The sequence below is a fragment of the Labrenzia sp. R5_0 genome (genome assembly GCF_017743835.1).
In the GTDB taxonomy this organism is placed as follows: Bacteria; Pseudomonadota; Alphaproteobacteria; order Rhizobiales; family Stappiaceae; genus Roseibium; species Roseibium algicola.
Map to the genome: position 1 here is coordinate 57,672 of NZ_JAGHRK010000002.1, position 225,597 is coordinate 283,268.

The 225,597-nt window shown below is 59.2% G+C and carries 219 protein-coding genes, 1 tRNA gene, 1 pseudogene and 1 riboswitch (1 of these 222 cut by a window edge); of the genes and pseudogenes, 102 read left to right on the forward strand and 119 right to left on the reverse strand.

Annotated features, from left to right (window positions below; genetic code table 11):
• The 5 genes from J7447_RS09065 to J7447_RS09085 form a co-directional block, all read right to left on the reverse strand.
• On the reverse strand, positions 1–629 hold the 5' portion of the coding sequence (locus J7447_RS09065; RefSeq protein WP_209169432.1) for a hypothetical protein. The gene continues 70 nt to the left of window position 1, outside the view; 629 of the gene's 699 nt are visible here — the first part of the coding sequence; the start codon lies at positions 627–629; its stop codon lies beyond the left edge, outside the window.
• A gap of 215 nt (positions 630–844) precedes the next feature.
• Positions 845–1,255: a hypothetical protein gene (locus J7447_RS09070; protein ID WP_209169433.1), complete on the reverse strand. Its 411-nt coding sequence runs from the start codon at positions 1,253–1,255 to the stop codon at positions 845–847.
• Between the two features lie 4 nt (positions 1,256–1,259).
• Positions 1,260–1,775, reverse strand: coding sequence for an antirestriction protein ArdA (locus J7447_RS09075; RefSeq protein WP_209169434.1), 516 nt, complete (start codon positions 1,773–1,775; stop codon positions 1,260–1,262).
• Entirely contained in the window at positions 1,772–1,978 is a 207-nt protein-coding gene (locus J7447_RS09080) for a hypothetical protein (protein ID WP_152506311.1), read from the reverse strand. The genes J7447_RS09075 and J7447_RS09080 overlap by 4 nt, the downstream gene beginning before the upstream one ends.
• A 583-nt stretch (positions 1,979–2,561) precedes the next feature.
• Positions 2,562–3,935, reverse strand: a complete 1,374-nt coding sequence (locus J7447_RS09085) for a MobA/MobL family protein (RefSeq protein ID WP_209169435.1) — start codon at positions 3,933–3,935, stop codon at positions 2,562–2,564.
• Between the two features lie 264 nt (positions 3,936–4,199).
• Here J7447_RS09085 and J7447_RS09090 point away from each other — a divergent pair, with 264 nt between their 5' ends.
• Positions 4,200–5,834, forward strand: a complete 1,635-nt coding sequence (locus J7447_RS09090) for a type IV secretory system conjugative DNA transfer family protein (RefSeq protein WP_209169436.1) — start codon at positions 4,200–4,202, stop codon at positions 5,832–5,834.
• Positions 5,831–6,781 (forward strand): M48 family metalloprotease, encoded by a 951-nt coding sequence (locus tag J7447_RS09095; RefSeq protein ID WP_209169437.1) that lies wholly within the window; start codon positions 5,831–5,833, stop codon positions 6,779–6,781. Before J7447_RS09090 ends, J7447_RS09095 begins: the two co-directional genes overlap by 4 nt.
• A gap of 422 nt (positions 6,782–7,203) precedes the next feature.
• Here J7447_RS09095 and J7447_RS09100 read toward each other — a convergent pair whose 3' ends face one another.
• A complete protein-coding gene (locus J7447_RS09100) occupies positions 7,204–8,328 on the reverse strand; it encodes a site-specific integrase (RefSeq protein WP_209169438.1) in 1,125 nt (374 codons plus the stop codon).
• Positions 8,329–8,441: 113 nt separating this feature from the next.
• Positions 8,442–8,512: transfer RNA gene (locus J7447_RS09105), tRNA-Leu, on the reverse strand.
• Positions 8,513–8,738: 226 nt separating this feature from the next.
• On the opposite strand from J7447_RS09105, the gene map reads away from it, so the two are divergent.
• The 3 genes from map (at position 8,739) to J7447_RS09120 (ending at position 12,801) form a co-directional block, all read left to right on the forward strand.
• Positions 8,739–9,569 (forward strand): type I methionyl aminopeptidase, encoded by an 831-nt coding sequence (gene map, locus J7447_RS09110; RefSeq protein ID WP_023001049.1) that lies wholly within the window; start codon positions 8,739–8,741, stop codon positions 9,567–9,569.
• 66 nt (positions 9,570–9,635) lie between these two features.
• Positions 9,636–10,349 carry a DNA repair protein RadC gene (gene radC, locus J7447_RS09115; protein WP_209169439.1) on the forward strand — a complete coding sequence of 238 codons (714 nt, stop codon included), beginning with the start codon at positions 9,636–9,638 and terminating at the stop codon, positions 10,347–10,349.
• A gap of 172 nt (positions 10,350–10,521) precedes the next feature.
• On the forward strand, positions 10,522–12,801 hold the full coding sequence (locus J7447_RS09120) for a bifunctional diguanylate cyclase/phosphodiesterase (protein ID WP_209169440.1): 2,280 nt from the start codon (positions 10,522–10,524) through the stop codon (positions 12,799–12,801).
• 76 nt (positions 12,802–12,877) lie between these two features.
• Here the strand turns inward: J7447_RS09120 and J7447_RS09125 are convergent, their stop codons facing one another.
• Positions 12,878–13,834 (reverse strand): methylmalonyl Co-A mutase-associated GTPase MeaB, encoded by a 957-nt coding sequence (locus J7447_RS09125; RefSeq protein ID WP_209169441.1) that lies wholly within the window; start codon positions 13,832–13,834, stop codon positions 12,878–12,880.
• Between the two features lie 41 nt (positions 13,835–13,875).
• Complete coding sequence (gene ppdK / locus J7447_RS09130) at positions 13,876–16,548, reverse strand: pyruvate, phosphate dikinase (protein WP_209169442.1); 2,673 nt, start codon at positions 16,546–16,548, stop codon at positions 13,876–13,878.
• Between the two features lie 326 nt (positions 16,549–16,874).
• Here ppdK and J7447_RS09135 point away from each other — a divergent pair, with 326 nt between their 5' ends.
• Together J7447_RS09135 and J7447_RS09140 are read left to right on the forward strand one after the other, a co-directional pair.
• On the forward strand, positions 16,875–18,662 hold the full coding sequence (locus tag J7447_RS09135; protein WP_077292633.1) for a tetratricopeptide repeat protein: 1,788 nt from the start codon (positions 16,875–16,877) through the stop codon (positions 18,660–18,662).
• Between the two features lie 12 nt (positions 18,663–18,674).
• Positions 18,675–19,556: a 4-(cytidine 5'-diphospho)-2-C-methyl-D-erythritol kinase gene (locus J7447_RS09140; RefSeq protein ID WP_209169443.1), complete on the forward strand. Its 882-nt coding sequence runs from the start codon at positions 18,675–18,677 to the stop codon at positions 19,554–19,556.
• Positions 19,557–19,653: 97 nt separating this feature from the next.
• Here J7447_RS09140 and J7447_RS09145 read toward each other — a convergent pair whose 3' ends face one another.
• Positions 19,654–20,589 carry a polyprenyl synthetase family protein gene (locus tag J7447_RS09145; protein ID WP_205838387.1) on the reverse strand — a complete coding sequence of 312 codons (936 nt, stop codon included), beginning with the start codon at positions 20,587–20,589 and terminating at the stop codon, positions 19,654–19,656.
• 255 nt (positions 20,590–20,844) lie between these two features.
• On the opposite strand from J7447_RS09145, the gene J7447_RS09150 reads away from it, so the two are divergent.
• Positions 20,845–21,081, forward strand: a complete 237-nt coding sequence (locus J7447_RS09150) for a DUF2007 domain-containing protein (protein WP_075282434.1) — start codon at positions 20,845–20,847, stop codon at positions 21,079–21,081.
• Position 21,082: 1 nt separating this feature from the next.
• Positions 21,083–21,892, forward strand: a complete 810-nt coding sequence (locus J7447_RS09155; RefSeq protein WP_209169444.1) for a methyltransferase — start codon at positions 21,083–21,085, stop codon at positions 21,890–21,892.
• A gap of 18 nt (positions 21,893–21,910) precedes the next feature.
• Here the strand turns inward: J7447_RS09155 and J7447_RS09160 are convergent, their stop codons facing one another.
• Together J7447_RS09160 and J7447_RS09165 are read right to left on the reverse strand one after the other, a co-directional pair.
• The gene (locus J7447_RS09160; protein ID WP_031269297.1) at positions 21,911–22,183 is read right to left on the reverse strand and encodes a Usg family protein; all 273 of its coding nucleotides are present in this window, start codon (positions 22,181–22,183) and stop codon (positions 21,911–21,913) included.
• 147 nt (positions 22,184–22,330) lie between these two features.
• Entirely contained in the window at positions 22,331–22,678 is a 348-nt protein-coding gene (locus J7447_RS09165; RefSeq protein WP_353653764.1) for a cytochrome c, read from the reverse strand.
• Positions 22,679–22,841: 163 nt separating this feature from the next.
• On the opposite strand from J7447_RS09165, the gene J7447_RS09170 reads away from it, so the two are divergent.
• The 3 genes from J7447_RS09170 (at position 22,842) to J7447_RS09180 (ending at position 26,275) form a co-directional block, all read left to right on the forward strand.
• Positions 22,842–23,774, forward strand: coding sequence for a MoxR family ATPase (locus J7447_RS09170; RefSeq protein WP_023001036.1), 933 nt, complete (start codon positions 22,842–22,844; stop codon positions 23,772–23,774).
• Positions 23,775–23,824: 50 nt separating this feature from the next.
• Positions 23,825–25,039 (forward strand): VWA domain-containing protein, encoded by a 1,215-nt coding sequence (locus tag J7447_RS09175; protein ID WP_209169445.1) that lies wholly within the window; start codon positions 23,825–23,827, stop codon positions 25,037–25,039.
• A 396-nt stretch (positions 25,040–25,435) separates the two neighbouring features.
• Entirely contained in the window at positions 25,436–26,275 is an 840-nt protein-coding gene (locus J7447_RS09180; protein ID WP_209169446.1) for a hypothetical protein, read from the forward strand.
• Between the two features lie 51 nt (positions 26,276–26,326).
• Here the strand turns inward: J7447_RS09180 and J7447_RS09185 are convergent, their stop codons facing one another.
• Positions 26,327–26,806, reverse strand: a complete 480-nt coding sequence (locus tag J7447_RS09185; RefSeq protein ID WP_286133815.1) for a L,D-transpeptidase — start codon at positions 26,804–26,806, stop codon at positions 26,327–26,329.
• Between the two features lie 351 nt (positions 26,807–27,157).
• On the opposite strand from J7447_RS09185, the gene J7447_RS09190 reads away from it, so the two are divergent.
• Positions 27,158–27,772, forward strand: coding sequence for a YceI family protein (locus tag J7447_RS09190; protein WP_023001032.1), 615 nt, complete (start codon positions 27,158–27,160; stop codon positions 27,770–27,772).
• Between the two features lie 77 nt (positions 27,773–27,849).
• Here J7447_RS09190 and J7447_RS09195 read toward each other — a convergent pair whose 3' ends face one another.
• On the reverse strand, positions 27,850–28,953 hold the full coding sequence (locus J7447_RS09195) for a branched-chain amino acid ABC transporter substrate-binding protein (RefSeq protein ID WP_209169447.1): 1,104 nt from the start codon (positions 28,951–28,953) through the stop codon (positions 27,850–27,852).
• A gap of 323 nt (positions 28,954–29,276) precedes the next feature.
• On the opposite strand from J7447_RS09195, the gene J7447_RS09200 reads away from it, so the two are divergent.
• The 4 genes from J7447_RS09200 (at position 29,277) to J7447_RS09215 (ending at position 33,026) form a co-directional block, all read left to right on the forward strand.
• Positions 29,277–29,804, forward strand: a complete 528-nt coding sequence (locus J7447_RS09200; protein ID WP_209169448.1) for a flavin reductase — start codon at positions 29,277–29,279, stop codon at positions 29,802–29,804.
• Between the two features lie 48 nt (positions 29,805–29,852).
• Positions 29,853–30,863 carry a P1 family peptidase gene (locus J7447_RS09205; protein ID WP_189640135.1) on the forward strand — a complete coding sequence of 337 codons (1,011 nt, stop codon included), beginning with the start codon at positions 29,853–29,855 and terminating at the stop codon, positions 30,861–30,863.
• A 68-nt stretch (positions 30,864–30,931) separates the two neighbouring features.
• Positions 30,932–31,450, forward strand: a complete 519-nt coding sequence (locus tag J7447_RS09210; RefSeq protein ID WP_209169449.1) for a DUF3833 family protein — start codon at positions 30,932–30,934, stop codon at positions 31,448–31,450.
• 88 nt (positions 31,451–31,538) lie between these two features.
• Positions 31,539–33,026: a transporter substrate-binding domain-containing protein gene (locus J7447_RS09215; RefSeq protein ID WP_209169450.1), complete on the forward strand. Its 1,488-nt coding sequence runs from the start codon at positions 31,539–31,541 to the stop codon at positions 33,024–33,026.
• Positions 33,027–33,099: 73 nt separating this feature from the next.
• On the opposite strand, the gene J7447_RS09220 is transcribed toward J7447_RS09215, so the two are convergent.
• On the reverse strand, positions 33,100–33,681 hold the full coding sequence (locus tag J7447_RS09220; RefSeq protein ID WP_152506287.1) for an NAD(P)H-dependent oxidoreductase: 582 nt from the start codon (positions 33,679–33,681) through the stop codon (positions 33,100–33,102).
• 117 nt (positions 33,682–33,798) lie between these two features.
• On the opposite strand from J7447_RS09220, the gene J7447_RS09225 reads away from it, so the two are divergent.
• Positions 33,799–34,416, forward strand: coding sequence for a TetR/AcrR family transcriptional regulator (locus J7447_RS09225; protein WP_023001025.1), 618 nt, complete (start codon positions 33,799–33,801; stop codon positions 34,414–34,416).
• A 55-nt stretch (positions 34,417–34,471) separates the two neighbouring features.
• Here the strand turns inward: J7447_RS09225 and J7447_RS09230 are convergent, their stop codons facing one another.
• Positions 34,472–34,957, reverse strand: coding sequence for a YcgN family cysteine cluster protein (locus J7447_RS09230; RefSeq protein WP_209169451.1), 486 nt, complete (start codon positions 34,955–34,957; stop codon positions 34,472–34,474).
• A 220-nt stretch (positions 34,958–35,177) separates the two neighbouring features.
• On the opposite strand from J7447_RS09230, the gene J7447_RS09235 reads away from it, so the two are divergent.
• The 3 genes from J7447_RS09235 to J7447_RS09245 are packed head-to-tail and all read left to right on the forward strand — an operon-like array spanning position 35,178 to position 38,628.
• Complete coding sequence (locus tag J7447_RS09235; RefSeq protein WP_209169452.1) at positions 35,178–37,391, forward strand: PBP1A family penicillin-binding protein; 2,214 nt, start codon at positions 35,178–35,180, stop codon at positions 37,389–37,391.
• A complete protein-coding gene (locus J7447_RS09240; protein WP_023001022.1) occupies positions 37,388–38,068 on the forward strand; it encodes a DUF1214 domain-containing protein in 681 nt (226 codons plus the stop codon). The genes J7447_RS09235 and J7447_RS09240 overlap by 4 nt, the downstream gene beginning before the upstream one ends.
• Complete coding sequence (locus J7447_RS09245; protein WP_209169453.1) at positions 38,065–38,628, forward strand: hypothetical protein; 564 nt, start codon at positions 38,065–38,067, stop codon at positions 38,626–38,628. The genes J7447_RS09240 and J7447_RS09245 overlap by 4 nt, the downstream gene beginning before the upstream one ends.
• 63 nt (positions 38,629–38,691) lie before the next feature.
• Here the strand turns inward: J7447_RS09245 and J7447_RS09250 are convergent, their stop codons facing one another.
• The 3 genes from J7447_RS09250 to J7447_RS09260 form a co-directional block, all read right to left on the reverse strand.
• A complete protein-coding gene (locus tag J7447_RS09250; protein WP_209169454.1) occupies positions 38,692–40,374 on the reverse strand; it encodes a tetratricopeptide repeat-containing sulfotransferase family protein in 1,683 nt (560 codons plus the stop codon).
• Between the two features lie 549 nt (positions 40,375–40,923).
• On the reverse strand, positions 40,924–41,787 hold the full coding sequence (locus tag J7447_RS09255) for a hypothetical protein (RefSeq protein ID WP_055654906.1): 864 nt from the start codon (positions 41,785–41,787) through the stop codon (positions 40,924–40,926).
• A gap of 62 nt (positions 41,788–41,849) precedes the next feature.
• Positions 41,850–42,059 (reverse strand): hypothetical protein, encoded by a 210-nt coding sequence (locus tag J7447_RS09260; RefSeq protein WP_031269292.1) that lies wholly within the window; start codon positions 42,057–42,059, stop codon positions 41,850–41,852.
• Positions 42,060–42,251: 192 nt separating this feature from the next.
• Between J7447_RS09260 and J7447_RS09265 the strand changes: the two genes are divergently transcribed.
• Positions 42,252–43,409, forward strand: a complete 1,158-nt coding sequence (locus J7447_RS09265; RefSeq protein ID WP_209169455.1) for a DUF2336 domain-containing protein — start codon at positions 42,252–42,254, stop codon at positions 43,407–43,409.
• Positions 43,410–43,467: 58 nt separating this feature from the next.
• Here J7447_RS09265 and J7447_RS09270 read toward each other — a convergent pair whose 3' ends face one another.
• The 3 genes from J7447_RS09270 to J7447_RS09280 form a co-directional block, all read right to left on the reverse strand.
• Positions 43,468–43,839: a DUF1491 family protein gene (locus J7447_RS09270; protein ID WP_209169456.1), complete on the reverse strand. Its 372-nt coding sequence runs from the start codon at positions 43,837–43,839 to the stop codon at positions 43,468–43,470.
• 101 nt (positions 43,840–43,940) lie between these two features.
• Positions 43,941–44,666, reverse strand: coding sequence for a peptidoglycan-binding domain-containing protein (locus J7447_RS09275; RefSeq protein WP_209017902.1), 726 nt, complete (start codon positions 44,664–44,666; stop codon positions 43,941–43,943).
• 71 nt (positions 44,667–44,737) lie between these two features.
• On the reverse strand, positions 44,738–46,438 hold the full coding sequence (locus tag J7447_RS09280; RefSeq protein WP_209169457.1) for a HAMP domain-containing histidine kinase: 1,701 nt from the start codon (positions 46,436–46,438) through the stop codon (positions 44,738–44,740).
• 297 nt (positions 46,439–46,735) lie between these two features.
• On the opposite strand from J7447_RS09280, the gene J7447_RS09285 reads away from it, so the two are divergent.
• On the forward strand, positions 46,736–47,287 hold the full coding sequence (locus J7447_RS09285) for a DUF5330 domain-containing protein (RefSeq protein ID WP_209169458.1): 552 nt from the start codon (positions 46,736–46,738) through the stop codon (positions 47,285–47,287).
• 258 nt (positions 47,288–47,545) lie between these two features.
• A complete protein-coding gene (locus J7447_RS09290; RefSeq protein ID WP_023001012.1) occupies positions 47,546–47,977 on the forward strand; it encodes a SufE family protein in 432 nt (143 codons plus the stop codon).
• Between the two features lie 154 nt (positions 47,978–48,131).
• On the opposite strand, the gene J7447_RS09295 is transcribed toward J7447_RS09290, so the two are convergent.
• The 8 genes from J7447_RS09295 to J7447_RS09330 form a co-directional block, all read right to left on the reverse strand.
• Positions 48,132–48,548 (reverse strand): MucR family transcriptional regulator, encoded by a 417-nt coding sequence (locus tag J7447_RS09295; protein WP_006939826.1) that lies wholly within the window; start codon positions 48,546–48,548, stop codon positions 48,132–48,134.
• Between the two features lie 316 nt (positions 48,549–48,864).
• On the reverse strand, positions 48,865–49,209 hold the full coding sequence (gene mnhG / locus J7447_RS09300) for a monovalent cation/H(+) antiporter subunit G (RefSeq protein WP_023001011.1): 345 nt from the start codon (positions 49,207–49,209) through the stop codon (positions 48,865–48,867).
• Positions 49,206–49,562 (reverse strand): cation:proton antiporter, encoded by a 357-nt coding sequence (locus tag J7447_RS09305; RefSeq protein ID WP_023001010.1) that lies wholly within the window; start codon positions 49,560–49,562, stop codon positions 49,206–49,208. Before J7447_RS09305 ends, mnhG begins: the two co-directional genes overlap by 4 nt.
• Complete coding sequence (locus J7447_RS09310; protein ID WP_023001009.1) at positions 49,559–50,035, reverse strand: Na+/H+ antiporter subunit E; 477 nt, start codon at positions 50,033–50,035, stop codon at positions 49,559–49,561. The genes J7447_RS09305 and J7447_RS09310 overlap by 4 nt, the downstream gene beginning before the upstream one ends.
• Complete coding sequence (locus J7447_RS09315; protein ID WP_209169459.1) at positions 50,032–51,621, reverse strand: Na+/H+ antiporter subunit D; 1,590 nt, start codon at positions 51,619–51,621, stop codon at positions 50,032–50,034. The genes J7447_RS09310 and J7447_RS09315 overlap by 4 nt, the downstream gene beginning before the upstream one ends.
• A gap of 5 nt (positions 51,622–51,626) precedes the next feature.
• The gene (locus J7447_RS09320) at positions 51,627–52,004 is read right to left on the reverse strand and encodes a Na+/H+ antiporter subunit C (protein ID WP_023001007.1); all 378 of its coding nucleotides are present in this window, start codon (positions 52,002–52,004) and stop codon (positions 51,627–51,629) included.
• A complete protein-coding gene (locus tag J7447_RS09325; protein WP_023001006.1) occupies positions 52,004–52,423 on the reverse strand; it encodes a Na(+)/H(+) antiporter subunit B in 420 nt (139 codons plus the stop codon). Before J7447_RS09325 ends, J7447_RS09320 begins: the two co-directional genes overlap by 1 nt.
• Positions 52,423–54,813 carry a putative monovalent cation/H+ antiporter subunit A gene (locus J7447_RS09330; RefSeq protein ID WP_062488457.1) on the reverse strand — a complete coding sequence of 797 codons (2,391 nt, stop codon included), beginning with the start codon at positions 54,811–54,813 and terminating at the stop codon, positions 52,423–52,425. The genes J7447_RS09325 and J7447_RS09330 overlap by 1 nt, the downstream gene beginning before the upstream one ends.
• A gap of 417 nt (positions 54,814–55,230) precedes the next feature.
• On the opposite strand from J7447_RS09330, the gene J7447_RS09335 reads away from it, so the two are divergent.
• The 3 genes from J7447_RS09335 (at position 55,231) to J7447_RS09345 (ending at position 57,739) form a co-directional block, all read left to right on the forward strand.
• Complete coding sequence (locus J7447_RS09335) at positions 55,231–56,208, forward strand: diguanylate cyclase (RefSeq protein ID WP_023001004.1); 978 nt, start codon at positions 55,231–55,233, stop codon at positions 56,206–56,208.
• Between the two features lie 166 nt (positions 56,209–56,374).
• Positions 56,375–56,824, forward strand: coding sequence for a peptide-methionine (R)-S-oxide reductase MsrB (msrB, locus tag J7447_RS09340; RefSeq protein WP_209169460.1), 450 nt, complete (start codon positions 56,375–56,377; stop codon positions 56,822–56,824).
• Between the two features lie 156 nt (positions 56,825–56,980).
• A complete protein-coding gene (locus J7447_RS09345; protein WP_208984195.1) occupies positions 56,981–57,739 on the forward strand; it encodes a transporter substrate-binding domain-containing protein in 759 nt (252 codons plus the stop codon).
• A 43-nt stretch (positions 57,740–57,782) separates the two neighbouring features.
• Here the strand turns inward: J7447_RS09345 and J7447_RS09350 are convergent, their stop codons facing one another.
• A complete protein-coding gene (locus J7447_RS09350; protein ID WP_023001001.1) occupies positions 57,783–58,217 on the reverse strand; it encodes a helix-turn-helix domain-containing protein in 435 nt (144 codons plus the stop codon).
• Positions 58,218–58,357: 140 nt separating this feature from the next.
• Here J7447_RS09350 and J7447_RS09355 point away from each other — a divergent pair, with 140 nt between their 5' ends.
• Both J7447_RS09355 and J7447_RS09360 read left to right on the forward strand, forming a co-directional pair.
• Entirely contained in the window at positions 58,358–59,215 is an 858-nt protein-coding gene (locus J7447_RS09355; RefSeq protein WP_023001000.1) for an SDR family oxidoreductase, read from the forward strand.
• Positions 59,216–59,366: 151 nt separating this feature from the next.
• Positions 59,367–60,602, forward strand: a pseudogene (locus tag J7447_RS09360) (MFS transporter).
• 35 nt (positions 60,603–60,637) lie between these two features.
• Here J7447_RS09360 and J7447_RS09365 read toward each other — a convergent pair.
• The 6 genes from J7447_RS09365 to J7447_RS09390 form a co-directional block, all read right to left on the reverse strand.
• Positions 60,638–61,228: a hypothetical protein gene (locus J7447_RS09365; protein ID WP_023000998.1), complete on the reverse strand. Its 591-nt coding sequence runs from the start codon at positions 61,226–61,228 to the stop codon at positions 60,638–60,640.
• Between the two features lie 153 nt (positions 61,229–61,381).
• Positions 61,382–62,443, reverse strand: coding sequence for an iron ABC transporter permease (locus J7447_RS09370; RefSeq protein ID WP_168684056.1), 1,062 nt, complete (start codon positions 62,441–62,443; stop codon positions 61,382–61,384).
• 53 nt (positions 62,444–62,496) lie between these two features.
• Positions 62,497–63,432 carry an ABC transporter substrate-binding protein gene (locus tag J7447_RS09375; protein ID WP_209169461.1) on the reverse strand — a complete coding sequence of 312 codons (936 nt, stop codon included), beginning with the start codon at positions 63,430–63,432 and terminating at the stop codon, positions 62,497–62,499.
• 17 nt (positions 63,433–63,449) lie between these two features.
• Positions 63,450–64,223 carry an ABC transporter ATP-binding protein gene (locus J7447_RS09380; RefSeq protein ID WP_209169462.1) on the reverse strand — a complete coding sequence of 258 codons (774 nt, stop codon included), beginning with the start codon at positions 64,221–64,223 and terminating at the stop codon, positions 63,450–63,452.
• Positions 64,220–64,684: a DUF1636 family protein gene (locus J7447_RS09385; protein WP_353653767.1), complete on the reverse strand. Its 465-nt coding sequence runs from the start codon at positions 64,682–64,684 to the stop codon at positions 64,220–64,222. Before J7447_RS09385 ends, J7447_RS09380 begins: the two co-directional genes overlap by 4 nt.
• Positions 64,614–64,892, reverse strand: coding sequence for a hypothetical protein (locus tag J7447_RS09390; protein ID WP_209169464.1), 279 nt, complete (start codon positions 64,890–64,892; stop codon positions 64,614–64,616). Before J7447_RS09390 ends, J7447_RS09385 begins: the two co-directional genes overlap by 71 nt.
• Before the next feature lie 106 nt (positions 64,893–64,998).
• Positions 64,999–65,212: riboswitch (cobalamin riboswitch) on the reverse strand.
• A 143-nt stretch (positions 65,213–65,355) separates the two neighbouring features.
• Here J7447_RS09390 and J7447_RS09395 point away from each other — a divergent pair.
• Together J7447_RS09395 and J7447_RS09400 are read left to right on the forward strand one after the other, a co-directional pair.
• Positions 65,356–67,440: a S9 family peptidase gene (locus tag J7447_RS09395; RefSeq protein WP_209169465.1), complete on the forward strand. Its 2,085-nt coding sequence runs from the start codon at positions 65,356–65,358 to the stop codon at positions 67,438–67,440.
• Positions 67,441–67,644: 204 nt separating this feature from the next.
• Positions 67,645–68,043: a hypothetical protein gene (locus tag J7447_RS09400; protein ID WP_023000992.1), complete on the forward strand. Its 399-nt coding sequence runs from the start codon at positions 67,645–67,647 to the stop codon at positions 68,041–68,043.
• Between the two features lie 4 nt (positions 68,044–68,047).
• Here J7447_RS09400 and J7447_RS09405 read toward each other — a convergent pair whose 3' ends face one another.
• Complete coding sequence (locus tag J7447_RS09405) at positions 68,048–68,974, reverse strand: LysR family transcriptional regulator (RefSeq protein ID WP_209169466.1); 927 nt, start codon at positions 68,972–68,974, stop codon at positions 68,048–68,050.
• 99 nt (positions 68,975–69,073) lie between these two features.
• Here J7447_RS09405 and J7447_RS09410 point away from each other — a divergent pair, with 99 nt between their 5' ends.
• The 3 genes from J7447_RS09410 to J7447_RS09420 are packed head-to-tail and all read left to right on the forward strand — an operon-like array spanning position 69,074 to position 69,999.
• Entirely contained in the window at positions 69,074–69,382 is a 309-nt protein-coding gene (locus J7447_RS09410) for a putative quinol monooxygenase (protein WP_075282413.1), read from the forward strand.
• A gap of 6 nt (positions 69,383–69,388) precedes the next feature.
• A complete protein-coding gene (locus J7447_RS09415) occupies positions 69,389–69,607 on the forward strand; it encodes a DUF2798 domain-containing protein (RefSeq protein ID WP_055654933.1) in 219 nt (72 codons plus the stop codon).
• Positions 69,608–69,624: 17 nt separating this feature from the next.
• Positions 69,625–69,999 (forward strand): RidA family protein, encoded by a 375-nt coding sequence (locus tag J7447_RS09420; RefSeq protein WP_209169467.1) that lies wholly within the window; start codon positions 69,625–69,627, stop codon positions 69,997–69,999.
• Between the two features lie 195 nt (positions 70,000–70,194).
• Here the strand turns inward: J7447_RS09420 and J7447_RS09425 are convergent, their stop codons facing one another.
• The 4 genes from J7447_RS09425 to J7447_RS09440 all read right to left on the reverse strand — a co-directional run bounded on the left by J7447_RS09425 (position 70,195) and on the right by J7447_RS09440 (position 73,055).
• Positions 70,195–70,686, reverse strand: coding sequence for a GNAT family N-acetyltransferase (locus J7447_RS09425; RefSeq protein ID WP_209169468.1), 492 nt, complete (start codon positions 70,684–70,686; stop codon positions 70,195–70,197).
• A 28-nt stretch (positions 70,687–70,714) separates the two neighbouring features.
• On the reverse strand, positions 70,715–71,647 hold the full coding sequence (locus J7447_RS09430; RefSeq protein ID WP_168684068.1) for a cytochrome c: 933 nt from the start codon (positions 71,645–71,647) through the stop codon (positions 70,715–70,717).
• A gap of 143 nt (positions 71,648–71,790) precedes the next feature.
• Positions 71,791–72,246 (reverse strand): cytochrome c, encoded by a 456-nt coding sequence (locus J7447_RS09435; RefSeq protein ID WP_023000985.1) that lies wholly within the window; start codon positions 72,244–72,246, stop codon positions 71,791–71,793.
• Between the two features lie 206 nt (positions 72,247–72,452).
• Positions 72,453–73,055, reverse strand: coding sequence for a superoxide dismutase (locus J7447_RS09440; protein ID WP_023000984.1), 603 nt, complete (start codon positions 73,053–73,055; stop codon positions 72,453–72,455).
• Positions 73,056–73,852: 797 nt separating this feature from the next.
• Here J7447_RS09440 and J7447_RS09445 point away from each other — a divergent pair.
• A complete protein-coding gene (locus tag J7447_RS09445; protein ID WP_209169469.1) occupies positions 73,853–75,031 on the forward strand; it encodes a YbfB/YjiJ family MFS transporter in 1,179 nt (392 codons plus the stop codon).
• Between the two features lie 10 nt (positions 75,032–75,041).
• Here J7447_RS09445 and J7447_RS09450 read toward each other — a convergent pair whose 3' ends face one another.
• The gene (locus J7447_RS09450) at positions 75,042–75,899 is read right to left on the reverse strand and encodes a branched-chain amino acid aminotransferase (protein ID WP_055656627.1); all 858 of its coding nucleotides are present in this window, start codon (positions 75,897–75,899) and stop codon (positions 75,042–75,044) included.
• 312 nt (positions 75,900–76,211) lie between these two features.
• On the opposite strand from J7447_RS09450, the gene J7447_RS09455 reads away from it, so the two are divergent.
• The 5 genes from J7447_RS09455 to J7447_RS09475 all read left to right on the forward strand — a co-directional run bounded on the left by J7447_RS09455 (position 76,212) and on the right by J7447_RS09475 (position 81,649).
• The gene (locus J7447_RS09455) at positions 76,212–76,646 is read left to right on the forward strand and encodes a VOC family protein (RefSeq protein WP_055654941.1); all 435 of its coding nucleotides are present in this window, start codon (positions 76,212–76,214) and stop codon (positions 76,644–76,646) included.
• 121 nt (positions 76,647–76,767) lie between these two features.
• Positions 76,768–77,430: a haloacid dehalogenase type II gene (locus J7447_RS09460; RefSeq protein ID WP_023000980.1), complete on the forward strand. Its 663-nt coding sequence runs from the start codon at positions 76,768–76,770 to the stop codon at positions 77,428–77,430.
• Positions 77,431–77,752: 322 nt separating this feature from the next.
• Positions 77,753–78,859, forward strand: coding sequence for a TRAP transporter substrate-binding protein DctP (dctP, locus tag J7447_RS09465; RefSeq protein WP_209169470.1), 1,107 nt, complete (start codon positions 77,753–77,755; stop codon positions 78,857–78,859).
• A gap of 96 nt (positions 78,860–78,955) precedes the next feature.
• Positions 78,956–80,290, forward strand: a complete 1,335-nt coding sequence (locus J7447_RS09470) for a TRAP transporter small permease subunit (RefSeq protein WP_023000977.1) — start codon at positions 78,956–78,958, stop codon at positions 80,288–80,290.
• Positions 80,291–80,293: 3 nt separating this feature from the next.
• Entirely contained in the window at positions 80,294–81,649 is a 1,356-nt protein-coding gene (locus tag J7447_RS09475; protein ID WP_023000976.1) for a TRAP transporter large permease subunit, read from the forward strand.
• Between the two features lie 108 nt (positions 81,650–81,757).
• Here the strand turns inward: J7447_RS09475 and J7447_RS09480 are convergent, their stop codons facing one another.
• A complete protein-coding gene (locus J7447_RS09480) occupies positions 81,758–82,513 on the reverse strand; it encodes an outer membrane beta-barrel protein (protein ID WP_152506259.1) in 756 nt (251 codons plus the stop codon).
• A gap of 180 nt (positions 82,514–82,693) precedes the next feature.
• Between J7447_RS09480 and J7447_RS09485 the strand changes: the two genes are divergently transcribed.
• Both J7447_RS09485 and J7447_RS09490 read left to right on the forward strand, forming a co-directional pair.
• A complete protein-coding gene (locus tag J7447_RS09485) occupies positions 82,694–83,275 on the forward strand; it encodes a hypothetical protein (RefSeq protein WP_023000974.1) in 582 nt (193 codons plus the stop codon).
• 346 nt (positions 83,276–83,621) lie between these two features.
• A complete protein-coding gene (locus tag J7447_RS09490; RefSeq protein WP_023000973.1) occupies positions 83,622–83,843 on the forward strand; it encodes a helix-turn-helix transcriptional regulator in 222 nt (73 codons plus the stop codon).
• On the opposite strand, the gene J7447_RS09495 is transcribed toward J7447_RS09490, so the two are convergent.
• Positions 83,840–84,226: a YkvA family protein gene (locus J7447_RS09495; RefSeq protein ID WP_209169471.1), complete on the reverse strand. Its 387-nt coding sequence runs from the start codon at positions 84,224–84,226 to the stop codon at positions 83,840–83,842. The genes J7447_RS09490 and J7447_RS09495 overlap by 4 nt on opposite strands.
• Positions 84,227–84,428: 202 nt before the next feature.
• On the opposite strand from J7447_RS09495, the gene J7447_RS09500 reads away from it, so the two are divergent.
• Positions 84,429–84,698 carry a hypothetical protein gene (locus J7447_RS09500; protein ID WP_077292599.1) on the forward strand — a complete coding sequence of 90 codons (270 nt, stop codon included), beginning with the start codon at positions 84,429–84,431 and terminating at the stop codon, positions 84,696–84,698.
• Positions 84,699–84,716: 18 nt separating this feature from the next.
• Here J7447_RS09500 and scpA read toward each other — a convergent pair whose 3' ends face one another.
• Positions 84,717–86,882 (reverse strand): methylmalonyl-CoA mutase, encoded by a 2,166-nt coding sequence (gene scpA, locus J7447_RS09505; RefSeq protein ID WP_077292598.1) that lies wholly within the window; start codon positions 86,880–86,882, stop codon positions 84,717–84,719.
• Positions 86,879–88,891 (reverse strand): methylmalonyl-CoA mutase subunit beta, encoded by a 2,013-nt coding sequence (locus J7447_RS09510; RefSeq protein WP_209169472.1) that lies wholly within the window; start codon positions 88,889–88,891, stop codon positions 86,879–86,881. The genes scpA and J7447_RS09510 overlap by 4 nt, the downstream gene beginning before the upstream one ends.
• Before the next feature lie 509 nt (positions 88,892–89,400).
• On the opposite strand from J7447_RS09510, the gene J7447_RS31275 reads away from it, so the two are divergent.
• The gene (locus J7447_RS31275) at positions 89,401–90,102 is read left to right on the forward strand and encodes a helix-turn-helix domain-containing protein (RefSeq protein WP_006939443.1); all 702 of its coding nucleotides are present in this window, start codon (positions 89,401–89,403) and stop codon (positions 90,100–90,102) included.
• Between the two features lie 213 nt (positions 90,103–90,315).
• Here the strand turns inward: J7447_RS31275 and J7447_RS09520 are convergent, their stop codons facing one another.
• Positions 90,316–90,723 (reverse strand): DUF4332 domain-containing protein, encoded by a 408-nt coding sequence (locus tag J7447_RS09520; protein WP_023000968.1) that lies wholly within the window; start codon positions 90,721–90,723, stop codon positions 90,316–90,318.
• 44 nt (positions 90,724–90,767) lie between these two features.
• Positions 90,768–91,160: a DUF2780 domain-containing protein gene (locus J7447_RS09525; protein ID WP_055656631.1), complete on the reverse strand. Its 393-nt coding sequence runs from the start codon at positions 91,158–91,160 to the stop codon at positions 90,768–90,770.
• Between the two features lie 220 nt (positions 91,161–91,380).
• Between J7447_RS09525 and J7447_RS09530 the strand changes: the two genes are divergently transcribed.
• From J7447_RS09530 to J7447_RS09555, 6 genes are all read left to right on the forward strand, one after another.
• Positions 91,381–92,940: a helicase HerA-like domain-containing protein gene (locus J7447_RS09530; RefSeq protein WP_023000966.1), complete on the forward strand. Its 1,560-nt coding sequence runs from the start codon at positions 91,381–91,383 to the stop codon at positions 92,938–92,940.
• 8 nt (positions 92,941–92,948) lie between these two features.
• Positions 92,949–93,896 (forward strand): cation transporter, encoded by a 948-nt coding sequence (locus tag J7447_RS09535; protein WP_152506256.1) that lies wholly within the window; start codon positions 92,949–92,951, stop codon positions 93,894–93,896.
• 131 nt (positions 93,897–94,027) lie between these two features.
• On the forward strand, positions 94,028–95,920 hold the full coding sequence (locus J7447_RS09540) for a mechanosensitive ion channel family protein (RefSeq protein WP_209169473.1): 1,893 nt from the start codon (positions 94,028–94,030) through the stop codon (positions 95,918–95,920).
• Between the two features lie 149 nt (positions 95,921–96,069).
• The gene (locus J7447_RS09545) at positions 96,070–97,458 is read left to right on the forward strand and encodes a dipeptidase (protein WP_209169474.1); all 1,389 of its coding nucleotides are present in this window, start codon (positions 96,070–96,072) and stop codon (positions 97,456–97,458) included.
• A 103-nt stretch (positions 97,459–97,561) separates the two neighbouring features.
• Entirely contained in the window at positions 97,562–98,143 is a 582-nt protein-coding gene (locus J7447_RS09550; protein ID WP_209169475.1) for a TIGR00730 family Rossman fold protein, read from the forward strand.
• A 164-nt stretch (positions 98,144–98,307) separates the two neighbouring features.
• Positions 98,308–98,898 carry a DUF1131 family protein gene (locus J7447_RS09555; RefSeq protein WP_023000961.1) on the forward strand — a complete coding sequence of 197 codons (591 nt, stop codon included), beginning with the start codon at positions 98,308–98,310 and terminating at the stop codon, positions 98,896–98,898.
• A 220-nt stretch (positions 98,899–99,118) separates the two neighbouring features.
• Here J7447_RS09555 and J7447_RS09560 read toward each other — a convergent pair whose 3' ends face one another.
• Positions 99,119–100,156, reverse strand: a complete 1,038-nt coding sequence (locus J7447_RS09560; protein ID WP_152510438.1) for a phytanoyl-CoA dioxygenase family protein — start codon at positions 100,154–100,156, stop codon at positions 99,119–99,121.
• 176 nt (positions 100,157–100,332) lie between these two features.
• Between J7447_RS09560 and meaB the strand changes: the two genes are divergently transcribed.
• Both meaB and J7447_RS09570 read left to right on the forward strand, forming a co-directional pair.
• Positions 100,333–101,331 carry a methylmalonyl Co-A mutase-associated GTPase MeaB gene (gene meaB / locus J7447_RS09565; RefSeq protein ID WP_209169476.1) on the forward strand — a complete coding sequence of 333 codons (999 nt, stop codon included), beginning with the start codon at positions 100,333–100,335 and terminating at the stop codon, positions 101,329–101,331.
• On the forward strand, positions 101,328–101,939 hold the full coding sequence (locus J7447_RS09570; protein WP_055654962.1) for a peptidase C15: 612 nt from the start codon (positions 101,328–101,330) through the stop codon (positions 101,937–101,939). The genes meaB and J7447_RS09570 overlap by 4 nt, the downstream gene beginning before the upstream one ends.
• 231 nt (positions 101,940–102,170) lie before the next feature.
• On the opposite strand, the gene J7447_RS09575 is transcribed toward J7447_RS09570, so the two are convergent.
• Positions 102,171–102,749 carry a TetR/AcrR family transcriptional regulator gene (locus tag J7447_RS09575; RefSeq protein WP_023000957.1) on the reverse strand — a complete coding sequence of 193 codons (579 nt, stop codon included), beginning with the start codon at positions 102,747–102,749 and terminating at the stop codon, positions 102,171–102,173.
• A 203-nt stretch (positions 102,750–102,952) separates the two neighbouring features.
• Here J7447_RS09575 and J7447_RS09580 point away from each other — a divergent pair, with 203 nt between their 5' ends.
• Positions 102,953–103,426, forward strand: a complete 474-nt coding sequence (locus J7447_RS09580; protein WP_023000956.1) for a YHS domain-containing (seleno)protein — start codon at positions 102,953–102,955, stop codon at positions 103,424–103,426.
• A 198-nt stretch (positions 103,427–103,624) separates the two neighbouring features.
• Positions 103,625–104,995, forward strand: a complete 1,371-nt coding sequence (locus J7447_RS09585) for a TIGR03808 family TAT-translocated repetitive protein (protein ID WP_031269278.1) — start codon at positions 103,625–103,627, stop codon at positions 104,993–104,995.
• A gap of 222 nt (positions 104,996–105,217) precedes the next feature.
• On the opposite strand, the gene J7447_RS09590 is transcribed toward J7447_RS09585, so the two are convergent.
• Positions 105,218–106,018: an arginine deiminase-related protein gene (locus J7447_RS09590; protein ID WP_023000954.1), complete on the reverse strand. Its 801-nt coding sequence runs from the start codon at positions 106,016–106,018 to the stop codon at positions 105,218–105,220.
• A 45-nt stretch (positions 106,019–106,063) separates the two neighbouring features.
• Here J7447_RS09590 and J7447_RS09595 point away from each other — a divergent pair, with 45 nt between their 5' ends.
• The gene (locus J7447_RS09595; protein ID WP_209169477.1) at positions 106,064–106,480 is read left to right on the forward strand and encodes a GNAT family N-acetyltransferase; all 417 of its coding nucleotides are present in this window, start codon (positions 106,064–106,066) and stop codon (positions 106,478–106,480) included.
• Between the two features lie 115 nt (positions 106,481–106,595).
• On the opposite strand, the gene J7447_RS09600 is transcribed toward J7447_RS09595, so the two are convergent.
• Together J7447_RS09600 and J7447_RS09605 are read right to left on the reverse strand one after the other, a co-directional pair.
• Entirely contained in the window at positions 106,596–107,624 is a 1,029-nt protein-coding gene (locus J7447_RS09600) for an asparaginase (protein ID WP_062488426.1), read from the reverse strand.
• A 35-nt stretch (positions 107,625–107,659) separates the two neighbouring features.
• Positions 107,660–108,838, reverse strand: coding sequence for an aminotransferase (locus tag J7447_RS09605; protein WP_209169478.1), 1,179 nt, complete (start codon positions 108,836–108,838; stop codon positions 107,660–107,662).
• 179 nt (positions 108,839–109,017) lie between these two features.
• Between J7447_RS09605 and J7447_RS09610 the strand changes: the two genes are divergently transcribed.
• Positions 109,018–110,802, forward strand: coding sequence for an SPFH domain-containing protein (locus J7447_RS09610; RefSeq protein WP_209169479.1), 1,785 nt, complete (start codon positions 109,018–109,020; stop codon positions 110,800–110,802).
• 23 nt (positions 110,803–110,825) lie between these two features.
• Here J7447_RS09610 and J7447_RS09615 read toward each other — a convergent pair whose 3' ends face one another.
• From J7447_RS09615 to J7447_RS09625, 3 genes are all read right to left on the reverse strand, one after another.
• Entirely contained in the window at positions 110,826–111,518 is a 693-nt protein-coding gene (locus J7447_RS09615; protein WP_209169480.1) for a transporter substrate-binding domain-containing protein, read from the reverse strand.
• Positions 111,519–111,565: 47 nt separating this feature from the next.
• On the reverse strand, positions 111,566–112,309 hold the full coding sequence (locus tag J7447_RS09620; RefSeq protein WP_152506248.1) for a hypothetical protein: 744 nt from the start codon (positions 112,307–112,309) through the stop codon (positions 111,566–111,568).
• Between the two features lie 237 nt (positions 112,310–112,546).
• Positions 112,547–113,221, reverse strand: a complete 675-nt coding sequence (locus J7447_RS09625; protein ID WP_209169481.1) for an ABC transporter substrate-binding protein — start codon at positions 113,219–113,221, stop codon at positions 112,547–112,549.
• On the opposite strand from J7447_RS09625, the gene J7447_RS09630 reads away from it, so the two are divergent.
• The 4 genes from J7447_RS09630 to J7447_RS09645 all read left to right on the forward strand — a co-directional run bounded on the left by J7447_RS09630 (position 113,208) and on the right by J7447_RS09645 (position 119,155).
• The gene (locus J7447_RS09630) at positions 113,208–113,612 is read left to right on the forward strand and encodes a hypothetical protein (RefSeq protein WP_209169482.1); all 405 of its coding nucleotides are present in this window, start codon (positions 113,208–113,210) and stop codon (positions 113,610–113,612) included. The genes J7447_RS09625 and J7447_RS09630 overlap by 14 nt on opposite strands.
• A 74-nt stretch (positions 113,613–113,686) precedes the next feature.
• Positions 113,687–115,225: a SulP family inorganic anion transporter gene (locus J7447_RS09635; protein ID WP_077293569.1), complete on the forward strand. Its 1,539-nt coding sequence runs from the start codon at positions 113,687–113,689 to the stop codon at positions 115,223–115,225.
• 172 nt (positions 115,226–115,397) lie between these two features.
• Positions 115,398–117,212, forward strand: coding sequence for an adenylate/guanylate cyclase domain-containing protein (locus J7447_RS09640; RefSeq protein ID WP_209169483.1), 1,815 nt, complete (start codon positions 115,398–115,400; stop codon positions 117,210–117,212).
• 116 nt (positions 117,213–117,328) lie between these two features.
• Positions 117,329–119,155 carry an adenylate/guanylate cyclase domain-containing protein gene (locus J7447_RS09645; protein ID WP_209169484.1) on the forward strand — a complete coding sequence of 609 codons (1,827 nt, stop codon included), beginning with the start codon at positions 117,329–117,331 and terminating at the stop codon, positions 119,153–119,155.
• A 51-nt stretch (positions 119,156–119,206) separates the two neighbouring features.
• Here J7447_RS09645 and J7447_RS09650 read toward each other — a convergent pair whose 3' ends face one another.
• The 3 genes from J7447_RS09650 to J7447_RS09660 form a co-directional block, all read right to left on the reverse strand.
• Positions 119,207–119,776, reverse strand: a complete 570-nt coding sequence (locus J7447_RS09650) for a cytochrome b (RefSeq protein WP_286189106.1) — start codon at positions 119,774–119,776, stop codon at positions 119,207–119,209.
• A 313-nt stretch (positions 119,777–120,089) separates the two neighbouring features.
• Positions 120,090–121,205, reverse strand: a complete 1,116-nt coding sequence (locus J7447_RS09655) for a hypothetical protein (protein WP_209169485.1) — start codon at positions 121,203–121,205, stop codon at positions 120,090–120,092.
• Positions 121,206–121,380: 175 nt separating this feature from the next.
• On the reverse strand, positions 121,381–122,766 hold the full coding sequence (locus J7447_RS09660) for a homospermidine synthase (RefSeq protein WP_209170124.1): 1,386 nt from the start codon (positions 122,764–122,766) through the stop codon (positions 121,381–121,383).
• Positions 122,767–122,890: 124 nt separating this feature from the next.
• Between J7447_RS09660 and J7447_RS09665 the strand changes: the two genes are divergently transcribed.
• Complete coding sequence (locus J7447_RS09665; RefSeq protein WP_209169486.1) at positions 122,891–123,571, forward strand: hypothetical protein; 681 nt, start codon at positions 122,891–122,893, stop codon at positions 123,569–123,571.
• A gap of 97 nt (positions 123,572–123,668) precedes the next feature.
• On the opposite strand, the gene J7447_RS09670 is transcribed toward J7447_RS09665, so the two are convergent.
• Together J7447_RS09670 and J7447_RS09675 are read right to left on the reverse strand one after the other, a co-directional pair.
• The gene (locus J7447_RS09670; protein WP_055654983.1) at positions 123,669–124,220 is read right to left on the reverse strand and encodes an N-acetyltransferase; all 552 of its coding nucleotides are present in this window, start codon (positions 124,218–124,220) and stop codon (positions 123,669–123,671) included.
• A gap of 10 nt (positions 124,221–124,230) precedes the next feature.
• Positions 124,231–125,361, reverse strand: coding sequence for a type III PLP-dependent enzyme (locus tag J7447_RS09675; protein ID WP_152506242.1), 1,131 nt, complete (start codon positions 125,359–125,361; stop codon positions 124,231–124,233).
• 706 nt (positions 125,362–126,067) lie between these two features.
• Here J7447_RS09675 and J7447_RS09680 point away from each other — a divergent pair.
• Positions 126,068–126,448, forward strand: a complete 381-nt coding sequence (locus tag J7447_RS09680) for a VOC family protein (RefSeq protein WP_209169487.1) — start codon at positions 126,068–126,070, stop codon at positions 126,446–126,448.
• Between the two features lie 28 nt (positions 126,449–126,476).
• Here the strand turns inward: J7447_RS09680 and J7447_RS09685 are convergent, their stop codons facing one another.
• Complete coding sequence (locus tag J7447_RS09685; RefSeq protein ID WP_209169488.1) at positions 126,477–128,129, reverse strand: pyridoxamine 5'-phosphate oxidase family protein; 1,653 nt, start codon at positions 128,127–128,129, stop codon at positions 126,477–126,479.
• A gap of 76 nt (positions 128,130–128,205) precedes the next feature.
• The gene (locus J7447_RS09690; protein ID WP_168684110.1) at positions 128,206–128,826 is read right to left on the reverse strand and encodes a glutathione S-transferase; all 621 of its coding nucleotides are present in this window, start codon (positions 128,824–128,826) and stop codon (positions 128,206–128,208) included.
• Between the two features lie 176 nt (positions 128,827–129,002).
• Here J7447_RS09690 and J7447_RS09695 point away from each other — a divergent pair, with 176 nt between their 5' ends.
• Positions 129,003–129,899 carry a LysR family transcriptional regulator gene (locus J7447_RS09695; protein ID WP_062488416.1) on the forward strand — a complete coding sequence of 299 codons (897 nt, stop codon included), beginning with the start codon at positions 129,003–129,005 and terminating at the stop codon, positions 129,897–129,899.
• Here the strand turns inward: J7447_RS09695 and J7447_RS09700 are convergent.
• The 7 genes from J7447_RS09700 to J7447_RS09730 all read right to left on the reverse strand — a co-directional run bounded on the left by J7447_RS09700 (position 129,877) and on the right by J7447_RS09730 (position 139,002).
• Positions 129,877–131,508 carry an ATP-binding protein gene (locus J7447_RS09700; protein ID WP_209169489.1) on the reverse strand — a complete coding sequence of 544 codons (1,632 nt, stop codon included), beginning with the start codon at positions 131,506–131,508 and terminating at the stop codon, positions 129,877–129,879. The two genes, J7447_RS09695 and J7447_RS09700, sit on opposite strands and share 23 nt — an antisense overlap.
• Positions 131,505–132,227 carry a response regulator transcription factor gene (locus J7447_RS09705; protein WP_209169490.1) on the reverse strand — a complete coding sequence of 241 codons (723 nt, stop codon included), beginning with the start codon at positions 132,225–132,227 and terminating at the stop codon, positions 131,505–131,507. Before J7447_RS09705 ends, J7447_RS09700 begins: the two co-directional genes overlap by 4 nt.
• Before the next feature lie 66 nt (positions 132,228–132,293).
• On the reverse strand, positions 132,294–134,624 hold the full coding sequence (locus tag J7447_RS09710; protein ID WP_209169491.1) for a VIT and VWA domain-containing protein: 2,331 nt from the start codon (positions 134,622–134,624) through the stop codon (positions 132,294–132,296).
• Positions 134,621–136,117, reverse strand: coding sequence for an exosortase T (gene xrtT / locus J7447_RS09715; RefSeq protein WP_209169492.1), 1,497 nt, complete (start codon positions 136,115–136,117; stop codon positions 134,621–134,623). Before xrtT ends, J7447_RS09710 begins: the two co-directional genes overlap by 4 nt.
• 41 nt (positions 136,118–136,158) lie before the next feature.
• Positions 136,159–137,001 (reverse strand): ABC transporter ATP-binding protein, encoded by an 843-nt coding sequence (locus J7447_RS09720; RefSeq protein WP_209169493.1) that lies wholly within the window; start codon positions 136,999–137,001, stop codon positions 136,159–136,161.
• On the reverse strand, positions 136,994–138,013 hold the full coding sequence (locus J7447_RS09725) for an iron ABC transporter permease (protein WP_209169494.1): 1,020 nt from the start codon (positions 138,011–138,013) through the stop codon (positions 136,994–136,996). The genes J7447_RS09720 and J7447_RS09725 overlap by 8 nt, the downstream gene beginning before the upstream one ends.
• On the reverse strand, positions 138,013–139,002 hold the full coding sequence (locus tag J7447_RS09730) for an iron ABC transporter permease (protein WP_209169495.1): 990 nt from the start codon (positions 139,000–139,002) through the stop codon (positions 138,013–138,015). Before J7447_RS09730 ends, J7447_RS09725 begins: the two co-directional genes overlap by 1 nt.
• A 92-nt stretch (positions 139,003–139,094) precedes the next feature.
• Between J7447_RS09730 and J7447_RS09735 the strand changes: the two genes are divergently transcribed.
• Positions 139,095–140,003, forward strand: a complete 909-nt coding sequence (locus J7447_RS09735; RefSeq protein ID WP_209169496.1) for an iron-siderophore ABC transporter substrate-binding protein — start codon at positions 139,095–139,097, stop codon at positions 140,001–140,003.
• Positions 140,004–140,135: 132 nt separating this feature from the next.
• Positions 140,136–140,513 (forward strand): VOC family protein, encoded by a 378-nt coding sequence (locus J7447_RS09740; RefSeq protein ID WP_023000925.1) that lies wholly within the window; start codon positions 140,136–140,138, stop codon positions 140,511–140,513.
• 13 nt (positions 140,514–140,526) lie between these two features.
• Here the strand turns inward: J7447_RS09740 and J7447_RS09745 are convergent, their stop codons facing one another.
• The 4 genes from J7447_RS09745 to J7447_RS09760 all read right to left on the reverse strand — a co-directional run bounded on the left by J7447_RS09745 (position 140,527) and on the right by J7447_RS09760 (position 144,123).
• Positions 140,527–140,994, reverse strand: coding sequence for a GFA family protein (locus J7447_RS09745; RefSeq protein WP_031269258.1), 468 nt, complete (start codon positions 140,992–140,994; stop codon positions 140,527–140,529).
• Between the two features lie 72 nt (positions 140,995–141,066).
• Positions 141,067–141,510 (reverse strand): MarR family winged helix-turn-helix transcriptional regulator, encoded by a 444-nt coding sequence (locus J7447_RS09750; RefSeq protein ID WP_209169497.1) that lies wholly within the window; start codon positions 141,508–141,510, stop codon positions 141,067–141,069.
• Between the two features lie 264 nt (positions 141,511–141,774).
• Entirely contained in the window at positions 141,775–142,773 is a 999-nt protein-coding gene (locus tag J7447_RS09755) for a hypothetical protein (protein WP_209169498.1), read from the reverse strand.
• A 195-nt stretch (positions 142,774–142,968) separates the two neighbouring features.
• On the reverse strand, positions 142,969–144,123 hold the full coding sequence (locus tag J7447_RS09760; protein ID WP_209169499.1) for a hypothetical protein: 1,155 nt from the start codon (positions 144,121–144,123) through the stop codon (positions 142,969–142,971).
• 235 nt (positions 144,124–144,358) lie between these two features.
• On the opposite strand from J7447_RS09760, the gene J7447_RS09765 reads away from it, so the two are divergent.
• Together J7447_RS09765 and J7447_RS09770 are read left to right on the forward strand one after the other, a co-directional pair.
• Positions 144,359–145,087: a response regulator gene (locus J7447_RS09765; RefSeq protein WP_023000920.1), complete on the forward strand. Its 729-nt coding sequence runs from the start codon at positions 144,359–144,361 to the stop codon at positions 145,085–145,087.
• On the forward strand, positions 145,084–146,529 hold the full coding sequence (locus J7447_RS09770; protein ID WP_209169500.1) for an ATP-binding protein: 1,446 nt from the start codon (positions 145,084–145,086) through the stop codon (positions 146,527–146,529). Before J7447_RS09765 ends, J7447_RS09770 begins: the two co-directional genes overlap by 4 nt.
• Positions 146,530–146,535: 6 nt before the next feature.
• Here the strand turns inward: J7447_RS09770 and J7447_RS09775 are convergent, their stop codons facing one another.
• From J7447_RS09775 to J7447_RS09795, 5 genes are all read right to left on the reverse strand, one after another.
• Positions 146,536–147,678 carry an NAD(P)/FAD-dependent oxidoreductase gene (locus tag J7447_RS09775; protein ID WP_209169501.1) on the reverse strand — a complete coding sequence of 381 codons (1,143 nt, stop codon included), beginning with the start codon at positions 147,676–147,678 and terminating at the stop codon, positions 146,536–146,538.
• Between the two features lie 136 nt (positions 147,679–147,814).
• Positions 147,815–148,237 carry a cupin domain-containing protein gene (locus tag J7447_RS09780; protein ID WP_023000917.1) on the reverse strand — a complete coding sequence of 141 codons (423 nt, stop codon included), beginning with the start codon at positions 148,235–148,237 and terminating at the stop codon, positions 147,815–147,817.
• A 75-nt stretch (positions 148,238–148,312) separates the two neighbouring features.
• Entirely contained in the window at positions 148,313–149,233 is a 921-nt protein-coding gene (locus J7447_RS09785) for an EamA family transporter (protein WP_209169502.1), read from the reverse strand.
• A gap of 10 nt (positions 149,234–149,243) precedes the next feature.
• The gene (locus J7447_RS09790) at positions 149,244–149,588 is read right to left on the reverse strand and encodes an antibiotic biosynthesis monooxygenase (protein ID WP_209169503.1); all 345 of its coding nucleotides are present in this window, start codon (positions 149,586–149,588) and stop codon (positions 149,244–149,246) included.
• Positions 149,585–149,917, reverse strand: coding sequence for an NIPSNAP family protein (locus J7447_RS09795; RefSeq protein ID WP_055656646.1), 333 nt, complete (start codon positions 149,915–149,917; stop codon positions 149,585–149,587). The genes J7447_RS09790 and J7447_RS09795 overlap by 4 nt, the downstream gene beginning before the upstream one ends.
• A 93-nt stretch (positions 149,918–150,010) precedes the next feature.
• Between J7447_RS09795 and J7447_RS09800 the strand changes: the two genes are divergently transcribed.
• Positions 150,011–150,700 carry a winged helix-turn-helix domain-containing protein gene (locus J7447_RS09800; RefSeq protein ID WP_062488401.1) on the forward strand — a complete coding sequence of 230 codons (690 nt, stop codon included), beginning with the start codon at positions 150,011–150,013 and terminating at the stop codon, positions 150,698–150,700.
• A 152-nt stretch (positions 150,701–150,852) separates the two neighbouring features.
• Here the strand turns inward: J7447_RS09800 and J7447_RS09805 are convergent, their stop codons facing one another.
• From J7447_RS09805 to J7447_RS09860, 12 genes are all read right to left on the reverse strand, one after another.
• Positions 150,853–150,996 (reverse strand): hypothetical protein, encoded by a 144-nt coding sequence (locus J7447_RS09805; protein WP_156912470.1) that lies wholly within the window; start codon positions 150,994–150,996, stop codon positions 150,853–150,855.
• A 222-nt stretch (positions 150,997–151,218) separates the two neighbouring features.
• A complete protein-coding gene (metH, locus tag J7447_RS09810) occupies positions 151,219–154,947 on the reverse strand; it encodes a methionine synthase (RefSeq protein WP_209169504.1) in 3,729 nt (1,242 codons plus the stop codon).
• A gap of 77 nt (positions 154,948–155,024) precedes the next feature.
• Positions 155,025–155,309: a hypothetical protein gene (locus J7447_RS09815; RefSeq protein ID WP_077292563.1), complete on the reverse strand. Its 285-nt coding sequence runs from the start codon at positions 155,307–155,309 to the stop codon at positions 155,025–155,027.
• A 184-nt stretch (positions 155,310–155,493) separates the two neighbouring features.
• The gene (gene metF, locus J7447_RS09820; RefSeq protein WP_023000909.1) at positions 155,494–156,408 is read right to left on the reverse strand and encodes a methylenetetrahydrofolate reductase [NAD(P)H]; all 915 of its coding nucleotides are present in this window, start codon (positions 156,406–156,408) and stop codon (positions 155,494–155,496) included.
• Between the two features lies 1 nt (position 156,409).
• Positions 156,410–157,420, reverse strand: a complete 1,011-nt coding sequence (locus J7447_RS09825) for a metalloregulator ArsR/SmtB family transcription factor (RefSeq protein WP_031269253.1) — start codon at positions 157,418–157,420, stop codon at positions 156,410–156,412.
• A gap of 312 nt (positions 157,421–157,732) precedes the next feature.
• Positions 157,733–158,488, reverse strand: a complete 756-nt coding sequence (locus tag J7447_RS09830; protein WP_209169505.1) for an amino acid ABC transporter ATP-binding protein — start codon at positions 158,486–158,488, stop codon at positions 157,733–157,735.
• The gene (locus J7447_RS09835) at positions 158,485–159,165 is read right to left on the reverse strand and encodes an amino acid ABC transporter permease (protein WP_209169506.1); all 681 of its coding nucleotides are present in this window, start codon (positions 159,163–159,165) and stop codon (positions 158,485–158,487) included. The genes J7447_RS09830 and J7447_RS09835 overlap by 4 nt, the downstream gene beginning before the upstream one ends.
• Before the next feature lie 99 nt (positions 159,166–159,264).
• Positions 159,265–160,038, reverse strand: coding sequence for an amino acid ABC transporter substrate-binding protein (locus J7447_RS09840; RefSeq protein ID WP_152506223.1), 774 nt, complete (start codon positions 160,036–160,038; stop codon positions 159,265–159,267).
• 466 nt (positions 160,039–160,504) lie between these two features.
• Positions 160,505–161,380 (reverse strand): hypothetical protein, encoded by an 876-nt coding sequence (locus J7447_RS09845; protein WP_209169507.1) that lies wholly within the window; start codon positions 161,378–161,380, stop codon positions 160,505–160,507.
• Between the two features lie 181 nt (positions 161,381–161,561).
• Positions 161,562–162,128 carry a hypothetical protein gene (locus tag J7447_RS09850; protein ID WP_206907511.1) on the reverse strand — a complete coding sequence of 189 codons (567 nt, stop codon included), beginning with the start codon at positions 162,126–162,128 and terminating at the stop codon, positions 161,562–161,564.
• 96 nt (positions 162,129–162,224) lie between these two features.
• On the reverse strand, positions 162,225–164,642 hold the full coding sequence (locus tag J7447_RS09855; protein WP_209169508.1) for a mechanosensitive ion channel domain-containing protein: 2,418 nt from the start codon (positions 164,640–164,642) through the stop codon (positions 162,225–162,227).
• 162 nt (positions 164,643–164,804) lie between these two features.
• Positions 164,805–165,890, reverse strand: a complete 1,086-nt coding sequence (locus J7447_RS09860) for a DUF2336 domain-containing protein (protein ID WP_023000900.1) — start codon at positions 165,888–165,890, stop codon at positions 164,805–164,807.
• A gap of 450 nt (positions 165,891–166,340) precedes the next feature.
• On the opposite strand from J7447_RS09860, the gene J7447_RS09865 reads away from it, so the two are divergent.
• On the forward strand, positions 166,341–166,571 hold the full coding sequence (locus J7447_RS09865) for a hypothetical protein (protein ID WP_062488394.1): 231 nt from the start codon (positions 166,341–166,343) through the stop codon (positions 166,569–166,571).
• 113 nt (positions 166,572–166,684) lie between these two features.
• Here the strand turns inward: J7447_RS09865 and J7447_RS09870 are convergent, their stop codons facing one another.
• The gene (locus J7447_RS09870; RefSeq protein WP_228872550.1) at positions 166,685–170,206 is read right to left on the reverse strand and encodes an indolepyruvate ferredoxin oxidoreductase family protein; all 3,522 of its coding nucleotides are present in this window, start codon (positions 170,204–170,206) and stop codon (positions 166,685–166,687) included.
• A 147-nt stretch (positions 170,207–170,353) separates the two neighbouring features.
• Here J7447_RS09870 and J7447_RS09875 point away from each other — a divergent pair, with 147 nt between their 5' ends.
• Positions 170,354–170,833 (forward strand): Lrp/AsnC family transcriptional regulator, encoded by a 480-nt coding sequence (locus tag J7447_RS09875; RefSeq protein ID WP_006939550.1) that lies wholly within the window; start codon positions 170,354–170,356, stop codon positions 170,831–170,833.
• Between the two features lie 33 nt (positions 170,834–170,866).
• Here J7447_RS09875 and J7447_RS09880 read toward each other — a convergent pair whose 3' ends face one another.
• Positions 170,867–172,135, reverse strand: a complete 1,269-nt coding sequence (locus J7447_RS09880; protein ID WP_209169509.1) for an FAD-binding oxidoreductase — start codon at positions 172,133–172,135, stop codon at positions 170,867–170,869.
• Between the two features lie 101 nt (positions 172,136–172,236).
• Between J7447_RS09880 and J7447_RS09885 the strand changes: the two genes are divergently transcribed.
• The 5 genes from J7447_RS09885 (at position 172,237) to J7447_RS09905 (ending at position 177,372) form a co-directional block, all read left to right on the forward strand.
• Positions 172,237–173,202: a sodium:proton symporter gene (locus J7447_RS09885; RefSeq protein ID WP_031269250.1), complete on the forward strand. Its 966-nt coding sequence runs from the start codon at positions 172,237–172,239 to the stop codon at positions 173,200–173,202.
• Positions 173,203–173,271: 69 nt separating this feature from the next.
• Positions 173,272–174,054, forward strand: a complete 783-nt coding sequence (locus J7447_RS09890; RefSeq protein ID WP_209169510.1) for a DUF2259 domain-containing protein — start codon at positions 173,272–173,274, stop codon at positions 174,052–174,054.
• A 121-nt stretch (positions 174,055–174,175) separates the two neighbouring features.
• Positions 174,176–174,847, forward strand: coding sequence for a ribulose-phosphate 3-epimerase (gene rpe, locus J7447_RS09895; protein WP_209169511.1), 672 nt, complete (start codon positions 174,176–174,178; stop codon positions 174,845–174,847).
• A 336-nt stretch (positions 174,848–175,183) separates the two neighbouring features.
• Positions 175,184–175,483, forward strand: a complete 300-nt coding sequence (locus J7447_RS09900; RefSeq protein WP_055655048.1) for a GIY-YIG nuclease family protein — start codon at positions 175,184–175,186, stop codon at positions 175,481–175,483.
• A gap of 311 nt (positions 175,484–175,794) precedes the next feature.
• Positions 175,795–177,372: an APC family permease gene (locus J7447_RS09905; RefSeq protein WP_209170127.1), complete on the forward strand. Its 1,578-nt coding sequence runs from the start codon at positions 175,795–175,797 to the stop codon at positions 177,370–177,372.
• 18 nt (positions 177,373–177,390) lie between these two features.
• On the opposite strand, the gene J7447_RS09910 is transcribed toward J7447_RS09905, so the two are convergent.
• Positions 177,391–177,873 carry an NUDIX domain-containing protein gene (locus J7447_RS09910; protein ID WP_031269247.1) on the reverse strand — a complete coding sequence of 161 codons (483 nt, stop codon included), beginning with the start codon at positions 177,871–177,873 and terminating at the stop codon, positions 177,391–177,393.
• 158 nt (positions 177,874–178,031) lie between these two features.
• Here J7447_RS09910 and purB point away from each other — a divergent pair, with 158 nt between their 5' ends.
• The 5 genes from purB (at position 178,032) to J7447_RS09935 (ending at position 182,156) form a co-directional block, all read left to right on the forward strand.
• The gene (purB, locus tag J7447_RS09915) at positions 178,032–179,360 is read left to right on the forward strand and encodes an adenylosuccinate lyase (RefSeq protein ID WP_023000891.1); all 1,329 of its coding nucleotides are present in this window, start codon (positions 178,032–178,034) and stop codon (positions 179,358–179,360) included.
• A 237-nt stretch (positions 179,361–179,597) separates the two neighbouring features.
• Entirely contained in the window at positions 179,598–179,999 is a 402-nt protein-coding gene (locus J7447_RS09920; protein WP_062488387.1) for a DUF4260 domain-containing protein, read from the forward strand.
• A gap of 3 nt (positions 180,000–180,002) precedes the next feature.
• The gene (locus J7447_RS09925) at positions 180,003–180,752 is read left to right on the forward strand and encodes a metallophosphoesterase family protein (protein WP_209169512.1); all 750 of its coding nucleotides are present in this window, start codon (positions 180,003–180,005) and stop codon (positions 180,750–180,752) included.
• Positions 180,753–180,846: 94 nt separating this feature from the next.
• Entirely contained in the window at positions 180,847–181,362 is a 516-nt protein-coding gene (locus tag J7447_RS09930) for a BA14K family protein (RefSeq protein WP_209169513.1), read from the forward strand.
• Positions 181,363–181,601: 239 nt separating this feature from the next.
• Positions 181,602–182,156 carry an alpha/beta hydrolase gene (locus J7447_RS09935; RefSeq protein WP_209169514.1) on the forward strand — a complete coding sequence of 185 codons (555 nt, stop codon included), beginning with the start codon at positions 181,602–181,604 and terminating at the stop codon, positions 182,154–182,156.
• A 6-nt stretch (positions 182,157–182,162) separates the two neighbouring features.
• Here the strand turns inward: J7447_RS09935 and J7447_RS09940 are convergent, their stop codons facing one another.
• From J7447_RS09940 to J7447_RS09950, 3 genes are all read right to left on the reverse strand, one after another.
• Positions 182,163–182,378: a hypothetical protein gene (locus J7447_RS09940; RefSeq protein WP_055655054.1), complete on the reverse strand. Its 216-nt coding sequence runs from the start codon at positions 182,376–182,378 to the stop codon at positions 182,163–182,165.
• A 185-nt stretch (positions 182,379–182,563) separates the two neighbouring features.
• Positions 182,564–183,370: an aldolase/citrate lyase family protein gene (locus tag J7447_RS09945; protein WP_023000885.1), complete on the reverse strand. Its 807-nt coding sequence runs from the start codon at positions 183,368–183,370 to the stop codon at positions 182,564–182,566.
• A gap of 222 nt (positions 183,371–183,592) precedes the next feature.
• Positions 183,593–183,916 (reverse strand): DUF1476 domain-containing protein, encoded by a 324-nt coding sequence (locus J7447_RS09950; protein ID WP_023000884.1) that lies wholly within the window; start codon positions 183,914–183,916, stop codon positions 183,593–183,595.
• Between the two features lie 307 nt (positions 183,917–184,223).
• Here J7447_RS09950 and purC point away from each other — a divergent pair, with 307 nt between their 5' ends.
• The 6 genes from purC to J7447_RS09975 all read left to right on the forward strand — a co-directional run bounded on the left by purC (position 184,224) and on the right by J7447_RS09975 (position 187,092).
• Positions 184,224–184,988: a phosphoribosylaminoimidazolesuccinocarboxamide synthase gene (gene purC / locus J7447_RS09955; RefSeq protein WP_006932454.1), complete on the forward strand. Its 765-nt coding sequence runs from the start codon at positions 184,224–184,226 to the stop codon at positions 184,986–184,988.
• Positions 184,989–185,109: 121 nt separating this feature from the next.
• On the forward strand, positions 185,110–185,649 hold the full coding sequence (locus J7447_RS09960; RefSeq protein ID WP_209169515.1) for a hypothetical protein: 540 nt from the start codon (positions 185,110–185,112) through the stop codon (positions 185,647–185,649).
• 106 nt (positions 185,650–185,755) lie between these two features.
• Positions 185,756–185,998 carry a phosphoribosylformylglycinamidine synthase subunit PurS gene (purS, locus tag J7447_RS09965; protein ID WP_031269246.1) on the forward strand — a complete coding sequence of 81 codons (243 nt, stop codon included), beginning with the start codon at positions 185,756–185,758 and terminating at the stop codon, positions 185,996–185,998.
• A gap of 28 nt (positions 185,999–186,026) precedes the next feature.
• On the forward strand, positions 186,027–186,134 hold the full coding sequence (locus tag J7447_RS31280; RefSeq protein ID WP_023000881.1) for a phosphoribosylformylglycinamidine synthase-associated small membrane protein: 108 nt from the start codon (positions 186,027–186,029) through the stop codon (positions 186,132–186,134).
• A gap of 18 nt (positions 186,135–186,152) precedes the next feature.
• Positions 186,153–186,818, forward strand: coding sequence for a phosphoribosylformylglycinamidine synthase subunit PurQ (purQ, locus tag J7447_RS09970; RefSeq protein WP_023000880.1), 666 nt, complete (start codon positions 186,153–186,155; stop codon positions 186,816–186,818).
• Positions 186,819–186,837: 19 nt separating this feature from the next.
• The gene (locus tag J7447_RS09975) at positions 186,838–187,092 is read left to right on the forward strand and encodes a DUF2164 domain-containing protein (protein WP_209169516.1); all 255 of its coding nucleotides are present in this window, start codon (positions 186,838–186,840) and stop codon (positions 187,090–187,092) included.
• 237 nt (positions 187,093–187,329) lie between these two features.
• Here J7447_RS09975 and J7447_RS09980 read toward each other — a convergent pair whose 3' ends face one another.
• A complete protein-coding gene (locus tag J7447_RS09980) occupies positions 187,330–188,130 on the reverse strand; it encodes an AraC family transcriptional regulator (RefSeq protein WP_209169517.1) in 801 nt (266 codons plus the stop codon).
• Between the two features lie 107 nt (positions 188,131–188,237).
• On the opposite strand from J7447_RS09980, the gene J7447_RS09985 reads away from it, so the two are divergent.
• Positions 188,238–188,774, forward strand: a complete 537-nt coding sequence (locus J7447_RS09985) for a peroxiredoxin-like family protein (protein WP_023000878.1) — start codon at positions 188,238–188,240, stop codon at positions 188,772–188,774.
• A gap of 123 nt (positions 188,775–188,897) precedes the next feature.
• On the opposite strand, the gene J7447_RS09990 is transcribed toward J7447_RS09985, so the two are convergent.
• Entirely contained in the window at positions 188,898–189,137 is a 240-nt protein-coding gene (locus J7447_RS09990; RefSeq protein WP_208992478.1) for a DUF1127 domain-containing protein, read from the reverse strand.
• Positions 189,138–189,239: 102 nt separating this feature from the next.
• On the opposite strand from J7447_RS09990, the gene J7447_RS09995 reads away from it, so the two are divergent.
• From J7447_RS09995 to J7447_RS10010, 4 genes are all read left to right on the forward strand, one after another.
• Positions 189,240–190,751, forward strand: a complete 1,512-nt coding sequence (locus tag J7447_RS09995; RefSeq protein WP_023000876.1) for a PLP-dependent aminotransferase family protein — start codon at positions 189,240–189,242, stop codon at positions 190,749–190,751.
• A gap of 23 nt (positions 190,752–190,774) precedes the next feature.
• Complete coding sequence (locus J7447_RS10000) at positions 190,775–191,245, forward strand: hypothetical protein (protein ID WP_209169518.1); 471 nt, start codon at positions 190,775–190,777, stop codon at positions 191,243–191,245.
• A 106-nt stretch (positions 191,246–191,351) separates the two neighbouring features.
• Positions 191,352–191,864, forward strand: a complete 513-nt coding sequence (locus tag J7447_RS10005; RefSeq protein ID WP_168684180.1) for a hypothetical protein — start codon at positions 191,352–191,354, stop codon at positions 191,862–191,864.
• A 126-nt stretch (positions 191,865–191,990) separates the two neighbouring features.
• Positions 191,991–192,956: a calcium/sodium antiporter gene (locus J7447_RS10010; RefSeq protein WP_209169519.1), complete on the forward strand. Its 966-nt coding sequence runs from the start codon at positions 191,991–191,993 to the stop codon at positions 192,954–192,956.
• Between the two features lie 97 nt (positions 192,957–193,053).
• Here J7447_RS10010 and J7447_RS10015 read toward each other — a convergent pair whose 3' ends face one another.
• Entirely contained in the window at positions 193,054–194,031 is a 978-nt protein-coding gene (locus J7447_RS10015) for a cyclase family protein (protein ID WP_209169520.1), read from the reverse strand.
• A gap of 534 nt (positions 194,032–194,565) precedes the next feature.
• Here J7447_RS10015 and purL point away from each other — a divergent pair.
• The 4 genes from purL (at position 194,566) to J7447_RS10035 (ending at position 198,401) form a co-directional block, all read left to right on the forward strand.
• Entirely contained in the window at positions 194,566–196,764 is a 2,199-nt protein-coding gene (gene purL / locus J7447_RS10020; RefSeq protein WP_209169521.1) for a phosphoribosylformylglycinamidine synthase subunit PurL, read from the forward strand.
• 42 nt (positions 196,765–196,806) lie between these two features.
• Positions 196,807–197,040, forward strand: a complete 234-nt coding sequence (locus tag J7447_RS10025) for a BolA family transcriptional regulator (RefSeq protein WP_006932469.1) — start codon at positions 196,807–196,809, stop codon at positions 197,038–197,040.
• Positions 197,041–197,129: 89 nt separating this feature from the next.
• The gene (gene grxD, locus J7447_RS10030; protein WP_023000869.1) at positions 197,130–197,465 is read left to right on the forward strand and encodes a Grx4 family monothiol glutaredoxin; all 336 of its coding nucleotides are present in this window, start codon (positions 197,130–197,132) and stop codon (positions 197,463–197,465) included.
• Positions 197,466–198,119: 654 nt separating this feature from the next.
• Complete coding sequence (locus tag J7447_RS10035) at positions 198,120–198,401, forward strand: hypothetical protein (RefSeq protein ID WP_023000868.1); 282 nt, start codon at positions 198,120–198,122, stop codon at positions 198,399–198,401.
• Between the two features lie 157 nt (positions 198,402–198,558).
• Here the strand turns inward: J7447_RS10035 and J7447_RS10040 are convergent, their stop codons facing one another.
• Positions 198,559–200,139 carry a DUF427 domain-containing protein gene (locus tag J7447_RS10040; RefSeq protein WP_209169522.1) on the reverse strand — a complete coding sequence of 527 codons (1,581 nt, stop codon included), beginning with the start codon at positions 200,137–200,139 and terminating at the stop codon, positions 198,559–198,561.
• Between the two features lie 205 nt (positions 200,140–200,344).
• Here J7447_RS10040 and J7447_RS10045 point away from each other — a divergent pair, with 205 nt between their 5' ends.
• The 4 genes from J7447_RS10045 to J7447_RS10060 all read left to right on the forward strand — a co-directional run bounded on the left by J7447_RS10045 (position 200,345) and on the right by J7447_RS10060 (position 202,225).
• Positions 200,345–200,698 (forward strand): hypothetical protein, encoded by a 354-nt coding sequence (locus J7447_RS10045; RefSeq protein WP_209169523.1) that lies wholly within the window; start codon positions 200,345–200,347, stop codon positions 200,696–200,698.
• A 118-nt stretch (positions 200,699–200,816) separates the two neighbouring features.
• Positions 200,817–201,098: a hypothetical protein gene (locus tag J7447_RS10050; RefSeq protein ID WP_209169524.1), complete on the forward strand. Its 282-nt coding sequence runs from the start codon at positions 200,817–200,819 to the stop codon at positions 201,096–201,098.
• On the forward strand, positions 201,091–201,555 hold the full coding sequence (locus tag J7447_RS10055) for a DUF411 domain-containing protein (protein WP_055655078.1): 465 nt from the start codon (positions 201,091–201,093) through the stop codon (positions 201,553–201,555). The genes J7447_RS10050 and J7447_RS10055 overlap by 8 nt, the downstream gene beginning before the upstream one ends.
• A 7-nt stretch (positions 201,556–201,562) precedes the next feature.
• Positions 201,563–202,225 (forward strand): L,D-transpeptidase, encoded by a 663-nt coding sequence (locus J7447_RS10060; RefSeq protein WP_062488371.1) that lies wholly within the window; start codon positions 201,563–201,565, stop codon positions 202,223–202,225.
• A 93-nt stretch (positions 202,226–202,318) separates the two neighbouring features.
• Here J7447_RS10060 and J7447_RS10065 read toward each other — a convergent pair whose 3' ends face one another.
• Positions 202,319–203,743, reverse strand: coding sequence for an aldehyde dehydrogenase family protein (locus J7447_RS10065; RefSeq protein WP_209169525.1), 1,425 nt, complete (start codon positions 203,741–203,743; stop codon positions 202,319–202,321).
• Positions 203,740–204,735: an NAD(P)-dependent oxidoreductase gene (locus tag J7447_RS10070; RefSeq protein WP_209169526.1), complete on the reverse strand. Its 996-nt coding sequence runs from the start codon at positions 204,733–204,735 to the stop codon at positions 203,740–203,742. The genes J7447_RS10065 and J7447_RS10070 overlap by 4 nt, the downstream gene beginning before the upstream one ends.
• A 114-nt stretch (positions 204,736–204,849) precedes the next feature.
• On the opposite strand from J7447_RS10070, the gene J7447_RS10075 reads away from it, so the two are divergent.
• Complete coding sequence (locus J7447_RS10075) at positions 204,850–205,728, forward strand: LysR substrate-binding domain-containing protein (RefSeq protein WP_209169527.1); 879 nt, start codon at positions 204,850–204,852, stop codon at positions 205,726–205,728.
• A 461-nt stretch (positions 205,729–206,189) separates the two neighbouring features.
• Here the strand turns inward: J7447_RS10075 and ttcA are convergent, their stop codons facing one another.
• The 8 genes from ttcA to J7447_RS10115 form a co-directional block, all read right to left on the reverse strand.
• Positions 206,190–207,128, reverse strand: a complete 939-nt coding sequence (ttcA, locus tag J7447_RS10080; protein WP_062488367.1) for a tRNA 2-thiocytidine(32) synthetase TtcA — start codon at positions 207,126–207,128, stop codon at positions 206,190–206,192.
• Between the two features lie 107 nt (positions 207,129–207,235).
• Positions 207,236–208,618 (reverse strand): FGGY-family carbohydrate kinase, encoded by a 1,383-nt coding sequence (locus J7447_RS10085; protein ID WP_209169528.1) that lies wholly within the window; start codon positions 208,616–208,618, stop codon positions 207,236–207,238.
• Between the two features lie 6 nt (positions 208,619–208,624).
• Positions 208,625–208,939 carry an L-rhamnose mutarotase gene (gene rhaM / locus J7447_RS10090; protein ID WP_055655087.1) on the reverse strand — a complete coding sequence of 105 codons (315 nt, stop codon included), beginning with the start codon at positions 208,937–208,939 and terminating at the stop codon, positions 208,625–208,627.
• A gap of 3 nt (positions 208,940–208,942) precedes the next feature.
• A complete protein-coding gene (locus J7447_RS10095) occupies positions 208,943–209,959 on the reverse strand; it encodes an ABC transporter permease (RefSeq protein ID WP_209169529.1) in 1,017 nt (338 codons plus the stop codon).
• On the reverse strand, positions 209,956–210,939 hold the full coding sequence (locus tag J7447_RS10100) for an ABC transporter permease (protein WP_209169530.1): 984 nt from the start codon (positions 210,937–210,939) through the stop codon (positions 209,956–209,958). The genes J7447_RS10095 and J7447_RS10100 overlap by 4 nt, the downstream gene beginning before the upstream one ends.
• Entirely contained in the window at positions 210,936–212,489 is a 1,554-nt protein-coding gene (locus tag J7447_RS10105; RefSeq protein ID WP_209169531.1) for a sugar ABC transporter ATP-binding protein, read from the reverse strand. Before J7447_RS10105 ends, J7447_RS10100 begins: the two co-directional genes overlap by 4 nt.
• 101 nt (positions 212,490–212,590) lie before the next feature.
• Positions 212,591–213,583: a rhamnose ABC transporter substrate-binding protein gene (gene rhaS / locus J7447_RS10110; protein ID WP_077292528.1), complete on the reverse strand. Its 993-nt coding sequence runs from the start codon at positions 213,581–213,583 to the stop codon at positions 212,591–212,593.
• Between the two features lie 55 nt (positions 213,584–213,638).
• Positions 213,639–214,445 carry a DeoR/GlpR family DNA-binding transcription regulator gene (locus J7447_RS10115; RefSeq protein WP_031269240.1) on the reverse strand — a complete coding sequence of 269 codons (807 nt, stop codon included), beginning with the start codon at positions 214,443–214,445 and terminating at the stop codon, positions 213,639–213,641.
• A 184-nt stretch (positions 214,446–214,629) separates the two neighbouring features.
• Here J7447_RS10115 and J7447_RS10120 point away from each other — a divergent pair, with 184 nt between their 5' ends.
• A complete protein-coding gene (locus J7447_RS10120) occupies positions 214,630–216,732 on the forward strand; it encodes a bifunctional rhamnulose-1-phosphate aldolase/short-chain dehydrogenase (protein ID WP_209169532.1) in 2,103 nt (700 codons plus the stop codon).
• A 202-nt stretch (positions 216,733–216,934) separates the two neighbouring features.
• Positions 216,935–218,218 (forward strand): L-rhamnose catabolism isomerase, encoded by a 1,284-nt coding sequence (gene rhaI, locus J7447_RS10125; protein WP_209169533.1) that lies wholly within the window; start codon positions 216,935–216,937, stop codon positions 218,216–218,218.
• A 51-nt stretch (positions 218,219–218,269) separates the two neighbouring features.
• Here rhaI and J7447_RS10130 read toward each other — a convergent pair whose 3' ends face one another.
• From J7447_RS10130 to J7447_RS10160, 7 genes are all read right to left on the reverse strand, one after another.
• Positions 218,270–219,196, reverse strand: coding sequence for a LysR family transcriptional regulator (locus J7447_RS10130; RefSeq protein ID WP_208993506.1), 927 nt, complete (start codon positions 219,194–219,196; stop codon positions 218,270–218,272).
• Positions 219,197–219,336: 140 nt separating this feature from the next.
• Entirely contained in the window at positions 219,337–220,248 is a 912-nt protein-coding gene (locus J7447_RS10135; protein WP_023000848.1) for a dihydrodipicolinate synthase family protein, read from the reverse strand.
• 81 nt (positions 220,249–220,329) lie between these two features.
• A complete protein-coding gene (locus J7447_RS10140; RefSeq protein ID WP_023000847.1) occupies positions 220,330–221,502 on the reverse strand; it encodes an L-rhamnonate dehydratase in 1,173 nt (390 codons plus the stop codon).
• Between the two features lie 13 nt (positions 221,503–221,515).
• Positions 221,516–222,538, reverse strand: coding sequence for a 4-hydroxythreonine-4-phosphate dehydrogenase PdxA (locus tag J7447_RS10145; RefSeq protein ID WP_168692690.1), 1,023 nt, complete (start codon positions 222,536–222,538; stop codon positions 221,516–221,518).
• Positions 222,535–223,815 (reverse strand): TRAP transporter large permease, encoded by a 1,281-nt coding sequence (locus tag J7447_RS10150; RefSeq protein ID WP_023000845.1) that lies wholly within the window; start codon positions 223,813–223,815, stop codon positions 222,535–222,537. Before J7447_RS10150 ends, J7447_RS10145 begins: the two co-directional genes overlap by 4 nt.
• On the reverse strand, positions 223,812–224,375 hold the full coding sequence (locus J7447_RS10155; RefSeq protein ID WP_023000844.1) for a TRAP transporter small permease subunit: 564 nt from the start codon (positions 224,373–224,375) through the stop codon (positions 223,812–223,814). Before J7447_RS10155 ends, J7447_RS10150 begins: the two co-directional genes overlap by 4 nt.
• A gap of 65 nt (positions 224,376–224,440) precedes the next feature.
• Entirely contained in the window at positions 224,441–225,424 is a 984-nt protein-coding gene (locus J7447_RS10160) for a TRAP transporter substrate-binding protein (protein ID WP_209169534.1), read from the reverse strand.
• Positions 225,425–225,597 lie beyond the last annotated feature (173 nt).

The following is a 225,597-nucleotide window of genomic DNA, read 5'->3' on the forward strand; positions in this document are numbered from 1 at the left end:
TTTAACGGCTGACCGCCGTTGGCTTTCCTAGAAACAGCTTCACCTGCCAGGAAAAAGATATGCCCCGCATAATCGAAAAACACATGTGCGGTTGACCTTTTCCATTTTTCGATAAATTGGCTACTGCGTGAAGCGAAATGAACTATCTTGAAGGAATAACCATCAATTGTCGCAGAGCGGGGTCCAAGACCTAGAGATAAGCGGAAGTTAGTTCCAGTGAAGCTCGTCTCGTCATGAAGGTGTACGAGCCAGAACATTCGGTGTTTCTGGCTATAGAAAGCCTCTCTCTCCATGCGCTCCTGCTCGCTAATGCTGGAATGTTGCAGCTCCAGCACAGTCGCGTTCGGTGTGTTAGCCCCACAAAGAACGTCTGCTCGGTGCCATTCGCCTGCAGTCTCGTCATAGAGCCCAATTTCGCGGCATTCTTCGGGAAATTTTTCTTTCCACCCCAGATGCCATGGGCCTTCGGGCTCGCTCCATCTGTCACAATCTCCGGCCTTGTGCCGCCAATGCTTCACGTTTTTAGCTGGAATGACGGAAGTTAGAACACCGCCACATTCACGGCATGTCGTCCTTTCACCTTTGGCAATCGGTGGACGTTTTACCCCGTCAATCCAAGCGTACAACATGTTGCCTCACGATTTGATCTTTCCTTTTGGTTCGAATGACCACGAAGGGCAGACATGGGCTCTCAAAGAATTCATACGACTTTCCCTGTTTCCATCCGGTCTGGTGAACTCAATGCCGCAGGCTGCGTGTGTCATGCACGTAATGATGCACGCTTTACGCGAAAGCGGCAACGCTCACGTGTCCACTTCCACGGCTTTCAAGACCGCAGGAAAGCTCAAAACAAAGCCAATTGGCGACTTCGCGTTTCATCGAGCGCCACCACGTGCGCATAACCGTTGTAAACGTGTGCGAACGCCAGGCCGAGTGACACATCCAGGTCATCGCAGATGAACGGATTTTCAGGAACGCCGCCTGCTTGCCTGCGAAGACGCAGTCGATGTGCCAAATGCCGATAGCGTGCTAGATCTGTGCGCAGCGTTGAAAGAACGTCTTGCTCAATCCGGTCAAGCCTACGGGAGCGTTTCGGCTCAACAAGGCGATCCGCCTTACCGATTTCGTCGGCGCGATAGCCGCGATACTCCGATGAAATCGCAAGCGCCTTGATCGCGCGCGGCATCAGGATTGGACCGCCGAGAAAGTAGTACCAAGGGTGCGTCGGCCAGTAGCCGTGAAAGGTGACAGCCATGACGTCACCCTCCGATCACGATCAGATCGTGCTCAAGCTCGGTGATGTCGCCACCAAGCACCATTTCACGACCAAGCCGTTCGTAATCGATGTAGGACGCGAGATTGCCGGGGACCTCATAACAGTCGGAGACGATCTCTTCGGCATAGTCCGCCGCCGTCCCGCGATAGAGACGATAGTCGTCCCAGCGCCTGGACAATTCACTGATGTCGAAGCCCATCTCCGCCAGATGGCAGGCGATGAGATAGCGGTCTTCGTCGTCATCAAGCTCGTCCAGCAGGTCGAACCAGTCGGAAAGACTTGCCTGGGAAATGCTGAGAGCGTTGAACAGACGGGCATGGTCGCCGTCGATGTACTGGAGTTCGAACTCCTCGACCGGCAGGCCGCAGTCGTCCTTTAGGTCATTGGCCTTTTCGCGATAATCATCCAGATCCTCGAAATAGAAGCCGACGGCACCGAGGTTGTAAGGCTGGGCGAAGTACGATGCCTTCGCCCCGGAGGTGGTCAGGACCGCGCTCATGCTGCGTGCTCCTGCTCGGCCTTGATCTTCCGGACCACGGTGCGGCCCTGGACCAGCGGCGTGTAGTTGATGATGAGATTGAACCCGTCGCCGTCTGCGTGGCTCCAGCCGATCCCAATCTTGGTCCAGCGGGCCTTCTCTTTCTCGCCGACAACGTGGAAAACTTCGTGGGTCGGAGCTTTGGGTGCATTGGATTTTGCCATTGGTGTATTCCCTTGTTCGTTTGTCCGGCCACCCCGTGCGGCCGGTCGCCGACGCTTCGGGTCGAGCCTCAAGGGACGCAGTCAAGAGGTCTTCTCGGGAGACCGCCTGCGGCGGAAGACCTCTTGACTGCGGCACGGCTCGGCCCAGTCTGGCGACTGATCCGGCCAGCGGGGGGACGGGTTCAAAGGAAAGAGAGATCACCGGGAAAACCGGCACACACCGGCCCTGAAGACAATTCAGGGACTGCGATGGAAGCTGCGCACGATGACCTTGGAATGGCACAAGACCTCCGACGACAGGTGCACCTTTTGAAGTCCGCTGCTCGGAACTGCAGGAACCCCGTGGTAGAGTCCGGTATGGACAAACAGGAGAAGAAAACGCTTTGCGGCCCTGCCCTCGCTCCGGAGGTTATGCATCCGCTTGGCAGCAACAAGGCGGCCAGGTTCTCGGAAGTCGAGGGATTAAGACTGAATGCAGAAGCCAAAGCCATGGCCTCGGCGCTGCGTGCGCAGGGCCTATCCGAAGCGGGTTACAGGGCAGAGATCACAAAGCGATTTCAAGCCAATCGCTCAAGAACCTGACTTAGCGGTCATGCTCCTGCTCGGCTTCTTCGCGTAGATACTCGTCGAGCATCCTCTCATAGGCGATGTCGCGTTCCCGCTGTGAGATCAGCTCGCCGTTGGGTCCGGGAACGGGTCTATCAGGATCATAATCCTGTCGGTCAGGACGAAGCGCTTCGATTTTTTCGCGGACTTCGGTCGGCAAGACGCGCATCTTTTCTCGCTGATCCTGCTCGCGGATTTCCTGCATGCGCTGGTCAAGAATGAGATCCCCGGCGATGCGTTGCACCTCGGGTGAGATCTTCCCAGCTGCCTGAAGCGCTTCGATCTCTCGATCTGAGTATTCCTGCATGACGGCACGCTCCACGACGCTCTGCTCGTAAGCAGCAATCCGGGTGCTGTTCACCCCTTCGCCGATTTCTCCATAGGCATTGTCCAATGCCTGCTCGTACCAGGGTTTTTCGGAACGCTCGGGCGTGGCGGGTTTCCTGTTGGCCTCAGGACCGCTACGCGGAGTTTCATAAGCAGGTTCAGACAGAGACGCGGCTTCCAGCCGGTCGAGTTTCCGGTCCTGCCAGTAGCGGTGATGTTCATCCCGCTCCTCGGGCGTCATATCGGGAGACACCGCCGGTTCCGGCGGCCAAGTCTCCCGACGCGAAAGCAAAGGGTATTGCTGACGCTCAAAACTGTCGGGACTCTTCATTTCCTTTTCCCCTCTTACGCGCCGCGCGTGTTCACGCTTGTTCCGGCGCTCCATCGGATCAGGGCCGCGATGCCGGGTCGGTACCGCCCCTATGCCTCGGGCCTTGTAGCTGCGGTGATCGACCCTGTGGGCCGATCCGATCTTTTCCAGAATAGTGTTGGTCAGGTCCGCCCAGTTCTTGCCCACCTGTTTGACGAACGCCCGCTGTTCCAGCGCGACGATCTTCCCGCCAAACCCGTCTTCCTCAAGAACTCGGGTTGTCAGCAGGATATGGACATGGGGATTGTGGTCGGTGCCGTCTTCGTGGATGGCTATGTCCGCCACACAGCCAAGGTCTACGAAAGGTTTGACGAAGGCCTCCAACAGGGCAGGACGCAGCCGCTCGGGGACATCTCGCGTGATGGCCGCTTCAATGGATTTGGCCAAACGCGCATCGCGCCGTTTGGCAGTCATGTCCACCCTGTTCCAGAGATCGTTTCGTTGCGCCGCCCACGGCGGCGCTCCTTCCGGCAGGAGGATCTTCGTGTACACCACGTCTTCGCGGTTCTTGAAATCGACGTGCCGCTGTTCCCGCTCGGACCACAAACGCTCCCCCGCGTTGTAGGCTGCTGTGGCCACCGCGATCCGTTCGTTCCCGTCCGTGTTGCGCCGGGCAAGATTGTCAATGTGGCAATGGATGTTGCCATCCTGCATGCACACCACCCTCTGCTATCCCAAATCCGTTCCGGCTTGCACGGCGCGGGGGTTGCAAGGGGGTTTCCCCCTTGCCGCACTTCGGCGTTTGGAGCGCGGCCTTAAGCCCTCGCCGCGCTCTGAACGCCGCAATGTTGACCAACCTGTAGATACAGGTCGGGCAACATGTAAGTGCGCTGTACAACTAGCTACACGTATTTGTTGAATCTTTTCAAGGTTGTCGAATAATCGCCATGCAATCCATGAGCTAACTGGGGGATGTTCATGGCGAAGAACCCGTTTGACCTTGGGGACATGCTTGGCAACGAAATGCGAGGCGTGACCACCGGGGCGAAATTCGGAATGAAAATCGGTCGCGGGCTGGCCAGCTGGAACCTCAAACGCCAGCTGGAACAAGAGGGCTACGATCCCGTTACAATTGAAGCGGCGACGCAGGCCGTTGCCGCTGGACGTGATCCCAAACCCATTCTGGAGCAAGCCCGTCAAGCCTACGCTCTTAGAGACAAACAGGAGGAGATGCGGCGCAACCCGCCTCCCATCCACGGGTCTGCTCGCTGGGCTACTCAGGACGACGTGGAGCAAGCCGGGCTGTTCAGACAATCGAGCCGCCGCACTCTCAATCTTGGCAACTTCGAGGGCCACCGCGTCAACTGGGACGGCGAAAGCCACCTGCTGACCGTGGCCCCTACCCGTACCGGCAAAAGCGCCATGCAGGTTATTCCGAACCTGCGGACTTACGGCGGCTCTGCTGTGGTGCTCGATCCCAAAGGAGAGATTTACGAGCACACCGCTGCCTGGCGATCCCAGATGGGTCCTGTCTACGTGTTGAACCCATTCGCGGTCGAAGGCGTCCCGGAGACCGACGCCTTCAATCCGCTCGACAGTGTGACAGACAATCAATCCGCGCTTGAAATTGCCGAGATCCTCTATCCTCGCACCCACGACGACAAGCAGCAGTTCTTCGAAAACGAAGCGGTGGGTTTTCTCGCGGCGGCGGTTGAGTTCTCGGCGCGATTTGCACCGGACAGCCATCGCAATATGGGCACTCTGCGTGATGCGGTGTCCACATTGGACGGGCAGTTTCATGGCCTGCTTAAGGCGATGAGCAACGACATCATGCCACCGTCGATCCGCAATGCCGCCCGGAACTTTCAGACAAAGTCACGCGATACGGGGCAACCTCGTGTCCTGGACAGCCTGAACACCCATCTACGGATCTGGGATACGCCCGGGCTTCGCAAGGCGACCAGCCGTTCCGGATTTGATTTTGGCAGGCTCAAAGACCAGACGGCCACGGTCTATCTTGTCCTGCCGTTTTCGAAGATCACTCTCTTTTCCACGTTCGTGCGGATGGTGTTCGCCGCTGCGCTTGACGCGATGGTTCTCACATCGAAGAAACCGGACATACCGGTCCTGTTCGTCCTTGATGAGTTTTTGTCACTTGCGCCGGATGAACGCTTTGTTTCGGCTCTCAGGACCCATGCCAGCGCCGGTGTACGGCTGTGGTTCTTTCTGCAAGACCTTCCGACGCTGGAACAGAAATACCCGACGACGTGGAAATCCTTCTTGCAGGTCGAGGCCAAGACGTTTTTCGGGACTGATGATCCCTACACTGCGGATCTGATTTCCAGCTATTTGAGCGACCGGACGATCGCCTACGACGTTCCGAATGTTTCGGGCACGACGACAGGAGGCGCGTCTCCTTCCACCGGCTATTCCATTTCCGAAAATCTTCACCTGACCGCCCGGAGGCTCCTAACGCCGGATGAAGTCATCGGCCTGCTGCGAGGCACGGCAACGGGGCGAAAGGCCATCCATTTCCTGCGGGACTTAAGGCACCCACTTCAGACCGATCTTACTCCCTGGTTTCTGAACACTTCGCCGAAGGAGCAATCATGACCGATACCGCCTACCGCATTCCTCGCCACTCAGTCGGCTTAACGATATTCCTTCTTATGGCAGGCGCTACACTCGGTGCTGTCTGGGGACTTTTTCTATCGTCGTTCGTCGCCACGGCTTCACTCGCTGCGGGGGGACCTCTGGCCCTGCTGATAGCCGGTCCACTCCTGTTCGCGATCTATGGGGTCGGCACGACTTACATCGTGTTTGGCGCTCCCCTATGGGCGCTATTCGGGGGAATGTGGTTCGCTGCGTCATCTTCCAGAGACACCGGATCTGCTGCGACACAAATGGGCGTTACGTTCTTCTCTAAGAGTCATCCCATCAACCAAGCTACACAACGGATGGCGCAACAGCTTGATCTGCCGCCTGTCCGATACGTCGGCTGGTTTGGCTCAGACGACATAAACGCGTTTGCGATGGGGACAAGCAATCGCTATGCGCTTGTGGCCGTCAGCAAAGGCGCAATCGAAAACCTCTCTCAGGAGCAATTGGATGCCGTTATTGCCCACGAACTGGGTCACATAGCCAGCAACGATATGGAGAGGATGACCTATGCGCTTGGTGTTCGTGAATCTCTTACGTTTTTTCTGATTTTCCGCGGGCTCAAGAAATTCGCACGTTGGGTTTTCACGCCGTTGTCAGAGCTGGAGCTTCTGAGGTTTTCGCGAGCACGAGAATTCACAGCTGACGCCATCTCGGCTCATTTGACATCGTCAGAGGCTATGATCTCGGTGCTTGAAACACTGAAGGGCGCAAAACTCGAACCGCAGCCCCACAACCAAGCCTTTGTGATGATGGCGGCGCTCGGCGACAACACCTTGTTTTCAACACACCCGTCCCTGGACGACCGCATCAATACACTGCGCGCACTTCCGGTTTCGACTTCCGTTCAACAACCGGATCAGGAAACTTCCGTCCCCAGTCCGCAGCCAATTTCGAGTTGAGATTAAACAAACGCTCTGCTAGCAGGAAGCATCACGCGGACGTGGTGGAATCGGTAGACACAAGGGACTTAAGTCAAAATTGAGTGCACCGGCGGAAACGCCGGATGTAGAACTGCTCAAATTCGGGGAACCCTGTCAGATGGCAATCCCGAGCCAAGCCTCACAAGAGGAAGGTGTAGAGACTAGACGGGCAGCACCTACGGCATCTGCTACGGTGAAGGTATAGTCCAGACCACAAACGCCGGAAGGCGGCGGTGAAAGCCGTAGCTGGTAAGAAAATCCCTCGGCCCTAGGCTGTGCGGGTTCGAGTCCCGCCGTCCGCACCAACAATCTGTTTTCGATCAATTGGCTTCAGTTTGCGATGTCCTGTGGGCATTCCGCTTTGCGTGTTCGATGATCTGCTTCTTCGATTTTGCTTTCCGCTACACGTTGACAGCCGCCGCGCTGATGCTCGTGGCAATGTGTGAGGCGTAGTATTTCTCAATCATCTCGACGCTGGTGCGGCAGTTTTTGGCGATCTGGTAGATGTCCGCCCCCTCCATCAGACGCAGGCAGATATAGGTGTGGCGAAGGCTGTAAGCCGTCCGCCGGTTCCCTTCCCGGTCGAACTTGAGATTTTCCTCGTCCAAAATATCGTTGAACATGATCACGTGGTTGCCGGGAAACACGGGATCATCCGGCTTCGGCAGATTGCGTTTGAGCAACCGCTCGAACGGAAAAACGGCGTTGGGCGTGCTTTTGCAATACCCGACGCCACGCTTACCCCGCACCTGAATGAGGAGGATTGTTTCGTCGGTTTCCTCGTCGTGGACGATTTCGACATCCCGGACCTGAAGCCGTTTGGCTTCATCCGGTCTGAGGCCAGTATTGGCCAGAAAGAGAACATAGTCGCGCAGCTGTTCAGCATGCCACTGATACCGCCCACCCTGATGCCGTTCGGCACGTTTCCGGGTGGCGGTGTATAGCTGTTTATACTCTTCCGGCGAGAACCAAGCCCGGTGAGATATTTTCTCGGCGGACCGATAGGGCATCGACAGATCCGGCAGATGGGTGAGCCAGCCGTGCCGTATGGCCGTCTTGAGCACCTGTCGAAGAGTTACGATCTCCTGATGCATCGTGTTCTTGGCGGGCGGTTTGCCCTCAGGTGACGTATTGTGCCGCATGACGCGGTATTCCTGCACCTTGCCCGCAGTCACTTCCGACAACCCCAGTTCGCCAAAGAACGGCAGCAGGTAAAGCCGCAAACGGCGTTCGTTCCCCGCCACATAAACCCGGTTCCGGGCACCGCCGGTCACAACGTCATATTCTTCAAGGTAGCGCTTTGCCGCTTCCTTGAAGGTCCGCTCGTCCTTCAGCGTGCCGCCTTTTTCCTTGGCCTTCAGCCGAAAGAACCAATCCTCGGCAATCTCCTTCGCCAGGGAGAGACTTTCCTCTCCTGTGCTGATGCGCCGGTTCTTGCCCATGAGGTAGGTGGAGCACTGCCACTTCCGGCTGTTTTCCCGCCGGTAGATGCTGACTTTGCCGCCCAAAATGGTGTGCTTTTCCATCTTTGACTCTCACCCTCACTTTCCGGCTTTTATTCTACCAGACTGTGTAACAGATGTGTAAGTCAGAAGCGGATGAAAATGATTACGAAAAAGAGACTAAGTGATTGAATTTATGGTGCCCATGATCGGAGTCGAACCGATACTGGAAGGATTTTAAGTCCCTTGTGTCTACCAATTCCACCACGCCCGCTTTTCCCTTCCCCTAGCTCTCCTGCCCGAAAAGCGCAAGAAGGCACTGCCGCTTTTCAGCGCACAGGCGGGAAGTTTCCACGTCAGCCTGATTTTGCGGGAACAGAAGCTGGAAAATAGGCGCTTTGGGCGGTATGAGAACAGGTAACGGATAATTGGTGCCGAACAGGGCCTTGTGGGCTTAGAATGGCACCGGATAATTGTGAGACACGGTAAACCCCATGGTCAGCTATATAGACGCTTCGGAAGCCCCTTTGAAAAACACGGGTCAGGTACGTTTGTACGGCCCTGAAGATTTTGAAGGCATGATGCGCGCCGGACAGCTGACCGCAGCCTGTCTGGACGAGCTGGCCGACATCGTCAAACCGGGCACGACCACCCAGGAAATCGACGACTTCGTCTACCAGTACGGCATGGATCACAACGCCATTCCGGCGACGCTGAACTATCGCGGTTACACCAAGTCCTCCTGTACGTCGATCAACCATGTCGTCTGTCACGGCATTCCCAACGACAAGGCCCTGCGCGAGGGCGACATCGTCAACATCGACGTGACCTTCATTCTGGACGGATGGCACGGTGATTCCAGCCGCATGTATCCGGTCGGCCAGTTGAAGCGCGCTGCCGAGCGCCTGATCGATGTGACCTATGAATCGCTGATGCGCGGTATCGAGGCTGCCAAACCGGGCAACACCACCGGGGACATCGGTGCTGCCATCCAGACCTTCGTCGAGGCTGAACGCTGTTCGGTCGTGCGCGATTTCTGCGGGCACGGTCTTGGTCTTCTGTTCCACGACACCCCCAACATCCTGCATTACGGGCGTCCTGGCGAAGGTGTTGAACTGAAGCCGGGCATGATCTTCACCATCGAACCGATGGTCAATCTGGGCCGCCCTCACGTGAAGGTTCTCAGCGACGGCTGGACAGCCGTCACGCGAGACAGATCCCTGTCCGCCCAGTTCGAACATTCCATTGGCATCACGCCTGAAGGCTGCCAGATCTTCACCACGTCCCCCAAAGGCATCCACAAGCCGGGCCTGCAGACGGACTGATTGTCCGGCCTGAGGTCCGTTTACCGGCGATGCACCGTCATCTGACAGCGGCTGACGCAGGAGCTCATGAAAGAGACGACGACCGCCAGTGAAGCACCGGCCACAACCGGCAGCGACCACAAGGGACACCGCCAGCGGCTGCGGGAACGATTTCGTAAAACCGGCGAGCAAGGTCTCGCCGATTATGAACTCCTGGAATTCCTGTTATTTTCCGCCCTGCCCCGCCAGGATACAAAGCCGATCGCCAAAGCACTGCTTCAGCGCTTCGGTTCCTTTCCGGCAGCCCTTGCCGCCCCCCGGGAACGGCTCAAGGAAATCCCGGGGTTGTCCGACATCAGCATAGATGCGCTTCAGGCGGTGCATGCATCGGTCATCCGCTTTCACAAGGCCGGGCTGGAAAAACGGCAAGTGCTCGACAGCTGGCAGAAGGTCATGGACTACCTGCAGGTTTCCATGGGGCTGGCCCCGGTAGAGCAGTTCAGGATCCTGTTTCTCGACAAGAAAAATGCGCTTATCGCAGATGAGGTTCAGCAGACGGGCACGGTCGATCACACCCCGGTCTATCCGCGCGAAGTGATCCGGCGTGCCCTGGAGCTTTCGGCAACGGCCCTGATCCTTGTCCACAACCACCCGTCGGGCGATCCGACCCCATCACGCGCCGACATACAGATGACCAAGAAAATCGTCGATATTGCCGGCCCACTCGGGATCGAGGTGCATGACCATATCATCGTTGGTCTGCGTACAAACGTCAGCTTCCGCAGCTTACAGCTGATTTGAGCTGTTCGAGCAACCGACAGGCCAAGTCTTGGGGCCCGTACAGCTAAGCTCTTTAAGACTGTTTGCAAAACCGGATCGGGAGTTTCGAGACTTTACCCTTAATTTACTTAGAATTTGCGGCATTCCTTAACCCAGATCGACAATACTCGGGCCAAAGAAATCGGGCTCGTATATGTACAATTCGTCTAAAAACTCCGGCGGACAGATAGCAAACGCGATCATTATTCCGATGGTCGTGATCGTCATGATATCCGTTGTCGGTATTTTCGGCCTGTTGCACTGGTCTGCCCGCCTGTCGGACGAAACCGCTGTCGAATCCCAGAACAAGCTCATTTCCGGCGCTTTGCAGCTGACCCAGAATTACATGGTCAAGCAGCAGAACGGCGTCGTGATCTGGGACGAAGCCTATCACCGGGTCAATCAGATCAACCCGGACGAAGGCTGGATCTACAACAACCTGATGCACTGGCTGTTCCAGAACCACGGTTTTTCCAAGTCGATCCTGATCAACCGCGATTACGGCGTGCAATATGTCTACGCGCAGAACCACACCAACAAGTGGATGACGCAGGAGTTGCTTCAGGAACTGAAGCCCGCCGTTGCCAAGGTGCGCGCCCGCTACATCATTTCCTTCCGCCGCACACCATCCGGGCTCTACAGTTTCATTCCGCAAAGCAGCGACGCGCGCCGGTCGATTGCCGAAACCGGCCTCGTCTCCCTGGCGGGCGAACCGTATCTCTTCAGTGCCGCCGCCATCATGCCGCAGATCCAGTCGATCTCCCGGGTCCGTTTCCCGCCGTCAGTGCTGGTAAGTCTGGTACCCTTGCGGGGTGAAAAGCTGACGGAAATCTCGGAAATGTCACGCCTTGACGGGTTTGTTCTCGCCAACAACCAGACCCAGCGCGATGGCGTCGGCAGGTTTCAGCTGAAGTCCCCGCTTGGACAGGATGTCGGCCTGATCGCCTGGCAGACAACCGAGCCCGGCAGCCAGATGATACGCCGGATCAATCCGTTCCTGGCCTTGGCGGCGTTCATGATTGCCGCCGTGGTCATCGCCGTGACCATCTTCACGCGCCAGATGACCAAACGTCTTGCACGCAGCGAAGCCAAGGCAGTCCACTCCTCGCGTCATGACGCCCTGTCCGGCCTGCCGAACCGCGCGCGGTTCCATGCACTTTTGACGGACACGCTGGACGAAAGCGTTGCCAAGGGAACGAATACGGCCGTCGTCTACATCGACCTCGACCATTTCAAGGACATCAACGATACGCTTGGCCATTCCGCCGGTGACAAGGTGATCACTGCGGTCGCCCAAAGACTGCAGCGCGTCATTCCCGAAACCGGGATCGTTGCGCGCATCAGCGGCGACGAATTCGCGATGGTCATCAAGAACTGCGAAGACGATGTCTGGCTGGAATACATCCTCGACCAGGTGCAGGACGAAATCGGCCGTCCGATCATGATCGGGCGCCGTGAACTTCACGCGAGCCTCTCGATGGGCGCTGCCATTGCCCCGCGCGACGGCACCGATCCGGACGAGTTGCTGCGCAAGGCCGATATCGCGCTTTATGATGCCAAGGCAAACGGCCGGAACCGCCGTTCCTTCTTCGAACCGAACATGGAACATCACGTCCAGTCCAAGGACAGGCTGTCCCGCGAACTTCGGCTGGCACTCAAGAACGACGAATTGACACTTGCCTACCAACCGCAGTCCGACACATCGGCCAAGCGGATCGTCAGCGTCGAAGCGCTGGCCCGCTGGACTAAGGAAGACGGCACCGTCATTTCCCCGGCGCAGTTCATTCCGGTGGCCGAGGAAACCGGCCTGATCAACGAACTGGGCATCTGGGTGCTCAACAAGGCCTGCGCCAAGGCGCACGAATGGCCCGGCATAACTGTTTCGGTCAACGTTTCGCCAAACCAGTTCAAGCATCCGCGGTTCGTCGAAAAGGTGATGGCGATCCTTGCCGCCAACAACCTGCCGCCACAGCGCCTGGAAATTGAAGTCACCGAAAGTGTTTTCGCGGGCCGCAACGATTCGGTGCTGAAGGCCCTGCGCAGGCTGAAGAACCTGGGCGTGAAGGTTGCGCTCGATGATTTCGGTTCAGGTTATTCCAGCCTCAGCTACCTGCGCCGCTTCCCTTTCGACACGCTCAAGATCGACCGGGATTTCGTTTCCGACATGAACGGCAACGCCGAAGCCGAGGCCATCCTGGTATCGATCATCCAGCTCGGCAAAGCGCTCGGCATGACCATTGTTGCCGAAGGCATCGAGACGCTGGAACAGATCCGTTTTTTGCAGGCACACGACTGCAACCGAATGCAGGGCTACTACATTTCCCGGCCGCTGACGGACACCGCCCTGACGGCGTTCCTGGACGAATTTCACCGCGTCGGCACTCCCGGTTTCGGCACAGACCTGAGCTACCAGGTACGCGCGGCGGAAGCTTGACGACACTTCGTACGGGCAAATGCCTGCCCGTAAGCCCTTCGATTTGTTCAGGAACGACCTGGAAACGCTACCGGGCTCAAAGACCCAGCGCCGGACGGAGCCGGGCGGCAAACGAGTGAAAGCTCGCAAAGGGCGCTGTCTCGGCCAATGTCAGCCAGTTCTGCCCTGCCCCGTCAGCCAGCTTCAGGCCAGCGTGACCGAATTCCGCACGCACCATATCCTTGAACCAGGCAACATGCTGCGCTTTGCGCTGGCGTTGCAAGGCTTCACCGGACGCGATGTGCGCATGGTGGCGCGTCCAGTGGTCAACCAGATCATCAACACCGCTGAGGGTTTGCGCGGAGACTTCGCACACAGGCACCTTCCACCCTGTAGTGCTATCGGTATCGCTCAACGACAAGGCGCCCGCGACATCCGAGGCAGCCCGACGGGCAAGCACACCCATATCTGCCTTGGTGACAGCCACGATATCCGGCAACTCCATGATGCCGGCCTTCATGAACTGCAGACTGTCACCCGATCCGGGCTGGATACACAGAACAACCGTGTCGACAGCCTGCTTCAGGTCACCTTCCGATTGTCCGATACCAACGGTTTCAACGATCACGCAGTCACACACGCACCGGAGAACGGCGATTGCCGCAACCGCATGATCGGAGAGGCCCCCAAGGCGATCTCGCGCCGCCATGGAGCGGACGAAGACGCCATCGTCGGATGGATCGGTTTTCAGGCGGGTTCGGTCACCCAGAAGGGCACCACCGGTCACCGCGGAAGACGGATCAATCGCAAGTACAGCCACAGTCTGCCCCGCCGTCCGGCACGCCTTGATGAGCGCGTCGGTCAGACTTGATTTGCCGACGCCGGGCGGACCGGTGAGGCCCAACACTTTCGCGGTGGCTTCACCAGCGGCCGAATCCAGAAAAGCCGCGGTTTCGGCGTCCTCCGCATGGCTTTCCAGCCGGCTGAGAACCCGCGCGAGCTGCCTCTTGCCACCCGCGCGCAAGGTGTCCAGCTGGGGGTAAGCATCGCTCACACCGCGCTCCCCTTGGCCTCGACCGGAGTTTTCCGCCCCATTCAGCTTCCGGACTTGAACTTCAAGGCCGCCTGAGCTGCCGCCAGGCGGGCAATCGGCACACGGAACGGTGAGCAGGAGACATAGTCCAGACCGACGCCTTCGCAGAAGGAGATCGAGGCCGGATCACCGCCATGCTCCCCGCAAATGCCAAGCTTGATGTCGGGACGGGTCGACCGGCCGCGTTCAACGCCGATCTTGATAAGCTCACCCACGCCTTCCTGATCGAGAGAGACGAACGGATCCTGCTCCAGCAGGCCGCGCGTCTGATACGTCCCCAGGAAGGAAGCCGCATCATCGCGCGAGATACCGAAGGTGGTCTGCGTAAGATCGTTGGTACCGAAGGAGAAGAACTCGGCAGACTGTGCGATTTCCGCCGCTTTCAGGGCGGCGCGCGGCAGTTCCACCATGGTGCCGATCTGGTATGTCAGTTCCGCTCCGGTTTCGCTCATCACGGCTTTTGCCATGGCCTCGATGCTCTGGCGTACGAGGTCGAGTTCTCCCTTGAGGCCGACCAGCGGAACCATGATTTCCGGAACCACCGGTGCGCCGGTTACCTTGGCAGCCTCGACAGCCGCCTCGAAGATGGCCCGGGCCTGCATTTCGGCGATTTCCGGATAGGAAACCAGCAGACGGCAGCCGCGATGGCCGAGCATCGGGTTGAATTCTTCCAGTGCCAGCGCCCTGTCGCGAAGCAACTCCGGATCGGCACCCATGGCTTTTGCGACGTCCGCCAGTTCCTCTTCCGATTTCGGCAGGAATTCGTGCAGTGGCGGATCCAGCAGACGGATCGTTACCGGCAGGCCGTGCATGATTTCGAAGAGATCGGTAAAGTCCTGCCGCTGCATCGGTAAGAGTTTTGCAAGTGCTGTCCGGCGTCCGGCTTCGGTCTCGGCCAGAATCATCTCGCGCACGGCAATGATACGCTCGCCTTCGAAGAACATGTGCTCGGTGCGGCAAAGGCCAATACCTTCAGCGCCGAACTCCCGTGCAACCTTGGCGTCTTGCGGCGTTTCCGCGTTGGTGCGCACGCGCATGCGGCGCACCTTGTCGGCCCAGCCCATTAGTGTACCGAAATCGCCGGAGAGCGTCGGCTGCAGCATCTCGACCTCACCAACCAGAACCTGTCCGGTGGCTCCATCGATGGTGATGATGTCACCTTCCTTCAACTGCCGTCCGGCAGCATTGATCACACCGTTGCGATAGTCGATCCGCAGCATCCCAGCTCCGGCGACACAAGGCTTGCCCATGCCACGCGCCACCACGGCCGCGTGGCTTGTCATGCCGCCCCGGCTGGTCAGAATACCCTCGGCCGCATGCATGCCATGGATGTCTTCCGGGCTGGTTTCCACGCGAACAAGAATGACCTTGCGCCCTTCCGCCTTGGCTTTTTCCGCCTCGTCGGAGGAAAAGACGATGGCACCGGATGCAGCGCCGGGAGAGGCCGGCAGGCCGGTCGTGATCACATCGCGCTTTGCTTTCGGATCAATTGTCGGGTGCAGGAGCTGGTCGAGCGCAGCAGGCTCCACGCGGCCAATGGCCTCTTCCTCACCCAATAGCCCTTCGGCAACCATGTCGACCGCGATCTTCAGCGCCGCCTTGGCGGTGCGCTTGCCCGACCGGGTCTGCAGCATCCAAAGCTTGCCCTTTTCAATCGTGAACTCCAGGTCCTGCATGTCCCTGTAATGGGCTTCCAGCTTGGCACAATAGGTCTGGAATTCGGCAAATGCCTCCGGCATCAGCGCTTCCAGCGACGGGCTGGAAGACCCGGCCCCGATGCGGGCCTTCTCGGTGATATCCTGCGGTGTCCGGATGCCGGCAACCACGTCCTCGCCCTGTGCATTGACCAGGAACTCGCCATAAAGGGCGTTTTCACCAGTGGAAGGGTTCCGGGTAAAGGCGACGCCGGTCGCAGAGCTCTCGCCCATGTTGCCGAACACCATGGCCTGAACGTTGACGGCAGTTCCCCAGGAGGACGGCAGATCGTGCAGGCGGCGATATGTGACGGCACGTGGCACCATCCAGGAACTGAAGACCGCGCCAATCGCGCCCCAGAGCTGCTCCTGCGGATCCTGCGGGAACGGCTTTTCCAGTTCTTCTTCCACCAGCGCCTTGAACTTCTCGATGATGCCCAGCCAGGCATCCGCATCGATTTCGGTATCGAGCGTCAGTTCGTTGCGTTCCTTGTACTCTTCCAGAATTTCTTCAAATTCATGGTGGTCGAGGCCCAGCACCACGTCGGAATACATCTGGATGAAGCGGCGGTAGCTGTCGTAGGCGAAACGCCTGTCTCCCGCCTCTTGTGCGATCGCTTCGACTGTCTGGTCGTTAAGGCCGAGGTTCAGGACGGTATCCATCATGCCGGGCATGGAAACACGGGCGCCGGAGCGGACGGAAACCAGCAGCGGCCGTTCCGGGTCACCAAACTTGCGGTTGGTCGCCTCGCCGACCTTGTCCAGCGCTTCGGCAACCTGTGCCGTCAAAGCGTCCGGATAGGATTTGTCATGCTCGTAGTACCAGGTGCAGACTTCCGTGGTGATGGTGAAGCCCGGTGGCACGGGCAGACCCAGGCTGCTCATTTCGGCCAGGTTTGCGCCCTTCCCACCGAGAAGATTACGCATATTCGCTGCACCTTCTGCAGCACCATTGCCGAAACTGTAGACCCACTTGGTCATCTGATACTCTCCTCGCCTAGTTCGGTCTGCGGCGTCTCGCGCGCAGCCAACTCGCATTATCATTCCGGCAGCAATCGGGCCGCACCGGCACCAGATCTTTTTGCACCGCACATTCCTGCTACGGCAACTGCTTGTCTTCAAGCCCTTTTTCAGCGAAACCGGTTATGATTGGTCGTAAGTCTTAGCATTTCCGACGTTGAGCAAAATCAAAAGGATTTAAACCCGCAGAAAGTTATCCCGGGCGCCTTGCCGGTCAGCCTTAAAGACGCCATTGTCAAAGGTAATAAGCAGTAAACCCACCAGATTCAGGGACAGAAGTGCGAACAATGATGACAAATCCGACCGGTGCCGTTTCGACCAGGGATCGCAGTCCTCTCCGCCGGAAACTGCTTGCGCTGGTCAGCGTGCTCGCCCTTCTTCCCGCTACCGCACTTGCCGAAACGAGCACCGAACCGGAAACTCTTGGCACACCGTCCGATCTGCCGTTCACGCTGTCCGGCAGCTACCTTTCCGGCCGCCTCGCCGGTTTCCAGAAGGACTACGCCCAGGCAGCGGCGTTTTACGAAGAAACCCTGGCCGCCGACCCGAGCAATACGATGTTGCTCGAACGCACTTTCCTCCTGAAGTTGGCCAATGGCGATGTCGAACAGGCCGTTGTCTACTCCAAGGAGCTGGAAAGCGCCGGTCTGCAGAACTTCCTCGCGCAGCTGACGCTCGGTGCGCAGGAGATGCTGGACGGCCGCTATGAAAAAGCCAACGAAGAACTTGAGCGGGGCCGCAACGGTCCGCTCGCGCAGCTTTCCATCGGCATTTCCCGCGCCTGGACGCTTTATGGCAGCGGCAAGATCGACGAAGCCGTCGCGATGATTGACGGACTTGAGGGACCGGACTGGTTCGAAGTGTTCAAGTCCACCCACAAGGCACATCTTCTGTTTGCCGCCGGGCGTAACCAGGAAGCACTGGAAGCCGCCGAGAGCGCCTATGCCATCGACCAGGGTGCCTTGCGCGTCGTGGACGCCTACACCCGCCTTCTGGCCGCCAACGGGCGCCAGAAGGAAGCACTTGATGCGCTCGATCAATACGATGCGCAATTCCGCGGTCACCCCAAGCTTGACCAGACCCGCGAGGCTATCAGCAGCGGTGAGATCATTCCGCCGCTTGTTACTGATCCGGCAGCCGGCATGGCGGAAATCCTCTATGGACTTGGTGCCGTAATCGGCCGCGATGGCGGTGAAGAGCTTTCCACCTCCTATCTGCAGCTTGCGCTCTACCTCGATCCGAAGGCCGAATTTGCAGCCATTGCTCTCGGCAGTGTCTTTGAGCGGATGGAGCAGCCGGAACGGGCCATCGAAGCCCTGATGATGGTGCCCGATGACAGCGTGCTGAAGCGCGAAGCCGAAATCCAGGTTGGCATGAACTACAATGCCTTGGAGATGGTGGATGAAGCCCGCAGCCATCTGGAAGAGCTGATCAAACAGGATCCCTCAGATCTTGAAGCCGTGATCGCACTTGGCAACATCCTGCGTGCACACGAAATCTACGAGGACGCCGAGGCAACCTACACCAAGGGCATCGACACCATTTCCGAACTGCAAAGTCAGCATTGGCTGATGCTTTATTTCCGCGGTATCGCCCGGGAAAGACTGGGGAAATGGGAACTTGCCGAAGCCGACTTCCGCAAGGCGCTTGAACTCAACGAGGATCAGCCACTCGTGCTCAACTATCTCGGCTATTCCCTGGTCGACCAGGGTCTGAAGCTGGATGAAGCCCTGGGCATGATCAAGAAAGCCGTCGAACTGCGGCCAACAGACGGATACATCGTCGACAGCCTTGGCTGGGTTTATTTCCGTCTTGGTCGCTACGAGGAAGCGGTAAAGGAACTGGAGCGGGCTATCGAGCTTCGCCCGGCGGATCCGGTCATCAACGATCACCTGGGCGATGCCTACTGGATGGTTGGTCGTCGCAACGAGGCAAGGTTCCAGTGGAACCACGCCCGCGACCTGGGACCGGACGCAGAGGAATTGCCGAAAATTCTGGAAAAGATTGCCGAAGGCCTGAAGGAGGTTCCGGGAACGGATGCCGCCAAAGCCGAGACCGGCAAAAACGGCGGCTAACCGGACACACCCATGGCCCTCGCCTCAAAGTCTTCCCCCCGGGTGGAGCTGGCCCGGGCCAAGGTGAATCTGGCACTGCATATTACAGGTCGGCAGCCGGACGGCTATCATCTGCTGGATTCGCTCGTGGTCTTCCCCCAGATCGGCGACAGACTGGCGATAGAAGCTGCCGGTGAGCTCGACCTGCAAGTCGAAGGCCCGTTTGCGCGAGACCTGACGGGCCCGGTCGAAGAGAACCTTATCCTGAAGGCCGTGCGCAGCTTCGCCGAAAAGGCCGGTATTGATGTTCCGCAGGTTCGCCTGACACTGACCAAACGCCTGCCTGTGGCTTCCGGCATCGGCGGCGGCTCCAGCGATGCCGCTACCACCTTGCGCCTTCTGGAGGACTTCACTGGCACCTATCTTGCCGAGGAAGATCTGCACGCACTGGCGCTGACGCTTGGGGCGGATGTACCGGTTTGCCTGTTTCCAGAACCCCAGATCATGCGCGGCATCGGCGGCGACCTGAGTGCCGGTCCGGACCTTCCGCCTTGCGGTATCGTGCTTGTAAACCCGAGGGTTGGCGTATCCACTCCGGAAGTCTTCAAGTCCATGGAACAGCGGGACAACGCTCCCATGGATCTCATGCCGGAAAAGTTTGAAACGCTGGCCTCGCTGGTCGCCTATCTGGCAAGCTGCCGAAACGATCTGCAGGACCCGGCGAAAGGTCTGTGTCCTGAAATCGGTCAGGTTCTTTCCGAGCTGGAAGCCGATACCCGCGTCGACCTTGCAAGAATGTCCGGCTCCGGTGCGACCTGCTTCGGCCTGTGTGAGTTGAATGCCGCCATGGACGTCGAACGTGCATTGCGCAGCAGCCATCCCGACTGGTGGATCGCCTCCGGGCCGCTCTCCTGACAAAACGCAGAGTTGGCTTTTAAAAAACAAAGAAAAAGCCGCCATTTCTTAAATGTCGGCTTTTCAATTTCGTCAGAAAAACAAATACTTGTAAGCGTTAGCTCACACGCGAGATGCAGAAGGCAACAGCATCACCCAGCGCATCGCTATGCGCACCGGACGGCAAAGTGTCCAGGGCAGCAAGAGCCTTATTGCCGTAGTCCTTCGCCCGCTCGACCGTTTCAGACAAGGCGTCGTATTTCTTCAAAAGCTCGATGGCCTGTTCCAGATCACCATCCTGGATTTCTTCGCCTTCCAGGCAACGTCGCCAGAAGTCGCGGTCTGCATCAGTGCCACGGGCAACTGCCAACACCACCGGCAGTGTGATCTTGCCTTCGCGGAAATCATCGCCGACATCCTTGCCGAGATCTGCGGAAGAGCCACCATAGTCGAGCGCGTCGTCAACTAGCTGGAACGCATAGCCGAGTTCCATGCCGTAGGTCCGCGCGGCCCGCTTCATTTCCACTGACTGCCCGGCAATCACGGGGCCGACTTCGGCGGCAGCGGCAAACAGAGCGGCGGTCTTGGCCTCGATCACCCGCAGATAGTCTGCTTCGGTCGTGGCGATGTTCTTTGCAGCGCCAAGCTGCAGCACTTCGCCTTCGGCAATGACTGCGGATGCCGTGGAGAGGATGCGCAGCGCTTCCAGCGAACCGACATCGACCATCATCTTGAAGGCCTGTCCGAGCAGATAGTCGCCGACAAGAACACTTGCCTGGTTTCCCCAGAGCTTGCGCGCTGCAAGCTTGCCCCGACGCATGTCGCTTTCGTCCACGACATCGTCATGCAACAGCGTGGCGGTATGCATGAACTCCACGCTGGCCGCCAGCGTGACATGACCATCGCCCTGGTAGCCGAACATCTCGGCACAGGCCAGCGTCAGCATCGGCCGGAGCCGCTTGCCGCCTGAGGAAATCAGGTGCTTGGCGATTTCCGGGATCAATTCAACATTCGATCCTGCCTTCGACAGGATCAGATCGTTGACCTCGCCCATGCCGCCGGACACCAGATCAACGAGCGACTGAATGCTCGGACGGCGCGGCTGATCGTCTGTATAAGTTGCAACAACGGCCACTAATGGCACTCCCTGAATATTTGTGCGGACAATATGTTGCGAACGCCTTCGGGGCAAGCCGCCAATCCATTGACAAACTGTTGAAATGCCGCAATCAGCTGGTTTTGCTGTAAACGGGTCGGATGAGGTTTTCTGTTCGACCGCAGGACATGGACCGCTAACGCCGGGAATCTAATGGAAGAACTAGTCAGAACAAACGATCCCGTCCTGATTTCCTTTCTGGAATCGATTCTTGAAGATGCCGGCATCAAACATTTTGTCGCAGACGGCAATATGAGCATTCTGGAAGGTTCGCTGGCCATGATCCCGCGCCGCATACTTGTCGATTCAGACCAGATCCAGATGGCGCGCAAGCTGGTGCGAGACGCCGGTCTGGAACATGAACTGCGTCCGGAAAGCGGCCAGGCCTGACATGACTTCGCCGACGGACAGCACCGAATGCACATCTCAGGAAACGACCCATGACGCTTTTCTGGGCGGCAAGGTCTATGTGCATCAACCCAAGCGTGGCCGGCACAGGGCAGGCCTCGACGCGGTCTATCTGGCGGCGGCCCTGCCGGATGGTACCCGGGGACATGTCATCGACCTTGGCGCGGGTGTCGGCACCGCTGGGTTTTGCGCCGCGGCGCGCTTGCCGGACATTCGGGTAACGCTGGTTGATATAGACGAGACCGTGCTCGCCCTCGCCCGTCGCGGCCTTGAAGACCCCGCCAATGGCGCATTTTCCAGCCGTGTCTCCCTTCTGGAGGCTGATATTACGGCCAAGGGAAGTGCGCGCCACGCAGCCGGTCTTACCCCCGCAATGGCGGACCATGCCATCATGAACCCGCCCTACTATGAGGCGGACCGCTTCCGGGCATCGCCCAACAGTGCTCGTGCCGGCGCGCATATGCTCGATGACCGGGGACTGGAGCCATGGGCGAAAACCGCAACGGATATTGTCAAGGAAGGCGGCAGCCTGACCGTCATCTTTCGGGCAGACGGTCTGCAGGAACTGTTGAGCGTTCTCAAGGGCCGGTTCGGCGCAATTGAAGTCATTCCGCTTCGTCCAAGGCAGGAAGCGGCAGCGACACGTGTTCTGCTGCGCGCCATTCGCGCCAGCAAGGCCCCCTTGCGGCTGATGCCGGGGTTCGTATTGCATGAGGGGGACGGATCCGAATTCACCCCTCAGTCAAAAGCCGTCATGCGTAATGGCGAAGGACTTGGCCTCAGCGCGCGCTGAGTTCCTGTCCCGCCTATCTCAGTGCACCACGATTTCTCCGTCCGCGTAGCGGAAATCAACGGGCGAGATCAGAGTCTGATGCGCGACGCGAACGGAATGGATGCGACCTTCTATCTCCCGTTCCCAGAACACGAGAAACCTGGTCAGTTCGGGAAATTTCGGCGCCAGGTCTTCCGTTTGCCACAGGAAACTCTGCAGCAACTTCGGATGATCAGGCAGACGGTAGAGGATTTCCGCCGTCATCAGTCCATAGCCGAGAAGGCGTTTTTCAAAGTCAGAGCTGGTTTTCATGCCAATCCTTTCTTCTGTGCAAAGAAAGATTGTCACGGAAATCTGGTTAACCAAACCCGACTTTTGGATATTTACTGTTTAAAAACAGCAATTTAGCAGCACTCGACAGGCACTGCTAACAACAGGAGCCACGGGCTGCAAAAAGCATCATTTCACTTGGATGGTGGTCAGATACCCCAGAAAGGCGTCGATGTCATCCGGCTCCAGCGCGAATTCCGGCATGTTGTCATGTGCCGTCACGATGCCTTCCGCCAATGGTTCTTCCAGGCTTTCCAGCGGATACCGACTGGAAAGATCACGAAAGGCAGGCGCACCGGCCTGTGCACTCTGGTCGTCACGGCCGACTGCATGGCAGGTAGCACAATGGATTTCCGCCAGCTCCCGGCCGGTCGCAACGCTCACCGGATCCGTCGGATAAGCTCCGTCAGAAGCCAGGGCAGACGATGCTGCAAACAGGATGACGGCGACACCAAAAAACGGTTTGCTGCGCAACACTCTACTTCCCTCCCTTGAATCAGTTTCGCTTTTATAGAAGGTTCGGAAACAGAAACCCATTAGGGGGAACACGGTGGCCACGAAAAATGTGCCTTCAACACCAATGTTCTCGACGCCAGTATCTCTATATAACCGGGATCACCACCCGTTCACCGGAGGAAACATGAACCAGCTGCCGGCTTCCATTGACGACACTCTCGCCCTGATGGATCAGGCGGGCTACGTGGCCGACCGGTCGCTTGCCACCGTTCTGCATCTGGCCCTGAAGATGAAACGCCCCCTGTTTCTGGAAGGCGAAGCCGGTGTCGGCAAGACGGAAATTGCCAAGGTCCTGTCGTCGACACTTGGAAGAGACCTGATCCGCCTGCAATGCTATGAAGGTCTCGACGTCGCCTCCGCGGTCTATGAGTGGAACTACCCCGCTCAGATGGTCGAAATCCGTGTCGCGGAAGCAGCCGGCGACACTGACCACTCCGAGCTTTCCAAATCGATTTTCGACGAACGCTTCCTGATCAAGCGCCCCGTGCTGCAGGCGCTCGAACCTTCGCTGGCAGGCGCGCCGGTGTTCCTGATCGACGAACTCGACCGGGCGGACGAAGCGTTCGAAGCCTTTCTTCTGGAAGTTCTGGCCGATAACCAGGTGACAATTCCCGAGCTCGGCACCGTGAAGGCAGCCGAGCCGCCCATCGTCATCATCACGACCAACCGCACGCGTGAAATTCACGATGCCCTGAAGCGCCGCTGTCTCTACCACTGGGTCGACTACCCCGATGCCGAGCGCGAGCTGGAGATTGTCCGCCGCAAGGTTCCCGGTGCCGCCCAGCGCCTTGCAAGCGAAGTGGTTGCCTTCGTGCAGAAGCTGCGCGCCGACGAGGATCTTTTCAAGCAACCCGGTGTCGCCGAAACGCTGGACTGGGCGACAGCTCTTTCCGAACTCAACGAAATGGCGCTCGATCCGGACATGGCATCCGACACGCTTGGCGTTCTGTTGAAATACCAGGACGACATCGAACGGGTCCGCGGCTCCAAAGTGCGCCAGATGATCGACGACATCCGCAAGGACGCTCCGCACCAGCAATCCATGCCGGCGGTTTGAACAGGTGACAAGACCACAACGGGCCCATCGCACTCATTCGGGAGGCTGCAATGACACCCTCTCCTGAGTTGCGATCGCGGATCACGGACAACATCGTCTATTTCGCGCGAACGCTGCGCAAGGCGGGCGTTCCCGTCGGCCCCGCCTCCGTGGTGGATGCGGTTGCGGCCGTGGAAGTCTCCGGCATCGAAAGCCGTGAGGACCTCTACTGGACACTGCATGCGGTCTTCGTGCGCAAACGTGAACAGAAGGTGCTGTTCGACGAGGCTTTCCGGATCTACTGGCAAAGCCGTGGATTGATCGAGAAGATGCTGGCGATCCTGTCGCCGGTCGCCCCGCCCAGAGGTGAGCCTGAAAAACCGAAGGCCGGCCAGACACGGGTCTCGCAGGCGTTTCAGGCAGCGCAAGAGCGGATCGCAGAGGAAACCGTTCCCCAGATCGAAATCGATGCAAAGTTCACCGTCTCCGGCAAGGAATTGCTGCAGACCAAGGACTTCGCGCAGATGACGTCGGAGGAAATTACCGAAGCCAAGCTGGCGCTCAGGGCCATGACAATGCCTTTGGACAAGATCAGGCTTCGTCGCCTCAAGCCGGCGTCCAGAGGAAAAGTCGATCCACGCCGAACCTTGCGCGCCTCCATGCGGGCCGGTGGTGACATAATTGACCTGAAGTTCCGCAAACCGGCGGAAAAACGGCCACCGCTTATCGCCCTTTGCGATATCTCCGGAAGCATGAGCCAGTACTCCAGGCTTCTGCTGCATTTCCTGCACGGTTTGACCGTGGAACGGCGGGATGTACACACATTCCTGTTTGGCACCCGTTTGACGAACGTCACGAGACAATTGCGCATGAAGGATCCGGACGAGGCCCTGGAAGCTTGCTCGTCAGGTGTCGAGGACTGGTCGGGTGGCACCCGCATCGCCTCTGCACTGCATGATTTCAACCGGCATTGGTCTCGCCGCGTCCTGTCGGGACAGCCGACCGTACTGCTGATCACCGACGGTTTGGAGCGCGATACGGACGAGGATCTTGAGCGGGAAATGGACCGGCTGCACCGCTCTTGCCGTCGACTAATCTGGCTTAATCCCCTGCTGCGCTTCGAAGGCTTCGAAGCAAAGGCAAAGGGTATCCGCGCCATGCTGCCGAATGTGGACGAATTCCGAGCGGTTCATTCACTCGACGCGGTTGCCGATCTTGTCTCTGCGTTGTCGGGTTCAGGCGGTCGCGACAGCAGTGCCAATCCGAAGCGTTGGTTGAAACCGTAACGTTGGTAGCCTATTGCGCAGACGTGTCCAATTGACACTCAAAAGTCTGGAAGACGGCGCCTGACTGGCCTGGTTTCATGCAGGCTGGAAGCAGGTGATTTTCTGCTTCAAAATGACGGCATGAACAAAGAGACCCTGCCAGCTTCGTGTTGGGGCACTAGAAGTTGACAGGGTCATTTGAGAGGTCGTTTGCAGGCCTCGGACCCACCATATATTCAATTTCATGAAACTAAATGCGACATGCTGCCTCTGCGGCAGGGTGTGCGCTGCCGCATGAACTTGACCTCGAAAACGCGATTAAACTGCGCTACACTTTTGTGGTGTGAAACAGACGTTACTTCTTGAATTTGCTGCCGCGTTATGACCAGGAACAATAATCAGGATCTCGACAAAACAGTGTACCATCAAGTGATTGGCTGTTCGCTTCTGCTCGTCATCCTGTTTGGTCTCGGACACAACGTCTATCTTTCTTCCGGCGATCCCTTTTCCGGCCCAAAGCCGTCTACTCATCCAATCACGGCACTTGGTTTTCTCATTCTGGCCGGAGCTATCTTCTTTCGCCTGCAATGGGCGCGCTCGGTCTGGCTCAGGGGTACCTTGTGCTGCCTGATGATCCTGCTCTCGGGCCTTCGTATTGCCGAGGCCCTGTTTCCGGATCAGATCACTCTATTTGCCGACAGCTGGCTGTCCCATTCACTGGAATCGATCAATATGTACGGCCGGTTCTCGATTGAAACGGCTCTCTTCCTGTTTTGCTGCTTCAGTTTCGAGCTATCCCAGGAACGGCATACTGTCGTCAGGCTGCTCCTGGTGTCTGTCTGCCTGGCCGTATTGTCCTTCGGCTTTGCGGAAACAGTCTATGCGTTCTTTCTGTGGGGGAACGAACTGTCGATGATCACGCAATTCGGCATGTGGCTGGTGTCGGTAGACCTCCTGGTCCAGATGCGCAATCAGGCTCCTTTCCAGAGCGTGATGCAACCGGGCAGGTCAAATTTCTACCGTCAGTTCACGGCGCTTGCTCTTTATCTGCTACCCATGATCATCGGCACGGTCGTGCTTCATAAAATGCAGATTTCCCCCTCCGAGCAGGCCCCGTTCGAGCTGTTCTTCGCGGGAACAAGCTGCCTGTTGCTGGGCGTCGTCCTGATGCTGGGAACCTATCTGGACCGGAAGAACCCCCCGGAAAATGCCTGGTCGGCACCGTCATCCGGACGCAATGGCAAGCGAGACAGGTAAGACTGATCTCCTTGCCAGTTACCGGCTAGCCAGTGAATGCACCTGGCTCGCTCACGGCAATGCCACCACAGGCGTGCGAACCGTTACCCTTTGAAACAGGTCCTCGATGTCGTGATTGGCCATCCGGATGCAGCCATACGAAACCGCGCGCCCGATGGAGCCCGGCCGGTTGGTGCCGTGAATGGCGTAGTTTCCGTTGGACAGCGTCATGGCGGCAACGCCCATCGGGTTGTTGGGCGCGCCACCGCGAATGACCGTCGGCAAATGCGGAAAGTCTCGACGGACTTCGTCCGACGGAGCCCAGTCGGGCTTCACGTATTTAGCCGTTATGAATGCCTGTCCGGTCCAGGATTTTTGCCGTTTGCCGACTGCAACCTTGTAGCGGATCGCCCTGTTGGCGCCGAGCACAAGATAAAGCCGCTTTTCGGAATTCTTTATCACGATAGTTCCGGCGCGAAAGCGGGCATCCGAGAAGCCCACCACTTCGGCGGCATCGGCAGACTTTGGCGGAACACTGATTGCAACAAGCATCATCAAAGGAATGAAAACGCGGAACAAGGAGACCAGACGCATTACAAACTCCATGCAGTTGCGCCGAGATTACCTTGCCCCTTCCCTTGAAAGAACCGGGACAGGCCTATTTTCTTACCAAAAGGTTAATCAGCACTCCAACGTGAAGAGACAATACGGCCAGCCAACTGGTATCTGAGGGTGAGCGAATACCGGTCGAACAATCGCATCTTTGCCTGTGACAGGCGTCACCGCGTCTGACGGAGCCTCATGAGATAGTGCGTCCATGGCTCGAAGAGAGAGCCTGAGTTTAAAACTTGCGGAACATGGCCGCACCAGTTGCATCGTTGATCTTGTTCAAGGACCTGTCGAATGACCCAAACATCTGCCACGACACGCGGCTTCAAACGCCCCTTTCGAAAAACCGTCGCAACCTTCGCCTGTCTTGTCGCACTCGCCGCGGCACCTTTGCCTTCATTCGCCGGATCTTTGACTGGCACCTACCTGCTGTCACCGGCTCAACTGGCCACCGGCTTTTCCGTTCGGGTCCTCGGACGCGGCCCTGTCACGGGTGAATTCAAGACCGTATCCGGCAAGATGACACTGGACCAAAACCGCCCGGAGAAGAGCCAGGTGGTCGTGAAGGTCGACCTGAGAAGTGTTCACACGAACAACGACAAGGTTACAGGTTTTCTGAAGAGTTCGGCCATGTTTGATGTCGCCAACCACCCGGTGGCCACATTCCAGAGCACCCGGGTTCATATTACCGGCCAGAACACGGCGGAAGTCGAGGGTGTCTTGAACCTTCGCGGAAAACAGAAACGCACCAAGCTTTCGGTGAAGATTACCGACAGCAAGGCCAACGGTCAGGTCGGGTTCGAAGTGTCAGGCGGGTTTTTCCGCAGCCTCTACGGCATGGATGCCGGTTTGCCGATCTACGCCGACAAGGTCAATCTCGAGATCAGAGGCACCGGAAAACGTAGCTGACCTACACCATTTGCCTTGTATTCCTGAGAAGCACGCGTGCCTGCAAGGGCCGCGTGCTCTTGCATTATGGGGCAGATCTAGCGGGCTTCTGGCACACCATTGCGCCACTCATAGACAATGTAGTCCGGCAGATTGCTGTCACCGTTGCCGTCGAAGGTTACATCTCCGAGCACCGTGTCGAAGGTTCCTTCCTGAAGAGCAGTCGCCACGCCTTGCAACGCCGTACCACCAGCGACCTCGACAGCCTGTGCCCAGGCCTGAATTGCGGCATAGGTCGTCAATGTGAAACGATCCGCGGAAGCTCCCGCCGCTTCCAGATCAGCAACCAGTTCCTGCGCTTCGGGGCGATCCCGGGGGATCTCCGGATAGGTCAGCAAGGTTCCATTCCCCGCCTCACCTGTTACGGACCAATAGTCTTCCGTCATCAGTGCATCACCGGCCACCAGCACTGCGCCCAACCGCTGACGGTCCATCTCCAGCTTTATCAGCCCCGCTTCCGGGTGATAACCGCCCAGGTAAACAACATCGACAGCCTGAAGCTTCAATTGCGACACGAGGCTGCGGAAATCGTCACCGCCTGCGTCAAACCCCAGCGCCATGCTCTCGCTGGTTCCCAGCTCGTTCACGACCGCCTTGACCGCGTCGGCAAGACCTTTGCCGTAGGCTGTCTTGTCATGCAGAATTGCAATTCGTTTGTCGCCGAATTCATTCACCAGCAACTTGCCGGCCACGTCCGCCTGCCGGTCATCCCTCGGGGCGAGACGGAAGATGCCTTCGCCTTGCCGCTCGTCGGTGAATTTCGGTAGGGTCGTTGCCGGTGACATTTGAACGATCCCCTCTCCGGCATAGACTTCAGCGGCGGCAATAGAGCTGCTGAAACAAAGATGCCCGGCAACAAAGACAACGTCTCTGCCGATCAACTGGTTGGCCACGGCCACAGCCTGGTCCGCATCACAACCATCGTCGACGGTTTCCAGCACCAGAGTCTCGCCGTTGACCCCGCCGGCCGCATTGAGATCGGCAACCGCCTTTTCCGCGCCGATACGCATTTCTTCACCGAAAGCAGCAAACTGCCCTTTCATCGGCCCGGCAACAGCGATCCGGATGTCGGCGACAGCAGGTGTCGCAACGACGCTGTAAGCCAGGAGGCCAGCACTGGCCAGAAACTGCTGAAAGGTCATTCGTCTCCCCAAGATCCGGTGATCGCCCCCTACCCCTAGCGCGGCCCGGTCCGCAGCTCAATCCGCACTTGTGGCTTAGGTGGCAAATGCGGAACACCTGCCCCATATGAATTCATGAGCTTTCCGGCCCACGACTTCGGTTGGAGGGGTTTACGAGATCTTCCGACGCTCGTTCATAAGGTGTTGACCTTGAAATATCAGAAAAACCGGTCAGCCTCGTGTCGGGCACAGCATGGTCTAGGCATCCTTTCCGTGGCCGCCTAAACTCCCGTCCGCGTCCGACAGACGAATGATTCCCGCTGAGCCGCCCAGGAGCCGACTTGATGTCCCCAACCTCTTCAGAACCCGAAGACCAGGACAGGCTTCCCCTGGAGACCGCCATTTTTAGGGAAGCCATGAGCCGGATTGCTGCAGCCGTCCACGTGGTGACCACTGACGGCCCCGGCGGCCGCATGGGTGCAACCGTTTCGGCTGCCTGTTCGGTCAGCGACGAACCCGCCAGCATTCTGATCTGCCTGAACAGGAAAACACGCATTCATGGCGCAGTTCTCGAAAACCGCTGCTTCTGCCTCAACACGCTCAGCGACGATCACGAGGAAATTTCCGACACCTTTGCCGGGCGAGACAAGCTGGACATGCCGCAAAGGTTCGAGAAAGGCGACTGGACAAGTCTGGCCACTGGCTGCCCCGCCCTCAACAGCGCGCGTCTCAGCGTCGATTGTGAAGTCTATTCAGTCACCGAAATGGGTACGCATTCGATCATCGTCGGCACCGTGACCGACCTTCGGATGACCGATCCCGGCAAATCCCTTCTCTATGTCCGCCGCGGCTACAAAAGCCTCGACACCTGACACGCAGCCGATCACACTCCTTATCGTCCACCTTCAATCGAGGACCGTCTGCCCATGGCCGGTTTACGCAACCTGATCACCGATGTCCCGGGCCTCAAGGTCGGCAATGCTTCCGATCTTGAACTGAAATCCGGTGCGACCGTGCTCGTACCGGACGAACCCGCGGTCACCTCGGTGGCCATTCACGGCGGTGCACCTGGCACCCGTGAAATCGCGCTCTTGGAGCCGGAGCAGACCGTCGAGAAGATCGACGCCATCGTGCTGGCCGGTGGGTCCGCCTTCGGTCTGGATGCCGGTGCAGGTGTCCAGGGACGCCTTGCCGAACTGGGTTACGGATTCCAGGTCGGCCCGGTCCGCGTTCCGATCGTTCCCACCGCCATCCTGTTCGACCTCCTGAACGGCGGCGACAAGAGCTGGGGACAGGCGGCGCCTTACCGGGATCTCGGCCGGTCTGCACTTGATGCAATCGGCCATGATTTTTCCCTAGGCTCCATCGGTGCCGGCACCGGAGCCACCACCGCAAATCTGAAAGGCGGCCTCGGGTCTGCCTCCCATGTACTGGAAAACGGCATTACGGTCGGCGCCATTGTCGCGGTGAACGCGCTTGGGCGGGCAACCGTGGGGGACAGCGCGCACTTCTGGGCGGCCCCCTTTGAAATCGGCGATGAGTTCGGTGGCCTGGGAATGGCGCATCCGCTGCCGCCGGACAGCATCACGGTCCGCACCAAACTTGACGGCCTCAAGGCCGGTGCCAACACCACGATCGCAGCTGTTGCGACCGATGCCATCCTGACCAAGGGCGAAGCGAAACGCCTCGCGGTCATGGCGCATGACGGGCTGGCGCGGGCTCTCTGGCCCGCCCACACACCGCTTGATGGCGATCTCGTCTTCGCCCTCTCCACGGGCCAACGCCGAATGGAAAACGGACTGGAAGACATGGTTCAGCTCGGTGCGGCAGCCGCTTCGTGCCTGGCACGTGCCATCGCCCGCGGCGTCTATAATGCGTCCCCGGCAACCGACGATCCGGTCCCAACGTGGCGAGAGCGGTTCGGAAGCTAGTCACCAGATCCGACGCGTGCTGACCTGCGTAAACTGGGCAGATTTTCCTGAAGGAGGTTCTGCCCATCATGACCCGCGTTCACCGTTTTCTGCTTCTCGCCATGTTCGCCATGGGTGTCGCTGCTTCTGTTCCGGCCGATGCCAAATCCCTGGTGCTGGAAGAATTCTTCCGCGGAAAAACGGTGGGCAAGGGCGTTTTTGAAAGCAAGATCGCCGGTGTCTACCGACCATTCACCGTCACGCTGACAGGAACCTGGAACAGCAAGACCTTTACGCTCCGGCTTCGCGAGGACTTCGTCTACGAAGACGGTGAACGTGATTCCAAGACCTGGTTCTTCCAGAAGGTTGCCGAAGACCGATACATCGGCCAGAGAGCCGACGTGCTGGGTCCGGCAAACGTTCGTACAGATGAAAATGGAGACCTTCGTTTCTCCTACGTCGCGAGCCTGGAGACTGAGAACGGGCCATTGCTGCTTCGTTTTGACGACACGCTGACACAGGTCGACAGAAACACGGTCAGGAACACCGCCAAGGTCATGAAGGCCGGGATTACGGTCGGTACGGTTTCGCTGACATTTAAAAGGTAAAGCTTCCAGAGCTCAGGTACGACTTGGCGCTTGATCGGGAGTGATTTCAAGCCTTTACTCTGCGGATGAAATTGTCCGTGGGGGCTTCATGATACCGATCCGGCACTTCCTGCCACATCTCCTGAACCTGATGTTTTCAATGGCTCTTGTGGTAGCGGGCCTTGCAAGCCAGTCAACCTTGGCAAGCGCGATGGGCACGGGCCTTGCCGAAACGCTTGAGAACAAACTGCTTGAACCGTTCGACGGCGACTTCGACGCCTTGCTCAAGCGTGGCTACATTCGGGTCCTGATCCCGTTTTCAAAGACAGGATACTTCATCGACAAGGGTGTTCAGCGCGGCAGCTCGGTTGATCTCATGACCGAGTTCGACAAATACCTGGACAAGATCCACGAGAAGAAGGCGAAGGATGCAAAGCTGGTACTTGTTCCGACCCCGAGAGATCACTTGTTTTCAGATCTTGCCGCGGGCAAAGGCGACATCGCGATCGGCAATCTGACCATTACCCGCGAACGGGAAGATCTGGTCGCCTTTTCGTCCCCTTTGCTGAAGGATGTGCACGAAGTACCGGTCACCGCCGCAGGGGTTGCCGACCTTCCCTCACCTGAAGCCTTGTCAGGTCAGACCGTTCACGTCCGCGCTTCATCTTCCTATTATCAGAGCCTCAAGGCACTTAACGATACGCTCGGCAAAAAAGGCGCCAAGCCGGTCGACATTGTGACCGCTGACGAGCACATGGAAGACGAGGATCTTCTGGAAATGGTGTCAGCCGGCGCCATTTCCATGGTGATCGTGGACCAGCACAAGGCCGAACTCTGGCTGGAAGTTCTGGACGGCCTGAAGATGCATCCCTCGGCAGCCGTGCGCACGGATGGAGAGATTGCCATAGCCGTTCGCAACAATGCGCCGGAGCTCCTGAAGGAAGTCGATGCCTTCGCCGCCACCGTGACAAAAGGCACCCTGCTCGGCAACATCATCCTCAAGCGATATCTGAAAGAGGCCGACTACCTCCGGGACATGCGCAGCGCGGACTACAAGAACGACCTCGCCAGTCTGCAAACCATTTTTCAAAAGTACGGCGACGAGTATGAGATCGACTGGCTTTTGATCGCCGCGCAAAGCTTTCAGGAATCACGTTTCGACCAGAAAGCGCACAGCCGCGCGGGCGCCGTTGGACTGATGCAGATCAAGCCGGCTACGGCCAAGGGCGACCCGATCAACATCAGCGGCATTGATGCAGATCCGGACAAGAACGTTCAGGCAGGCGTCAAATATCTTCGGTACCTTGCCAACCAGTATTTTGCCGGTCTTCAGACACGGGATGCCAACCAGACCTTCTTTGCGCTTGCGGCCTACAACGCCGGCCCCAGCCGGTTTGCCAAGCTGCGCGAGAAAGCCAAGCAACAGGGCTTTGACCCGGACAAGTGGTTTGACAACGTCGAATGGATCGTGGCTTCCGAAATCGGCCGGGAACCTGTCGATTACGTCGGCAACATCTACCAGTATTACGTCGTGTTCTTCAACGAACAGCAGCGTCGGCAAACGGAAGCCGCCGAGAAGGCGGCAGCTGGAAACTAGGATCACTCGCGGGCAACATGAGGACGTTCAACGAAGGCCGTTTGAACGTCCACCATGACCGATGCAAAACGCTTCAGGCAACCTTGCGACCAAGAGCAGCGGCCCGCGCCAGCATCTTCCGCTTTGCCTCGCCGCTCGAGCCGCGGATCGGCGAGAACATATGGTAGCCTTTGGGCTTGAGACCGCAGAAATCGAGGATCTGCTTCTCGGTCTGCTTTTTGGCACCGGCACCGTAAATCCAGGTGAAGTACCAACCCGGTGTGTCGGAAGTCACCAGAACCTGCGCGGTGCGGCCCTTGAGCAGTTTCTCAGGTAAAGGTTTTCCTTTCACGTATTGAAAGGACATGCCCGGCAGCAGGATCCGGTCGAACAACCCCTTCAACCTGCCCGGCAGACCGCCCCACCACAATGGGTGCGTGAGCACGAAATGTTCACACCACAGGATATCCTGCCACAGTGCTTCGAGGTCAGGCTCCAGAGGCTTCGCATCCTTGAAGGATGACACTCCGAAATCCGCGTCGAAGTCCAGGTCGGCCAGATGCCTGACCCGCACTTCGTTTCCACCCTTTTGCGCATGATTTGCATATTCCGCCGCGAGGGCGCCGCAAAACGTGTCCTTGGCCGGGTGTCCTTCCAATACCAGTACTCTTGTCATGTCCAACCTTGTGAGCTTGCAGGCGTCAAACGCCAAAATTGACCGTGGTCATTTTTTGACATTCCGCATCGCATCCGTCAAGATATTTTTTGACCACGGTCATTTTAACGGAAAATCATGACACGCAAACCACAACAGCGGAGCATTGCCACAAGGGCACGGGTACTGGCTGCCGCACGCGATCTCAGTCAAAAACACGGATTGGACCTGGTTACCGCGGAAGCGGTTGCTCAGGAGGCAGGTGTCGCAAAGGGGACCGTGTTCTCGCATTTCGGCGATATGGACGGCCTATTGTCCTACGTGCTGCTGGACCGGCTGAATGCCCTGCGTGCGGCGACGTCCGACGAAGCAGCAGAACCCGACCAATTGTCCGACCCTGTCGGACTGCTGACCCGGCGCATGATGGCGTTGATCGACGTCATCACCGACAGCCCGACAATCCTGCGGCTGTTCCTGGACAATATCGGTGTGACCAAACCCAATTGCGCTGCTGAATTTGTCGAAACTCTGGACGCCCTCGATGCGGAACTGGAGCATTTCCTGACGTTCTGGCAACAGGGGGCCAGCCTGAAGCCGGACCTGAGGCAGGATCGGTCACCCAAGGAAATGGTCGATGGCCTGATTGCCTTCATGATCCATGGAGCCATCCTGGTCAAAAGCCATCAACTGACTGACCGGGCGGAACTGGAACACCGGCTCCGCCGCCATGTCGAGGCTTTCCTGATCAGACAATGAGAGTGATCAAAGCGGGCTCGAATAGTGTGATTGCATCCTGATCGGCAGGGTTAGCTCAACCCTTCCGGTCTTCCGGCATTTCCCCCGGCCAGAACACGACGTGGTTCTCATAGTCTTCCAGAGCCATGCCGTCTTCGGGGATTGTCCGCCCGCGAACGGAAATGCCCGCCTGATGGACTGTTTCAGGATCTCCCGACACCAAAGGATGCCACCAGTAGAGATCCTTGCCTTCCCGCACCAGCCGATAGGCACAGGTTGGCGGCAGCCAGGTCAGTGTCCTCACCTCACCCGGTGTGAGCTGAATGCAGTCCGGCACGATGGTTGCCCTGTTGTCGTAATCCTTGCAGCGGCAGCTGGTGCCATCAAGCAACGTGCAGGCAACATCCGTCCAGACGATTTCGCCGGTGTCCCAGTCCTCAAGCTTGTTGAGACAGCAGCGTGCGCAGCCGTCGCAAAGCGATTCCCACTGGGACTGCGTCATGTCTTCCAGTGTGCGGGTTTTCCAGAACGGAAGCTCGCGTGAGGTATCGTCCACAGTCATGAAGTCTTGTGCGCCTTTCTTGGGCCGGAACAATCGGCGCCTATCATGCTACAGGCTGTCGGGCAACCCGGGCGAAAAAACGGGCTGTTTTTCCTCAATGAAATTGCAAGAACTTTAGGTAAACTGTTCCAATGAAAGGGGCACGTTGGCAACCAGTTTGCACGACCTCGAAAAACGGCTAGCTTGGGCCGATCCTTTTTGATCCGGAGACCTTGTTCGCGTGACGGACAAACCGCAATCAGATGATGTCGAAACCGGCAATCCGCCGGCGCAGAAGCCGCCGAAAAAGCGCAATCGTATTCGCCGCTTTTTCCTGGCGATCGATGCCCTTATCGACACGGCCCTGTGGAAGAGCGGAACAGCTATCCGCCGGATATTCGAAGGCTATGACGCCTTCTTGCGGCGGTTCCGGGCCAAGGGAATCTGGCGCGTTCTAGCCGAGCTTTCGTCTGACGGCCTGACTTACGGTCTTGCCGGTTTCATCGTGGTGCTGGCCTTCGCCCAGCCTGCCTTCGAGGCAACGCGCTATGCCGACTGGAAGACCACGGACGATTTCGCGGTGACCTTCCTGGATCGCTTCGGCAAGGAAATCGGCCGGCGCGGCATCGTTCTCAACGACAGCGTACCGCTTGAGGAAATTCCAGACTCCCTGATAAAGGCGACGCTCGCCACCGAAGATCGCCGTTTCTTCAGCCACTTCGGGATTGATTTTTTCGGCACCTTCCGGGCCATGGTCGAGAACGCACGCGCAGGCGGTGTCGTCCAGGGCGGTTCGACGCTGACCCAGCAGCTGGCCAAAAACCTCTTCCTGACCAACGAGCGCAGTCTCAGCCGCAAGATCAAGGAAGCCTATCTGGCGCTGTGGCTGGAAGCGAACCTTTCCAAGCAGGAAATCCTGAAGCTCTATCTCGACCGCGCCTACATGGGCGGCGGCGTCTTCGGGGTGACGGCTGCTTCCGAATTCTATTTCAACAAGAATGTGCGTGAGCTGACGCTTGCTGAAAGTGCCATGCTGGCAGGTCTCTACAAGGCGCCGACCAAATACGCCCCACACATCAACCTGCCTGCAGCCCGCGCGCGTGCCAACGAAGTCCTGTCCAACATGGTACAGGCCAGTTTCCTGACCGAAGGCCAGGTGATCGGCGCACGCCGTAATCCGGCCCTGGCTGTCGACAGGTCTCAGGAACAGTTGCCGGAATACTTCCTCGACTGGGCGCTTGAAGAGGTCAAGAAGCTTGCACGCCGGTATCCGGCACTTGCCCGCGACCGCATTGTGACCGTCCGCACCACACTGGACCCGGCGCTGCAGCGCCAGGCGGATCTGGCCGTGGAAACCGTGCTTCGGGAAAACGGAAATTTGCGCGACGCTCGTGAAGCGGCGATGGTTTCGATGATCCCGGACGGAGCCGTCGTTGCCATGGTCGGTGGCAGTTCCTATGGCGAAAGCCAGTTCAATCGCGCCGTCAACGCGCTGCGCCAGCCAGGATCCTCGTTCAAGCCTTTCGTCTACATGACGGCTTTCATGAACGGTTATACCTCGGATAGCGTGGTCTCCGACCGGCCGGTCTGGATCGGTAACTGGTCGCCCAAAAACTATTCCAGAAGCTACCGGGGCGCCGTCACGCTGAAAACCGCGCTCACCAAGTCCATCAACACCATTCCGGTGATCCTTTCCCTGGATTTCGGCCGGCAAAAAATCATCGATACGGCGTATCGCATGGGCCTGACCCACGAACTGGAAAACTCCGTGTCGCTGCCTATCGGCTCATCTGAAGTCTCCGTCATCGACATGGCATCGGCCTATTCCGTTTTCGCCAATGGCGGAACCAAGGCAGCGGCCTATGCGGTTCTGGAGATCAAGAACAGCGCCGGCAAGGTTCTCTACCGGCGTGAACGCGACGAGCCGCCTGCAGTTCGTGTCCTGCCGGAGGAGAAAGTTCAGGAAATGAACGAGATCCTGGTCAATGTGGTTGAGGCCGGCACGGCCCGCCGGGCGCAGATTGACGGCGTGGTGGCAGCCGGAAAGACCGGAACCACCAACGCTTACCGTGATGCCTGGTTTGTCGGCTACACCGGCAACTTTGCCACGGCCGTCTGGTTCGGCAACGACGATTTTACCTCCACGCGACGTGTCACCGGCGGCAGCCTTCCTGCCATGGCCTGGCAGAAATACAACGCCTTTGCCCACAATGGCATCGAGCTTGCACGGATGCCCGGTGTCGATCCGGAAAGCTTGCCCCGTCTGGCCCGAACCGCACCGGCAAGGCTGGCTACAGACACCAGCGACACTGCGCAGCCACGGGTCCTGAAACGGCGCACCCAGGATCTCCTCTTGCAGATCGGTCAGGATCTGCGCCTGCTGCTTGAACAAAAGAGCGCCGATGTCGCCCCCGCTCAAGGGCCTGCCAACACCGATGTCGCGGCGGTGCAATGAGCGATACAGGATTCCGGCCCGCACATGGCGAAGCAGACTGGTATGACGAAAGGCTTCCCCGTGCCATCCGCTCGCATCGGGGAAATCCTTTTCGCACGCTCGCCACGGTGACGCTTGTCGTCGTTCTGGCCTCCTTGCTCGGCATAAGCTCCGCCTATCTGATCATCGAGCGGGAACAACCGCTCAACGCGGTCACCATCGGCCCGTGGCACGCCTATCCGAAAGCTGGCACCTCCGAAGCCGATCCCTATTCCGTGGCGATCTACACAAGAGGCGCCGTCATTCCCCTGGCGTCGGGCGAAGGGCTTGCTCTGGTCGCGCGCGAAGACAGCAATGGCCACCAGCTTGATCCGACATGTGAGTACCGTATCGCAGGCCAGACCCCGTCTGCCCGGCTCTGGACCATGACCGCGGTCGATGGCCACGGCCACCTGGTCAAGACGATGTCTGGCCGGGTGAACCTTGCAAGTGACGCCTTGTTGCGAAACGCGGACGGCACTTTCGAGATCGTCGCCGCCACCCGCCCCCACTCCGGCAACTGGTTGCCCCTGGCGAGCGATGCAAGGGCCGCGGACGGTCTGCGCTTCGTGCTCAGGGTCTATGACGCTCCGGTCACGACCGGTGCAGCCCTAGACGGCGTCAGCATGCCCACCATCGACAGGTTGGGCTGCCCATGACCCTTTCCTCACGTTTTTCCCTGTCGGTTGGCCTGCTGGCCACGCTGTGTCTTGCTGCCATCATTCACATCCTGGTGGTGCTGAGCATCCCCCAGAACGTTCTGCACAGTGCCTATGACAACATCGGCAACCACGGGCCGGACCGGCAATTCAATCTGCTGCCGGATGTCCACCCCGGCGAGGAGGCCCTGCCCGATCTTGATCCGGCCATGAAGCACGCTGCCTGCCGGTTTCAGCTCGCCGACGGGCCGGTTCTCTTCGATGCCAGCATTCCGGTACCCTTCTGGTCCATAGGACTGTTCAACGCGGCTGGAGAGGCCGTCTACAGTCTCAACAACCGCACCGCGGGTGCCGAGCGCCTGTCAATGCTGGTGCTGACCACGGAACAGCTGTCGATCCTGCGGGAGAACCCGCCGGAAAACCTGGAAGATCTCATCGTCATTGAAACGGAAGAGCCGCTAAGCGGTTTTGCGTTGCTGCGGGCCTATGTACCCCACCCGACCCGGGCGGACAGCATCGACCGCGCTCTCAGGGCCGCAAAGTGCGGCTCCATTCGCTAAGATACCTGCAATCATGAAAAACGGTCAGGCCGAAACACTGTCACGCCCCGACGCCGCAACTGGTCACGATATCGGAGAAACCGCGTTCCGCAGGTGAGAAATATCGTTGTCGGGCATACCGGTTGCAAGCGTCTGTTGCTGACCGTAGCTGGATCCGTTGCCGACCGGTGCTGCCTCATTGAGCGGTGACAGCGGACCGAGCGCCTCGAACAGGTCTCCTAGAAGATCCTTGTGACGCTTCCACCGACCGATCGATGATCTGAACATCGGCTTCCGCACCTGGAGATTGGAGAACGTCGTCACGGGACTGTCGCCGTTATAGAACTCCAGGCATTGTTCTTCCCAGTCCATGCCTGTGCACGCCAGCAGCGCCTTGCTTTCCTTTTCCTGGTTATGAACCAGGTCTTCGTAGGAAAGCGTGTGGATGCGAACCGGCAGAACCTTTTCCCAATGTTTCATCAGACCGTCGTAGGCAACGAAATAATTGCCCAGTGACTTCTGTGTCATGGCGTAGTTATGCGCGGGCGAAAGCGAATGCGACAGGAGCGAGACGCATGTGTCCGCAGGACAGCGAACGCAATGGATGAAAGCCGCTTTCGGAAACAGAAGGCTCATAAGCCAGAGCACTTCGAAATTATGCGGCATCTTGTCGGTGACACGGTCTGCCCGCCGATCAATTGCGCTCAGTTCCGCAAGGTACTGCCGTGCAAACTGCTTGAACTCACGCGGCCCGAGGCTCTTCAACCGGTTTTCCAGGGCAGCACTTGGCGCCCCCCGCAAACCCAGGTCCTGCTGCAGCAAGCGGAAATACGGAATTTCCGCACCGCTGGCGATGCGCGAGTGCCGGCTCACGATCTGCTCGGCCAGGGTCGTGCCTGAACGCGGCATGCCGAAAATGAAAACCGGTCGCTCCGAGGGATCCTCAAATTCCGTCCGTTCGGCGAAAAATGCCTCGTTGAACACGTCCTTCATGAACGCGATGCGCTCTTCATGGGCTTGCTGATCGAACGACTGGTAGCGCAACCGGCGGGCGGAGCGGTAATGCTGCGCAGCGCGCGCGGTGTCTCCCAGGTCGTAGTGGATCTTGCCGGCCGCCCAATGCAGGTGAGCGTGCTCCGGAGCAGGCAGTGCGCTTGCCTGTTTCAACAGGTCATCGATCTTTGCAAGTTCCGCCGGTTCTTCCCTGTAGGTGCGTGCCATCGTCAGGCAGTGAAGGGCCGAGGGCAGTTCCTTGCCCAATGCGATGGCTTTTTCGAACCAGGCGACAGCCTCGTCGATCTGGCCGACAGTGATATCGAGCTGGCCCATGCCGACAAGGGCATAACCATTTTCCGGATCGATCGCCAATGCACGCTGAAAGCTCTGTCGTGCCAGCACCGGCTGACGCTTGAGCGTGTAGAGGTCACCGAGATGGGCGTGGAAATCAGCGGCTTTGGGCGCAAGGGCCACAGCTTTTTTCAGCGATTTCAGCGCGCCGGCCAGATCGCCAGCGTTCATGAGGGCCAGACCGAGCAACTGATGCACCTGCGGATGCTTGCCGGCCTTGCGCTCAGCCTTCCTCAGCATCTCGATAGCAAGCCCCACGTCACCGTTCTGGTAAGCAGCAATGCCCAGCGAAAAATTTGCCTGCGGATTTTTGGGGTCGAGCTTCAGTATCTCCTCAAACATGCTGAGCGCGATTCCAATGCGTCCGGCATGTTGATGGGAGAGCGCTTCTTTGACGAGAAGCGTGATGTTCGGACTCATTCGACCACCTTCAGGTTCCCGGGAGTGACTACCCTGTAAACTAAACGGTTTAGTTCGACGCCTGAAGAACGGCAAGCCACAAAACCCCTTCAAAGACATCCTTTTGCCGGAAAAACGACCAAAATTAGGCTAAGAGCTTGTGATCACGTCTCTTTTTTCAGTGTTCACATTTTTTTGCATTGCAATAAACAAAACTTATGCGCGCATGCCCTTAAGGCAAGTCAATTTGACAAAAAGTGAAGCAGATCAAGTAAAACGAGATTTTGGCTGTTGTGTTTTCGTAAAAAAATAACGCTGAGCGGTATCGTTTAAAAATTTTGAATACGCTTAGCTTACGAAATAAATTCTCATAGGTTTCTTGTAAAAGAACCCGTCCAGAAGTCTTCTCAAAGATGTTTTTTCAGACCTTGAACGATCGCGCCTCCAGCCTGTGGAAAAGCAGTTCCGCCTCTACAGCCGAAAATGTATCCGCGCATCAGTAGATCTGACGTGGGCAGAATATAGCACTCAATAAAATGTCAGAATTCAGGCCTGAAATTCTGAAGCGGGCTATTTCACGACCGGCGCGCGTTCAGTTCCCCACCCGGTATAGATCCGGGACCTGCGAACAGGCTTGTCGTCCCCATAACGCTTGTCCGGATCGCAACCGGCTTCGGCAATGCGAACCTGGCCTTCCAGTTCCCGAATGGCGTTATTGACCTTCCAGACGCGATCGCGGGTCGGCGTTTCGATCTCCAGTCCGTCAAGCGCCTTCTTGTAGGCTATGATCCGATACCGCAGTGCCTGACCGACCCATTTGATCATCACCCGGTTTTCCCAGACGCGCGCCTTCGCACCTTCATAGGTTTCCTCGGACTTCACCGGCTTGTTCTGCAGAACTCGCAGCCGCTCGTCATCCGCGGCCTTCACACGCAAGGCCACTTCGCAGAAAGGCATCACCAGCTCCGCATCGCCGGATGCGTCAGCGGCAATCTTGTCGTAGCGGGCATCGGAAGACTGGAACTTGTCTGAGCGCAGATAGATCAGATAGAGATCAGGCGGCACACGCCCCTCAACTTCCGGAAGAACGCGTGTTCGCGACAGCTCAACCATGGTCCCGCCGATCCAGTCCTTGGTCCATGGCGGACGGATCAGCGTCCAGCCGCGGTTGCGCATCAGCTTTTCGTCGTTCGTGTAGTTGAACTTGGAAACCGGATCACCGCGCAGGCGCGCTGCTTCGTCGCCCGCCGCCGGCATCACCCTGTCATGAATGACGGATGGCCTGGCACGATCAAAATCCCCTGTCGGGCGCGTACAGGCAGCAAGGCTGACGGCAATCAGCACGGCAGCGACGGCAATGGCGCCCTGCCCTGATCTGCGACCGCTCTCCGCGAGGGATGCGGTGGCGGATTGTTCCGCTTTGCCTTTGCCCATCGGGCGCTTCTCCAGGCCGCTAAAAAGAAACTTCTCCTGCGCGGCTGGAGAGGCTTGGACCGTCAGTCCTTGTCGGAGCCAGCAGGTCCGGCCGCTTTTCCGATGGTCGCGATTCGTGCGGCAAGATCAAGGTCATGGCGCTCGTACCGGACACCTGGGAAGAGGATAACTTCTCCAAAGGTCTCTCGGCTTGCCATACGGCGCTGATTGGAACGATAGCCCACACGTGCTGCGGGGCGTTGAGCTGATGTAAAGTCCAACAAGGTGCCCATCGTCTCCTCCTTCGGTTCCGATCTCCCCTGACGGCGTATTACCGGCGGGGAACGGTCAAACGGGCGACGCATTACTTCCTGCTCTTCATTAAGAAGCTGTCAGGGTTAACAGCATGCTAACGCTTTTCCTGCAATTTGAACGAAGCAAGTTCCTCCGGTGGTCCGGTCTTTCGTATTTTGTAGACGGGTGTCATGCGCCAAACCCAACATTTCAGTCAGCCTTTGCCGAATTCCGCTTCACCGGACAAATCCGCGTCCACAAAGGGCGATGATCGTGGTGTCCTTCTGGCCGCAAGTGAGCTGTTTGCCGGACGCACTCGGCATGATGTTGAAGAAAAACGCATTTTTCTGGAGTTGGCATCAAACTTCCTGCCTAAAACCTCACTGCCGGACAGGCGCCGGATCGCAAATCTGCTGGCTGCGCATCCGGAAATTCCCGACGACCTCCTGACGCAGCTCGCATCCGACGAAGACGAACTGACGGCCTATCCGGCCCTTCGTTACAGTCCGAGGCTTTCTGTGGATCTCCTTTTGAAGGTTGCGGAGGCCGGTCCGGATTCCCTCCGCAAAGCGGTCGCCAACCGGCCATCCTTGCGCGAATCGGTGATCACGACATTGTGCGAACACGCCGGAGCCCCTGTAATCCGTATCCTTCTCGACCGGGAAGACGTCACCCTGACACAAGCTCATCAGGCAAAACTCAGTTGTCGTAGTGACATCGTTGCCACTCTTGGTTTAGAATTGGCAGGCCAGGACGCATTAAACCCGGATGGACTTATGGGACAATTCCTGCATTTACCAGCTCCGCTCAAATCGAAAGCGATCGCCGCGGCGGAGATGACCAGCCTGGTCAAACAGGCACAAACCCCTGGTTCCGCAACCGACAGACGCACGGACACCGCGCGCCTCAAATTGCGGGACGCACTGGTGAGCGAAGCCCTTTTCCAGCAGCGGTCCCGTTTTGCGGATCTCCTGGGCCAGGGGCTCGGACTGCCGCAGACCACTTGCGATCTGCTGATGCATGACGATCAGGCCGAAGGTCTGACCGTTGCATTGAAAGCGCTTGGTATGTCGGCGTCCGAAGTCACGACCGTGATGATCCGCATGCTGGGTGAAAACCTGTCACTGGAAAGACTGCGCGGCCTGCTGCGCCTCCATCGCACGCTCAGCCAGGGCGCTGCCGAGGTGCTGGTCGGACAGTGGATCCTGCATGACCAGGTCACTCAGCCCGTATCTGCACAGCTTGACTCGCAATATCAGGATGCTTCGCGCCGCGATGCGGCGACAACGGACGGACAGAAGTTTGGTTTCGCTCAAGCCGAAACCACTCGCAAGTCGAACCGTTCCTGAGAACACCCGCTCAAGCACTGTGTTGCGGGAGGGCTGAACGCCCATATTTAAATCTGCATTAAAAGCGGAAGAGGTTTGTGTCGGGCTTCGGCTCATCCTGCACCAATGGCAGGTCAATCCTGCCATCGCGTGCTTCGATGTCCACCAGCCAATAGTCCGGATCCATTCGCGCTTCGCTTGCCAGCCGCGCGTCTATCGTTTCCCTGTCCGCCCGTTCGAAGACACTTTCGAACAAGCGCCCCTGCGGCAGACTGCTGAACATGGCTTGCGGCGCCGGGCCATAGAAGTCGAAGCTACCGTCAAGACGGTCCACACAGATAAAGACCGCACCGGCTTCGGAAGCCCCTTTCCTGGAAACAGCTGCAAAGCCGCCCTCGCCGAATACGCGTCGGACCAGTGCACTGACGAAAAACTCAGATGTAACCCGCATGCTGACCGCCTCTGCCGAACCCGCCGGCACTCCCAAAGATGGAGAGGGAAGGCCCTGCTCTACGACAGTTGCGCTCACGCGGCAACTTGCCGTCCGGCAATCTAGCCGGACAGCGATCGGCCACTGACCATTTCCAGGCGCTCGATGACCTTGGTGCCGGGTTCGCCCGTCAACGGCAGGCCCCTGTCAAATTCGAACCGCCGGATGGCAGCGGTGGTATTGGCTCCCATCACGCCGTCCGCCTTCAGCGGACCGTAGCCGAGTTCGGACAACGCCTGTTGGATCTTCATCAACTTCGGATCGGACTCTACACCGGCATCGGCACTTTCGTCGGCACCGGCATCAAGAACTTCAGCGCCGTCTTGTCTAGTCGTACCCGAGAACCCGGGCTTCGGACGAGGCACGGGACCATTCACGGACGTTACGGGGCTTTCTCCCTGCATCAGCACCAGAGCAAGCAGCGCTTCCGTTGCCTCTCCGGTCTCGATCTGTCCGGCGTGACGTTCAAAACCACGGATGGCCCGCTCGGTCGCCGGGCCGTTCAGTCCGTCCAGAGGCCCTTCGTACAGGCCGATCTTGCGTAGGGAAATCTGCAGGTCGAGCACAAGGGTGGAGATCTCCTGCACCTGAAGCCCGGGACTTCTGCCATCCGGTTCCGGCAGCTGCATGGTATCCGGTCGATCTCGTGTCGTGAACAGCGGCGCCGGATGCCGGCCAGGCTGCAGGCCGACCGCATTGGCCACGATCAGGCATGCCGTCAGCCCCATCACCACAGTACCACCCGCTGCGACAGGATTGTCGAGCGCCATATGACCGGCCTTCGCCATCAGGGATTCCGACGACTTTGCTTGCTGCGCCTTGGTCTGCTTTGTCGTTTTCTTTGCTCTTGCCATTGCGCCTATGCCGATCTTGCCAATTGCTCGACACGGAGCACCTCGCCGGTCCGACCGGCGCTCTGCTGCGCTTGCGTCCGAAGCGGCAGGGTCACAGTCACGCTTTCCCCCTGTCCCAGAATGGTCTGAACAGTCAGGCTGCCGCCCATGCGCTCCAGAAGCGCCCTTGAAACGCCCAGCACGGTTGCCGCGGCCTCGGCGCTCCAGCAAAGGCTGGACTGGCGGTTCTTCACCGAAAACACATAGTCGGTGTAGCCTGTACCGAGATCGACACCAACGCTCACCACGGCGCCAGCCTCGGAAGTTTCCACCATATCCACCAGCAGGAAACACAGCGCCTGCCGCAGCAATTTTCTGTCGGCAGCAACCAGCGGACTGTCCTGGCCGGGTTCCATTTCCAGAGAAACACCGCGACGCACGGCCACCCTTGCGACCATGTCCATGCATTGAACGAGACAGGCTTCGACATCAACACCGGTAATCTCCGGTTCGCCGGGAGATCTGTCTTCCGGAACCAGATCCAGAGCCGCAGTGAGCGAGGCCAGGCCCCGTTCGCCGGTTTGCCGCAGGGACTGTACCGCCAACTTGAGCACAGGATCGGAGGTATCACGCCCCAGGCGCTCGAGACGTTCGAATTGCGCCAGAATGTCCGACAGCGCCTGCGAAGCCTCAACGCCCGCCGTTTCAAGCATGTCCCGCGAAATTCGGTCCGCGCGTGCGCTTCCGTCTGTGGCGGATCCCGCGGTCTTGCCTGCCGACGGCTCGATGGGTTCAAGAGGACGAAGCGTCAGCAGAAGTGCCGCACCGTTTGCAGATGACGGGCTGTTCTGCCGGCTGGCACGCAGTTGTACTTCCAGACGCCGGTAGTCGGCCTGCCCTGCTTCTCCCGGACGATTTGCGCCAACCCTCAAACGTGCCTCGAAGGTTCTTGTGGCGCCACTCAAACGGGCTTCGGAAAGACAGGTCAGATAAAGCGGCCGGTCTGCAACGTGAAGGCGCGGAAACAGCCAGTCCTCACCGCCTTCCACCGGCAGATGCCCGAGCACATCCTTCACCGGGCCGCCAATGACCTTGAGGCCACCGTCAGGCCCGAGTTCACAATAGATGTCGGAGACACTCTGACTGATCTGGAGGCGTCTTTCCTCCGTTGCCCTCACAACTTTTTGCGCAAGAGACCGGTCAAGCGCGATGCGGAGCGACAGCAAACCGACATAAAGCAGAGCCGCCAGGGTCGCAAACGGCGTTGCCAGCCCTGGAAATCCGGAAGCCGGAATGACAGGCAGAGGAACAAACATCAGGGCAAGGACCAGGGCACCGCAAAGCCCCGTCACGGCGAGTGCCGTCCGCCGGCTTGCTGCGAGCGCAGCCTCCATCGGCGGCACCAGCAACCAAGCCAGCGCAAAGGACAGCGCACCGCCGGTAACCGCGCAGACGCCGGCAACAAACACTGCGAACAGGGAAGCAGAAAGACCGGCAGCCTTGGACAGCGCCCCCGACTGGGACAGATAAAGCGCCAGAGGCCATTGGCTCAGCATCCAGGCGAGCGCGAGAAGAGTGGCTGCCTGAGGCGGTCCGGCCAGCGCCAGATGCAGTGGCAGTACCACCAGAGCCGCAGCGCCGCTGACGAAACAGCTGAGCAGAAACGAACGATGCAACGGTGCAAGAAAAGGATCGGAAGCAGCTTCGGGATGAATCATTCCATCCACGCGAGCCACCCAATGCCCCCAGACATTTTGCATGTTTTTCAGAAGGTTACGCAATCTACTCTACCACACAACAATCGCGGAAACATCCGCTCGCACCTTTTGTACGGCCATTGTCGGTTGCAGCACTTAAGGAACGATAAAGGATGAATCCAAATTGCGTTTTTTTCCGAAAAACCCATTGGCCTCAATATCTTGACCGGAATTAGCTAAAATTTGAATCAATATTTCAGAAAATACGATTTAAATACCTGATTTATTTTATGAAAATTGGCTTTTCCCGCTCAACCGGGGATTCTCATGTCGCTGGTAATGTGCGCTCATAACAAGCGTGCCAACGGCACAAAGGCACGCAAGACAGAACAGACTATGGGTAGCGACATGTTCTTTCTCTTGAGGACGGCCTTTTGGCTCACCTTGGTGCTCGTCCTGATTCCCCTCGGGTCAGATCAGGAAGACACTTCGACGGAAAACATCGATCCGGTGTCGGCCTTCCTGGCGGCACAGGCTACGATGTCGGACATCGGCGGCTTTTGCGGACGCAATCCGCAGGCCTGCGAAACGGGAGGCGATGCACTGACGGCAATCGGCAGCCGCGCACGCGACGGCGCTCGGATTGTCTATGAGTTTCTCGACACGCAGATTGCCGAGAAATCGGGAAGCGAACAGCTGGTGACCGGCTCGACGCCCGTACCGAGTGCTGGCACGACGTCCGGCCAGCCTTCTGGCCAGGAACCCCAGGTTTTCGCCGGCACACCATCTTGGCAGCCGGTCTTTGATAACGTCTCTTCCAAAGAGGCAGTGCTTGGGCCGGTGCCACGGCCCAAACCACGCTCAGGCCAAAAGACCTGAGCACACTGGTCGTTCAAGATCCTACGACCTCCTGGATCTGAAAACGGCCGATTGCGCCCCCGCTGGAGCGCTGCTGCACGGCAGCAACGCAAAGACGGCTTCACTTCAGCGGATTGTTCCGCTGCGCCGCAGATGGAAAGCTGCCCATTTCATCTGCGGCGTATCTTTATTCTCCCCCCTCTCTCGCACCTGCCGGCATTTGCACTTTGCCGCTCACGAGTTATATGAAGGCGGACAAGACCTTCAAAGACCGGTGCCATGACCACAACCTTGAGCGAAATCCTTGAGACGTTTGATTTTCTCGACGACTGGGAAGATCGCTACAAATACCTCATCGACCTTGGCAAGGAGATGCCTGATCTTGCCGACGCCGAAAAGACCGATGCCAACAAGGTGCGCGGTTGTGTGTCGCAGGTCTGGCTGATCACCTCCATCGACAAGACAGGCGACGGCACACCTGTGCTCAGCTTCCGGGGTGACAGCGATGCGCTTATCGTGCAAGGGCTCGTGGCCATCGTCACCTCGTTGTTCAGTGGCAAGACCGCGCAGGACATTCTTGACACCGACGTCGAAGGTATTTTTGCCAAACTGGGTCTGCAGGAGCACCTGACACCGCAGCGCTCCAACGGTCTCAAATCTATGGTCGGGCGCATCCGCAGCGACGCGCAAGGAGCTCTGGCAGCAGCCTGAGAGCCCTTCAATTTGATCACTCTGCTCTTTCGGCAAGTGCTTCAGTTGCGCTCACACCGAGCGCCATCCGCAATCAGCTGAAGATCTCCATCACAAAACAAAAAAAGAGCTGCCCATGGGCAGCTCTTTTGTACTTCGACCTGGGCCGAAGGATTTACTTGGAGCGCTTGCGCTGCTGGCCGAGGCCCATCTTCTTGGCCAGTTCCGAACGGGCAGCCGCATAGTTCGGTGCAACCATCGGGTAATCGGCACCCAGGTCCCACTTCTCGCGGTACTCTTCCGGGGTCATGTTGTAGTGCGTGCGCAGGTGGCGCTTCAGCGACTTGAACTTCTTGCCGTCTTCCAGGCAGATGATGTAGTCGGGCATGACCGACTTCTTCACCGGCACGGCAGGCTTCAGCGGCTCCGGCTCCGGCTCGGTGGAAGTGCTGGCAGTTCTCTGCAGCGCGCCGTAAACTTCGTTGATCAGGCCTGGCAGATCTGTTGACGCAACGGTGTTGTTGCTCACATAGGCTGAGACGATGTCTGCCGTAAGATCAATCAGATTCGCATCCACCGGACTGTCAGTCATATTTCACCCGTTCTCTACTGATTTCAAAATTAGCTTTGTGGTTTACCTGCAAAAAATGTCTGCCGAAAGCGGAACTAGAAATTCAGTTACTTGCGGGCCCAGAAATCAAAAACGATTCTACTTTGCAGGCAATCGTCACAGCCTTATATCGCCGCTTTCGTTGAACGACAACCCCGTAATTCAAATAAAAATCGATCAGAAGCAATAAAAATCAAATTGTACAAATATTGGCTATACCTATCGCACCTATTTCGACAATGAACCGATAGTATTGTCAGGAAATCTGTCTTTCAGGACCATTGCCGCACACCATGCCTCAGCTTTTCGGCCGGACAGTTTTTGCAAGGGCATCTTCCTTGGTATCGGCACAGGGACGGTAGCCGGCTGCGTATGCAGCTTTTGCCAACAAATGAGCCGAAATTGGGGCGGTGAGCAGGAAGAATACGACTCCGGCGATTGCCCGTGTGACAACGGCCAGATCGCCAGCGTGAACTGCCAGCGCAAGCAACATCACGCCCGACCCCAGAGTACCCGCCTTGGAGGCCGCATGCATTCGCATGTAAACATCTTTCAGACGGATGATGCCGATCGATGCGACCAGTGCGAAGGAAGCACCGACGACCAGCATGATACCGGTGATGATTTCAACGGCAGCATTCATTGTCCCGCCTCCCTGCGCTTAATGCTCTCTTCGACTTCGTCCATGATCGTCTTGTCGCCGGCAAGGCCGCGGTTCAGGACGAAGCGGGCGAAAGCGACGGTTGCCAGGAAGCCGACGAGGCCGAGCGTAATCGCAATGTCGATGTAAAGATAAAAGCCGGTGGAAACGCCGATGGCCGCGATAAAGCCGATCCCCACCGCGACCAGCATGTCCAGGGCGACAACACGATCCGGAAGGCTCGGTCCCTTGACCGTCCGCACGACGATGATGATGAAGGAAATCGTCAGCAGAGCCAGCGCGATCTTGACGCTGATTTCCAGGAAACCGGAAGAAAAGGTCTCAAACGGTGTCATCTGAACACCTCCAGGATCTTGCGTTCAAAACCGTTCTTGATGTCGTCGATCGTGGCTTGCGGGTCAGGCACGTCGATACAGTGCACATAAAGCGTCTTCCGGTCGTCGGAGACATCAACGGACAATGTGCCCGGCGTCAGGGTGATCAGATTGGCCAGCATCGTGATTTCGAAGTCCCTGTCCACTGTCAGCGGAAACGCGATGATGCCCGGCTGCAATTTGATCTTCGGCTTGAGCACGATGATCGCAACCCGCCAGGCCGACAGCACCAGTTCATAGACAAAGAGCACAGCCAGACCGAAGCCCTTGGAGACCCGCTGGAAATAGGCGGCAGTACCGACCTGTTCCCGGATCAGGTAAAGTGCGCCGAAACTGAGCACGAAGCCGAAGGCCAGATTGACTTCAGAGAAGCTGCCTGTGACAGCTCCCCAAGCCAGCATCAGAAGAATGTTGATGAGAAAGAGACTGGTCATCCCTGGCCCCCAAAGACTGAACGCAGGTAGCCGAGCGGTTCAACAATGCCGCTTGCCCCTCGCGTTGAAAGCTCCAGCATCCATTCCGGCTGCAGGCCGAAATAGACAACAAGCGCAGTCAGAATGCCGAGTGGCAACCAGACTGCGGCTCCGGAAAGTTGCACGCCGCCCTCGCCCGTCACGGCAACGGCCTGCCCGTCAGTAGTGCCTTCAGGTCCACCGCGCCAGAAGGCGAAGATCCAGACCCGGCCCATCGCCATGGTCGTCAGGAACCCGCTGACAAGAATGGCAGCACCCAGCCAGGTCCGACCGTCTGCGAAGGCCGCATCCACAAGAATGACCTTGGGCCAGAAACCGGAGAATGGTGGCAGACCCGAAACGGCAAAACCAAGTACCAGGAACACGGCTGCGAACACCGCACTCTTTTGATAGAGCCCACCCAGCTGCCTCAGGTCGTAGGAACCGCCCATCATGTTCATGATGCCCGCTGCCATATAAAGCGCCGTCATGACGATGATTGAATGGACCGCGTAGAAAATGGCACCCGAGACTGCCAGCGTCGAACCAACGGCAACACCGGCGAGCATCGACCCGATACCGGCAATGACAACATAGCCGAGCAGCCGCCGTACTTCACTCTGCGCCAGAGCTCCGATCGCCCCTGTCAGCAGGGTTGCGATGGCAACCAGCGCGATCACATCGGCCATATAGCCGCGGGAGGCCGGCAGGATCAGGACAAAGATGCGGATCAGCGCATAAACGCCGACCTTGGTCAGAAGGCCTGCAAATACCGCCGACACCACCACGTTGGGCGTGTGGTAGGACGCAGGCAGCCAGAAATTGACCGGGAATGCGGCCGCTTTCATGGCAAAGGCGAGGAAATAGAGCGCGGCAACCGTTGCCAGTGTGCCGGAAGCCGGATTTTCTAGGGCGGCAACCTTCATGGCGAGGTCCGCCATGTTGAGCGTGCCGAAAATTCCGTAAAGCAGACCTGTCGCGATCAGGAAAAGGTTCGTGCCGATCAGGTTCAGGACACCGTATTTGACCGCGCCGTCAAGCTGGATCCTGTCGTTGCCGAGAACCAGAAGCCCGTAGGACGAAATCAGCAGAACTTCGAACCAGACATAGAGGTTGAACACATCCCCGGTCAGGAACGCGCCGCAAACACCTGTCATCAGCAGTAGCAGGAACGGATAAAACCCATATCTGCGTCCTGTGCTGTCAACGGTGGCTGCGCCGAAAACACCCGCACAGAAGGCCACGATTGAGCCGATCAGTGACAGCGTGACACCAAGCGTATCCACTGTGAAGGCAATGCCGAACGGCGGCAGCCAGCTGCCCATCACCATGGTGATGACACCTTGATCGAGCACCCGGATCAACAGGGCAAGGTTAGCCAGCACCAGCAGTGCCAGGAAACCGATGCCGACTTTCGGCTGCAGATCGGTGTTCTTGCGCAGCATCAGGCACAGCGCACCGCCCAGGATTGTGATCAGCGAAGGCGCGACCACCAGCCAGTCACCCGCCGCAACGGGCGTAGTGACCATGGCCTGGGAAAGATCGACGGAAACGGAAGAACCGGCCATGTAGCTTAGTACCCTTGCGGCGGAGTTTGGTCGTGTTCGGGTTCGGCGATGCGCATTTCGTTGACTTCATCAGTGCCAAGTTCCTGGTAGGCCCGGAAGGCCAGCACCAGCAGAAACGCAAAGAACGAGAAGGAAATGACGATAGCCGTCAGCACCAGTGCCTGCGGCAGCGGATTGGCCGTCGCGGTTTCCGGAGCATAGAGATGTTCCGGAATGAGCGGCGGAACCTCGCGCGTCAGGCGCCCGTTGGTAAAGATGAGCATGTTCACGGCATTGCCCAGAATGGCGATACCCAGAAGAATGCGCACAAGCTGCTTGGACAGCATCAGGTAGACGGCCACGGTGAAGAACAGGCCAATCAGGATGACAACGCCGGTTTCCATCAGTCGGCCTCCCTTTCTTCAAGCGCCAGTGCAATGGAGCCGATGGCACCCACCACCACCAGGTAAACGCCAATGTCGAAGAACAACGGCGTCGACAAGGCGATCTCCACGCCGAAAACATGCACCTCCAGCCACTGGCTGGTCATGAAGGCCTGCGCCTTGAATATCGACGGGATGCCTGCCACAGCCGCCAGGAACAGTCCGAAACCGGATACCCCCATCGGGTGGAATACGATGGCGCGGCGAACGGAAGCAACACCGCAGGCGATACCAAAAATCGCCAACGCCGATGCGGCAATCAGGCCGCCGATAAATCCACCACCCGGCTCGTTATGGCCGCGCAGCAGCACGAAGATCGAAAACAGGACCATCAGCGCGGACAGATAGGGCGCAATGGTGCGGAAGATGATCGTACGCATCAGTGAGCCTCCCCAGTCTGGGCCGGTGTGGGCGGTGCGACCGTCTTCGGTTTCTCGATCGGTTTTTCAGGCTTCGTCCGCACCCGGATGAGCGCCAGAACACAAAGCCCGGCCAGAACCACCACGGCGATTTCACCCAGCGTATCAAAGCCGCGGAAGTCGACGATGATCACGTTGACGATATTCCGGCCATGGGCAATGGAGCGGCTGAACTGGGCGAAGAAGTCGGACAAGCGGCTGTCGAAGGGCTGCTGCGTGATCGCAAGCAGCGTCAGCGTCAGGCCGAGACCGACACCGATCGCGACGATCCCGGTGACAATCGCGGCAAGACCATGCCGGTGGTCACTGGGCGACAGGTTCAGTCTGGTCATGACGAGAGCAAGGATGACGACCGACAGCGTCTCCACCATGAACTGGGTGAAGGACAGATCGGGCGCGCCGAACATCATGAAGATCAAGGCGACCGCAAAGCCCTGGATGCCGAGTGACACGATGGCTGTCAGGCGGGTGTTGGCGACAAGTACGGCGATCAACCCGAAGAAGGCGATCAGCAGGATGCCCCATTCATAGAAGCGATAGTCGGGCATCTTCGGCATTGCCGGCAGGCTGTCCGTCAGGAAGCCCGGCAACAACACCGCAGCGCCCGTGAAGATGAAGGTCAGCATCATGTAGGTTTGCATCTTGCCGGACTGCAGCAGGCGGGTGATCCGCCAGGACAATCCAACAATACCGGCCACGAACTGGTCGAACCCCTTGTCCGGCCCCCAACCGATCGTTGTCAGGACAGAGCCGATCAGCCCGCGCAGGCGGTCGATCTGAGTGAACAGAGCAATCCCGAGACCGATGGTGACCAGCGACAGCAGCAGCGGCGCGTTGATCGACGTCGGCAACAGATGAAGTTCGATTTGCGTCGTCTTGCCGAGAAGTGAAGACAGGGTCGGCCCGATGAACAGTTCACCAGTCGTATGCGCAATCAGGGCCAGCCCGAGGCCGGTCACAGACAGGAACACCGGACCGGCGAACAGCAGAACAGGTCCCTCGTGCGCATGTTTCGGCGTTTCCACTTTCGGACCAAGGAAGGGCTTGATGGCAACCGCGGCGGCAATCACCAGCATCAAGGCATTGCCGATGACAGCAGTGATGGTGATGGGCAGACCGAGTTCCAGCCAGCCCCAGGTGCCGTAATAAAGTACTTCCTTGGCAATGAAGCCGATGAAAGGCGGCAGGCCGGCCATGGACAGCGCCGCAAGACAGGCAGCTGCAAACGTGATCGGCATGGCCGAACGCAAGCCGCCCAGCTTAGTGATGTCACGCGTACCGGCTTCGTGATCGATCGTGCCGGCAACCATGAAGAGCGCGCCCTTGAACAGGGAGTGCGCGAGAAGATAGAGGACAGCGCCTTCGAGCGCCTTTTCCTGGCTGGTCCCGGTCAACATGACAAGAAGCCCGAGCGATGCCACGGTCGTGTAGGCAAGCATCAGCTTCAGATCGGTCTGGCGCACCGCCAGGATCGTGCCCACCAGCAGTGTTATGCCACCGAACAGCGGCAGGACCGTTGTCCAGAGTTCTGTCCCCCCCAGCAGCGGATGCATGCGCATCAACAGATAGACGCCGGCCTTCACCATGGTTGCCGAATGCAGATAGGCGGAAACAGGTGTCGGCGCTTCCATGGCGTTGGGAAGCCAGAAATGGAACGGAAACTGCGCCGACTTGGTGAAGGCGCCGCCCAGAACCAGGAAGAAGATCGGTACGTAGAGCGTGGTATCCTTGATGATGTCCGGCGAGGCCAGCAGCACCGACATCTCGATTTCGCCCGTGGCGGAGATGATCAGGATGAAACCGGCCAGCAGGGCCAGGCCGCCGCCGCCCGTGACCACGAGCGCCTGCAGCGCGGCCCGGCGGGACGCGGCGCGCAGGTGATCGAAGCCGATCAGCAGGAAGGACGTTATCGACGTCAGTTCCCAGAAGATAAACAGGGAAATCAGGTTGTTGCCGAGCACGAGGCCGAGCATCGACCCCATGAACATCAACAGGAACGAGAAGAACCGGCCCTGTTGCGGGTGGCCTTTGAGATAGCCGCCGGCATACAGAATGATGAAGGTTCCGATGCCTGAAATCAGCAAGGCGAACAACGTCGACAATCCGTCGACATAGACGGAAAAGTTCACGCCATAGCTGGGCGCCCAGGCCTTTGCCGCAACGAAGCTTTCCCCTTTTGACACGGGTTCGACGAACCCTGTGAAATGCAGGAAGATCAAGGCCGGCACGATAGCAAGCAGCCAGGCCGCATTGTGCTTGAACCAGCGGGTCAGAAATGGCGCAACCACAGCCGCAGCAAAGGGCGCGAGGACGGCATAGAGAGTGGTGTCGTCGATCAAGGCTGGCGTCATGCTGATCTTTCGTCACGGTTTTTAAAGAAACGACGGAAACGGGCCTGCTCGAATCAGCCCCGATCCGCCGGATAATAACGGTCCCGATGGGTTATGACATGTCTTAGGCAGTTGAATTTACGTGTTCAAGCGTATGTCTGTCGATTTTCGGTAAATTCACCCGCGTCACATGAGCGCTTTTGTCAGGGGCAGGACTGACAAGTGGGGATCTCACAGATTTATTCTGTACTGAAAACGTATCACGGCCGAAACTTGAGGTATCCGCGCCCGCAATACACCCGACAACATTCACACTCGGGTCAAACCACCTCCGCCTGCACCCAAGAAAGGCAGCTTGCCACTTGATTTCAAAGCGTGAATACCGTTCAGTTTCAATTCGGGAATGCGTTGCCACGGAATTCGAGCGAGGCACAGAAGATGGTGTTGGGTAGCAATAGGGATAGGCCTTCGGGAACGGATCTGCTCCGTCCGTCCAACATCGACTTTGAAACGCTCGTCAAACTTGGCAATGAAGCCATTGTTCTGATCGGTCTGGACGGCACGCCCGCTTTCATCTCTCCCGCAACCGAGCGCATGTTCGGATGGAGTGCGGACAAACTGGTCGATCACCTGAGCGACCTGGTCTATCTGGCCAGCCCGAACACCGATGCAGATCTTCTGCACCGGATCCTTTCCGGCAGCGGCGATGCCGACGCCCCCCTTCCCCATGCCGATCTTCAGCTCCGTTCCGCCTTCGGCCCGATGGTCTGGGCGGAGGTGACCACGCATCTTCTGGAAGATGCCGCCGGCAAGCCTTACGCATTCGCGGTCTATTTCCGCAGCATTTCCAAACGCAAGGAGCTGGAAAGCCTGCTGGATGCGGCAACCCAGACGGATCCGCTCACCGGACTTCTCAACCGCCGTGCCTTCGAGGATGGCCTGAAACGGGAATGGGCAATCGCCTTGCGTGAAAAGACCCACACCAGTCTGATCAAGGTGTCTCTCGACCGTTTCGAAGCTCTGGTGGAGCGGTTCGGACCGAGCGCTGCCGAGGATTGCCTGACCAGGGTAGCCGATACCCTGAAGGAAACCGCGCGGCGTCCGGCAGATATCGCCGCACGAACGGCAACGGCGGAATTTTCTCTCCTCCTGCCAAGAACTCACGAAATGGGCGCCGAGACTATCAGCGCGTATCTGCACGTAGCCATTCAGGACCTTGGCATTCCCAACCCGGAAAATACCGCCGGCAATGGCGTCATGACGGCCTCCGTCGGTGCGGCTTGCGCGGTCGTGGAACAGACGGGGGTCTCGGAAAGCTCGGAATTTCTCCTCGCCGCTGCCGAAAACTGCGTTTTTCAGGCGAGACAGGAAGGCGGTAACCGGGTGAAGACGTCCTTAAGCCACCTGGCTCGCTAGCCCCGGACCTTTTACGGCGACAATCAAGAGCACCTTCCAATCCATGAACGGATGAAACACGGCCTGGCTCCGCAGGTGACGATTGACGAAACCGTTATCTGCTCCGGCTTGCAGCAACCTGTGCACGCCCCTATTTCTGGGAAAAACATCAAATAAGGAATGCCGAATGAGCGACGAAACCACCCGCCACGAAAAAGCATCTCCCCCCATCAGGAAGACCACCGCCGAATGGATGGAGCAGCTTACACCCGAGCAGTTCTATGTGACCCGCCAATCCGGCACCGAGCGCCCTTTCACCGGTCCCTACTGGGACAACAAGCTCATCGGCCGTTACGATTGCGTGTGCTGTGAAACGCCGCTGTTCATGTCGGATACAAAATTCGATTCCGGCTGCGGCTGGCCCAGCTTTTTCGAGGCAGTCGACCCGGATGCAATCCGGGAACTCGAAGACCAGTCCCATGGCATGATCCGAACCGAAATCCGTTGCAGCAGTTGCGACGCGCATTTGGGTCACGTCTTCCCGGACGGGCCACCGCCGACAGGCTTGCGTTATTGCCTCAATGGCCATGCAATGAATTTCGTTCACGGCGGCCGGCCACCCACCAAGTCAGAATAGACCGTTCATCTGCCCGCCTCGGCTACAGCTTCGGGGCGGGCAGATCTAATGCATGCATTAAAAAGCCCGTTTCAAGAACAGTTTCCAGTTTTAGATTTCAGTTACACACCCCTGATAATAATAGCATCACAAACTTCAAGAACATCGGGGTGGGACTTGTCTGTACTACGGAGTTTTGCTTGCACCTGCGTGCGCGCACTGGTTTTCGGCCTCGGCTTGGGACTTGCCGGCCAACCGGTCCTGTCTTCACCAGCCGCCGCAGAAGAGCTGGTCGCATTCACCGGATATCTGCCCCCTCTCTCCATCAATGAGCAGGAGAAGGGCATTGCAGTCGAGCTCATGGAGCTCGTTGCAGAAGAGGCCGGCCTGGATATCAAGATCCGCTTCGCCCCCTGGAGGCGCGCGCAGCTACTGGCTGAAAACACGCCCGGTTCACTTCTCTTCACTGCTGCCTATTCCAGGAACCGCAGTGAGAAATTCCAGTACATCGCACCCCTGCTTTATACGGAAAGCGCATTCGTAACGCTCGACCAGCCATTGGATACCTTTGAAAAGGCTATTGAGAGCGGCAAGGTCATCGGGGTGCATCTCGGCAGCCAGCGCAGCCAGATCCTCCAGCGGTTCGGTGTTCGCAACGTTGAGGAAATACCATCAGCCGAACAGATGAGCGTCATGCTCAAGACCGGCAGGATCGATGCCTGGTACACCATGTCTGTTCGGGCGAGCTACATGTTCCGCCAGCAGGGATACGACCCGGGAAGTCTCGTCATCGGCGCCCCGGTTACCCACGGCATCCAGTGGCTGGCGGCCAACAAGGATCTCGATCCGCAGATCAGAGGCCGGCTGTCAGCTGCCGTCTCCAGGGTGTGGCGCGATCCGAGATACTGGCAGATCGTCGACCGCTATACCCACTGACGGTTCATCTCCCGATCAAGGACCGGAAAAACGCCTCAAATCCTTATTCCGCTGCCACGGCCTCCTCATGGCCGGATTTGGCGGACAGGATCCTGGCGATATTGACCTCGATCCAGTCAGCGAATTCTCGCACTTTCTCTGCGGCCTCCCGGCCGATCGGGGACAGGCTGTAATCGACATGCGGTGGCACCACCGGGTGGGAATACCGGTTGACGAACCCGTCGGCCTCCAATGTCTGCAGCGTTTGCGCCAGCATCTTTTCACTGACGCCGCCCACGGTGCGGCGAAGTTCTGAAAACCGCTGATCTTTTTCCAGAAGCGCAATCAGCACCAACACGCCCCAACGGCTCGTCAGATGCCGCAGGATTTCGCGTGATGGACAGTTCTGGTTGAGCAGTTCCCCCTGCTGCATCAATTCGGACAAGGGCGCGCCGCTGTTCAGCACGCACTTGGGGGTTATTTCTGCCGTATCGCTCATCCTGTTTTCCAGTTTTTTGTCCGAGATCCGATAAATCTCAAAACTAACCTTTTTGTACGTACTAACAAAAAGTAAGTGATCCGTCTACATGGGCAGCATCCGATGCATTTTCGAACGATCAACCTTCAAGGAGAAACACAATGATCGCAGTCACGGGTGCCAATGGTCAGCTGGGCCGTCTTGTCCTCAAACATCTTGCCGGCCTCACCGCCGAGCCAGTTCGCGCGCTTGTCCGCTCACCGGAAAAAGCGGGCGATCTTGCCACGGACCAGGTTTCGGTGGTGAAGGCTGATTACGATGATAGCGCCACCCTGCCGGCTGCGTTGGAAGGTGTTGAGCGACTTCTGCTGATCTCCGGATCGGAGGTCGGCAAGCGCGCACCGCAGCACAAGGCCGTCATCGATGCAGCCAAGGCAGCCGGCGTCCGTTTCATCGTCTACACCAGCCTTCTCAACGTTCCGCAGTCCAGCCTCCAGCTGGGTGTGGAACATGCCGAAACGGAACGGATGCTGCGCGAAAGCGGCATTGCCCATGCTGTGCTGCGCAACGGCTGGTACATCGAGAATTTCGGCGGCACTGTAGCGGCTGCCCTTGCCCATGGTGCCGTTGCGGGCGCAAGCGGTGACGGCAAGTTTTCCGCCGCTGGACGCGAAGATTACGCGGAAGCCGCAGCCCGCACCGTTGCCGGCAGCGACCTGAGCACGCGAGCACTGGAACTTGGCGGATCACCTGCGTTCAGTCTTGCCGACCTGGCAGCAGAGCTCTCCAGCCAGTCCGGCCGTGAGATACCTTTCAACAACCTGCCAGAAGCAACCTATGCCGGCATCCTGGTCCAGGCAGGTCTGCCGGAAGGCTTTGCAAATGTCCTCGCGGACTCCGACAGAGGCGCGTCTCAAGGCGAGCTCTTCACGACTTCCACGGCCCTGGAGGACCTGATCGGTCATCCGACCCGCTCGTTGAGTGATTTCATCTCCGAAAGCCTGAAAGCGAACGCCTGACGTCCGCTAAACATCTGCTCCGGCACGAAGGCGGCCTCTCCGCCTTCGTGCAATCATTTGAATTTGTGGTCGGTTGGTTCAAGGATATTTGTTGGTTCCCCATCGGCGAACCTGTTAGGCAGATGGTTCTGCACTTTCCCGGTACCCGATCATGTCCCTTGCCAACGCATCCGATCCATACGTCCAGGACGGGCCTTACGCCTGGTTCCGGTTGGCGATTTCGATTTTGCTGAGCACCCTTGGTGGTGCCGGCATGTGGGCGGTTGTCATCGTTCTGCCCGCCGTCCAGACGGATTTCGGGATCGATCGTGCCGGAGCGTCCCTGCCCTACACCGCGACGATGTTCGGGTTTGCCGCGGGCAACTACCTGCTTGGCCGCGTCGTCGACCGCTACGGCATTGTCATACCCGTCATAGGCTCTGCTCTTTCACTCGGTGCCGGCTTCGTTCTGGCCGCCTTTGCGCCGGATGTCTGGAGCTTCTCTCTGGCGCAAGGCCTGCTGATCGGTCTGGGCACCGCGGCCACATTCGGCCCGCTGATCGCCGACATCTCACACTGGTTCCTGAAACGGCGCGGTTTTGCGGTCGCCTGCGCCGCCTGCGGAAACTATCTTGCCGGTGTGCTCTGGCCATCGCTGATCCAGTGGAGCCTTGCGACGTCCGACTGGCGCCAGACCTATATCCTCATCGGCGTCATCTGCCTTGTCGCCATGGTGCCGCTGGCCCTTTTGCTGCGCCGGCCTCCACCGGACACGTCCTTAAGCACTGGTGCGGCCACGGCCCGTTTCGGTCGCCAGGACACCGGCCTGCCGCCTGCCGTCCTGCAGGCTCTTCTCGTTGTCGCTGGTCTCGCATGCTGCGTCGCCATGTCGATGCCACAGGTTCACATCGTCGCCTATTGCGTCGATCTGGGTTATGGCGTTGCCCCCGGAGCGGACATGATCGCACTGATGACCGGTGCCGGTGTCATCAGCCGGCTGGCATCCGGATATATTGCCGACAAGATCGGCGGTGTCATGACCCTGCTGATCGGTTCCGTGCTGCAATGCGCCGCGCTGTTCCTGTTCATTCCCTTCAACGGCCTGGCTTCGCTCTAGCTCGTGTCCCTCATCTTCGGCTTGTCGCAGGGCGGCATCGTGCCGAGCTATGCCGTGATCGTGCGAGAATACCTGCCGGCCCGCGAAGCTGGACAGCGTGTCGGACTGGTGATCATGGCGACAATTCTCGGCATGGCCCTCGGGGGCTGGCTGTCCGGCTGGATCTATGACCTCACAGGCTCCTACCAGGCCGCGTTCCTGAACGGTATCGCCTGGAACTTCCTCAACATGGCGGTGATGATCTTCATCTTCATGCGCGGCAAGATGAGGCCGACGGGCGCAGCCGCTTGAGGCTGTGGTTGAGATGAACGGCCAGAGGACGCCAGTTACTTCAGGACGCTGAAGTTGCTGGTGATCAACCAGATCTGCGACAGTAGGACAACGCTGACAAGACCGATGTGATAAGCGGACTTGCGGATCCTCGTCGCGGCCAGCACCAGCACGATCATCACGATCTGACGCACCAGATACGCGGTTCCAAGATCGTTGAAATAATCGATCCCCTTCAGCCGTGAGTCCACGATGTCGAGTACGAACATCAGGGCAAGCAAGCCGTAGATCCAGGTCTGCCTAGCGTGAAAATAATCCTTGTAGCTGGCGTATTCGCCCATCTTGTCCGGATAAAGCACGGCGGTAATAAAAAAGTAGAGTGCGGCAAAGGCGATGACGAACAGATAGCTTTCGAACGTCCAGACCTGAATGCGGCCAAGTGCGAATTCGAACCACCAGAAGTGAACGACGGACAAAAGCATGAACAACGACCACCCAAGGTGCACGCTGTAGATCTCTTCGCGTTGGGGATGCTGAACATACCGCGCGAGGCCATTGAGAAGCCGCGCAACACCCAGCCCGATCACCATGCCGATGATGATCCGGATGTGTGTGAATTCCGCAAGATTGGTAGGAAGTTTGTCCATGTGGGTCCGTTCTTGTCTCGATAGAGCAACACTATACAAATGCTGCCTGATGGAAACCGTCGAGATCTGCCACAACGAACCTTGAGCCGCGCTCTGACCAGCGACCGTTCAACCTGGCCCAGTTGAACGGTCGGACGCGGACCATGCGAGGTTCTAGTGTGCCTGACCCGTGCGGGAGCGCAGAAGGAGCACGAAGAAAATGCCGCCAATCAGCCCGGTGACAATGCCGATAGGCATATCCTCGGGGGACAGGAGCGTTCGTGCGATGATATCCGCCCAGATCAGAAAGATTGCGCCAAGCATCATCGATGCCGGCAGAACCCGGCTATAATTGCCCCCTACCAGGAAGCGGGCAATATGCGGCACCATCAGCCCGACAAAGCCGATGATGCCTGAAAAGGCTACCATCACACCGGTGATCAGAGCTCCCAGCACAAATACCGTGAGACGGAACCGGGCCACCGGAATGCCGAGCGTCGACGCTGTTTCATCGCCGATGGTCATCGCATTGAGATCGGCAGACCGCAGCAGAAAATACGGCGCCACCAGCAGCAGAATGCCTAGCGGAAACGGCAGTTGAGCCCATTGGGCAAGACCGAGACCGCCCAGCATCCAGAAGACAACCGTATGCGTTGCCCTCGGATCGCCCAGAAAAATCAGGATATTGGCGATCGCCATGATGATGAAGGACACGGCCACACCGGCCAGCACCAGCCGGTCGGCACTGGTTGCAGATGCAAACCGCGTCACCCCGAGCACCAGAAAAGTTGCCGCCAACGCACCGGCGAATGCCATCAGCGGAACGGTCATCAGCCCCAGGAAAAGACCAGTATGCAACAGCGCAAGAATGGCGCCAGCCGCTGCACCGGACGAAATGCCGAGCAGATGCGGATCGGCCAGGGGATTGCGCGTGACGGATTGCAGGGCGGCGCCGACAACGGCCAGACCAGCGCCGACAAACCCGGCCAGCAGGGCCCGCGGAAACCGGATCTCCCAGACGATAGCCTCCCGGCCCTTGGACCAGTCCACGTCGAAATAGCCGGGCACCACGCCGTTGACGAGGACCTTGAAAACAGTGCTGCCCGGGATCGGCACCGCACCTGCACCGATGGCGGCTACAATGGAAATAGCCAGCACCAGCGCGCCGGCCAGAAGCAATACCCCATTCCCCCGCAACCGGCGCAGGCCAGCGCTTTTGGCCGTGAGCAGGCTCATGCCGGTCCATCGTTTCTGCCTGCAACGGCAGTTCGAAGCATCTTCTGCAAGGCTCACTCTCCCCAGAACGCTTCGGTGAGTTTACCGATGGCCTTGAGGTTCCGCGGCCCCGGGGTTGCCTCGACATAGTCCAGCACGACAAAACGGTCGTTCTTGACGGCTGCAATATTGGCCAGAGCGGGATTGTGTTTCATGAAGTCGCGTTTCTGGTCAGCCGTCACTTCGCCGTAGTTGACGATCACGACCATGTCCGGGTCTTTTTCCACCACGGTTTCCCAGTCGACGGTCGCCCAGCTCTTTTCAAAATCGTCCATCACGTTGACGCCGCCGGCTGCCTCGATAAGCGCTGTCGGCATGGCATATCGTCCGGCGGTGAAAGGCTTGTCCTCGCCGCTGTCGTAGACAAAGACCCGCAGCGGCTCTTCACCAGCAGGCACCGTTGCCGCGATCCGGTCCAGCTCCAGCTTGTAGGCCGCAACAAGATCGTGGGCTGTGTCTTGGACACCAAAGATCTTTCCGAGGTTGAGGAGGTCGTTATAGAGATCCTGCAGGGACGCCTTCGGCTTGTCGCCGATATGAATGCAGGATTCGGTCAGCTCGTAGACCTTGATGCCGAACGGCTCCAGCGTTTCAGGCGTCACTTCACCGCCCACCTTCATGCCGTAGTTCCAGCCGGCGAAGAAGAAATCGGCATCGGCCCCGATCAGCACTTCCTTGCTCGGATATTTCGACGCGAGTTCGGGAAGTTCGGCAACGCCCTCACGCATTTCCGCGTCCAGCGTCTTCCAGCCTGAAATGCCGGTATATCCAACCATGCGGTCGCGCAGGCCAAGTACCAGCATCATCTCGGTCAGGTTGACGTCGTTCGAAACGGCTGCTTTGGGCGGCGTGTCGAAGGTCACCGTGCGGTTGCAGCTTTCCACGGTCGTTTGCGCAATTGCCGGTACAGACAGAAAGGTGAGCGCGAGGCCCAGGGCAATTTTTTTCATTTTAAGTCTCCAGAAATTCAAAGATGGAAGGTCAGGTAGCGCTCGCGGCTGGCAGACAGCTGCTCCAGTCGGACCTGTACCGAATAGGCTTGCTCAATGTTGCCGGGGGTCAGCACCGTCTCCGGCATTCCCTGGGCAACCAGTCGGCCCTCATGCAACAGCAAGACCTTGTCGCAGACACGGCTTGCCAGGTTGAGGTCGTGCAGGCTGGTGACAATGGTAATGTCCAGATCGGCAATCAGCTCAACGATCTCGAGCTGATGACGGATATCCAGATGGTTCGTCGGCTCATCCAGCACCAGAAGCCTTGGTTCTTGCGCCAGCGCCCGGGCCACCATCACCCGTTGCCTTTCCCCCCCGGACAATGTGCCGAAGGCTCTTTTTGCATAGGACAGCAGATCCATTTTCCCGAGACAGTCATCGACGATCTCGGCGTCCCGCTTGCCTGCGCCGGCAATACCGGTTGCATGGGGACGCCGACCGAGTGTGACGATCTCGCGCACGGACAAGGCAAAGTCGGTCGGCTGCTCCTGAAGCACGGCGGCGATCGTTTTGGCGGCCTCCCTGGCACTGATGTGCCAGAGATCCGTGCCATCCAGAAGGATTTCGCCCGTTTTCGGTTTCAGGAAGCGATAGAGCAGCCGCAACAGGGTGGATTTGCCGGCACCATTGGCGCCGGCAATTCCAAGAACCTCACCGGCAGGCAGACCGAAGCTGAGCGGATGCAGAATGGTTTTGCCCTGCCCCGTCTTCCAGCTGACCTCCCGGACAAACAGATCGACCCCTGTCATGAGAACGCCGTCCCGTCTGCTTCTGAAACGATCATCGCTGCCGGAAGCCGGCCTTGCGATGCGCTCCAGCGCTTGCCGTGGCTTTCCTCGGTCACCTCGCATCCATTTTCAATCTGGCGATACCGATTGGCGTAGTCGACCAGGTCGTCGATGTCCGTATCGTCCTCAATGTCCCCAAAGAGGTAGATCGCCTTGTCGGTGGCCTTGAATGCCAGCGTGCACGGTCTCGAACAGCTCTCCATGTCGGCTGTTCCACTGATTTCGAATTCGTCTCCAACGACAGGCACTGCCTGTGCCATTGCACTTTTCAGCTTGCAGATCAGCCTATATCCGGGATGGCAAGTCTGCCCATTGTGACGACAGGTCGTGCAGACAAATATCTTATGCGGATCATTGCTCATGACGCGCCTCCACGGCTTCTGCCAGCGAACCGACAGGAGGCTGCGGAAAAGCAAAGGCATTGCTTTCCTCGTTGCACTGGGCACGGCCGGATCGGGTACGTTTGGCACAATCATCATGTAATGTTATTACATTACCCATGTTCTTGCTGACAACAGATTTTTGCAGCCCATCGGGAACCATCGCGCGTGCTGCGCGCGTCGCCAGCGGATCAGCCTCGGTCAGGAGGTTGGCAAGTCTTGAGAATTCAGCAGAAAATTTCCGGTTCATATCGCCCTCCGCGATTTCGCGGGGCAGTTAGGAACCGAATGTGCAACTTTGCCGGCAGGTGCCGATTGGCCATGTCACTCACTCCTCCGGGGCACCCCGCCCGGGTTAAGGTTTAAGGTGAAATGGCAGGTCTCCTGACTTGCGGGTCATTGCTTGCCTGATCCTTCCCGGGGTTTCCCCAGTGGCGCTTTCAGGTTTGCTCGCCGCTCACAGTTGCGGGGGCAGTCACGGATTTGCAGCCTTTCGGGCTTGTCGCACCGTGTTCCCTTTTAATCCCGGTCCGGAGTTCGGAGTCGGGAACCATCTCTTCCTAAGTGCGCGAACGCCTGAAAAATGTCAAAGACTTTTGCGGGTCGCTGCTCTTGTCTGAAAGCACGACAGGATTGCCTGGAAGCGGAAACACCCAGCCGCCTCGGCAGGATTGACCCTTGCCTTCAAGGCTCAAAAATCTTACCTCCGATCCATGAAACAGGATGCCCTTCCCCCGCGCGCCGCAGCGCGCCCCCTCACCCTTGAGACCCACGGCATTACCCGCCAGGACGACTTCGCCTGGCTGAGGGCGGACAACTGGCAGGAGGTCATGAAGGACCCGTCCGTGCTGGATGCCGACATCCGCAGCTATCTGGAAGCGGAAAATGCCTATCACGAAGCGCAGATGGCACCGACGAAGGCTCTGCAGGAGAAGCTTTTTGCGGAGATGCGCGGCCGCATCAAGGAAGACGACAGCTCGGTTCCTGCGCCCGACGGGCCCTTCGCTTACGGCCTCAAGTATGAAACCGGCGGCCAGCAACCGGTTTTCTTTCGCACCCCGCGTGACGGTGGCGCGGAAACGGTTCTTCTCCATGGCGACAAGGAAGCCGAAGGAACGGCATATTTCCGGATCGGCGGCGTCAGCCAGTCGACGGATCACAAGCTCATCGCCTGGGCCTATGACGACAAGGGCTCGGAATATTATTCACTGAAGCTGCGCGACGCCCAGTCTGCCAAGGATTTCGACTACGCCATCGAGGACACGGGCGGCGGCGGCGTCTTCTCGGAAGACAGCCGCTATGTGTTCTACGTTCGCCTCGACGCCAACCACCGGCCCTCGAAACTCTTCCGTCACGAAGTCGGTTCCGACCCGGCGAGCGACGTTCTCGTCTACGAGGAAAAGGATGCCGGCTTCTTCATGGGCGTCGGCAAGACCCAGTCCGGCGACACCATCGTCATCGACATTCATGATCACGAGACGTCCGAAGTCTGGATGATCCCGGCCACCGACCCGACCGCCGAACCGGTGCTTGTCGCAGAGCGCCAGACCGGTATCGAGTATTCCATCGACGATCACGGCGACACACTCTACATCCTGACCAACGCAGGCGGCGCCGAGGACTTCAAGATCGTCACTGCGCCGAAAGGCAATCCCGGCCGCGAAAACTGGTCCGATCTTGTGCCCCACAAGGCAGGATGCCTGATCCTGTCGCATTGCGTCTACAAGTCCTTCATGACGCGGCTGGAGCGCGAAGACGGCTTGCCGCGCATCGTGATCCGCCGGCTTGCAGACAACATCGAGCACTCCATCGCCTTCGACGAGGAAGCCTATTCGCTCGGCCTTGGCGGCGGCTACGAGTTCGACACGAGCACGATCCGCTTCACCTATTCCTCGATGACCACGCCATCGCAGACCTTCGACTACAATGTCGAGACCCGCGAGCGTGTTCTGCGCAAGGAACAGGAAGTGCCTTCCGGCCATGATGCGGACGACTATGTCACTCGCCGGTTGATGGCTCCCGCAGCCGACGGCGAAACCGTGCCGGTGTCTGTGCTCTACCGCAAGGACACCAGGCTCGACGGCTCCGCACCTCTGCTGCTTTACGGCTATGGTTCCTACGGCATCACCATTCCGGCGAGCTTCAACACCAACTGCCTGTCGCTGGTCGACCGGGGGTTCGTCTACGCCATCGCCCATATTCGCGGCGGCAAGGACAAGGGCTTCCATTGGTACAAGGATGGGCGGCGCGAGAACAAGAAGAATACCTTCACCGACTTCATAGCCGCGGCAGACCATCTTGTTGCGGAAAACTTCACCTCGCACGACCGCATCGTCGCTCAGGGCGGCTCGGCCGGCGGCATGCTGATGGGGGCGATTGCCAATCTGGCACCGGAAAAATTCGGCAGCATCATTGCCGAAGTTCCGTTTGTCGACGTTCTGTCGACCATGCTGGACGACACGCTGCCGCTCACGCCGCCGGAATGGCCGGAATGGGGCAACCCCATCACGGACAAGGCAGCCTACGATTACATCGCGTCCTACTCGCCCTATGACAACGTCGAGGCAAAGGCCTATCCGGCCATCCTCGCGGTAGGCGGATTGACCGATCCGCGCGTGACCTACTGGGAGCCGGCCAAATGGGTTGCCAAGCTGCGGGCAACCGGCACAGGTGACAAGCTGCTGATGCTGAAAACCAACATGGAAGCCGGTCACGGCGGCGCTTCCGGCCGTTTCGACCGGCTGAAGGAAGTCGCCGAAACCCAGGCCTTTGCCCTATTGGTGACCGACAAGGCCTGACACCTCGTCAGACCCGAGGATTTTCCGGGCGTGCGGAGCAGTTCGCACGCCCAGGAACCTAAATTCCTTTCATACGCCCTTGCGGGTACCACCCGAGCGAACGTGACTTGATTTTGACCAAGTCTTCGGCTCATGTGAGAGTTGTTGCAAATCAATCAATTGAACGGTCCTGGACCGTACCGATGCTGTTCACTGGAGCCCGTGATGACCTGCTACCGCACACTTCCGCACCGCCTTGCTGATGGGCTGAAAAAGGGGTTGCGCCTGGTTCCGGTCATGGCCGCCACGCTGAGCCTTGCCGCATGCCAGTCCTACGACACGACCGGCGGCAATGTGGTGGAAACGCTGCTGTTCTCCCCCACATTCACCAAGAACCGGCAGGACATCCCCAGCACCTACAACACAGCTTATGACTGCCGCACCTTTACCGGCAGCGGCTGGAAAGGCATTGCCGGTGGCAAGGTCTTCAATTTCAGCCAGAAATACATCATTTCCCAGGCCGGCTGCTTCAAGACTCAAGGCGAATGCAACGCATGGCTTGCGGTCATGTCCAGCTACATCGATCAGCCGCGCTACATCCGCTGCAATCCCTACACTGCGTAGGACATCAAGCGGATCTTGCAGGATCACGCTGGACGACAGTCCCCTGAAACACGGGAAGCGCTGCCATGAACGGTTCCATGTAGTCAAGCAGGCAGCGCGCCCGGGCATTGAGCAGCCGTCCGGTGGGCCATACCGCAAAGATATCCCGTTGCTGCCCTTGCCAGTCTGCGAGCACAGGTTTGAGGCGGCCTGAAATCAGGTCATCGGAAATCTCACTCGCAGGCAACAGAGCGAGCCCGTGACCGTCGCCGGCCAGCTGCCGGGCAAGACTGATGTCATCGACAACGACACGCGCATCGACAGGCACGGTCTCGCGGCAGCCCGTTTCCCGATTTGTCAGTTGCCATTGCGGAAGCGTGGACACCCGCACCACCTTGTGCCGGCCGATCTGGTCCGGACTTTCCGGGGCACCCGCCTGTTCAAGATAAGCAGGCGCCGCAACGAGAACCGTTGCCACCACCCCGAGACGCTTCTGGTAAAGCCGCTCATCGGTCTGGGGTCCGGCTCGGAGGGCAATATCGACCCTGTGTTCCAGCAGATCCTTGTTCTCGTTGCTAAGCGTCAGCGTCAGCTGGATCTCCGGAAAGGTCTTGAGAAATTCCGACCACATGGGCTGCAGGATGCCGATGGAAATATTGGTGGGCGCCGCCACCTTCAACGCTCCCCGAAGACCGTGCAGATCGGTGCTTAACCCGTCCAATGTCGTCTCAGCGTTTTGAACCAGGTCGGCAAAGGCCTCGAAATACGCTTCACCCGCCACCGTCAGATCGAACTTCCGCGCGGAGCGGAAGACCAGCTGCGTGCCTATGGTTTCCTCCAGCTTCGCCAGGCGCCGGGTCACCGTTGCCGCAGGCAATCCGAGGTGCGCAGCAGCCTTTGCCAGGCTTCGATTACGCGCGATATGAACAAACAAGGCAATGTCGTCGAGCATGATTTCATTTTCAAAATTTAAACTCTCATTATTCGATATAGATTGAGGTTAGAGAAATCAATAAGTCTGTCTTCGTCCTTAAACGCAACGGAGACACTCATGGGCAATTACTTCATCAGCGCTGGTATCGAACTGCAACAGGGTGCGGAGCGGACCAGGGCAGAGACGGAACTGCGCCGACTTGTGGCTGAAACCCAACACGAACCCGGCTGCAATTTCTTTGAAATCCGGCAGAACCTGCAGGATCCCGACAAGTTCACCCTCTGGGAGAGCTGGACAGACAAGGACGCCCTGGCCGCCCATTTCGAAATGCCGCACACCAAGGCCTATCTCGCGCAGAACCTGACACAGGTCAGCTACATTGAAGAACTGGGCGAAATCGGCACCAGCGAAGCGATCGAAAGGTAGGCGACCATGAAGAACCGATTGATCGCGACGTTCCTGATGTCGCTGGGTCTGTCGCTCTTGATGTCGTGCTGGGTCACATTCCTGAACCTCGGCTGGAGCGACAGGTTTTTCTGGCAATGGATGAATGCCTTTCGCCTGGCATGGCCCGCCGCTGCCGTCATCGCCTTCTTTCTTGGCCCGCCTGTGCAAAGGGCAACGCTGTTCCTTTCAGCCCGCCTGCCGTAATCAGAAAAGGAAAAATAATGCCTCTTTCCCGACAGAATTTCGAGGAACTGGGCCTGCCGGCCGGCCCCTATACCCACGCCGTTCGGCATGGACAGACGGTCTATACATCCGGTTTCACAGCTTTCGGCACACCTGCTCAGGCCGATTCGGCCGGCCCGCAAATCAGGGCAGTGTTCGCTCAACTGAACACTATCGCCGCCTACTACGGAAGATCACTGAAAGATCTGGTGAAAGTAACCGTGTTCGTCACCGACATGACCGACTTGCCTGAAATCCGGTCAGCCCTTGCAGAACTCTATGAAAATGAGGTTCCTGCTAGCTCGCTGGTCTGTGTTGCCGCACTGTTTCACCCACAGCTGAGGGTCGAAGTTGAAGCGATCATTGCAACCTGATCGATGAACGACTTGCAACCGGATTGAGAAATACGTATTATCCCTTAGTTGAATAGCAATGGACCGGCTCTACAACTTTCTGGAGATACGCGTTCCAATTTCTCGAATAACTGTGCACGGGCAAAACGACCCAATAATAAAAAGCGAAACTTGACCACCTGCTCGCAGGTGGTTTTGTTTGAAAGCGTCAGTTGTTTACCCGTTCAGTTGCTTTCTGAAGAAAACCGTCTCCAGGATCGGCGTATCGTAATAGGCGCCAACTTGCTCAAACCCCGCGGCTTCATAGAGCTTGATGGCACCCGTCATGCTTGGCAGCGTGTCCAGCATCATCTCCCGGTAGCCGGCGGCAACCGCCGCTGCGATTACAGCCTCCACCAGCGCACCACCCACACCCTTGCCGCGTCCGTCCGGCAGGACGTAAAGCCGCTTCATTTCACACGCACCGTCTTTCCCGAACGCCCGCAGGCCAACACAACCGAGAACCGAGCCTTCCCCATCCTTCGCCAGGAAAAGCGCCCCGGACGGCGGCGCGTATTTCCCCGGCAGACCTGCAAGCTCTTCTTCAAAGCCCTGGTAGGAAAGGTCGATGCCGAGCCAGTCGACATAGGCCCGAAACAGGTGCCGGATCGGGGCCAGGTCGTTTTCGGTTGAAACGGGTACGATCGAAATTTGCTGCGATTGAATCATGGAATGACAAAAGGTCCGTGTGGTGTCGTCAGTTGGCTGTCGGCGCAACGGGCGGGATGGCTTTCAGGTAGGCGGCGATCGCTTCACGATCACTGGCAGGAAGCTTGGCCATGTTTTCCTGAACATGCACCATTTCACCACCGACGGAATCGTATTCAGGCGTGAAGCCGCTTTCCAGATAATAGGCAATATCGCTTGCGCTCCAACTGCCGAAACCACCGTCTACCGGCGTAATGTCCGGAATACGGCCTTCTCCTGTGGGAGCCGGTGCACCACCGAGCCATTTCGCCAGATCCAGTCCCCCTGCAAGATTTCGAGCCGTGTGGCATTCACCGCAGTGGCCAGGCCCTTCCACCAGATACCGCCCGCGGTCCCAAAGCGCAGCGTCGACCTCGTTCCCGCTTGAAGGGGCGGCTATGACGGGTGACGGATCGAGGAACAGCCGTTTCCACAGCCCCAACCCCCGACGGATATTGAACGGGAAACCGAGCTCATGAGGTGGCGTCTTGCCGTTGACGGATGGCAGCGTTTTCATGAAGGCAAATAGATTGCCGATGTCTTCGCCAGACATGCGGGCATAGGAAGTGTAAGGGAACGCCGGGTAATAGTTTTGCCCGTCCGGTGATGTGCCATGCGTCATGGCGTTGGCGAAATCAGCAAGCGACCAGGCTCCGATACCGTCTGCCGTGCTGGACGAAATGTTGGGGGCAACAAACACCCCGAACGGCGTCTCCAGGCGAAGGCCTCCGCCAAGCTTCAGCTTCTCGTCTCCCGCAGCACCCTTGGCCGCATGGCAGGACGTGCAACCGCCGGCCCAGAATACAAGTTCCCCTTGCGACGCATCCCCTTCCGCAATGGCGGCAAGCTGGGCTTCGCTCAGCTTCGTCGGCGCGGACAGGAACCAACCCGCACCTGCCGCAACAACGGCAAGAACGACGAGGACGATGACAGCCTTTTTCATGAGGTCTCCCTGGGTCTTCCTGGCACCGAAACGCCAAAACAGCGGCTCTTCAACCCGGACAGGGTGAAAAGCCGCTGATCTGTCTCACAGTCTGGAGCCTGCCTGTTGCAGTCTGTGTGCGGTAGACCCCGGAATGCCGCCGGTCAGTTTTTCTTACGGTAAGTTTCGTGGCACGATTTGCAAGAGCCGAACACGGGGCCCATCGCAGCCTTGAAAGCCTCGACATCCGCAGGACCGTCCTTGCCGGATGCTTCGAAGGCTTTTGAAGTCGCGTCCGCAAACTTGGCCAGCTCAGCGGAAAATCCATCCGGATTTTCCCAAATGGCGGCAGCGGCACCGGTTTCACCCTGATCGGAACCTGCAGGGAAATAGTCTCCGAATGTCAGGGCTGCTGCATTCATCGTTGCGATGGCAGCCTTACCGGCAGCAGGAGAATAGGCGATCTCCCCTTTCATCAGGCCTCCACCGAGCCCGGCGGCCGCGCCGACCGACGACATGATGGCCTGCCGGGTCGCAATCGGATCGTCAGACGCCTGAGCAATGGAACCGGCAAGGCCAATCCCGGCCGCAAGACCCAATACAACAGCCGATTTGATCATTCGCATCGTTCTCTCCCTCTCGTGGAAATTGCCTTCGGCAATGATTCACCAGTGCGAGTACAGCCCATGTACCGCTCGGTCTGAAAATCACGGTCGCGTGAAGTGCGCCATGTTCGGTGAACACAGCGTCAACGCTGACGAAACAGCCAAACAAAAAACCCCGACCTTTTCAGGCCGGGGTTTCGCAAAACGGGATGTATCCCGAATTACTTCGTTGCAGCTTCGTACATTTCCAGCACGTAGTCCCAGTTGACCATGCTGTCGATGAAAGCTTCGAGGTACTTCGGACGCGCATTGCGATAGTCGATGTAATAGGAGTGTTCCCACACATCGCAGCCGAGAATCGGCGCTGCGCCGTGTACCAGCGGGTTTTCACCGTTCGGGGTCTTCATGATTTCCAGCTTGCCGTCCTTGACTGCGAGCCAGGCCCAACCGGAGCCGAACTGGCCAACACCTGCGGCGATGAAGTCGGCGCGGAACTTGTCGAAACCACCAAGATCACTGTCGATAGCGGAAGCCAGCGCACCCGGAAGCGAGCTGCCGCCACCGTCTTTCTTCATCCACTTCCAGAAGTGAATGTGGTTGTAGTGCTGACCGGCGTTGTTGAACAGCGGAGCGTTCTTGCCGAAGCTTTCCTTCACGATTTCTTCCAGGGATTTGCCTTCCAGGCCGCTGCCGGCGAGCAGCTCGTTGCCTTTGGTGACATAGGCCTGGTGGTGCTTGTCATGGTGAAACTCGAGAGTTTCAGCAGACATGTAAGGGGCCAGCGCGTCATATGCATACGGCAGGTCAGGCAATTCGAAAGACATGACAAACTCCTTAAAAGGTCGGTGACCGGCGGCGACATTCCTGCCTCAAGAATGAATGCAGGAACGGCCGCGTCGAGCGGCAAAATAGGATTGCTGGGCCGTCACGGCAAGCGCCGATCCCCAAAATAAAGAAATTTTTTCTTTTTATTTTAGGACGTACGATCTGCCGTTGACACTTCCCACGAAGGGAACGCGTCCACACGGCTGCAGTTGCGCCATTCACGGGAATGTGATCAGTAATTTTTTAAAGAAAATCGCAGTTATTTTTAACAAAAACACTTTAAAAAGATGGGGTTATATAATATTATACAAACGATTTCGATCATTGTCGAGTTTAACTCTAGCAATTATTAAATAACAAATAGAAAATACCACCTATTTTCTCAAGAGGTATTCTCCTTGCCACCACTATCACCTCTCAGGCCAGCCTCTGAAACAGCAGTGCTCTTGGCGAATGCTACAACAACTGGATTTCATGGTGTAACGACAAGGCCTGCGGCTACCCGAACAGTTGCTACGCTGGAACATAGATCATTGCGACGGTATCGATAAGGCCAGCATGACCCGGCTTCCCGGTTCCAAGGTCCAGTCGATGCGAACCAATGCCCTGCGGAAGGCAATACGCACCAATACTCGTCTTGTCGCCGCTGTTGTGCGCACCGGAAACTGATCGCCTTCACCCTGCCCTACACCAACCCTACTTCAACGCGTTCCTTGAAATGACAAAGCAGAGCGATCGTGCAAGATAGCAACGACTGCTTGTCAGTTTTCACCTATCGCGTCACGACCGGAACCCCATGCCACCCATCTCGCGCTCTCCTGCCGCATTGGCTTTCGGCGGTCTGCTCGCCCTTGCTGCCGCGATGGGCATCGGCCGGTTCGTCTACACCCCGATCCTGCCCTTCATGACCGACGGCCTGCAGTTGCCGCCTGATGATGCCGGCCTGATCGCGTCCGCAAATTTTCTCGGATATCTGGCCGGAGCTCTTGCCGGCGCCTCAAGGTCCCTGCCCGGTAATCCGCGGCTGTGGTTTCTCGGCGGACTTCTTGCCAGCGCCCTGACCAGTGCCGCCATGGCGCTGACCACTTCCCTGTCTGTGTTTCTGTTGATCCGCTTCGCCAGCGGGGTCGCAAGCGCCTTTGCGCTGGTTTTTTCAACCAGCCTGATCCTGGAGCGGCTGACGGCAGCCGGTCGCGGCGGCTTGAGCGCCCTCCACTTTGCCGGGGTCGGCTGCGGCATTGCCTTTTCCGCTTTTCTGGTCGCCCTTCTGGCGCATCTGGGGGCAGACTGGCGTGGGCTCTGGCTGGCCAGTGGCGCTGCCACGCTTTGTTTTCTTCTGGTGGCTGCATTTCTGGTGCCGTCCGAGCCGTCTCCCCAGCCAGTCACCACACCTGCGCAAAGCTCCCCCGACGAAGCCCAGGCATCTCCGTTTGGCTCTGCCAGCCGCATCCGCCTGATCCTGGCCTACGGCCTGTTCGGTTTCGGCTATGTCATCACCGCGACTTTCGTCAATACGATCGCACGCGCCAATCCGGCGCTTCAATCAACCGAAGCCTTCGTCTGGTTGACAGTTGGGCTGTGCGCTGCGCCTTCGATTTACGTCTGGAACAGGATTGCCGCACGCATGGGCACTCGAAAGGGCTTCGCTCTTGCCTGTGTGCTGGAAGCGGCAGGGGTTGCCTTGACGGCGGTGAGCACAGCGCCTGCGCTCTTCCTTTTCGGCGCAGCGCTCCTCGGGGCAACCTTCATGGGTATCACCGCCCTTGGCCTGATGGAGGCACGGCGCGAAGTCAGCCGGGACGGACCGGCTGCAATCCGTCAGATGCTTGCGGTACTGACGGCAAGCTTTGGCGTCGGGCAGATGGCCGGGCCCTGGGTTGCCGGCCAGATGCACCATCTGACCGGATCCTTTACTGCTTCATCCCTGGCAGCCGCCGCGGCGCTTGTGGTAGCCGCGGCACTGGTCGTCAGATGACACTCCCCACTCAGGCGTGGGAGAATTCCCAGTAGAGTTCTCTTGCGCGAGCCGCGATCGGACCAGGCTGCAGGTCGCGTTCCTCGATCCGCTTGACCGGCGTTACCTTGCTGTAGTTCCCGGTCGAGAAGATCTCGTCGGCTTCCAGGAATTCGCCATAGTCCATGGTGCGCTCGAAAACGTCATAGCCAACGGACCGCAGCAGCTGAATGACGCGCTGACGGGTAATGCCGTTCAGGAAGGTGCCGTTGGGAACCGGCGTGTGTACCTTGCCTTCCTTGGCCATGAAGATGTTGGCCGATGTCAGTTCAGCGACATTGCCCAGCATGTCGCGAACGACCGCGTTGTCGAAGCCGCGCCCCTTGGCCTCCAGCATCGCTCTCGCATTGTTGGGATAAAGGCAACCGGCCTTGGCGTTGACAGGCATGCATTCAACAGTCGGACGGCGGAACGGAGACAGCGTGATGCTCATCGCCGCATCCTTGGGTGCCATCGGCGCATCGAACAGGCACAGGCAGAACCGCGTGCTGTCCGGATCGCCCACGATCACCCCGGGTCCGTCACTTTCGACCCAGTACATAGGCTTGACGTAGATCTGCTGGTCACCACCGAATTTGGCGCAGCCTTCCTTGGTGAGCTCGACCATTTCACCAACCTTCATGGTCGGCTTCATGCCCAGCGCCACGGCACTGTCGTTGACGCGTTTGCAATGTAGATCGATGTCCGGCATCACACCTTCAAAGAAGCGGGCGCCGTCAAAAACGCTGGAACCGAGCCAGGAAGCATGTGTGCGCGGGCCCATGATCGGCGGATTGCCCTCGTGCCAAGTCCCGTCGATCCAGGTCCAGGTGTCACTCCATCCGCTCATGTCTCTTCCCTTTTCTGCGCTGCGGTTGTGCAGTCTGTCCGCCGAAACAACACCGCTCATCACGGCAGGTCAATAGCTTACCGCGAAATTGAGGAAAGTTGCTGTCATTCTTCGCAAGATACGATGATATCAGGATAAAAATCACCAAAACACCCACTTGAGCGACATCAATTTTTCAAGTCGGATCGCGCAATGACAAGATGCGGATCCCATCACCGGCCCTGGCTTGGAAACCCCGACCCCGCCCTCTGGCCATTGACTCTCGCCACACAAAGTTCACTATATGTTCTTGTGCAATTTTGGGAGTTCAGGATGGAACAGCGCATTTCCGTGACGACGCTTGTGGTCGAAGACGTTGCCGAGGCACGCCGCTTCTTCGAAGACGGCCTGGGATGGCAGGTTCATTCCTCACCAGGTCCCGAAGTGGTCTTTTTCCAGGTTCCCGGCAGTGTATTTGCCCTCTATGGCCGCGCCTCCCTGGAAGAGGAAATCGGACGCTCTGTCACCGACAGCCCCACCGGTGCGGTGACGCTCGCCTGGAACGGCAGGTCGGAAGCCGAGGTGGACACAAGCTTCCTGAAAGCGCTCGCCGCGGGCGCCCGTTCGGTCAAGGAACCCCAGAAAGCCTTTTGGGGCGGGTATTCCTCTTACGTGGAAGTCCCCGGCGGTCACCTGCTCGAGATTGCCTATAACCCGTTTTGGCCGGTGGAAGAGGATGGCGCAATCACCCTGCCCCCAGTCCAATAGCAGGGCACAATTGCTGTATAAGTCCTGCCTGCGACCTTTGTCGCAGATAGCTGCGCTTGACGCAGGAGGCCGCAGGCTGTTCTCTTCCGCGGTTTCGTGAAAGGGCTTGGAGGTCTTGAAGATGGCGCATGCAGCTTACGTTTTCGATGCGTATGGAACCTTGTTCGATGTGCATGCCGCCGTCCGCAAACATGCGGAGAAGCTCGGACCGGATGCCCAGAGGCTGTCGTCTCTCTGGCGGGAAAAGCAGCTTGAATATTCCTGGGTGCGCGCCCTCATGGGCAAGTATCTGGACTTCTGGGAACTGACCCAGCAAGGACTGGATACCGCATTCGCCCTGGTGCCTTCCGCTGACAAGTCGTTGCGCGAAGATCTTCTCAGCGCCTACTGGGAACTTGATTGTTACCCGGAAGTGCCGCAGGTGCTGACCAACCTCAAGGCAACCGGCGCTAAAATCGCGATCCTGTCCAACGGATCTCCGGCCATGCTCGAAGCTGCCGCCAAGGCCGCCGGATTGACGGAACTTTTCGACGAGATCTTTTCCGTCGACGCCCTTCGAACCTTCAAGACCGATCCGCAGGTCTATGAAATGGTCACGACCCATTTCCGGATCTATCCGGAAGAGGTTTCCTTCCAGTCTTCAAACCGTTGGGATATTGCCGGTGCTACCGCATTCGGGTTCCGTACCGTGTGGATGAACCGGATGGGCATGCCTGACGAATATCCGGACCTTTCTCCCAAGGCGGTTCTGGCGGATCTGACAGGGCTCGCCACACTCGGCTGACCTGACACCACTTCCCTTCAGGAAGAGGAGACAGCGTCAGCTTTGTGTTTCTCTATTTTCAAAACAGTTCCGGCCATTTTTTCCAAAAAGGAAAAGATGTTTTGAGCGTCCGGCAAGGTTGCAGGATTCTGTAAGTGTAATATCCTTCCCTTGGTTGGGAGGAAAAGAAGAGCGACAGACTTCCTCGAGGTCATCCCGAACCAGTTACAAAACAACTACTTAAGAACACAAACAGCTGGTTTGTCTCCGCGAAGAAGAAGGGGCGTTGAAACACTCCCCGCGCGAGCGCTCATTTGCTCCCAGACCTATTTGGGAGGATACCATGAAACAACTTACGACACGCAGGCAGGCCCTGCGGACGCTCGCAGGTGCCGGCACGGTCGGAGCAGCGACACTCGCTGCGCCGCATATCGCTTCGGCACAAGGGCAGACGACGACCTGGAAAATCCAGACGTCCTGGCCAGGCGGTGCCGGTTTGCAGATCTTCAAGGACTGGTGCGCAACCATTGCCGAAAAGACAGGCGGGGAGCTCGCCTTCCAGCCATTCGGCGCCAACGACGTCGTGGGCGATTTCCAGCTGTTCGACGCCGTCAAGAATGGCGTTCTGGACGCGGTCAACCCGTTCACGATCTATGCGCAGGGCATCATCCCCGCGGCCACCTTCCTGACGAGTTATCCGCTCGGTATGCGCAACCCGCACGAATGGGACGTGTTCTACTATTCCCTTGGCGGTCTCGAAACCGCCCGTGAACTCTACGCCGCACAGAACATGATGTTTGTCGGACCGGTGCATCACGGCCCCAACATCATCCATTCCAAGGTGCCGATCCGCTCCATCGATGACTTCCGCGGCCGCAAGATGCGCCTGCCGGGCGGCATGGTCGCCGAAGTCTTCACAGAGATCGGCGCGGAAACGACGGTGCTTCCGGGATCGGAGATTTTCCCGGCACTTGAAAAAGGCACCATCGACGTCGCCGATTATGTCGGTCCGGCGGTCAACTATGCCCTCGGCTTCAGCCAGGTCACCAAATACATCTCCATGGGCCCTCCGGGCTTCATGTCGCTGTACCAGCCGGTCGACCTTATGGACATCACCGTCGGCATGGATGCCTGGAATGCGCTCAGCCCGCAGATGCAGCAGTTCGTCGAAATGGAAACACACGTCTATTCCGACATGCACCATGCAGCCATCCAGAAGGCAGACCAGGAAGCCTGGGCGAAGTTCGAGGCCGACGGCACCGAAATCACCCGGCTCAGCCAGGACGATGTCGAACTGATGACCGAAGTCGCCGTTCCGATCTGGTTCAACTATGCGAACCGGGACAAGGACAGCGCGCGCCTCTTCAAGATTCAGCTCGACTACATGATGTCCGGTTCACTCGGCTACGTCACGCCGGAGCAGGTCGAAGGCCTCGAACTCGACCTCTGATCCCAGACGACGTCTCGGGAAACGGACCCGCGCGGCCAGCCGCGCGGGTCCTGTTCAACTCAACAGGGGCTTGTTTCCCCTGGGGAAGGGAGAGGCATGCCTCATCTGGACTTTACCCTGCCGCACTGGGCCTATTGGCTGGGGCTGATCATCTTTCCGCTGATCGCCGCTGCCCTTGCCAAGCGGCCTAAGCCGACTGAACGGCGCTACTCGCTGGTGCTCGGCTATTTCATTCTTGTCACCGGCGGCATCCTGGGTCTGCATCGGCTTTACCTGAAAAGCCTGATCGGGCTGGTCTATATCCCGGTGTTCGTGCTGATCCTCTACGCCAACGCGCAAAGCCAGGATGCGCGCGCGGTTGTCTCGGACATGGCCAACGCAGTGCGCCAGGCCGAGCGGACGCTCGAGCGCGAAGGCGAAAGGGTGAAGACCGCAGAGGCCGATCTGCCTGCCTTGCGCCAAAAGCTCGCCGAGGCGGAAGCGCAGGCTGAAGAAGGCAGCTTTGCCAAGCGCCGCGCGGAACGGGATGTCCAGCGCGCCGAACAACGTGTCGAACAGGGCAAGACCCGGGTTGCCGAGGCCGAAGCAACTCTGGAGACCGCCCGCCCGGCTGCCGTAACAGCTCGCGAAACCCTCGATTTCTGGGGCAATGTTGCCAAGTACGCCTTCTGGCTCCTGCTTGCAGGTGTGGCGGTCGACGCACTTCTCCTGCCCCGGCTGGTTTCCAAAGCAAACGAGAACCTGCCACCGGACCCGGAACTCAGCGAGGCGGAAAAGAAGCTCAAGGAGCTTGAAGAAGCCGAGCGCAAGGACGATGCGGATCACGTCTCTTCCGGCTGGACCGGCTGGATTGACCGGCTCTCGCTCTACTGTGGCGAGTTTGTCAGCTACTGGGCGGTGATCGCCGTTCTTGTCTACTACTTCGAGGTCATGAGCCGCTACGTCTTCGGCAGCCCGACCAACTGGGCTCACGAGGCGATGTACCTCATGTTCGGCATGCAGTACCTGATCGCTGGGTCCTACGCCATGCTGACGGAATCCCACGTACGGGTCGATGTCTTCTATGCGCCGCTGTCGCCGCGCCGCAAGGCAATTGTCGATCTGCTGACATCCGTCTTCTTTTTCATCTTCGCCGGCACCCTGCTGGTGACTTCGTGGATCTTCGCGTTCGATGCCATCGCGGTTCCCTCCGGCAACTCGCTGGTTTCTGACTGGGCGCGCGGTGAAATCGGCTTCAGCGATGTCGTTGCAAGCTGGAACCTGGCCCAATGGACCGATCCGAACATCCGCTGGGGCGAAATCAGCTTCAACGAATGGGAAGTGCCGCTCTGGCCAATGAAGTGGGTCATGGTGCTCGGCGGATTGCTGCTGGTGCTCCAGGGAATTTCCAAATTCGCGCAGGACATCCGCGCAGTGATGGGCAGGGCTTGATCGATGGGACTTGAAATCGGAATCGAGTGGCTGACACTCATCATGTTCGGCTCGCTGCTGGTCCTCTTGATGGCAGGGCTGCCGCTGGCCTTCGTTACGGGAGGGCTCGCCTGTGTGTTCCTGTTCGTCCTGGGTGACGAGCGGGCGCTCAACATCGTGCCGTCGCGCATCTTTCCGCTGATGACCAACTACCAGCTATCGGCAATCCCGCTGTTCATATTCATGGCATCGATGCTGGAACGGGCCGGCATCATCAACGACATGTTCGATGTCATCTACAAGGTGCTTGGCGGCGTGAAGGGCGGCCTGGCGGCTGCCACCATCATCGCCTCCACCGTACTGGCGGCCATGGTGGGTGTCATCGGGGCGGCTGTTGTCACGATGGGCATCATCGCCCTTCCCGCCATGCTGAAGCGAAACTACGACCCGAAGATCGCCATGGGCTCGATCATGGCCGGCGGAACGCTCGGCATCCTGATCCCGCCGTCGATCCTGGCAATCATCTACGCCGTCGTGGCCGAACAGTCCGTTGGTGAGCTCTTCATCGGCGCGGTCATTCCCGGCCTGCTGCTGTCCGGGCTCTACATCCTTTATGTGATCGTCAGCTGCATGATCGACCCCAGAAAAGGCCCGCCGATCCCGGAGGAAGAACGTATTCCGTTCAAGGAAAAGGTCCGGCTGCTGTCGAACATGTCTGCGCCGATCGCGCTGATCGTGATCGTGCTGGGCGTTATCTTCACCGGCGTCGCAACTCCGGTGGAAGCAGCCGGCATCGGCACCTTCGGCGCCATAGTCGTGGCTGCCATCCACCGCAATCTCGATTGGCAGACACTGCGCGAAGCCTCGCTGACCACCTTGAAGGCTTCGGCCATGGTGATCTGGATCATGTTCGGCGCGACCATCTTCGTTGGTCTTTATGTACTGGAAGGCGGTCAGCAGTTCGTGCAAGGCGCGCTGGAAGCCACCGGCCTCGGCCCATGGGGCATTCTGATCATCATGCAGATCGTGCTTGTCGTCCTGGGCATGTTCCTGGACTGGGTCGGCATCCTGCTCCTGTGCGTGCCGATCTTCGTGCCGATCATCAAGGCGCTCGGAGCGGCCTCCTTCGGGCTCGACAGCCCGGACGATCTGGTACTGTGGTTCGGTGTTCTCTATCTGGTGAACATGCAGATGAGCTTCCTGTCACCACCGTTCGGCTACGCACTCTTCTACCTGCGAGGCGTCGCTCCGGCGGACATTCCAATGACAGACATCTTCAAGTCTGCCCTGCCCTTCCTGGCGCTGCAGGTGCTTGGACTGGCATTGTGCATGCTGTTCCCCGGACTGATCACCTGGTTGCCGAACCTGGTCTACGGCTAGCAGAGCCCACAAAGACAAAGGGAAACGGCTGCGCTCAGTGGGAAAAGCGCAGCCGTTCCATGCTGCCGGACAAATGTGCCCGACAGGGTTGGCTTGTCAGGAGACAGATCAGAACGAACGGGAGAGCCCGATCATGAGCCGATGGTTACCGGCCGTCCGATCTACCTTCGCACCGCCATATCCTGCCTTCTCGTCAAGGATCCCGGTCATCGAGTAGTCGGCCCTGAGATGCCACGCATCCGTTACCGCAACCTCGACACCCCCGCCGATCACCGGACCGATCGAAACGGAGTTTCTCTCCGTCCCGTTCGCCTTGAGGCTGTGTTCTGTCGCGGCAATACCGAGGCTGAGATAAGGCATGACGTTGTTGATCGGCACGCCGACTCGGGCCTTGGCATTGATCGTCCACTTGGATCCTGTCTCGATGGTGCCCAGCGTCGGATGGTTGCCTTTTTCACGGCCGCCGAGATAGGCCGCACCGCCTTCGACACCCAGGACGAAGCGGGAGACTTCCCAGTTGTAGCCGCCGAAAAGACCGAACGATGCGTCGACCCGCGAAAAATCCTTCGATCGACCGCCTGATTTGACGTCTGTCACGGTCTGCGAAACACCTGCTTCAAAGCCGAGATAAGGCCCAGCCCAGAGCGACTGTGGCGCTTGCGAATAGACAGGAGCGTCAAAAGTCTCCAGATCGGCAGCACTCGCCCCAACGACAAGCACACCAAGAACGGCGCACAGAACCAGCGGCTCCAACAGCCAGTGGCTCCGCAGAACACGCCTGATCACACCGGGGCGTTGCCTGGAGCGACCGCGCCCGATGGCCGGCGGCGCACGAAAAACATAATTGGCAAAGGAACTTACCATCAGTGATCTCACTTCATGTATGACAATCTCATCGCCTCACAAATCTAAAAAATTAATGTAAAACGATAATTTGAAAATTGATTGCAATAATTTTTTTGTCAATAGCAATGTTTTTGAATTTGTGTTTTCCCGACAGATGAACTAGGTACGATGCCGCAATGACACGATGCGGAGTAACCGATGAGCGAACTTGAATGGGCGGAACGGGAGAAGCGGCTGACGCGGATCCGGCGTGTATCCGCGTTCATGAAATGGGCCGTCACCATCATCCTGTTGATCCTGCTGGGTCTGGGCGTGGTCGTCACGATCGGTATCGCCCTGCCGAACGAGTTGATGATCGGTGCGCAAGAAACATTTGATGTCGCCGATACCGAACGCATGCTGGGTGACATTCCGCAGGTGCAGCGCATCGGAATATCCATACTGGCAGCCATTGCCTTCAGTCTGCTGCTGGCGGTGGGCTGGAACATCCGCCAGGTCTTCAAGCGGTTTCAGAAGATGGAGTTCTTCTCGCCGAAGACGCTTGCAAACGTGTTTTCCTTCGGCATCTGGCTTATCGTGTTCGCGGTCTTCGACCTGATCAGCGATCCGATCGGCTCGGTCCTCCTGACCTATGACTTTCCCCCGGGCCAGCGCACCGTCGACATCAGTCTGGATGGTGGCGAGATCTTCTTTCTCGTCCTTGGTGCCTTGATGCTGCTGTTCGGCTGGATCCTTCGCGAGGCTGCGCTTATTGCAGACGAGAACCAGCAGTTCATTTGAGGTGGACCATGGAGCGTTGCGAATGCTGAACATCAATGGCGTTGCCTGTCTCCGGCAACTCGGCCTCATGCACGGTGGCACCGAGGTGGGCAGATGTCTTCAGCCTCCGCACCTTCTCTCAGCCTTTGCAAGCAACAAGGTTCCCGGTCATCCACGGCCAGTCGCGTTTGCGCGCCGGAAGCTTTCACAAGAACAAAGGATTGTTGACGCCGTGGCTGATGGCAGTGAAATATCAGGCATGATTCTCGGGACACTCATGCCTTGCTCATCTCTCTCTTGCGTAAGGCCGTCCAGCTCGCAGAAGAAAATCGAAAAATAAGCAAGCGACAGCGCCGGGGGTCCCTTCATGCCCATCATCATTGAACTGGACGTAATGCTCGCCCGCAGGAAGATGCGGTCCAAGGAGCTTGCCGAACGCATTGGCATCACCGAGCAGAATGTTTCGCTGCTCAAGTCCGGAAAAGTGAAGGGTGTCCGTTTCGAGACCCTGGAAAAGATCTGCGACGTGCTCGACTGCCAACCCGGCGACATTCTGATTTACGAGCCCGAAAAAACTCCGGAAGATTAGACAGAAACACGCCGCCAGAACCACAAAAGTGCAGCCAACGCCGCACCGATCCAGATCAGTAGAACCAGGATTGCCGCCATTTTGCTGGCAGGCAGCTTTTCCGATCTCCTGTCAGCTTCCACCCGGCAGTCCTCCATCACCTGCGGTGGAATGAGCTTCACCACCAGGTAGATGCCGAGCGGCACGAGAAGCAGATCGTCGAGATATCCGATCACCGGAATGAAATCCGGAATCAGGTCAATGGGTGACAGAGCATAGGCTGCGGTTGCGATGGCCAGGGCCTTCACATACCAGGGTACCCTCGGGTCCCTTCCAGCCAGATAAAGGGCGTGGAGATCTCGCTTGATGCGCTTTGCCCAGGTCTTGATGGTGTCCTTCAGCATGTCAGCCCGCGTGAATTGGAAACAGTCCCTGCGACACGGCAGACCCTGGGCGGTGTCGGCCGGAAGGTCATCGAGCCCGAAACACCTTCCAGTCCTGCGCAAGCTACGCTGCCTAGAACATCCTCCGTAATTTCAACAGGTCCGACGGAGCGAGCGGTCTTTAGCCATGACGCGATCAAATTCCCCCCTTGAAGGCAGGCCGGTGCCTGCAACAAGAGCGCGGCTGCGATCAGGCAAGCTGCTCAATCTCGACAGCACGCACCTGAGCGAATGCACGCTTTACGACCTTGAGAACGGCGACATCGGCATCGTCGTTCAGGACCCGGACCTGCCGGTGCCGGACCGGGTCCTGATCGATGACGACAAGGAACTGACCCGGGTCTTTACGGAAATCCGTTGGCGCATGGGTCCTTACCTCTTCGGCATGTACCTGGAACCACCGGTCCCGGTGAGCAAGTTCCAGGATACCTGACGACTGCCGACACGGGCCCTATTCAGCTGCTTCAGCGGAGCCATATCCCAATTGCTCGTTGAGTTTGCCGATCAAACCGATGGCCGCTTCCGCAATCACGGTTCCCGGTGGGAAGATCGCCGCTGCCCCGGACTTGTAGAGTTCGTCATAATCCTGCGGAGGCACGACACCGCCAACGACGATCATGATGTCTTCCCGGCCTTCTTCCGCCAGCGCGCGCCTCAGAGCCGGCACCAGTGTCAGATGGCCTGCCGCCAGCGATGACACGCCGACCACGTGAACATCGTTTTCGACCGCCTGGCGAGCAGCTTCTTCCGGGGTCTGGAACAAGGGCCCGATATCAACGTCGAAACCCAGGTCGGCAAATGCCGAGGCAATCACCTTCTGACCGCGGTCGTGTCCGTCCTGCCCCATCTTGGCGACCAGGATACGCGGTCGGCGGCCATCGTTGTCTTCAAAGGCTTCCACCAGCTTCTGGACTTTCTCGATGGTTCCGGACATGGCTCCGGCCTCCCGTTTGTAGACACCGGCAATCGACTTGATCTCGGCCTTGTGCCGGTCAAACACTTTCTCCATTGCCAGGGAGATTTCACCCACGGTCGCCTTGGCCCGTGCGGCCTTGACCGAAAGGTCCAGCAGATTGCCGTCACCGGACGCGGCACATTGGGTCAACGCTTCCAGGGCGGCCTGGGTCTCGGCCTCGTTGCGCTCTTCACGCAGGCGCTTGAGCTTGTCGATCTGGGCGGCGCGCACCTGGGCGTTGTCGACCTTCAGAACGTCGATCGCCTGTTCGCTTTCCGGCTTGAACTTGTTGACGCCGACCACGGTTTGCGCACCGCTGTCGATGCGCGCCTGTGTCTTGGCGGCTGCTTCCTCGATCCGCAGCTTCGGAATGCCCTTCTCGATGGCCTTCGCCATGCCGCCAAGCTCTTCCACTTCGCGGATGTGCGCCATGGCCTTCTCGGCAAGGTCTGCCGTCAGCTTCTCGACGTAATAGGAACCGCCCCAGGGATCGATCACCTGCGTCGTGCCGCTTTCCTGCTGCAGAAACAGCTGCGTGTTGCGGGCGATACGTGCGGAGAAATCGGTCGGCAGAGCCAGCGCCTCGTCCAGCGCATTCGTGTGCAGCGACTGCGTATGCCCCTGCGTTGCCGCCATGGCTTCCACACAGGTTCTAATGACGTTGTTGAAGACGTCCTGTGCCGTCAGTGACCAGCCGGAGGTCTGCGAATGGGTGCGCAGCGACAGGGATTTCGGGTTCTTCGGCTGGAAGTTTTCTTCCATCAGGGTCGCCCAGATCAGGCGCGCGGCACGCAGCTTGGCAACTTCCATGAAGAAGTTCATGCCGATCGCCCAGAAGAAGGACAGCCGCGGTGCGAACTGGTCGATGTCCATGCCGGCGGCGACACCGGCGCGGGCATATTCGATGCCGTCGGCAATCGTATAGGCCAGCTCCAGATCCGCCGTCGCCCCCGCTTCCTGCATGTGGTAGCCGGAAATGGAGATTGAATTGAAGCGCGGCATGTTCTGGGACGTGTATTTGAAGATGTCCGAGATGATCCGCATGGAGTGCTTGGGCGGATAGATATAGGTGTTGCGGACCATGAACTCCTTCAGAATATCGTTCTGAATGGTGCCCGAGAGGTCCTTTTGCGCAACGCCCTGCTCTTCCGCTGCTACGATGTAAAGCGCCAGCACCGGCAGCACCGCGCCGTTCATGGTCATGGAGACGCTCATCTTGTCCAGCGGTATGCCGGAAAAGAGCGTACGCATGTCATAGATGGAATCGATCGCCACCCCTGCCATGCCGACATCACCCGAAACACGCGGATGATCGCTGTCGTACCCGCGGTGCGTGGCAAGGTCGAAGGCCACCGAAAGGCCCTTCTGACCGGCGGCAAGGTTACGCCGGTAAAAGGCGTTTGAATCTTCGGCCGTTGAGAACCCGGCATACTGGCGCACTGTCCAGGGCTGCTGGACATACATCGTCGGGTAAGGACCGCGCAGAAACGGCGGCAGGCCCGGCCAGGTATCCAGATGTTTCAGTCCCTCAAGATCCTGCGCCCCATAGACAGGCGGCACAACGATGTCTTCCGGCGTTTGCCAGCTCTCCTGCGAGCCGGCGTCCGCAGCCTTCACGATTTTCCGGAACGGCTTGTCAGCGAAATTCGGGATCCTGCTCATGATTGGACCTCCAGATCTTTCGGCTCGACCCCTTGTTGGGTCTCCAGCCGGTCAAATGCATCCTTCAACAGTGCAAGCAGATCGCATCCGGCAAAGACGAAAGCGTCCACACCGGCTTTGCGATAGGCATCTTCCCGGTCTCCAGGGCGCCCTGCAAGGTAGAGGTAATCCACCCCTGCCGTTTTCAGGGCTTGAGCTGCCTCTTCCGCCTGCGCCTCGTAAACATCGTCCGTGGAGACGAGACAGGCAAGCATCGCCCCGCTTTGCCGGAAGGCCTCAACGAGATCTTCAAGAGAACCATAGACAGCCGGTCCGACGGGTTTCAACCCGCCCGCCGCAAAGGCGTTTGCCGTCCAGGTGGCTCTCGCCGAGAACTGGGCCAGACTGCCGAGAGACGCCAGGAATACCGCTGGCGTTGTCGACGCGGCCTGCTCGAAGGCTTCTGACCTGCTACGAAGCTGCTCGAAGGGCTCCGCTATCCGGGCCGTTTCCAGCTTCGGAAGGGAATAGTCGCGCGGCAGAAGGTCAAGCCGCATGCCCAGCTCGCTCAGGGGCACTCCCTGAAGGGCAAGCTTGCGCAGGGTCGCAAAGCGCTCGCCGTCTCCCGGTTCCGGCAGGTCCTCACGCGGTGCGCTCACGCCTGCGAGATCTTCCTTGCTCGACTTCAGCACCGCAACAGGCTTTTCAGCAAGGTCCGGGAACTCGCTTACGCCGGTGATCGGACGCTTTCTTGTGGCGATGTTCTTGGCAAGACCGGCCCTGGCAGCCCCGATACGATCATGCACGAGGCCCGTGCGCACCGCCTCGAACAGGCCACCGGCCGCCTCGATTTCCTGGAAGAGGCTCCAGGCAGCCTCGCAAACTGTATCCGTCCGGTCTTCAATGGCGCCAGAGCCGGCGGCCGGATCGGTCACCTTCGCAAGGTTGCTTTCTTCCAGAAGGATAGACTGCGTATTGCGCGCCAGCCTGCGGGCAAAGCCGTCGGGCAAACCGACAGCCAGCGTATGCGGCAGGACACAGACACTGTCTGCACCACCGACACCGGCTGCAAAGGTTGCCACCGTGTTGCGCAGAAGATTGACCCAGGGATCCCGGCGAGTCAGCATTCTGTAGGAAGTCGACATATGCAACGGCAGGGCCGCTTGCGGCAGTCCTGCACCGTCCAGTACCGACGCCCAGAGCGAGCGGATCGCGCGGGCCTTGGCAATGGTTCCTATCTGGTCGGCTTCCGCGATCAGGCTGAACGAAATTCTGTCAGCCCATTGTTCGGGCGCCAGTCTCGTGCCTTCCAGCAAGCGCATGTGAGCTGTGGCGGAAGCCAGAACAAGCGCAAGCTCCTGCGCAGGCGTTGCCCCCGCTTCGTGCCATATGCGGCCATCGGCCTTCATTACCCGTGCCGGGCTGCCAAAATCATGCGCTGCGACCACCAGATCGCGGAAATGTCTGTAGGCGTTTTCCATGTCGGCAAGTGCGACACCACTGACTGCCACCCAGCCATAGGGATCGATCCCGGCCGTCAGGCGAACGCTTGCCGGATCGATCTTGCGCTTTTCGAGCAATGCCAGAATGGAGGCGAAAATCTCGACATTTTCCCGCCCCGCCTCAAAGCGCAGGTCAATCAGATCCAGTTCGACGTCTTTCAGGAGGCGGTCGACACCGGATAGATCGTCTACCCGGATGCCATTGCCGTATGATGCGGCAGCACCGCGGAAAACCAGGTCAAGGCCGCTCGCGCCACCCTCCAGATCTTCCAGAATTTGTGCGTTTGCGGCGGCAGGATCGGGAATGTCGATCCGCTGGACCACGGACCAGTCGCCTGCGGCAGCCCGAAGGGCGCGCGCCGGACTGTCTGTCCTGCGCTCATAAAGCGGCGCGATATCCAGTCCATCTTCGGTTTTCCCGTAAAGCTTCTGCCGGGCGCTCCCCTTCAGGGCTTTGTCGACGGCAGCCCACCAGGCCTCCGCGTCGGCAGAATAAAAACTTTCAGGTCCAGTAAAGCTGTTCGGCATCGCACGTACTCCCTGGCCCCGTTTTAGTCCCTGGGCCCGAAGCTTGGCAACTCAGCAGAATGGGTAAGGATTTGAAGATCACAAGGTCTCGGACAGTTGAATCAGGTGAAACCGGGAGCCAGTTCCGACTTGCGATTCGCTCGTAGAATTAATTAGACGCGCAAAATAAAAATTTATCTACAAATTGCGTTTTTCGACTTACACTTACGAAGACGTTAAACACTTCTCAGAAAGACAATTTGGCCTCTTCTAGGCGCCAACTTGTCAATTTTTTGGCGGAATAAGCTAAATTTGCCAGTTTTCCCTATTGGTACGATCATCAATTGTATTGTAGCGTATAGGTGCTGACGCATGGGAAATTCTACCCTCATAAGAAATGCGCGGCGTCCGGATCCGACACTTACCTGAATAGGTTTGGCGGGAACGGGTTTCACCCATCAGCGGATGTTCCGGCTCGCGTACGGACACCCGCAAAGACGCGGCCACCCAAGCCGCAAAGGATGTGCACAATGCTTGATCAAACGGAATTGAAGAGCAAGCTGAGAGCAATCTCGGAAGCAAATGCCGCCCATCATGTTCTCGATATTTTGGAATCGAACCTTCGACGCATGGGGGCGACGCATATCCTCATTACCGGCCTGCCGATGCCGAACCGCCCGATCGACAACCTCGTACAACGGTTCCGGTGGCCCGATCAACGCAATGACGGAATTGAAAGCACTTCGCTTTCTGCAAATGACAGCGCCTTGATGCTTGGCCTCGGTTCAAACCGGGCTCGCGTCTGGACAATCTCCGCCGGTGACATGGAACATTCCGACCTTCTCGCGTCAGCCGGGGAAGGAAGTCAGGTTCTCGTCATCCCGGTAACGGAACTCTATCCTTTCCAGGCATTCGTGTTTGCAAGCGGCCCTGCTCTTCAGGTCAACAAATACGATCTTTCCAATCTGGAAGCACTAGCAGCTGCTGCCTTCTCGCGCCTGCGCGAACTTGGCGTGATTTCCGGACAGCGACCGGGCGCATTGTCGACCCGTGAGCGCAAGGTTCTGGAACTGACAGCCTATGGCAAGACAGCCGGGGAAATTGCAGACGTACTCGACATCTCCCAGCGGACTGTCCACGCTCACCTGCAGAATGCCAGTGTCAAGCTGAACGCTTCCAACAAGACCCACACCGTGGTCGAAGCGCTTCGTTACGGCCAGATCAGCGTGTAACGCTGCTTCTCCAGCCAACAGCTTCCAGGGGCTAACAACAGGCGCACTTCGGTGCGCCTTTTTTGTTCTGGCGCGGCTGCAAAACAACATGCGTCAGAGGAGACCACGCCAGGCACGCACGCCGGGCAACAACGTCAAAATGCCAATCGCCAAAAGGAAAAGGCGCGCTTTCCGCACGCCTTTTTTGTCATTTCAATTTTCGGCTTGCCGACCTCAGTAGGTCATCATCGGCGGCAATTCCTTGGCCTGATCGACCCATTTGGTAACCTGGCTTTCACTCGGCACCTGGCGAACGAGCTTCTTGGCTTCGTTCACTTCCTGCATCTTCTCCGCCAGGTTGGCGGCATTGCGATGCTTCAGTTCCTTCACCGTGTCGACGCCGGCAGCTTCCAGGAGTTCGGAATATTCCTCACCAACGCCGCTGATGCGCATCAGATCCGCCATGTTGGCCCATTTCAGGATCCGCTTGCCGTCGATGCCGGTTTCTTCTTCCAGCGCCTTGCGACCTTTCGGGTCCTTCGCACGCTCCAGATAAGCTTCCGTTGTCTTGATGCCGACTTCACCCAGCTTTGCAGCATAGGTTGGGCCGATACCTTCGATTTCATCGATGGAATAAGACATGCGCTCAGAACTCCCTAATCAACCGGCAACCGAACCTGGGACAGTCAGACGATCTGGCTCAGTCCCGGAATTTGTGAAACCACTTCATTCACAACATCGTCCCCTGCTTTTTCCTTAGCATAGGAGACGAGTTCTTTGACAACACTTTGCACGCCATCCATGTCGAGGCCCGCATTTGTCAATTCATTGAGTGCCGCCATGGCGCCCATGCCACCGCCCATCATGCTTCCAAGACCGCTCAAAAACCCGCCGCCGGAACCGGCTTCCGCACGAGCATCGACAAGATCCTTCGCTCCAGGCAAAGCGTCGAAGATGAGCTGCATCTTGTCTTCCGGACCTTCCTTGTTCAAGAAGCCCAGAATGATGCCGATGGCGTTCTTGGCGACATCTTCCTCGATGCCTGCTGCCGCCATGATCCGCTGGATGAGCTCGTCCATGAAAATCTCCTGATTAAATGACTGACGCCCTGTCATCCGGCGCCCGTTTGGCTTCTCTATACAAGTCTCGAGGTGCCCACGTCGATGGGCAATGTCTTTTCTGCTCGACTATGCCGCATGCAGCCCGCACGCTCGTCCAATGCCGCCCGGCAACAGAATGTTTCAATCTGGCAGCGAAAGGCTCTAGGCTGCGGCAAGATGCAGGGATTCGGGGGTAATCGTGACGGTAAAAGACAGTATTTTCATCGGTGCCAGCACCAGGGAAGAAACCCTCACACTCAAGCTCGCAAACCGCCACGGCTTGATTGCCGGAGCAACTGGCACCGGCAAGACCGTTTCACTGCAGATCCTTGCCGAAGGCTTTTCCAAGGCCGGTGTTCCCGTGTTCTGCGCCGATATCAAGGGCGACCTGTCCGGACTTGCAACCGCGGGTGTTTCCAAGGATTTTCTTGAAAAACGTGCCAGCGATGTCGGGATCGCCGACGAATACACCTACGAAGCGTTCCCAGCGGTGTTCTGGGACCTGCTCGGCGAGCAAGGCCATCCGATCCGCACCACCGTTTCCGAGATCGGGCCCCTGCTCCTCGCCCGACTGCTGGAACTCAACGATACGCAGGAAGGTGTACTGAACGTCCTGTTCGAGCTGGCCGACGATGAAGGCCTGCTGCTGCTGGATCTGAAAGACCTCAGGGCAATGCTTGCCCACGTGGCAGAACGTGCCTCCGAGCTTTCCACGATCTACGGCAACGTTTCCAAGGCGTCCGTCGGGGCCATTCAGCGCAGGCTTCTGGTGCTGGAGCGCCAGGGCGGAGAACACTTCTTCGGAGAACCGGCCCTCGACATCCGTGACTTCATCCGCACCGCACCGGACGGCCGGGGCGTCGTCAACATCCTCGCTGCGGACAAGCTCATGTCCGCTCCCCGGCTCTATGGCGTCTTCCTGCTCTGGATGCTGTCTGAACTCTTTGAGGAACTGCCCGAAGTCGGTGATCCGGAAAAGCCGAAGCTGGTGTTCTTCTTCGACGAAGCCCATCTTCTGTTTTCCGATGCTCCCAAAGCACTTATCGAGAAGGTGGAACAGGTAGTCCGGCTGATACGTTCCAAGGGTGTCGGCGTCTATTTTGTTACTCAGAACCCGCTGGACGTACCGGAGACCGTGCTTTCCCAGCTCGGCAACCGCATTCAGCACGCCCTGCGTGCCTTCACGCCGCGCGACCAGAAGGCTGTCAGGGCAGCTGCGGAAACGTTCCGTCCCAACCCGGATCTCAACACCGAACGGGTCATCACGGAACTCGGTGTCGGCGAAGCACTGGTCTCGACCCTGGAAGGCAAAGGCATTCCGTCCGTCGTTCAGCGCACGCTGATCCGTCCACCCTGTTCGCGGCTGGGTCCCGTCACTCAGGCCGAACGACGGGCCTTGATCCAGTCCAGCCCCGTCTTTGGCACGTATGAGCGCACCCGCGACCGGACGTCGGCATACGAAGTCCTGATGGGACGCGCGCAGGAAGCGCAGAGACAGGAACAGCGGCGCCAGGAAAAGGAAGACAGCTACGCCAGGAAACATGGCGAGCCACGGCGCTCGCGGTCCGGTTTTCAGCTGCCCGACTTCGGACGCGATGACAGGCCGCGTCAGGAAAGCCGGGAACGGCGCAGCAACCGCCGTGGCCAGCGTGACACGGCCCTGGAAGCCGGGCTCAAGTCCGCAGCCAGAAGTCTCGGCTCCTCGCTCGGCCGTGCGCTGGTTCGGGGTCTGCTCGGTTCGCTGAAAAGAGGCAACTAGACAAAGCGATGCCGGCAACCGCGGCCCAAAATCTGGAGACCGAGCGCAAGGCGCTTGTCATCGGCAAATGGGCCAACCTGTTCATGGCCGTTGCCGGCCTTCTGACCGCCTGGGTATCCCGGTCCGACGCCATGCTGGTGGACGGTCTGTATTCGGCGGTCAACTTCATCTCCGCCATTGCGGCTGCTCGTATCGGGGCAAGGGTTGGCCTGCCACCGACACGCTCCAGACCCTGGGGACACGATTTCGACGAGGTGCTCTATGTCACCTTCCGAAGCCTCATCCTCATCGGCGTGCTGGTCTTCGCAGCCTTTGTCTCCATCTCGAAAATCTGGACCTTCTTTTCCGGAGGCGTTGTCCCGGAACTGGTGTTTGGTCCGATCGCGGTCTACGCAGTCGTCATCGTCAGCATCTGCCTTGGCCTTGCATTCAACTTTCACCGTGCCTACCGTAAAACCGGCAAGCGCAGCGCCATCCTGAAGACCGAAGCCCGCGCCGCCCTCATCGACGGCGCGCTCAGCGTCGGATCGGGAGCAGCCCTTCTGTCGCTGCCCTATCTGGAAGATACGGTTCTCGGACCATTTGTCCCGATCGGTGATGCCGTCATCGTTCTGGTGTTGATCCTGGCGATCATCTGGCAGCCGCTTTCGACCTTCCGCACGACGCTGGCAGACCTTGCCGGCGTCAGCGCCCCCAGCAGCACCTATGCCAAGGTCGCCCGGGCTGCCAGGGACCTTGCCCGCGAAAAAGGCTATCGCCTGCATCGGGCAGCTGTCCTTCAGGCAGGGCGCATGCACTGGGTGGCCGTCTATCTCGACCCCGAAAAACCCGTTCGTGCCGAAGACATAGACACGTTCCGCGACATTCTCTCCGCCCGGCTGGAAGATGTCATCGGACCAGCAAGGGTGGAAATTGTCCTCACCGCAAGCGATTACACCAATCCGGTTCAGGAGTGATGCGCGCCCATTATCCCCTGAGTAACAGGATAGTTACCCCTTCCCGTTAAGGCTGCAATCGAAACAACGGCAGACGGGGCAACATGCGTTACCGAGAAAACCGGCCACAACCGCAATACAAAGCTGAGTGCTTGCAACAGCGCCTCTTCGGTTCGGCACTGCAATTGCTTTTCCTGCTGTCCCTGGTTGCTGTTCTCCTGACCGGCGCGCCGATGGCCGGTGCACAGGAGCCCGGCGCAGCCCCCACCAGTACGGAAGAGCGGGCAGGATCACTGGATCAAAATCGGGTGGCACGCGCCCGGGAGTACCTGCGCGACAACCCGATTTCTCCACCCGACACGTCCAGTCCGCGTGCGACACTGGAAAGCTTCGTCTACATCATGAACGAAGTGAACACGCTCTGGATGTCGGTTCGGGACAGTTATGATGACAGCAACCGGTTGTTCCTGTCGGACAGCGAAGAGGAAAAACTGGTTCTGGTACGTGCGCTTCTTTCAAAAGCCGCGCAGACATTCGACCTCAGCGGCATTCCCGTGACTTCCCGGGAAAATGCCAGCGTCGAAATTGCACTGCAGCTTCAGGAGATCCTGGACCGGATCCCGGCGCCGCTTTTCGAAGACATCCCCGGCTCGCCTGCAGGAAGCTCGCGAAAGGTCGGCAACGCGGCGGATTTGCCTGACCATTGGACCATTCCCGGCACCAGCATCAACCTGCTGCGCCAGGATGAAGGGGAACTGCGCGGGCAGTACCTGTTTTCCAGGTCCTCCGTTGAACGCATTCCCGAAGACTATGCAGTTGTACGGGTTCTGCCCATCACCGCGGATCGCGGGGAAGACCTCTTTGAATACTACACCTACACCCCCGGCAACCTGATTGCACCGCTCTGGTATGACGTCATTGAAGCAGGGCCAGACCTGCTTCAGTATCATTTTGCCGACCAGGCGTATTGGCAATGGCTGGCGCTTGGAGGACTTCTCGTCCTCTACGCGGTCGTGTTCGGATATTACGTCCGCTGGCGCAGGTGGCGTGCGGTCTCCGTGAACGAAGGTACCCGCATCGTCCACGCGATCCTCAATCCGGTTGTCGTCATCCTTGCCGCAAGTCTCTTCCGCTATGTGTGCGAAGATCAGATCAACATCACAGGCATGCCTTTGGTGGCAGTCGGAACGTCGACGACAGCCATCATCTGGTCGGCGACCGCCTGGATGGTCTATCAGCTTCTGCAGCTGTTCTACGTCTGGTTATCCAGCAGTGCCGGGACTGCAAGAGACGGACTTGACGTCAGCCTTCTGCGCACCGGCTTCCGGGTTTTCTCCCTTGCCATCGCGCTGATCGTGCTCGGGTATGGCGCAACTCAGATCGGCATTCCGATCTACGGTGTCATCGCCGGTCTCGGCGTGGGCGGTCTTGCAATTGCCCTTGCCGCTCAGCCGACAATCGAAAACCTGATCGGTGGTATCATTCTCTATGCTGACCGGATGGTGCGTGTCGGCGAGTTCTGCCAGTTCGACGATCTGGCGGGCACCGTGGAATCCATCGGCATCCGTTCAACCCGTATCAGGGCGCTCGACCGAACACTCATCACCGTTGCTAATGCCGACCTCGCCAAACGAAAGATCATCAACTACAGCTATCGCGACCAGTTTCACTTCCGACACAAACTCAAACTGCGGTATGAGACAAGCCCGGCATCGCTGAAGCGCGTTCTGGCTGCGATCCACGACTATCTCCTCGCCCACGAAAAGGTAATCGAAGATCCGCTTCGCGTGCGTCTGATCGGTTTTGACGATTACGCTGTCACGGTCGACGTCTATGCCTATGTGCAGGCAGCCACCGTCGCAGCGTTTCAGGAAATCCAGGAAGAGCTGCTCTTCGGCATAAGGGAGATCATCGAGGCCAACGGATCTGAAATCGCCTATCCCTCCTCGACCGTCTATCTGTCGCAAGACAAGGGTCTGAAGGACGAACAGACGGCCGGAGACACAGCACCTGCCACCGGCGAGAAAGAGATCCACGCCGCCTGATGGATCGGCGGCCGGCGCTTTGCGGGCCGTCTTCTGCTTCCTGAATAAGCAATTGCGCTACGCGCGCCGATATGGCCTGTTAGGGCCTTCTCACATTGCCCGAGTCCATCGGGCCTGCTCCTATCTGTTCAAAAATTCAAGGATCCGTCATGAGTTCCATCGACAAGGTCTTGGCGCGCATCGATGCCAATCTCGACAACAGCCTCGACCGACTGTTCGACCTCCTCAAGATCAAGAGCATTTCCACTGACCCGGCTTTCAAGGCTCCGTGCCGTGAAGCCGCTGAATGGCTGGCAAGAGAACTGAACGACATCGGCATTGAAGCATCGGTACGCGACACAACCGGCCATCCGATGGTTGTCGGTCACCGCAAGTCCGGCAAGCCGGGACCACATGTCCTGTTCTACGGCCACTACGACGTTCAGCCGGTCGATCCGCTGAACCTGTGGAAGCGCGATCCGTTCGACCCGGCCATCGAGACAAAGCCGGACGGCAGCAAGATCATCGTTGCCCGCGGTTCCGCCGACGACAAGGGTCAGCTGATGACTTTCGTGGAAGCGGCCCGCGCCTACCTGGAAGAAACCGGCGATCTGCCGCTCGACGTGTCGATCCTGTTCGAAGGTGAGGAAGAGTCTGGTTCGCCGTCGCTTCATCCGTTCCTTGAAGCCAACAAGGACGAATTGTCCTGCGACCTTGCGCTCGTGTGCGACACCGGCATGTGGGACGCTGAAACACCGGCAATCTCCATCATGCTGCGCGGCATGGTCGGCGACGAGATCATCGTCAAGGCGGCCAGCCGCGACCTACATTCCGGCTCCTATGGTGGCTCGGCTCAAAACCCGAACCACATCGTCGCTTCGATCATTGCCGGCCTGCACGATGAGAACGGCAAGGTGACCCTGCCCGGTTTCTACGACGGCGTCATCGACATGCCGGAAGAAGTCACCAAGATGTGGGACGAGCTCGGTTTCTCGGTCGAGGAATTCCTCGGCGACGTCGGCCTGAAATATCCGCGCGGTGAAAAGGACCGCATGCCGCTTGAACACCTCTGGACCCGCCCGACCGTTGAAGTGAACGGAATGTGGGGCGGTTACCAGGGTGCCGGTTCCAAGACCGTGATCCCGGCCGAAGCACATGCCAAGTTCACCTTCCGCCTTGTCGGCGATCAGGACCCGGACAAGGTCCAGGAAGCTTTCCGCGCCTACGTGCGCTCGAAGATCCCGGCAGACTGCACGGTGGATTTCATTGCCAAGGAAGGCAGCCCTGCCCTCAGGCTCGACTTTGCGATGCCTGCGCTGGAAAAGGGCAAGACAGCCCTCAAGGCGGAATGGGACAAGGATGCTGCGCTGATCGGAATGGGCGGTTCGATCCCGATCGTGGGTGATTTCAAGCGCATGCTGGGCATGGATTCGCTGCTGATCGGCTTTGGTCTGGAAGATGACCAGATCCATTCGCCGAACGAAAAATACAACCTGACCAGCTTCCACAAGGGCATCCGTTCCTGGGCCCGGGTTCTGGACGAGTTGGCCAAAGACTGACCTTGAAGATGACACGCGGGCCCACGGGCCCGCGTGTCATGGATCGAACACGATCAAAATTCCTGAGGGCAGAGCCTGCCACCTCAGCGACCGGAGAACAGACATGAAATCCATTTGCGTCTTTTGTGGCTCCAGCTACGGCGCTCTCGAGGCATATGCGGATATTGCGCGCGAAACGGGACGCGCCATCGCCGAACAGGGCTACACGCTTGTCTATGGCGGCGCCAAGGTCGGCCTGATGGGCACCGTTGCCGACGCGGCACTTGCAGCCAGCGGCAAGGTGATTGGTGTGCTGCCGCGATCTCTTCAGGACAAGGAAATCGGCCACGAGGGTTTGAGCGAACTGCATCTCGTGGATTCGATGCATGAGCGCAAGGCGATGATGGCAGACTTGTCCGACGCCTTCATAGCCCTTCCGGGCGGCGTTGGTACGCTCGAAGAAATTTTCGAAGTCTGGACCTGGGGCCAGCTCGGTTATCACAAGAAGCCCTGCGGTTTCCTCAATGCCGAAGGCTATTACGATCACCTGATCGCCTTCCTCGACCACCAGACAGAGCAGGGTTTCACCAAACAGGTGATGCGCGACATGGCGCAGATCGCCAGTTCTCCGCTGGATATGATCCGCCAGTTCGAAAACTATACGCCCCCTTCCGCACCCAAATGGATCAATCGGGACGAGACCTGACAGGCACGCTGAAACGCAAGCCTTGATGCCCCTGCGGCAGTTGCCTCCAAGCTTCGGGAACTGTCCACAGGGGGCATCGCTCTCTTTGCAAACAAGACGTTACTTGGTAAATCCCGTATCGCTTCTGCGCACTTCGGCGCAGCCCAATCAGCCCGAGTATCATCATGCGTCTAACTGCTATCGGTTTTGCCTGCCTTTTCGCACTTACGGGAGCGGCCTGCGCACCGACGGCGGATCTGGACGGCACATCCGGGCGACTGGTGCGGACATCCAACATCACGCTGGTGCAAATCGCTGAAGATCATGTCGGCGGCATTACCGGTGAAACCCAATACGGCCAGAAAGCCATTGAGGCAGCCCTGCCCGGCTTCACCACCGAAGGCATTCAGACCGCCAACGAAAACTCCACCGAGTGGGCACTTGCAGCTTTCAACAGTGACGGCTTTCAGGTGTTGCAGGTGTTCAAGGGTCAGAACGGCAAGGTCCGCACCGTCCACGGTGTGACACACCACCTGCAGGGCCCGAACGGCGAACGGATCGGCATGACCTTCTCCGAAATCGGCTCCTCACGTGCCGATTGCCGGGTCGGACAAAACTTGTGGCGCGGCATGGCAATCTGCCATTCCGATGGCCATCCGAACGTGGAACTGGTCTACGCGATCCCGGGCTACGACGGCCCGTTCGACCGCCTTCCGGCTGAAAACGACCTGTTCGATGCTCAGCTCCAGCGGATCCTCTGGACGCCGAAGAGCTGACGGTTACACGGCCGGCCAGGTTCATTCCGACAGATCACCCCCAATTTCCCCCTCATCCTGAGGAAGCGCGAAAGCGCTGTCTCGAAGGATGGGCGGCACACTATTGAGCAAGTGTCCCATCCTTCGAGACAGACCTGATGGTCCTCCTCAGGATGAGGTTGGATGGGAACAATTGACTATCGGATCTTTGAAACGAAGAAATCAGAAGACACCTCAGCCCTCACACATGCGGCTGCGAGCGCACCATGACTTCGCCCACCTTGCGCCACACGTTGCGCTGCTTCAGCGTCTTTTCAGCCACATCCGCAAGATCCATCAGAACCGGCATGCCGCGATCCTTCAAACCCGGCATGGATTTCAAGTCGCCGCCGGTCCACGGCAGGAACGGATTGCGGCGCATGTGCCAGTGGATTTCCGAACGGACTGTCGGTTTGTCGGACGGCGTGCGGCCGTGAAAGGCAAAGGTATCGGCCACGATCAACGTGTTTTCCGGCACCGCCATCTTTTTGGGCTGCGGCAGGCCAAGGGAGGCAAGCTCATCCGCCTTGATCCGGAAAGACCCGCTGGCGTGGTGGGACCTCAGGTCCTTGGCTGCGCTCAGGGAGCATTCATACTCCCATTCCAGCCGCTCCTTCGTGAGCTTGTGTGAGCCCGGGACGAAGAAGAAGGGCCCATCGTCCTCGCCGACGTCCTGCAGGAACAGCCAGGCCTTGGACGTCGCGTGGAACGTATCTGCATGGGCATCGGACTGCGGATCTTTTTTCTTCACCTTCAACGGTTCTACCAGGACCGTCTGAATGAAATTGAGAGGCTGTCCACCCTGCGAGGCGGCATAGCGGATCATGTTGATCGCACGCGGATCACGCACCGCCTGAGCCAACGCAGCGTTTTTGCGCAACACCTCCGGCGGCAGCAAGGTCATCCGCGTCACCGCCTGGCCCTGGCGCATCTCCCGCGATTCGAACGGCTGGTTGAACACTTCTTCCTTGAGCTGGCGGAAAGTTTCTTCCGGCAGGAAGTTCTTGACCAGGAAATAGCCGTTCTCATCGAAGAAAGCCTGCTGGTCCCGTTCAACCAGATGCGCCAGCTTCGCGCGTCTGCGTGCTGCAAGATCGGCCGCAAGCTGCACTCTTTTCTTGTGCAAGCCCCAGGTATTCAGCCTCTCGCTTCCCAGAAGCGGATTCTTGCGCGGAGACTTGTCGGTTCCGGCGAGACCCAGAACCCAGAACGGGGCTTTCAGATAGGACAAGGGTGTCATGCAGCACCAAAAATGAATTTCATCGAAGTGGCGTGTATCTAACACGTTTTTGCCTGCGGGTTTCAATGTTTCCATTCATTTCGGCGCTGTTTTGCGCCGTCAGAACCCGTCGCGAATGCGTCTTCACCCTTTGGCGGCAGTGACCTTTGCCGAATCCTGCGCTAACACCTTGAGGCATGATGACAACGGCACGAAATCTCGACCCCGCGAAGCTGGCGGACGGTCTGAAAGCCGGACAGCGCGCTGCGCTTGCCCGCGCCATCACGCTCGTGGAATCGCGCAAGCGCGAGCATCGCCGCCTTGCCCAGCATCTGATCCAGGAACTGCTGCCTCTTACAGGCAAGGCCCTCAGGGTCGGCATCACCGGCGTGCCAGGTGTCGGCAAGTCCACGACCATCGACACGCTGGGGTCCAACCTGACTGCCGCCGGGCACAAGGTCGCCGTTCTGGCGGTCGATCCGTCATCTACCCGTACCGGTGGGTCGATCCTGGGTGACAAGACAAGAATGGCCCAGCTTGCGGTGAATCAGAACGCCTTCATCCGCCCTTCGCCTTCCGCCGGTACACTTGGCGGGGTCGCCGCGAAGACGCGCGAAACCATGCTGTTGTGCGAGGCCGCCGGGTACGACGTGATCCTGGTTGAAACCGTCGGCATCGGGCAATCGGAAACCACGGTTGCCGACATGGTCGACTTCTTTCTGGTCCTGATGCTGCCTGGCGCCGGTGACGAGCTTCAGGGCATCAAGAAGGGCGTTCTTGAGATCGCCGACATGATCGCCGTCAACAAGGCCGACGGCGACGGCGCTACCCGTGCCCGTACCGCTGCCTCGGACTATCGCGCAGCGCTGCATATTCTTGCTCCCAAGTCGCCCACATGGACGCCGCCGGTCATCACGGTGTCTGGCCTCGCCAACGAAGGGCTGGATCACCTGTGGGAGCAGATCACGGTGTTTCGCGAGCGCATGCAGGCCAGCGGTGAATGGCATCAAAAACGCAGCGGCCAACAAGTCGCCTGGATGTGGGACATGCTTCAGCAGCGCATGATGGAAGCCCTGACATCGAACACGCGTACCGCCGACCGTCTCAAATCCCTGGAGGAGGAAGTGCGCGGCGGCAAGACCGCTGTCTCGCTCGCGGTGGACGAATTAGCGACCTTGATGGGGCTTGGCGAATGAACACTTCAGGACGCAAGACCGTTCTGGTGACCGGTTTTTCGCCGTTCCCGGGGGCACCCGTCAATCCGACGGAGCGCCTCATGAGACGGCTCGCCAAACGGATTGGGGCGCATCAGTCAGGTGTCGACTTCGTCTTCCATGTCCTGCCGACAACCTGGGCTGGGCGTGAGGATGTCACAGACCGGCTCCGCACCACCCTTTCGCCAGACGCCATCGTGCACTTCGGCGTCGACGGGACGCGGCGAACGATCAATATTGAAACAAGGGCCGTCAACAAAGCCGTACGCGTGCGTCCGGATGCGTTGGGCAGAGCACCGGCGAGGCCGGAACTGGCAATCTCTCAAGAACGCGCACGGAGCTCAACCCTGCCTGCCAGGGCCCTGCGCGATGCTGCGCTTGCCGCAGGTGCACCCGCACAGCTTTCCACCAACGCCGGAACCTATCTCTGCAATGCCACCTTGTGGGATTCCATCGGCTCGGGCATTGCCAGCATCTTCGTTCACGTTCCGGCTTTGCCGAAAGGTCCGCGCGATACGAGACCGGCCTACCCTGTCATCGAGGAAGCCGCGGTCCGCATTCTGCGCGAACTGGCAAGGCGCCTGCGATAGGGGGAAGCTCGGGACACTCTCCTGAAGAACTTTCCCCTCATCCCATCTCCCTCATCCTGAGGAAGGCTGAAAGCCCGTCTCGAAGGATGGGCCGCTTGCTCCCGAATGTGTCGCCCATCCTTCGAGACAGCACTTCGTGCTTCCTCAGGATGAGGTGGTATTGGGTTATCTGAAATTCAGTATTTCGCGGCTTCAGAGTCCCCGAGCTTCAATATACCACCTGCCCCTGCCTCAATGCACACGGCCAAGCAGTCTCTCGACCTGGCGGATGCAGTCGGCCGCCATGTCGGCGGACAACCCCGCCCGGCCGAGAACCCGCAAGCCGAAATAGGCTGTCAGTACGCCGCGCGCGGTGCCGCGAGCTTCTGTCCCCTCAAGCCCATCGTCCTGAAGCGCGCGGTAAAAACCGTTTTCCAGACGCCTTGTCATGGCCTGCAGCCTTGCCTCGGCTTCTGCCCCCCCCGCCTTGTCGACCAGGGCATTGCACAGAAAGCAGCCAAGCCTGTCGCCATCTTTCTGGGCGAGGTCGGCAATGCGGCCGAACAGGGCAAGTATCCGGTCCCGTCCCGCCCCTTCTGAAGGGTCACCAAGAAAAGCGACCGTGTTGCTGACAACCTGATCATTGTACCTGTCGAGTGCAGCCAGATAGACCGACTGTTTGTCCTGGAACGCCTTGTAGAAAGAACCCTTGGTAATGGCCATGGCATCGAGCAGTTCGGACAGCGAGGCTTCGTCATAGCCAACGTCCCAGAACAGCTCCATGGCTTTTTCCAATGCCTCATCGGCGTCGAATTCCCGAGGTCTTGCCATGCGATCTCCCGTCAAGCCACTTCACAAAAAACTCAACCGCGTGTCACGCGCTTGTGTTTTGTACCATTCGGTTCCTAACTCTATTTAGGAACCACCGGCAGGGTTGGTCAAGTGCGGCCGATTAGGAACCAATCGGTTCCTATCTCAAGATCGCTTGAACACGTCTTTGCCGGACCAATTCAACCCCTTGGGAGTGTCTCCAGATGTTTGCAAACCTCATTCGCGGCTCAGTTGCCGCCCTGGTCGTCGTCACCGGGCTTGTCTCCAGCGCTTTCGGTGCCGGTTTTGATGTCAACGCCACCATCACCGGCCTGGCCCTGCGCGGTGTCGATCCGGTTTCCTATTTCGTCAATGGCGCTCCGCAGGACGGCGACATTGCCATTACCGAAGTTCACAACGGCGCCACCTACCGTTTCGCCTCTGAAGAGAACCGCGATCTCTTCAAGCAGAACCCGGAAAAATATCTTCCGCAATACGGTGGTTTCTGCGCCTTCGGTGCTGCCATGGGTGTGAAGGTCGATGGTGACCCGGACCTGTGGAAGATCGTCGACAACAAGCTTTACCTGAACCTCGCACCGTCGATCCAGGAACGTTGGAACAAGGACGTACCGGGCTTCATTTCCAAGGCTGACGAAAACTGGGTTGGTCTGGAAAGCGTCGACCCGAGCAGCCTCTAATCGCCTCTGACCGGTCTCTTCTGCCCCTGTAGACCGGTTACCTGACCGGCCAGGCCATGTGCCTGGCCGGTCTCTTTTTTCCGCCGGTTAAAGCGTGTGATCTCGCAAATGCCAATCCGGCACGGCTCTTGCGATTTCAGCCATAGACACTTGAGACGCATCCCAATCCGGGACGTCGGAAAGCAATTGGCCGGATCGATGACACGTAATCTTTCAAAACTGAACCGACGCGCGTTTCTTGCCGGGACAGCATTGTGTCTTTCCGGGACAGTCGCCACGGCCCAGATGAAGGTTGCCGACCTGCGCGGTTCTATCGACTCAGAGGATCTTGGTCTTCTTCCCAACGCGGCAGATGACCAGACCGCTCAATTCCAGAATGCCGTCAATCGTGCCGTTGAGCGTGGTCGCGCGCTGTTCCTGCCTGCCGGCACCTATCCGGTCGCCAATCTGCGTCTTCCCTCTGGCACATTGATTGTCGGGGTTCCCGGCAGAACACGGCTCGTCTACCAGGGCGGCGGTGGTCAGTTGATCCGTGCCGAGGATGTTGCCAATGTCGGCCTGACCGGGATTACCTTCGATGGCGCCAATCGATCCATCGGCGATTTCACCGAGGGCCTGCTGCATTTCATCAACGTCAAGAACGTCACGCTGGACAATTGCGAGATCACCGGTTCTTCCAAGATGGGACTGTTGCTGGACCGCTGTTCAGGCCGGGTCGAAAATTGCCGGATCTCCGGTGCCGCAGAAGCGGGACTGCGCTCGAACGAGGCCAACGGCCTTGCCATAACCGGCAACACGGTGACCGACTGCGCCAACGGCGGCATCTGGGTGCACCGCTGGCGCGAAGGCGAGGACGGAACCATCGTTTCCGGCAACCGGGTGGAACGTATCGGCGCCCGCTACGGCGGCACCGGCCAGTTCGGCAACGGCATCAATGTATTCCGCGCTCATGGCGTCATGGTTTCCAACAACCGCGTGGCGGATTGCGCCTTCTCCGCAATCCGCTCCAATGCAGGTTCCAACGTCCAGATCATCGGTAATTCCTGCCTGCGCTCCGGAGAAACGGCGATCTATTCCGAATTCGGTTTCCAGGGAGCGGTCATTGCCAACAATATCGTTGACGGCGGTACGATCGGCATATCCATCGCCAACTTCATGGATGGCGGCCGTATGGCGGTCTGCTCCGGCAACCTGATCCGCAACATCAAGAAGGAAGGCCCCTACCCGCCGGAAGTGGCCGGCTTCGGCATCGGCATCGCCGTTGAAGCGGATACGACATTGACCGGCAATGTGGTGGAGGGCGCACCGAAATTCGGCCTGATGCTCGGCTGGGGCCCCTATATGCGCAACATCGCAGCCTCCCAGAACGTTGTTCGGGACTGCGGCACCGGTATCGCCGTAACCGTGGTCGATGGCGCGGGCGCTGCCGTCATCACCAACAACATCGTTCAAGGTTCGCAACAGGGCGCGATCAACGGTTACCGCTGGCTCGAAAAAGCGACCGGTGAACTGAACAATGTTTCGGAATTCGACAATCTCACCGTTCACGGCAACCAGATAGCCGCCTGACTGACCCGACCGCCCGGCACAAACGCGCTCGTCCTCAGAGACATCCCGTCGACCGCTCTCTCCATGCCTCGGGTAAAAACCCTACGAGCAGAAACGGAACGGCATGGATGCCATGGACTTCGAAAGCCAGATACATCTCAATGAACTCATCCCGAGAACGCACTTACGCGCGTTCCCAGGCCCAAGACAAACCGCTGTCAGAACTGCAAAGCTCTGGAGCAATCAGTCCAGGGCGAACCGCAGTGACAGGCACGACAGGCCACCATCGACCTTGCGGGCTTCGTGGGTCGGCAGGACGACGGTCGTGAAACCGGCCGCCTCGATGGCTGCCAATGTCTTCGGGTAGCCTTCCGGCACCATCACGACATCATTCACACGGATGACGTTGGCGGCGTAGTCTTCCCCTTCCGGAACGACCACGATTTCCCGGTCACCGAAAAAGCCGCTGTCTGCCATGACCTTGGTCGCCAGGATGACGCCGTCGCCAAGTGTGGAACAGGCTGTCTTGAAATGCAGCACGCCATCGGGCGTCTCGCAGACTTCGGCCTTGTAGCCCCACTCGCCCAGCAATCCGGCAAAGGCATCAGCGCCCTCCCGGTCAGTGCGGGCGGACAGGCCGATCAGGATGACGTCATCGAGCATCAGGACATCGCCGCCGTCGACATGACCGTTCCCCGGCAGGTCAACAACCTTGCCGAACCGGCTTTCCAGCGCCGCACGGATCTCCGCGCCTTCGCCTTCCCGGCTGGCCGTGCCCGGCCGAAGCTGGATGGCGCCTTCAGGAAGGCAGAAGGCAGGATCCTCGACAAAACAACTGTCCGGGTAGGTTTCAAGCTGCGGCAGAACGTCAACCGTCAAGCCGGCTTCTTGCAAGGCCGAGACATAACGCTCATGTTCTGCCCTGAATTTTTCGCCACTCGGGTTGCCCGTGTCCACCGCACGGATGCCGTCGGCCACGCTGTCGGCGGGCGTGCGCGTGATCGCGTGGGTGAAACGGAAAGACAAATCGGGACGATGTGCCATGAGACAACTCCTGTGACAGAACCAAGCGCTCAACCAGCCATCCGCATGGCCAAATTGCAAGACGTCCCGGCCCTGAAAACATGCATCGACAGGGCCTATGCACCGGTAAAATCAACCTTGCCGGACCTGCCGGACGTCTCCTCCGGCCTGAAGGAAGACATCGAGCAAAACCAAGTCTTCGTCGCCGAAACGGATGGCCGTATCGTCGGCTGCGCAATCCTGGGGCTCCACGGCCAAAGTGCTCATCTCATGAACATAGCCGTCGATCCGGATAGCAGGGGCATGGGCATCGGGCGTCTGTTGATGGAAACCATCGAGGTCTTCGCCAGTGAGAGCGGAGCCACCGAGATACATCTGGCAACCCATGTTGCCATGCCTGAGAACGTTGCTCTTTACGCGCACCTGGGCTGGAGTGAATTGGAAAGAACCGGCAACAAGGTGCTGATGAAAAAAGATCTTTGAGCCAGATCACAAGCGCTCGTCACACGCCTCTGCCTCAAGAGCCGAAAAAGCGGCATCTGAAACCAGACGGAAACAGGTGAGAGCCAGGAATGAAGCCTGAGAGTGCGCCGGCTTGTTAAGGCAGCGCTGCTTTCAACTCGGTCAGGAACTCTTCGCGCGGCTTGATGTGTCCGGCCTGGATACCGACCCGGGTCAGGATCGGCGGGTTCACCAGTCCGTCAAGCAGAGCTGCCTCATCATCGTTCAGCTCCAGCATCGCTTCCAGAACGGTTGCCATCATCACTTCGGACGCCCGGGTTGCTCCGTCGTCGCATTTCAGCGCGACACCGAAACCAAGCTCGGGAATGGAAGCGCAGAAGACACCTTCGGCTCCGGTCTTGACGAACACTCGGCCACGGAAAGCTTCCATCACCCTGGTGCAGAAACGGCCTGTCCCGGCAACCATGTAAGGTTCGTTGATGCAGGCATCAAACAGCCGTTCGGCAGCCTCTGCCCGAAGCGGCTCCAGCCCCTCACCGGTTCCGAAGGCGGCAAAGGCGCGCGCGAAGCTGCGCAAAGGTGAAGCGTAGGTCGGGATTGAACAGCCGTCTGTTCCGCAGACATCCTCGGACAGAGTGTCGCCGGTCATCTGTTCCATCACGTTGCGAACTTCACGTTGCACAGGGTGTTCCGCGTTCACATAGCCGCGTGTCTCGACACCCATCACCTTTGCCAGGCCAAGGAAACCGGCATGTTTGCCTGAGCAGTTGTTGTGCAGGCCGCAGGGCGATTCATCAGCCAGGATAAGTTTGGCTGCATCTTCCATCCGCTGGGGCCACTGCGGGCCGCACTCGAGATTGTCTTCGGCAAGGCCTGCCTTCATCAGCATGACCCGTGCCGAATTGGCGTGAACTTCCTCGCCGTTGTGAGACGCACAGGCAAGTGCCAGTTCGGCATCTGAATAGTCGAGCGCTTCCGCCGCTCCCGATTCAACCAGGGGCAATGCCTGAAGTGCCTTGATGGCGGAGCGCGGAAACACCCGGGCTTCCACATTGCCGATACCGAAAACCAGCTTTCCGGCGCTATCGACGATCGCAATGCTGCCCCGATGCAGGCTTTCGATCACGGTGCCGCGGGTGACGTCGACCAGAGCCGGATTGTCCATGAAGTTTCTCATTTCCAAGGTTTCATACTATCAGGCTAAGCGGATTCGGCCCGGGCCGCAGTCAAAAATGCGGAAAGACGCGCGAGCGCTTCGTCGATCACGGCATCCTGCTTGCAGAAGCAGAAGCGAATGTAGCCTTCAGGCGCATCCGATCCATAAAAGGCAGACACGGGAACTGCCGCAACACCGGCGGCCGTGACCAGGCTTTCACACGCCTCGACATCAGTCCGTCCAAGCCCGAGCCCTTCGAACCCGCAAGTCAGGAAGTAGGTTGCATTGCAAGGCAGAACGGAAAATCCGAGGGCGGCAAGGCCTGCCGCCATGCGGTCGCGCTTTGCGGCAAGGTCTTGCGACAGGCCATCGTAGTAGCTGTCGTCCTTGCGCAGGCCATAGGCAACAGCCTTTTGCAGATGTGGCGGTGTCGTGAAGGTCACCCACTGGTGCGCCTTGGCAATCGGGTCCATGAGTGCGGCAGGCCCGGTGACATAGCCGACCTTCCACCCGGTGAGCGAGAAGGTCTTGCCCGCGGAGCCGATCCGCACCGTGCGCTCGCGCATGCCGTCCAGCGCCATCAGCGGTCTGTGCCGGTGACCATCAAAGACGAGGTGCTCGTAGACTTCGTCACAGATCGCATAGGCATCATATTGGCGGCAGAGAGAGGCGACCAACTCAAGCTCTTCGTCTGAAAACACCTTGGCCGTCGGGTTCATCGGGTTGTTTATGAGAACTGCCTTGGTCTTGTCGGAGAAGGCTGCCTTGAGAGCTTCAGCATCCAGCGACCAGTTGGGCGGGGTCACCCGGACGCGCACGGGAATGCCGCCGGCCTGCTTCACCAGCGGCAGGTAGCAATCGTAGAGCGGTTCGATCAGCACGACCTCGTCACCCGGGGATACCAGAGCGAAAATGCAATCCGCCAACGCCTCGGTCGCACCGGAAGTCACCATCACTTCGGTTTGCGGATCGACCTCGAGACCGTAGAAACGGCGATTGGCCTCGGCAACAGCCTGGCGAAGGTCCGGTATTCCCAGCATGGGCGGATATTGGTTCGGCCCCTGCAACAACGCATCAGCCGCCGCCTGCCGGATATCCACCGGCCCGTCGACATCTGGAAATCCCTGTCCGAGGTTCACGGCCCCATGCGCCATAGCCAAGCGCGACATGGTCTCGAACACGGTGGTGGCAATGCCGGTGAAGACCGGATTGGTCGGCTTCATGGTTCCTCCCGAGCGTCTTTTCGCCGGTTCTAATCCCACCCGCGTTTGCCGTCGAGCTTTTTCATTTGACCGAGGCCCAGGCGCAGTTCGACCACCACATGTCATATGAGTGTCGTTGACTCAGTCCATCACCCGCAGTCAGATAGGTTCCGCATCGGAACCTTGGCGGAGGAAGCGTGATGCTCGGCGTGATTATTGGAATTGTGGCAATCCTTCTGGGAGCCAGCATCATTCTTCGACGAGCCGGAGTTCCCGCCGGCGGTCACAGGCTGGTTCAAATTTTTTCGAGCCGGTTCATGGGCATCATTCTGGTGCTGATCGGCGGCTTCATGCTCCTGTCCTCTTCCTTCATCTTGGTGGACGCCAACAGTGTTGGTCACCTGAAGAGGATCTATGCGTTTGAGGAGTTGCCTGAGGGCCGCATCCTTGCCCTGGACGGCGAAAAAGGCCCGCAAGCCCAGATCCTCGGGCCCGGCTTTCATTTCATGCCGCTTGTCCGGGTGCTCTACGATTTCGAGGAATGGGACGTCGTCACCATTCCCGAAGGCTATTATGGCCAGTTGACCGCACTCGACGGCGACGCCATGCCCTCCGGCATGTTCATGGCACCGGCAATTGCAGATGCAGATGTCGGCGATATGCTGAAGGCCGACAGCTTCCTGACAAAGGGCGGTCTGCGCGGACCGCAGGAAACGGTGCTGAAGCCCGGGCAATACCGTCTGAACCGGTATCTCTTCGACATTCGCCTCGATGAGAATACCAACGCGACGATTATCCCCGCCGGGCACGTGGGCGTGGTCAAGTCCAATGTCAGTCAGCCCGGCATCAATTGCATCGAGGAAGAAGTCTCTGCCTCCTCTGTTTCCCGCGAGGCGCTTACCGTTCCCCTGGTACCCAGGGGCTGCGTCGGCATCTGGAAGGACCCGCTCTTCCCCGGGGCCTATTACCTCAACCGGCAGGCCTATGAAGTGACGCTGGTCGATACGCGCGTCCAGACCTGGGAATACAAGGGCGGCTACGTAAAACGCATCATCGATCTCTCGGTCGATCAACAGGGCAATATCCAGCAGAACGAACGCTCCGTTCAGGAACAGATCCCCAGCGACGCTGCCGACCGGGCGGTCTACGTCAAGGTGGAAGGTTGGGACATCCCCCTGGAACTGCGCGCCCTCGTCCAGGTCGACCCTGACAATGCACCCGTGGTCGTCGGCTCCGTCGGCGGACTGGAGGAGATTGAAAACCGCATCCTGACACCGGCCATCCGCTCGATCGTGAGGAACGTCGCCGGTGCCTCGATCCGCGTGCAGGACAAGAATGCCGACGGGACGCCGGTGCAGCCTGCGACCTACACCGTGCGCCCAACCAAGGTTCTGGATCTCATCGAAAACCGCGATGCCCTGGAACAGACCATCGAGCAGCAGATCAAGATCGAAGGCAACAAGGCCGGCGTCGACATTCGCGAGATCCGTCTCGGTGAACCGGCCATCCCGCCGGAACTGCTGGTCTCCCGCCTGCGCGTGCAATTGGCCGATCAGCTTTCCACCGCCTACGAACGCGAAACGGATGCGCAGCAAAAACGCATCGAAACGGAACAGGCACGTTCCACGGCGGACGAACAGCCCCGTCTCGTGGAAGCCCAGATAGCTGTGCAGGTGGCCAATCAGCGCGAACAGGAACGCGCGGCCCTCGGCCGCGCCGAGCGCCAGTATCTGGAGGAACTTGCCCGAGGCCAGAGAGCGCAGGTCGACGTTCTCGGCCAGGACCGCGTAGCTCTGCTGCAGGCGCTGGAGAAACTGCTGACCTCGCTGGAACGCAAACCGGAGCTGGTTGGCCTCGTCGGCAAGCTTGTTCCCAATACAGTTGTCGGTGGAGACAGCGGCTTTGCCGGTGCGGCCGCCCTTCTCGGTGCAAGCCTGGGCCAGGCCCAGCAACCGGCAGCTAACCGGACATCCGGCGGGCAGTAATCCGGATCAGCGGATTGGCCCGCCTAACTCGGGCCATCCCCGGGATCCTTGTCCTTCTCGCCCAGGACGGCGCGCAAGGCCTCCTCCACCCGAGGCACCAGATCCCGGTGCCGCTCGTGAAGGTAATGATAGAAGGCATATTCCTTGCGGCTGGACGGGAGAGAATAAGCATCCTCAAGACCGAACCTCTCTATCATCTCCTTCGCCCTCAACTCGCGGACGAAAACCAGATCGAGCCGCTTCTGTTTCAGCATGAGAAACAGCTGCTCCGGTTCTTCAGCCGACCAGACCTCTGCAAACCCGCTGGCCGCCATTTCGCCAAAGACAGCCCCACGCACATGCCCTGCCCGCAGGGATTTAAGATCCTCCAGGGATTTGTCCTTCAGGTCTGCGCGGTTGGTGTAACCGTAGGCCACAACAGAAAGCAGCGGCACATCCACCCTGACGAGGGTCGGATAACGGTCCCCCACAGAGCCGATCCGGATCACTTCACCATCGGTTTTGCCGGAGGTGGATTCCACCAGAGCCCGGCTTGGCGTGTTTTCGACAATCTCCAGTTCGATCCCAAGGCTCGAATAGGCTTTCTGCAGATAACCGACCGCCACCGGGGTCAAACCGGGAGCCTCAAACCCGGACAGCACAATTCTCTCGCCCGCGGAAGCGGCAGTAGCCAGAAGGAACCCGGCCAGCAGACAGATGAGCCTCTTCGTGCGCATAGTGTTCCTCGCAGCGTCTCGTCAGCCGTGCAGCCTGCGTAAAACCTTCAGCTCAAGCCGGTCTTGTGCAGAACGTGTCCATCTTTCTCCGGCGTCGTCTCACCGACACCGTCGGTTTCCTCACCCACTGGCACCGCCAGCATTCTTTTCAGAACTGCTTCGATCCTGGGCACCAGATCCGCATGTTTCTCATGCAGATAATGATAGAATGCGACCTCCTGCAAAGACGGTCGCAACGGGAAGACACCCACCAGTTTCCGGTCGCGGATAATGCGCCGCCCCGTGCCCTCCCCGGCAATGACAAGGTCGATCCGGTCTCGCTGGAGCATCTCGAACAATTGTTCGGGCGTATCTGCGGTCCATACCTCGGCAAACCCATCTGCCAGTTCAGCGGCGAACCGTGCGCCCGCCACATGGCCAACCCGCAAATGCTGGAGCTGCTTGAAGGACTTGCCGCGAAGCTGAGGCTTGTTCGCATAGGCGAAGGTCCGAGCCAGAATAATCGGAACATCGACACGCAACAGGCTGCTGTGATCGGCTTCGATGGTCCTGATCCGCACCAGTTCACCGTCGGTCTTGCCGGAAGCTGAATCCAGCAGTGCCCTGCGAGGGCTGGTGATAATCGTCTGGATGCGGATGCCTAACTCCCCATAGGCCTGACTTAGAATACTCTCGGCAACCGGGGTCAGGTTTGGAGCTTCAAAACCGGACAGCTTGAGAACGTCCTGTGCCCGGGCGCTGGACATCAGAAGAAGAACGCTCAGCATGGCGCAAAACATGAGCCGATGCATTCTGCCCTCCTTAAGCTGCCTGCACGACAATTTCGTTCACAACAAGCCGTCTGACTGCGGCCACGTCCTCCGCAGTCCCGTATCTAGAGCAATAACCCTACGGGACAATTTGCAGACTTTCCAAGCTGATTGCAATGCGGTTGTACAATCTATTGAGAATAACCAATAACGTGCGCTTGCATGTCTCTCCTTCTGCCAGTCAGGAAAAGACTTCAAGGATCAGAGGAGTTGGCAACGCTAGGAGTGCGAGCCGTAATAGTCCTTTGCAATCTTGTCGATGAAGCCTTCGTCGACAAGTTTCTTGATGACACGGTTCAGTTCATCAAGCTTTGCCGCCCAACCCGATTTCTTGGAAACACCGAGATACAGGTCGACCGAGTTTCCCGGATTATACGGCGCCTTTTCAATCTTGTCGGCGAACCCCTGACGTTTGATCAGGTAGTCCACCTGGCAATCCGTACCGATCATGATACCGAAACGCCTCTTCATCAGCATGTCGATCAGGATCTGCTCCTGCGCAACGCCGACCTTGTCCAAAGACCGGTCCTTGTCGAACCTTTCGAAGTAGGCCGAATGCAACACGTAGCCGACCTGGTATGGCGCCAGGTCTTCGTAGCTCCGGATTTTATCGGCCTGTCCCTTGATGGTGTAGAAGGCGGTCGTGCATCTGAAGTAAGGCGTATCGGTATAGGCGATATATTCCGCCCGGTCCGGACGGAAAGCCAGCCCGGTCATGACATCGACGCCGCCCCCTTGCATTTCGGTGAGCGCCCGCCCCCAGGGCATCTTGGCAATCCGGAGTTCGGCTTCTGTGCGCCTGGCAACTTCGTCCATCAGGTCCAGATCCAGCCCGATGAAGGTATCTCCCTCAGAAATCCGGAAGGGCGGCCAGTCATCGGTGGCTATGATCATCTCGTCCGCGCGTGCGGCGCTTGCTGACACCGCAAGCAAAAAGGAAAAAGCAACGCAACAGATACGAGAAATTGACACAACAACAACCCCAAATAATCAGAGAATTAAAGTTGTTACCCAATTTCATCAAATATTATCGCTCGTATTATTGCAATATCGTAAATTGTATCCAGCAAGAACTAACCCGTCTTCCTTAACGGAAAACTCCTGTCATACACGCGCTTTACTGGCTCAACAGGCAACCATCGAACCTTTATCAAGGAAGAACCCCGGTCAACGCATGGCTGCTCCTGCCTGGCCCGCCTTGCTGCGTTGCAAAAAATCGATTAGAAGGTGGCAACTTGATCCAGGTCAAAAGTGGAAATCCGGGCAGGGATTGGCGCTGACCTAAAAAACCACACCAAATATCCGGAGCAGCCCGTGTCAGCACGCGCGGAGGCCGTTGCGCCTGAACAACCGTTGAAAATGGATGCGTCCCGCATCAAAACCGAACTTCTGGCCGGGCTTACAGTTGCCCTGGCGCTCGTTCCCGAAGCCGTGGCCTTTGCCTTTGTTGCCGGCGTCAATCCGCTGGTAGGTCTCTATGCGGCGTTCTTTGTCGGTCTGATTACGGCCTGTATCGGTGGTCGTCCCGGCATGATTTCCGGCGCGACCGGCGCACTGGCCGTGGTGATGGTCTCGCTCGTCAGCCAGCACGGAGTGGAATACCTTTTCGCTACCGTCGTGCTGATGGGCCTCATCCAGATCGTGGTGGGCTTGCTGAAGTGGGGCAAGTTCATCCGCATGGTGCCCCATCCGGTCATGCTTGGTTTCGTCAACGGCCTTGCGATCGTGATCTTCCTTGCACAGCTTGGCCAGTTCAAGGTTCCAGATGGCGCTGGCGGACTGACATGGATGGAAGGCTCCCAGCTGTATCTGATGCTCGGCCTGATAGCCCTCACCATGGCTGTTATCTGGTTCCTGCCCAAGATCACATCGTCTTTCCCAGCGCCGCTTGCAGGCATTCTGGTTGTCTCCGCGCTCGTGCTCGGCTTCAACCTCGACACCCGCTCGGTTGGCGATCTCGCCTCGATCGCCGGCGGCCTGCCGGATTTCCACATTCCCATGGTGCCGCTGACGCTCGACACATTGCAGATCATCCTGCCTTATGCCGTGATCCTGGCAGCCATCGGCCTCATTGAATCCCTGCTGACGTTGAACCTCGTGGCCGACCTGACAGGCACCAAGGGCGGCGCGTCCAAGGAATGCCTTGCACAGGGCACGGCAAACGTCGTGACCGGCTTTTTCGGTGGCATGGGTGGCTGCGCCATGATCGGCCAGTCCATGATCAACGTGAAATCCGGTGCACGTACCCGGATTTCCGGCATTGCCGCAGCTCTTTTCCTGCTGTCCTTCATCGTCATCGCCTCGCCCTTGATCGAACGGATCCCGGTCGCAGCCCTGGTCGGCGTAATGTTCATGGTGGTCATCGGCACCTTCGCGTGGACCAGCCTGAAGATCATGCACAAGATCCCGCCGATCGACGCGCTTGTGATGGTCATTGTCACCTGCGTCACCGTTTATTCGGATCTCGCGGTCGCTGTTGTCGTCGGTGTGATCATCTCCGCGCTTGCTTACGCCTGGAATGCAGCCAGCCGAATCCGTGCCCGCATCGGCACCAGCAAGGAAGGCTGGAAGGTCTATCGCCTGACCGGCCCGCTGTTCTTCGGCTCCACCACTGGCTTTGCCGATCTCTTCGATCCGTTGAACGATCCCGAGGACGTTGTCGTCGACTTCATCGACAGCCGCGTGGTCGATCATTCCGGCCTGGAAGCAATTGACGCCCTCGCCTCGAAATACCTTGCTGCTGGCAAGCGCCTGCACCTGCGCCACCTGTCGCCAGACTGCAAGAAGCTGCTGGCCAAGGCTGGCGATCTTGTCGAAGTCTCGGTCCTTGAAGATCCGGATTACGAGATTGCCGTGGACTACGGTCACACGTTCGACCGAGCAGAAAAGACCACCTGACGCACGCTTTTCCAAGCGCGACAAACCAAGACCCACACGGTTGCCCCGTGCGGGTCTTTTTGTATCTGAAACAGGTTTCAAGCTTCCGGTACAGTTCCCCGATTGCTACGCGCGGCGTAATTTGAAAGAGATATCGGCTTACGACGACACAACTCACAATCGGGACGTCACGGTGCCAGCACGCAGGAAACTCTTCATCACACCGACCCTTGCCTCCGTCATCGGCAGTTTCGTGCTGGTGACCGCGGCTGCGATCCTCTTCATCCAGGCTGTCACTTCTTCGGAAGTCGTCAGGAGAATGGGCGGTGAGTTGGTCGATATCGGCATGGATGCAGCCGAAACGGCGTTTGTCGAGCAGCTTCATGCCATCACCGAAACTGCCGAATTCACCCGGCTGACCTATGAGCGCAAGGAACTGCCGGTCGACGACCCCGATCTCATCCTGTCTTACCTTTACGGTGCACTCGCCCCGATGGAGCAGGTCTCCTTTCTGGTTCTGGTAGACGAAAATGGCGAAGGCGTTGATGTCGACAGAGGCGATGCGGACGGCAAACTAATGGGCGGCAACGTCAATCTGGCGACGGATATTCCGATCCTGGTTCCCCTGGCGGAGCGCGCGAAAAAGCAGTCTGGTGCTTTCTGGAGCGAGCCGTTCTACATGCCGAACCGCGAGCACACCTATTACGTCTTTGTACGCCCGCTGCATGAGGGCAAGACCTACCGTGGCAGCCTGATGATCGGCATGTCGCTCGACAGAATGTCCGAGATCACCTGGCACGTTTCGACAGACGACATAACCGTCTTTCTCATGAAAGAGGGATCAGACGAAATCGTCGCCCATCCCGACCTTCACAAATCCTTCGATGACCTGACAGCAGAAATGCCTCTTCTGAATGTCGATCGTTTGCCCGATGCCTTTTTGGCCGGCTTCAAGGACATGCCGAGGGTCAAGAATGAGTCCTTCGACATTTCCGAGAAACTGGCTGTCTATTCCGGCACTGCCCCTGACGGCGCCGAACGGTTCGTGATCCTTGAACAGAAGAACGAAAACCTCTTGGGTCTTCCGGTCAGGATCGGTGTTCACTTTCCTGCCGAGTACCTTTCCCAGCCGCTGAAACAATTGCTGATGGCGCTACTTGTTGGTGGCGGACTGCTCGTGCTGTCCCTGGTTGGCGCGGTTTTGCTGGCGAGACGGATTGCAAGACCGGTGCAACGTGCTTCGGTCGCGGCAAGAGAAGTGGCGGGCCTGAACCTTTCGACCGTAGCCCCGCTGCCTTCCAGCATCATCCGGGAACTGGACGACCTGTCCAAGGGCTTCAATGCCATGTTAGGCGGCTTGAAAGCCTTCAATCGCTACGTTCCGGGCACACTTGTCAGGAAACTTCTGAGCGAAGGCCGGGCGGATGCCCCGCCGGAAGAAAGGGAGGTTGCTGTGCTGTTCACCGACATCGCCGGCTTCACCTCTGCCTCCGAAGGCATGACGGCAACCGAAACCGCTGCCTTCGTCAATCATCACCTGTCCCTGCTCGGCGCCGAGATCACAAAGGAAGGCGGCACCATCGACAAATACATCGGCGACAGTGTCATGGCATTCTGGGGCGCACCGGAAAGGCTGGAAAATCCGGCAGAGCCTGCGGCCCGTGCGGCAATCGGCATGGCCCGTGCCATCCGGGAGGACAACATTGCACGCGTTGCCCGCGGTGAAGCGCCTGTTCGTATTCGCATCGGCCTTCACATGGGCCCGCTCGTGGTCGGCGACATCGGCGCACCGGAGCGGGTCAACTACACGGTCATCGGCGACACGGTAAACGCCGCTTCCCGGCTGGAGAGCCTCGGCAAGGAGATCGACGGCGACGCCGATGTTGTGATTCTCGTCTCCAGCGAGATCGCCAAGCGTCTCGACAGCAGCATCGAGCAGGAGGCCATCGGACTGCACAAGGTCAAGGGGAAATCGGCAGCGGTCGAGGTCGTTCGGCTGCGTGGCTAGCACCGAGCCGATCATCCGTTGCAATCCTCACGGTTTCATCCGGTCACCCGTGCTTTGCCTCGCCACGTTATCAGGGTATGGGTATTGCGTCGAAATTCAGTACGCAGGCCAAGCACTTGCCCTTTAACAGGCGCCTTCACATCACGCCGACGCTCACGACGGTCATCGGTGGTTTTGTCTTCATCACCGCAGCGCTTGTCCTGATCGTTCAGGCGGCCACGTCGGAAAAGGTCGTGCGCAACCTGGGCGGCTCACTGATCAACTCGGGCATGCACTCCCTGGAGCAGGCCTTTTCCGCCCAGATAGAAGCCGTCGAGGAAGCAAGCTCCTTTACCGCAGCAGCTCTTTCCACCGGCAGCATCCTGTTGCGCCGTCCTCAGGAAGTCGCCGACTACATGTTCGGTGCGCTGTCGGCCATGGAGCATGTCTCCTTTGTCATCGTCGCCGACAGGAACGGCAATTTCATCCAGGTCGACCGGGGCCGTGCAGACGGAATTCTTGTACCCCAATTCGTGCCGAAGACCGACGAAACGCATGCCCTTGCGGGTTTGATCTCGTCTTCAAGGGACAAGACAGCCCCTTTCTGGTCTGGCCCGGCCTTTTATCCTCAGCGCCAGCACACCTATATCGCTCACGTTCAACCGATCCTGTCCGACGGCCCTGACGGCAGTGACTACGAAGGCCTCGTCCTGATGGCCATGTCCATGGAGCGCTTGTCGGAAGTCACAAGCGACATCTCCACCGGCCTGGTTCAGGTGTTCATGATCAACCCACAGACCTACGGTCTGATTGCTCATCCTGCATTGTCGGAGGTCTTCAACCTTCTGTCGCCGACAAGTCCGCTGATTGAACTCGAGAACGTCCCGGACACTTTTTTACAAACCCTCAAATCGACCGAAACAGTCGATGCATCAGGCTACGGGATACGCCAGGGACACGAAATGCGTGCCGGCTATGACGCCCTTGGCAACAAGCGGTTTGTCGTCCTCCAAAGCCCGGACCTCGGCCCGACAGGGTTGCCGATTTCAATCGGCGCCCATTTTCCGGCGGAGGTTCTCGAGCAGCCGCTTGAGCAATTGAGCGATGCGATACTGATCGGCATCGCCCTTCTCGGACTGTCGCTGATCGGCGCCGGCTTTCTTGCCCACCGCATCGGCCAGCCGATCCGCCGGGCAGCGCTTGGGGCAAGGGCCGTCGCGGATCTTGAACTGGACTCTGCCGAGCACCTGCCAGGCAGCTTCGTGCGCGAACTGGACGACCTGGCCAACGGTTTCAATTCCATGGTCAGCGGCCTGACCGCTTTCAGCCGGTACGTACCCAAAACACTGGTAAGGAAACTCCTGCGTGAAGGCCGGGCGTATGCGCCGCCGGAAGAACGAGAAGTCGCGGTTATGTTCACCGACATTGCCGGTTTCACCTCCGCCTCCGAAGGCATGACGGCAACCGAAACCGCTGCCTTCGTCAATCATCACCTCTCCCTGCTCGGCGCCGAAATCACAAAGGAAGGTGGCACCATCGACAAATACATCGGCGACAGTGTCATGGCATTCTGGGGCGCTCCGGAACGGCTGGAAAATCCGGCAGAGCCTGCCGCCCGTGCGGCAATCGGCATGGCCCGTGCCATCCGGGCGGACAACATTGCACGCGTTGCCCGCGGTGAAGCGCCTGTGCGAATTCGCATCGGCCTTCACATGGGACCGCTCGTGGTCGGCGACATCGGTGCACCGGAGCGGGTCAACTACACGGTCATCGGCGACACGGTGAACGCCGCTTCCCGGCTGGAGAGCCTCGGCAAGGAGATCGACGGCAGCTCCGATGTAGTGATCCTCGTCTCCAGCGAGATCGCCAAGCGACTTGGCAACACCGTTGAGTACCGGTCCATCGGCCAGCATCAGGTAAAAGGCAGAGTTGAGCCCCTGGAGGTGGTGCGGCTGATCGATTGACGCTCGCCACTGGAGGAAGCGGCCAGCGCTACCCAGCACTGGCTGTTCGGTTCACAGGATCCGGTAGAGTGTCCGGTCACGCCTCAGAACGTGGTGGAACAGTACCGCGCCAATGTGAAGGGCAAACAGTGCCAGCAAAGCCCATGCGCTCCAGGAATGAATGGCTGACAGTGTCCCCGCAATGTCTGGCGACTTGCCGATCGGGCTCCAGACCGGAACCAGTCCGAACCAGCTCAGCGGAAATCCGTGGGCGTTTGTTGCCAGAAACCCGCTGACCGGCATGACGATCAGGAACAGATAGAGAAGCCCGTGAACGACGCTGGCCGCCAGTCGTTCCAGAGCCGGGCCCTCTTCCGCCGGCTTTCGAGCAACAAGCTTGTTGCCGACACGAACCAGCATCAGCCAGAGCACCAGAAAGCCGAAACTTTCGTGCAGCAGGTAGAAATCCAGGGACACATCGCTTTTCACAAACTTGATCACGTAACCCAGTGGCCATGTCGCCAGAACCAAAGCGGCAATCATCCAGTGCAGGATCCTGGTGGTTCCGGCATGACGGCTTTCCGGTCCAAGGGGATGCGTATCGGTTCGCGTAGTCGTTTCCATGGAGTTCAGCACTGTCATTGTCCTTTTTATGCCTCAACAGCCCGGGTTCGTTTTGCGCCCGGTTCCTTCACGGTCGGCTGCCCGTCAGGTTCGGGTAGATGGCAACCGTTGTCACCAGCGTTTGAACCTGCCACGAGCCCTGTCACCGTCTCTTGTTAGCTCATCCCCTTCCCGGCCTCCTGTGACCAGCGACACTGCCCGAACAGCAGGCGCAAACGGTCTTGACATGAACCGGGGGAAACAAGGCAAGGCGGCCCGGGTCCGGCAAGATCAGCGACAACGGATCCAGTATAAATCTGTCAGGCATTCCGGATGGCAAGAGCTTCGCAGGTCAGCGAAGTCGGAAGAAGCAGAACCGCTCGACCAGCCGCAGAAGATCTTTCTGCGAGCGGCAGTTGGCCTTGGCCATTGTATTCTTCAGGTGTTTTCTTGCGGTGTCGAGTGAGATGCCGCGTTCAACGCAATGTTGCGACAGATCCTGCCCGGACGCGATTGCGCCAACCACAAGCTCCTCGGAAGGTGTCAGGCGGAACAATCCGGCAAATTGCCTGATCTCCGATGGGTCCGGTCCATGTTGCATGTGGAGCGGAATACAAAGGACAGCCAGCATCGAGCCGCCACCACCGATCCCTCCGGGAACGGGCAGGAAGCGGACCCCTATCTGATGATCCAATGTATCGGTGAGCGTAACGGTCTCGCCCGAAGGAACGCTCGAACGGAAGTGAAGGGCGTCCAGTGCAAGCGCAAGACGCCGGTTCAAGGCCCTGTCCCGGAAGACAAGACCCCGGCTGCTCATTTTCAGAACCTGTTCTTGCTGCAAGGCTTCGGCCTGATCGTTCGCGAAGACGATCCTGCCCCCTGCGGTCACCAGGATTATCCCTTGCCCGCGTGCCGTCAGGAGATTGCCGAGCGTTTCCGTATTCGCTTTTGCTTCAGCCAGTGTCAGATGGATCCGCAAGGCCTGCCGGGTATGGCCGAGGATCAGCTGCTGAGCCTCGAGCTGATCTTTTTCCCAAGGCTCCTCTTCATAGAGAGAAAAGCCAAGCCAGCTCAAGCGATCGGGCATGGCGAGTTGGGCGCCAGTTACCTCGTAGAGTTCGAAAGGCAGCAGGTTCTCGTGATAGACGGGACTGGCCATCCGCTCTTCGTCGGTCCACAGGAGATCTCCGTGCAGAACTCTTCCGACCGGTGCATCCAGGATGCGCGGATACCTGACATCAAGCTCTGCGTAAGTGCCCATGTAATCCTTGTGAAAATCAGGATCCATGCGAACCGTGACGAAGAGGTCGTCCCCCGCATCTGTCAGGTTGTTGGAGAAGAAGTGACAACTCTTTGCCTGGAGGGCGTCAGTCACCTCTTCCATGGCCGGCTTCCAGAGCTCCGCCGTAACCGCGGCCTCATAAAGGCCCCGGATGGCAGCGTTCAGTCTTGCCTGATCGACTTTCAACTTGCCCTCGCCGAATGGTTGCACCCTATGACGTATATTCTGCCAAGATCTATTTCAAGAATGTTATGTAGATCACAAAGTTTTCGCGTTCGGCGACTTTCCGAATTTCAACAAACAACAAAAAAGCCGCCGGAGTTATCCGGCGGCTATTTTCACCAAAGGTTGCCCTTTTTCGTTATCGCACCAGAATGTTACGGAACTGCCAGGGATCCTTGGTGTCGATATCTTCCTTGTAGAAGCCAGGCCGCCCTTCCAAAGGTGTCCAGTCCGTATAATAGCCTTTGACCGGGCCAAGATACGGCAGCTGAATTTCGAGGCAGCGCTTGTAGTCCATCTCGTCCGTCTCGACGATGCCCGCTTCCGGGTTCTCCAACGCCCAGACCATTCCGGCCAGAACGGCCGAAGTCACCTGCAGACCGGTCGCGTTCTGATACGGCGCAAGGTCCCGGGCCTCCTCGACAGACAGCTGGGAGCCATACCAGTAGGCGTTTTTCTTGTGACCGTAGAGCAGGACGCCAAGTTCATCGATGCCGTCCTGCAGTTCACTTTCGTCGAGAACGTGCAGCGTCTCCTGAACCTTTCCTGCGGAGCCGAACAGTTCATGCAGCGAGAGCACGGCCACGTTCGCCGGATGATAGGCATAGTGGCATGTCGGGCGGTAGCTGACCTTCTTGCCGTCGCTCACGGAGAAGTAGTCGGCGATGGAGATTGCTTCATTGTGCGTGACGAGGAAGCCATATTGCGCGCCTGGCGTCGGGCACCAGGTCCGCACACGGGTGTTGGCACCCGGCTGTTCCAGATAGATCGCAGCCTTGCAGCCTTTCTTGTGCTTCTTGGCGTTCGCAGGCTTCCAGGTTTCGTGCGTACCCCAGCCGAGTTCAGCGGGCTGGAAACCTTCGGAAAGGAAACCTTCCACCGACCAGGTGTTCCAGAACTCGCCGAATGGTTTCGGTTCCTTGGCTCGCTGGGTGTCACGCTCGGCAATATGGATGCCCTTGACACCCACCTTCTTCATCAGCTTGGCCCAGCCCTTCTGGCTGGACGGTTCCTTGAACTTGACGCCGGTATCGGTCGCGATATCCACCAGCGCCTTCTTCACGAACCAGGAGACCATGCCGGGATTGGCGCCGCAGCAGGAAACTGCCGTAGTGCCGCCAGGATGTTTCTTCTTTTCGCGTCGTACGGCCTCACGCAGTGCATAATTGGTCCGGTCGGCTGCCGTTGCGGTGTCGTCGAAGTAGAACCCCGGCCAGGGTTCGACCACGGTGTCGATATAGAGCACGCCAAGCTTGCGGCAGAATTTCATCAGGTCCAGCGATGAAGTGTCGACAGACAGATTAACGACAAACCCCTGCCCCTCGCCCTCCGTGAGCAAGGGCGTCAGTATGTCCTTGTAGTTTTCAGGCGTCAGGGCGACTTTTTCGAACCGGTATCCCCGTTCGGTCACCAGCTTGGCATCACCATCAACCGGGTCGATGACGGTAAACCGGCTCTTGTCGAATTTGAAATGACGCTCGATCAGCGGCAGCGTTCCCTTGCCGATGGAACCGAGACCGATCATCACAAGAGGACCGGTGATCGTTCCGTGAACAGCGCCCGCTGATGCTGCGGAACCTGCTTTCGGTTCAGCGGCCTTCGAAGCTGCCGCCTTCGGTGCAGAAGCTTTAGGAGCGGCTGTCTTCGTCTTGGAAGCAGTCGCTGCTTCCGGTTTCACCGGAGCCGCTTTTTTGGCAGCCGGCTTGGCCGCAGTCTTGGCCTCAGTCTTGGTCTGCGTTTTTGCAGCAGCAGGTTTCGGTGTCCTGCTTGTCGAAGGTTTTGTGGCCGCCACAGATTTTACAGGCGCTTTCGCGTCAGCTGCCTTGGTGGCGGAGGTGGACGGCTTGTTGGTTGCGGGTTTCACAGCAGCAGGCTTTGCAGAGGCCGTTTTGGCCGGAGATTTTGCAGCAGCCGGTTTCACACTCGCCGATTTCGCAGCCGCCGGTTTCGCAGCAACTGGTTTGGCGGGCGCAGCCTTGGCTGCAGCCGGCTTCGCAGACGGTGATTTGGCAGGTGTCGATTTGGAGCTTGCCGGCTTTGCCGATGCGGCTCTGGAAGCGGGCGTACGCGATGTGGTCTTGCGCCGTGTTGTTGGCTTTGCGGCAGCTTTTGCCGCCGGCTTCTTCGGCGCACCGTCGTTGGTGTCGTCGGTCATATGCGTAACTCCAATCCTATCCGATATGCCGCCCACATCGCTTCCAGAGGGTCCGGCCCGTTGGGAAATCCTTCAAACAGCAAGGCGCACTTATTGCGCCTTTGTTAGGTGTGGCTGGTTTCTGCAGGAATTTCAAGTCTTCTCGGTGAAAGCCCGTTCAAGGAAAGACAAATGACTGTCTCAAACCCTGTTATTTTTAAACAAACAAGCCTGTGCTTAAAAAACAAGAGACGGCGGCGAAAAACTTCGCCGCCGTCTCCAAGTCTAAAGCTTCAAATTGCTTGCGAAACCGAGAAGACGTCTTCCCGGGCAGCCGGCACTGCCATCGGATCCAGTACACCGGATGCCGAAAGCACACCCTCCAGGCCGTCAATGTGCCCTGGAGTGAACTCGAGTGCGAGGAAACGGTGATAGTCCACCGGTCCCGGCATCCCGACCTTGTCGAGAAGGCCCGCAGCAAAACCGAAGCGGGTATAATACGGCTGATCGCCGACCAGGATCACGGATCCATGGCCAAGCACGGCAGCCTGGTTGAGGGCGTGCCGCATCAGACGGTCTCCGACCTTCAACCCCCGGCAAGCCGGATCGACGGCAAGGGGTCCGAGCAACAGGCTTTGCGAGCCGTTGCGGTCCGCCACAGACCAGAGCCTTACCGTGCCAACGAGCTTGCCAGATTCGTCGATTGCAGAAAATGCGAAGACCGGAAGCCGGCCTTCACGCAGACGCTCGGAGGTTTTCCTGAAGCGGTCCTCGCCGAAACAAAGGTCAAGCAGACCCTCGCGGGCGCCGGTGTGATCCGGCGCCTCGTCCACAATATCAATCATGGCACTTGCCTCAGATGACGAAGGACGCCAGCGGCGCGAAGCCGTTGAAGCCGACCGTGGAATAGGTCGTGGTGTAGGCACCACAGGCCTCGATCAGCACCTTGTCGCCAATGGACAGGCTCACCGGCAGTTCGTACGGCGTCTTTTCGTAAAGAACGTCGACGCTGTCGCAGGTCGGGCCAGCCAGCACGCAAGGTGCGGTGGTGTCGCCGTCGCGCGGGGTGCGGATCGGATAACGGATCGCCTCGTCCATGGTTTCGGCCAGGCCGTGGAACTTGCCGATATCGAGATAGACCCAGCGTACTTCGTCGCTTGCGGATTTGCGGGAAATCAGCACGACTTCAGCTTCGATCATGCCGGCATTGCCGACCATGCCGCGGCCCGGCTCGATGATGGTGGACGGCAGACGGTTGCCGAAGTGCTTGCACAGCGCCTGGAAGATCGCTTCGCCGTATGTCGAAACGCCCGGGACGTCCTTCAGGTAACGGGTCGGGAAGCCCCCACCCATGTTGACCATTTTCAGTTCGATGCCGCGGAGCGCCATTTCCTGGAAAACGCCTGCTGCCATGGCGAGAGCGAGATCCCACGCCGTGAGGTTGGCTTGCTGGGAGCCGACATGGAAGGAAACGCCATGGGCGACAAGGCCGAGCCGGTGCCCGTGTTCGAGGACGTCGGGCGCCATTTCGGGGTCGCAGCCGAATTTGCGGGAGAGCGGCCACTCGGCGCCGACACCGTCGCACAGGACGCGGCAGAAGATTTTGGAGCCAGGGGCAACGCGGGCGATTTTTTCAACTTCTTCGACGCAGTCGACGGCGAAGAGGCGGACGCCATACTGATAGGCACGCGCAATATCCTTCTCCTTCTTGATCGTGTTGCCGTAGGAAATGCGGTCGGCGGATGCGCCGGTTGCCAGCACCATTTCGATTTCGCCGACGGAGGCGCAATCGAAGGAGGAGCCGAGGCTTTCCAGGAGCGACAGGATTTCAGGTGCCGGGTTGGCTTTCACTGCGTAGTAGACGGAGGTGTCCGGCAGGGACTTGGCAAAAGCTTCAAAGTTGTCGCGCACGATGTCGAGATCGACAACAACGCACGGGCCATCTTCGTCACGTCGGCGGAGGAAATCGCGGATACGGTCGCTCATTGGGGGGCTCCCCTCTTTCTCAATCTCAGCCGCAGGCGCGCTAATCCTTGGCGTGCGCGCTGCGTTCACGTCGCAGGGTGCTGCAATGCGCACCGGGCCTCCCCCGGGATGGAACCGGAGGCCGGGTTGACTGCAGCGACGGTTGGGCTATGCGACTGCCAAGCAGCACAAAGCTTTCCCGCGTCGGGAAATGCCGTTGATTGGATCGGGGGAACCGAACCGCACGTCGGGCAATGATGTAACAAGTGCCTCTTCAGTGACGCCGGAGGTTGGAAACCCCGGCAGAGACCAAAAAAGCCCTCTTACGTCGTTGCTTTAAGCCGTCCGGATCTCAACTGCCCCGCCCCTTGGCGGATTGTCTGGCAGCGGCCCCTTAAGAGATGTCTTGTTGAACATCCCATGGACGACCACGGGCACGTGCGAATTTGGGCAAGGCGTATATGCGCCCGTTCGCCCCCCGATGCAATAGGAAATTTTCAGTTGCAGAAGGTTTTTTTTCACGCTGTACCGGACGAGTGGTCTTCGGAGCCGAAAGCCTTGCCTGACCTTAACTATTTGCTAAAAATTGTGACAGTCCCGGCAGGCGTTTCCCAGTGACTTGCCCGGTTCCCTGGATGCCGACCGGCATTGACTTGCCAGCCCTCGAGGGTCAGACAACAAATCACCACTTACAGGACCAAACGGACCGCTCGGGAAAGGCCAGCGCATGAAGATCGGAAAGTTAGACCACGTCAATCTTCGCACCACGCGGCTCGACGAACTGATCGCCTGGTATGGCGACATTCTCGGGATGGAACCCGGACCGCGTCCCGATTTTCCCTTTCCAGGTGCCTGGCTCTACGCGGGTAACGATGCAGCCATTCATCTGGTCGGTGTTGAGGGGCCGGAAGCGACCGGATCCGAAGCCAAGCTGAAACTGGAACATTTCGCCTTTAGCGCTTCCGGTCTGGAGGCTTTCGAAGCAAGACTGAACGAACGCGGCGAACGGTATCGCCGCTCCGTTCAGCCCGGCACGGGGACAGTTGCCATCAACGTCTGGGACCCGGACGGCAACCATATCCATGTCGACTTCACCCCGGAAGGCTGAGTACCGGATCGAAACGCCCGGATCGCCCTCAGAAGGCTTCGAAGTGGATCCGCTCCTGTGAAACACCAAGCTGTTCCAGCCCGGACTTCAGATCAGCCAGGAAGGCAGACGGTCCGCACAGGAAATATTGCGTCTGCAGTGTGGGTGACAAGTCCAGCAGCTCTTGTGCCGTTATCCGGCCGACCGCATCATAATCCTGACCTGAAACGTCCGAAGGCTGTGGGCGGCTATAACGGATCTCGTGCCGAATGTTCGGCCTCCCCGCCGTCAGGCTTTCGACTTCCTGCCGGAAGGGATGATGATCGCCATCCCTGACACTCTGGACAAACCACACGGGACGGCTCCCGTCCTCACCAGCCAGATGATGCAGCATGCTCAGGAGCGGCGTGATACCGATGCCCGCACTTGCCAGCACCACCGGGTCATTCGTGTCCGGCAGCGAAAAATCGCCAGCCGGCCTTCCAGCGTCTATGTATCCGCCAACCTGAAGCACGTCATGCAGGAGACGCGAGACAAGTCCGTTCGGCTCGCGCTTCACGGATATTCGATAGCGGCCTTCGGACGGATCGCCGGAAAGCGAATAGCTTCGCTGGATCTTGCCATGGCCGGCAGGAAGGCTGAGTTCGATCGGCAAATGCTGACCGGCCTTGAACGAAGGTAAAGCTCCCTCGTCGCGAGCCTCGAACACAAACGAGGTCACGTCGGAACTTTCCCGCATTTTCTCTGCAAGCCGCAACGACCGGATTGCCGATGCATCTTTCTGCCAGCGCAAATGCAAGACCGACGTCAGCTCAACGATTTCGTCGACCTCGAAGGACACGAGTTGACGTGCACCAGGCACTTTCGCCACTTCTTCCGCATCCCAAACGATCGTTGCCCGGCCGGTAACCTGCAACAGGCTGCCGCTTGCAAAATCCAGGAACAACAGCCCTGTTCGCGCATCCGCCAGAATGTTGCCGAGCGTGTTGTAGAACCTGTTGCCCGCATAGTCGGGGAAGATCAGCCGGCGATCATCCAGAACATGCACGAAGCCGCGTTCACCACCCCGGTGAGACACGTCCATGCCGAAGGCCTCGTCTTCGCCCTCTCCCCGGTAGCCGGTTGCGATGAAGAACGTATCGGCGGACCTGATCCACGCCGATTGCGTCGCACTCAAACGCGATCCACGAACTGCTTCTCCCGAGGCAGCTTCCGTACTCCAGCGCACATCCCGTGCCCGGATATATTGCGGGCAATTTCCGAACGACTGCCCGACAGCAAACCGGAACCCGTCAGCCCCTGCGGAGGCGACTGTCCCGTTGACGCGGTTGCGCCGCCGGGTCGCGAGTTCGATCCCGATGAACCCGACATCCGCGCCTTCGACAAATGCCTCTTCCAGGGCGTCTCCTGCGACAGGACGCGCTGAAATCGTCAACGACCCGGGATCGGGTGAGCGTACAAATCCGGGCCAGCCCTCCAGCACTGTCGCCCAGGGGCGACCGGCAGCATCGCGCGCCGAGGCGATCATGAATGGCTGGTCCTCAAAGAAGGCCCGATGTTGATCAGGCATGAAGCCGCGGATGGCACCACGCGCCCAGCGCTCCACATCCCTGTCGCCAAGTCGTTCTTGCACCTGGCGTTCGCCGTCATGAAACGGAGAAGGGATGACCGTCCGGTTTGCAGTCTCATCGATCTCAGCCATCGTCAAATCCTTTCGGTACCTTCAGGAACGCCAGACGCAGGCCCTTGCTCGCAAGGACCTGCAGTTCCGGGAAACGTTACGCGGCAAGGCCTGCCTTGGTAGCCGGCATGGCCACAAAGCCCGGCAAATCCTCGATGCGCTTCAAAAGACCGCGGATGCGCGGATAGGGCTCCAGCGAAACGTTGCCTTCCGGCGCATGCGCCGTGTAGCTGTAGATAGCGATGTCGGCGATCGTCGGCCGATCGCCAACGAGCCACTCGCGGCCGTCCAGATGGGCTTCCAGGTTATCGAAAGCCACCTTGGCGACAGACTTTGCACGCTCCGGATCAAGCGGCCGTCCGAAGACCGTGATCAACCGCGCCGCACCCGGTCCGCTGGCAAGTTCACCGGCGGCAAAGGCCAGGAAGCGATGAACTTCCGCTTCAAGATACGGATCTGTCGGCAGCCAGTCCGGCGCATATTTGCGGGCCAGGTAGACGAGGATCGCGTTGGAGTCAGAGAGCACGGTCGAACCATCTTCGATGACCGGAACCAGGCCCACCGGATTGAGTTTCAGAAACGGATCGCGTTTGTGCTCGCCATTGGCCAGGTCGACCTCGACCAGCTCGTGATTGATGCCGGTGAGGCTGGAAAAGAGTTCCACCCGGTGGCAGTGACCGGAGAGCGGAAAACGGTGGATCTTGATTGCGTTGGACATCGCCAGCTTCCTCTTGCCTTGAAGGATCTTCCTGCGGCCGAAGCGTCTTGGTCCGGTCCGCTGCCTGCAATATGCCTCCTGACTTGATTGGAAATAATCTTCGAATTCATTCAATGATTATGTACAAATAAGGGATAAAGAGCTGACAAGAGCAGGATCCGCCGAGGACAATAGTGATGGACAAGATCGAAACCATGCGAGCCTTCATCGCCGTCGCGCAGGAAGGATCCTTCACAAGCGCGGGGCGACGGCTGGGCCTGTCGACCAAACTTGTCAGCAAATATGTCCAGCATCTGGAAGGCCAGTTGAAGACCCAGCTTTTCAACCGGACCACGCGCAGTGTGTCCCTGACCGACGTCGGCGCTGCCTATCTGGAACATTGCCGGCCGATTCTGGAGCAGATCGATGATCTGGATTCGCTTGTGCGTGAACGTCAGGGCGCCCTGGCCGGCCAGATCAGGCTGACGGCACCGACAGGCTTCGGCAGCACGAGGCTGAGCGAGGCGCTTGTCCCTTTCCTGCGCAAGCATCCGGATGTCGAGGTGGATATGCGCCTGACCGATCACCGGCTTGCCCTGGTGGAGGAAGGTCTCGACCTGGCGATCCGCATCGGAGCCTTGCGGGATTCCACCCTGATCGCTCGCAAGCTGGCCGGCATGCCGCTGGTTCTTTGTGCCTCACCGGATTATCTGAAGCGGCACGGCAGACCGCAGGACCCAAGAGCCCTTTCAACCCATGTCTGCCTAGTCGACAGCAATCAGACCGAACTCAACACCTGGCGGTTTCATTCCGGGGACGAAGAGCAGGTCATTCGGCTGCATGGTGCCGTCCGCTCCAACTCTCCCGGAGCCCTGGCCCGTATGGCAATGGGAGGTCTCGGCCTCACCATCGCGCCGCTCTATGCCATCGAGGACGCCCTGGCGGACGGACGGCTTGAGCGCGTGCTGCCGGAATACAAGACCGACACGTTCGGCCTCTATGCACTCTACCCGCCCAACCGGCACCTGACCCGCCGTGTGCGTGCACTGCTCGATCATCTGGCCGCAGTGTTCAGCTCCCGCTGGCCGGACTAATGGCAGGCGGCCTCACCGGAAAGGAGAGCTCGAAGGTTGCGCCACCGGCACCCGGCAGCAGTCGGATCGCTGCACCATGGGCCTTCAGGAGCGCCTGGACGATGCCAAGCCCCATGCCGGTGCCCCCGCTTTGCCGCCTTGTGGTGAAGAAGAGTTCGAAGATCTGGTCCTGATTGCCTTCGGAAATGCCCTCACCATCGTCTTGCACCTGAACTGTCAGGCCTTTCTCGTCGGGCACAGCAACAATCGATACCCTGGACGCGGCGTGGCGACGGGAATTGTCGATCAGGTTTTCAAAAACGATCCGGGCGTTTTCCGCCGACATAGGCAGATCCGCATCGCCGGACAGGTCGATTTCCAGCCCTTCGAAGCGTCTCCTGAGCGCGGTGGCAACTGCGCTCAGCCGACAACTCCCGCCGATCTCGACACTGTCGGCCCGGGCGAGATCTCGAAGTCGGTTCAAGAGCTTCGAGGCACGTTCGGTATCGTGCAGGATATTGCCCAGGAACTTCTCCCTGTCCGCTTCGCTCAGCTCTGCCCCTTCATCCTTCAACAACTCCGCCGCACCCTGGATAGAGGTCAGCGGCGTCTTCAACTCGTGAGTCACGTGGTTGGCGAAGGTGGAGATATAGTCGTTCCGATCGAACAGCTTGCGCGACATGTCCAGCATGCTTTCTGAAAGCGCATGGATCTCGCGGTTGCCGTGAATGGCAAGCGGCACCAATGCCTCCCGCTCGCCATTACCGATCGCCAGAGAACGCCGTGTCAGTGCCTTGATTGGTCCGGTGATGGCGCGCGCGAAAATGAAACCGACGACAAAAGTCGCAGCCAGCACAAAGACCACGACCCAGAAGACGGCCTCGCGCTTAACGAACATTTCCTTGAGAATGTTGCTGGGTGTTCGCGAGGCATAGACAACGCCCGCGACCCGGTCGCTCACGATAATCGGCATCGCGACAAAAACGCGAACGCTGGTTCCCCGGCTGATGGAATAGATCGGCTGCGGATTGTCGACGATGCGCTCGCGCAGCGCACTGGCATAATGTCCCGAAAGCGCTCTTTTGATCTCCTCCACATGGGCAAGCGACAGGCCGATATCCTCACGTCCGGCGATGATTACACCATTGAAATCCAGCACCCGGAATCCGGCCAGGGTCTTCTTCTGAGTTTCCTGCAGGATGCGGTCCACGGCTTGTCCGGCACTCAGGTATTCGAGAAGCGGTGGTTCGGCAGCCGGCCGTGGCGCCCCTCTTCCGGGCAAGACATTTGTGCGCGTGAGATCGAGTTCCGGAAGTTGCGGCGTCCAGCTTCCGCCCGGGTTCCGCAGATAGATGCTGCGACTGCCGGGCACCTCAGTAGCCTTCGCAACCTCCGGCCCCAAAGGCAGGTCGGCGCCACCGATCTCTTCAAGGCGCTGCGCCATTGCCGCGGCAATTGCCGCCGACTGCCCGATCAGCTCCGCTTCTGTCGTCTCGATGAGCTGGTTTTCATAGACGCGAAAGAAGGCGACACCTGCGAGAGGCACCAGCAGCATGATGCCAAGAACACCCGCCACCACGAGCGACAGCGGCGGACGCCATTTGTCTCGGAAGGTGCGCGACAGGATCATCCGCCGTTTCCATTCTCGACCCGGCAGGGCCCAAGCCGGAACCCGACGCCGTGCACGGTCTCGATGGCATCGCCGCATCCAGCGGTTCCAAGCTTGGCGCGGATGTTGCGGACGTGGCTGTCGATGGTGCGATCGGAGACGTGGATATTGTCCCGGTAGGCATTCTGGAGGATCTGCTCGCGGGTAAAGACGATCTTCGGCCGGGCCAGCAGGGTAGCCAGGATATCGAACTCGATGGCCGTGAGCGTGACAGGTGTTCCATCGACTGTCACATGGCGCTGCGACCGGTCAAGTTCGACTGCACCGAAACGCAGCGCAGGTAAGTCTTCAACCATTTCGGCAGCCGCGGGGGCGCCGTAGCGCTTAAGGATCGCGCCGACGCGGGCGATCAGTTCGCGCGGGCTGAAAGGTTTGGTCACATAGTCATCGGCGCCCAGTTCAAGGCCGACGATCCTGTCGATCTCGTCATCGCGTGCCGATAGAAACAGGATCGGCACTTCCGACGTGCGGCGCAGATGCCGACAGACATCCAGCCCGTCCATTTCCGGCAGGCCGATGTCCAGAACGATCAGGGACGGATTGCATAAAAGCGCCTTGTCGAGCGCTTCCTTCCCGTCAGCGGCAACTTCGAACACATAGGACGCTTTTTGAAGCGCGAAACAGATGACGTCCCGGATATGCGGGTCGTCATCGACAACAAGAATGGTTTGACCTGGCAAATGTCTCTTCCCGAAAAATGGCTCCCGCAGTTGCCTGCGGGAGCGTTACCAATAGCGAAGCACGGATCAGGTTTCCAGCCACCAACCATCCCGGCGCAACGTGCGGGGCAAGGCAAGATCCAGCTCGCCAGACGCAGCTTCCTCATCGCGTGACCGGAACCCGCGAACCCTTTCCCGCAACTTGCGGAAACTATTTGCCAGTTGAAGCCGGAACCGGGCAGCCACAGCCAGGAGGACCAGCATCACACCCAATATGCCTTCCGGCTCCGGCGCGGAACTGCCGGAAAGATTCAAGGACGGATAGGCGTTGGTCGAAACGCCTGCAACCTGCGGCAAGGGCACGTTTCGGTGAGAGGCCGTCGACGGTGTGCCATTCACCACATTTTCAGAGACGGCGACAAAGGACGTGAACCGGGTCTGAAGCGAATAGGTCAGGCCCAGATCGACGATTTCCTGCTTCAGTTGCGTGTCGGTGCTGCCACCGATCGTATAGGCGCGCTCCTTGTCGAAAATCTGCTCGCGTGCCCAGATCAGCGGCAGGGCCCGGCTGGAAACCGAGCTGCCATCGACAGAAGACTTCAGGTCGATTTCAAGCGGCAGTCTGGCAGCATGTCCGTTGACCAGACCGTTGATGAAAATCGTGTGCTTGCCACCGGCAGCGTATCGCCCCATCACGCGCACCGAGCCGCCTTCGAACAGATCAGGTATCCGGGCCGGGCTCTGTCCCTCAACCTTGAGACCGTTCCAGTCGATGGCGATGTCTGTCAGGAGCGGTGTCTTCAGGTTCGCGGCAAGGCTTTCCGCCGCTTCGCCCGCATCTTCTCCCAAAGCCACATAGCGGGCATAGCCCCTGCCCTCTGTGGCCATCGCATCCAGCAGGAACCGGTTGACCGAGTTGCCGACGCCGAAGGCATAGATACGCGCCTTGCCGATACGGCTCGCGACACTCGAGATCACGGTCGCCTCGTCGCCGATATAACCGTCGGTCAGAAAGACAACGATGCGTGTGGTGTTTTCCGGTTGCACCTGATCGAAGGCGGTGTTTACGGCCTGGTTGATTTCCGTCCCGCCACCGGTCGAAAGGCCAGCCACGAACTTCAAGGCCTGCCGCTTGTTTCGCTCCGTTGCCAGAACAGCATTTCCGGCAAATTGGGAGGTTTTATTGGAAAAGCGGAGGATGCGGAAATAGTCATCAGAGCGCAGAGACTTGATCGCTGCCGTCATGAAGGTCTTGCTCGCTTCGATCGGCTGCCCGCTCATGGACCCGGATGTATCCAGCACGAAGACAAGCTCGCGCTGGCCAATCATGTCTTCAGCCGGCAGTTTCGGCGGCTCGATCAGCAGCGAAAAATAGCCCCCGCCATCGGCTTCGTACCGGGACGAGACACCGGCAGCAACATCGCTCTGTGAGGCAAGCTCGTAACGCAAAACGAAATCCCGATTGTCGATGGCCCTGCCGGACTTGAAGCGGACTGTCCGCATTTCGCCCTGGCTTGAAACCTCCAGTGCATGGGTATCGCTCGACAGCCGCGAGACAGGCATCGGTGCCTTGAGAGCAAGTTCCAGCGACACCCGCCTCGGATCGATTTCCTTCGGAGCATTCTGCCCGATGACCTCCGGATAGGCCGGAAGCTTGTCGATCTGCCAGCCGGAGACTGTTTCACTGTGCTTGAAGGCAGCAGGTTTCGCAAAGGCGGCTTCATCGCTCGCATATTCGGTATCGCCGTATCCTGGACTGTCGTCCCTCGGCACACTCTTGTCCGCGATGTTTTGCGAATGCTTCAGGGCGGCTTGCGCGCCCAGCCCCTCGTAACGCGGCCCCACCACCATCGGCATTACCAGCTCATAGGCGCCGTCGGTCTTGGGGACGGTCTGGGCGTATTCCAGTGTCACCTTCACCGGGCGACCGGGCATCAGATGCGCAATATCCTGGGTGAACATGTTGGGCCGGTGCTGCGTCAGAAGGGCAGCGGCCTTGCCTTCCCGTTTCGCCTTCTCGAAGGTTGCCTTGGCATCTTCCTTCTTCTTCATCCGCGCCACGATGGTCTCGCCGTCGAGATCCATCCGCATGGCGTGAATGGCCGCCTTCTGGTTCAGCGGAAACAGGTAGGTCGCATCGAGCGGCAGCTTGGTCGGGTTCAGGAAGGTCTGCGTCAGTTCCACATGGGCAACATCGCCTTCAACCTCGACCTTGTAGTCGGCCTTCAGAAGCGGCAGATGGATCTCCTTGCCACCGGCAGTGGCAACCACGGTGCCGGACAGATCGTCGAGGTCTGGCTCAGCTGAAGCCGGCAGCGCTGAAAGTGTGCCAAAGACGATGGCCAGCGAGGCTGCCAAAGTGGCTTTCAGAGTTGGTTTTAGAGAACTGGCAGACGCCAATGGGGACAGGAACGTCATATGCGTTTCTCCTTTTGGGCAGGGAAAATACCGGAAGTGCGGGTGTTGAGATCGAGCGCAGCCCCTGCGGCGGCCTCAAAGGCGGCGCGTTGCGGCTCGTCTAGTGTCCACGGGGTAATTCGCTGAATGCTGGTCCAGGTGGTGCCGGGCCGTTTCAGCCACAGCCAGATCGCCTCGGCGATGTTGTGGGTCGTCTCGCCGGTGCTGGAGGTAAAGGTGACGGCAACGCGCCAGTCACCTCCGGTTTTCGACCGGGCCCGGTAGAGCGCTGTCGGAACCGGTTCGAAACGGCTGCCGAGAAAGGTCACGTCGAAGCCGAGCCCGCGCAGGCAATCGTCCGGGGCGTGCAGATGGCGCAGCGGCGAAGAGGTGTGCACCAGCGTCAGTGCCATCGGCCCGTAGCGCCGCTTCTGGGCGTGGCCACCATATTGCCGGAAGTATTGCTCCTCGATCGGCAACAGCGCCTCGTCGACACCGACCTCACCCGCCAGTGTCAAAGGCAATGGCTGCGGCCTGGTCGAAGAAGAAACATCAAGCGCGTGCCGCGGCAGGCTGACGATGAACAAGGCAAGGCTCAGGAACACCAGTGCAGACATCTTCTGCAAGGGCCGCGACATCACCGGCAAGCTGAAGACAGCCCGGGCAGATCGCCACTCAGCGGGACGTGGCTTGTAAAACGCCAGCACCGGTGCCATCGACAGAAGAAGCGTCAGATAACCGATAAAGTCGTGGAGCGGCTGCGCCATGACATCGGCCTCAAGGACACTTTCCGGATAGGCAATGCCGACGGCAAGCAAAGCGATGCGCAGAGAATTGCCGATCAGAGCCAGCCCGAGCGCAATGCCAATCCAGAGTCCGGCAGTCAGCAGGTTCGCCCGGTAAAGCGCAGTCAGGATGACCAGAAAGGACATGGCGAGCATCAGCCCGGATGTGCCCGAGCAAGGCAGGTCCACCAGAACGTCCTTGCCGGCAAGTCCGATCCGGATGCCTGAGCACGAGAGATTCGAAAAGAAGAGGCCGAGACCGCCGCAGGAAAGCTTGGCCGACAGTTCCTGCAGCGGATAGCCGAGCAGCCGTTGCAGAATGCGCTCGACCGGCAGAGTGAACAGAAACAGGACGGACAGCCAGAAGGGGGAAACGGCTCTCTGCCTCTCCCCTGTCCGCAATAGGGTCGCCAGCGCGAAGACATCAATTGCCAGCGCCAACCCGCCAATCACGTTGATCGCCAGAATCTGGCTTGCCAGCCGGATCAGCGCCGCCGCCAACAGGAGCAGCACTGCCATTTGCCGGTGCCCGATCGAGTTCTGCCGAACCGGGCTCGTCATCGACCAGAGCACCAGGGCTGCCACCGCGACCAGATAGAGCGCGCCGGTGGATGGGTAGGACGGGTCAGTCCATGTGCCGATCAGCCAGCGCAGCGGCTCGTAGGCAAGAAGCAGCGAGGCCAGGAGGAAGGCCAGTGAGGTCGGGGAAGAGGTTGCCAGGCGGGTCATGGCACCTGTTGTGCCAAGCCCGCTTGCAGGCCTTTGTCAGCCTATGTGCAGATTTTGCGCATTTTGCCGGACAACTGGCCGGAAACGCCCGCGCCGGTGGCCTTGCCCCAGGAAACGATGACCGGTCGTTCCAACCCGTCCAGTGGCATGATCCTGCAGGCGATGCCAAATACGGAAGAGACGGTCGCTTCCGTCAGCACTTCCGTTGTCGGACCATTGGCGGCGATCCGTCCCTTTTCGAACAGCACAACGTGATCGGCGTAGCGCATGGCCATGTTGAGATCATGCAGGACAATGACGAAGCTTCGGTCCTCGGATCGGCTCAGGTGCTTGACGAGATCCAGCAACTCAAATGCATGGGCAATATCCAGATGGTTGGTCGGTTCGTCCAGGAAGATCCGGGGCGCATCCTGCGCCAGTGTCATGGCAACCCAGGCACGTTGCAGCTGCCCGCCGGAAAGCTGGGCGAGAGCCCGGGTTTTCAGTTCGGTCATTTCGGTGATTTCAAGTGCACGGTCGCAGGCAGCCCTGTCCGCTGCCGATGGCCCGCCGAACCGGCTTCGATGCGCAAACCGCCCCATCAGCACCAGATCCTCAACCGAAAGATCCGACGGTGCATCGGGCGACTGGGACAACATGGCGACCTGGCGCGCAAGATCCTTCTGTGACCAGTCGCCAAGCGCCCTGCCTGCGATTTCCACATTGCCGGCATCCGGCCGGTGCAGACCGCGCATCACTTTCAGGGCCGTCGATTTGCCGCTGCCGTTCGGTCCGCAAAAGGCAATGATCCTGCCATCGGGCAGGTCGAGGCAGACCTCGTCCAGCGCCGGTGCGCCGTCATATGCGGCACTGACACGATCGAGACTGGCCAGAGTGTCAGGCATGGGATTGCCGTCCTTTTACAAGCAGATAGAGAAACAGCGGCGCACCGACGAGCGCAGTCAACGCGCCTGCGGGCAATTCCAGCGGTGGCGCGATGATCCGGGCCAGCGTGTCGGCTGCCAGCACCAGGAAACTTCCGGTCAGAGCCACGGAAACCAGATATCCGGACCGGAACTGACCGTGGAAGATCCGTGCAACATGCGGCGCGACCAGGCCGACAAAACCAATGGCACCGACATGGGCCGTTGCGATGGCCGTCAGGAAAACGGCAACTGCCAGCAGGCAGAACTGGGCCTTGTCCAGCGACAGGCCGGTCACGGCAGCGCTTTGAGGATCAAGTACGAGTTGCCGCAGTGTGAGCTGTTGCCACAACAACACCGGGATGATTGCGACTAGGCCGAGACCGACCGCCAGAACGTCCTGCCAGTGGGCTGCACCAACCGAGCCCGTCAGCCAGGTCAGTGCCTGACTTGCCCTGTAGACAGGTCCGAGAATAATCAACAGCGTGACCGCGGCCTTTGCGAGTGCTGCCAGGGCAATACCGTACAAGATGATCTTCAGCGGCTTGCTGCCTGCCCGATCGAGCGATGCCAATGCGATCACCAGGGCACCGAAGACGGCCGCCCCGGCGATGGCGGCCAGAGGCTGCCAGTGAATGGAGACTGTCAGATTGTTCGCCTGATCGGAAAATAGCCACAAGAACAGCACGACGCCAACCGCCGCACCGTCGGTAATGCCCAGAACCGAGGGCGACGCCATGGGATTGCGCACGACCCGCTGCAGCAAGGCACCCGCTAGGGCAAGCGCCGCTCCGGCCAGTATGGCAAGGGCAACACGGGGCAAGCGGAGGGTCCAGACGATTACTTCATCCATGCGGCTGCCTTGCCCGGCCAGCGCCGCGACAACACGTTCCGGCGGCATGAAGCTGGACCCGATGCCCGTTGCAGCCAGCGTCAACGCAAACACGAGCAGCATGACCGGCAGCAGCCTGAAAAGTGGAAATGCGCCTGCCATCACGCTGCCAGCCCTTTCCGCCTGTGAAGCAGATGTACCAGCATCGGCACACCGACAAGCGCAAGAACGGCACTCATCGGCGCTTCACCGGGCGCAACGACAATACGCGCAAGAATATCGGCAAGGACTGCGATCAGGGCACCGGTCAGAAGGGAAAGCACGATCAACTGCCGTGTCGACGGCAGGGCGCCGTCGGTCAGACGCCGGGCAAGATGCGGCGCAACCAGCCCCAGAAACAGCACCGGGCCCGCCATCGCCACCGCCCCCGCCGCAAGCAGGGCCGCAAGACCGAGCGCCGTCAATCGGACTGCGCCAACATTGACACCCACAGACCGGGCACTGGCATCGTCGAGGCGCAGCACATCCAGCGGTGTTGCCAGAAGAAGGCTGCCTGCGACCCCGATGGCAAGCGACGGCAACCCGAGTTGCAACAACCCTATAGGCCTGTCGGAAAAACTGCCCGACAGCCAGAACAGCAGTGTCTCAAGAGCGCTTTCGTCGATCAGCAGCAAGGTCTGCGTGAAGGACGCCAGCAGCGCGGCGACGGTAAATCCGGCCAGCAACGTGGTTGCCGGATTGCCTGCACCGCCAGTGGACGCTGAAATCGAAAAAACCAGGACCGTTGCCGCCAATGCGCCCATCACTGCTGCCATGCCGATACCGGCAAGGCTTGCCACTCCGAAGACCGTCACACCGAAGGTCACGAACAGCGCACCACCTGCATTGACCCCGAGCAATCCCGGCTCTGCCAGCGGATTGCGCGTAACCGATTGCATCAACAGGCCGGAAAGGCCGAGAGAGGCCCCGCAAACCAAGCCGATCGCGGTTCTTGGAAGACGCAACGTCGTCACAATCAGCGCATCTGCGCCCTCGCCCCCCAAGAGCGCGGAAAGGACCGTATGAGGCGTATAGAAGGTCAGTCCGGCATGCAGGCTGAAAATGACAGCCGCGCACAGCGCCAGACACAATGCAATCGCCGGCCGCCTCATGCGCCCTCTCCCCTCCGATTGACAAATCAACGGCCCGTCCATACACGGGCTTAATACTGGAGGCAAATATTCAACTTTTTGGAGTCATTCTAATGAAGATCTGGTCACGCCTGCTGTGCGCCCTGCCGCTGTTTGCAATGCTGGCATCGGCCCCTGCGATTGCTCGCGATGTCACCGACAGCATGGGCACCGTCACGGTTCCGGACGCCCCGAAACGGATTGTCGTCCTTACCAATGAAGGCACGGAAGCGCTGCTGGCACTGGGCGTGACGCCGGTGGGCGCGGCCAATTCCTGGAATGGCGATCCCTGGTGGGACCATATTTCCGATGCCATGGACGGAGCAGAACCTGTCGGCAAGGAAAGCGCGGTGAACCTGGAACTGATCGCGGCTCTGGAGCCCGACCTGATCCTGGCAAACAAGCAGCGGCACGAGGAAATCTATCCGCAGCTGACTGCAATCGCCCCGACCGTCATGTCCAAGGAGCTTCGTGGTGACTGGAAAATCAACTTCCGCCTCTATGCCGAAGCACTCGGCAAGGAGCAGGAAGCAGATGCAGCCATCGCCGATTACGATGCTTCAGTCGCAGACCTTCGCGAGAAACTTGGTGACCACCTCAACGAGGAAGTTTCCGTGATCCGTTTCGTGCCCGGCCAGATCCGCATCTATCAGCTCGACAGTTTCTCCGGTGTGCTTTTGAAAGACATCGGCTTTCACCGGCCGGCGAACCAGAATGTGGAAGAATTTGCCATCCGCACCGGCAAGGAGAACATTCCGGATATGGACGGCGACCGGATCTTCTATTTCACCTATGACTCTGGCGATGGCAAAGGCACGTCTCTGGAAGAAGAAGTGCTTGCCGATCCGTTGTGGCAGTCCCTGTCCGCCGTCAAGGCGGGCAAGGTGCACCAGGTCAGCGATGCCATCTGGAACACCGCCGGTGGCATTCTGGCTGCAAAGCTGATGCTTCACGACATTGCCGGCATTTACGGCCTCGACTAGAAAACCGTTCGGCTTTCGCTTGAACGGAAGCCGTTCCCCCACAGGCACCGCCCTGAGATTGCGGATAAGCGGGTTCTCACCGGCACCGACCGGTTGCCTTGCTGTCCGTCATTGAAAACAGAAGGGTAAGCCATGACCACCGACACTTCCTCGCAGTTGCGGCTCGGCCGCATCGCCGCAACACTGGGCGTCAGCGATATTGAACGTTCCCGTACACTCTACCGGGAAATCTTCGGCCTGGAAAAAGTGTTCGAAAACGGCAGTCCGGTTGGCTTCATGATCCTGAAGAAGGACGAGGCCGAATTGCACCTGACACTCCAGAAAGGCTACCGGGCTCCGCCATTCAATCAGGCCCACATCATGGTGTCCGACGCTGACGCCGCCTGCCGGGCCTGCGAGCGCCATGGTTTGCGCATCGTCAAGCGCCTCCAGAACAAGGACTACGGCCTCAGAGCCTTCGTCTTCGCCGATCCGGACGGCAACCGGATCGACGTTGCCGAGGAAATCTGACCTGGCCGACCTGCTATCTGGTTGCCAGCTGGTGGGCGGCGAATTCGCCCATCAGCTTCATGAAGTCTTCCGGCGGCGGAAAGCCTTCATAACGGTGCCTGGCAGGCGTTTCCGCCCAAGGCAACTTGCTGGCAGTCATTGTTTCCATGAAAGGTTCTGTCCAGTGGAGGTCGTCGAGCAGGACCGAGCGGACATTGACGATTTCGTCGTACCCGGGAATACGCGTGAACATCCAGGTCTTGCAGTCCGGGCAGAAGTAATGATCCGCCTCAGGTCCCTGCAATCCCCCTTTGACCGGCGTACCTTCGGTCACCTTGAACGCGGGCGCCGGCATGATCGCCGTCAGGGAATAGGCGCTGGAACTCATTTGCTGGCACCCTCTGCAATGGCAGGCACAGGTGATCAGCGGCGGCGCGGAAACCTCGAAGCTCGTGTGGCCACAACGGCATGTCCCCTTGAGTGAAAAAGTCTCTTGCGTCATGTCCGGCTCCATCTGGTTCGGCTGGCCGTTTGGCCAGTGGCGACGGCAACTTGCAGAGGTTTGCGTCTCCATTCAAGTGTCTTCTGGCCTGTGGCAATTGCTGACGAGCCTGGCCAGAACATTCACCACAAGGCTGTAATCAGCCTCGGAGATTCCCTGCATCGCCTTTCTCCGCAAGGTGGTTTGGCGTTCCATCGCACTTCTGTGGACGTCCCTGCCCTTGTCGGTAAGCCGCCAGAAATCTTCCTCGGACCGAAGAAGCCCCCGGTCTGCAAGACTGATCAGAACCTTGTGCAGGTCCCTTACCTCCAGCATGGGATCAAAGGTCTCTCTCAGCCGGCCAAACGGCATTCCTGCTGCACTTTCGGCAAGCGTATTGAGCACCTGCCAGTCGGCTCGCTCAAGCCCCAGGTCAGACTGGATGGCCTCGATCGCCTTGGTAAGACATTTATCGGCAGAGCGGATCCAGTACCCGATCGGGCGCGTGGAACCCTGCGTTTCAAATGGGATCGTCATGACATGCTCCCTCGACTTCGCAAACGCGAAGGGGCGGCATCTCCGCCACCACAGTCGGGGGTTCTTGCCGGACGGCGTTTATGCCGCCTGACCGAACAAAGCCTTCACGTGTGAAGGGACCGGGGCTTACCCGGGCGACAGGCCCAACCGGTCACGCCTTTTTCGACAACCTTCAGGTAACCGGACCGCGGCATCCTTGCAATATTGACGACGTACCAAGAAGCCGGGATGGAACAAAAAAACGTTGGCCGGCCTGGTACCCGGTCAAACTTTCTCCAGCAATGGCCGGAGAGAGGGATGAATGTTCGGGCTTTCTTCCCGGATGAACCGCAGCAGGGCCTTCTCGTTTTCATGCAGGATACCGTCGCGGCCAATGCGCTCCACCAGCCAGGTGGCTTCGTCTTCCGTCACCACCTCATTGGCGGCAATCTCCGCAAGCATCTCGTTTCCGCGGGCGGTGAACGGGTCAGGCGTGTCGCCATAGGCGTCACGAATACCGCCGACACCACCGCTGAACATCTTCTTGAAAAAACCGCCGAGCCCACCTTCAAATCCGCCGGGCTGTTCCAGCCAGTTTTCACGCTCGAGGGCAATCTTGCGGGAGGGTGGCGTGAAACCGGACATCGCCATCATGTAATTGGCAACCGCCTTGGCAAAGAGCTCCGACCAGCCGGGAGCATTTTCCGCCTCTATTGTCGCGTCATTGAGATCGAACAGTACCTCGGCCTCAGCCTTCGAAATGGCAACGCCGCGACTGCCGGCACCGGCATAGAGCACCCGGCGCAGCAGCTCCACTTCAGCCTCGGCAATGACGCCGGGCTTGAGGTCCAGGCCCGAGCGCGTCGGCCCTTTCCCCGAAATCACGCTGTCCGCCACAGCCCGCAGTGCAAACTGTTCGAGACTTTCCGGCGCTTCGCGGGCTTTTTCCAGCACATGCAGCACGGCGTCCAGCTCGGTTTTACCGCAGATATGACCGTCCGCCATGATCTGGGTGACCAGCCAGGCAGCCTTGTCCTCGGATACATAGCCCTCGGGTTTTGCCTGATGCACCAGGATATCGAGGATGGCTTCGGGAAAGAGTTCGTACCAGGTGTCGTGATAGGTGATGTCGGCATTGTTCAGCCGAAAAAGAGCCTCGCCTTCTTCAACGGACACAGCCATGTCGCCGTAAACATAGCGGCGCACGTTGATGACATCATCCTCACTGAGATGTCCCGCTGCTATTCTGGCAGTCACGAATTCATTCAACGTCGGTTTGGCCATGCTGTCCCCCTTGAAAACCGGAACGACTATTGCCGAAATTTCTTGAAGTTACCCTAAAACCGAACCGACAAAAAAAGGGAGCCGCGAGGGACGGCTCCCTTATCCGTTTCCCGTGCGCGGGGTGGGGCCGCCGGGGGTGGGAAACGGCTCCGGCCGGTGTGATCGGCCGGAGTTTTTCAGGTGTTCTGCGCCAGATCAGCCGCGGTGGTGTTTACCCCATCCCTGACCTTGGCCATGACCTTGGCCACGACCTTCGCCATCACCATGGCCGTGACCTTTCTTCCAGCCGTGGCCCTTGTCCGGACCATGGCCGCCTTTCCGGCCACCCTTGAAGTCCGCCTTGGTGATCACGCCGTCGTTGTTGCGGTCGGCGCGCTCCAGCATGCGGTCCTGGTGTTTGCTCTGTTCTTCCGCGGTAATCCCGAGGCTGCCGTCGGCATCGGCACGCTGGAACATGTCGACCACCCGGTTCTCGTTGATCGAAAGCCACAGCGGACCGAAATCCTGAAGCGTGAACGAGCCGTTGCCGTCGGTGTCGGCCAGAGCAAACAATTCACCGCGCCTTGCATCGAATTCCTCGCGGCTCACCTTGCCGTCCGCATCAGTGTCGAACATGCCCAGGAACATGCCTCCCGGGCCGCCGTGACCACCACGACCCATGTGGTGTCCGCCTTGTCTCATTTGCGGACCACCGCGCCAGCCGTGCTCACCACGGCCGCCGCGCTCGGCGCGCTCTCCGCGCTCTCCACGCTCTCCACGCTCTGCTCTTTCGCCACGCGGGCCACGATCATCGTCGTCATCGTCGGCCATAGGGCCACGCGGACCGCGAACACGTTCAACGGTTCCGTTGCCGTCACGATCCAGCATGTTGAACATGCGGTTGGCGAGAAAATCCGCTTCTTCCTGGGTTACAGTGCCATCGCCGTCACGGTCGAGGAACTGAAATGCCCTGACCATGCGGTCATTGGAGCGGGTGAGAAATTCGGCCTTGAATTCCTCCAGACTGATCTCGCCGTTGCCATCTGCATCGGCCGACGTGAACTCCTGCGTCCGGACTTCCTCGATTTCAGCCTTGGTGATGACACCGTCTTCATTGACATCGAAACGTTCGAACAGCTGCTCGGCGCGTTCCTTGCCACCGCGCATGCCATGACCCCGGCCGAAGCCGTATCCCGGACCACCGCGCCCATCCATAAGCGCGACACGCTGTCCGTCGGTCTGCTGAATTTGTTGCCCCCCGTCCTGGTTTGCAGTCGCGTTCTGGGCGGAAGCGGACAGGCCGGCCGTCAGCGCGGTACCCGCGACGCTCGCAGCCAGGGCGGCAATTGCAATCTTCTTGAACGGTTTCATTCCAACAACTCCTTGGTTCGTTGATGAGCTGAAGGTAGGCAGCAATTGTCGCAGGAATACCGTCCGAATGGGCCCGAAGTGTCGCCATCTGTCCCGGATGGGCACTGCGACACACTTTGTTACAAGTTCCGGTCGCGCAAGCGCGTTCCGGAGACTATTTTTACCTTAGAAACAGTAGGATCACAGCGCCCGGCCGGTTTGAGACCAATCCCGGCAGGCCAGATTGGAGAGACACTTGAGCGATCCGAGCCCGCATATCCTGGTGGTGGACGATCACCGCGACATCCGCGAAACCCTTGCACGCTACCTCGTCAAGAACGGACTGCGCGCAACCGTGGCGGAAAATGCCGCACAGGCGCGCAAGACTTTAAAGGCGGCGTCCATCGATCTTGTCGTCCTGGATATCATGATGCCGGGCGAGGACGGACTGTCCCTGTGCCGTCATCTGGTGGAAACCGGCTCCATGCCCGTGATCCTGCTGACCGCGATGGCAGACGACACAGACCGGGTGATCGGTCTGGAAATCGGTGCCGACGATTATGTTACTAAGCCCTTCAACCCCCGCGAACTGCTCGCGCGCATTCGCGCGGTTCTGCGCCGTACATCGCTTGTGCCGAAGGAACGCGATCCGATCGAGCACGACAGGCTTCATTTCGACGGTTGGTCGCTGAATGTCTCGCGTCGAGAGCTTCTGGACCCGGAAGGGACTTCGGTGGCCCTTTCCAGCGGTGAATTCCAGTTGCTGTGCGCCTTCCTCAAACGTCCGAAAATGGTGCTGAACCGCGACCAGCTGATGGACCTGACAACCGGTCGGACACCCGCCGTCTTCGACAGGTCCATCGACAACCAGGTCTCCCGTCTGCGCCGCAAGATCGAGATCGATCCGAAAGACCCCAAACTCATCAAGACCGTCTGGGGCGGCGGCTACATGTTCACCGCGGAAGTGAGAGACACGGCCGAATGACGACACGTCCGACGCCTCGCCCGATCCTGTCCCGTCTCTGGCCGAGCACCCTCGCCTCGCAGCTGATCATTCTGCTGCTCGCAGCCATCGTCGCGGCACAGGCCTTCAGCATCTGGATCTTCCAGGACGAGCGGCGTATCGCGCTCGTGGCGGCGGCCCGTGACAACCTTCTGTCGCGCGCTGTTTCCCTGGCGGAGCTGATGGAAGATACACCTGCAAACCTGCAGGACAGGATCCTTGTGGCCAGCAGCAGCCGGTTCGCAGTGTTCTGGCTTGGCGACAAGCCGCTGGCACCGGCGCCCGGCAACTCGCGTTTCGAAAAACGCCTGCAGGGCTACATGGCCGAAAGGCTGGAACACGGCCAGACTGTGCATCTCAACATTCTTGCCGACGAAAAACGTGGACCGCGTGGCCGCGAGGCAGACGACGATGATCATCCGAAGTGGCGCGACGAGCCACGGCACGAACGCCCTTCGAAACTGCGCAAGATCATGAACAAGCCGGAAGACCTGTCGCTGTCTATCCAGATGAGTGACGGGCGCTGGCTGAATGTCGCCACCAGCTATCGCCCGCCAGCCGGCGATTTTCTGCCCCTGGTCGTGCAGCTGTCGATTACCGCCCTGCTGATGGTGCTCATTATCGGTTTTGCCGTCCGCCGCGTGACCCGGCCCTTGAAGGAACTGTCCGTGGCTGCCGAGAAGTTCGGCCGCGGCGAACAACAGAAGCCACTGACACCCAGCGGGCCGAGCGAAGTCCGCTCGCTGACGAACGCCTTCAACGACATGCAGGACCGCCTGACACGGTTTGTCAGGGACCGCACACGGATGCTGGCCGCCATCAGTCACGATCTCAGAACCCCGATCACTTCATTGCGCCTGCGGGCCGAGTTCATCGAGGACGAGGAAAACCGCGACAGGATGATCGAAACCCTGGAAGAAATGGCCGCAATGACGGAAGCCGCGCTGCGTTTCGCCAGGGACGACGCCCAGGCGGAAACAGCGGAAAACGCCGATCTTGGTGCGATCCTGGAGGCACTTGCAGGCGACCAGCAGGACCTTGGCCACAAATGCACGGTTGAAACGGAAGAACGCATCGTGCTTCCGTGCCGTCCGGTGGCCTTGAAACGGGCCCTGAGGAACCTGATAGAGAACGGGATCCGCTACGGAGACGGCGTCTCGGTCCACGCGGCCAGATCCGCCGGCGAAGCCATCATCCGCATCACCGACAAGGGTCCCGGCATCCCTGAGGAAAAGTTGAAGGACGTCTTCGAACCCTTTGTCAGGCTTGAAGAATCCCGCAGCGAAGAAACGGGCGGCATCGGCCTGGGATTGGCGATCACCCGTTCGATCATCCATGCACATGGCGGCCGGATCGAGTTGAAGAACCGTCCGGAAGGCGGTCTTCAGGCCGACGTCAGATTGCCGCTCGGGGCGGGCAAATAGACTGGATCAAATACCGCGTGGCACAAGCGTTCCCGAGATCAGATGCGACAGCACCGAGGGAACGGGCGGGATACGGCTGACAGGAAACAGCACATTGTCGCGCAAAAAGGGCAGCAACCGGCTGTCACTTTGATAGGCCGGCGTGAACATCGCGCTGAACGCCTGATAGACACCCACATGCCAACGTCTGGCCCTGCCGTAGGCAGGGAGAGCCTGGTCAAGCGGCAGGGTCTCCAAAGACTTTGCCAGGGCGGCAGCGTCCAGCAGAGCCATGTTCGCGCCCTGCCCGAGCTGCGGGCTCGCCCGGTGGGCGGCATCGCCGACAAAGGCAATCCTGTCACCCCAGGGCTGGCGCAAGGTGCCGTGGCTGTAGCGCGCCATGGTCATTTGCTCCGGATCCGTGATCTGCTCCAGAAAGGGTCCGGCATCGGGCCAGATCGACAGCGCCGTGTCCTTCCAGGCTGCCAGCCCGCCCTTGAGCCAGTCTTCATATGCGTCCTGGCGAAGTGACCAGAAGAACGCGGCCTTCCGCCGGTCCTGTCCCGGCATGAGGCCGACAGGCAACACACCAATCATGTGGTCTGCACCGCGATAGCGCTGGGAAAGATGATCCTCGGGCAGACCGCCGGAAACCCAGTCGACAGTTCCCCAGATCGCACCGAACGACAGTGCGCGCGCTTTCAGCGGCGACAGAACCGAATTTGCGCCCGACGCATCGATGATCAGGTCGAAGGCCTCGGAAAAGCTGCCATCGGCGAAACGCAGTTTCCCGTCCTGGTGACCGGTGATCCGGCAATCCGTGTGCCAGTAAAGCGCACGGGTCAGCACCTTTTCATAAAGTGCGGAAAACAGCGCGGCCCGGTGGATACCAAGCCCCGGCACTGCGCCATAGTCCACGTCAAGAACCCGTCTGCCGGTTTGCGACGACCTGCCAAGCACACGCTTGATCGGTGTTGCGTGCTTCAGCACTACATCCGCGACACCAGCCAGCTCCAGGACTTCAAGCCCGACAGGCTGGATCATCAAACCCGAACCGATGGGAACCGGTTTGCGGAATTGTTCAAACAGGGAAATCCGGTGGCCCAGACGCTCCAGAAGAATGGCTGTGGCCAGTCCTCCGATCCCGGCCCCGACAATGGCAATGTTCATCGGGCAATCACTTCATGAATGGAAACATCCTTTTGACCAGAGTCTGCCGGCAAGCACAATATGCTCCGGCACCCGTGCCGCGGATGAACGCAAGGCGTTCGCCGAGAGGAGCCGGGGCAACTTCGGCACCGGGTGCTCAACGCCTTGCCTGAAGGCCACCGGCGTAAGTGGCCTCATCGACCGGTTCGAGCCACTCCGCCGTCGCACCGTCCTGTTCTTCCTGTATGGCCAGATGGACAAGTGAGGTGTTCGGTCCGGCACCATGCCAATGTTTGACGCCAGGCGGGATCCAGATGACATCACCTGGCAGTATCGACAGTTTCTCCTGCCCCCACAGATGCACAAAACCTGCCCCTTCCAGTATCTGAAGGGTCTGTCCGAGCGGATGGGTATGCCAGTGAGTACGTGCCCCCGGTTCGAACGTCACCCGCAATGCGCGCACGCGCGCTGGCGCGGGCGCCTCGATCACCGGGTCCTGCCAGACCGTTCCAGTGAAATAATCCGGATTTGCACGTCGCGATGGCCTGGAACCGGCCTCGAATACGGTCAGGACACTCATGGACACCTCCTCGCAAGTCTCTGCCACCATGCGCACGGATCGGGCCGCCCAGTTTCCTGCCGGCCGAATGCCCTCTTACTTGGCGGCAGATACTGGAGCCGAAACGTCTTGACGCTTCACCGCACGTGGCCAGTTGATCAGAACAACACCGAAAATGGCAAGGCAAATTCCGGCAAAGGTCTCCAGATCCAGCGACTCCGACAGGAATACGACACCGAGAAAGACACCTACGCCTGAGCGCAGATAAGCCTGACTGGCCGTTCCCATTGCCCCAAGGGTCGACAGCAGACGGAAATAGATCAGAAATGCCAGCGCGGTGCACGCGAGCGAGAGCGTCAGCGCGGCAACGATGCCGGTCGTATCCGGCGTCAACTGCCAGGGCCGGTCGACGATGAGGCTTGCCGGGACCAGCACAACCGATGCGCAGATGAGCGTTCCCGCAGCCGGCACAATGGGCGGCAGGCCTGCAAAGACACGGCCGCGCAGGGCCGCGATGCCATAGAGCGCAGCCCCGAACAGGACGACAAGCTGCGGCACAAGGTTCCTGCCGATATCCTCAAGCGCACCGACACCGACGATCAGCACGATACCGGCAAAGCCGAACAAGGCGCCGGTGAGTTGCCGGGCACCTGGCCTTTCGCCGTGGTTCAGCAGCAGGAACGAAAAGGCGAAGACCCAGAGCGGCGAGGTTGAATTCAGAACGCTGGAGACGGCCGTCCCGGCATATTGCTGGCCCCACGCAAGCATCAGCCAGGGTCCTGTGCTGTTGACCAGGGACTGGATGAAGAACTGCTTCCAGTTTTGCCTGTCCAGCGGCATGGGAATGCCTCTTGCAGCCATGATGGCCAGCAGCGCCAGCGCAGCAAGAGACACACGGATGGCAATCAGCGTCGCAGGCGGAAACGATGGCAGCGCCAGGCTGATCCACATGTAGGATGAGCCCCACAGCAGAGCGAGCACGCCCAAAAGCGCCAGTTCGATGGATCTGTTTTGCATGGCTGCTGGCTTAACCGTTCACGTCGCGGCTGTCGGCGGGAGCCTCGTCGCGCTCGTCCATGCCATAGTCGCGCAGCACCTGCGCCACCCGCAAACGGTAATCGTTGAAATAGCTGTTCCGTCCGGCACGCTGCGCCTTGCGATGCTGCGTGAGCTGCCGCCATTCATTCAGCGCGGCTTCGTCGCGAAAGAAGGAGACCGACAGTAATTTCTCCGGATTGGTGAGGCTCTGGAATCGCTCGACGGACAGGAAGCCGTCGATCTGTTCGACCAGGGGCTTCATCTCGGCAGCCATGTCGAGATAAGCCTGTTTCTTGTCCGCATGCGGGATCACTTCGAAGATGACGGCAATCATTTGAGTTTCTCTCCCATGCCATGCGGTGCAGAGGCCAGTTTCAGAAACGTGCGGTCTTCCCGCAAGATGAATTTTTCCTTCATGGCAAAAGCATAGTTCTCCTGCCCCAATGGGTCCGCGGCAAGCCGCGCCCGGTAGGCTTCATATGCCGCAAGGTTCTCGATGGAATAAACACCGTACGCCAGCGTCGTCGAGCCTTCGTGGGGTGCGAAATAGCCGATCAGATCCGCACCGCAACGCGGGATCGCCTGCCCCCAGTTTCTCGCGTATTGCTCAAAGGCGGCTTTCTTCGTCGGGTCGATGTGATAGCGGATGAAACAGGTAATCACCAAGGTCTCCTTGAAGGCTGTGTCGATTGCGCTTGTGTGCCACGGTCCATGTCTGCAATGCTTCGACGCAGATCGAACCATGGAGGAGATCCCATGAAGGATGGACCGGACATCGCCCGCATCGGCGCCTTGATGGGTGACCCGGCCCGCGCCAACATTCTGAGCGCGCTGTTAAGCGGCAAGGCCCTGACGGCGACGGAACTGGCAACCGAAGCCGGCATCACCGGCCAGACCGCCAGTTCGCACCTGAAGAAACTGATGGAAGGCGGCTTGCTGACCCAGGCCAAGCAGGGCCGACATCGCTATTTCACGCTCGCGGGCCCGGAAGTTGGAGCCGTGCTGGAAGCCGTGATGGGCCTTGCCGCCCGCAAGGGTCACCTGCGCACCCGCACCGGCCCCAGAGACCCGCAGATGCGGGCCGCCCGTGTGTGCTACGACCATTTGGCCGGCGATATGGCGGTGCGTATTTTCGACAGCCTGCAGAAGCGCGGGTTCCTTGCCGTCTCGACGGACAAGGGCGGCCTCGCCCTGACCGCAGATGGTGAAGGTTTCGTCTCAGGCATCGGCATTGACCTGGGTGCCCTCACAGCAAGCCGTCGCCCGATGTGCCGTGCCTGCCTGGACTGGAGCGAAAGACGCAATCATCTGGCGGGAGGTCTGGGGGCCGCACTTCTGACGCGCTTCACCGAAAGCGGCTTTCTGCGCCGCGAACCGGCGGGACGCATCGTTCATATTTCGCCGAAAGGTGAAGCGGAACTGAAGAAACTGTTTCCGGTGGCCTGAGCAACACCCCCGTCCCTTTCTGCTCATCCACAGATAACAAAAAACCCGGCCGAAGCCGGGCTTTGTAAGGAAGTGGGCAGACGCCAGGGGCAAACGAGGCGCCCAGTGATCTTGTTCTTGTTTCTTGGGGCCAATTTCGGGGTGGGCCCAGCTCAAAGAGACCGGATGGTCTCCTGAACCTTCGGAAGGGCTTCACGCCAGGAGCGATAAAGCCGCGCCGGCAACCACGCAAGGCGGTCCCGGTTGTAATCCTGGCGATGCTGAACCAGCAAAATTCTAGCGATTTGCACAGTCATGTTTTTTTCTCCTTTGGTGTGCGCAGAACCTTTATCGGCGCTCACCTGATAGAGCATATGTTAGCGCACTGCGTGCACATTACAAGAGTGCACAGTGTGCATATTCTCAAAAATTTGTGTTATTTTCCTTACGTCATTTAATTCATTGGAGAAAATAAATGGCCTCCCGCGTGCGACACGCGGGAGGCCATCTGTTTCCAGTCGGTTTTGGTGGTGCTGCCGCTACTCGGCAGCGACCATCCGTGCCGGATCGTAGTTGAGAATCGGAGCCAGCCAGCGTTCCGCGTAGGCCAGATCCCAACCTTTGCGTGCGGCGTAATCCTCCACCTGGTCCTTCTCGATCTTGCCGACACCGAAATAATGGCTGTCGGCATGACCGAAATAGAGCCCGGAAACGGACGACCCCGGCAACATGGCCCTGCTCTCTGTCAGCTGAATGCCTGTCAGGCGTTCCGCATCGAGCAGCCGGAACAGGGTATCCTTTTCCGTATGGTCCGGCTGGGCCGGGTAGCCCGGTGCCGGACGAATGCCCTGATATTTTTCCGAGATGATATCGTCGATGGACAGGTCTTCGGCGGCGGCGTAGCCCCAAATGTCCTTGCGTACGATCTGGTGCAGCTTCTCGGCAAAGGCTTCCGCCAGCCGGTCTGCCAGGGCCTGGGAGAGGATCTTGTTGTAGTCGTCCGACTCCCTGGCGTAACGCGCCGCCAGCTCGTCCTCGCCATGACCCGAGGTAACGGCAAATCCGCCAATCCAGTCGGCAATGCCGCTGGCCTCGGGCGCAACGAAATCGCTGAGGGCGATATTGGCGCGGCCACCTGCAGTCCGGCTCATCTGCTGGCGCAGCGTGTGGAAGGTCGCCAGCGTTTCGCTCCGGCTTTCATCGGTGAAGACACGCACATCGTCACCAACCGCATTGGCCGGCCACAGGCTTGCAACACCACGTGCCGTCAGCAGCTTCTTTTCAACGATTTCATCGAGCATCCGCCGGGCATCGTTGAAAAGCGCCTTGGCCGCCGGGCCGTAGCGATTGTCGGTCAGCACCGCCGGATATCGGCCCTTGATCTCCCAGGTGGAGAAGAACGGCGTCCAGTCGATGAACGGCACCAGTTCCTCCAGCGGAAAATCGTCATAGACAGTGGTGCCTGGTTTTTTCGGCGCAACCGGCTGTTTGCCCTGGAAGTCCGCCTTGAAGGCATTGTCCCGTGCGGCTTTCAGCGACGTGCGCTGCTGAGAGCCCCGGCCGGCTGCATGCTTTTCGGCAATATCGGCATATTCGGCACGCACATCGGCATAGTAAGGCGCGCGGCCGCCCTCGCTCATCAGCTTGGAGGCAACACCGACAGCCCGGCCCGCATCGGTGACATAGATTGCCTGGCCGCGGGCATAGTTCGGGTGGATCTTCACCGCTGTATGGATCTTGGACGTGGTCGCCCCGCCGATCAGCAGCGGCACGTCAAGCCCTTCACGTTCCAGCTCGGCGGCAACGTGGCACATTTCGTCCAGCGACGGGGTGATCAGGCCGGACAGCCCGATCATGTCGACCTTTTCCTGACGCGCGGTATCGAGGATCTTCGCTGCCGGCACCATGACGCCGAGATCGATCACCTCGAAGTTGTTGCACTGGAGCACGACGCCGACAATGTTCTTGCCGATGTCATGCACATCGCCCTTGACCGTCGCCATCAGGATCTTGCCGGCGGAAGAATGACCTGTCTGGCCAAGCTCTTCCTTTTCCTTTTCCATGAACGGCATCAGATAGGCGACCGCCTTCTTCATGACGCGGGCAGACTTGACCACCTGCGGCAGGAACATCTGCCCGGATCCGAAGAGATCGCCGACGACATTCATACCGTCCATCAGCGGGCCTTCGATCACGTGCAGCGGCCGGTCGAAGGCCTGGCGGGCTTCTTCGGTGTCTTCTTCCACGTAATCGGCAATGCCGTGAACGAGCGCGTGTTCCAGGCGCTTGGCAACACCCCAGGTACGCCAGGTGAGATCGGCTTCCTTTTTCTTGCCGCCCTCGCCTTTCCAGCGCTCGGCCGCTTCCAGCAACCGGTCGGTGCTGTCCTGCCGCCGATTGAGGACAACGTCCTCGCAAAGCTCGCGCAATTCGCGATCGAGATCATTATAGACCGCAAGCTGACCGGCATTCACAATGCCCATATCCATGCCGCGCTTGATGGCATGATAGAGGAACACCGAATGCATCGCCTCGCGCACGGCTTCGTTGCCGCGGAACGAGAACGACAGATTCGATACGCCGCCTGACACATGGGCGTGCGGCAGGTTCTCGCGGATCCAGCCGGTCGCCTCGATGAAGTCGACGCCGTAGTTGTTGTGTTCCTCGATGCCTGTCGCGACGGCAAAGATGTTCGGGTCGAAAATGATGTCTTCCGGCGGGAAGCCAACCTTTTCGGTCAGGATCTTGTAGGACCGTGCGCAGATCTCTGTCTTGCGCTCGAAGGTGTCGGCCTGTCCGCTTTCATCAAACGCCATCACCACAACGGCAGCACCGTAACGGCGCACCAGCGTCGCGTGCTTGATGAACTCCTCTTCGCCTTCCTTCATCGAGATGGAGTTCACGACCCCCTTGCCCTGGATGCATTTGAGGCCCGCTTCGATGACCGTCCACTTGGAACTGTCGATCATCACCGGAACCTTGGCGATGTCCGGCTCGGCGGCCACCAGGTTCAGGAAGGTGACCATGGCTTCCTCGGAATCGAGCAGGCCTTCGTCCATGTTGATGTCGATGATCTGCGCGCCGTTTTCGACCTGCTGACGGGCAACTTCGAGCGCGGTTGGGTAGTCCCCTTCCTTGATCAGCTTGCGGAACCTGGCCGAGCCGGTGACGTTGGTCCGTTCGCCCACGTTGACGAAGTTGGTCTCCTTCGTCACCACGAACGGCTCCAGGCCCGACAGACGCATGTGAATGTCGATGTCCGGGATCTCGCGCGGTTTCTTGTCCGCAACGGCGTCCGCAATCGCCTTGATATGCGCAGGCGTGGTACCACAGCAGCCGCCGACAACGTTGACGAGACCCGCCGAGGCAAATTCCTCGATCAGGCCGGCCATATGTTCCGGGCTCTCGTCATATTCACCGAATTCGTTCGGCAAGCCGGCGTTCGGATAGGCGCACACAAGCGTGTCGGCGACGCGGCCGAGCTCGTCCACATGCGCACGCATTTCCTTGGCGCCAAGTGCGCAGTTGAGACCGATGGTCAGCGGGCTGGTGTGACGGACGGAGTTCCAGAAGGCTTCCGGTGTCTGTCCGGAAAGTGTCCGGCCCGAAAGATCGGTGATCGTACCGGAAATCATCACCGGCAGGATCTTGCCGGTTTCTTCGAAGACCTCGTCAATGGCAAACAGCGCCGCCTTGGCGTTCAGCGTGTCGAAGATGGTCTCCACCAGGATGATATCGGCACCACCAGCAATGAGACCGCGGGTAGCTTCGGCATAGGCAATGCGCAGATCATCAAAGGAAACAGCACGGTAGCCCGGATTGTTCACATCCGGGGAGATCGACGCTGTCCGGTTGGTCGGGCCAAGCGCGCCGGCGACGAAACGCGGCCGGGACGGATCCTGTGCCGTGACCTTGTCGCAGGCTTCACGCGCGAGTTTCGCGCTTTCGAAGTTCAGCTCATAGGCCAGCTCTTCCATGCCGTAGTCGGCCTGGGCGATCGTCGTGGAGGAAAAGGTGTTGGTCTCGACAATGTCGGCACCGGCTTCCAGGTAATCGACATGGATCTTCCGGATCGCGTCCGGCTGGGTCAGGCTCAGCAGATCGTTGTTGCCCTTGATGTCGCTCGGCCAGTCCTTGAAGCGGTCACCGCGGTAGGCCGCTTCATCCAGTTTCAGAAGCTGGATTTCCGTGCCCATGGCACCGTCAAGGACGAGAATACGGGTCTTGGCGAGGTCACGGAGGCGCTCGAAGGCGTCTGACTTGATCACGGGGTTTCCTTCCGGAAATTTCTGTTGGTTTGGCCGGCGGAAGCCGGCGTGATTTAACTTTGCAACCGGACAGCGTGTCAGCTGTCCCGGTCGGTATCGTTGTAGGAGGCGTCCCAGAACTTGGTGCGGCTGTGAACGTCGTCTTCGGTCGGGTGCCAGTCTTCGCCGCGCGCCTCATAAACGGCCAGAAGCCCGAGAATTTCGAGGGCCGAATGCCCGCGGAACTCGTGGTCCTTGTCGGTGGCGACGATCAGACGATTGTTGTCCGCGCCCATGTCGACGACATGAAGCTCGAAGCCCTTCTCGCGCAACACCGCATAGGCGGTCGATTCAATGGCATCGGCAGTGCTTAACTTGATCATCTCGCTCCGCTTCCCGCTTGGTTTCCGGCCGTTCCTGTCCTGAAAGACAGCAGCGTGTCCCGGCTGCGCCGATACCCCCAACCCTGCCCCACCCAGGTAAGGGTAAGGGGCCAAGAGGGGGCATCCGCTCTAAATCCAAAACAACTGGCTCGTTTCTGCGCCCGGCCCGGCCGCCTCGCCTCCCTCAGGCCGCCAGGGTTTCCTTGGTTTCCGGCTGCCCCATGCCAAGCATGTGGCAGATGGCAAAGGTCAGGTCGGCCCGGTTCATGGTGTAGAAATGGAAGTCGTTGATGCCGCGGTCGACCAGGTCCATCACCTGTTCGCAGGCAACCGAAACGCCAACCAGTTTCCGGGTTTCCGGATCGTTGGTCAGGCCGGCAAAACGCCGAGCCAGCCACTGCGGAATGGAGGTGCCGCACTTGGCGGAGAACACCATCGTCTGTTCGAAATTGTGGATCGGCAGAATGCCCGGGATCACCGGAATATTGATGCCGGCGGCCGCAATCCGGTCGAGGTAATCATCGAACAGGTCATTGTCGAAGAAGTACTGGGTAATGATCCGGTCCGCACCGGCGTCGACCTTGCGCTTCAGATTGTCGATCTCTTTCTGCCAATTGCCGCTTTCCGGATGCCTTTCCGGATAGCCGGAGACGGAAATATCGAAATTGGCGATCTTCTTGACGCCTTCAACCAGGTCGGTCGCATAGGCATAGCCCTCCGGATGCGGCACGTAACGCGAGCCGATGCCGTCGAGCGGGTCACCGCGCAGCGCCACCAGATGACGCACGCCCAGATCCCAGTAGTCCTTGACGATCGCATCGATTTCGCTGCGTGCCGCACCGACACAGGTCAGGTGTGCCGCGGGTGCAAGGTCGGTTTCCTTCAGGATCCGCTCGACAGTGCGATGCGTACGCTCGCGGGTTGAACCGCCTGCACCATAGGTCACGGAAACAAAGGACGGGCTGAGCGGCGCCAGTCGCTGAACCGTCTGCCACAGCGTCTCCGCCATCTTGTCGGACTTCGGCGGGAAAAATTCGAACGAAGCCGTGATTGGCGAAGGTGCGGCCTGGTGAGACCGGCGGTTGGAACAGGTTGTCATGTTAGGCGACCTCTCGGGACGTGTCTCGGGCAGGCAGGTCGGTGACAATTCGGCGGTCACGCGCAAGCCAAAGGGTTACGGTAAGGTTGGTGTCGTTGCCGTCTCCCGGAACAAGATCGGTGACCTGTTCCAGGTCCAGTTCGAGCGCTTCAAGCCAGCGCTCCATCTGGTCATGGGCAAAGCCCAGGCGACGATGCGCGTGTTTTTCGCGCAGGAACTCCAGCTGATGCGGAGCAAAATCGATGATCAACAGGCGACCGCCGGGACGCAGCGCACGAGCAGCCTCGTTGAGCGCCCTTGCCGGTTCCTCAAGGAAGTGCAGCACCTGGTGGATCGCCACGACATCGAAGGACCGCGGCGGCACATTCAGTGCGTAAACATCGCCGTGGCGCACCTGGGCGTTTGAAAGCCCGGCCTTGGCAAGGTTCGCGCGGGCAACGGCAAGCATGTCATGCGAGGCATCGACACCGAGTGCCGTCGCATACTGGTCTGCAAACACTTCCAGCAACCGGCCGGTGCCGGTGCCAAGGTCGAGGAACGACTGGAACGGCTTGTCGCCCAGTGCCTTGCGCATCGCCTTCTCGACATCGTCTTCGGAAACATGCAGCGAACGCTCCCGGTCCCAGGTGAGCGCGCGAGCTGCAAAATATGCAGCCGCCTCGTCCGCCTTGGCCTTGCGGATCGCCCGGAACCGTTCCTGGTCCGCCGCCAGCACCGGGTCTTCCAGGGAAATGCGGGCAACAAGATCGCGTGCAAGCTGGCCTTCAGGACCATCCGCCAACCGGTAGTAGACCCAGGCCCCTTCCGGGAACCGCTGAATGAGATCCGCTTCGGCAAGCAGCTTCAGATGACGGGAGATGCGCGGCTGGCTCTGTCCGAGGATCGCCGTGGCATCCTTCACCGTCAGCTCGCTTTCCGCCAGAAGCGCAATCAGCCTCAGGCGCGTCGCCTCGCCGACAGCCCTCAGGGCGGCCAGGGTATCGTCAACGGACAGGGTCTGTTCTTCGGTCATGCGCTTCGCCATCAATGTCGATATAAAGATATCTTTATATGAAATCGAAGCGCCATGCAAGAGATCAAAACAAATACGACACTGATTGGTCCGTATTCGTCGAAATTACGCCCGCAGGAGAAAAACGAGAGCCGACCTGCGCACCACCTCGCATCCACTAAGCGAGGCCATCAGCACAAATGGAACGAGCCACTTCAGGTCAGGTGAGCTGCCTTACGCGGTCTTGAGTTCGGGCAAGGGCACTAGCCCAGCCCTCGCGTGACACGCCGAATTGCACCACCTCCCGCATCTGAGCTATGCGGGAGCGCTGACCTAGAGCGTCTGTGCGGCGTTGATGGAGGAAACAAACCGGCGGGTGCGCTCGCGCTCGGGATGACGGAAGATCGCGTCCGCGTCTCCGGTTTCCACCACCTGCCCGGCCTCCAGAAAGACGACATGATTTGCGATCTGCGATGCCAGTCGCAGGTCGTGTGTCGCCATCACCATGGTGGTCCCTTCCCGGGCAAGCTGACCGAGGACATCGACCACTTCACCGGCCAGTTCCGGATCGAGCGCGGAAGTCGGCTCGTCGCATAGAAGCACCTTGGGCGAAGGTGCAAGAGCACGGGCAATCGCAACACGCTGCTGCTGACCGCCGGAAAGATTGGCCGGCCAGGCGTCGGTCTTGTGCGACATGCCGACCTTGTCGAGCAGATCCAATGCCCGCTGCCGGGCCTTTTCACGGGGCCATTTCTGAACCACCAGCAGGCCTTCCATCACATTCTCGATCACTGTCCTGTGCGGAAAGAGCTGAAAGTTCTGGAACACCATGCCCGTCTCGCAGCGGATCTTCTGCACCGCTGCCTGCGGCACTGATACGCCCGGCTTGAACGTGATCTTGTGTTCACCGACCTGAACGCTGCCGGAGGTCGGTATCTCCAGCAGATTGATACAGCGCAGCAAAGTGCTCTTGCCGCCGCCCGACGGGCCGACAAGCGCCGTTACGCTGCCTTCGGGAAAACGCAGCGAGATATCGTCGAGGATAAGCGCGTCACCGAACTTTTTCTTGATATTGGAAAGCTCGATCATCTTGAGGTCTCCAGCATGCCGCCATATCGCGCAAACCGGACTTCCAGCCGCTCCTGCAGCCAGGCAAGCACGGAACTCATGGCAAGATAGATCAGGGCAGCCTCTATATAGAGGACCAGTGGCTCATATGTGGTGGCAACGATGCGCTGCGCCGACTGGAACAACTCCGGCACCGTGATGGCAGCGGCCAGAGACGTATCCTTGACCAGCGAAATGAAAGTATTCGACAGCGGCGGCACCGCAACGCGCCCGGCTTGCGGCAGGATCGTGCGCATCATCGCCTGGCGCCATGTCATCCCGGTGGAAAACGCGGCTTCCCACTGTCCCTTCGGCACGGAGGAAATGGCAGCCCGGATGATCTCCGACGAATAGGCACCGACATTGAGCGTAAAGCCGATCAGGGCGGCTGGAAACGCATCCAGCAAGATACCGATACTGGGCAGGCCGTAAAAGATCACGAAGAGCTGTACCAGCAGCGGCGTTCCCCGGAAGACCCAGACATAAAAGCGCGCGACCAGCACCAGCGGCAGCGGCGCGAACAGACGTGTGACAGCCGTGGTCAGACCAAGACTGAGCCCCAGTGCGAAGGACAACAGCGTGAGCGGAATGGTGAACTTGACCCCCGCCCACAGAAGCGTCGGCAGGGAATCGATCATCAACTGAAGCCAGTGAGGCACGATAAAGCTCCAAAAAAACGCGCCCGGCGCGAACGCCCGGCGCTTTTCGTTTAGGTGAGAAGGGCCGGTCTAGATCTGCATGGACCGGCCTTCATCATGTCAGTTGGACACGTCCTGACCAAAGTACTTGTCGGAAATTGCCTGGTAGGTACCATCCGCCTTGATGTCGGCCAGCGCCGAATTCAGGGCGGCAACAAGTTCCGGATCACCCTTGCGCACCAGAATGCCGGAATAGTCGGCATTTGCCTTCTCGGCGACAACCTTCACCGGCGCATCCGGTTTCTGCTTCTTGAAGTCCAGATAGGACAGGCTGTCGTTGATGGTCGCATCGGCGCGGCGTGTCAGCACCAGCTGGATGGATTGGTCGAACCCGTCGGTGCCGACCAGTTCCGCACCAGCATCTTCCGCCAGCTTGCCGAAATTGCTGGTCAAGGACTGAGCCGCCTTTTTGCCGGCGAGGTCTTCAAAGCCATTAATGTCGTCATTGCTGTCGCGAACGATCAGCACTGCCTTGGAGGCAATGTAGGGGTCGGAAAAATCGTATTTCTGCTTGCGGGCGTCGGTGATGCCGACCTGATTGATGACCACGTCGTAGCGCTTGACGTCAAGGCCGGCGATCAGTCCGTCCCATTTGCCTTCGATGAACTCGGCCTTGACGCCAAGTTTTTCGGCAACGGCCTCGCCGATTTCGACATCGAAACCGACCAGCTTGCCTTCCCCGTCGTGGAAGGTGAAAGGCGCGTAGGTGCCTTCGGTGCCGATCTTCAGGACACCTGCCGATTTGATCGCATCGAGGTTGTCACCCGCCTGCGAGGGAGAAAGGGTAAGTACCTGCAGCACTGCGGCCGCGGCAATCGCTTTGAACCAGCTCATATCAATTCCTTTCCGGCATGATGAGTGAGTGGCCTTAGTGCCGGAATGTGGAAGCGATTGCAGGAGAAGAAAGAGCAAAAATGCAGAAAGAGGGAGAATATTTTGCTCTCATATCGCGGATCGGCAGCACACGACACAACACCGGCCGCAGCCTCGACCGCCCTCTCTGGAAGTGTCCTGGCGGCAACTGTCCGCCGCTGAAACTGGTCCCGTGACCGCTCCTATCGGTGCAGTCAGTCGCTAAAGCGGCGGAAGGTTCATGGATACCTTCTCCAGGTCAGGCTCCAAATCGGCTACATGTGAATATTGCCCAGAAGAAGACGATACCTTCTGCTTGGGCGAGGAAGCATCCAGCCCGCATCGTGTAGAAGCTCGATCGGATTAGTCACATGGCTGCGATCATCGAGCGTGCCCTCCCGAACGGATCAGGTTTCCGATTACCAATGACCGAATTCGGCGGAACTCGTCAGCTTTCCGCAGGCACAGCACCTTGATCCAGCATGTGATCGAAGCGCCCCTCGCGCACACAGCCCGGCAGACCTTCGCGCGGGATGATCTCGGTGCCGACCAGCTCTTTCGCGTAGAGCCTTTCGATATCGCTGGTATCGACCGTCTGGCCATGGACGACAGATGCCAGTTTGGTCCGGAAGGCTTCCACGCCGCCCATGGAGGAAAAATGCCAGCCTGCATCGGGCAGGATTTTCACCGGGCGGCTGATGCCCGACAGGTTGTTGTTGCGGATCCTGAGAAGCGGTTGGGCGACAAAACCCGGCACGTAGGACTTTTTCGTCATCCGGGCCTTTGTCCGGCGCAGTTGCTGCGGCGTGGTCAGGTACTTCTTTTCAATCATCCGGGACCCCAGCAGCCAGGTCTTGCCGGGAACGATCCGGTCCAGATGGTGTTTATGCAGGCTCTGTTCGAACACCAGCAGCCGCCCCTTGTAGAGTTTCTCGTCCAGCACCTTCTTCAGAACTTCCGCCCGCACGATCTCGTCGACATCCGACAGAAGGATGACGTCGTCCGGCGTACAGGCTTCCAGTCCCCGTGCAATGCAATTGCGCTGATAGTTCTCGCGTTCCCAGTCCGCCTTCCGGCGGTTCTTGTAGACGCCGAGCGCCGGAGGCAATTCATCGGGAAACTCGACCTGAAGATCGATGATCTTGTCGGCCCAGGGCGCAAACCGTTCGCGATTTTCCGCAAAGTAGAACGACTTGGGACCACCGCGTTGCGTCTGGTTCGCTTCCACCAGGACAAACTTGTCGACATGGTTCCCCATCTCCCGAAGACGGATTTCCAGAAGGTCGAATTCGTTATGGAAGACAAAACAGTCGTAGAGCTTCATGCCTGGGCCCGGTTTCCTCGATCAGCGAAGGGTGGCGCATCCCGGCTGCCGGGGGGCAGCTCAAGTCATGGCAAGCCTCTTCCTGGTGCCTGCCGGGACCGATATCGGATTTCAGTCAAGAGGTCCACGGACCTGGCGCACAAAAGCGAATAGACCGCCCCTCACCCTGTTGCCGATGCACCTACTTGATCGAAAAGGGCATCCGGACTTTCGCGGAATTGCCGCTGAATTCATCGTTGACGGTGAGTTCCAGTACATAGTCGCCCGCCGGAGCCCCGCTGACATTCAGGGTCAGGTTGGCCATGTATTCGGTATTGGGCACGTGGCTCTTGAAGTCGAACCGGCCGAAGCCCTTTTGCCCAGCCAGCACCTTGCCATCGGGCGACGCGAGGTCGAAGTCGACGGTCAGAAGGGATGTGAACAGGCCATCCTGCTGTTTCCAGTCGAAGCCAACCGGCTCCAGATAGATGCGCAGCGGCTCGTCCGCTCCGAAAGCTGCATCTTCCCTGGGTTTATAGATGCCGAAGCCGTCGGCAGGGGCCATCACGAACAAGGCGGTTGGAATGGAAATGGTGGCTTTCGACCAAACGTCGAAAAGGGCCTCGCGCATCAAAGAGATGGCTTCCCCGCCCTTGCCGGCATCAAGCGCAGCCTCCGCTTCAGCCGCCTTGTCCTGCAAAGGTCCCGCAATGGCCTGGCATGACAGGGCAACCGCAAGCGCAGTTCCCAGAAACATTGGTTTCAGCATAGTCTCCCCCTTCACATTTGCGATCCGAGAAGTGAAGCACACCATTATGGCGGTCTCGCCGCAAGTCCAGGATCCGGCGCTGCGACACAGCGGGTGCTAGAGCTGGTCCTCGGCGCTGCCGCCGGTCTCGTCACCAATGCCCTCACCCAGCATTCCAGCCGCGGCAGCACCAGCCGCAGCAGCTTCCCTGGCGCCGGGTGTCACGACCTCCTCATCGCCGTCAGACCCGGCAACACGCACGGTCACCTGGCGATGTGCGAACCTGATGCCATTCTTTTCGAAGAGGTCGCGAAGCCCCGCATAAACGACCTTGCGAAGCTCGAACTGCTTGCCAGGCTTGGTGGTGAACTTGACGCGCGCGATCATGGCACTGTCTTCCATCGACATGATTCCCTGAGACTTCAGCGGCGCCAGGAACATGGGCCCGAAATACTCGTCCTCCAGCAGCTCCTTGCCGAAGTTCTTGATGATCTTGCGCATCTTTTCCACGTCGGTGTCGTAGGTAACGCGGAACGCAAGTTTCATCACCGCCCAGTCTCGTGAGAAATTCTCCACTTTCTGAATTTCGCCAAAGGGAACCGTCGTAAGCGCACCGCGGTGGTGCCGCAGCTGCATCGACCGGATCGAGATCTTTTCGACAACGCCCTTGGCGCTGCCGATATCGATGTATTCCCCTTTCCGGAACGCATCGTCGATCAGATAGAAAGCTCCGGAGAAGATATCCCGGATAAGGGTTTGAGCCCCGAATCCAACTGCCAGACCAACGACACCGGCACCGGCGAACAATGGCGCGATATTTACGCCCAGCTGCGACAGGATCACCATCGTGGCGATCACCACGATCGTGATGAGCAGGAAATTGCGGAAGATCGGCAGCAAGGTGGAAATCCGGCTCTCACCGGTTCCGCCGACTTCCGCCTCTTCGTCTTTCTCGGCAGGCGCTTCCTTGGCAATTTCCCGGTCAATGACGATTTTCACGGCTTCATAGGCCATGTAGCCAAGGAACATGACCAGAAGCACCTCGACGAAGGAACCGATCAGCGAGCCGCTACCGGCAAGCGGCAGTCCCCATTTGGAAGCCAGCATGTCCAGTGAGGTGAACACGACCAGAATAGTGGCGCCCCGGTCGAACAGGTCCCGGAAGGGTGAGCGCCGCGCTTCCCGCTCGGCAGCTTCCGCGCGCGCCTGGGCCAATGTGCTGGCAACATCCTCTTCACCGCCCTCGCCTGCTTCGGCACGTTTGATGTCCTCGGCAATCTTCTCCTGTGCGGCGGCCGTGTCCAGCCGCGGCAACAGAACCCGGTCGATGAGCAGGATCAGCAGCCCATAGGCAACCGCAGCCATCAGCAGCACTTCCAGCGGCGCACCGACCAGACCGATCGCGTCCGGCAGGTCGAGCAGGATACGCACTGCCGAAATCCCCCAGGCCAGGAAGAAATAGGCAACGGCAACAAAGTGCCAGCCGCTGGCCAGAACCCTTCGCCAGATCGGCGCTTCAGCCCCCTTCTTTCCCCGGATCAATCGCGCGATTACCCTGCGATAGACAATCGCGATGCCGGACAGGATGACCATCGACAGCGCGGAGGCTGCAATCAATGCCAGCTTGTGAATGTCAGGCGACAGACCCAGTCGCTCCATCCAGAGGCAGAAGGCAACCGCCGCAAGGGAAATGGCGGAGCCGACCAGCAGCGTCCTGTAGAGCCCGGTCGCTTCCTGATTGGAAAGCGCCAGCAACCGGTGGCTCTCCGCGTCGGGTGCCAGCACATTCAGCCAGACAACACGGAGCGCCAGAAAAACCGCCATGGTGCCGACAACCACAAGTGCGGTCTTGTTGGATGCATCAATGCCCGTTCCGACCAGAAGAAATACCCCGGCCGCTACGGCAAAGAAGAGCCCGACACCGACGAACATCAGGATCGCCCGGGCATAAAGATAGATAATCTTGTCAGCCCGTGTCGTCGCGTCCGGCTGGTACCAGGACGCGAATTGCCGCCGGCCCCACCGGTTCACCAGGGAAGAGGCCACAAGGCCGAGAACAACGGCTATCAGAATGTCCACCAGCGTCGACGACATCCAGTTGAGACCCCGTTCGCCCCCCTGGGCGCGCAGGGTCTCCACCATCACATCCTGGATCTCGGGAATTTTCTGAACGATGGATTTGAGAACATCCCGGGCCTCGACGGCATCTTCGGTGAACTCGTCAACGGTCTGAAGAAGGTTTGCGCCTTCACCGGCGCCGTCGGCCGGCGCCACTGCAGAGCCAGCCGCTTCCGTCTGCGCATTTCCATCTGCCGTTGTTTCAGCGGCCGGAGCCCCGGTACCGGTACCGGTCTCGGTAGAGCCCTTTCCGGAAAACAGCCCGGGTATTCCCTGTGCCTGCACCCCTGAGGGCAAACCACCCAGACACAGAAAGAGTGCAAGCAGACCTGACAGAAGAAGGAACGCCTTGCCTGGCCTCTTGCGGCCGCCATCGGCAAGACAGGATCGGCGATAGGTTGGATGTGAAAAGCGCATGTCAGCCCCAGGACGAGTCGCGAAAAGGATCCCCGTCTTTCTTGGCACGGATCTGTGCCATTTGAAAGAAAGCCGGCTTTTCGCAAGGCGCTGAAAAAGAAGAGGCCCGATCCTTTCGAACCGGGCCTTACATGCAGGCAGGAGGCGCCTTGCTTAATTGTGTCAGTGCAGAACGGTGTTGTTCCAATGAGCCATCTTGCGCTTGGCTTCGGCGATCGTCATGCGCTCGAACATGGCCATGGCATCGCTGCGCACATCCGGTGTCAGGCGGTGGCGCCAGGGGCCGATGGCCAGCAGGGAACCCACGGTGATGGAGGAGAAGCCGGAAGCCTTGGCAAGGATGACGAACGGCTCCGGATCGGGGCGCACCATCCAGTGGCTGACTTCCTCGACACCGCATCTCACCAGCCAGGCAAAGGTGGCAACCGCTTCCGCGAACCGGTCTTCCGAGGCGAACCGGCGCAGGGCGGCCTCATTGACCATCCCGCGTTTGGCCAGCAGCAGTACCCGGCTGCGCGCTGTTTCGAAGTCGTAGCGGCCCAGCCAATACTGGTTGGACATGCGCTGTGCGGCGATATCGGCAGCTTCCTCTACCCGCTCGGCTTCGTGACCACGGCCGGTTGCATGCAGCTTCCGCCGGACTTCCTCGCTGGCAACCGAGATCAGGCTGGCAATATGCGCTTCGGCAAGATCCGCACGCTCGCTCAAGGAAAGCTGCAGCGTCGCATCGGAGGCAGCATCGCTGATCAGGGCCATGATCGATGCATCCGACAGGCAGGCGCCATCGTTGCTGGCCACCTTGCGCTTGACCTTCAGATCACCGCGACGCACCAGCACATCGGTCAGCTCTTCAGACAGAACTTCGCGCTGTGCGATGGCGAACCGGTGCGCATTGCCGCGTTTTTCGGCGATCTTGATCAGATCGGCCTCCCGCAGCACGGTGGAGCGCAGCAGGATCGGCTCAGCTACCTCGATCTCGTCATCGGCCAGACGGCGGATGGTTTCTTCCGGACCGCGTCTCAGGCTGGACATCTGGTCAGCGACATAACGGCGAACTTCGTCTTCCACCATGTCGACAAGCCGCAAGAGGACGGAGTCATAAATATCGACCTGCTCGTCGGAGCACCGATCGGAGGTCAGGGCAAACAGGGTTGCGACATGCCGGGCCAGTTCGGCCCTCCGGGCGCTGCCAGCTTCACCGGTCAGCTCCGAGAAGTTCACCAGTTCTGTTTTCAACGCTTCAGTCATGTTCCATTACCAATTTTCACAAGTGTGCCGGTTTGGCGTTGGTACAGAAAATGACGATGAGTTTTAAAGAAGGTCGAAACGCGCTTTTCCAGAATGTAATTGTCTTTTTTTAAAACTTGAGAACAATTCTAACTATATCGCATGTATTCATTACATGTCATTGAAATGTAACAATTTTGACCGCTTCGCTCCCCGCTCGAAGTCACTTTTTTATCCCGTTGAAATCCGAATATTTTTTCCGAAAAAAGATTTTCAAGGGCCGTTTCAATAGCCTCCGAAGGTCAGAAATTGCGACTGGTTTAAATACATTCGTTGCGCCGCAAGGCCTCTGGACAGGGGCGTGCCCATCGGCAGCGCACGAGATAAAGAAATATTTTCCTTTTCTTATTGACCCTTCACCAGGCGCAATCTAAATAAAGAAAGCAATATATTTCTTTATTGGAGCCAGCCATGTCCTCCGTGGTCCGTTTTCCCCGTGTCGCCGCCATACCGCCCTCCCGCACCCGCGGTCTCTATCAACTGGCGGCCCTCCTGCGACGGAAACTCGGCAAGGCCCTTTCCCGCCGATCCAGCCATCAATCCATTCCGGACGATCTTCTTTTCGATGTCCTTAGCGACAACGATTTGAGAGCCCGCGAAGAAAACCGGCGGCGGCCGATCATTAGCGGCCCCTGGCGCTAGCTCGTCCATGGACTTGCCTTCCGTTTCAGGATTGCAGCGACTTCACCCGGAGCAAAAGACATAAAAAAACCGGCACCTTGCGGCGCCGGTTTTTTGCTGTTCCTGCTCAGCCTTTATTCGGCTGCCGCCAGAAACTCCTTGGTGCCGGTCTTGTTGTCCGAACCGCCGTCGTTGCTTCTGTCGAGCTGCTCCAGAAGCACACGGCGCTTTTCAGTCGCCTTTTCGATGTTGTCATCCTTGATCGGACCAAACCCGCGGATAAGATCCGGAACCCGGGCGAGCTCGACCAACAGGCCGTAGTGTCCTTCCGGCAGCCGCTTCAGGATCTCGGCAATATCGCCCTCATACTGGCTGATGAGCGCGCGCTCGGTCTTGCGTTCCGCCGTACGGCCGAACGGGTCGTACCATTTGCCGCGCATGCCCTTGAACTTCGCCAGGAAGCTGAACGCGGAGAAGATCCAGGGTCCGAAGGCAATCTTCTGCGGACGGCCGGTCTTTGGATCCTTGCGATGCGCGAGGAACGGCGGCGCCAGATGAACCTTCAGCTTCTTCGGGTCTTCAAAACGCTGCGCGATCTTCTCCTTGAAGGCGGGATCGCTATAAAGCCGCGCGACTTCATATTCGTCCTTGTAGGCCATCAACTTGAAGAGCATGTCGGACACAGTCTGCGTCAGGCGGAACGTGCCCGGACCATGCGCTTCGTCAGCCTCTTTGACCTTGCCGACCAGATCCAGATAACGCTGTGCGTAGGCCGCATCCTGATAGGCAGTCAGCTCCTGGGCATTGAAGGCAATCTTCTCATCCACGGTAAAGACACGCTGTTTTGCTTCCGACGGCAGGGCCTTGAGCAGTTTTTCCGGATCTGCAGCCAGCACGCGGCCTGCACGGAACGCCTTGATGTTGTTCTTCACCGACGCGCCGTTGAGTTCCAGCGCGGTTTCGATGGCATAGTCCGAGACCGGCAATGCGCCACTCTGGAAAGCCATGCCGACCAGCAGCATGTTGGCATAGATGGCATCACCCAGAAGCTTCTCGGCAATGTCTGCAGCATTGACAGGCAGATATGTGCCGGAGGCTTTGCGCAGGGCGCTGTCCATCTGCTTTTCATCGAAGGAAAGCGTCTGCTTCAGCACGAATTCCGCAGTCGGGGCCACCTTGGTGTTGGCAACGGTCATCGTGTGACCACGATGAGCGAGCGCGAGCTGATCTGCATTCGCGGCCACCACCATGTCACTCGCGATCAGAAGGTCGAGGCTGGCTGCCGGAACCCGCGGACCTTCAATCGACCTGTTGCCCGCCGCAAAACGCACGTGAGACGTCACCGGGCCACCCTTCTGGGCAAGGCCGGTCATGTCCAGCGTGGAGGCCTGCTTGCCATCCACATGGGCCGCCATAGCCAGGATCGCACTGATCGTGGTCACGCCCATGCCGCCGATACCGGCCACCAGCGTGTTCCAGGTGCGATCAAGCGAGGCAAGCGTCGGCAGCGGCAGGGTTTCCACCAGGGTGTCGATATCGACATCCGCCTTCTTCGGCTTCTTCAGTGCAGCACCGTTGATCTCGACAAAGGACGGGCAGAACCCCTTGATACAGGAGAAGTCCTTGTTGCAGCTCGACTGGTTGATGACGCGCTTTTCACCGAATGGCGTTGCCAGTGGCTCCACCGACAGGCAGTTGGACTGCACGGAACAGTCTCCGCAGCCTTCACACACCCGGTCATTGATAAAGAGGCGCATGTCCGGATCGGGAAACTGCCCGCGCTTGCGCCGGCGGCGCTTTTCCGCGGCGCAGGTCTGGTCGTAAACGATCACCGACACGCCCTTGAAGGTCTGGAACTCTTCCTGAACCTCCATCAGTTCGTCGCGATGGTGAATCTTGGTTCCCGGGGCAAGCGGCGTCCAGGAGCCGTAGCTGTCCGGGTTCTCCGAAACCACCGCGATCCGCTCGACGCCTTCGGCTTCCAGCTGACGGGTGATCTGCGGAACGGTCAGCTGGCCGTCCACCTTCTGGCCACCGGTCATGGCAACCGCGTCGTTGTAGAGGATCTTGTAGGTGATCGGGACGTTGGAGGCGAGCGCCTGCCGGATCGCCAGGATGCCGGAATGGAAGTAGGTGCCGTCGCCGACGTTGGCAAAGACGTGGCTGTCGCCGGAGAAAGGCTGCTGCCCGACCCACAAGACACCCTCGCCGCCCATCGCAATCTGGCCTTCCGTTGTCCGGCCGGCCATTTCCGTCATCGCGTGGCAGCCGATGCCCGGCAGCGAGCGGGAGCCTTCCGGTGTCTTGGTCGACGTGGAATGCGGGCAGCCTGAGCAGAAGTAGGGAATACGGGCAGCGCGTTCCGCATGGCCCTGGGCCCACATGGCCTGTTTGGTCATCCGGTTGGCAACGGCGCGCATTTCTTCCGAAACCACGTCGCCCGGCAGCCAGGTCATGAGGCCTTCGATCAGCTCGGCAACGGACAGTTCCAGAACGTCGGACAGGAACGGTGTCCCGTCCGGACGGCGTTTGCCCCAGATTTCCGGCCGGCTCATTTCCGGCCAGTGATAGGAGATGTCCTTGATCTGGGATTCCATGAACGCGCGCTTGTGCTCCACCACCAGCAAACGTTCTGTGCCACGGGCGAAATCACGCAGGCCGAGCGGCTCCAGAGGCCAGCTCATTGCCACCTTGTAAACCCCGAGGCCCAGCGCCTTGGCAAAGTCCTCTGTAATGCCCATCAGGTCGAGTGCCTGCAGCAGATCCCGGTAGGCCTTGCCGGAAGCAACGATGCCGTATTTGGGATTGGTCCTCGTTCCGAAGGTGACCCGGTCCAGACCGTTTGTCCGCACATAGGCCTGAGCCGCAGGAATACGAAGATCGCGCACCAGACGCTCTGTCTCCAGGCGGTTGCCCAGAAGAAGATCGCGGTTCTGGTGATAGTCCTTGCGCGGATCGCCTTCCAGCGGACGCACCATGCGCAGCCTGTTCGGAGAGATATTGATCGTTGCCGATGCATCCATCGTGTCGGCAACGCAGATCAGGGCCGTCCAGAGGCTGGTGAAGCGGGACATTTCCAGGCCGTGCAGGCCGTAGTCGAGAACATCCTGGATATCGGCCGGGTTCAGGACCGGAATTTCCGCATGCTCGAAATAGAACTCGCTCTGCGCCGGCAGGATGGAGGATTTTGCAAGGTGATCATCACCGGCCAAGGCAAGCACACCGCCGTTGCGGTCGGTGCCCGAAGCGTTGGCCTGACGCAGCACATCGCCGGCACGGTCGACGCCCGGCGCCTTGCCGTACCAGATGCCGAAGACGCCGTCGTAAGAGGTCGCCCGTCCAACACCGCCCTCGCCGCGCAGCTTCTGGCTGCCCCAAACTGCGGTCGCGCCCAGCTCTTCGTTGACGCCCGGCTTGAAGACGACGTCATACCCCTTGAGGTGGCGATGAGCCCGCATCAGCTCTGTGTCGTAACCGGCAAGCGGCGATCCCCGGTAGCCGGAAATGAAGCCGCCCGTTTTCAGGCCGGCCAACTGGTCCATGCGCGCCCGATCGAGCGCCAGCCGGACAAGCGCCTGTATGCCTGTCAGATAGACCCGTCCTTCCGTGGCGACGTATTTGTCCTCCAGGGTAACGGTTGGCATGTGCACGTTCATCCGAATTCCTCCTCAACCGACATCTGGGGCAATGTCCCCCGGCGGCAACCTCACATAATAGGTAATATCATCCTTTTCTCAGGCAATTTCTGTGCTATCGTCACGGCCAATCACCCAGAGGCAGAATAAAAATTCCTAAAATATCCAATGACAGATAAATATCTTCTCGACCCGTCGGACATACGTGTTCTGCGTGTACTGCAACGGGATGCGTCGCTCTCCATTGCCGAAGTGGCAAAGGAAGCGGGCATGAGCCAGACGCCTTGCTGGCGCCGGATCAAGCGCCTCAAGGAACAGGGAATCATCCGCCAGATCACTGCCATCATCGACCGCGAATCTGTGGGTCTTGGCTTCGTGGCCTACTCGTTCGTCAAGCTTGCGGTTCCCAGCCGCGAGAACATGGAAACATTCGACAAGCTGGTCCACCATTGGCCCGAGGTCGTGACGTGCGAGCGCATCACCGGTGCCGTCGACTATCTTATCAAGGTTGTGACGGATGATATCAAAACCTACGACAATTTTCTGCGTTTGAAGCTGCTGGACAATACGCTCGTGTCCGATGTGCAGTCTCGCATCGTCGTCAATACGGTGAAGGATACCGTCGCCCTGCCCTTGCGCGAGAGCTGACATCCGACCTTGAACGACCGCCAGGTTAGACGCTCAGGTGGCGAACCGCAACGCAGACAGCCCCGCCGGGTCCAGAAAAGGCTGCTTGCCCGCAATCATGCTGGCCAGCAGCCGTCCCGTCACCGGCCCGAGCGTGAAACCGTCATGAGCATGGCCGAAGTTGAGCCACAGGCCCGGGATCTTTGCAGACGGACCAACCACGGGCAGCGAATCCGGCAGGCACGGCCTGCTTCCCATCCACGGCTGTTCCTGTAACGCCCGTCCAAGCGGAAAAATTTCCTCGGCCCGTCGTTTCGCCAGCTTGACAATCGCCGGATTGGGCGGGGCATCGCGCTCGGCCAGTTCGACGCCAGTGGTCAGGCGAATGCCATTGTCCGTCGGTGTCAGGGCGAAGCCGTTTTCGACATCCACAACCGGTCGTGACAGGGACGCCCCGGACAACGGACGATAATGCATGTGGTAGCCACGCTTGACTGCAAGCGGATAGGTTTCTCCAAGGCGTGCCAGCAGATCCGCGGTCCAGGCGCCGAGGGCAACCACTGCCTGGCGGGAAAACAATGTGCCGCGTTCCCCCTCGATTTGCCAGCCGCCACGCTCCTGCTTCAGCTTCATCGCATCGGCGCGGAAATACCCGCCCCCGTCATGCACGAATCCCCGCCAGAAAGCATCGACCACGGCACCGGGATTGGACACCGAACAACTTTCCGGCCAATGAACGCCTCTCAGCCCCTGCGCCGTCAGGCCAGGCTCCAGCGTTCCGATCTCGCCAGCCGACATTTCCCGATAGGAAACGCCAAACACCCGCGCGTATTGGCGTTCGGTCTCGCTTGCCTGGAAGGCAGTCTCCGAGCGGTAAAGATGCAGCCAGCCCCCCTGGCGGTAAAAGCGGTTGGCATTGGTCGCATGCGCCAGGTCCAGATGCTCCTCGACGGCGAAGGCTCGCAACGGAGCAATCGCCCGCGAATAGGCCTCAACCCCGCGGGCATTGCCGGCTGCATGGAACTGGCGCAGCCACGGCAACAGCCGCAGTAAGGTGGCCATATCCAGCGAAACGGCACTTGAGCGGCCGAAAAGAATCCCCAGAAGCGTGAGCGGATTCGTCGGCACCGCATGCGGTACGAAGCCGTTGCGCTGGACAATCCCGGCATTGCCGAAGGAAGCTTCCTCGCCCGGGTGCTTGCGGTCAATCAGCGCAACGGACAGGCCCAGCCGCTGCAGATGCAGTGCCGTTGACACACCGACGATACCGGCGCCGAGCACCATCACGTCGAAGGATTGCGTTTGCCTGGTTTTTGCTGTCATGCCTGTTCCGGACGGTGCCCTAATACTGGCGTCCGAGGTCCGGATCCTTTAAGAGGCGCGGAAGTGCCTGCCACAACTCGCGGTTCAAAGGACAACTTAAGATGATTCGATGGTGTGGTGCAGGCTTGGCATGGATCGGGCGCAACGGAACGGCCGCCCTTGCTGTGAGTATCTTCATCGGCATGGCCTTGCCGGCGCTGTCCGCCTATCTGCGGCCCTACCTGACCGTTGCCGTCTTCAGCCTGTTGACCCTGGCTTTTCTGCGGGTCGACACCTTCGCGATCCGCATGCGCCTGCGTCGTCCCACGCTTCTGATTGCCGCCCTCCTGTGGATGATGCTCGGCGCGCCCCTGCTGACGTGGCTGCTGATCGATCTTTCCGGCCTGAAGGCTCTTGGCCCCGATGTGATGTTGGCCCTTTTCATCGCAACCGCCGCTCCCCCGGTGATGGCGGCTCCTGCCTTCATCTATTTGCTCGGCCTTGATGGCACCCTCAGTCTCGCGCTTTCTGTTGCCGCTCTGATCATCACCCCGCTGACGGCCCCCTTCATCGGCGAGTTGATGCTCGGGCCTGCCCTGCCTCTCAGCGTCGGCGGCCTTGCCATCCAGCTCTCCCTGCTGCTTGCAGGCGCCTTTGCGGTCTCGATCGCCTTTCGCAAATTGGCCGGTGAAGAGCGCCTGGCTCGCTCCTCCCACCACATCAGCGGTCTCAATGTGCTGCTGCTGCTGGTCTTTGCCATAGCTGCCATGGACGGTGTCGCCGCAAGCTTTGCCGCAAAACCACTGTTCACGCTGGGCCTTACCGCCATCACCTTCTGCCTCGCACTGGTACAGATTGCGCTCAGCCTGCTGCTGTTCTCACCGGCGACCCGAGAAGACGCATATGCAATCGCCCATACGTGCGGCACCAGAAACATGGGACTGATGGTCGCCGCCTTCGGTGGCACCCTGCCGGAATTCACCTGGCTCTGGTTCGCTGTCGGCCAGTTTCCGATCTACATCCTGCCCCTGTTCCTGAAACCGTTTGTACGGGTGTTCTGCCGTCTGAACGTGAAAACTGTGACGTAGCACACCTGACAGGCGAACGTGCTAGGCTTACCACTAGCCAGGTCAAACACTTCGCGTGAGGAAAGTGCCGTGTCCGTTCTGCCATCCACCGTCAAATCCCTGTGCTCATCGGCGGGCCGCAGTCTTCTGTGTGCCGCAACGCTCCTGCTTGCCGGTGCAAGCCTCGCCCCGGCTGCAATGGCTGGAGACACGGCAGAGCTTCAGCTTCTCGGCTTTTCCAGGAACGGCGATTTCTTCGCCTTTGAGCAGTTCGGCGTCCAGGACGGATCCGGCTTCCCCTATTCTGAGATCTTCGTTGTCGATGTGATCGGCGATACTTGGGTGCCGCCGTCCCCTTTTCGCCTGCGCAAGGATGTCGACACGGGTCCGGGTGATGCAGCCGACAACGCCCTGTCGGAGACCAGGGCGGAGAACCGTCTTGCCGCCCAGCCGCTGCTCCAGGACAAGGCCATTGCCGGTAAAGGCCAGACGGTCGGCTTCAATCCTCGCACGGAATTGACATCCGATCCCCACAAGATGCTGGTTGCCCCGCGCGTCACCTTCCTGTCCGGTGACGATCCAATCGACCTCACCCTGTCGGAATACCCCCTGCCGAATGCCCAGTGCCAGAGCTACGGCGCCGAGACCAAGGGCTTCCGCCTGACCATGGTCCACAATGGTGTCACCCGCATCCTCAACGAGGACAACACCGTGCCTGAAAGCCGCCGTTGCCCACTGGCTTACCGGATCGAGCGCATCGTCACCCATTTCCCCGATGAAGCCCCGCCCGTCTTTGCCGTGCTGATCCAGATGGACAGCCTCGGCTTCGAAGGACCGGACCGCAGATATCTGGCGATAACGGGACGTCTTTGAGCTTCTAAACCGATTGAGGCCGGCTCGGGTATCTTGCCCAGTCGCATCAGAAGTGCTAGCGCGGCGGCAACATCAGAAAACGGGACGATAACGGCCCGTCTGGCCTGTCCGGGAGTTTGCCATGCCGCGCGACGTCAAGATTGCCCCCTCCATCCTCGCCTCCGATTTTTCCAAACTCGGCCAGGAAGTCCGCGACGTGGTGGAAGCGGGAGCCGACTGGATCCATCTCGACGTCATGGACGGCCACTTCGTGCCGAACATCACCTTCGGCCCGGATGTCATCGCCAAGCTGCGCCCGCACACGGACAAGATCTTCGACACCCACCTGATGATCGCTCCCTGCGATCCCTACCTGGAAGCCTTTGCAAAGGCAGGTTCCGACATCATCACGGTTCATGCCGAGGCCGGCCCGCATCTCGACCGGTCTCTGCAGGCAATCCGCAACCTGGGCAAGAAGGCCGGTGTCTCTCTGAACCCGTCGACCCCGGAAAGCGTCATTGAATATGTTCTCGACCGGCTGGACCTCATTCTGGTGATGACGGTCAACCCGGGTTTCGGCGGTCAGAAATTCATCCAGTCGCAGGTCGAAAAGACCCGCCGCATCCGCCAGATGATCGGTGACCGTCCGATCGACCTCCAAATCGACGGTGGCGTCACCCCCGAAACCGCCCCCCTCGTTGCAGCGGCTGGTGCCAATGTGCTGGTGGCAGGATCCGCAGTCTTTAAGGGCGGCACGATCGAAAGCTATGCCGGCAATATCTCGGCGATCCGCAAGGCCGCGGAAAAGGCTTGAAGGCGGCGCTAGCTCTTATCGAGTGCCCGGGTCATACGTCGTGGACTAGGCACCCATAAGGCGACCACTTTTTTAAAGGAAACGCTGCCACAGGCTGAGCAAGCGGCCCATCCTTCGAGACAGGCCTTTGGCCTTCCTCAGGATGAGGTGGTGGGTGGCATCAAGGCTGGGAGGCTGGGAGGCTGGGAGGCTGGGAGGCTGGGAGGCATCTTGCACCTCAGACTTCCCACACAAACACCCTCATCCTGAGGAGGACCGCCAGGTCCGTCTCGAAGGATGGGCCACGCCCTCAACCGGCCCGTCCACTATTTGTCCAAGCCATGATATCCAGCATCTATGAAGGTTACTTTCTATATCCTCAGATGTTCGAACGGCAGCTATTACACAGGCGTCACGCGAAAGGATCTCGCGAGCCGAGTTAGTGAACATCAGCAAGGAACGTACGACGGTTACACAGCGCGCTACCGACCGGTTGAACTGGTGTTCAATTGCGAATTCGAGCAGCTCACCGACGCGATTGCCTGCGAACGCCAGGTAAAAGGATGGCGGCGTGACAAGAAAGAAGCCTTGATCAAAGGTGAGTTCGACCTGCTTCCCGCGCTGTCGAAACGGGGTGAAACCGCATCAAAAAATTGAACGAGTGGCCCATCCTTCGAGACGGCGCTTCGCGCTTCCTCAGGATGAGGTGGTGGAACGGTTTGACGCTCTAATGCTCTAGAGCTCTGATGTTTTCAGGCCCAGAGACAGCTTTCACCTCAGACTTCCCACACAAACACCCTCATCTTGAGGAGGACCGTCAGGTCCGTCTCGAAAGATGGGCTACAGGTACCGGTTTCACCCACGACTACCGGTCGCGAAGCAATTACTTCCGCAACGCGTCTTTCCGTCGAGACATTCCCTCGGTTAAGCTCTCCCCGTTAAAGACTGGGGGAATCGTCTTGGCGCATATGCAACGCAGTATCGGTCTGCTGAGCCTCACCTTTGTGGCGATCAGCGGAATTCTCGGATCTGGCTGGCTGTTCGCGCCCTTGATGGCTGCGCAAGCTGCCGGGCCGTCATCACTCATCGCCTGGATGATCGGCGGCTTCGCGATGCTGCTTCTTGCCGCGACCTTCGCCGAGATCGCGGCGATCCTGCCGGTTGCAGGCGGCATCGGCCGTGTGCCGCATTTCTCCCACGGGTCGGTCGTCTCCATGACAATGGGCTGGACGGCCTGGGTTGGCTACAACACCACCGCCACCATCGAGGTGGAGGCAGTACTGCGCTACTCGAAGAGCCTTGCGCCCTGGCTTTACGGGTCAGACGGACTCCTCAGCCCTGCCGGTCTGGCGGTTGCCTGCGTCCTGCTGGCGGTCTTCACGGTTCTCAATGCCTTTGGCGTCCGCTTCTTTGCCCGTCTCAACACGGCGCTCACCTGGGTCAAGATCCTTGTTCCGGCCGGACTGGCCGCCGTAATCCTCACCTCCGAGTTCCGATACGCCAATTTCAGCGAATACGGCGGCTTTGCCCCCGAGGGACTGAAGGGCATCCTGTCGGCGATCTCAACCGGCGGCGTGATCTTCGCCCTGATCGGGTTCCGCCACGTGATCGATATGGCCGGGGAAGCCCGCAATCCGAAGGTGAACGTGCCGCTGGCGCTGGTGATCAGCCTGGTCGTCTGCCTGCTGATCTACGGCGGGCTGCAGCTCGCCTTCCTAGGCGCCCTTGATCAGTCACAGCTCAAGCAAGGCTGGGCGGCGCTCAGCTTCCCGGGCGAGCTGGGGCCCATGGCGGCCCTTGCGACCGCCGTCGGCGCGCTCTGGATCGTCAGCATTCTGGACAGCAGTGCCCGCATCTCCAGTTTTGCCTCGGCGCTTGTGTCCGTCGGGTCGAATGCCCGCCTCGGCCTTGCCATGGCCCAGAACGGTCTCTTTCCGAAGTTCATGGAAACCCTTTCGGCGCGCGGCGTGCCGCTGTTCGCTTTGCTGATCAACTTCGTTGTCTCGGCTCTGTTCTTCTTCATTCTGCCATTCAACGAAGTGCTCGCCCTCAACACGTCATCCATCGTGTTGTCTTTCGTCGTCGGCCCTGTCGCCGTGCTGGCCTTCCGCCAGCTGATGGCCGACGCCCCGCGCGCCTTCGTGCTGCCGGCCGCTCCTGTCACCGGGTGTCTTGCCTTCGTCGTCGCCAGCCTGATCATCTACTGGAGCGGCTGGGACACCATGCTGCATCTGGGCGTCTGCCTGGTCATCGGTTTCCTGCTGATGATCTACCGCAACAGCAGAGGCGGCTTCGACAGCCTGGACTGGCGCGAGGCGGCCTGGCTTGCTCCCTATCTTGCAGGTCTTGTGCTCATTTCCTGGCTTGGTTCCTTCGGCGGCGGCTTGGGCTACCTGCCGGTCGGGCCGGATATCGCCGTGGTTTCTGCTCTGGCAGTGGCGGTCTACATCCTTGCGGTGCGTCTGCGCCTTCGCCAGGACAAGTTCGATCTCTACATGGCCGAGGAAAAGGCTGACGAGCGGATGGAATACGGCGACGGCGCGTGAGGCCTTTCAGGATCCAGCCTAGCTGAAACGGCGGCCCGGAACGGGTTTCCCCGCCTGCCCTGGCAGCTTGTCCTTCAAACCGGAGGGATAGAGCTCAAGACCCTTGGCGGCCAGTTCGTCAAGCGTGATCCAGCGTGCCGTCCCAACCGTGTCATCGTTCACCTCGTAAACGATGGTATCGGTCCGGTAGTAGCTGTTGTCGGTAAAATGGGCGTGGCACAGGAAAACGATCTCGTGGCCTGCGACACCATGATGATCGTAGATGTTCTCCATGACGATATACTCGTCGAGCAGAGTGATCCTTGCTCCCAGTTCTTCCAGGAACTCACGCTGGAGCGTATCGCGCCAGGGCTCGCCAAACTCCACGGTGCCGCCGAGCGGCCGCATGCCGGTGATACGTCCCGTATCGTTCCGCACGTCTGACAGAAGCAGCGCGTCATCCTGCCAGATCAAGGCAAGAGCCTTGACCGCAATCGTGTTAGCCGGCCGCCAGATTGTCATCCGTGTCTCCTCAAAGACAGTCGCATCGCGCTCGTGTGCACCGTAAAATTCACATTCGGGCACTTTGCTGCAAGCAAAAACCGCGTCTCCGCATTGAAGGGGCAGCGCCCCTCTGCTATTCCGCAGCCAGATTTTCCACATACGAGGTCCATTCGCCGATGATCCCGCGCTATTCCCGTCCCGACATGGTTGCCATCTGGTCGCCGGAATCGAAGTTCCGCATCTGGTTCGAGATCGAGGCCCATGCCTGCGACGCACTGGCCGAGCTCGGGGTCATTCCGAAAGAAGCGGCCAAGACTATTTGGGAAAAGGGTGGCAGCGCCACGTTCGACATCGACCGCATCGACGAGATCGAGCGCGAGACCAAACACGACGTCATCGCCTTCCTGACCCATCTGGCGGAAATCGTTGGCCCGGATGCCCGTTTCGTGCACCAGGGCATGACCTCGTCCGATGTGCTCGACACCTGCTTCAACGTCCAGCTGGTCAAGGCAACCGACATGCTGCTGGCCGACATGGACGCCCTGCTTGCCGCGATCAAGCGCCGGGCAATGGAACACAAGGATACCGTCTGCATCGGCCGCTCCCACGGCATCCATGCCGAACCGGTAACCTTTGGCCTGAAGATGGCCGAAGCCTATGCAGAGTTCGACCGCTGCAAGAAGCGCCTGCTGGCAGCTCGTGAGGAAATCGCCACCTGCGCCATTTCCGGTGCGGTCGGCACGTTCGCAAACATCGATCCTGCCGTGGAAGAACACGTCGCCAAGGCCATGGGCCTCCAGGCCGAACCGGTCTCCACCCAGGTGATCCCGCGTGATCGTCACGCGATGTATTTCGCGACCCTCGGCGTGATCGCCTCCTCCATCGAGCGCGTGGCAACGGAAGTCCGCCACCTGCAGCGCACCGAGGTTCTGGAAGCGGAAGAATTCTTCTCCAAGGGCCAGAAGGGCTCGTCGGCAATGCCGCACAAGCGCAACCCCGTCCTGACCGAAAACCTGACCGGTCTTGCCCGTATCGTCCGCGGTTTCTCCATTCCCGCAATGGAAAACGTGGCTCTCTGGCACGAGCGCGACATTTCGCATTCGTCCGTCGAGCGCATGATCGGCCCGGACGCGACCATCACCCTGGATTTCGCTCTGGCCCGCCTGACCGGCGTCATCGACAAGCTGCTGGTTTATCCGGAGCGCATGATCGGCAACATGGACCGTCTCGGTGGCCTCGTGCACTCCCAGCGTATCCTGCTCGCTCTCACCCAGGCTGGTTCGTCGCGCGAGGACGCATACCGTCTGGTCCAGCGCAATGCCATGAAGGTGTGGGACAGCTACCAGGTGGCAGGTGCTGCCTCGGTCGACTTCCTGACCGAACTTCTGAACGACGCGGATGTGCGCAAATATCTGTCTGAAGAAGAAATCCGCGACCGCTTCGACCTCGGCTACCACACCAAGAATGTCGATGTGATCTTCGAACGGGTGTTCGGCGAAGCGTAAGTCTTCCGCCATTTGGCGGCGTAAATTTACTTTCCGTCGTCATCCCGGCCAAGCGAAGCGCGAGCCGGGACCGGGGAGCCACAGAATTTTGTATTCGCACAGGAAGTTTGACCGATAGACCTCGGCTCCCCGATCCCGGATCTCCGCTTCGCTGCGTCCGGGATGACGATCCGAGGTCTGTAGTCGGGCTTCGGGGAGGCATCGGCCTCCCCTTCTCTTTCCGCGGAAGGTAAAGCGATGTCCGGCGAAAAATCCCTTGTTGCCTGGCAGCGCATCGAAGCGCTTTTTATCCTGATTGCTTCATTGGTCCTCTATTTCTGGACAGGGGCGCCGTGGCTGACGTTTGTCATCCTCATTCTGGTGCCCGACCTGTCGATGCTGGGCTACTTGGCCAATCCACGCGTTGGCGCCCTGATCTACAATCTCTTTCACACCTACATCGGCCCGGCCCTCCTGATGGGGCTTGGCGTCCTGCTCACGGATTATGATCTGGATCCCTACGCCTTCTGGGATTTTGCTCCGATCGCGATCATCTGGACCGCCCACATTGCGTTCGACCGGGTTCTGGGCTACGGCCTGAAGAGCCCTGAAGGGTTCAAGATCACTCACCTTGGCCGGATCGGCCGTCAGGATAGCTGAATCATGAAAATCGCCGTCGTCTCGGACATTCACGGCAATGTCCTGGCCCTTGAAGCCGTGCTTGCAGACCTGAAACTGGAAGCACCGGACCTGATCGTCAATCTGGGTGACTGCATTTCCGGTCCGCTCTGGCCGGAGGAAACTGCCGCCATCCTGCGTGAGGCTGCCTGGCCGACTGTTCGCGGCAACCATGACCGCATCGTCCTGGACGATCCGATCGACAAAATGGGACCGACCGACTTCTTTGCCGCTGAGCGTCTTTCACAGTCAAGCCGCGACTGGCTGGCAACAAGTCAGCCGACCATACGCCTGACGGACGAGATTTTCCTGTGCCACGGCACCCCGGACAACGATGACCGCTACCTGACTGAAAAGGTGGAGGGACCGAAGGGACACCTGCCGGACGAACAGACCTTGCTGGACGAGTTGAAGGGCGAAACCGCTCCCGTCATCTGCTGCGGTCACACGCATATTCCCAGGGTCATCCGACTTCAGAAAACCGGGCAGATCCTGCTCAATCCGGGCAGCGTCGGCTTGCCGTCCTACGAAGACGACCATCCGCACCGGCATGTCATGGAGGCCGGCAGTCCGCATGCCCGCTATGCCCTGATGACAAACAATCACGGAGCATGGAACTTTCAGGAAAAGATCCTGACATACGATTGGGATACGGCAGCCGCCGAAGCGGAAAAGAACGGGCGTCCGGGTTGGGCCCGGGCCCTGAAACACGGTTTTTACGGGCCACTTTCCTGAGATCTTCGCGATCACAAATGACGGAGCATGACCATTTCGGGGAACGAAGCCGGGCGCTCCACGTTTTATACCCATGATTAGCATGGAGTATGTGATGTCGATCTGGAAATCCGTTTTAAGTCACGCCGCTATCGGCGGTCTTGCCGTGAGTCTGGCTTTGCCGGCCTTCGCCGCTCCACTGCCACTGCTCAATACCGCGCCGGTGCCGGTTCAGACGCATTCGGAAGCCCCGGCGAACGTCCTCAAGGTTGACCACAGAAGAGGTCATAACCCGCATCGCGGCTACAACAATCGTAACGGACGCCACTATTACAACGGGCACCGGGGTTACCGGAAATATCGCCAAGGCTATCGCCAGTATAACGGCTGGTGGTTCCCGCCGGCAGCTTTCGCCTTCGGCTTCGGCGTTGCTCCCGGCCCCCGCTATGCGGCCCCACCACGCTACGCAGCTCCCCCGCGCTACGCCGCCCCGCCTCGCTACGGCCGTGGCTACAGCCCGGCGCACTATCAGTGGTGTGGTCAGCGTTATCGGTCTTACCGCCCTGGCGACAACAGCTTCCAGCCCTATCACGGACCACGCCGTGTATGCGTCTCGCCCTATGGGCCGTGATTTAAGCTGTCGGAGACAAACATTGAGCCGGTCCTTTGGGCCGGCTCCTTTCATTTGCCTCAGCCGTCATCCCGAAGGCTTTGAACGCAAACGGCGCTGAGATCCGAAGGCCGGTAGCTTGCCGGTTGCTTCTTCCAGCCTTCCGAACATCCGTCACCTTCCTTGCCGCGATTGACAAGCGCCCGGAAAAACTGCGAGACAGCGGCACATCTTCGACAGCCACGCAAAAGGTGTAGCCCGTGAAAATTTCAGACACCGATATTCTGCTTGTTCCAGGTTACGGTCAGACGCTGCCGGGCCATTGGCTGTTGCGCTGGCGCGACAAGATGCCGACGGCCCGGGTCGTGAAACAGGCAGAGCTGCATCGTCCGAGCAAGAAGGAATGGCTGGAAACGCTGGTGAAAGCGGTTGATGCCGCCGAACGGCCCGTTGTGCTTGTCGCACATTCGCTTGGCTGCATTCTGGTTGCCCACGGTGCTCATACGCTGAAGGGCAAGATCGCCGGCGCCTATCTCGTCGCTCCTTCCGACTGGGACCGCGAGGGGCTGGTGGCGGAATTCGATGGCGGGGACTTCAAGCCCATTCCCGAACATCCGTTGCCCTTCCCTGCGCATCTTGTCGCCAGCCGGGACGACCCATATTGCGACTACGCTCGTGCCGAGCATTTCGCCAAGGTCTGGGGCACCACCTTCCAGGACGCCGGAGCCGCCGGTCACATCAACCTGGAAAGCGGCCACGGCCCGTGGCCGGAAGGCATGATGTCCTTTGCCCATTTCATGAAGAAGCTCGGCTGACGGCTGTCAGGTCCGTGCAGAGGAAGCGTCCATCAACGCTCCGAGGCGCGTGGCCACCCAATAGCTCACCGGAATGGCGATCGCGGCGCCTGTCGCCGCGCCGCCGACCAGCAGCAGAGCATTGAATGTGCCGACACCGTAGATCGATAACGGAACCAGTGCACCAAGGCCGGCAAGCGTCGGGCCGATGATGATGAACAGGATCATTGCCAGTTTCCACATGAGGATCTCCCATCGGGAAAGCGGCGGTTCTCCGTCCTGAGCTACAGCGGCAACAGTGGTTGATTATGAGACATAATCAACTTTGTCGTTGAAGCTCAGAACCGTCGCGGTTTCGATATCTGAATACTTTCGCAATATCGAAACCATGACATTGACCCAGGTCAAGCTTCCGCAAGAAGAGCAAATCAATATCCGGCGGCGGGTCCTGTGCCCTGCTCCGCCAGCCAGGCCACTTCCTTGAGCGCCGCCCTGGCGGAATGATCAAGAAAGAGCGTATCGACGCCGTGTGACATCAACCGGAACCCCTGATTATAGGCTTCCTCGACCTTGTCGGCGTTGAGGCAGAATATCCCGGCAAGTTTCCCGGCCGCGAGCGCCTTTTCCGCGATCTCACCGGCAACTTCGCCGGTATGTGCCCCATTCGGATCGAGCGAAGCGCCTTTCGACAACGCAAGGGAAAGATCGCTCGGACCGACAAACACGCCATCAAGACTGTCGACGCTGAGGATCTCGTCCAGCGCGTCGATCGCGTCCTGGGTTTCGATCATGGCAAAGGCAAGGGTCTGGGCATTGGCGTTTTCGAGATACTGGTCCCGCGTCTGGCCGCTCAGCATGGCTGCCCGGAACGGCGACCAGCTGCGGTCGCCGATTGGCGGATACTTGACAGCCCGCGCAAAGGTTTCCGCGTCCCGAAGGGAATTGATCATCGGCGCGATGATGCAATCGGCCCCCATGTCGATCAGCCGTCCCGCAAGGGCGTTGTCACCGACGGGAATGCGGGCGATGCGGTGCGCCCCGGCAAGAGCAATGGCTGCCATCGCCTCGCACGCCGATGCGAAATCATACATGCCGTGCTGAAGATCGAGCGTAACCGCCTCGTATCCCGAGCGCGCAAACAACTCCGGAACCATGGGCGCGGACAATTGGGACCAGCCGGTAATGACGGCTTTTCCGGAACGCAACTTGTCGGCAAGAAAGGCATTATCTGACACGGGTCGTCTCCTCCGATAGAGGAGGTATCAAATCCGTCCGCCGACACAACCGCAAGCGCTGTTTTTGCAATTCTGGGAGCTTGGTTGACGCAAAGGGAGATGGGGATTTTCTTCTTCCAGGCCGGAAAAGCCCCCACTTGCCGGTCATCATGCCCGTCAAAACAAAAAAACGCCCGCCGTTTCCGGCGGGCGTTTGAAACTGACAATCGAAGAAAGCTTCGATCAGCCTTCTTTCTGCAACTGGTCGACAGCCGTGTGCATCAGTTCGTCCATGGTGCGACGAATCTGATGATCGGACTGCTCGACCTTGTTTGCGTCGAAATCTTCGCGAAGCTTGCGGAAAACGTCTTCCTCGCCCGGCTCTTCGAAATCGGCCCGGACAACTTCCTTGGCGTATTCGTCGGCCTTCTCGCCTTCAAAGCCCAGAAGACCTGCCGCCCACAAACCCAGCAACTTGTTGCGGCGTGCGGTTGCCTTGAACCGCAGCTCCTCGTCATGCGCAAACTTGTTTTCAAACCCCTGCTCGCGCTTGTCGAATGTGCTCATACTCATCGTCTCCTGAACTGCGCTGATGCACTTCCCCCCATATGGGGCTGATTTGGTCTCTTGCATATCCCCGCAAGCCGATCAAATCAACGCAGTACGTACACTCATGCGTCAAAAGCATAACCGCCCTGCGAACTCTCCGGAAACATAAGATTGTACTTTTGCCCGGCTTCGGTTAAGTTCCGCGCCGCAAAACAGGGCCTGCTGCCTTCAAGCATCGGCCGGTTGACGACAAACGTCCCGGTGGATTTTCAGACAAGGTAAGCATGTTCCGTCAAAGGTTTCTCTAAAAGATACGGTATAGCCTATGAACCGCCGCCGGCGCATTTACGAAGGTAAGGGCAAGATCCTTTACGAAGGTCCGGAACCGGGAACCCTGGTTCAGCACTTCAAGGACGACGCAACTGCCTTCAACAACAAGAAACACGAGATTGTTGACGGCAAAGGCGTGCTCAACAACCGGATTTCCGAATATATCTTCAATCATCTGAATGCCATCGGCATCCCGACTCACTTCATTCGCCGCCTCAACATGCGCGAACAGCTGATCCGGGAAGTCGAGATCATTCCGCTGGAAGTGGTCGTGCGCAACGTCGCCGCCGGTTCCATCGCCACCCGTCTGGGCCTGGAAGAAGGCACGCAGCTGCCGCGCTCCATCATCGAGTTCTACTACAAGAACGACGAGCTCAACGACCCGATGGTCGCCGAAGAACACATCACCGCCTTTGGCTGGGCCACCCCGCAGGAACTGGACGACATGATGGCGCTTGCCATCCGCGTCAACGATTTCCTGTGCGGCCTGTTCCTGGGCGTCGGTATCCGTCTTGTCGATTTCAAGATCGAATGTGGCCGTCTGTTCGAAGGCGACATGATGCGCATCGTCGTCGCCGACGAGATTTCCCCGGACAGCTGCCGCCTGTGGGACATCGAAACCAACGACAAGATGGACAAGGACCGCTTCCGCCGCGACATGGGCGGCATGCTGGAAGCCTATCAGGAAGTTGCCAAGCGGCTGGGGATCATGATCACCAGCGAGCGTCCGGCGGGCTCCGGACCGACCCTGGTCAAGTAAGACGCGCTGCTGATGCAGTATTGACACAGGCCGGCGCAATCGCCGCTAACGGCCCTAACGTCAGTATTGCAACCAAAGGTATTGCAAACTATGACGCCCCCTTGTTCAACGAGGGGGCGTTATGTCTTTTAGATTTTCTTTCATTTTCAAGTCCGTATCGATTGCACTTCTGTGCGGCTTTCTTGCAGCCTGCCAAACCACGGGCCTGAAGCCCGGCAGCATTTCCTCCAGCTTTGCACCCAAGGGTTGGGCCAGCAAGCAGAACGGCAACAAGGCCGTCTATGTTTGTCTGCCATCCACCTGCAAATCGCCTGAAGTTGTCGTTGTGGGTCCGATCGAGGTCAAGGGCGACACGGAATCGGCCATCCGGCAAAACCTGATCTCTGCTGAATTGATGAATGCCGTCGGCAACATTGCGAACGTGGCCTCGAAGGGGCAGGTCCGTCTCAAAACCAATCGCCGTGTCGTCACCAAATCCTATTCCGGCTTCGACATGACTGCCAGGTACCGGACGGACAAAGGCAACGTCTATGTTGCCGCACGCATCATCATTCAAAACGACCGCGGCAGCACCGTTGCCTCCTTTGCGACATCAAGCTCCAGGGCAAAGACAAATCTCGACCGCTTCCTGAAGCAGACAACGATCAAACGCCTGCCGTAAATCGCAGGTTTTCTGCACACAGGCCTTTCGCAAATGGGGCTCCTCGTGTATGGGGAGCCCCAAAGTCATTCAACTGCAGAATCTGCAATCTGCTGCGGGGATCCCAATCATGAAAGCACGTGTGATCGTCACCCTGAAAAACGGTGTTCTCGATCCTCAGGGAAAAGCCATCGAAGGCGCGCTCGGCGGCCTCGGCTTCGGCGACGTCGGCTCCGTTCGTCAGGGCAAGGTGTTCGATGTCGAACTGACCGGCACCGACAAGGAAGCCGCCAAGGCTGAACTGGAGCAGATGTGCGAAAAGCTGCTCGCCAACACCGTCATCGAGAACTACGCGATCGAGATCGCCTGACCGAAACTTCGACACCGGGGCACCACCGATGGATGACGATACCCGCACGGCCCTTATCTTCATGGCCACCAAAGCGGCGATATTCATCCTGGTGCCCGCAATCGCGGCCTTGATAGCCGTACTTGTTCTGCTCTGAACCGACTGGATTGCCCACATGAAAACCGCAGTCATCGTTTTCCCCGGCTCCAACCGCGACCGTGACATGTTCCACGCACTGGAACTGATCACCGGCACCAGGCCGCAGAGCGTCTGGCACACGGAAAGCACCCTGCCGGATGTGGATCTTGTGGTTGTTCCCGGCGGCTTTTCCTACGGCGACTATCTGCGCTCCGGTGCAATTGCAGCCCGCTCCCCGATCCTCAAGGACCTTGTTGCCAAGGCCGACAGCGGCGTCGCCGTACTCGGCGTTTGCAACGGCTTCCAGATCCTAACCGAGGCAGGCCTGCTTCCCGGCGCCCTGATGCGCAACGCCGGCCTCACCTTCGTCTGTCGCGAAGTCCTGATGGAAACGGTCAACACCGCGACGAGGTTTTCCTCGAAGTTCGAAAAAGGTCAGGTCTGGCGTTGCCCGGTTGCCCATCACGACGGCAACTACTTCGCCGACGCTGACACGCTGAAGCAGATCGAAGACAACGGCCAGGTCGTTTTCCGCTATGCGGGCGACACCAACCCGAACGGCTCCATCAACAACATTGCCGGCATCATGAATGCCAAAGGCAACGTTCTGGGCATGATGCCGCACCCGGAAAACCTGATCGAGCCGCTCAATGGCGGCCTCGACGGGCGCCTCCTGTTCGAAAGCCTGCTGGAAGCGGCCTGAAGCCATCCGGGAGGCGGACATGACGGACCTGACACTCGACAAGGACGCCAGAACCCGCCTCGCCTCCGAGATCAAGCATTATCTCGAAACAGACCTGGACATCGACATCGGCAACATGGATGCCGAATTGCTGATCGATTTCCTGACGCCATCCCTCGGGGCCAGGTTCTACAACCTCGGCCTCAAGGACGCCCAGGTGCTGCTCGCCCGCAAGGTCGACGACATCAACGACGAATTCTACGCCCTGGAAAAACCGGTTCAGGATCGCGGTTGAGCTTTACGTCGATTAGTTGCGCGAATATTCCATCGCAGTCCTCGTTACCCGCGTCCCACGACACAAAAGCCGCCTCGCCCTTGTCATCCCCGCGAAGGCGGGGATCCAGTAACCGGCTGCCTCGGTCACATCGCATTATCCTGCCGGCTCCCACGACTACTGGATCCCGGTCTTGGCGCTGCGCACCAAACCGGGATGACAAAAACGGGGGCTAGTGAGGTTCAGCGAACAGACGGTTCAGGCCGCCTGGCTGCGCTTTTGTTTGGGGGAATAGCCGAACCGGCGGGAGAAGGCCCTGGAAAAGGCCGCCGGACTTGCGAAGCCGCAGAGGCTCGCGACGGCCTTGACCTGCCTGCCGGTTTCCAGCTCCGAGCGGGCAATATCCAACCGCCAGTTCGAGAGATAACCCATGGGTGTTGTCCCGACGAGTTCCTTGAACGTTACCGCGAACTGGGTGCGTGACATGCCGGCGGTCTCGGCCAGTTTTTCCAGCGTCCATTGTTCTCCGGGCACTTCGTGGATTGCCACCAGGGCGGCTGCGATCCGCGGGTTTGCAAGACCGTTCAGGAGACCGGTATCGGCCTTGCCCTCTTCCATGGCATGGCGCAGCAGGCGGATCACCACCACTTCGCACAAACGCTGGAAGGCAGCCTGCCCGCCGCACCTGGGCATTGTCGCCTCCTCGATCAGCGGCGTCACGACAGCGGTGAGATATGGATCTTCCGACATGGGCACGGAAATGCAGTCCGGCAAGGCACTGACCAGCTGCCTGCCGACACCTGATATCGAGATCCGGGCGGCGACAAGCGACGTTTCATCGGGGGCAGCTTCCATGCCGGCAAGCACGGCAGATCCGTCCCGCTCCGGGCAGAAAACCAGTCTCAGCCCTCTCTCAGGACTGTCATAGACCCTCAGGTTGGCATCGCTTTCACTCCCGTCCGCTGCCAGTGAAATGTCAACCTGAACGCGGAGCCGGTCGATGAGCGAAGACAGCCGGTCCAGCCTTCCATTAAAGGACGTGCGATATGGGACCGACATTTCCGTACTCCTGAGCATATTTTTTGAATGTTTATAGCGCTTGCGTTCACTACCTTACAGCCATCCGCAGGGAAAAGTGAAGCCTTGCCTAGCCAAATGAGGAAAACATGCTCGTTCCACGCCAACCGGTACCCGGCCTCACGGTCGAAACCCTGAGCTCCGGCACCTTTGATCTGTCCAAGGATAACGCCGACTTTGCAACGCTGGTAGTGTTCTACCGCGGCCTTCATTGTCCGATCTGCGCCACTTACCTTAAGGAACTCGGCCGTCTGACCGCCGACTTCGCGGCCAAGGGCGTCAAGACGATCGCTATTTCGTCGGACGACAAGGACCGTGCGGAAAAGATGGCGGAAAAGGTCGGCCACGCGGATCTGCGCTTTGGCTACGGCCTGCCGCTGAGTGTTGCGAGGGAATGGGGACTTTATGTTTCAACCAGCCGCGGCACCACCTCGATCGGCATCGAGGAGCCTGCGCTGTTTTCCGAGCCGGGTGTCTTTCTTGTCAGACCGGACGGCACGCTCTATTTCGCCTCCGTCCAGACCATGCCTTTCGTGCGTCCGCACTTCCAGGAAATGGTCGGTGCACTCGATTTCGTTCAGAAGAACGACTATCCGGCACGCGGCGAATATACCGGTGCAGTCTGACGGCACCTTGATACGGAATTGAAAACAAGGATGCCGGACACGGGCTGCATCGTGTCCGGCATCAACAAAGACTCGCCAGGGGTAGCAGGTCCTTGTTTGGTGGGATCGCCAAAGATCTCCGCATCAATACCGGCCCTTGCGCCGGCTTTCGGTATCCCAGAAGGGGCGCATTGCCTCGGCAAGCGCAGCTTCCCGGGTCAGCCCGAGGTCCTCAAGGGCCGCGTCTGACAATTCCAGAAGTTCCAGGCGGGTCCGGCGCCTGACAAACCAATCCTTCAGATAGCTGAAAGCCGTTTTGGTAAAACCGCCGGGAATCCGGAGCCGCGATATCGGGCGCCCGGATATTGTTTCGATTGAACTCATTTGAGACATCTCCAGGGTGACAATTGCATCAATTGGGCGCATTGTTGCGCTACAATCATATGAATTGACTCCATTCGGGATGCAATATATTAAATTGTCACCATGACAAATTGGCACCCAGAGATTCCCGAGGGCCAAGGGCCCCTCTACATCCGGCTGGCAGACCGCATCGCCGAGGACATTGCCACTGGCGCGCTTGGTGCCGGTTCCAAACTGCCGCCGCAGCGCGACCTTGCGTATGATCTGGGTGTCACTGTCGGCACCATAGGACGCGCCTACGCCCTGATCCGTCAGCGCGGCCTCGTCAGCGGCGAAGTCGGGCGCGGCACATTCGTGCTCGGCAGCACCTATGAACCGTCACTCGAAGAAGACACCAAACCGAACCTTGACCGGCCGACACAGCAGACCAACGGCTCCGCCGCGCATGACATGTCCGCCTCTTCGTGGACCCAGGGCGCGATGCACATGCCTAAGGATGTCGCCTTTGGCGGCACCAGGGTCATGGTGCCTTCGCCGGAGGCAATCCGCTTCGACAGCACATCCGCTCCCGAGATCGGCCAGGCCGGCGTCATCGGAAGGCTGACGGCAGACATCACCCGTGATGCCCCTTACGAAATTGCCAGCTATACCCGCTCCGTGCCGGAAAGCTGGCGCCAGGCCGGGCGGATCTGGCTGTCCCGTGCCGGCTGGCAGCCGCCGGAAGGCAGCATCGTGCCGACGACGGGCGCCCAGGCAGCAATCATGGCAATCATCGCGGCAACGACAGCACCTGGCGATCAGGTCGCCTTCGAGGAACTGACCTACAGCTCGATCGCCCGTGGCGCGGCTCTCTCCGGCCGCAGGCCGGTGCAGATCGCGCGGGACGACGAAGGTCCCCTGCCTGAAGATCTCGCGAGGGTCTGCGCACAGAAACACCCGAAGCTGCTGTTCGTGATGCCGACCATGCATAATCCGACCCTCGGCATGATGGGTGAACAGCGTCGTGCGGACATTGTAACCATCGCCCGCCAGTACAATCTCTGGATCATCGAGGACGAGGTCTACGGTTCCTTGCGCGAAACCTCGCCGCCCCCGCTTGCCGCACTGGCACCGGAGCGTACCTTTCATGTCGGCTCGCTGTCCAAGTCCGTGACGGCAGGCGTGCGCGGTGGCTGGGTTTCCAGCCCGCTGTCTCATGCACAGCGGATCTACACCGCCCACAAGATGCTGACCGGCGGCATATCCTTTCTCCTGTCGGAACTGTCATCCCGGCTGGTTCTGTCCGGCGCTGCCGACGAATTCCGCCAGAAAATCCTCGCGGAAGTCTCCGCCCGTTTCGAACTGGTACAGAAATATCTCGGCGCCTACGACATGTTTGCCGCCGCCGACGCGCCGTTTCTCTGGCTGAAGCTTCCCGAACCCTGGCTCTCCGGCACTTTCAAGGCGGCGGCCGCTGCCGCCAATGTGCTGATTGACGATGAAGACGAGTTCAAGACCGGCCGATCCGGCAAGGTCTATCACCGCGTTCGTATCGGCATCACCAACCCGATGACCCGGCAGGAAACCGCGAAGGGTCTGCTGATCCTGCAAAATTTGCTGGAGGACAGCGGCGCCTGCTACGACAGTTTCGAATAGCGACCCTTTGAAGGCGGAGAAACATGTCTGAAACCAGCTTGCTCTTCTTGATCCTGCCAGCCTTCGCAGTCGTCTTCGCCCTGTTCTGGTCCGTGATCGTCTTTGTCATTGCCCATACAGGCGGCTGGGCGGGACTGGCAAAAGCCTACCCGGCCAGCCAGAAGCCGGAAGGCCGCACCTGGACCTGGCGCACCATCCGCTTCGGTCTCTTCGGCAACTACCGCAACAGCGTGGATGTGACCCTGTCCGATGCAGGGCTCCACATGTACCCGATCTTTGTCTTCAGGATCGGCCACAAGCCGATACTCATCCCCTGGACCGCAGTCTCGGACGCATATCGCCGCGATCTCTGGTTTGCACCGACGCTGACGCTTTCAGTTCCTGTGACGGGAAACGGCAATGAAAGACGGGTGTCCTTTTACGGTGCGGAGTTCGTCGAGGCGATCGAGGACTGCCTGAGGCGCAATGGCAACGGCAACGCTCTCCGCAGGTAAGCAAACCGCCGGTTTGCCTGCCTCGCACCGCTTGATACCAGACACACGTTTTCCTTGTCCTGCACCGGCGCTGCTGACAATGTGAACTGACTACCGGGAGGTTGTGATGACAGGGTCTGTGCCTTTGTGGGTGAAACTGGCCGGCGTGGCAGCGGCTGTCTATTGCATTGCCGTCTTCGGAACCGTCTACCGCTACAATCAGTCCATCCTGGAAAGCGCCAGCTTCGCCGAAATCACCGGCGGTGGCTTCATCTACAACTACCGCATCGCCGACATTCGGGCGGGCATAACGGTTGGCCTCGTGAAACCCCTGCCCCTTGGCACCCGGCTCATTGCCGAGTTTGAAAGCCCGCAAGGTGGCAAGATCGAGGTCGAAAAGGCCGTTTCCCACGCCAAGCGCAACTACAGCTTCGAAACACCGTCCCTCAGCGACGTTGAAGCCGAACGCACCTATGCGGCAGTTCTTCATGTCATCGACGCAAAAACGGGCGAGGAAATAGAGCGCCACGAAAAGGGTCTCAAATCCAGTGTCGCGCCGAAGGCGATGCCGGCAAAACCGCTTACCATCGGCCCCGGGTATCACGTCAATCCGGATATCCGGCCGGTGCCAAAGGGCTAGACCGATAGCCGCCTCGAGAAGTCCTTTTGCTATCGCGCGAAAAAAGTGTGCGCGGCACCTCAAAAGCCATTGTGCGGTGCAACCCGGCACACCATCTGCCAGCGACGTGTCCTCGGGATCTCCAAAATGACTGTCTTTGAAATTGCGCTCGGCCTGGTTCTCCTCGTGGCCGGTGGTGACGTGCTTGTGCGCGGTTCCGTCGGCCTTGCAAAGCGCTTCGGCATCTCCGAACTTCTGATCGGCCTGGTCCTTGTGGGCTTCGGCACGTCGACACCGGAACTGATGACGAGCGTGCTGGCGGCACTCAACGGGTCTGCCGGCCTGGCTGTCGGCAATGTCGCCGGCTCGAACATCGCCAATATCCTGCTCATTCTGGGGCTGACGGCCGTCATCTCTCCGCTGCTGGTCGACCCCAAAGCGTTGCTGCGCGACGGTCCGGCCAACGCTCTGGCAGCTCTCGCTTTCACGGGCCTCGCATTGTCCGGCTTGATTGGACGTGAAGCAGGCCTGGTCCTGATACTCGCACTGGCGGTCTATCTTGTTGTCACCTACCGGATGGAAAAAGGCACGCATACGCCTTCGGCGGAGCTGCACAGGGGGGAAGTCCAGCTGGTCGCTCCCAAAGCCGGACAGCTGAACCTGCTACTCAATCTGGCAATGGCAATTGGCGGACTGGTAATGATCCTGGGCGGAGCGCACTTTCTGGTGTCCGGGGCAACCAGCCTTGCGCAGGCTGCGGGCATCAGCGACGCGGTTATCGGCGTCACCATCGTCGCGGTCGGCACGTCCCTGCCTGAGCTGGTCACCTCGGTGATCGCAGCTCTCAAGCGTCAGACAGATATTGCTCTTGGCAACATCCTTGGCTCCAACCTCTTCAATATCCTGGGCATTCTGGGCATTACCGCGGTTATCACCCCCCTCCAGGTCCCGCAGGAAATCATGAGCTTCGACATCTGGGTCTTGTTGGGGGCTACAGTGATCCTTCTGGTCTTTGCCATGACGGGCGGCCGTATCTGTCGGCGCGAGGGCGCCATCATGCTCTTGGCCTATGCCGGCTATACAGGTTACGTCCTCCACAACGCCCTCGGGTGAACCTCCTCAAAAAAGCCAGGCCTACTGCAAAAGGAAGAGCTTCTCCTGCCTGCCCAAGCCGGTGGAGGCTTTTGCTCCACCGGCCAGAAGGACAACTTCAACGACTGCTTCTGATGGGGACCGCAATCGGGCGGATCGGCGAGCCGGTGGCGCCACGCAGTTTCAGCGGCGAGGTAATGAAGGCAAATTCATGCACCCCGTCTTTTGCCAGGTCTTCCAGCCACAGGAGCTCGATAAACGAGACACCCTTCTGCGCCAGCAGATAGGAGTGAACAGGTGCGAAATTGTCCGGGTTGGTGGACGGGAAACTTTCCAGACCCAGGTTATCCGCGCCCAGCACCATCGCCTTTTGCTCCTCGGCCAGCCACCTTGCGGCATCAAGGCCAAGCCCTGACTGGCTGAACAGCGCCAATTTAGACCTGTCCGGCCAATGCTGCATCTGGCCGGTACGGATGAGCACCACATCACCTTCCTGCAAGCTGGTTCCCTGCGCATCCAGCGCGGTTTTCAGATCATCCACCGTAACGGCGTAGGACGCCGGCAGCACATCCACACCCTTGGCCCTCGCAACATCGATCAGCACGCCGCGCGCAATGATGGGTGGATACTTGTCCGCACCCGATTTCGCCCACCCGCGCGCGCCCTGCGCCTCGTCGGCGCTAACGTTGTTCCAGATTTTCCCGTGAAGCCCGAAGTGGCTGAGCGTGTCGATATGGGTTCCCGTGTGGGTATTCATCGAAATCGCTTCGCTGGAATGCGAAAGGAGCTCCGTGCTGCCATCCCCGCGCGCCGGCGTATGAAGCATCATCATCTGGTAGGTCGGATCTCCAAAGGCGGCACTGCAACAATCTGGCATGCCGACAAAGAGATCCACACCGAGATCATAAATCCTGCCGGCATCGATGCGCTGCAAGATCTCCAACCGAGAGGCATCGCTCATCATGTTCAGCGTGCCGATCTCGTCTTCCGGTCCCCATGGACTTTCACCCACCTGATCGCCTGCCGCGAAAACCGGTGAACCGGCAAGGGTCGCGGCCATGAGCGTAGCGGCAAAAAGGTTTCGGGTCTGACTCATCAAGTCTTTCACCAGTGGAATTCCTTCCTCTCAAAACCCCGTGCATGCAGGAACGACCGGCAAGGCGATTCCGTTCGCGGAGGATTGCTCCTCCACGTTTCAGCAGGACGGATTGCCTGACAGGGTTTTCGGTTTTCAGAACAGGCACATTCAAACGCGCCCGGCACGATTAGGACAATTGCCCTAAAATCGAATTAGGACAATCGTCCAAATCTGTCAAGACCGCATCCAAATGCACTGAAACACCCGCATTGCAGCCATCTCCGCTTTGCCGGTGAGACTTTTACGAACCGTATTTTGCCTTGATACCGGGCTTGAATTCGAACTTGCGCCGGTTGGAATGCACTGCGCTGTCAGGTGGAAGAACGTCTGCAAGGCCAATCGCATCGCCCGCGATCAAATTTGTCGAATTTCTTTGCACCGCAAGGCTCCCAAATTGGGGGACAATCTGCTAAACGGCGGCATCATCGTCTGCCCGTGCCGTCGCGGCCCCACCCATTGGCCAGAAACACTGGCCAAAAACAGTGAAACGTCATGATCCCGAACGACATCAAGATCACGCCCGACCTGATTGCTTCCCACGGTCTGAAGCCGGATGAATATGAGCGCATCCTGGAACTGATCGGCCGCGAGCCGACCTTCACCGAGCTGGGCATCTTTTCAGCCATGTGGAACGAGCACTGCTCGTACAAATCCTCCAAGAAATGGCTGAAGACCCTGCCGACCGAAGGTCCGCGCGTGCTTCAGGGCCCGGGTGAAAACGCGGGTGTGGTCGATATCGGCGATGGCCAGGCCGTGGTCTTCAAGATGGAGAGCCACAACCACCCGTCCTACATCGAGCCTTATCAGGGCGCTGCGACCGGTGTCGGCGGCATCCTGCGTGACGTCTTCACCATGGGCGCGCGACCGGTTGCGGCCATGAATGCCCTGCGCTTCGGCGAACCCGATCATCCGCGTACCCGTCACCTCGTCTCCGGCGTCGTTTCCGGTGTTGGCGGCTACGGCAATTCCTTCGGCGTTCCCACAGTCGGCGGCGAAGTCGAGTTCCATGCCCGCTACAACGGCAATTGCCTGGTCAACGCCTTTGCGGCAGGTCTTGCAAAATCGGATGCGATCTTCCTGGCCAAGGCCGAAGGCGTCGGCTTGCCGGTCGTCTATCTCGGCGCCAAGACCGGCCGTGACGGTGTCGGTGGCGCGACCATGGCTTCGGCGGAATTCGACGATACGATCGAAGAAAAGCGCCCCACCGTTCAGGTTGGCGATCCCTTCACCGAAAAATGCCTGCTGGAAGCCTGCCTTGAGCTCATGGAAACCGGCGCGGTCATCGCCATCCAGGACATGGGTGCGGCCGGTCTTACCTGTTCTGCCGTCGAGATGGGCGCCAGCGGCGACCTCGGCATCGAGCTGGACCTCGACAAGGTTCCGGTGCGCGAAGAACAGATGAGCGCCTACGAAATGATGCTTTCGGAAAGCCAGGAGCGCATGCTCATGGTTCTGCGTCCGGAAAAGGAACACGAAGCCGAAGCCATCTTCAAGAAATGGGGTCTCGACTTCGCCATCGTCGGCAAGACCACCGACACGCTGCGCTTCATCGTCAAGCACCAGGGCGAAGTCGTCGCCAATCTGCCGATCAAGGAACTCGGTGACGAAGCTCCCGAATATGACCGTCCCTGGGTCGAGCCGAAAAAGCGCCCCGTTCTGTCCGCGTCCGAAATCGAGGAACCGGCGGACTATGCCGAAGCGCTCAAGACCTTGGTCGGCAACGCCAACGGCTCGTCCCGCCGCTGGGTCTATGAACAATACGACACGCTGATCCAGGGCAATTCGGCCGCGACGCCGGGCGGTGATGCCGGTGTCATCCGCGTGGAAGGCACCCGCAAGGGCCTGTCCTTCTCTGTTGACGTGACACCGCGCTATTGCGAGGCGGACCCGTTTGAAGGTGGCAAGCAGGCCGTTGCCGAAGTGTGGCGCAACCTGACCGCCGTCGGATCCGAACCGCTGGCAGCAACCGACAACCTGAATTTCGGCAACCCGGAAAAGCCTGAAATCATGGGCCAGTTCGTCGGCTGCATCAAAGGCATTGGCGAAGCCTGCCGGGAACTCGAGTTCCCTATCGTCTCCGGCAACGTGTCGCTCTATAACGAGACCCATGGCGAAGCGATCCTGCCGACCCCGGCCATTGGCGGTGTCGGACTGCTTCCGGACGTCACGGTGCGCGCAGGTGCGGCCTTCGTAAACGAAGGTGACGCAATCCTGCTCATCGGTGGCAAGGGCACCCATCTGGGCGCATCCCAGTATCTCGCAGATATTCTGGGTCGCGAGGAAGGCGCTCCGCCGCCGGTCGACCTGGCGGCAGAAAAGCGCCGCGGCACGCTGGTTCGCCAGCTCATCGGCGCGGCTCGTCTGACGGCTGTACACGATATTTCTTCCGGCGGCCTGGGTGTCGCTCTCGCCGAGATGGCGATGTCCAGCGGCATCGGCGCAACGGTCAAGATCGATGGGCCGGCCCATGCCGCGCTCTTCGGTGAAGACCAGGGACGCTACGTCGTCACCGTTTCCCAGGACAAGGTGGAAGCCGTTCTGGAAGACATTCTGGACGGCGGTATCGACGTTCAACAAATCGGCACCACCGGTGGCACGGATTTGACTGTTGAGGGCATTCTCACCATATCCGTTGCAAACTTGAAAAAAGCGCACGAAGATTGGTTCCCGAATTACATGGCAACGGCATAAGCCGTTTGACCTTCAGGAACTTAACAACAGGACGGACGCACGATGCCGATGAACGCAAATGAGATCGAGACCCTGATCAAGGCGGCTTTGCCCGATGCTCAGGTCGAGATCCGGGATTTGGCTGGAGACGGCGATCACTATGCAGCGAATGTTGTCTCGGAATCCTTCCGGGGCAAAAGTCGCGTGCAGCAGCATCAGCTGGTTTACGAGGCACTGAAAGGCAACATGGGCGGCGCTTTGCACGCCCTCGCCCTTCAGACCAAGGCACCGGATTGAGTTGACACATTGCCGCGCAGGCAGCGCGAGCACTTGAATCTGCCGCCGGATCTCGCCAGATAGGCGGCAAAGAGACAAAGGACGGACCCATGAGCATCCAGGACTGGATCAAGAACGAAGTCGACACCAACGACGTGGTGCTTTTCATGAAAGGCACGCCGAATTTCCCGCAGTGCGGTTTTTCCGGTCAGGTCGTACAGATCCTTGACTATGTTGGCGCTCCTTACAAAGGCATCAACGTTCTGGAAGACGACGATCTGCGCCAGGGCATCAAGGAATTCACCAACTGGCCGACCATTCCGCAGCTTTACGTGAAGGGTGAATTCGTCGGCGGCTGTGACATCATCCGCGAAATGTTCCAGAACCAGGAACTGCAGGGCCTTCTCACCGAAAAAGGCATCGAGACCACTCAGCAGACCGCCTGAGCCGGCTGCAGGTTCAGATCGAGGCTTTCAAGGGGCGGTTTGACCGCCCCTTTTTCGTGTCTCAGAGGGTTCCTGCACTGGTGATAATCCGGAAATGGAGCGCCGGGCTGCGGCATGAAACGACCGGGATCCCTGACCGCAGGTGGCTCTCCGATCCCGGCTCGCGCTTCGCTTGTCCGGGATGACGATGGTGAGGGAACGAGTCGGGCGACGGTTCAAGATGCGCTTTTTGGCGTGTTGAGTTGCGCCTCACCTTCCCGTCATTCCGGACAAGTGAGGCAACGCCGAACGCCGATCCGGAATCCAGACATATTTCGCGCCCGAGGCGCGGCCTTCCATTGAAATAAAGAGTTCGCTTTGCTCACGATGACATCTGGTTTCCGGATCGGCGCGCAGTTTCGCTGCACTTGTCCGGAATGACACAAATCAGCCTTCCCACCCCGTCAAAACCACTTACACTTGCACTTTATCCAATGTTAACCGGAATCGGTTGCGGTCGAATGCAGGCACCATCTCGGCAAAAATTGCCGAATCACCTAAGCTGAACGCAAGGTGAATGCGGATTTCAGGGTGAGTACAGGTGCGTTCCGCCATTCTCCGACCATATCGCAGGGCTCCATCAAACAACGGAGCCGGGAAATGGGACCGGGGACAATGAACAAGATTGCAGTTGCTGCCACCTCCACTTTCGTTCTGGCACTTGTCGGAGCCGGCATCGTCATGTCTGGTGGCGTAAAGACCGACGGCGAACTGCGCCGCGTCGACTGCCAGGCGCTCACCATGTTTACACCAGCCAAAGCCAAGAGCGCCGAAGAACTTTGCGCCAACTACGGCGGTGTTGCACTGAAGGATGCCGAGCCCAGCAAGGAAGGCCTCGTAATCCTTGTCCGCAACCAGCCGATGGGCGGATTTGACGGAGAACACACCGTCCGCTGAATTCCAGCGCGCTTCAGGCTGAGCGTTCGCTCGCTCAGCACTTGGCAGATGGTGACAGGCATCCCCTGAAACGTTGCGGCTTCCCGAAAAGATCTCCGAAGCAAGAGTGGCAATGGTCTTTGTAAGCTGGCCGACTTGAAGAATTCAGGTCTCTTGCTCAGCCATCCCGCGTCGTGACCGCATGCGCTGCCACAGGCCCGGCGACGTTGTGCAGGTCCACCGATCCGAGCGGGATCGACGGCAGCCCTGCTTCCAGGGCCACTTCCGCCGTCGCAACGATCTCCTGCCCGATAACCTTGCCGTAATCCCCAAGTCGCGCCGCGATGTTGGCTGCATGGCCGATCACCGTGAAATCAAGCCGCTCCCTTGATCCGACGTTGCCGTAGGTGACCTCACCAAAGGCGATGCCGATGGCACAGTGCATGGAGATGCCCTGTGTGTCCGGGTCTGGCACCTTCAGACGGCGAACGATCTCCTCGGCACTGGCAACTGCTTGCCGGCAGGCCTCTTCCAGGCCGACGCCCGCAGGGAAAATCGCCAGCACTGCATCGCCGATAAATTTCAGGACCTCGCCTTCATGCGCGTTGACGATGTCGGTCGTGACCTCGAAGAAACGGTTGAGTTCACCGACATAGGCTTGCCGGCCAAGCTCCGTTTCCAGCCTGGTGGAATGCCTGAGGTCGCAGAACAGGATCGCCGCGTCGATGACATCGCCGTCCCCACGCCGGATATCACCGCCCAGAACCCGCGCGCCTGTCCGCTTGCCCAGATAGGTTTCCAGAAGGGATGTCGCATTGGAGGTCAGTGCAAATACTTCGAATAGCCGGCTGATAAGGGCCGAACATTCGAACACCAGTCCGAGGTTTGCCGTGGTGAAACCGGCAGGATGATCCGAAGCGAGAGTCATCACATTGATCCGCCCGTCGGAAAAAGGCAGCGGCATGGCGACATAGTCGGTAACGCCCTGCTGCCTCAGGTCTTCCATGATCGGGAAATTGAACTCGTCGGGGTTCGAATCGATCTTTTGCCGAATGCCTCCCAAACCGTCGGCCACGTGCTGAAGCGGGCTCAGGCGAAAGGCCGGGCTCTCCAGTGTCTCGTAGGACGGAGCAAAACTCTGCACGGTATCGTCGTCGCGCGTCCACACATAATGACGGCCGGCAATCATCGGGTGCAGTGACCAGATCAGGATGCTGATTCGGCAGACGGCTATCCCGTCCTCCACCAGTTTTCGGCCAAGGGCGGCTGTAAGTTCTTCCGGCGTTTTCGCGGCCCAGGCTTCGCGCAGCAGCCAATCGACCGTCGGCCCTGTGATGTTCCCGACAGGCAGCGGATCAATCGGGGCACCCTGAAAATCGACCCGGCTCGCCACACCCGGCATGAAGGCCACAAGGCCATCAACCGCCTTTCCTTCCGGCAATGCATTGAGATAACTCCAGGCGCCGTTCTCCAGCGTTTCATTGCCGACCCGGACGTGGCTGTAGCTAGCCGTTCCTTTGAACGGGCAGAAGGTTCTGCGCTCCGGAGCCGGTTCGAGGTCTGCCAGAACGTCGTCGCGCGGGAAATAGATCGCAGGTGCAAGCCGGGTTTCATACATCACCCGCGCCTTTGAAGACCGCGCCAGCAACTGGTCCCCCCGCCAGGCCGTCACTTCGCCGGCAAGCGGTTCCACAAGGATCCCGTAGTCGTTCGAGGTTTGCTGCGCGTGCACGGTCATGAAAAAAGAGATATGGAACACATGGCGAGCTGTCCAGTGCACATGCACGCGCCCCCTCTGCTCACACCTGTGTGGCGCGCCCCAGTCGCCGACACTTGCAAAAAACGCATAGGTGGTACCCGGGGCAGACTTCGGGGCAAGCCACGGTTTGACCTCAATTCGCGATTACGCGCTTGTGAGCAGCCAAGGTATGGAAATTGAGACCCCTGTCGGGTACTGAGATTGAATGCGCAACGTCTTGATCACATTGTTGATCTGCTTTTTTGCCGGGGTCACAACCGCCGCAGCCTACACGCATGTTCCAAGAAGCATTCGCGCTCTGGAACGCTCGATGGCGGTGGAAACGGACCTGGCCGCAAAGACGGTGCAATTTACCGCGCATCATGCCCAATGTTGCCAACCGGACAGCCAGACCGGAAAAACCACCAAACCCTTCGGGTGCGGCCCGGATTGCCTGTCTCATTTCTCCGTTGTGGCGCTGCAATTCCAATCCGCGGTGACCGGGCCGGAAACCACGTCACCTCCCGTCCTGACGGACGCTCTGCCGTCCGCGGAAGATCAACCTCCCATTAAAGGCTGACAATCCAACGGAACACAAAGTTCCGGCTTAGCCAACACTATTGGAAGGTTGAACGACATCTTGCCGGGGCACAATTCACCGGCATGAGAACAGTTCGCCTGAAAGACAGGAAAAAATCATGAGTCTTCAGGAAAACGGTACACAGGCATCCTATGCCGCGCCTGTATTTCGAATTCGGAAAAATCTGAACAGGAACAATCTCTTCATGTTCGGCTGCTGCCTGCTGATGGCGGTGGTGACCGGTCTGCTGATCGTTTCTGCACCGACCGGACTGACGGCTGGTGAAGCGTTGCTGCTGGCCGTGCCGATGTTCGGCTGCGTCGCCATGCATGTGATTCTGCATCGTGTCATGGGCAAGCCATGCCATGTGCACGCACGAAAGGAGGCCGACCATGTCTAGAAGACCTTTCGCTTTTGCACTTGCCGGTGGGTTCCTGGCCTTGTCCTCGGTCGCCTGGGCTGCGGAAGACAACACAATCACGGTCTACAAGTCACCCTGGTGCGGTTGTTGCGAGCTGTGGACCGAGGCTGTCGAGGCTGCCGGCTACAAGGTCGCCGTTCACGATATGGAAGACCTGAGCTCCATCAAGGCGCAGGCAGGCATTCCGGATGACATGCAGGCCTGCCACACTGCGGTGACCGGCGGTGACCGGAAATACATCATCGAAGGACATGTGCCGCTGGAAGCGGTTGAAAAAATGCTGTCTGAGCGTCCGGACATTCGCGGTATCGCGGTTCCGGGCATGCCCCAGGGGTCGCTCGGCATGGGCGACGACCCGACGGCGCAATACACGGTTTACACCCTCGGCCAGAATCCGGCCGATCCTCCCGTCCCTTATCTAGAAACAGGCCAGTAGCCTTCAAATGACGAACCTTACAAGAAGATCATTTCTTGCCGGGTCGGCGAGCCTTACAGGGCTCGCCGTCAGCGGCTGTATGACGACCGCTCCCCAGCAGCCACTTGCGCCCTGGCAGGATCCGTCCGTCCTTGCCATGTACCGTGCGATGCCGGAAGAGCAGTTTCCGATCCCTGCTCCGGATTTGAAGAAGGTACCGGAACGCTACTACCGCAAACAGGTCGATTATCAGACCAGCGAGAAGGTCGGCACGCTGGTCGTCGATACCAGCAACTACTACCTCTACCTCGTCCAGGAAAACGGCAAGGCGATGCGCTACGGCGTCGGCCTTGGTCGTGCCGGGTTCGAATGGTCCGGCCGGGCGCGGATCGCCCGCAAGGCTGCCTGGCCCAAATGGACACCGCCGGAAGAGATGATCCAGCGGCAGCCGGAACTGGAAAAATGGAGCTGGCGTAACGGCGGCATGCCCCCGGGCATCGAAAACCCGCTGGGTGCAAGAGCGCTCTACATCTTCCAGGGCAACAAGGATACGCTCTACCGCATCCACGGCACGGGCGAATACTGGACCATCGGTTCTGCCGTTTCCAGTGGCTGTGTCCGCCTGATCAACCAGGACGTCATCGATCTTTACAGCCGGGTTGCTGACGGATCCCAGATCGTCGTTTTGTAAGGTTCAAGACACGCTTGCGGAAAAGGGGCCGGCCAGCCGGTCCCTTCGCCATCTCCAGCCATCAGCAATGGCTGGTGCGTCCGCTGCCTGGTATCAGCCTGTAATGGCTTTCAGTTCCAGAAAGTCTTCCAGGCCGAATTCGCCATATTCGCGGCCATTGCCGGACTGTTTGTAACCGCCGAACGGCACATCCCAGTCCGGGCTGTTGCCGTTGATATAGACGCTGCCTGCGCGCAGTTTGCGGGCTACGCGTTTCGCCCGTTCCGGATCGCCGGTCTGGATATAGGCGGCAAGGCCGTAAGGCGTATCATTGGCAATCGCAACAGCCTCCTCTTCCGTCGCGAACGGGATCATCACCAGCACGGGCCCGAAGATCTCGTTACGGGCAATCGACATCTGGTTGGTAACATCGGCAAAGACTGTCGGCTGGACGAAATATCCTGTCTCGAACCCCTTCGGTTTGCCCGGACCTCCGGCAACAAGGCGGGCACCGTCTGCCAGACCGCGCTCGATATGACCCTGGATCTTTTCGTATTGCAGGTCACTGATCACCGGCCCGATGTGATCTCCCTCCTCCGCCGGATCCCCGACCTTGGTTTCCGCCGCAATCTTTCCGGCAAGCGCAATAGCCTCGTCATAGACGCTTCGCTCCACGAGCAGACGGGTCGGTGCATCGCAGGACTGACCGGTGTTGGAAAAGCAGCCTGACAGCGATGTGCGCAGGGCCGTTTCCAGGTCCGCATCCGCAAAGAGCAGGTTGGCCGACTTGCCGCCGAGCTCCAAAGCAACACGCTTGACCGTCGGTGCAGCATTCTGACTGACCGCGACGCCGGCACGGGTCGAACCGGTAAAGGACATCATGTCGATATCCGGATGCGAGGACATGGCAGATCCGACCCCCGGTCCATCGCCATTTACCAGATTGAAAACACCAGCCGGGCAGCCGGCCTCATCCAGGATCTCGGCGAAGAGAAGCCCGGAGAGAGGCGCAATTTCACTTGGCTTCAGTACCATGGTGCAACCAGCGGCAAGCGCCGGCGCGACCTTTGCCGCAATCTGGTTGATCGGCCAGTTCCAGGGTGTGATCAAGCCACAAACGCCAATCGGCTCGTGCCGCAGCACGCTGCCGCCACGCGGGCTGGGACGTTCGAACACATGATGCTTCAGAGCTTCCAGCGTCGCTTCCAGGTGGCCGGATCCGGCAGGCGTCTGGCTGCCGCGCGCAAAGCTGCGCGGTGCCCCCATTTCAAGCCGGATCGCTTCGTCCATTTCCTCCGACCGGCGATGGTAGATCGCGATGACACGCTCAAGAAGCGCGGCACGTTCCTCGACACTTGTCTCAGACCAATCGGCAAATGCGGCCTTGGCTGCAGCAACCGCCTTGTCCACATCGGCGGCACTGCCCAGGGAGATCACGGCAACCGGCTTTTCCGTTGCCGGGTTGATCACCTCGAGCGTTTTTGCCTCGACCGGATCGACCCAGGATCCACCGATATAGAACTGCCGCTTTTCAATCATCCGCCTGCTGCTTCCCGTCTGTTCAGTTTCATGTCGTCGCCACTTCTTGGCATAACCTCATATCCGGCTTCTTCCGGCTCCTCGTCAACCATCTCATCCGGAAAACCCGGTGCCCGGATATCAAGGCCGGTTGCTTCTTCAAGGCGTTTGATGATGTTGGGCGACAATTCCCGCGGACCATAGCGGTCGATCCCGTCTGCAAAAATCCGGTTGAGAAGCGGCGACATTTCCAGCGGCACCTGATGATTGTCTGCGATTTTCTGGAACAGGCCGATGTCCTTGGCAACAAGATCCATGGTGAAGGAGATGTCGCGCGAGCCGTTGAGGATCACCTGGCTCTCCGTTTCATGGACGAACGAATTACCTGAGGAAATCCGGATCGCCTCGTAAGCCGTGCCAAGATCCATTCCGGCTGCCTTGCAGGTGGTCAGCGCTTCGACCAAAGACACCAGATTGGCCGTTGCCAGATAGTTGGTGACGACTTTCAGAACAGATGCCGAGCCGATCTCGCCGGTGTGCAGCACGCGCCGCCCCAGAACGGTCAGGAGCGGCAGCATGCGCTCGAAGGTTTCCCGCGGACACCCGGCAAAGATCGAGATATTTCCGGTAGCAGCCCTGTGGCAGCCGCCCGAAACCGGGCATTCGATCGCCTCCGCCCCTCTGGCGACAACAAGCCCTGCCAGACGGCGCACTTCGCCGGCATCCGTTGTCGACATTTCCGCCCAGATCCTGCCCGGGCCAATACCTTCCAAAATACCGTCCGGACCTTCCACGACCGCAGCACAGGCTGCCGGACTGGGCAGGCAGGTGATGACGACATCGCAGCTTTCTGCAAGCTCCTTCGGGCTTTCACCGCGTCTGGCTCCCCTGGCCGCAAAGCTTTCCATAAGCAGCGGATTGAGGTCCAGCACCATGACCTCAAGACCGTTGCGCAGCAGGCTGCCAGCCAGTTTGCCGCCGACATTGCCCAATCCGATGAAACCGACCTGCATGAGAAGCGCCTTTCGTGAAACAGGGTTTGATGCCTTCACTTTGCGCCTCGCCTATGAAATAGAGAAATGATATTAATTCAGCCAATTACCAAACTAATTTTATGAATGAAGAGAATGTCGGCACTCCCCAATCTCGTATGGCTGAGAAGCTTCGAAGCCGTCAGCCGGCTGGGCGGCTTCACCGCAGCGGGCGCGGAACTCGGCCTCACCCAGGCCGCTGTCAGCACGCATATCAGCGCACTGGAAAACCAGCTCGGCCATCAGCTTTTCGAACGCACGACGCGAAAGCTGGAGCTTACCGCCAGCGGCCGGGCTTATCTGCCGTCGGTACGCAAGGCCTTGCAGGACCTTGCCGTATCCACGGACAGGCTCTTCGGCAACCGAACGGCCGGCTCCGTAACCATTCGCGCTCCGATTTCCGAAACTGTTCTCATCATCGCCCCTGCCCTGGCGGAGTTCCAGAAGACCCATCCTGAACTGGACATCCGGCTCTTGTCGGCAATCTGGGCCGACACGGCCCTTGAGACCGGCACCGACATCGAGATCCGCCTCGGCACAGGCAATTGGCCCGGTGTGCATGCAGAACCGCTGGGACCGGAAAAGATCGTGCCGGTGTGTCATCCAGCGCTAGCCGAAAGATTGAAGGAACCGGCGGATCTGATGGATCTTCCACGCATTCACATTCTCGGCTTCGACGATCACTGGCCACGTTTTTTCGAAGCTCAGTCCCTCACGCAGCCATCCGGACACTCGGGCGTCACCGTCGACACCTCCCTCGCGGCGGTTGAACTGGCGGCTGCCGGCGGCGGTGTCGCCCTGCTGCTGGGCAAGGTTGCAGCCCGGCTGGCGGGAAGCGGACGGCTGACGACCCCTCTGGACCCGGGGCTGCCTTCCATGCGCACCCATTACCTGCTGAACCGGGACAATTCCTCTCCGCGAAAACCGGCGGTTCAACGGGTGGAAACCTGGCTGCGAGACCTGTTTGCAGCATAGGCCGGTGGCTATTCCGGTCAGGTCAAACGCTCACCTGCGCGCTGGATGTGGGCAAGAGGCTCATATCGTTTTCAATAGATGCACGTCTCCGCGCTCACAGGCCTCACCCCAGCGAAAAACCGATAAGATATTGAAATACATTTCTTTTTAGAAGTCCAATCGCAAGGCATACTGGATCCCGGTCTTGTCGCTCGTGCGACAAACCGGGATGACAAGCCAAGGACGTGTGACAATGACGGAGCAGGTTGAGCTGCGAGATCATCCCTTTCCGTGCCACACCCTCGTCATGCCATGGCTCGACCATGGCATCCGTGCCGATGCAACACGACACGGCAACGCCTATCCATTTGGAAAGGCCGCGGAGTGGATTGCCGGATTAAGTCCGGCAATGACGGGGAGCGTGGGGGATAAGGAATAGGGCTATCTGAACGCCGTTGTTACCGCGGATGCGCCTCAGAAGGTCACTCCGCTGCGAACAGCTTTGCCGTCATCGCCAGGCTTGCGCCACAGGGCTCTTCGGCTTCGCCGCTCACCTCTACCCCGCCCTCGGCAGGGCGCAGGTTGACGAAGTCGTAGAGCGAGCGGTCGAGGAGATGCGACGGCCGGGTGTGGCCGAGGGCGCGGGCCATGACGCCAAGGCGGCCGGGGGTTGCCTTTTCCCAGCCCTGCAGCATGCGTTTGACTTCCTCGCGCTGCAGACCGTCCTGCGAGCCACAGAGATTGCAGGGAATGATCGGGAACTGCATGCCATTGGCAAAGCGTGCGATGTCGCTTTCAGCAGAATAGGCAAGCGGGCGGAGCACCAGAAGATCGCCCTCGTCGTTGATCAGCTTGGGCGGCATGGAGGCCAGACGGCCACCGTGGAAAAGGTTCATGAAGAACGTCTCCAGAATATCTTCCCGGTGATGGCCGAGCACGATGGCCTCGCAGCCCTGCTCCCGTGCGATCCTATAAAGAATTCCGCGGCGCAGGCGCGAACACAGCGAACAATAGGTGCGGTGCTCGGGGATCTTGTCGGTGACAATGGAATAGGTGTCTTCGCGCACGATGATGTGCTCGATACCGTTGTCCTCGAAGAATTTCGGCAGGATGTCCGCCGGAAAACCGGGCTGAGCCTGATCCAGATTGCAGGCGATCAGGTCGACTGGCAGCAGCCCCCGCCATTTCAGTTCGACCAGCACCGCCAGCAGCGTGTAACTGTCCTTGCCACCTGACAGGCAGACCAGCCACTTCGGCCGCTTTTCCTGGGAAGCCCCTTCCGGCAGCATCCCGAAGTCGGCAATCGCCTCACGCGCCTGGCGCAAGAGGCGCTTTCTCAGCTTCTTGAACTCGACGCTCGCAGGTGCATTGCGAAGCAACGCGGGTACGTCGATGTCGGTACTGTCGGCAATATCGTTCATTTGAGAAGCTCGGTGGCTTGTTGGGTTCGCTGTCTTTGCGCTGACATAGCGGATCAAGGCTGCCGGGAAAAGGGAAAAGCCGTGCGTATCAGGGGATGGCAGTTCGCTCACTGGAGCTGTTCTTGCCACTTCCCTGCATATTGCTTCAGCCGAGAGAGACGTTCGCCGCCGCGTCCGCGTGGGCCAGTCTGCTGCCGTTTTTCCGTATCACCCTCCGCCACCAGCAACGCGGCGCCGATACTGGTTCCGGTGAGCGACCCAGCCGATGCTTCAACCGGCCGCCCGGTCGCAGCCTCCAGCATGTCAAGGTAAAGCCCGTTCTGAGCGAACGGCCCCTCCACAACAATTGGACCTTCTGCACCGGTCATCGCCAGGCACTCCGCCGTCACCAGCGCCAGATAGAAGGACACAGCCGCAAAGCATTCGCCGTCGCTCAGGAGCGATTCATCCACGCTCCAGTGATACTCCCTGCCCTGGAAAGGGCCGGAGCGTGGGTCGACAGCGGGAAAAAGCATGATCTCGCGAGAAAGCACGGTATCAATCTGTTCTTCCGAACAGCCCTTTTCACGTCCCTTCAGGATCATGTCGAACTCACGCCCCCCCATGAACCTTGCCGAAGGCACAGGATCACCGAAAGCGTTGACGTTGATTAGCGTGTCGCGGCACGGATCGAGGAGCACCCGGCCGCCTCCTATCGCCAGCACGATCACCCAGGTGCCGGTGGAGACGACCGAAAACGGAGGCTGTCGCAGGATCAGATGCGGATAAAGCGACGCGTTGGAATCGTGAATGCCGCAGGCGACCGGAATATCCTTCGGCAATCCGGTCCGGGCCACAACCTCCGGCAGGACCGACCCGAGACGATCACCCGCCTTGCGCACGGGAGCCATCTTCTCCCCCAGACCGAGGCGGTTCACTAACGAGGAGAACCGGTTTTCGGACGGGCACCAGAGGTCGGTATGGCAGCCGAGTGAAGTTACCTCGTTGGAAAGAACGCCGGTGAGCTTGTAGGTCCAGTATTGCGGATAGGTCAGAACGGTCGCCACCCGGTCAAGCAGACCCGGGTCCGTTTTCAGTTGCCAATGGAGTTGCGCGCCCAGATTGAGGCCCATGCCGAGCCTGGGTGACCCGGTTTCCGCGAAGTCCGGCCGGATCGCATCATAGGCGGCTGCCAGGTCGTCCGGGCCGGTGAATTCATAGTCCAGCATCGGCGCGGCAAGGTTCCCTTCCGCGTCCAGAAGCACGGCGCTGGCACCATGCGTCGTCACCGACAGGGCATCGATACCATGGACCTTGTGCAGCTCCGCCAGCGCGTCGCAGATGAAATCCCAGTGGCCTTTGAGGTCGAAATGCGGATAGGGCGGCCCCGGCAGGACCGAGTTGGGCCGCGTCAGGACGCCAAGTTCCCTGCGCAGGTCCAGATCGACCACGGCAACCTTCGCATTGGTCTTGCCGATATCGATGACGCCCACATTCCGGATCGCTGCCATCAACGCTCAATCCATGTGAAAGACGGTTGTGAGCGGTGTTGCCACTGGTTCGTTGTCCGGTTTGGTCGCCATAACATCGGCCATATGTGCCCACCATTTCCGCATCACCGGGTGGTTCGGCAGATCGTCCATCTTGTGGCCATCCTGGCGCCAAAGCACGCCGAAGAGGATGTCGGTCTCGGGATCCAGATGAATTGAATAGTCGCTGATGCCTGCGTCTTTCAACAAGGCCACCAGTTCCGGCCAGATTTCGTCATGGCGCTTCCGGTATTCCGCTTCCATGCCCGGATTGAGCTTCATCTTGAAGGCATATTTTTCCATGGTTCAGGCCTTCCGCTTTGCGAGAACCCGGTGGGCGATGCGCGGCAAGGCAATGACGGCAATCAGCAGCAGACCGATGAAGATCGACATGACGATGCCCGGTACGTTGAGCAGGCCAAACCCGAAGGTGACCATGCCCATCACAAAGGCAGCGATCACCACGCCCGGAATGGAGCCGGAGCCACCGAGAATATTGACGCCGCCCAGCACCACCATTGTCACGATCTCAAGCTCCCAGCCGAAGGCAATCGACGGTCTTGTCGCCCCGAGACGCGAGGTCAGGCAGATGGCGGCAACACCGGACATAAGCCCCGTGAGCAGGAAAAGTGCGAATTTGACTCGCGGCACGCGAATACCGGAAAAAAGCGCACCGACCGGATTGTTGCCGACGACATAGACCGCGCGGCCAAAGTTCGTCTTGTGCAGGATGACGGCAAAGACGATGGCCAGCAGAGCGAACAGGACGAACTCGAAAGAGATCACCCACCAGACGTAGCCCTGACCGAAAAAGGCAAAGTCGGACGGATAGCCGGTGTAGGCCTTGTCGCCGAGCACGATATAGGAAATGCCGCGGAACAGGCTCATGGTGCCGATGGTCACCACGATGGACGGCAGGCCGAAGCCGGTCACCAGGAAGCCGTTGAAGGCACCGCACAACAGCCCTGTGCCGAGGCCGATCATCACCAGAACCGGCGTATCGGCCCCCATCTGGACGGCAAAGCCCATGGCCGTGGACGAGAGTGCAATGATCGAGGCAACCGAAAGGTCGATCTCGCCGGAAATGATCAGAAGCCCCATTGCAAAGGCGATCATGGCCTTTTCGGTGAAATTGAAGGTCGCGTCGGAGAGGTTCCACGGGTCGAGGAAATAAGGCGAGGCAAAGCTGTTCAGCGTGAAGACGGCGACGGCGACCACGAGTAGCAGCAGTTCCCAGCTCACCAGAAACCGCTGCAGCGGCGACTTCAGCCTGTCCGGAATCTGACGCCCCTGCGCGCCGGTGTCTGTGGTGGCGAGGCTCATGCTGCGTGCTCCGCTTTTTTCAGGATCACCCGGCCCTTGGTCCGGTTGGACGTGGCGTTGAAGGCTACGGCGATGATGATCGCGCTGCCGGAAATCGCGAGTTGCCAGAAGGGCGAGATATTGATCACCGGAAGGGCGTTCTTGACGATACCGAGGAACAGCGCACCGAGCAGAGCCCCGCCGACAGACCCGATGCCGCCGGCAATCGAGATCCCGCCGATGACACAGGCCGCGACCACCTCAAGTTCGAAACCGCCGGCGATATCGACATAGGCAACGGCGTAGCGGGCAACCCAGAGATAGCCGGTGAGACCGGCAAGCGCGCCGGAAATGACATAGGCCGCGCATTGGGTGAGGCCGACATTGATGCCCGTATAGACCGCCGCGTTCGGATTGCCGCCCACGGCAAAGAAAGCCCTGCCGAGCGGCGTGCGCCCGACCAGAACGATGAACCCGATCACGACGGCGATCGCTATCCACGACAGAACCGGCAGGCCAAGCACGACCTCGCGCGGGAAGGCCTTGAAGGCGTCACTCATTTCATGGGCGTTGATCCACTCCCCGCCGGAAATGACGAAGATGATGCCCCGGTAGATGGTCATCGTGCCAAGGGTGACGACAATGGGCGGAATATCCAGCTTCCAGACAAGCAGTCCGTTCGCGAGCCCCATCAAGGCCCCAAGACAGATCGCCAGGGCCAGGATAACCGGCACCGGCAGACCGGGCATGGCCATGTTGAGCATGGCAACCACCATGCCGGTGAGCGCCAGATTCGCGGCAACGGACAGATCGATACACCGGGTGAGGATCACCACCATCTGGCCGAGAGCCAGAATGATCAGCGGAGCCGTATCGTTGAAGACATTCGCCAGGTTGGACGGCGCGACGAAGCCGGGAAAGCGAGTGGCGATGGCCAGCACCAGAACCAGGATGGCTCCGGCGAGAATGGTCTCGCGCGATTTCATCAGCGAGCGGATCATGTGCGCACCTCCGTGATGCCGGCAGCCGCCCGCACCAGATGTTCGGGCGACAGGTCAGCGCCTTCAAATTCGGCGGCGATACGCCCCTCCCGCATGACAATCACCCGGTCGGACATGCCGAGAATTTCCGGAATTTCGGACGACACCATGATGACCGCCAGACCTTCGGCGGCCAGTTCCGCCATGAATTCATGCACCGCGGCCTTGGACCCGATGTCGATGCCCTTTGTGGGTTCGTCCAGGATGATCACCCGAGGTTTGGTCGCAAGCCATTTGGCGATGACAACCTTCTGCTGGTTGCCGCCGGACAGTTCGCCGATATCCTGGTCAAGAGCTGCTGCGCGCAAGTCCAGCCGCCGCGTGTAATCGCGGGCCAGCTTGAATTCCTCCGCAAGCCGCAGGAACCCCTTGCGCGAGGTTTCCTTGAGCGACGGCAGCGAGACATTCTGGAAAATGGGCAGACCTTTGATGGCCCCCTGTTTACCCCGGTCCTCCGGCACATAGACGATGCCCTGCCGGATAGCCTCGTTGGGATCGCGAATGACGGCAATCCTGTCGTCGATCCTGATAGCCCCCTTGGAAGGCCTGGTCACCCCGAACAGCGCCTGCATGAATTCGCTGCGCCCGGCCCCCACAAGGCCGTAAAACCCAAGGATCTCTCCCGCACGAAGCGTGAAACCGATGTCCTCGAATTCCGTCGGGTGGCAATAGCCGACAACCTTCAGCACTTCCTCACCCAGTTGCGGTGCTCGTTTCGGGAAAACCTGGTCGACCGACCGGCCGACCATCAGCTTGACCAGCTCCTGTTCGGAAACAGCCTCGATCTTGCCTTTGCCGACCATCTGGCCGTCCCGGAAAACCGTGTAGCGGTCCGCGATGCGGAAGATCTCGTCGAACTTGTGGCTGATGAAGAGGATCGCCTTGCCTTCGGCCTTCAGGCGTTCCACCAGCTCGTAGGTTTCCTCGATTTCCTTGTGGGACAGCGAGGCGGTCGGCTCATCCATGATGACGATCTTGGCGTCGATGGAGAGCGCCCGGGCAATCGCCACCAGGTGCTTGTTGGCAATACCGAGATCCTTCAGCGTGACATTCGGATCGATCCTGGCGCCGATCCGGTCGAGCAGCGCTTGTGCCTTGCGCAGCATTTCCTTGCGGTCGATCAGCCCGAAACGGGTTTTCGGCGCATGGCCGATGAAAATGTTTTCCGCCACCGACAGATCATCGAAAAGGACGGTTTCCTGATGGATCGCCGTCATCCCTGCCCGGCCCGCGTCCTGGGCGGTGGGAAAGGAAACCGGTGTGCCATTGATCGCGATTGCGCCCTCATCCGGCTGATAAATGCCGGTCAGGATCTTCACGATGGTGGATTTACCCGCGCCGTTTTCGCCTACCAGGGCAGTAACTTCCCCCGGGAACAGCTCCAGCGATACCTCGGAAAGCGCCTTCACGCCCGGGAACGATTTGGAGATACCGCTGAGCGTCAGTACCGGCCCCGCGCCGTCTTCCGTTTGCGGATGCGTGTCCGCTATGCCCTGCGTGTTCGCAAGCATGACCATTTCCCGGAGCCTGGAGTTTCGTTGCTGGTTTCAAAGACCCGGTGCGCTTGGCACCGGGTCTGACATGTTTCTATCGTCCGGTCCTGGCGACCAGCTTAGAAAATGTCCTTGAAGTCGTCGATGTTGGAGCTGTCATAGACGAACGGGTCCGCCATCGCGCCTTCGTTGCTGTCGTTGAGCGTCAGCGTGCCCATACGGCCCATCGGAATTTCCGCGCCCGGCTTTGCTTCCGCGGCGCCGGTGGACAGGTTGTAGGCCAGCATGGTTGCCGAATAGCCGAGATCGATCGGGTTCCAGATGGCGAACGACTTGGATGCACCGGATTCGATGTGGCCAGCCATTTCTGACGGCAGGCCGAGCCCGGTCACGTTGACCTGACCGGCTTTTTCGGCGTCGGAGACCGCCTGAGCGGCGGCAACGATGCCCACGGACGTCGGCGCGATGATCGCCTTCAGGTCCGGATAGGTCTGCATCAGGCCTTGGGCTTCACGGTAGGACTTGTCGGCAAGGTCATCACCATAGACGGTGGCGACCACGTTGATGCCTGGATAATTGTCCTTCACCTTGTTCATTTCCTCGATCCAGATGTTCTGGTTCGTGGCGGTTGCGGACGCGGACAGGACGGCGACATCACCGCCATCGGGCAGATGATCGGCGGCCAGCTTGATGATCATGTTGCCGATCAGCGGATTGGAAGACGGATTGAGGTGAAGCTGGCGACCTTCCGGTGCAACGCCGCTGTCCCAGGAAATCACGGTAATGCCGCGGTCCATGGCTTTCTTCAGTGCCGGAACCAGGGCGTCCTGATCGTTGGCGGAGATTGCAATGGCATCCACCTTCTGGGCGATCAGCGCGTTGATGACCTCGATCTGACCTTCTGCGGTCGTGTCGGTCGGGCCGGTGTAGATGATCTCGACATCGCCGAGCTCCTTGGCAGCCTCTTCAGCGCCCTTGGCGGCAGCTTCAAAGAAGCCGATGCCGAGCGCCTTGACGACAAGGGCGATGCGTTTTTCCGCGGCACTGGCCGGTGCGGCGATGCAGACGGCGGCGACTGCTGTTGCCGCCAGAAGTGACTTGAGCAATTTCATGGTCTTCCTCCCTAAAGTGCTGCCGGCCCCTCCCAAGGTCCGGACAGTGTGCCGGCTACCCGTTCGAGGTTGCCTTGGTCTGTGCGGCGCTTGTTTCCGCCACGATCAGATGGATGTCGGCCTGTTCCAGCATGTTGGCCGCGCTGTCGGGGATCCTGTCATCGGTGATGACGGTGGAAATCCGCTCGAGCGGGCACAGGATCAGGCTGGAACGTGCGCTGAATTTCGACGAATCCGCCAGAACCACCAGTTCATCCGCCTGGCCGATCAGCTTCTGCTCGGCCTGAATGAGCAACGGATCTGCCTCCATGAGCCCAAGCGGCCCAAGCCCCTGGGCGCCCATGAACATGCGCGTCGCGTAGAAGTTCCGGGTCACGTCGTTGTCGAAGGGGCTCAGGATGATGTTCTGTTCGCGATAGATCACCCCGCCCGAGAGCATGATGGTGTTCTTGGAATTCTTGAGGAGATGCTCGGCAATCGGAAACGAGTTGGTGAACACCTGGCAGCGCTTGGTTGCCAGCGGATGCACCATCTGAAAGGTGGTTGTGCCGCCGTTGATGATGATGGCATCGCCATCCTCGCAAAGCTCCACCGCCTTTTGCGCGATTGCGCGTTTCTGAGCGATGTTGATCGTTTCGTTGACACTGAACGGTCGTCCTGCCAGACCGACGAACTGCGGCGGATGAATGCTCTCCGCCCCACCCCGCACGCGGCGCAGCTTCTTCTGCACATGCAGCTGGGCAATGTCACGACGGATGGTCGCTTCTGAGGAATCCGTCAACGCCACCAGTTCCTGTACCGTCACAACCGGACGGTCCTGGACTGCGGACAATATGATCCTGTGGCGTTCTTTCTCGTGCATCTGGTCCTCCCATTGATCAAACGTTTCCACCAACACCGGTCAATGTCAATCATAAAAAATCAAAAATGATCATTTTGCAGCGCAATATGATTGATATTGATCGTTTTTGATTGACAACCTGATCCGTTCAAGCGAGTTTCTAAACAACGAGACGCAAGCCGTCAGGCTTACCTGGGAGGAAAAGATGTTGAATTCCGCTGCCGGTTCCCGGCTTGCAAACCTGTGGGATGACCAGAAGGCTTCCGGCATGAGCGAAGCGGAGCTGCTGCTCTATCGCTCCAACCTCCTGGGCTCCGACAAGCGCATCACCAACTACGGTGGCGGCAACACCTCCGCCAAGGCGATGGAAAAGGATCCCCTCACCGGCGATCAGGTCGAGGTACTGTGGGTCAAGGGCTCCGGCGGCGATGTCGGCACCATCAAGATGGATGGTTTTGCGACGCTCTACATGGACAAGCTGCGGGCACTTAAAGGGCTCTATCGCGGTGTCGAGTTCGAAGACGAGATGGTCGCCTGCCTGCCCCATTGCACCTTCAACCTGAACCCGCGCGCCGCCTCCATCGATACGCCGCTTCATGCCTATGTGCCGAAAAGTCATGTCGACCATATGCATCCGGACGCAATCATCGCCATTGCAGCGGCAAGCGACAGCAAGGCAATCACGCAGGAAATTTTCGGCGCCGACATCGGCTGGCTTCCCTGGAAGCGTCCAGGCTATGAACTGGGCCTGTGGCTGGAAAAATTCTGCCTGGAAAATCCGGAGGCCCGCGGGGTCGTTCTGGAAAGCCATGGCCTTTTTACCTGGGCTGACGACGCCAGGACCTGCTACGAAACCACACTGGAAATCATCAACAAGGCGATTGCCTGGTTTGAGGAAAAGACGGCAGGAAGAGATGCTTTCGGCGGCTCGAAACACCGCGCCCTGGCCCCATCCGACCGGCGGGCCGTTGCCGCCCGCCTGATGCCTGCAATCCGGGGGATGGTCTCCGGCAAGCAGCATATGGTCGGTCATTTCGACGACAGCGACGCTGTGCTGGAATTTGTCTGCGCCAACGACATGGAAGCCCTTGCCGCCCTCGGCACAAGCTGCCCGGATCATTTCCTGCGCACCAAGATCCGCCCGCTCGTGGTTGATTTCGATCCCGCGACCCCGGACATCGAGGCAACTCTTGCCGGGCTCGGTCAGGCTGCAGAAGCTTACCGTGACGACTATGCGGCCTATTATGACCGTTGCAAGCACGACGACAGCCCCGCCCTTCGCGACCCGAACGCCGTTGTCTACCTGGTGCCGGGCGTTGGCATGATCACCTTCGCCAAGGACAAGGCGACGGCACGCATTTCAGGCGAGTTCTATACCAACGCCATCAACGTCATGCGCGGCGCTTCCAGCGTCTCCACCTACCGCGGCCTGCCGGAACAGGAAGCCTTCGACATCGAATACTGGCTTCTTGAAGAAGCCAAGCTACAGCGCATGCCTAAACCCAAGAGCCTTGCAGGCAAGATCGCGCTGGTCACCGGCGGCGCCGGTGGCATCGGCTCAGCCACCGCTGAACGCTTTCTTCGCGAAGGCGCCTGTGTGGTGCTGGCCGACATCGACGCGGACGCACTCGGGGCCGCCGCCGACAATCTCACCTCACGTTATTCCAGGGACGTCGTGCGCACGGTGACGATGGATGTCACCAGTGAAGACGCAGTGGCAGACAGCTTTGCCCGAGCTGCACTGGAATTCGGCGGTGTCGACATTCTCGTTTCCAACGCCGGCATCGCGTCTTCCGCCCCGATCGAGGACACCACGCTCGACCTGTGGAACCGGAACATGTCGATCCTGTCGACCGGATACTTCCTGGTGTCCCGTGAGGCCTTCAAGGTCATGAAGACGCAAGGGGTCGGCGGCTCCATCGTGTTCATCGGATCGAAGAACGGCCTCGCCGCGTCTCCCGGTGCCAGCGCCTATTGCACGGCCAAGGCTTCCGAACTGCACCTCGCCCGCTGCCTTGCCCTGGAAGGTGCTCCGGAGGGGATCCGAGTCAATGTGGTCAATCCGGACGCTGTCCTGCGTGGGTCAAAGATCTGGTCCGGTGACTGGCTGAAGGAACGCGCAGAAGCCTACGGCAAGGACACGTCGGAGCTGGAGGAACACTACCGCCAGCGCTCGCTGCTGAAACTGTCCGTGCTGCCCGAAGACATCGCCGAGGCAACCTACTTCTTCGCCTCCGAGTTTTCCGCCAAGTCGACCGGGAACATCATCAACGTCGACGCCGGCAACGTTCAGGCTTTCACACGGTAGCAGTCCTCAAGGTAATCGAACCACATCTTCCCTCATCCTGAGGAGGACAGTCAGGTCCGTCTCGAAGGATGGGCCACACGATCAGAGCTTGCCGCCCATCCTTCGAGACGCGAGCAGGCTCGCTCCTCAGGATGAGGAAGTGGCTTGAGGGAAGTGATCTTGGAACAAACGGATCGAAGAAAATCCGGGAAAGGATCTTCTCATGATGATCGACACATCGCTGGTCGCCGGGGAAAACGAGACCCGCACAGCCGACCTGAAGCGTGACTATGAAACCCTGGGCGAAAGGCTCGACCGGCGCGGCGTTTCCATCGATGCCATCAAGGCGAAGGTCGCCGCATATGGCGTCGCGGTGCCGTCCTGGGGTGTCGGCACCGGCGGCACGCGCTTTGCGCGGTTTCCCGGCAAGGGCGAACCGCGCCATATCTTCGACAAGCTGGAAGATTGCAGCGTCATCCAGCAGCTTACCCGCGCAACACCAAACGTTTCGCTGCACATTCCCTGGGACAAGGCCGACCCGGCGGAGCTGAAAGCCAAGGCAAGTTCGCTCGGGCTCGGCTTTGACGCCATGAACTCCAACACCTTTCAGGATCAGGACGGTCAGCCTCTTTCCTACAAGTTCGGCTCGCTCAGCCATACGGATGCCCGCACGCGCAGGCAGGCTGTCGAACACAATCTGGAATGCATCGAGATCGGCAAGGCCATCGGCTCCAGGGCCCTGACCATCTGGATCGGCGACGGATCGAACTTTCCCGGCCAGGCCAATTTCACACGTCAGTTCGAGCGGTATCTGGACGCGGCAAAAGCCATTTATGCGGAACTGCCGGACGACTGGCGGCTGTTCACCGAGCACAAGATGTATGAGCCGGCTTTCTATTCCACCGTGGTGCAGGACTGGGGCACCAACTACATGATCGCGCAGGAACTGGGAGAGAAGGCCTACTGCCTTGTCGATCTCGGCCACCATGCCCCCAACGCCAATATCGAGATGATCGTTGCCCGGCTGATCCAGTTCGGCAAGCTCGGCGGGTTCCACTTCAACGACAGCAAGTATGGCGATGACGATCTGGATACGGGCTCCATCGACCCGTATCGGCTGTTCCTGGTGTTCAACGAACTGGTGGACGCCGAAACGCGAAAGGCGCCTGGTTTCGATCCCGCGCATATGCTCGACCAGTCTCACAACGTGACCGACCCCATCGAAAGCCTGATGGTCTCCGCAATGGAGGTGCAGCGCGCCTATGCCCAGGCACTGCTGGTCGACAGGTCTGCCCTGGACGGTTTTCAGGACACGAATGACGCCTTGATGGCGACAACCACGCTGAAAACCGCTTTTCGCACCGATGTCGAGCCGATCCTGGCAATGGCAAGACTGGAAAACGGCGGCGCTGTCGACCCTGTTGCGGCCTACCGGAGTGCAGGATACCGCCAGAAGGTCGCGGAGATCCGCCCGGAAGTTTCCGGGGCCGGCGGCGGGATAGTCTGACCCAAGAGTATTGACCAGAAAAGACCGGCCGGGAGGGGGCCCCCTTCCCGGTCAGACAGAGGCGCGAATGAGCGAGACCAGGGCCTCGACTTCCGGGTCGAATTCATCCTTGTTCGGGATCAAAAGCCCGTATCGGCTCATGTGCTCTTCCAGCCTGACCGGCAGAATGCGGATCAGGCCGTTTTCCTGATAGTAGTCGGCAACCGATTGCGGCAGAACGGCCAGCATGTCGCTTTTTCCGACCGCCAGCGTTGTCATCAGCATCGACGACGTTTCAAGGCCGTAATGCGGTGCGGGCAGATCCGCGTGAGCAAAAGCAAGCTCGATCGACATGCGCATCGGGCTGGGCCTTGGCTGCAGGATCCAGCTGAAATCACCAAGGTCCACCAGACTGAGCTGCTTGCTTGGCACCAGAGGATGCGACGGCGCCGCCACGACAGCGAGCCTCTCCTGCCAGAGCGGTTCAAACCGAATGCCGGTCATGTCGAGATGTTCCACCGGCCGCCCCAACACGATATCCAGCGCACCTTCGTTGAGCGCGGAAATGAGATTGTCGGAAGTCGACACCATCAGGCTGATCTGTGGGCCGACATTGGTTTCCATCAGGTTCATCAGAAGCTCTGATACCTGCCCCGGCAAGGCTTCCATGATCGCGCCAAGCCGCACCTTGCCATATTCGCCGCGCTGCATCGCCGACAATTGCGCCTTCAGCCGCCCTGTCTCGGAAATGATCTGGCGGGCATGCCGGGCGACCACCACGCCATAGGCCGTTGGTTTCATGCCCCTGGAAAGACGCTCGAACAGCGTGACCCCGAGCGTGTCCTCCACTTCCTTCAAAAGTTTTGTCGCCCCGGGCTGGGAAAGGTTCAGCTCGCGCGCGGATTCGTGCAGATTGGTCGTGACTTCCAGGCTCGCCACAAGGGCAAGCTGTTTGAACCGCAGGCGAGACAGGATCGCCATGTCGAAGGTTCCATGCATATCGATCGATCCGCTCAGTCGTTGGCGTACCCGCTTGGCGGTCTCAATCGATACCGGATTTTTTCCTTTCCAGACAGTCAAATACCCGGCCTCATGTCTCAAGGTGGATCAAACGGCGGCTGACCGCCCCGGAGTTGTCCTCACTGCCCCCAGCGCAAAACCAGGGGATCGAGCCGGCGCAGAAGCGTCAGTAGCCTCTCGCGCACCGGCTGCGGGAGCGGGTCGATCGGATGCCGGCAGAAATCGGATTTGATGACACCGCCTTCGACCATCGCCGCCTTGCAGGAGCGCCAGCCGCACAAGCGGTTCTCGTGATTGATGACGGGCAGAACCCGCGCATAGGCATCTGCTGCCTCGTCGGTTTGGCCCGCGTGATAGAGCTCGATGACGGGCTTGATCTGGTCGACAATCATCCCCGAGGTCATCGATCCGCGCGCGCCTGCGTCCAGATCCGCCAGCAACGTGATACCTTCTTCGCCATCAAATGGGCCTTCGATGGCAGGGCCGCCTTCAGCAATGAGAGACCGCAACTTGTTGGCAGCCTGCGGGCATTCGATCTTGAAGAGCTTCACCATCTCGATCTCGCGGGCCATCTTCACCAGAAGCGGCACCGGCAGGTCGACGCCGGACAGGGGCGCATCCTGGATCATGATCGGAATGCCGACCTCGCCAACGGCAGCGAATTGATCAAACGTCTGCTGGGCGTTCCCCTTCAAAAGAGCACCGTGATAGGGCGGCATCATCATGACAATGGCTGCGCCAAGCGACTTGGCAAGCTGCGCCCGCTCTACCGCGATCCGTGTCGCGAAATGGCTGATCGTGACGATGACAGGAACGCGGCCGTCGATATGCTCGATGCAAAGCCGTGTCAGCAACTCGCGCTCTGCATCCGACAACAGGAACTGCTCGGAGAAATTCGCCAGGATGCAGATGCCATCCGCGCCCTGGTCGATAAGGCAATCCAGCACGCGGCGCATGCCCGGTTCATCAAGCGAACCGTCTTCGTGAAAGGGTGTCGGGGCGACAGGCCAGATACCGGAATAAGGGGTCATGGGGCTACGTGCTTTTGTCTTTGAGGATAATGGATGAGCTTCCTGCCTCGGTTTGCGGGCCGGAGCAGGAAACCCGAAAGGTCACTCGGCAATGTCGAAATGCTGGAGATGCTTGTCCGAGATCGTGATGCCGAGGCCGGGCAGATCGTCGTCAAGCTGCAGATAGCCGTCCACGGCTTCCGGGTCTCCTTCGAAGATGTAATAGAAGAGCTCGTTGCCGACCTCGACATCGAACACCGGAAAATACTCGCTGATCGGGCAATTCGTGTTGGCCATGGTCAGATGGTAGTTGTGCATCTGGCCCGCATGGGGAATGACCGGGATCTGGGCAGCTTCGGCAATGGCGTTGATCTTCTGCGCCGCCGTGATGCCGCCAACCCGGTTGGTATCATACTGCAGGATGCTGACGGCCTTGCGGTTGATGAGCTCGGCACAGCCGATCACCGAAAACTCGTGCTCGCCGCCGGAAATCGGCACGATGTTCATAGCATTGAGTTCGGCATACCCGGCAACGTCATCCGCGATCACGGGCTCCTCTAACCAGCGTGGCTCGTAAGGAGCAAGTTTCGGCAACATGCGCTTGGCATAGTCGAGGTTCCAGCCCATGTAGCATTCCAGCATGAGGTCATTGTCGTAGCCGATGACCTCGCGAACCGCTTCGACCCGCTTCAGGTTTTCCCGCATGCCCGGCATGCCGTCCTTGGGGCCGAAGCCAAAGCGGGACTTGAAGGCCTTGTAGCCGCCCTTCATTGCCTCCTCGGCTTCCTTCTGCATCGCCTCGATCGACCCGGCGTAGAGCTTGGAATAATAAACCGGGATCTTTTCCTTGGTGCGGCCGCCCAGAAGCTTGAAAACCGGCTTGCCGACCAGCTTGCCCATCAGATCCCAGATCGCGATATCGATGGCCGAGATAGCCGTCATGCCGATCCCCTTGCGCCCCCAGGCGTGGCTGCGCCGGTACATCTTTTCCCAGATGTAGGCATAGTCGAACGGGTCTTCGCCGATCACCAGTGGTGCATACCAGTCGTCGATGGCCTTCTTGACGACCGAGGGAGCCAAGGCGGCGTTGCCGATGCCGATGGTGCCGTCTTCCGTCTCGACTTCACATGTCAGCCACTGGTGAAAGCGGAAAGAGGACATTGCATCGCCCTTCATCCACAGGGCATCGGAAGCGTTGGTGCAGAAGTTGCCCTGCGGCGGGACCGTCGGACCTTTCCAGGTCCAGACGCGCGTGCGTACGGATTTGATTTTCATATGGTTGATCCACTCAATTGGAAATTCGGGAGGTCCGGCGCCGCGTTCCCATGGCGCAGGCAATGTTCCAGGCGTTGCGCATCGGGCCGACATTGGCGGTTCCCTTGCCGCGAATGTCGAAGGCGGTTCCGTGTGCCGGTGTGGTGATCGGGATCGGCAGACCACCCTGCACCGTCACCCCCTGCCAGAAGCCCAGCAGCTTGATCGCGATCTGCCCCTGATCGTGATAGAGCGTCACGATGGCGTCGAGTTCCTTGGCGACCGCTTTCAGGAAAATGGTGTCGGAGGGATAAGGCCCTTCCACAGGCAGGCCAAGCGCCTTCGCACGTTCGACTGCGGGCGTGATGATCTCTATTTCTTCCGTCCCGAAATTGCCGTTGTCGCCATTATGCGGATTGAGGCCACAGACACCGATCCGCGGGCTCTCGAACCCGGCATCCTTCAAGGCCGAATGAATCAGCCGCGCAGCCTCGATAATCTTGTCTTCGGTGATGAGGTCAGCCACATCGCGCAGGGCGATGTGGCTCGTTACCCGGCTGGTCCATAGACCGTCCATCACGTTGAGTTCCGAGACACTGCCATTGTGGCCCAGCCGGTCGGCAAACCAGTGCAGCTCGTCCGACTGGCTCATGCCGGCCGAATGAAGTGATGCCTTGTTGAGCGGGGCAAAGACCAGCGCATCCGCCTTGCCTGCCCGAACCATGTCGACCCCCATGCCAAGCGTTTCCAGGCAATGTGCGCCACCTTCCGCGCTCACCTCGGCACGTTTCCAGCCACCTTCCGGAGCCTTGCCAACCTGCAGGAATGCCGGAACCCCGGACCCTTGCTCGGGCAACGCAGCCGATGAGACGACCTGATAGTCGAAACGGACACCGGCGATCTCCATGCCGGTTTTCAGCTCTGCCTCGTCTCCAAGGATCAGGATATCCGCCGCCTGGCGGGCTTCCTCCTCGGCGAGAAGCCGGGCGACCAGTTCAGAGCCGATACCCGCCGGATCGCCAAGGGTCAGAACCAAACGCGGTTTGGGCGTCGTCATTGAATAAACTCCGTCAAAGCAAGGGAAACCTGGGGAACGTAGGTCACCAGAAGCAGGATCAGGGCGAGCACGCCGATGAACGGCAGGTTGGCACGGGACGTTTCCCAGATGCCCGCCTTGGCAATCGAGCAGGACGTGATCAGCACCGAGGCGACCGGCGGTGTCTGCTGACCGATTGCAAGGTTGAGTGTCACCATGATGCCGAAATGGATCGGGTCGATGCCAACCGCATTCACCAGCGGCATGACCACCGGCACGACCAGGATGATTGCTGCCGCCCCGTGCAGGAACATGCCGAGCACCAGCAAGAGCAGGTTGAGCAAGGCCAGCACGATGAAGGGATTGGTGGTCAGTTCGGTGATCTGCGCGGCCAGTTGCTGCGGCACCTGGGCCTGCGTCAGGAACAGGCCCAGCGCGGCGGATGTTGCCACCAGCAGCATGACCACACCCGTCTGGCTGATACCTTCCAGCATGGTCTTGCGCAGGCGCCGGACATCGAGATCCCGGTAGATGAACAGGCCGATCACCAACGCCGCCAGTACAGCCAGCCCGGCGCCTTCCGTTGCCGTAACAATACCGGAGAATATGCCGCCCAGGATGATCACCGGCATGGTGAGCGCCCAGAACGCTTCCCGGAAGGTCCTGGCAACGTGGCGAAGGTCGAAGCCTTCGGCGCGCGGCAGGTTGTAGCGAACCGCCAGAATGTAGGTGACGATCATCAGCAGTCCGCCGCCGAGAACGCCCGGAACGATACCGGCCACGAACAGCTTCAGCACCGAAGTTTCGGCAATTGCACCATAAAGGATCATGGGAATGGACGGCGGAATGATGATGGCAAGGGACGCCGAAGACGAGGTGATTGCCGCCGCAAGCGTCCGGGAATAGCCGCGTTTCTTCATTTCCGGGATCAGCACCGTACCGGTGGCGGCCACATCGGCCACGGCTGACCCGGAAATTTCGGCAAAGACCATCGAAACACCGATGTTGACCATGCCCAGCCCACCCCGGACAAAGCCGATGAGAGCAGTGACAAAGTTGATCAGCCTGACGGAAATGCCTGACGTGTTCATCAGGTTGCCGGCAAGGATGAACAGCGGGATGGCGATCAGCGGAAAAGAGGTCGAGCCCGAATAGAGCGCGATGGCCATGTCGTAGAGCCGGTCCGTACCCGAAGTCAGGACGAACCCGCCGAGAGCGACAATCCCGATTGCCACGGCAATCGGCACGTTGATCAGGATCAGTCCGATGAGGACGATTGTTGTCAGAAGAAGGATCATCGTGTGCCCTCCCGTGCGTGCATGGCCTGGGCCTCTTCTTCAGCCTCGGCAATTGCGTGTTCGATTTCCGCGTGTTCCCGATCAACTCCAGCGGCAGCGTCGCGCAACGTGCGTGGCAGCGTCAGCAGCGTTCCGATGATCATGAGACCTGAGGTGATGGGGATGACCGATTGCACGATGTCGAGCGTCATCCACGGAAGGCTGAGGAGTGAATCCCACTTGGCAACCGCCAGAACCGCATAACCGTACCAGGCAACAATTGCGAAGAAGGCGATGACGAGCAGTTCCGAAAAGGCTGTCAAGGCCACCGCCAGTCCTCTCGGCATGGCAGTCACCAGGCCGGAAAAGGACATGTGGTGCCGCATGAAGACAGCGTAGGTCGCACCGAAGTAGGTCAACCAAGCCAGCATCACGCTGGCCAGTTCGTCGTACCAGGACGGCGAAGCCCCCAGGTAGCGCATTGTCGTCGAGTAGATGACCGCTCCCGTCAAGGCGAGCAGAAGTGCGATGCAGACAGCCTCGATTGCGCGCAACAAAAGGCGCTCGAACAAAGCAATCATGGCTCCTCCCAGAGAAATTGCCGGCCGGTTGGCCCGGCCGGCTGTTTTGTCAGTGTCTTGTTTGATCAGTCGGCAAGGCTCTGCGCCAGCCCCACCAGCTTGTCGCCACCCTCAACCTTCGCTGCAAAGGCTTCGTAGATCGGCGCAGACGCTGCGATGAAAGCGGACTTGTCGGCCTCGTTCACCTCGACCCCGGCGGCACGCACCTTGTCGACCAGCTCCTTGTCCGCAGTCTCGCCTTCATTGAGCGACCAGTCCTGCACCGAAGCTGCAACTTCGGATACGGCCGTCTTGACGTTTTCCGGCAGCTTGCCCCAGGTTCCGGCACCCGTCGTCAGGTAGGTCGGCGAATAGACGTGGCCTGTCAGGCTGAGATACTTCTGAACTTCCTGGAAATTGGCGCCGACAATGTTGGTGAGCGGATTTTCCTGCCCGTCCATCGTGCCGGTCTGCAGGGCCACGAACACTTCCGAAAATGCCATCGGCGTCGGGTTGGAGCCCCACTCCTTGAACATCGCGACGCGCCACTCGGAAGACGGTGTACGGATCTTCAGCCCGTCCAGGTCGGCTGGTGTGTTGATCGGGCGGGAGTTGTTCGTGATCTGGCGGAACCCGTTTTCCCAGGTTGAAATCACGTGAAGACCGGCGGCTTCAGCCTTGGGGGCCAGCTCCGTCTTGACCAGATTGGCGTCGATGGCCTTCAGATGCTCGCGGTCCTTGACGAGGAACGGCATGTCGAACAGGGCGAATTCCGGCGCCACGTTGGTCATGATGGACGAAATCAGGGTGAACTGCACGGTACCGAGACGCAGCTTCTGCATCAGCTCCTTCTCGTCGCCCAGCTGCGCGTCGGCATAGAATTCGACCTTGTCGGCATCGCCGAGACGCGCCTGCAGCTCCTCGGCAAACTTCTGCGCGCTGCGGCCCTGCAAGCTGTTGGAAGCTGCGCCAACGGCAACGATGTAGGTCTCGGCCTGCGCGGGCAGCGCACCGAAAGCAAAGACGGACGCGAGCAGGCCTGCACAAAGGCCCTTGTGTATCTTGTTCATTGATGTCTCCTCCACTTGACGGGACCGACGACCGGCGACGGACGTCAACTCCCACCTAAGGGAACCTAGTGAAAGTCCGTTGCCAAGAATAATGGGAAGACAGGATCGACCGATAACCAAATGGAATTGATCACACCTGTTGCGAAAACCATGAGAGCAAGTACCAGCACCTG

What these genes read in the sequence shown, in the direction of transcription:
- J7447_RS09400 (WP_023000992.1), top strand. Translation starts at nt 67,645, where the DNA reads ATGACCTGCTACCGCACACTTCCGCACCGCCTTGCTGATGGGCTGAAA.
- J7447_RS09650 (WP_286189106.1), bottom strand. Translation starts at nt 119,776, where the DNA reads ATGACAGTGCTGAACTCCATGGAAACGACTACGCGAACCGATACGCAT.
- J7447_RS09435 (WP_023000985.1), bottom strand. Translation starts at nt 72,246, where the DNA reads ATGATCAAATCGGCTGTTGTATTGGGTCTTGCGGCCGGGATTGGCCTT.
- J7447_RS09545 (WP_209169474.1), top strand. Translation starts at nt 96,070, where the DNA reads ATGAGTTCCATCGACAAGGTCTTGGCGCGCATCGATGCCAATCTCGAC.
- J7447_RS09980 (WP_209169517.1), bottom strand. Translation starts at nt 188,130, where the DNA reads ATGTCGGTCCCATATCGCACGTCCTTTAATGGAAGGCTGGACCGGCTG.
- J7447_RS10025 (WP_006932469.1), top strand. Translation starts at nt 196,807, where the DNA reads ATGCCGATGAACGCAAATGAGATCGAGACCCTGATCAAGGCGGCTTTG.
- J7447_RS09585 (WP_031269278.1), top strand. Translation starts at nt 103,625, where the DNA reads ATGACACGTAATCTTTCAAAACTGAACCGACGCGCGTTTCTTGCCGGG.
- J7447_RS09880 (WP_209169509.1), bottom strand. Translation starts at nt 172,135, where the DNA reads ATGACAGCAAAAACCAGGCAAACGCAATCCTTCGACGTGATGGTGCTC.
- J7447_RS09985 (WP_023000878.1), top strand. Translation starts at nt 188,238, where the DNA reads ATGCTCGTTCCACGCCAACCGGTACCCGGCCTCACGGTCGAAACCCTG.
- J7447_RS09525 (WP_055656631.1), bottom strand. Translation starts at nt 91,160, where the DNA reads ATGGACGAGCTCATCCAGCGGATCATGGCGGCAGCAGGCATCGAGGAA.
- J7447_RS09995 (WP_023000876.1), top strand. Translation starts at nt 189,240, where the DNA reads ATGACAAATTGGCACCCAGAGATTCCCGAGGGCCAAGGGCCCCTCTAC.
- J7447_RS09700 (WP_209169489.1), bottom strand. Translation starts at nt 131,508, where the DNA reads ATGATCCTGTCGCGCACCTTCCGAGACAAATGGCGTCCGCCGCTGTCG.
- mnhG (WP_023001011.1), bottom strand. Translation starts at nt 49,209, where the DNA reads ATGAATGCTGCCGTTGAAATCATCACCGGTATCATGCTGGTCGTCGGT.
- J7447_RS09315 (WP_209169459.1), bottom strand. Translation starts at nt 51,621, where the DNA reads ATGGCCGGTTCTTCCGTTTCCGTCGATCTTTCCCAGGCCATGGTCACT.
- J7447_RS09445 (WP_209169469.1), top strand. Translation starts at nt 73,853, where the DNA reads ATGCCACCCATCTCGCGCTCTCCTGCCGCATTGGCTTTCGGCGGTCTG.
- J7447_RS10060 (WP_062488371.1), top strand. Translation starts at nt 201,563, where the DNA reads ATGACGAACCTTACAAGAAGATCATTTCTTGCCGGGTCGGCGAGCCTT.
- J7447_RS10105 (WP_209169531.1), bottom strand. Translation starts at nt 212,489, where the DNA reads ATGCTTGCGAACACGCAGGGCATAGCGGACACGCATCCGCAAACGGAA.
- J7447_RS09215 (WP_209169450.1), top strand. Translation starts at nt 31,539, where the DNA reads ATGATACCGATCCGGCACTTCCTGCCACATCTCCTGAACCTGATGTTT.
- J7447_RS09195 (WP_209169447.1), bottom strand. Translation starts at nt 28,953, where the DNA reads ATGACCTTTCAGCAGTTTCTGGCCAGTGCTGGCCTCCTGGCTTACAGC.
- map (WP_023001049.1), top strand. Translation starts at nt 8,739, where the DNA reads ATGGTCAGCTATATAGACGCTTCGGAAGCCCCTTTGAAAAACACGGGT.
- J7447_RS09090 (WP_209169436.1), top strand. Translation starts at nt 4,200, where the DNA reads ATGGCGAAGAACCCGTTTGACCTTGGGGACATGCTTGGCAACGAAATG.
- J7447_RS10100 (WP_209169530.1), bottom strand. Translation starts at nt 210,939, where the DNA reads ATGATCCGCTCGCTGATGAAATCGCGCGAGACCATTCTCGCCGGAGCC.
- J7447_RS09550 (WP_209169475.1), top strand. Translation starts at nt 97,562, where the DNA reads ATGAAATCCATTTGCGTCTTTTGTGGCTCCAGCTACGGCGCTCTCGAG.
- J7447_RS09875 (WP_006939550.1), top strand. Translation starts at nt 170,354, where the DNA reads ATGACAGATAAATATCTTCTCGACCCGTCGGACATACGTGTTCTGCGT.
- ppdK (WP_209169442.1), bottom strand. Translation starts at nt 16,548, where the DNA reads ATGACCAAGTGGGTCTACAGTTTCGGCAATGGTGCTGCAGAAGGTGCA.
- J7447_RS09800 (WP_062488401.1), top strand. Translation starts at nt 150,011, where the DNA reads ATGAAGGATGGACCGGACATCGCCCGCATCGGCGCCTTGATGGGTGAC.
- J7447_RS09815 (WP_077292563.1), bottom strand. Translation starts at nt 155,309, where the DNA reads ATGATCAAGTTAAGCACTGCCGATGCCATTGAATCGACCGCCTATGCG.
- J7447_RS09495 (WP_209169471.1), bottom strand. Translation starts at nt 84,226, where the DNA reads ATGCTGAAGGACACCATCAAGACCTGGGCAAAGCGCATCAAGCGAGAT.
- J7447_RS09905 (WP_209170127.1), top strand. Translation starts at nt 175,795, where the DNA reads ATGCAACGCAGTATCGGTCTGCTGAGCCTCACCTTTGTGGCGATCAGC.
- J7447_RS09420 (WP_209169467.1), top strand. Translation starts at nt 69,625, where the DNA reads ATGCCTCTTTCCCGACAGAATTTCGAGGAACTGGGCCTGCCGGCCGGC.
- J7447_RS09885 (WP_031269250.1), top strand. Translation starts at nt 172,237, where the DNA reads ATGATTCGATGGTGTGGTGCAGGCTTGGCATGGATCGGGCGCAACGGA.
- J7447_RS09455 (WP_055654941.1), top strand. Translation starts at nt 76,212, where the DNA reads ATGGAACAGCGCATTTCCGTGACGACGCTTGTGGTCGAAGACGTTGCC.
- J7447_RS09085 (WP_209169435.1), bottom strand. Translation starts at nt 3,935, where the DNA reads ATGCAGGATGGCAACATCCATTGCCACATTGACAATCTTGCCCGGCGC.
- J7447_RS09785 (WP_209169502.1), bottom strand. Translation starts at nt 149,233, where the DNA reads ATGCAAAACAGATCCATCGAACTGGCGCTTTTGGGCGTGCTCGCTCTG.
- J7447_RS09660 (WP_209170124.1), bottom strand. Translation starts at nt 122,766, where the DNA reads ATGATCGGTCTCGGTTCCATCGGCAAGGGAACGCTGCCGCTGATCGAG.
- J7447_RS09940 (WP_055655054.1), bottom strand. Translation starts at nt 182,378, where the DNA reads ATGTGGAAACTGGCAATGATCCTGTTCATCATCATCGGCCCGACGCTT.
- J7447_RS09610 (WP_209169479.1), top strand. Translation starts at nt 109,018, where the DNA reads ATGCTCGGCGTGATTATTGGAATTGTGGCAATCCTTCTGGGAGCCAGC.
- J7447_RS09770 (WP_209169500.1), top strand. Translation starts at nt 145,084, where the DNA reads ATGACGACACGTCCGACGCCTCGCCCGATCCTGTCCCGTCTCTGGCCG.
- J7447_RS09635 (WP_077293569.1), top strand. Translation starts at nt 113,687, where the DNA reads ATGGATGCGTCCCGCATCAAAACCGAACTTCTGGCCGGGCTTACAGTT.
- J7447_RS10050 (WP_209169524.1), top strand. Translation starts at nt 200,817, where the DNA reads ATGAGTCTTCAGGAAAACGGTACACAGGCATCCTATGCCGCGCCTGTA.
- J7447_RS09175 (WP_209169445.1), top strand. Translation starts at nt 23,825, where the DNA reads ATGACACCCTCTCCTGAGTTGCGATCGCGGATCACGGACAACATCGTC.
- J7447_RS09865 (WP_062488394.1), top strand. Translation starts at nt 166,341, where the DNA reads ATGTCCTCCGTGGTCCGTTTTCCCCGTGTCGCCGCCATACCGCCCTCC.
- J7447_RS09555 (WP_023000961.1), top strand. Translation starts at nt 98,308, where the DNA reads ATGCGTCTAACTGCTATCGGTTTTGCCTGCCTTTTCGCACTTACGGGA.
- J7447_RS09725 (WP_209169494.1), bottom strand. Translation starts at nt 138,013, where the DNA reads ATGGCAGGCGCATTTCCACTTTTCAGGCTGCTGCCGGTCATGCTGCTC.
- J7447_RS09605 (WP_209169478.1), bottom strand. Translation starts at nt 108,838, where the DNA reads ATGAAGCCGACCAATCCGGTCTTCACCGGCATTGCCACCACCGTGTTC.
- J7447_RS09220 (WP_152506287.1), bottom strand. Translation starts at nt 33,681, where the DNA reads ATGACAAGAGTACTGGTATTGGAAGGACACCCGGCCAAGGACACGTTT.
- rhaM (WP_055655087.1), bottom strand. Translation starts at nt 208,939, where the DNA reads ATGGAAAAATATGCCTTCAAGATGAAGCTCAATCCGGGCATGGAAGCG.
- J7447_RS09365 (WP_023000998.1), bottom strand. Translation starts at nt 61,228, where the DNA reads ATGGACAAACTTCCTACCAATCTTGCGGAATTCACACACATCCGGATC.
- J7447_RS09485 (WP_023000974.1), top strand. Translation starts at nt 82,694, where the DNA reads ATGAGCGAACTTGAATGGGCGGAACGGGAGAAGCGGCTGACGCGGATC.
- J7447_RS09595 (WP_209169477.1), top strand. Translation starts at nt 106,064, where the DNA reads ATGGCCAAATTGCAAGACGTCCCGGCCCTGAAAACATGCATCGACAGG.
- J7447_RS09580 (WP_023000956.1), top strand. Translation starts at nt 102,953, where the DNA reads ATGTTTGCAAACCTCATTCGCGGCTCAGTTGCCGCCCTGGTCGTCGTC.
- J7447_RS09210 (WP_209169449.1), top strand. Translation starts at nt 30,932, where the DNA reads ATGACCCGCGTTCACCGTTTTCTGCTTCTCGCCATGTTCGCCATGGGT.
- J7447_RS10015 (WP_209169520.1), bottom strand. Translation starts at nt 194,031, where the DNA reads ATGAGTCAGACCCGAAACCTTTTTGCCGCTACGCTCATGGCCGCGACC.
- J7447_RS09760 (WP_209169499.1), bottom strand. Translation starts at nt 144,123, where the DNA reads ATGAAACCGTTCAAGAAGATTGCAATTGCCGCCCTGGCTGCGAGCGTC.
- J7447_RS09745 (WP_031269258.1), bottom strand. Translation starts at nt 140,994, where the DNA reads ATGACGCAAGAGACTTTTTCACTCAAGGGGACATGCCGTTGTGGCCAC.
- rhaS (WP_077292528.1), bottom strand. Translation starts at nt 213,583, where the DNA reads ATGAAATTGCTCAAGTCACTTCTGGCGGCAACAGCAGTCGCCGCCGTC.
- scpA (WP_077292598.1), bottom strand. Translation starts at nt 86,882, where the DNA reads ATGAGCAGGATCCCGAATTTCGCTGACAAGCCGTTCCGGAAAATCGTG.
- J7447_RS10005 (WP_168684180.1), top strand. Translation starts at nt 191,352, where the DNA reads ATGACAGGGTCTGTGCCTTTGTGGGTGAAACTGGCCGGCGTGGCAGCG.
- dctP (WP_209169470.1), top strand. Translation starts at nt 77,753, where the DNA reads ATGAAACAACTTACGACACGCAGGCAGGCCCTGCGGACGCTCGCAGGT.
- J7447_RS09170 (WP_023001036.1), top strand. Translation starts at nt 22,842, where the DNA reads ATGAACCAGCTGCCGGCTTCCATTGACGACACTCTCGCCCTGATGGAT.
- J7447_RS09440 (WP_023000984.1), bottom strand. Translation starts at nt 73,055, where the DNA reads ATGTCTTTCGAATTGCCTGACCTGCCGTATGCATATGACGCGCTGGCC.
- J7447_RS10010 (WP_209169519.1), top strand. Translation starts at nt 191,991, where the DNA reads ATGACTGTCTTTGAAATTGCGCTCGGCCTGGTTCTCCTCGTGGCCGGT.
- J7447_RS10115 (WP_031269240.1), bottom strand. Translation starts at nt 214,445, where the DNA reads ATGCACGAGAAAGAACGCCACAGGATCATATTGTCCGCAGTCCAGGAC.
- J7447_RS09615 (WP_209169480.1), bottom strand. Translation starts at nt 111,518, where the DNA reads ATGCGCACGAAGAGGCTCATCTGTCTGCTGGCCGGGTTCCTTCTGGCT.
- J7447_RS09370 (WP_168684056.1), bottom strand. Translation starts at nt 62,443, where the DNA reads ATGAGCCTGCTCACGGCCAAAAGCGCTGGCCTGCGCCGGTTGCGGGGG.
- J7447_RS09825 (WP_031269253.1), bottom strand. Translation starts at nt 157,420, where the DNA reads ATGACCGAAGAACAGACCCTGTCCGTTGACGATACCCTGGCCGCCCTG.
- meaB (WP_209169476.1), top strand. Translation starts at nt 100,333, where the DNA reads ATGATGACAACGGCACGAAATCTCGACCCCGCGAAGCTGGCGGACGGT.
- J7447_RS10035 (WP_023000868.1), top strand. Translation starts at nt 198,120, where the DNA reads ATGAACAAGATTGCAGTTGCTGCCACCTCCACTTTCGTTCTGGCACTT.
- J7447_RS09120 (WP_209169440.1), top strand. Translation starts at nt 10,522, where the DNA reads ATGTACAATTCGTCTAAAAACTCCGGCGGACAGATAGCAAACGCGATC.
- J7447_RS09920 (WP_062488387.1), top strand. Translation starts at nt 179,598, where the DNA reads ATGTCCGGCGAAAAATCCCTTGTTGCCTGGCAGCGCATCGAAGCGCTT.
- J7447_RS09390 (WP_209169464.1), bottom strand. Translation starts at nt 64,892, where the DNA reads ATGAACCGGAAATTTTCTGCTGAATTCTCAAGACTTGCCAACCTCCTG.
- rpe (WP_209169511.1), top strand. Translation starts at nt 174,176, where the DNA reads ATGCCGCGCGACGTCAAGATTGCCCCCTCCATCCTCGCCTCCGATTTT.
- J7447_RS09290 (WP_023001012.1), top strand. Translation starts at nt 47,546, where the DNA reads ATGACCACAACCTTGAGCGAAATCCTTGAGACGTTTGATTTTCTCGAC.
- J7447_RS09160 (WP_031269297.1), bottom strand. Translation starts at nt 22,183, where the DNA reads ATGAAAACCAGCTCTGACTTTGAAAAACGCCTTCTCGGCTATGGACTG.
- J7447_RS09510 (WP_209169472.1), bottom strand. Translation starts at nt 88,891, where the DNA reads ATGCCGAACAGCTTTACTGGACCTGAAAGTTTTTATTCTGCCGACGCG.
- J7447_RS09590 (WP_023000954.1), bottom strand. Translation starts at nt 106,018, where the DNA reads ATGGCACATCGTCCCGATTTGTCTTTCCGTTTCACCCACGCGATCACG.
- purL (WP_209169521.1), top strand. Translation starts at nt 194,566, where the DNA reads ATGATCCCGAACGACATCAAGATCACGCCCGACCTGATTGCTTCCCAC.
- J7447_RS09740 (WP_023000925.1), top strand. Translation starts at nt 140,136, where the DNA reads ATGACCACCGACACTTCCTCGCAGTTGCGGCTCGGCCGCATCGCCGCA.
- J7447_RS09695 (WP_062488416.1), top strand. Translation starts at nt 129,003, where the DNA reads ATGGACAAGATCGAAACCATGCGAGCCTTCATCGCCGTCGCGCAGGAA.
- J7447_RS09975 (WP_209169516.1), top strand. Translation starts at nt 186,838, where the DNA reads ATGACGGACCTGACACTCGACAAGGACGCCAGAACCCGCCTCGCCTCC.
- J7447_RS09470 (WP_023000977.1), top strand. Translation starts at nt 78,956, where the DNA reads ATGCCTCATCTGGACTTTACCCTGCCGCACTGGGCCTATTGGCTGGGG.
- J7447_RS10065 (WP_209169525.1), bottom strand. Translation starts at nt 203,743, where the DNA reads ATGATTGAAAAGCGGCAGTTCTATATCGGTGGATCCTGGGTCGATCCG.
- J7447_RS09425 (WP_209169468.1), bottom strand. Translation starts at nt 70,686, where the DNA reads ATGATTCAATCGCAGCAAATTTCGATCGTACCCGTTTCAACCGAAAAC.
- radC (WP_209169439.1), top strand. Translation starts at nt 9,636, where the DNA reads ATGAAAGAGACGACGACCGCCAGTGAAGCACCGGCCACAACCGGCAGC.
- J7447_RS10155 (WP_023000844.1), bottom strand. Translation starts at nt 224,375, where the DNA reads ATGATTGCTTTGTTCGAGCGCCTTTTGTTGCGCGCAATCGAGGCTGTC.
- J7447_RS09240 (WP_023001022.1), top strand. Translation starts at nt 37,388, where the DNA reads ATGAGCGATACAGGATTCCGGCCCGCACATGGCGAAGCAGACTGGTAT.
- J7447_RS10085 (WP_209169528.1), bottom strand. Translation starts at nt 208,618, where the DNA reads ATGGCAGCGATCCGGAATGTGGGCGTCATCGATATCGGCAAGACCAAT.
- J7447_RS09355 (WP_023001000.1), top strand. Translation starts at nt 58,358, where the DNA reads ATGATCGCAGTCACGGGTGCCAATGGTCAGCTGGGCCGTCTTGTCCTC.
- J7447_RS09475 (WP_023000976.1), top strand. Translation starts at nt 80,294, where the DNA reads ATGGGACTTGAAATCGGAATCGAGTGGCTGACACTCATCATGTTCGGC.
- J7447_RS09860 (WP_023000900.1), bottom strand. Translation starts at nt 165,890, where the DNA reads ATGACTGAAGCGTTGAAAACAGAACTGGTGAACTTCTCGGAGCTGACC.
- J7447_RS31280 (WP_023000881.1), top strand. Translation starts at nt 186,027, where the DNA reads ATGGATGACGATACCCGCACGGCCCTTATCTTCATGGCCACCAAAGCG.
- J7447_RS09140 (WP_209169443.1), top strand. Translation starts at nt 18,675, where the DNA reads ATGGCCCTCGCCTCAAAGTCTTCCCCCCGGGTGGAGCTGGCCCGGGCC.
- J7447_RS10160 (WP_209169534.1), bottom strand. Translation starts at nt 225,424, where the DNA reads ATGAACAAGATACACAAGGGCCTTTGTGCAGGCCTGCTCGCGTCCGTC.
- J7447_RS09850 (WP_206907511.1), bottom strand. Translation starts at nt 162,128, where the DNA reads ATGCTGAAACCAATGTTTCTGGGAACTGCGCTTGCGGTTGCCCTGTCA.
- J7447_RS09855 (WP_209169508.1), bottom strand. Translation starts at nt 164,642, where the DNA reads ATGCGCTTTTCACATCCAACCTATCGCCGATCCTGTCTTGCCGATGGC.
- J7447_RS09305 (WP_023001010.1), bottom strand. Translation starts at nt 49,562, where the DNA reads ATGACACCGTTTGAGACCTTTTCTTCCGGTTTCCTGGAAATCAGCGTC.
- J7447_RS10075 (WP_209169527.1), top strand. Translation starts at nt 204,850, where the DNA reads ATGTCGGCACTCCCCAATCTCGTATGGCTGAGAAGCTTCGAAGCCGTC.
- J7447_RS09520 (WP_023000968.1), bottom strand. Translation starts at nt 90,723, where the DNA reads ATGTCTTATTCCATCGATGAAATCGAAGGTATCGGCCCAACCTATGCT.
- J7447_RS09870 (WP_228872550.1), bottom strand. Translation starts at nt 170,206, where the DNA reads ATGAACGTGCACATGCCAACCGTTACCCTGGAGGACAAATACGTCGCC.
- purB (WP_023000891.1), top strand. Translation starts at nt 178,032, where the DNA reads ATGATCCCGCGCTATTCCCGTCCCGACATGGTTGCCATCTGGTCGCCG.
- J7447_RS09415 (WP_055654933.1), top strand. Translation starts at nt 69,389, where the DNA reads ATGAAGAACCGATTGATCGCGACGTTCCTGATGTCGCTGGGTCTGTCG.
- J7447_RS09845 (WP_209169507.1), bottom strand. Translation starts at nt 161,380, where the DNA reads ATGAAGCTCTACGACTGTTTTGTCTTCCATAACGAATTCGACCTTCTG.
- J7447_RS09275 (WP_209017902.1), bottom strand. Translation starts at nt 44,666, where the DNA reads ATGGCGAAGGCCGGTCATATGGCGCTCGACAATCCTGTCGCAGCGGGT.
- metF (WP_023000909.1), bottom strand. Translation starts at nt 156,408, where the DNA reads ATGACAACCTGTTCCAACCGCCGGTCTCACCAGGCCGCACCTTCGCCA.
- J7447_RS10120 (WP_209169532.1), top strand. Translation starts at nt 214,630, where the DNA reads ATGTTGAATTCCGCTGCCGGTTCCCGGCTTGCAAACCTGTGGGATGAC.
- J7447_RS09730 (WP_209169495.1), bottom strand. Translation starts at nt 139,002, where the DNA reads ATGAGGCGGCCGGCGATTGCATTGTGTCTGGCGCTGTGCGCGGCTGTC.
- J7447_RS10000 (WP_209169518.1), top strand. Translation starts at nt 190,775, where the DNA reads ATGTCTGAAACCAGCTTGCTCTTCTTGATCCTGCCAGCCTTCGCAGTC.
- J7447_RS10095 (WP_209169529.1), bottom strand. Translation starts at nt 209,959, where the DNA reads ATGAGCCTCGCCACCACAGACACCGGCGCGCAGGGGCGTCAGATTCCG.
- J7447_RS09285 (WP_209169458.1), top strand. Translation starts at nt 46,736, where the DNA reads ATGTCGCTGGTAATGTGCGCTCATAACAAGCGTGCCAACGGCACAAAG.
- J7447_RS09490 (WP_023000973.1), top strand. Translation starts at nt 83,622, where the DNA reads ATGCCCATCATCATTGAACTGGACGTAATGCTCGCCCGCAGGAAGATG.
- ttcA (WP_062488367.1), bottom strand. Translation starts at nt 207,128, where the DNA reads ATGAACGATATTGCCGACAGTACCGACATCGACGTACCCGCGTTGCTT.
- purQ (WP_023000880.1), top strand. Translation starts at nt 186,153, where the DNA reads ATGAAAACCGCAGTCATCGTTTTCCCCGGCTCCAACCGCGACCGTGAC.
- J7447_RS09095 (WP_209169437.1), top strand. Translation starts at nt 5,831, where the DNA reads ATGACCGATACCGCCTACCGCATTCCTCGCCACTCAGTCGGCTTAACG.
- J7447_RS10150 (WP_023000845.1), bottom strand. Translation starts at nt 223,815, where the DNA reads ATGATCCTTCTTCTGACAACAATCGTCCTCATCGGACTGATCCTGATC.
- J7447_RS09080 (WP_152506311.1), bottom strand. Translation starts at nt 1,978, where the DNA reads ATGGCAAAATCCAATGCACCCAAAGCTCCGACCCACGAAGTTTTCCAC.
- J7447_RS09145 (WP_205838387.1), bottom strand. Translation starts at nt 20,589, where the DNA reads ATGGGCGAGGTCAACGATCTGATCCTGTCGAAGGCAGGATCGAATGTT.
- J7447_RS09075 (WP_209169434.1), bottom strand. Translation starts at nt 1,775, where the DNA reads ATGAGCGCGGTCCTGACCACCTCCGGGGCGAAGGCATCGTACTTCGCC.
- J7447_RS09830 (WP_209169505.1), bottom strand. Translation starts at nt 158,488, where the DNA reads ATGATCGAGCTTTCCAATATCAAGAAAAAGTTCGGTGACGCGCTTATC.
- J7447_RS09250 (WP_209169454.1), bottom strand. Translation starts at nt 40,374, where the DNA reads ATGAGTCCGAACATCACGCTTCTCGTCAAAGAAGCGCTCTCCCATCAA.
- J7447_RS09255 (WP_055654906.1), bottom strand. Translation starts at nt 41,787, where the DNA reads ATGGGCAAAGGCAAAGCGGAACAATCCGCCACCGCATCCCTCGCGGAG.
- J7447_RS09680 (WP_209169487.1), top strand. Translation starts at nt 126,068, where the DNA reads ATGAAGATCGGAAAGTTAGACCACGTCAATCTTCGCACCACGCGGCTC.
- J7447_RS09260 (WP_031269292.1), bottom strand. Translation starts at nt 42,059, where the DNA reads ATGGGCACCTTGTTGGACTTTACATCAGCTCAACGCCCCGCAGCACGT.
- J7447_RS09690 (WP_168684110.1), bottom strand. Translation starts at nt 128,826, where the DNA reads ATGTCCAACGCAATCAAGATCCACCGTTTTCCGCTCTCCGGTCACTGC.
- J7447_RS10055 (WP_055655078.1), top strand. Translation starts at nt 201,091, where the DNA reads ATGTCTAGAAGACCTTTCGCTTTTGCACTTGCCGGTGGGTTCCTGGCC.
- rhaI (WP_209169533.1), top strand. Translation starts at nt 216,935, where the DNA reads ATGATGATCGACACATCGCTGGTCGCCGGGGAAAACGAGACCCGCACA.
- J7447_RS09625 (WP_209169481.1), bottom strand. Translation starts at nt 113,221, where the DNA reads ATGATCATAGCCACCGATGACTGGCCGCCCTTCCGGATTTCTGAGGGA.
- J7447_RS09910 (WP_031269247.1), bottom strand. Translation starts at nt 177,873, where the DNA reads ATGACAATCTGGCGGCCGGCTAACACGATTGCGGTCAAGGCTCTTGCC.
- J7447_RS09310 (WP_023001009.1), bottom strand. Translation starts at nt 50,035, where the DNA reads ATGACCAGTCTCTTTCTCATCAACATTCTTCTGATGCTGGCTTGGGGA.
- J7447_RS09460 (WP_023000980.1), top strand. Translation starts at nt 76,768, where the DNA reads ATGGCGCATGCAGCTTACGTTTTCGATGCGTATGGAACCTTGTTCGAT.
- J7447_RS09710 (WP_209169491.1), bottom strand. Translation starts at nt 134,624, where the DNA reads ATGACGTTCCTGTCCCCATTGGCGTCTGCCAGTTCTCTAAAACCAACT.
- J7447_RS09535 (WP_152506256.1), top strand. Translation starts at nt 92,949, where the DNA reads ATGCCGGCAACCGCGGCCCAAAATCTGGAGACCGAGCGCAAGGCGCTT.
- J7447_RS09925 (WP_209169512.1), top strand. Translation starts at nt 180,003, where the DNA reads ATGAAAATCGCCGTCGTCTCGGACATTCACGGCAATGTCCTGGCCCTT.
- J7447_RS09430 (WP_168684068.1), bottom strand. Translation starts at nt 71,647, where the DNA reads ATGAAAAAGGCTGTCATCGTCCTCGTCGTTCTTGCCGTTGTTGCGGCA.
- J7447_RS10135 (WP_023000848.1), bottom strand. Translation starts at nt 220,248, where the DNA reads ATGACCCCTTATTCCGGTATCTGGCCTGTCGCCCCGACACCCTTTCAC.
- J7447_RS09245 (WP_209169453.1), top strand. Translation starts at nt 38,065, where the DNA reads ATGACCCTTTCCTCACGTTTTTCCCTGTCGGTTGGCCTGCTGGCCACG.
- J7447_RS09155 (WP_209169444.1), top strand. Translation starts at nt 21,083, where the DNA reads ATGACTTCGCCGACGGACAGCACCGAATGCACATCTCAGGAAACGACC.
- J7447_RS10045 (WP_209169523.1), top strand. Translation starts at nt 200,345, where the DNA reads ATGCGCAACGTCTTGATCACATTGTTGATCTGCTTTTTTGCCGGGGTC.
- J7447_RS09570 (WP_055654962.1), top strand. Translation starts at nt 101,328, where the DNA reads ATGAACACTTCAGGACGCAAGACCGTTCTGGTGACCGGTTTTTCGCCG.
- J7447_RS09185 (WP_286133815.1), bottom strand. Translation starts at nt 26,806, where the DNA reads ATGCTTGTTGCAATCAGTGTTCCGCCAAAGTCTGCCGATGCCGCCGAA.
- J7447_RS09900 (WP_055655048.1), top strand. Translation starts at nt 175,184, where the DNA reads ATGAAGGTTACTTTCTATATCCTCAGATGTTCGAACGGCAGCTATTAC.
- J7447_RS09775 (WP_209169501.1), bottom strand. Translation starts at nt 147,678, where the DNA reads ATGAACATTGCCATTGTCGGGGCCGGGATCGGAGGACTGGCCACAGCC.
- J7447_RS10130 (WP_208993506.1), bottom strand. Translation starts at nt 219,196, where the DNA reads ATGCATGGAACCTTCGACATGGCGATCCTGTCTCGCCTGCGGTTCAAA.
- msrB (WP_209169460.1), top strand. Translation starts at nt 56,375, where the DNA reads ATGAGCGACGAAACCACCCGCCACGAAAAAGCATCTCCCCCCATCAGG.
- J7447_RS09190 (WP_023001032.1), top strand. Translation starts at nt 27,158, where the DNA reads ATGACCCAAACATCTGCCACGACACGCGGCTTCAAACGCCCCTTTCGA.
- J7447_RS09735 (WP_209169496.1), top strand. Translation starts at nt 139,095, where the DNA reads ATGAAGATCTGGTCACGCCTGCTGTGCGCCCTGCCGCTGTTTGCAATG.
- J7447_RS09930 (WP_209169513.1), top strand. Translation starts at nt 180,847, where the DNA reads ATGTCGATCTGGAAATCCGTTTTAAGTCACGCCGCTATCGGCGGTCTT.
- grxD (WP_023000869.1), top strand. Translation starts at nt 197,130, where the DNA reads ATGAGCATCCAGGACTGGATCAAGAACGAAGTCGACACCAACGACGTG.
- J7447_RS09375 (WP_209169461.1), bottom strand. Translation starts at nt 63,432, where the DNA reads ATGAAAAAAATTGCCCTGGGCCTCGCGCTCACCTTTCTGTCTGTACCG.
- J7447_RS09200 (WP_209169448.1), top strand. Translation starts at nt 29,277, where the DNA reads ATGTCCCCAACCTCTTCAGAACCCGAAGACCAGGACAGGCTTCCCCTG.
- J7447_RS09335 (WP_023001004.1), top strand. Translation starts at nt 55,231, where the DNA reads ATGGTGTTGGGTAGCAATAGGGATAGGCCTTCGGGAACGGATCTGCTC.
- J7447_RS09675 (WP_152506242.1), bottom strand. Translation starts at nt 125,361, where the DNA reads ATGAGCGACCGTATCCGCGATTTCCTCCGCCGACGTGACGAAGATGGC.
- J7447_RS31275 (WP_006939443.1), top strand. Translation starts at nt 89,401, where the DNA reads ATGCTTGATCAAACGGAATTGAAGAGCAAGCTGAGAGCAATCTCGGAA.
- J7447_RS09150 (WP_075282434.1), top strand. Translation starts at nt 20,845, where the DNA reads ATGGAAGAACTAGTCAGAACAAACGATCCCGTCCTGATTTCCTTTCTG.
- J7447_RS09225 (WP_023001025.1), top strand. Translation starts at nt 33,799, where the DNA reads ATGACACGCAAACCACAACAGCGGAGCATTGCCACAAGGGCACGGGTA.
- J7447_RS09560 (WP_152510438.1), bottom strand. Translation starts at nt 100,156, where the DNA reads ATGACACCCTTGTCCTATCTGAAAGCCCCGTTCTGGGTTCTGGGTCTC.
- J7447_RS09960 (WP_209169515.1), top strand. Translation starts at nt 185,110, where the DNA reads ATGTCTTTTAGATTTTCTTTCATTTTCAAGTCCGTATCGATTGCACTT.
- J7447_RS10140 (WP_023000847.1), bottom strand. Translation starts at nt 221,502, where the DNA reads ATGAAAATCAAATCCGTACGCACGCGCGTCTGGACCTGGAAAGGTCCG.
- J7447_RS09805 (WP_156912470.1), bottom strand. Translation starts at nt 150,996, where the DNA reads ATGACTGTGCAAATCGCTAGAATTTTGCTGGTTCAGCATCGCCAGGAT.
- J7447_RS09685 (WP_209169488.1), bottom strand. Translation starts at nt 128,129, where the DNA reads ATGGCTGAGATCGATGAGACTGCAAACCGGACGGTCATCCCTTCTCCG.
- J7447_RS09395 (WP_209169465.1), top strand. Translation starts at nt 65,356, where the DNA reads ATGAAACAGGATGCCCTTCCCCCGCGCGCCGCAGCGCGCCCCCTCACC.
- J7447_RS09230 (WP_209169451.1), bottom strand. Translation starts at nt 34,957, where the DNA reads ATGACTGTGGACGATACCTCACGCGAGCTTCCGTTCTGGAAAACCCGC.
- J7447_RS09410 (WP_075282413.1), top strand. Translation starts at nt 69,074, where the DNA reads ATGGGCAATTACTTCATCAGCGCTGGTATCGAACTGCAACAGGGTGCG.
- xrtT (WP_209169492.1), bottom strand. Translation starts at nt 136,117, where the DNA reads ATGACCCGCCTGGCAACCTCTTCCCCGACCTCACTGGCCTTCCTCCTG.
- J7447_RS09755 (WP_209169498.1), bottom strand. Translation starts at nt 142,773, where the DNA reads ATGGCCAAACCGACGTTGAATGAATTCGTGACTGCCAGAATAGCAGCG.
- J7447_RS09990 (WP_208992478.1), bottom strand. Translation starts at nt 189,137, where the DNA reads ATGAGTTCAATCGAAACAATATCCGGGCGCCCGATATCGCGGCTCCGG.
- J7447_RS09295 (WP_006939826.1), bottom strand. Translation starts at nt 48,548, where the DNA reads ATGACTGACAGTCCGGTGGATGCGAATCTGATTGATCTTACGGCAGAC.
- J7447_RS09270 (WP_209169456.1), bottom strand. Translation starts at nt 43,839, where the DNA reads ATGCGGGTTACATCTGAGTTTTTCGTCAGTGCACTGGTCCGACGCGTA.
- J7447_RS09380 (WP_209169462.1), bottom strand. Translation starts at nt 64,223, where the DNA reads ATGACAGGGGTCGATCTGTTTGTCCGGGAGGTCAGCTGGAAGACGGGG.
- J7447_RS09385 (WP_353653767.1), bottom strand. Translation starts at nt 64,684, where the DNA reads ATGCCTTTGCTTTTCCGCAGCCTCCTGTCGGTTCGCTGGCAGAAGCCG.
- J7447_RS09950 (WP_023000884.1), bottom strand. Translation starts at nt 183,916, where the DNA reads ATGAGCACATTCGACAAGCGCGAGCAGGGGTTTGAAAACAAGTTTGCG.
- J7447_RS09135 (WP_077292633.1), top strand. Translation starts at nt 16,875, where the DNA reads ATGATGACAAATCCGACCGGTGCCGTTTCGACCAGGGATCGCAGTCCT.
- J7447_RS09330 (WP_062488457.1), bottom strand. Translation starts at nt 54,813, where the DNA reads ATGACGCCAGCCTTGATCGACGACACCACTCTCTATGCCGTCCTCGCG.
- J7447_RS09840 (WP_152506223.1), bottom strand. Translation starts at nt 160,038, where the DNA reads ATGAGCTGGTTCAAAGCGATTGCCGCGGCCGCAGTGCTGCAGGTACTT.
- J7447_RS09265 (WP_209169455.1), top strand. Translation starts at nt 42,252, where the DNA reads ATGCGCCAAACCCAACATTTCAGTCAGCCTTTGCCGAATTCCGCTTCA.
- J7447_RS09350 (WP_023001001.1), bottom strand. Translation starts at nt 58,217, where the DNA reads ATGAGCGATACGGCAGAAATAACCCCCAAGTGCGTGCTGAACAGCGGC.
- J7447_RS09405 (WP_209169466.1), bottom strand. Translation starts at nt 68,974, where the DNA reads ATGCTCGACGACATTGCCTTGTTTGTTCATATCGCGCGTAATCGAAGC.
- J7447_RS10145 (WP_168692690.1), bottom strand. Translation starts at nt 222,538, where the DNA reads ATGACGACGCCCAAACCGCGTTTGGTTCTGACCCTTGGCGATCCGGCG.
- purC (WP_006932454.1), top strand. Translation starts at nt 184,224, where the DNA reads ATGAACCGCCGCCGGCGCATTTACGAAGGTAAGGGCAAGATCCTTTAC.
- J7447_RS09320 (WP_023001007.1), bottom strand. Translation starts at nt 52,004, where the DNA reads ATGGAAACCGGCGTTGTCATCCTGATTGGCCTGTTCTTCACCGTGGCC.
- J7447_RS09480 (WP_152506259.1), bottom strand. Translation starts at nt 82,513, where the DNA reads ATGGTAAGTTCCTTTGCCAATTATGTTTTTCGTGCGCCGCCGGCCATC.
- J7447_RS09600 (WP_062488426.1), bottom strand. Translation starts at nt 107,624, where the DNA reads ATGGACAATCCGGCTCTGGTCGACGTCACCCGCGGCACCGTGATCGAA.
- J7447_RS10070 (WP_209169526.1), bottom strand. Translation starts at nt 204,735, where the DNA reads ATGCAGGTCGGTTTCATCGGATTGGGCAATGTCGGCGGCAAACTGGCT.
- J7447_RS09780 (WP_023000917.1), bottom strand. Translation starts at nt 148,237, where the DNA reads ATGAGTGTCCTGACCGTATTCGAGGCCGGTTCCAGGCCATCGCGACGT.
- J7447_RS09450 (WP_055656627.1), bottom strand. Translation starts at nt 75,899, where the DNA reads ATGAGCGGATGGAGTGACACCTGGACCTGGATCGACGGGACTTGGCAC.
- J7447_RS09670 (WP_055654983.1), bottom strand. Translation starts at nt 124,220, where the DNA reads ATGATTGATATTGTGGACGAGGCGCCGGATCACACCGGCGCCCGCGAG.
- J7447_RS09575 (WP_023000957.1), bottom strand. Translation starts at nt 102,749, where the DNA reads ATGGCAAGACCTCGGGAATTCGACGCCGATGAGGCATTGGAAAAAGCC.
- J7447_RS09750 (WP_209169497.1), bottom strand. Translation starts at nt 141,510, where the DNA reads ATGACGATCCCATTTGAAACGCAGGGTTCCACGCGCCCGATCGGGTAC.
- J7447_RS09720 (WP_209169493.1), bottom strand. Translation starts at nt 137,001, where the DNA reads ATGCCTGACACTCTGGCCAGTCTCGATCGTGTCAGTGCCGCATATGAC.
- J7447_RS09325 (WP_023001006.1), bottom strand. Translation starts at nt 52,423, where the DNA reads ATGCGTACGATCATCTTCCGCACCATTGCGCCCTATCTGTCCGCGCTG.
- J7447_RS09790 (WP_209169503.1), bottom strand. Translation starts at nt 149,588, where the DNA reads ATGATTGCCGTCATCTTCGAAGTGATCCCGCATGCGGACAAGAAACAG.
- J7447_RS09620 (WP_152506248.1), bottom strand. Translation starts at nt 112,309, where the DNA reads ATGCATCGGCTCATGTTTTGCGCCATGCTGAGCGTTCTTCTTCTGATG.
- J7447_RS09070 (WP_209169433.1), bottom strand. Translation starts at nt 1,255, where the DNA reads ATGGCTGTCACCTTTCACGGCTACTGGCCGACGCACCCTTGGTACTAC.
- J7447_RS09100 (WP_209169438.1), bottom strand. Translation starts at nt 8,328, where the DNA reads ATGGAAAAGCACACCATTTTGGGCGGCAAAGTCAGCATCTACCGGCGG.